Consider the following 176,084-nt stretch of genomic DNA (forward strand, 5'->3'; position numbering starts at 1 on the left):
CATCCGCCTCAGCCGCGCGCGGCGGCCGGCCGGCCGAAGTCAGCATCCAGCAGCAGATTGACGCCCGTATTGGCTCCGCGCCCTGCACGGCCGACAACCAATGCCGCACCCTGGCTGTGGGCGCCAACGCCTGCGGCGGCCCTGCGGCGTGGCGGGCCTGGTCCACACAAATCAGTGGAAACGGCGAGGCCTTGCGAGGGTTGGCGGACCAACTTGCGAGCCTGCAACGCCAGCGCTATGCGCAGACGGGCATGGTGTCCACCTGCCGCTACATCCCGGACCCCGGCGCTGTGTGCCAGGCCGGGCGCTGTGTGCTCAAGCTTGCGGCTGATCCGGCCAGTGAATGAAGCTGCGCCTATTTCGTAGCGCCACCGCTCGCTGCTGCCACATAGGCCGCCAGGGCCTGGATCTGCGCCTCCGTCAATTGCCCGGCGAATGAGGGCATTTGCCCGATGCCGTTGCGCAATGCGGTGGCCACGCGCTTGGCGTCGGGCTTGAGTTCGTCCAGCACGGGGCCAACTGCGCCCTCGCTGCCAGCGTCCTTCAAGGTGTGGCAGATCGTGCACGATGGCGCCACCCCGCGTTTGAACAACTCCTTGCCCTCGGCAAGCTGGGCGGGATCGGCAAAGGCCCGAATGGGCCATGCGCTGGCCAGCACCAGCGGCGCCCACAACCCCAAGCGGCGCAGCGCAGTGCCTGAAGCGAAAACCGCAGGGGTGGTGTTATTACCCAATGGTGACCTTTACGCCGTGGTCCAGCCAGCTGTTGTTGTTATAGCCCCCGGCATTCTCAAGCCGCTCGCGGGGTTGGAGCGTGCCCTTGGTGTCGGTGGCGCGGCTGACCAGCAGGTGGGCGCCGGCGGGCAAGCGTGCCTCCAGCACAAACTGCCGCCAGGCGTATTTGCCCAGGTCGGGGCCTACCAGGCGGGCTTGTGTCCAGGTTTCTCCGCCATTGGTAGACACTTCCACCTGCCGCACGCCGTGCAGGCCGCCAAAGGCGACGCCTTCAATGCGGTGCAGGTCGGTCTTGAGCCGCGCGCTATCGGGCGCTGGGGAATAAATCCACGACTTGATGTTCATCTCCTGCACCGACGGTTGCGCGGGGTCGCCCTTGCCGCCGGGCGGGCTGATGCGGTAGCCGTGCGACATGATCCGCGCATCGCTTTCGGCAGCGGTAAAGGCCAAGGTTTTTACGTACTTGATGTTGTTGACGCCGGTGTAGCCCGGAACAATCAAACGCAAGGGGCCGCCATGGGCCAGCGGTATCGGCGCGCCGTTCATTTCCCATGCGAGCATCGCATCGGCCATGGCCGACAGCGGCACGGACCGCTCCACCACTACGGTCTTGGGGTCCAATCCTGCCGGCAGCACTTCGCCCCCGGTACCGGTCATGAAGAGCCGGTCCTTGAGTGCTCCGCCCAGCGCGGCAACCACGGTGCGCACCGGTACACCACGCCAGATCACACAGCCTGCGGCGCCCACTTGCCAGGCGGTGCCGCTGGGTTTGCTGGGGAAGTATCCACGGCCGTTGCCCGAACATTGCAGCACCATGGGCAGGGACTCTTCGCCCATCTTCTTGAGGTCGGCCACCGTCAATTTGCGCGGGCTTTTGACACCCTCGATGGACACCTCCCAGGCGTCTCGGTTCGCCACGATGGCGGCGTCCGGCGCCGGCAGGTTGTTGCGGATGTAGAGCTGGATGGCGGGGGTCACGATGGAGGCGCCGGTCAAGGCGCGTGCGGTCTCCACGGTGGTGGCGCTATGAACAATCATGCTGCCCTGGTCCTTCCAACCCAGGTAGGCGGGCAAGGGCTTGGTCCCTGCGGTCTGCGCAAAACTGCCCAGTGACCAGGTCGCCAGATTGGCGGCGGCGAATGCATGCGCACCCCCGATCAATAGACGACGGCGCTTGGGGTTTTGGAAATCTGGGCGCATGGTTATCTCTCCTCGTTGGGTAGTAGCTCTTGGGCCGGTTGGCATCTTAACGAGGCGACCGCTCTTTGGCACGGCACAAGGGCCCAAAAAAAGGCTGCAAACTTGCGCTTGCAGCCCTGGGTTGGCAAGTCCCACGCGTATGGGACCTAAGCCATCATCGGTTTACCGACGCAGCTTCTTCGTCGACACAGCGTGTTCAACAAAGGCCAGTGGTGCGGCACCGGTGGTGTCCACGCGCAGCACGGTAGCGGATTGCACGCCACCACCGGCGTCCTTGAACTCCACGCCGCCGACATAGCGGCCACCGGTTGCCAAACCAGACCATGACAGGCCGGCGGTCGCGGTGCTACCGGCATACACGGTGCTGGGGAGCAGCACATTCAGAGTGGACGAGGCATCGGCTGCCGTGACAACCCAGCTCGACAGGCGGTGGGTCATGACTGCGGCACCGCCGTAGGCGCCCACGCAGACCTTGAAGGTGCCAGCACCGGGGCTGACCACTTGCACGGCTTCGTTGGAACCGTCATTACCAGAGTACACCGAGGCACCAGTGGGCGACACGATGATCATGTCGTTGTCATCGCCAGGGGTGCCTACATCGGCATCGCGCAACTCAAAGCGGGCGACGATGGTGTCGGCCGGCAGCGAGAACGGATAGACCTTGACGGACGCAGTGTCCACGCCCGCAATACAGGCCGCCTTCAACGTAGCCGCCGATGGCGCACCGGGTGCCAGGCTGGACACGGAACCCATGGTGACGGGCTTCATGCCACCCTTGTTGGCGGTGATGCGGCCATTGAAGTTGGTCGTCAGCGTGATCAGGCGGTTGCCCGATGTGGTGGTGGCGGTGATGCCGGCCGGTGCCTGGATGGTTTTGCCGGTGCGTGCGGTCACGGGGCTGCGTACCACGTGGGCGCCATCGCTCCAACTCATGGAGCCATAGGCCCACTGGCCGTCGGGCACGCCAGCGGCGGTCAGCGTCACGGTGAAGGTCTTGGTCTCACCGGGCGCCAGGGTCAGGCTGGAAGGCGCAACCACGGCCGTGAAGCCAGGCACCGAGATGGTGGCGTTGTAGGTGGCAGCGCTGCTACCGACATTGGTCACCTTGCGGGTCACAACCGTGTTGCCCACAACCGCGCCGACGGTGATGCTGGGCAGGTTGAAGTTGTAGGTCTGGTCCAGCGTGCCGTAGGTCGTGCAGTCGGATGCGGGTGTGACCGCGGCCTTGTTCACATTGCACTGGTAGCGGATGAATTCGACCTTGCCGTTGTCATACACCAGGCCGGGGTCCATGGCCTTGGCGGGCGCCACATGGCCCGCGCCTTGCGACCAGGGCAGCAGACCGTTCTGCTCACCGGCCAGGCCGTCGTTCAGCGTGGAGAAGGCGGTGGTCATCAGTGCCGACTTGATGGCCGCAGGCGACCAGGTGGGGTGGGCCTGCTTCAGCAGCGCTGCCAGACCGGCCACATGGGGGCTGGACATGGAGGTGCCTTGGTAGGACGACCACTCGGGCGAGGGCACCAGGGTGCCATTGGCCACGGCATCGCGGTCCGCGTTGTTCAGGCCGGGTGTGACGGTGGCAATGATGTCCACGCCGGGAGCAGTCAGGTCAGGCTTGAGCATGTTCGCATCGCCGGCATTGGGGCCGCGCGACGAGAAGCCGGCCATCACCGGGGCGGGTTGGCCCGCATTGAAGTAGGTGCCGATGGCCACCGTACCGCCGCCCGCTTGGGCATAGGTCTTGATGGCAGTGCCGTCGGCGGCGCTCACATGCACGGTGGGTACGCTGTGCACGTCGGCCACCAGGCCTGCGCCGTTGTCGGCCAGCACCATGCCCAGACCACCGGCGACCTTGACGGCTGCGCTCTTGTCGGTACGGGCATTGGTGCCGCGGGTGCAGACCACCACCTTGCCGCTCACCTTGGCAGGGTCCAGCACGGCGGGTGTCAGGAAGCACAGGCGCAGTTGCGTAGCGTCCGCGCCGGGCAAGCCCGCGTCTTCCGCGCGGATGACGGGCGTGGCCGGCAGCGCGACAGCATTGAAGGACGCGCCGGTGTATACCGCACCGTTGCCCAGTGTGGCCTTGGCAGCCAGGGCACGGTCATGCGTGGATGCCGCTACCGTGGTCAACCAGGGGCTGACGTGGGCCACCGCTTGCGCGGGGCCGCTGTTGCCCGCAGAGGCCGCGACAAAGACGCCGGCGTTGGTAGCGCGCAGGAAGGCCTGCTCAACGGGATCGTTGACGCTGGTCTGGCTGCCGCTGATGGAGTAGTTGATGACGTGCACGCCATCTGCCACGGCCTTGTCGATGGCAGCCACGCTGTCTGATGTGAAGCAGGAGTTCTGGCTACCCGTGCCGTCTTCGGCGGTGGGGTTCACATAGGTGTAGCAGACCTTGTAGGCCGCAATGCGGGCACGGGGCGCAATGCCCGAGGCCGTGCCTACGCTGTTGCCGCCCAGCACCACGGGTGCGCCGCTGTTGCCGCCGGCGGTGGACGAGGTGTGCGAGCCATGGCCGCCGTGGCCGGTGGCGCCGGCCACTGAGTCACGCGGAGAGAAGAACTCGGTCCAGTGCTTGGTATTGCCCGATGCGATGAAGCCGGCATTGAAGTACTGGGCGCCGATGAGTTTGTTGTTGCAATGCTGGCCGGGGTTGAAGCCTTCACCGCCCACGCAGGTGCCGTTCCAGCCAGCGGGCGGCGGGCCATAGGCCAGCGTGCCGGTGCTGAACACGGGGGTGCTGCCGTTCACGCGGTCGGCGTACGAGGGGCTCTCGGGCCAGACGCCGCTGTCGACTACGCCGATGATGATGTCCTCACCCTTGAGGGCCTGGCCGGCAATGGTTTGGGACCACACGCCACCGGGGGTGCTCAGGCCCAGGAATGCGGGGGTGGAGATGGTCTCGAGCTTGCGCGCTTCGTCGGCAAACACGTCAACCACCAGGGGGCTGGCGCGCAGGGCCTGGACTTCAGATGCGGTCAGGCGTGCGGCAAAGCCGTTGTAGACCGTGGAGTAGCGGGCCACGATGGGCGCGCCCGCGATCAGGGATGTGACATTGGTTTGCTGCGAATCCAGATAGCCCTTGTAGGCGATCGCGGCGGCCGAGCGGGTGTTCAGGCGCGTGCCCGGTGCGGGCAGGGTTGCGCTGTAGCCTGGCACGGTGCCGGTGTAGCTGGCAACCGGTTCGGCTGCGAGTTGCACGATGTAGGTAGAGCGGCTTTGCGCGAAAGCCGATGTGGACAAGCCACCCAGTAGCACCAGTGCGGCTAGCGATGTCAGCCGCTTGTTTTTTGTTGTAGAGGTCATATGCGTCCTTGTTGGTCAGTTGGCAGTGCCGATTAGGCGGACGCGTGCTGTTGTCGGCGACGGCGGCGTACCGCGGCACCCATGCCCATCAGGCCCAACAGGAACATGGCGGCCGTTTCAGGCTCGGGCACGGCGGTGGTGACGCTGATGTTGTCCAGTGCAAACTGGCCACGGTCGGTAGAGAAGGCATTGCAGGCGCCGCCGGCACTGCAGGCAAAACCGAAGGCGTAGACGGTGGCGAACTGCGTGGAGGCAAAGCTTCCGGTCGTATGGAAGTTGCTGAAGTTCAGGGCGCCGCTGGTGTTGGGGCCGGCCAACTGGAAGGTCTGGGTCATCGATGCACCCGTGGCGGTGACGCCTTGCAGGCGCAGCAGGCCGCTGACGGCTGGCAACGTGGCGCCCGCGGCACCCAGGAAGCTGGCGTCAAAACCGTTCACGGTAAAGGACAGGCCATCAGTGCGGCTGAAGGCCACGACGCCGTCATTGAGCGTGCCCAAAAAGGTGGTCGGGTTGTTGCTGGGGCACAGCACGCTGAAGCAGGTGGACAGGTCACTTCCATTGATCATGGACCCCACCAGATCACCGAACTGCGCGTTGGCCGCGTTGGAGAAGGGATCAAAGGCATAACTGCCTTGCAGGAACTCATCTCCGTGTGTAAGAAACGGTGCAAAAGGCGTGTTCGGGCCATTGACCGGCTGTTCAAAATCAATCAGCGCTGCCTGGGCGGCACCAGCGCTCAAAGCGATGGCCGCTACCGCGGCCACGCGGCGAAATACATGCTTCATGGGAACCCTTTACTTTGGTAAAAGAAAATGCCGCACGAAGACCATGTGTCCAACGGTTGTCAGGCACACGGCTTTCGCGCGGCGAGGCGGATACTAACCACGTGCATGCAAGTTGTGGGCCAAAACAAGGGTAAGTCCCAGTAGGGAAAACGCAATAAAGTGTTTCCGACTTGTAACATTTACCCAAATTGGGGTCTTTTGGTGCGCACCGTGCGATAGCGCACCGACAGGGTGCCTTGGTACCTACTAAAAAGAGTAGGGGGTGGGCGTGCGAGTGAGTCAGCGCACGCCGACCGACACCTTGCCAAACACCGCCTGCACATCGCGCGGCAGGCAGCGCCAGTAGTTCTCCTTGGCAGCCACCTCGCCACCCAGCGCGGCGGCCGCGTGCCAGCCCCAACGGGGCTCGTACAGAAAGGCCCGCGCCAGTGCCACCAGATCGGCCTCGCCGGCCTGCAGCACGGCCTCGGCCTGGTGGGCATCGGTGATCAAGCCCACGGCGATGGTGGGCAAGCCGCTGGCCTGGCGGATGTCGCGCGCAAAGGGCACTTGGTAGCCCGCACCCAGCGCGATCTTCTGCGCCGGCGACACCCCGCCGGATGACACATGGATGAAGTCGCAACCCAGGGCCTTGATGCGCTGGGCAAACTCGGCGCTCTGCTGCACATCCCAGGCCCCCTCGACCCAGTCGCTGGCCGAGATGCGTATGCCCAGCACGCCCCGGAAGGCCTCGCGCAGGGCGGCGAACACTTCCAGCGGAAAGCGGATGCGGTTGTCAAAACTGCCGCCGTATGCATCGGTGCGCTGGTTGGCAATGGGTGATAGGAACTCGTGGATCAGGTAACCGTGGGCACCGTGCAACTCAATCGCCTCTATACCCATGCGGTCGGCCCGCTGCGCGGCTTTCACAAAAGCGTCACGCACGTGGTCCATGTCGGCACGGGTCATTTCGGTGGGCGGCGGCTCGGTGGCCAATTGCGGCAGGGCCGAGGGGCCAAAGGTCTCCCATCCGCCCTGGTTGCGGGGCAGCAGTTGCGCACCCGCCCAGGGCAGCGCGCTGGATGCCTTGCGCCCAGCGTGCGCCAATTGGATGCACACCGGTGTGGGTGGTGCCAGTTTGCGGGCGCGGTGCAGTGTGTTGGCCAGCGCGGTCTCGGTGCGGTCATCCCACAGGCCCAGGCAGGCGGGCGTGATGCGGCCCTCGGGCACCACGGCGGTGGCTTCAATGGTGAAGAGGGCCGCACCGCTGTTGAGCAGGTTGCCCCAGTGCATCAAATGCCAATCCGTGGCCTCGCCGTTGTCGGCAGCATACTGGCACATGGGGGCCACGACGATGCGGTTGGAAAGCGTGAGTCCACCGCGTGGCGATGGCAGGGTGTAGGGAGTGAAAAGTTGGCTCATGTCTTCAGCTTATCCCATACAAAAATTGAGGTGACACAAGGGGGTACTTGCTGTGTATCATTGCGGCCGGTTCCCGTTAACCCTTTGAAGGAGGCCTGCACCATGGCTCTAATGGATTTCATCAAGAAACAGTTCATAGACATCATTCAATGGACCGAAGACGGGGACGGCACCTTGGCATGGCGCTTCCCGATGCGGGACATGGAAATCCAGAACGGCGGCTCGCTGACCGTGCGCGAATCGCAGATGGCGGTGTTCGTCAACGAAGGCAAGATTGCCGACGTCTTCGGCCCCGGCACCTACAAGCTCACCACACAAACGCTGCCCGTACTCACCTACCTGAAGAACTGGGACAAGCTGTTTGAGTCCCCCTTCAAGAGCGACGTGTACTTCTTCAGCACCCGCCAACAGATCGACCAGAAGTGGGGCACGCCCCAACCTATCACGATCCGTGACAAGGACTTTGGTGCCGTGCGCCTGCGCGCCTTCGGTAACTACGCCTTCCGCATTGCCGACCCCAAGTTGTTTCATACCGAGATTTCGGGCACACGCGATGTGTACCCCGTGTCGGACCTGGACGGCCAGTTGCGCGGCCTGGTGTTGCAGAACATCAGCAACGCGATTGCAGCCAGCGGCATCCCGTTCCTGGACTTGGCGTCCAACCAGATCGAGTTTGCGAAGGCGCTGACCACGCAGCTCGCACCCGAGATGGCCAAGCTGGGCATCAAGCTCGAAAACATGACGGTGCAAAGCGTCTCGCTGCCCGAAGAGCTGCAGAAGATCCTGGACCAGAAGATCGGCATGGGCATGGTCGGCAACGACATGGGCAAGTTCATGCAGTACCAGACCGCACAGGCCATCCCCAAATTCGCCGAAGGCGCGGGTGGTGGTGGCGGTGTGGCGGGCGACGCCATGGGCCTGGGCGCCGGCGTGGCGCTGGGCCAGGTGCTGGCGCAAAACCTGCAAGCCGGTCTGCAAGGCAACAACCAGGCCGCCGCGCAAGCTGCAGCCAACCAAGCGGCCGCCGCAGCTGCGGCCACGCTGAAGCCGGACGACATCATCGCCACGCTGGAGAAGCTGGGCGACCTAAAGGCCAAGGGCATCCTGACCGCTGAAGAGTTCGATGCCAAGAAGGCAGAGCTGCTAAAGAAGCTGTCATAACCGTATGACCCTTACGGTCGCACACCGTGTGTGGCTTCTCGCCCCCGCAGGGGTAGCAAACCGCCTTCGGGCGGTTTAGCCGTTTCTTGACGTGGCAACCGAACCCACTCAGCGCCGTTACACCGCGCCCTGCCCGGGCTGCGGTGCGCCCGTCGAATTTCGCTCGGCGCAGTCTACACACGCCGTCTGCGGCTACTGCCAGAGCACGGTGGTACGCAATGGCGATGTGCTGTCACGCATCGGCAAGATGGCCGAGCTGTTTGACGACCACAGCCCGCTGCAACTCTTTGCCACTGGCCGCTACCAAAACCGCAATTTCACGCTGATCGGGCGCTTGCAGTACAAGACCGCCGAAGGCACCTGGACCGAGTGGAACGCGATCTTTGACGATGGCCAGATCGGCTGGCTGGCCGAAGACAACGGCGCCTATGTCTTCACGCAGCCCAACACCCAGCAGCGCAATATGCCTCCGGCCGACCGTTATGTGGTGGGCAAGCAAGTGGGTGTCAACGGCAAGCCCTTCAGCGTTGCCAGCAATGTATCGGCCTCGCTGATCAGTGCGCAGGGCGAGTTGCCCAAGTTGCCGCCGCTGGGCCAGCCCTTTGATGTGGTGGAGCTGCGCAGCGCTGCCGGTGAGGTCATCAGCATCGACTACACCGGCACGCCGCCCACCGTGTCGCAAGGCACGGCCGTGCTGCTGGACGATTTGGCGCTCAAGGGTCTGAAAGACGAATCGGTCAAGGACGAAAAAGGGCGCCAATTCAATTGCCCGCATTGCGGCGCACCGGTGACGGTGGCACTGGCCACCAGCAAGAGCATCAGCTGCGGCAGTTGCAACAGCATCATCGACCTGAGTCAGGGCATTGGCGGTGAACTCAAATCCGCTATCCAGGACGAACCCGTACAACCCTTGATACCGCTGGGCAGCAAGGGCCAGTTGCAAGGCGTGCATTGGCAGGTGGTGGGCTTTCAACACCGCATGGGTGTGGAGCCCGGCGATGACGAACACTTCGGCTGGAGCGAATACCTGCTCTACAACCAGAAGCGGGGTTTCAGCTTCCTGGTGGATTCGGAAGAGGGCTGGAGCCTGGTGCGCCCCACCACGGGCGCGCCCAGCATGTCCAGCGCCGATGCCCGCAGCGCCAACTACATGGGCACGAACTATGCGCTCAAATACAGCTACACCGCCGAGACCGACTACGTGTGTGGCGAGTTCTACTGGCTCGTAAAGCGTGGTCAGACCACACAAAACAAAGACTTTGCCACCGGCAGGCGTCTGTTGTCGATGGAGCAAAGCCCGACCGAGGTTGTCTGGTCCAGCGGTGACCAGCTGGCCAGCGAGGTTGTGGCCAAGGCCTTCAAGCTCGACGACAAAAAAGACCTGCTCAAGCGCGATGTGGGGCCCTTCAGTGCTGCCAAGGGCATTGGCATTGGCACCATCATTGTGGTGATAGTCGTCACCTTGATCCTGATCGCCATGCTGAGCCGCTGCTCCAGTTGCGATCCGCAAACCGAAAACTGTTCGTCCTCGTCGAGCTCGCGCAGCTCAGGTGGTTCATTCGGCGGGTTTTCAGGTGGGGGAGGCCACAAGTGAGTGAGGTGGTGCATCCCGCGTTTTTAGGAGAGTCCCATGGGTTTTGAAATGATCAAACCAGGCATCGTCGTCAGCTCCTTGGTGTTCGCACTGATGGGCGTGATCGTGTTCTGGCTGTGCTTCATCATCATCGACAAGATCACGCCCTACGATTTGTGGGGCGAGATTGTGGAGAAACAGAACGTGGCTCTGGCCCTGGTGGTGGCAGCCATGAGCCTGGGTATCTGCGTGATCATCGCCGCAGCGATTCACTAGACAGGGCCCCCACGCTTGTCGCTGCGCGTACTACGCTGCCCCCCAGGGGGGCGCATTCACCTTGGGGCGGCCCGGCGGTGAATTTGATCTCGTTGTCGGAATGGGTGTGACGGCTTTGGAGTCCACAGTTCCTGAACGCACCCACAAACCCCTGGAAGTCACGCTCCTAGCCAGCGTCTTTGTGGTGGCGGCCTGTGGTCTGGTCTATGAGCTGGGCGCCGGTGCGCTAGCCTCTTATCTGCTGGGCGACTCAGTCCTGCAGTTCTCCACGGTTATCGGTTGCTACCTGTTTGCCATGGGCGTGGGCTCGTGGCTGTCGCGCTTCTTCGAGCGCCAGTTGCCCGCCCACTTTTTGCGCATCGAGTTGATGGTGGCCCTGGCCGGTGGCGCCATGCCCGGCCTGCTCTTCATCTCCAATGCCTACATGCCGGGTGCCTTCCGCTTTCTGCTGTACGCGCTGGTGGCCGTTGTGGGCATTCTGGTGGGACTGGAGATCCCGCTGGTCATGCGCATCCTCAAGCGCGAAGTGGCGTTGAAGGAATTGGTGTCGCAGGTGCTGACCTTTGACTACCTGGGTGCATTGGCGGTGTCGGTGGCCTTTCCGCTACTCTTGGTGCCGCAACTGGGGTTGATACGCACCGGCCTGCTGTTCGGGCTATTGAATGCAGCCGTGGCCTTCTGGACGCTGTGGGTGTTTCGCCATGAGTTGCGCCACCAGTCGGCCCATGCCATGGCCTGTGTGCTGACCGTGTTGGCCCTGGCTGCGGGCTTTGCTGCGGCCGACCACATCACCACGCTGGCCGAAGACAAGTTCTACCATGACCGCATCGTGCTGGCCGCCACATCGCCCTACCAGCGCATCGTCGTCACCAACGGCCGTACCGGGCACAAGCTGTTCTTGAATGGCAATCTGCAGTTTGCCGAACGGGACGAATACCGTTACCACGAGGCCCTGGTGCATCCGGTGATGTCGGCCTTTGGTGCGCCGCGCAAGGTGGCCGTGCTGGGAGGTGGCGACGGCATGGCCGTGCGCGAGATCCTCAAGTACCCCAGCGTGGAAAGCGTGACCCTGGTCGAGCTGGACCCGAATATGACCGGCCTCTTCGCCAAGGACCCGGCCATGGCCAAGCTCAATGGCGGCTCGCTCAACTCGCCCAGGCTGCGCATTGTCAACACGGATGCCTTTCAATGGCTGCAGGGCAACAAAGACGACAAGGCTGAACAGGAGATGTTCGACGTGATCATCGTCGACTTCCCCGACCCCACCAATTTCTCCATCGGCAAGCTCTACACCAATAGCTTTTATTCGCTGCTGTCGCAGCGCTTGTCGGCCAGTGGCTATGCCGTGATACAGACCACGTCACCGCTGGTGGCGCGCCAGAGTTTTTGGACCGTGGCCACCACGATCGAATCCGTAGGCTTGCACGCCACGCCCTACCACGCCAACGTGCCCAGCTTCGGCGAATGGGGCTACATCATCGCCAGCCACCGCCCTTGGCATATGCCGGCCAGCTTGCCCGAAGGCCTGCGTTATCTAGGTCCCAAGACCTTGCCTCTGCTGTTCGATTTTCCGAAGGACATGGCGCGTGTGCCGGCGGAAGTGAATCGGCTGTCGAACCAGGTGCTGGTGACCACGTATGAGCAGGAGTGGGGGCGGGTGGTGCCTTAGCGCACTGCATTCCCGACGAGCAGATGGTTCTCGTGTCGATCCTGTCCCAAAAGGAAGTAGGTGGTGCCGACTTTTGAATAGCCTTGGCCCGCGTAGAAGCTGATGGCGCGGGCGTTTCGAGCATTGACCATGAGCCACAACTGAGAGTCTGATAGCGCGCGTGCTTCGGCCTCTGCGGCTTGGAGCAATGACTTTCCAGCCCCATGGCCGGTGAAGTGTTCCTGGACATACAGGGTCTGCAGTTCGACCACCGGACCCGTCCCCGTAGGACACGCAACGCCGAGCTTGATGGCGGCAAAGCCAACAACACCCTCTCCACATTCGGCCACGAGGAGGCGCGTCTCAGGTTCACCCAACGACGCTGCGAACTTCTCCAGCGTGAGTTCGGACAATACGTAGTAGGCGATCGCGTCTGTGATGCCGTCGGTGGCATAGGTATGCAACCAAACCTGGGTGGCCAGGACGGCAAGACGGGCGGCGTCGTCCGGCAGCCCCTTGCGGATTCGAAAGCTAGGCGGCATGGCGTCAGGCAATGGATTGACCCGATAGGGCGTGCGAGCTTTTCATCAGCATGTCCAAATATTCACGCCAACTTTACCCCAGCGAAACGTCACCTCCACCAATTTGAAATCTAATGGCGTTTCTAGTCCGTTGGAAAGAAGAAGAGGTAGATCGCCGTGGTGGTACGCAGTCAGAGCAGGGCACACAGAGCCAAACACGGCTTGGCCGCCATATCGATGGCAGCCTTGTGCGGCCCGTTGTATGCGCAGACAACCACCACAACGGCCACGTCCCCTGAAACACCGTCCGCGACCACCGACGTGCAAACAAACACGACCCCGCCTACTCCCGCAGAAGGCACCCGCCGCGCCAACCCTGCCCGCCCCAGCCAACCGCGCGATGCCATGGTGCTGCCCCAAGTGCAGATCAAGGGCAACGACGAAACCGAAGCGCGCCGCCTCTCCACTGCGGCCAAGATCATCATTGGCCGCGAAGAGATCGAGCTGTATGGCGACACCACGATGGGCGAGTTGCTCAAGCGCATGCCCGGTGTCACCGTGCAAGGCCGTCCGGGGCGCGGTGGTGCGCCGCGCATGCGGGGTCTTGGCAATGGCTATACGCAAATCCTGATCGACGGTGAGCGGGTGCCGCGCGGCTTCTCATTGGACGACTTGTCGCCCGAAGAGATAGAGCGCATCGAGATCCTGCGCGCCCCCACGGCCGAGACCGGCGCGCGGGCCATCGCCGGCACCATCAACATCATCACCCGCGGTGGCTACGTCCGGCACACCAACGACCTGAAGCTGGGCCTGGGGCTGGAGAATGGGCATGTGGCACCCAATATCGCCTGGTCGCGCAACGACACGGCGGGCGACCTGGTCTACAACTTCTCCATCGCCGCGGCGCACAACGAGCGCTCCAACGATGTGGTCAACGACACGTTGACCGAGAACCTCAGCAACGGCAGCACCGTGCACCAGACCGAGACGGTATCCAGCAACGGCATACGCGACGGCCTGCACGCCAATGCCCGCCTGCAGTGGCGCGGCAGCGGGGGCGACTCGTTCACGCTGACGCCCATGCTGGCCACCACGCAGAACAGTGGCGACCGCAACAGCCGCCTGACGCAAACGACTACCGGCACCGTGGCCGACCTGCCGTACGACCGCAGCACGGGAAGCACCGATGCACGATTCAGCACCGCGCGTCTGGCCGGTGTCTGGGTGCACAAGCTGGACGATGGTGCCAACCTGCGCTTGAGCGCCAGTGCGGGCCAGAGTGCCTGGACCAATGACGCCACGCGGCAAAACATCAGCGACCAGCGCGGTGTGGTCGCCACCTCCAACCAGCACTCCGAGCAACACGACACCACGTTCAGCGGCAATGCCAAGTATTCGCGCAGCATCGCCGACAACCACAGCCTGGTCACGGGGCTGGAGGTCGAATCCAACCGCCGCAACGAGACCGCGACGACGCTGCAAAACGGGGAATCACCACTCAGCGACTTCGATGGCAACTTGACGGCGTCGAGCCTGCGCACGGCGGTCTATGCGCAAGACGAGTGGAACGTGACGCCACATTGGGCTGCCCATGCCGGCCTGCGCTGGGAGGGCATCAGCACCACCGGCACCGTCAGCGCGGACAGCCCCCAGATCAGCAACCAGAGCCAGGTGCTGACGCCGCTGTTCCACGCCGTGTGGCGGCCGGACCTGACGGTCAAGGACCAGTTCCGCATCAGCCTCACGCGCAGCTACCGCTCGCCCAATCTGCAGGACCTGATTGCCCGGCCCAGCATCAACAGCATGTTCTTGAACCGCGGCGCCAATGACGAGGTGCACCCGGACCGCGCGGGTAATGCCTATCTGCAGCCCGAACTGGCTTCGGGCATTGACCTGGCCTTTGAGCACTATGTGCCCGGCGGCGGCTTGCTCAGCGCCAATGTCTTCTTCCGCCAGATCCAGAACCTGATGCGCAGCCAGACCGCGCTGGAGACCGTGAGCTGGGCCGATGTGCCGCGCTGGGTCGCGCGCAAGCAAAACATCGGCAATGCCAGCACGCAGGGGATTGAGCTGGAGGCCAAGTTCCGCCTGAGCGAGATGTTCCCCGATGCCCCGAAGATCGATCTGCGCAGCAACCTCAGCCTGTTCCGCTCCAGCGTGGACGGCATTGCCGGGCCTGACAACCGGCTCGACCAGCAGCCCGACGGCACGGCCAACCTGGGGGCGGACTACCAGTTGCGCGGCCTGCCGCTGAAGATCGGCGGCAACATCAACTGGACGCCCGCCTTCACGACCCGGCTCAGTGACGACCAGACCGTCTACCAGAGCAACAAGTTTGTTGCGGATGCGTATGCACTGTGGACCATCAACCCGCGTTATCAGCTGCGCTTATCGGCCAGTAATTTTGCTGGGCGCGACTACGTGACCGGCGGCAGCCTGCTGTCCACCAATGCCCAAGGGCAGACCCTGCGCGAGACCACGCAAACCATCGCGCCGTCCTTCGTCAACCTGCAGATGCGGCTGGAAATCAAGCTTTAGTTTTTAACTCCGCAGAGGCCTGTTTTGGCCTCGGTTTGAGGCTCTGAATGGGGGTGTGGCAAGAACCCCAAAACTGGTTTGGACGCCGGGTATGCCCATAGAATCCGCTCCATGTTGCCAACACCACCCACGCGCGATGAAAGCGGCCAGGGCGCCGCCCGGGTGTTGTTGGTATCAGTCTGCCTCACGGTGGTGGCCTTGGTGTGGCAGACCTGGTGGGCCATTGACCAGGACAAGAAGCTCACCCGCGCATCCGAGATCGACCATGCGCTGATCGCCGTACGCCTGCTCGAAGAGCACGCCACTCTGACGCTGTACGAGGCGGAGCGCAACCTGGACGCCGTGGTTCGCGCGGCTAACAGCGCCGCCAACGGCAAGCCGCTGAACGCCACTGCCATCGTCAATGTGCTGACCCGCGCCCAGCCCTTCAACAAGGTGCTGAAGTCGCTGCAGTTCGTCAACCCGCAAGGCGTGACCTCGGGCAGTTCCATTGACTCCCCGCCCGACCAGACCGATGCGGATGAGCGCACTTACATCCCTTACCTGCTGCAGCACCCGGAGCAGACCGCCAAGGTCATAGGCCGGCCATTCAAGCGTCTTTACGACGGTGAGCTGGTCGTGCCCCTGGCGCGCAATATGCACGGTGCCGACGGGCGCTACCTGGGCATCATCAGCACCGACATCAGCGTGTCCTACTTCAGTGGTGTCTACGACCGGGTTGCCAAGAACAGCAACGCGCTGGTGGCGCTGTTCTCCGACGACGGGCAAGTCATCGTGCGTTCACCTTTTGATGCGCGCTATCTGGGGTTGGACATTTCCAAGGCGCCCGCCTTTCAGCGCCTGCAAGCCGTTGGGCAGGAGCTCACCCCGGCCACCGCCGCACGGGGTGATAGGGTCGAGGGCAACTTTGAAGACACACAGTTTTTGGACGAGACCGGTTCGGTGCCCCGGACCTATGTCTACCGCCGCATTGCCGGTTTTCCGGTGACCACTATTTTCGCCCGCGACGTGGCCGCTACGATGGCGCCGTGGCGCGCGCGTACGCAAGACCGCCTGCTGTACGCGGGGGTCACCATCGGCTTCATCCTGGTGCTGGCCCTGGTGCTGCTGCAGCACATCAAGCGGCTGAACCAGTCGCGCGCATCGTTGCGTGGCTCCGAAGCGCTGCTGCGCCAAAGCGAGGGCAAGTTCGCCGACCTGTTCCAGTACTCGCCCGTGCCCTTGATACTGACCCGGCTGAGCGACAACACCTTCGTCGAGATCAACGACAGCTGGGCCGCGCAGATGGGTTATTTGCGGCACGAGCTGCTGGGCCAGACGCCGCAGGCGCTCAACATCTGGGTAGACCCGCAGCAGCGTGTCGAGTGCCTGGAGCAGCTTCAGCGCGAGGGCGCGGTCGTGCGCATGGAGGTGCAGCAGCGGCACAAGCAGGGCCATCTGCTGATCTGCCAGGTGTCGGCCCGCTTGCTGGATTTCAGCGGCGTGCAGATGGCGCTGTTCTCCCCCATCGATGTTACGCGCCTGCGTGCCATTGAGCAGGAGATCCGTGAGCTCAACACCCAGTTGGAAGACCGCGTGCAGCAGCGCACCGTGAAGCTGGAACGGGCCAACCAGGAGCTGGCCCAGGCCCTGACCGCGATGCAGGCCATGCAAAGCGAAATGCTGCGCTCTGAAAAAATGGCGGCCCTGGGTTCCATGGTGGCCGGCGTAGCGCACGAACTCAATACGCCCATCGGCATTGGCGTCACGATCTCCAGCACGTTGCAAACGCAGACCCAGACGCTGCTGTCCGAGCTGCAAAGCGGGCGTCTGCGGCGCAGCTTCATGGAAACCACCTTGCAAGCCTGTGCCGAAGGGGCCGAGGTCTTGTTGCGCACGTTGGTGCGCCAGTCCGAATTGGTCAGCAGCTTCAAGCAGGTCGCGGTGGACCAGTCCAGCGAAAACCGCCGCCGCTTCGATCTGGACAAGATGCTGTCCGACCTGCTGGTCACGCTGGAGCCGCTGCGCCGCAAGACCCCCTTCGCGCTGGAGTGCCATCTGGAGCCCGGCATTGTGATGGAGAGCTACCCCGGCGCGCTGGGCCAGATCATCACCAACCTGATGGCCAATGCCATTGCCCACGCCTTTGAAGACCGGGTGCAGGGCCTGATGCAACTCACCACCCGCCGCCGTGGCGGCGATCAGGTGGAGATCATCTTCCATGACGACGGTGTCGGCATCCCGCCCGAGAACCGCGCCCTGGTGTTCGACCCCTTCTTCACGACCAAGCTGGGGCGCGGTGGCTCCGGCCTGGGTCTGCACATCGTCTACAACCTGGTGACCAAGGTGCTGGGTGGCCGCGTGGACCTGGTCGACGATGCAGGCGGCATCGGCACCACGGTGCAGATCGTGCTGCCGCTGCGTGCCCCCATTGATGAAACCCTGGCCGATGTCGTGTAGCGCGCAGGTGGTGGTTTGATGGATAGGCGGCACTTCTTGCAGGCCGGCGGCCTGGGCGTGGCGGCCTGGGCGGCTGGCGGCTGCAAGCCGGCCGATCCCCATGCGCACATCGCCGGCGGTTTTGTCGGCGGCGAGCCGGCCCGCGGCCATTGGCTGCGCGACACGCTGCGTGCCGGCAAGCCCCTGCCGCCGCCGACGGCCACGTTCAAGACCCGTGTGCTGATCGCCGGCGGCGGTGTGGCCGGCCTGGCGGCGGCGCGGGCACTGCGCTTGCGTGGCATGGATGACTTCGCGCTGCTGGAGCTGGAAGACACCCCCGGCGGCAACAGCCGCGGCGGCGAGTTGGGCGGCCTGGCCTGCCCGCTGGGCGCCCATTACCTGCCGCTGCCCGGCGACGACGCACCCGAGGTGCAAGACCTGCTGGAAGAGCTGGGCCTGCGCACCCGCGTGGGTGGTCGCTGGCAGTACGACGAGCGTCACCTGTGCCACAGCCCGCAGGAGCGCTTGTTCTTCGACGGCCAATGGCAGGAAGGCCTGCTGCCGGTGCATGGCGTAGGCCCGCGCACGCTGGACCAGTACCGCCTGTTTGCCAGCCTGGTGGAGCAGGCCCGCAAGGGGGCTCGCTGGACCATGCCTGTGCAAATTGGGGCTCCAGCCCTTGTGCAATCTACGTTATCTGCTATTACTTTCGAAGCGTACCTGGCGCAAAACGGTCTGGATGACCGCCACCTGCGCTGGTACCTGGACTACTGCTGCCGCGATGACTACGGCGCCGGCATCGCCACCGTATCGGCCTGGGCCGGCATCCACTACTTTGCCAGCCGCCACGGCTTCCACGTGCCGGGCACCGAGACCGTGGAGCGCGAAGGCCTGCTGACCTGGCCCGAGGGCAATGCCTGGCTGACCCGCCGCCTGGCCGCGCCGCTGGGCGAGCGCCTGCACACGGGTCGTGTAGTGCTGCGCATTGCCAATACGCGCAGCGGCGTGGAGTTGGATGCCTTCAACACGGTCACCCAGGCGATGGAGCGCTGGCAGGCTGAGCAGGCCGTTGTTGCGCTACCGGTGTTCGTGGCCGCGCGCGTGGTGCAGGACGCGCCCGACTTTCTGCGCCAGGCGGCCCGCCAGATTGCCTATGCCCCCTGGCTGGTGGCCAATATCCACGTAGCCCAGCCGCTGCACGACCGCCCTGGTCCGGCCCCCAGTTGGGACAACGTGCTGTACGACACCGGTCTGGGCACCGGCGGCCTGGGTTATGTGGACGCCACACACCAAAGCCTGAACCCGGTGCCGGGCGCCACGGTGCTGACCCACTACCGCGCGCTGGGCGATGCACATGGCTTTGGCTCGCGCACCGCATTGCCAGCCGCCGCTGCCAGCGCGCCCGCCACCATCGGCGTGGAAGGCCGCAAGCTGCTGCTGGACAAGCCCTGGGCCGCGTGGCGCGATGACATCCTGGCCGAACTGGCGCCGGCCCACCCGGACTTGGCGGCCAAGGCCACGCGCATGGACATCATGCGCTACGGCCACGCCATGGCCATTCCCACGCCGCAGGCCAATGGACAAATCGGGCTGTGGCCCTCGTCGGATATGCGCAAATCGCTATCAAAAAGAGAGCAATCAGCAAACCCATACCCCTACCGCCCCACACTGGCCTGGCAGCGCCTGCGCTTTGCGCACAGCGACTGGGCGGGCTATTCGGTGTTTGAAGAGGCCTTCACGGCAGGCCATTGGTCTGCTGTGGCGTAAGTACCTAGCCCTGCAGCACCTTGCCTGGCAACCAGTCGCTGATGAACTCCAGAAACGCCCGGGTGCGGGCCGGAATCAGCTTGCGCGAGGGCACCGCGGCATAGACCGTCAGCCGCCCGGCGATCCAGTCCGGCAGCACCTGCACCAGGTCGCCCTTGGCCAGGTGGTTGGCCACCAGCAGGCGCGACAGCACGGCGATGCCGGCACCGTCCAGCGCGGCGCGGTACAGCACGTCCAGGCTGATGGACTGCAGGGCCACGGGCATGTCCACCTCCACCGCGTCGCCTTCGCCTTCAGCACCGCTCTTTGCCGGGCGCAGTCGCAGGCGCCGGCCGGCCGCGCCGCCGCCCTGCTGGCGCGGGAACTTCAGGTAGTCGTGGTGCTCCAGGTCGCTGGGCACCTGGGGTGTGCCGGTGCGCGCCAAGTAGGACGGCGCGGCGCACAGAATCCACTCCGACGTAGACAGCGGCCGGGCCACGACATTGGCGTCGTAGCCCTCGTCCACGCCCATGAAGGTGACGTCAAACTCTTCGACCCGCGTCTGCGGAAACGGGTCCACCGCTATGTCCAGCGCCACCTTGGGGTAGCGCGCGCGCCAGTGCACGATGTGCGGCGCCAGCACGTAGGAGGCCAGCACCGGCGTGGCCAGCACATGCACCGTGCCATGCAGTTCCTGGGTGCTGGAGCCCACGGCCGCCTCGGCGTCGTCGATCTCGTTCAGGATGCTGCGCACCCGCAGCAGGTAGAGCTCGCCGGCCTCAGTCAGCGCCAGCTTGCGCGTGGTGCGCTGCATCAATCGCGCGCCCAGGTGCTGCTCCAGGTCGCCAAACAGCCGGGTCACCGTAGCGGGTGACATGTCCAGCGAACGGGCGGCCGACGCAAAACCCCCGTCATCAACCACCCTTTGGAAGACCCGCATGGATAAAAGTCGGTCCATATGTGCAACGAGTGAGTTTTCAAGACCTTGATTATTTCATTTTTAGCAATGATGAATTACTGACCCAATGGTTTTTAATTTTCGCCATCGGCGTACAGTTCAACCCATCGATGAGCCGAAACCAAATATGAGCGACTCACCGAGGCTGGACAAGCAGGAGTTCCCCCGAAAGGGCTCCCGACCTGCCCGGATATGTGTCTAACAACTTTTGAAAGAAATTCATCATGAAAAACGCAATCGCTACTACCGCTTTGATCCTTGTTGCCGGCCTGGGCGCCAGCTCCAGCTTCGCCGAAAACCTGAGCAACGTTGCCACCAGCTCCTTTTTCGCCAAGTCTGCCCCCAGCGTGCTGAGCCGCAGCTTCGTCAAGTCCGAATACACCGCCGCCGTGCAAGCCGGCAACCCACCCGCACGTGGCGAAGACTCCGGCGTGCGCAGCTCCAATGTCACCAGCACCGTACCTCGCGCCGCTGTGAAGGCCGACTACCTGCAAGCCCAAAAGGCCGGCACATTGCCCCCCATGGGCGACCGCGGTTAAGCCGTCGCCGGGCCGCCCCAAGACGGCTTTGCCCCTTGGGTGCAGCGAACCACACGAAGTGGGGAGCGTGGGGCCTTGGTGAATACCCCGCACTAATGACCCGGTTGACCCCGGGGACACTACCCGGCTTTGCCGGGTTTTTGATGAAATCCCGCCCACGAGGCGGGATTTTTCATTGGGGGTGCCAAACCGTCCAAAAAATACCCAATTCGGGGCTATTGACTGATGGTTACGGCAAATATTGCCTGTAGCCCTCGTCAGGTAAAGGAGTGTAGCTCCTAAATACATAGCGGGCTGAGCACCCACCGAAGCACTAGACACCACTCTGTTGAGCCGGCGGGCTTTCACAATGGGTTCACAATGCGTCGCGAAGCTATGACCCTCCAGCACCCCGATGATTCCTGACGCCTTCGAGCCGCCACGCACGCACAGCTTTGCAGAATTCGAGCTGGCCGTACTTGGCCCTGCCTTTGCCGAAGCCGATTTTCAAGCGGTGCGCGCCAGCGCAGACCATATCCGCGGCGTTTTTGGTCCGACGAATGGCTGGCCAGAAGCCGGTATCAGTTACGCGGAGAACCTTGCCGACCTCAGCCGCCATCTGCGCGAGTTCGACACGCGCGTGGCGTTTGCCTACGCGCTGGTGGAGCCGGCGGGCGATGCCTACCTGGGCTGCCTGTATATCAAGCCGATCAAATCCCGCCTTGCGCAAGACCGGCGCAAGCAACTGTTCCAGGCGCAGGCGTTTCTCTGGCTGTCTTCGGCACAAACTGTGCTGGACGACAGCCTTGCATACGCCAGCCTGGAGCGCTGGCTGAAAGCGGCTTGGCCTTTTGGCGCGGTTGCCTGGCCGGGCCGGGCGCAGAGTTGGGCCGAGTGGGAGGCCTTGGCCCACGCCTGATGCACTGAACGCCCCGCAAACCGCTGCCTTTTGTACACAAGTGACCGGTGCGCGCCGGAAACTGCGGCTACGCCCCCTAAAATCCCCGCAGCTCGCGAAGCAGCCTCTGCTGACACGCGGCATCTACCTATAAAACAGCGCAGGGAACCCGGACTATGCAATCTGAGAACACGCTCCGCCAAGAATTGCTCAAGGTGCTGTTGTACGCGGCACTGGCCCTGTTCCTGATTCCGGCGCTGACCTACGGGTTTGTGCGCTACGCCAACCATGATCGTGATGCAGGCATGCAGCGGGCGGTGCAGGAAAAGGCGTATGCCAACAACAACGCCACCAGCGACGACAAGCAGGCCTTCATCGCCTTCTATGCCCGCAACCCGCTGTCCACGATTTGCAGCAACCGCGCACCCGAAGCCCAGGAGTTTCGCGCCGACGTGTGTGAGCCCTATGGTGAGCTGTGGCAATTCAACGCCATGCAGCGTGCCGCGCTGTGGTCGCTGGTGGGTGGCGTGGCCGTGCTGCTCTTGGTCGGCGCCCTGGGTGCGCTGGCCTTTGTGAACCGGCAGTGGCAGTACACCAGCTTTGTTGTTGGTTGGCGCCTGATGACGCTGGCCGGCGCGGCCGCCGTGGTCTTGCAAGGGGTGATGGGCGTGTGGCTGTCCTTCTGGGTGACGGCCTTCTTTGTGCAAAAGTACTACATCAAGCTGATTGCCATCGTCGGCCTGGCCGTGCTGGCCGGCGTGGCGGTGCTGGTGATGAAGATCTTCCACCGCGCCAAGGTCAACAACAGCGTCGAAGGCGAGCTGGTGGCCGAGGCCGATGCGCCCATGCTGTGGCGCCGTATCCGCCACATGGCGGCACGCCTGAAGACGGCGCCGCCCGACCATATCGTGGCCGGTATCGACACCAACTTCTTTGTGACCGAGGCGCCGTTGAAGGTCGGCGGCAAGGAGCTGACGGGGCGCTCGCTGTTCGTCAGCATCCCGCTGCTGCGCGTGCTGAGCGTGCACGAGGCCGACGCCGTGCTGGGCCACGAGCTGGCCCACTTTCGCGGGGGCGATACCAAGGCCAGCGCGCAGCTAGGCCCCAAGCTCACGCAGTACGACAGCTATGTGCAGGAGATGCGCGAGGGCGGCTTTACCATCGTCGTCTACTACTTCATGCGGCTGTACCGCATGGTGTTCCAGATCGCGCTGTCGCGCGACAGCCGCGAGCGCGAGTACAAGGCCGACCGTGCGGCCGCCCGGCTGGTGTCGCCGCAGGCCATCTCCCAGTCGCTGGTGAAGATCGCCGCCTACGACAACTACCGCAACAGCACCGAGCGAGCGCTGTTTGAGCGGGACCAGAAGCTAGCCGACCAGTTGGGTATTGCCGCCGCAGTGGCCCAGGGCCTGCGGCCCTATGCAGCCTCCATCGACTTTGTCGACGACATGCGCACGGCCCACATACCCCACCCCTTCGACAGCCACCCGCCGCTGGCCGACCGCATGCGCCAGGTGGGCCATGCGCTGGACCCGGACAACTACGGCGCCGTGGTGCTGGAAGTGCCCCAGGCCACCTGGGCCGACGTCATCATCACGGCCGACGCCATCGAGCAGCGGCTGTGGGCGGCCTACGAGCAGCAGTTCGCGCAGAACCATGAGCAGGCCCTGGCCTACCGCTACGCGCCCGCCAACGAGCAGGAGCGCCAACTGGTGCTGAAGTATTTCCCGCCGGTCGTATTCCAGTTGAAGAACGATGCCACGGTCGAGGTCAACTACAGCGGCATTGCGCAATCGAACGGCGAGCCGCTGCTGGAGTGGGACAGCGTCAAGGCCCTGCAGTACAACGACAGCAGCTTCGGCGACAGCCTGACCGTCACGCTGCATGAGAAAGCCATGATCGGCAGCAAGACCATGACCATCAAGCTCGGCGGTCTGGGCAAGCAGAAAGACCAGTTCAATGCGGTGGTGGGCCACTATTGGCAGCGCCACCAGATCATGCGCCGTTCGAGCTGACCGCCATGGATGTTCTGGTCTTCGCGCTGCTGCTGGGCGGCATCACGCATTTCTTTCAGCGGCGCGACGAGCACCGCCGCATCATGCTGCTGGGCAGCCACCTGGCCCAGTACCAGATCGAGAAGCTGATGGAGACGCTGACCGAGGGCTATATGCGCGCCCTGGGCGAGGCCGATGCTGCCCGCCAGCACCAGATCTGGAGCATGCTCAGCGCCACCGAAGCCGCGCTGTGCGAGCAGTTCAAGCGCTTTGCTGCCGAGTTTGCGCGGCTGGACGTAGGCCTGACCCGCGCCAGCAAACTGCCTTGGTCCATTTTCTACACCGGGCGCTGGCTGCCGGCCAGCACCTTTGACTTTCGCGAAATGCTCAGCACACACGCCCGCGGCATCTGCCAGGCTGTGCACCGCGGTCCCGAGGTCAGTGCCAAGGACAAGGCCTTTACCGTGCTGGCCGAACTGTATTTGATGCAGCACAGCTGCCACTGGTTCTGCAAGACCAAGGCGGTGGCCTCCACCCGCCTGGTGCTGCGCCACCAAACGCCCTATGCCAAGGTGCTGGACTCGGTCACGCCGGCCACACGCGAGGCCTATAGCGCGCTGGTGGGCCGCTGAGCCGCCGCCCGGGCATCGGTCTTGCTTGCGCGCCACCGTATCCCGTTCTCCCGATTTCCGTATCTCCTCTCCCTCCACATCCCTTCAAGGCACCTACACCATGCAATACGTCGTTTTCAACCAAAAGGGTGGCGTCGGCAAGTCCACCATCACCTGCAACCTGGCGGCCATCAGCGCCGCGCAGGGCAAGCGCACCCTGGTCATTGACCTGGACTCGCAGGGCAATTCCACCCGCTACCTGCTGGGCGCGGACATGCCCGAAGACCTGCCCAATGTGGCCGAGTTCTTCGAGCAAAGCCTCAAGTTCACGATACGTGACAAGGGCGCCAGCGAATTCATCGTCAACACCCAGTGGGAGGGTCTGGACCTGATGCCGTCGAGCCCGCTGCTGGATGAACTGCACGGCAAGCTGGAATCGCGCCACAAGATCTACAAGCTGCGCGACGCGCTGGAGCTGTTGAGCGAAGACTACGACCGCATCTACATCGACACGCCGCCCGCACTGAACTTCTACACCCGCTGTGCCCTGATTGCGGCCCAGGGCTGCCTCATTCCTTTTGACTGCGACGACTTCTCACGCCGCGCGCTGTACACGCTGTTGGAAAACGTGGCCGAGATCAAGGCCGACCACAACGGCGACCTGGAGGTCAGCGGCATCATCGTCAACCAGTTCCAGGCCCGCGCCAACCTGCCCCAGCGCATGGTGCAGGAGCTGATCGACGAGGGCCTGCCGGTGTTGCAGCCGTATCTGCGTTCGTCGGTGCGCATCCGCGAATCGCACGAGCAGGCCATGCCCATGATCTTCCTGGATGCCAGCCACACGCTGACCCAGGAGTTCGTGGCGCTGCACGATGCGTTGGCTTGAGTGGCTTAGCTCAAATCGGGCGTTAGCCCCCGCCAGGTGGATATGAATAGCTACTATATTTGTAGCATTCTGACTTGCGCCGCGGCTTGGCGCGCGCCACAATGCCGCCATGCGTGACCAGACCCTCAAATGGCTGTTGGCGGCCAATGTGCTGCTGCTGGGGGCTGCGCTGTGGCACAGCGATGCCTTGCCGCCTCCGGCGGAACTGGTGTCGGCCCTGCAAGACGAACCCGCCCAAACGCCGGTGCGCCAGCCCGCGTTCAAGACCACAGCCCATGGCGTCACCTACACCGTGCAGCCCCTGTACGAATACGACCTGGCGGGCCTGGTGGTCAGCAAGCACGACGCCAAGTCCTGGTTGGACTACCTGCACCGGGAGTGGAACGATAACCTCAACATCGTCGATCTGTGCGTGGTCTGGGGCAACAATGCGCGCAATGGCTCCTATGCTGACATCAGCTTCTCCAGCGGGCAGTTCACGTGCAACTTCAGCACCCGGTCAGACAAGGCTTTTGCCGCCTTTGACCAGACTGCCATCTCCAACAACCACCTGCTGACCGATAGGCCGGACCTGGCCAAGAAGCTGCGCTCCGTGCGCGTGGGGGACCAGATCCACTTCCATGGGCATTTGGCGGAGTATTCCCACCAGCACGGCGGCATGGACTTCAAGCGCGGCACCAGCACCGTGCGCACGGACACGGGCAACGGCGCCTGCGAGACGGTGTTCCTGGACGGCGTGGAGATCATCAAGCCCGGCGGCAAGCACTGGCGCATGCTGGTGTGGGTGGCGAGCGGTTTGCTGGCCCTGGGCGTGTTTGCGTGGTTTGCGCGGCCGGTGCGGCTGCACTAGGCCGTAGGTTTGCCGCCTCGCTGTAGCGCTTGACGCAGCGCCTGCTGGGGTGCAAACAACGCAAGCAGCGCGTCCATCAATTGCCGGGCCTTGGCCGAATGGTCGGCGCCGAAGTTGCACACATACACATCCACCGTCACGCCCATTTGTTCTGGCCAGGTGTGCACGCACAGGTGCGACTCGGCCAGCAGCACCGTGGCGGTGATGCCGCCCGGGCCCTGCTCGGTGGCCGGGAAGCTGTGGGCCAATTGGTTGACGGCCTGCAGGCCCGCTGCGGCGACCTCTTGCACGCAGCGGTCCAGCAGACGCGGGGCATCAGTCAGCCACACACTGTCGCACTGGCAGCGGCTGAGATCGGCGGTGAGGTGAAGGCCTTGCATAGACGGGTAGACGCGACTGTAAATTATTTCTATCCGGGGGGGCCTTTTCACCGGGCGGCGTGGGGAATTCTCCTTCAGCGCTCCAGCCCCGTAAGGAGGCGTGTATGGGCGTGTAAAGGCCGCCAGTCCCGCGGTCGGTAAAATACCGGGTTTTCCCCAGCCACCACCTACTCCGGAGTCGCCCAGCCCATGGCCACCACCCCCAACACCCAACAAATGGCCAACGCCATCCGTGCCCTCGCAATGGACGCCGTGCAGGCCGCCAATTCCGGCCACCCCGGCGCCCCCATGGGCATGGCCGATATGGCGGTGGCCCTGTGGGGTCAGCACCTGAGCCACAACCCCACCAACCCCCACTGGCTGAACCGCGACCGCTTTGTGCTGTCCAACGGCCACGGTTCCATGCTGATCTATGCGCTCTTGCACCTGACCGGTTACAAGCTGCCCATGGCCGAGTTGAAGAACTTCCGCCAACTGCACAGCAAGACGGCAGGCCACCCCGAGCACGGCATCACCCCCGGCGTCGAAACCACAACCGGCCCCTTGGGCCAAGGCATCACCAACGCGGTGGGCATGGCGCTGGCCGAGAAGTTGCTGGCCAGCGAATTCAACCGCGAAGGCCACACCGTGGTCGACCACCATACCTACACCTTCCTGGGTGACGGCTGCCTGATGGAAGGCATCAGCCACGAAGCCGCCGCACTGGCCGGTGCCTGGAAGCTGGGCAAGCTGATCGCGCTGTACGACGACAACGGTATCTCCATCGACGGCCAGGTCGCACCCTGGTTCATCGACAACACGGCCCAACGCTTTGTGGCCTATGGCTGGAACGTCATCGGCCCCATCGACGGCCACGACGTTGTTGCGGTCTCCACTGCGATTGCCGAAGCCAAGAAAACCAATGATCGCCCCACGCTGGTCATCTGCAAGACCCACATCGGCAAGGGCAGCCCCAACCGCGCCAACACCGCCAAGGCCCACGGTGAACCACTCGGCGCCGAAGAAATCAAGCTCACCCGCGAGTCCATTGGCTGGAGCCACGCGCCCTTCGTCGTGCCCAAGGAGGTGTATGCCGACTGGGACGCCAAGGAAGCCGGCAAGGCCGCTGAGCAAGCCTGGAAAGACAAGTTCGCCGCTTACCAGGCCGCCCACCCCGCGCTGGCCAAGGAACTGGTCCGCCGCATGAAGGGCGACCTGCCCAAGAACTTCGTGCAGACCGCGGTGGACACCGTCATCGCCGCGCACCAGAAGGCCGAGACCGTGGCCAGCCGCAAGGCCAGTCAATTGGCACTGGAAGCCTTCACCGCCGCGCTGCCCGAGTTGCTGGGCGGTAGCGCCGACCTGACCGGCTCCAACCTGACCAACACCAAGTCCACACCCAACCTGCGCTTTGACGCGCTGACTGGTGCTGTGGTCAAGAACGAAGCCGGCCAAGGCGGCCGCCACATCAACTACGGCGTGCGCGAATTCGGCATGGCCGCCATCATGAACGGCGTGGCCCTGCATGGTGGCTTCATCCCCTACGGCGGCACCTTCCTGACCTTCAGCGACTACAGCCGCAACGCCATCCGCATGGCCGCGCTGATGAAGCAGCGCGTGGTGCACGTGTTCACGCACGACTCCATCGGCCTGGGCGAAGACGGCCCCACGCACCAGTCCATCGAGCATGCCGCCAGCCTGCGCCTGATCCCCAACCTGGACGTCTGGCGCCCGGGCGATACGGCCGAAACCGCCGTGGCCTGGACTGTCGCTCTGCAAAACAAGACCAAGCCCACAGCGCTGCTGCTCTCCCGCCAGAACATCAGCTACGCGCCCAAGGGCGACTCGGCTGCGGCCCCCGACGCGAGCGGCATCGACGCCATCAGCAAGGGCGCCTACGTGCTGGCCGAGCCGTCCGAAGTGGGTCTGAAGAAAAAGGCCCAGGCCGTCATCATCGCCACCGGCTCCGAAGTGCAATTGGCACTGAAGGCCCAGGCCCTGCTGGCCGAACGCAAGATCGCCGTGCGCGTGGTCTCCATGCCCAGCAACACCACCTTCGACACCCAAAGCGCCGCCTACAAGGCCGAAGTGCTGCCCGCAGGCGTGCCCCGTGTGGCGGTCGAAATGGGCGTGTCCGACGGCTGGTGGAAATACGGCTGCGCCGCGGTCGTCGGCATCGACACCTACGGCGAGTCGGCACCGGCGCCGGTGCTGTTCAAGCACTTTGGCTTCACGCCGGAGAACGTGGCGGACACGGTGCAGGCCGTGCTGCAGCGCAAGGCCTGACAGTTGCGGTGGCGTATCGATGGGCCCTATGATGGCGTTGGACCGGGATCTGTACCAGATGACGGCCAACCATTCATAACTACAGGGAGATCAGACATGCGCCATCCAAGCACTTTCCATGCATTGCTCAGCACCGTGACTGCGGTCGCCGCTCTGCTGCAAACACCCGGAGCCTGGGCAGGAGGGGGGTCTAAGCCCACCCTCCCAGGAGCCGTTCCTGAGACGATGAGTGTCGGCCGCGATGATGTGGCATCGCTCCGCGCCGAGGCCTGGGCTCAGATCCCACAGGCCGTGCAGGTCACATCAGCCGAGGCGGCCGCGGCCATGGAACAAAGCCAGTGCACCTTCACCGGGCCCAGCGGCAAGCTGCCCTATCCGTCCGGCAACCGCACACCCGCAGGCAATGTCGTGTTGCGCATGAAGTTTGCGCAGACCGATGCTCCGCCCGAGGTCGAGGTGGTCTATTCGGCGCGGCACCATCTGCTGGCCAGCACGGGTGTCTCCATGGCCAAGGACTACCGCATGCACTGCGAAAAGCCTTTGGCCAGCCCGGTCTACGCCACACAAATGATTCGTTTGCGCACCGAGGGCGCCCAGGGCGCGGCGCTGAAGGACATGGCCTTTGTGCCCTTCCTGCAGTCGCTGGACCGCACGAGCCTGGGCAAGGTCAAGTTTGACCTCAACACCATGTCCTGCCCATTTGACGTCAAGGTTACGCTGATCGAACCCTTTGCAGAGAACACCATTGCAGAAGCCGACGCGCGCAACCCCAACCGGCAGGAGTTTTTGGCCTGGCTGCGCAAGCTGGTCTTCAAGTACCCGGCAGAAACCGAACGTTTCCTGGTCGGCGAGTCCACCAAGGTCACGGTGCCCTGCATGGTGCTGGACCTCACCTAGTTTTTTCAACCCTCGGAGCTTTTTCTCATGACTATCAAGATTGGCATCAACGGCTTTGGTCGCATCGGACGCAATGTGCTGCGTTCGGCCCTGCAAAACTTCAGCGACATTGAAGTAGTGGGCATCAACGACCTGCTGGAGCCGGACTACCTGGCCTATATGCTGCAGTACGACTCGGTGCACGGCCGCTTCAAGGGCACGGTGGCCGTGGATGGCAATACCTTGGTCGTCAATGGCAAGAAGATCCGCCTGACGCAAGAGCGCGATCCCGCGGCGCTGAAGTGGAACGAAATCGGCGCCGATGTCGTCATCGAATCCACCGGTTTGTTCCTGGACAAGGTCACGGCGCAAAAGCATATTGATGCTGGCGCCAAGAAGGTCATCCTGTCGGCCCCTTCCAAGGACGACACCCCCATGTTCGTCTACGGTGTGAACCACGCCACCTACAAGGGCGAAGCCATCATTTCCAACGCGTCTTGCACCACCAACTGCCTGGCACCCTTGGCCAAGGTCGTGCACGACAAGTGGGGCATCAAGCGCGGTCTGATGACAACCGTGCATGCGGCGACCGCGACCCAGAAGACGGTGGACGGCCCCAGCAACAAAGACTGGCGCGGTGGCCGCGGCATTCTGGAAAACATCATCCCCTCCAGCACCGGTGCCGCCAAGGCCGTGGGCGTGGTGATTCCTGAGCTGAACAAGAAGCTGACCGGCATGTCGTTCCGCGTGCCGACCAGCGACGTGTCCGTGGTCGACCTGACCTGCGAACTGAACAGCCCCGCCACGCTGGCGGACATCTGCGCTGAAATGAAGGCCCAGTCCCAGGGCGCTCTCAAGGGCGTGCTGGGCTACACCGAAGACAAGGTGGTTGCCACCGACTTCCGCGGTGAGACCTGCACCAGCGTGTTCGATGCGGATGCTTCCATCGCGCTGGACGGCACCTTCGTCAAGCTGGTGAGCTGGTATGACAACGAATGGGGTTATTCCAACAAGTGTCTGGAGATGGTGCGCGTCGTCGCCAAGTAAGCATCCATCCAGCACAAGGCATTTTGGCCTCAAAGCCCGTACCGCTTGCCGGTACGGGCTTTTTTTTCGCGCCGTAGTGCTACGCGACAGAATGAATAGCACGCGCGCAATAGCCGCCGCGGGCGGCCCAGCGATGCTCAAGCCCTCAGCAATTGCTCCACATGGGTACGGCCCTCGGGGCTGGCCATCAGGACCAGGGTGGTACCGGCCTTGAGAACGTGGTCGTCGGACGGATTGAAAATCCATTGGCCACCCTCGTGGGTGGCCATCAGCAAATAGTCTTTGGACCGCGGCAAGACGCTGGCCAGGGCGGCACTGGCAAACCCTGCGGGTACCGTCACCTCTTCCACGCGCAGGCCTTCATCGGTGTGCAGCATCTGGTCCATGAAGTTGACGACATGGGGGCGTACCATGGCCGAGGCGATGCGCATGCCGCCGGTGAAATCGGGCGACACGATTTCATCGGCCCCTGCGCGCTTGGCCTTGTTGGTGTTGCGGATGTCGTGCAGGCGCACCACGACGCGGGCCTGCGGGTTCAGCAGCTTCACGGACAGGGCCACCATCAGGTTGTGGCTGTCGTCGCCGGTCACGGCAAATACGCCGGCTGCCTGGGCCAGCCCCGCGCGGTGCAGCGCGGAGTCGTCGGCCGCGTCGTCGTGCAGGTACAGCGACTGAGGGTGGTGCTCCAGCCAGGTGTCCAGCGCCGTGCGGTCGCTCTCGATGACGACAAAGGGGCGCCGCGTCTTCAACAACTCGCTGGCGACGTTGGTACCCACCCGCCCGATGCCGCAGACGATGTAATGGCCCTGGAGGGCTGCGATGTGCTTTTCCATGCGTTTCTTCCTCAGGTCCTCGTTGAGATCGGCGTCAATCAGCAGCGCCACCAGTGTGGAAAACAGGTAGCTCAGGGTGGCAATGCCGACCGTGGCAATGAAAACCGTGAACAGCCGCCCCATGGGGTGGTGGCTCAGGTCCACGGTCTCACCATAGCCAATGGTGGCAATGGTGATGAAGGTCATGTAGAAGCTGTCGATCCACGTGGCCGTGGGGCGGCCCAGGTAGTGATAGCCCTGGGTGCCGCCTATGGTGATCAGGATCAGCAGCGCGCCGCCATACAGCAAGCCCTTGAAATGCCTGCTGCGTATGATTTTTCTCAGTCCGCTGCGTTCCATACCCATGCCTCCCGCCAAATTCTAGTGGCCGTTTGGAACGGGCTGGTGCCGCGTCAGGGCTCGGCGTGGAACTGGTCGGCGTTCTTGCCCTTGAAGGGCGCGTAGAAGGCCTTGATGGCCCGCATATCGGCGTCTATGTCGCCGGTGGGATGGAACACCGGCCCCAGGCCGCTGATCTTGCGTTCATAGTCCATATAGGCCATGACGATGGGCACCTGCGCACCCACGGCAATGTAGTAGAAGCCGGTTTTCCAGTAGCGGGTATGGTTGCGCGTGCCCTCGGGTGGCACGATCAGCTGCAACGGCCCCTGAGCCGCCTGTATGGCTTGCACGGAGGCCGCTACCAGGTTGTTGGAGGTCTCGCGGGCGACCGGTATGCCACCCAACCACATCATGACGGAACGAAACGGGAAGCGGAACAACTGGCGTTTGCCCATCCAATAGATGTTGAGCCGCAGCGCAAAGGCCACCATCAGCGTATAGGGCAGATCCCAGTTGCTGGTGTGCGGCGCGGCAATCAGTACACACTTATGGCCGTTGGCGGGCAAACCGCCCTCCACCTTCCAGCCGGTGAGTCTCAGGAAGGCGATGGACAGCGCGCGCAGCAAGGTGTTGACAACTGGCGTGTCAAAAATGGTGTGGTGCATGGGAGAGGGCGAAAAGACGTGGCGGCGGGCTGGTGCAGACCGCAACAGGCGCCTGCGTGAGCCCCCGATTGTCGCTGCATTACATCGAGGCTTGGCGTACAGTTGGCAACCCCTCAATGCGCCATGGAAGCGATGCAATTGTGAAGAAGATGGAATGCCCCTGTGGCAGCGGACTGGAGTTGGGCGCCTGCTGTGGTCAGTGGCACATGGGTCTGCCCGCCGGCATGTATGCCCCTACGCCCGAGGCGCTGATGCGCTCGCGCTACAGCGCCTATGTGCTGGGCCTGATTGACTACCTGGTGGCCACCTGGCACCCCTCCACCGCGCCGGGCGACCTGGAGTTGCAGCCCGTCAAATGGCTGGGACTGGAGGTGCGCCATGCCGAGGCCAGCGGTGACGCTGGCGTCGTCGAGTTTGTCGCTCGCTGCAAGGTGGGTGGCCGCGCCGAGCGCATGCACGAACTCAGCCGCTTTGTGCGGGAACAGGGCCGCTGGTATTACATTGACGGACAGCACCCATCCGACAGTCTCTAGAGCCAGCCGCCATGCCAGACCTATCCCTCATCATCCAGGAGCCGGCCGAGCAGGCCGCGCAGTTGATCCTGCTATGCCATGCCGCCGGGGAAGACGCGGCCTCCCTGCTGCCCCTGGGTGAGCGGTTGTGCGAAGCCTTTCCCCAGGCCACCGTCGTATCCTTACAGGCCGATGCGCCGGCCGATACGCCCCGGGGTTTTGAATGGTTTGCCTTGGCCGGCGTGACCGATGCCAACCGCCCGCAGCGCGTGGCGCAGGCCTTGCCCGCGCTGCAAGCTGCTGTGCGCGACTGGCAGGAGCGCAGCGGAGTGTCGGCCTCGGCTACAGCCTTGATTGGCTTGTCACAGGGTGCGGACATGGTGCTGGAGCTGAGCAAACAGCAGCCCATGCTGGCCAGCCGTGTCATCGCCATCGGTGGCCGCTTCGCGGTGTTGCCCCAGGTGCCGCCTGCCGTTACCACGATCCACTTCCTGCATGGCAAACAGGACACCGTGACTCCCTATAGCCACAGCGTCCTGGCGGCCCACCATCTGCGCGATATGGGCTGTGACATCACGGCCGAAGTCCTACCCTTTGTGGGCCAGATTTTGCATCCCGATATGGTTGAGCTGGCGGTCACCAAGCTCAGCACCCATATCCCACACCAGTGGTGGGCTACGGCGAAAAACGAAGTGCCGCCATCGCCGTCCATCCACTAACGGATTACCACTCCAGCGCAAACACCACGTCGCCATTGATCGCATACAGCTTGCAAGGTGTGGGGGAGTTTTTGTTGCAATAGACGAGTGAACGTTCTGCCGGGTCTGACGGCATGGTCGCGTCGTTGGGTTTGGTTCCCACGCTCTCCGCGTAGTAACCGGCTGGGGAAATGGAGAAGGCCTTGGGGCCGGATTTACCGATCCACGCCTTGTAGGCAGCGCGTCCCTTGTCCGACAGGTAGGGAATCAAATCGAAGTCTCCCACTTTGGCAAAGCCGGTCGGGGTCCGGTTGATGGCAGCTGGGCTTGGTGGCGCATCCGTGCCGCCCGCGTTTGCATCCTGGGCAGGTGCTTTGGGCAGGTTGCTGCCCTTTTCAAACAAGGCCTGCATGCGGTCCGCATAGTCCGTGCCGTCTACAACCTTATTGTTCACGGCATAGAGCTTGCAGTTCTGCTTATAGGCGCGTTTGCAGTTGTGAAGTGCCCGCATGGCGACGTCTATGGGGGCGGCCGGGTCGGAGGGCTTCATGCCGACACCCCAGCCCCACTTGATGGTGTCTCCAACCGCAAACGCCTTGGGTCCGTTCATGGCCAGCCACGCCTTGTAGTCATCCTGTCCCGCCTTCGGCAGGTCAGGCATGGCGGTCTCATCGTCTGCGGTGAGACTGTCCCGGTAGTCGGTTAGCGCGTCCACTGGGCGTGGCAAAGCGGTCAGACCAAACACCTTGGTAGCAAATTGGTCAGCGCATTCGAACTGGGCTTGTTGAAAGTAGAAATGCAGTAACGAAGCATCTCGGGTGGCCAATTGGTCCAGGCTGGGACGGCGTTTCTCACCCTGGGTCAACTGGCACGTCGACTCGGCAAGCACGCGCTTGCTCGCCGCATCCATCACCCGCAGGGTACTGCGGTAGCTGATACGAAAATGGCTCCAGTCTGTTGGGAAATAGACCATGCTCCAGCTGTGGGTCTTCACTTCCAGGGTCCAGTCGACGCCCGGCGCGGCGGCAAAGACGGATTCGATGCCGTCCTCACCGGGCTTGGTCGCCGCCGATACCACTTGCACATCCATGCGGGACTTCATTGCGGTAGCTATAGCCTGGGAAATACCAACCGCTGGGTCTGCAAAATGGGTCTTGCTAATTGCTTCGGCCTTGCCGGCCGGGGTGGCCGTGGCGGCACCCGCAATGCCACCGGCAATCGCTGCTCCCAACACACTGAGACCAGGAATGGCTGCTGCGATCACACTGCCGGACGCTTGGGCAGTGGTGTAGATCAGCATCTTGGGTGGCGGGGGTGTCAGGACGGCAAGACTTTTGCCAGCGTAAATGTCCAGAACCGATGGTGCGATGGGGGTGCTCTGTGCCTGAGCCTGCGAAGCAAACCAAGCCAGCGCCGCAACCCATATGAGCTTTTGCATGCGACGCTCCATCCCCTAGCTCAAATGCTTGCCCACAATCCCGGCCAGCTCAAACATCGTGATCTGGGGTTTGCCGAAAACGGGCAAGAGCTTGGCGTCCGCATTGATAGCACGCTTGTTGGTCGCATCCTGCAGGCCGTTGGCCTTGATGTAGTCCCACAGTTTCTTGACGACCTCGGTGCGGGCGACCGGCTCGGTGCCGATGACCGCGGCCAAGTCTGCGCTGGGTTGCTTGCCGCTGGCAGCCGTGGTCTTGCGCGGGGCCTTCGGTTTAGCCACCGCCGAGCTGCCTGGGGCCTTCTTGCTTGGGGCTTTCTTGGCACTAGCCCTCGTCGGCGCTGCGCGACCTGCTACTGATTTGGTAGCGGTTGCAGATTTGGCCGCTGTTTTGCGGGGCGGGAATTTGCTGGGTGCGAATTCAAAATTCACCTTGCCGGCATCGGCGTCCCAGGCCAGCATGGCCTTGAAGGCGCGGCGCGTGCGCATGCTGACAAACTTCTCCAGCAAGTCGGTCTTGCCGGTGGCCAGCAGCTTTTGCATCTGCGTGCGCTCGATGGGCTGCTGCAGGATGATCTGGCCGCTCTTGAAGTCACAGCTGGGCGTGGGCTGGGCATGGGTGGGCACCGAGCGGTCGCAGACGTAGTTCTTGCCGTGCTCAAACACCTGGCCGCCGCACTTGGGGCACACGCCCAAGGATTCCTGGCCGCTGAAGTCCACGATCTCGCCGTCTTCTTCGCCGGCCTTGTCATCGCCGAAATCAAACTCCAGCTTGTAGTTCTTGGCCTCGTCGTCGTACTTGATGACCATCTCGGCCACAAAGGGCCAGCCGGCCTTGGAGCGGAAGCCGTCCAAGGGACCGATGTGCTTGTCGCGCAGGAAAGCCTCCACCTCAGCCAGCTCGAAGGTGCGCCCGGCAGGGGACTTGCCGAACGAGAAGCCGCAACCGTCTTCGCTGCCGCTCTTGCCGGTGCAGGTGTAGCGGCGGTAGTTTTCCTTGACGATGCCTCCACAGTTGGGACAAGGTGCCTGCAGCGTGGCGTAGTCACCGGGGATGGTGTCGCGGTCGTATTCCTTGGCCTTCTTGACCAGGCGCTCGGTCATGGCGGCGATCTCGGCCATGAAATTCGCGCGCTTGAGCTTGCCCTGCTCCATCTGGGCCAGCTTGTATTCCCATTCGCCGGTCAGCTCGGCTTTGGAGAGTTCTTCCACGCCCAAGCCGCGCAACAGCGTCATCAGCTGGAAGGCCTTGGCCGTGGGGATCAGTTCACGGCCTTCGCGCAGCATGTATTTCTCGGCGATCAGGCCTTCGATGATGGACGAGCGGGTGGCTGGCGTGCCCAGGCCCTTCTCTTGCATGGCTTCGCGCAGTTCGTCATCGTCCACGGTCTTGCCGGCGTTTTCCATCGCGCCCAAGAGCGTGGCTTCGGAGTAGCGGGCCGGGGGCTTGGTCTTCAGGCCCTTGGGATCCACAGGGTCGCCCTTGACCTTCTCACCTGCTTGCACGGGGACCAGGTTCTGGCCTTTGTCGCCATCCTTGGCATCGTCCACTTCGGCGGCGGCTTCCTTGCCATAGATGGCCAGCCAGCCCGGCTTGACCAGCACCTTGCCTTCGGTCTTGAAGGCATGCTTGGCCGCAGTTGTGATGCGGGTGGTGACCTGGTATTCGGCGCTGGGGAAGAAGATGGCCATGAAGCGGCGCACCACCAGGTCATAGATCTTCTGCTCGGCCTCAGACAGGCCGCTGGGCGCCTGCAGCGTGGGGATGATGGCAAAGTGGTCGCTGACCTTGGCGTTGTCGAACACGCGCTTGGTGGGCTTCACATAACCACCCTTGACGGCCTGGGCCGCAAAAGGTGCCAGGTGCTTCATGCCGCTGTCGGCAATCATCTCCAGCGTCTGCTTGACGACGGGCACATAGTCCTCGGGCAGGTTGCGCGAATCGGTACGGGGGTAGGTCAGGGCCTTGTGGCGCTCGTACAAAGACTGGGCGATGGACAGCGTGGTCTTGGCCGAGTAGCCGAACTTGCCATTGGCCTCGCGCTGCAGGCTGGTCAGGTCGAACAGCAAGGGGCTGGCCTGCGTCGTGGGCTTGCTCTCTTCCGTGACGGTGGCGGGTTGGCCGCGCACGGCATTGGCGATGGTCTGGGCCTCTGCCAGGCTCCAGACGCGGTCGGCCTTTTTCTCGGCGTCATCGGCATCCTTCTTGTGGGCGGGGTTGAACCACTTGGCGGGGTACTCACCCGCCTCGGCGTGGAAGGATGCGTGGATTTCCCAGTAGTCGCGGCTGACAAACTTGCGGATCAGCTCCTCGCGCTCCACGACCACGCTCAAGGTTGGCGTCTGCACCCGGCCCACGGTGGTGAGGAAGAAACCCCCGTCGCGACTGTTGAAGGCCGTCATGGCGCGAGTGCCGTTGATGCCCACCAGCCAGTCGGCCTCGGAGCGGCAGCGGGCGGCATCGGCCAGTGGTTGCATCTGCTGGTCGGTGCGCAGCGCGCCAAAGCCGTCGCGGATGGCCTGGGGCGTCATGGATTGCAGCCACAGGCGGCTGACCGGCTTGCCCAGCGGTTTGGCGCCACCGGCGTACTGCTCGATCAGGCGGAAGATCAGCTCCCCCTCGCGGCCCGCGTCACAGGCGTTGACCAGTTTGTCCACGTCCTTGCGTTTGGCCAGCTTGACGACCGCGTTGAGTCGCGTCTTGGTTTTGTCGACCGGCTTCAAGTCAAAGTGCGGTGGAATCACCGGCAGGTTGGCAAAGCTCCATTTACCGCGTTTGACGTCAAATTCTTCTGGGGCCTGGATCTCCACCAAGTGGCCCACGGCGCTGGAGACCACGTAGGACTCGCTTTCGAAATACTCGTCGTGCTTCTCGAATTTGCCGGCGGTGGGCGTGAGCGCCCGCACGATGTCTTGGGCAACCGATGGTTTTTCGGCAATGACTAGGGTTTTCATCTGACTACAATCCAGTTCTCGCGTGCGCGCAGGCGCGCGCTCACATACGCAGGCGCGCCCATGCGCGCCCATACGATTCACCATACCAAATTTTTGAGCCGTGGCCAAAAAACCAGAGATTCTTGGCAAAGCAGCATCCAGCCGCCGTATCCAAACCCGGCGTTCCGGGGTCCACGGCAAGGGCGTTTTTGCCGTCCAGGACATCGCCGAGGGCGAGACCATCATCGAATATGTGGGTGAAATCATCAGCTGGGAAGAGGCGCAGCGCCGCCACCCCCACGATCCCAAAGACCCCAACCACACCTTCTACTTTCACGTCGATGAAGAGCGTGTCATCGATGCGTTGTATGGCGGCAACTCTTCGCGCTGGATCAACCATGCCTGCGACGCCAACTGCGAGGCCGATGAAGTGGATGGCCGGGTTTTCATCAAGGCGTTGCGCAACATCCAGGCCGGCGAAGAGCTGAACTACGACTACGGCCTGATCATCGACGAGCCCTACACCAAGAAGCTCAAGGCCGAATACCCTTGCTGGTGCGGGACCAAAAAGTGCCGAGGCACGTTGCTGGCCCCCAAGCGTGGCCGTCGCTGAGTAGGGCGTGAACGGCGTGGGCACCATCATCCAGTGGCCGGCTGAGGCGATCTGGGAGGCGGTATCGCCGTTGTTGCCTACGTTCTCGGTCGAGGTACTGCCCGAGATTGATTCCACCAATACCGAGCTGATGCGCCGCGCCCGTGCGGGCCAGTTGGAGCCGGTGTTGCTGGTGGCCGAGCGCCAGAGTGCCGGCCGCGGCCGCCTGGGGCGCACCTGGGCCAGTGGCGATGGCGCACAAGCGGGCGGACCGCTGCCCTCCCTGACCTTCTCCCTGGGGCTGCCGTTGGCACCCACCGACTGGTCCGGCCTGTCGCTCGCCGTGGGCCTGTCCGTGGTAGAAAGCCTGCACCCCGCCTTGCAACTGAAGTGGCCCAACGACGTGTGGCTGCAAGACCGCAAGCTGGCCGGCATCCTGATCGAAACCGCCAGCGTGGGCGAACTGCGCTACGCCGTCATCGGCGTGGGCATCAATATCCTGCCGCCGGATGGCGAGGGTTTGCGCACGCCGCCGGCGGCGCTGTGCGAGCTGCTGTCCACGGTGGACGCGCCCACAGCCTTGGGCATGGTCGCCGCGCCGCTGGTCCAAGCCGTTCGGCGCTTCGAGGCCGAGGGCTTTGGGCCGTTGCGCACGGCCTTCCATGCGCGCGACCTGCTGTACGGCCGCGAATTGGTGTGCAGCGACGGTGTAACCGGCATGGCCCGCGGCGTGGACGCCAGCGGCGCCCTGCTGCTGCACACCGACCATGGCTTGAAAAAAATCACCAGTGCCGAGGTCAGCGTGCGACCGCTGTCAGCGAACCCCCTCTCGGCCAACAACCCGCCCTGAATCCATGCTGCGACTGTTTGTACTGCTGCTGATACTGGCCAATGGCCTCTACTTCGCCTGGAGCGAGGGCCTGTTGCGTGCCTACGGCTTTGCCCCCCTGCAGCAGCGCGAGCCCCAGCGCCTGGAGCAGCAAATCAAGCCCGAAACCCTGCAGGTGCTGACCCCAGCGGAGGCCAAACGGGCCGAAGCCCAGGCCCAAGCCGAATTGGTGCCCAAAGAGTGCTTGTTGGCCGGGCCGTATGACGACGCGCAGGCCGCGACGCTGCGCAGCGCATTGGAGTCCGCGCTGCCATCGGGAAGCTGGCAACTGGACGCGGTGGACGTCTCTGCGCGCTGGATCATCTACATGGGCAAGTTCGCGAATACCGAACAGCTGGTCAAAAAACGCGGGGAGCTGGCGACGATGAAGCTGGTCCCGCAAGCCCTGAACAATCCCGATCTGGAACTGGGGCTTTCGCTGGGTGGCTTTGATAGCCAGGCCGATGCAACGGCCGAATTGGCCAAGCTGTCGCTGCGCGGTATCCGCACGGCCAAGGTGATCCAGGAACGCCAGGAAGGCCGTCAAAACCAACTCAAGCTACCGGCGGTCACCCTGGAGACCAAAAACCGCCTGGCTGACCTGAAAACGGCTTTGGCGGGCCGCACGCTGCATAGCTGCAATTAGCCCCGCAACCCGCAAATCGGAGGGTGGGGCTATGTTTTGCCGCCGGGCCGCCCCAAGGCCTCTGAACCGCTTGGCGGTCAGTCCCGCAGGGAAAATGCGGCCCCCTCGGGGGGCAGGGAGCCACACAAAGTGGGCGACCGTGGGGTTTATATTTACTCAGGCTGGCCAAAACGCACCGTGAAACAGGTGCCGGGCGGGGTCTGACCGGGGCGGCTGTCCTCCACGGTCACGCTGGCCTGGTGCTGGCGTGCAATCTCCAGCACGATGGGCAAGCCCAGGCCGGAGCCATCGGCCTCGGTGCCCAGCACGCGGTAGAAGGGTTGGAACACCAGCTCGCGCTCCGCCGCGGGTATGCCGGGCCCGGAGTCTTCCACCTGCAGCACCAGCACCTTGCTGAACGGGTCTTTGAGCACGCGCACGGTGATCACCCCCGGCCGTTCGGCGGTGGATGGCGTGTAGTTGATGGCGTTGTCCATCAGGTTGCGTACCATTTCCTTGAGGAGCGTGGGGTTGCCCTGCAGGTTTACGTCGGCGTCGTCGGGTTCGGCGCCTTCGTAGCCCACGTCGATCAGCTTGTCCATCGCGCGCGGCACGCAGTCGCGCACCACGTCCATGGTCAGGCGAACGAGGTTGCAGGTCTGCTGGCTCATGGCCGTGCCGCTGCTCTCGGCCCGGGCCAGGGCCAGCAACTGGTTGACAGTGTGGGTGGCGCGGATGCTGGAACGGCCGATCTGGCGCAGCGACTGCTTCAGGTCTTCGGTGTTAGCGTCTTCGCGCTGGGCCAGGTCGGCCTGCATGCGCAGGCCCGCCAACGGCGTCTTCAACTGGTGGGCGGCGTCGGCCAGAAAACGTTTCTGGGTGGCCACTGAATCTTTGAGCCGCATCAGCAGGTCGTTGACCGACGACACCAGCGGCGCCACCTCCAGCGGCACGGCCTCGGCGTCCAGCGGGCTCAGGTCGTCCGGGCTGCGCGCGCGGATGCGCTCCTCCAGGTGGTTCAGCGGCTTGATGGCCTGCACCAGGGCCAACCAGACCAGCAACACCGCCAACGGCAGGATGACGAACTGCGGCAGCATCACGCCCTTGACGATTTCGGTGGCCAGCACCGAGCGCTTGTCCATGGTCTCGGCCACTTGCACCAGTGCCGGCTTGCTGTTGTCGGTCGCGTCCAGCTTGACCCAGGTGTAGGCGACCTTGATGCTGGAGCCGCGAAACTCGTCGTCGCGCATGCGCACTTCGCCGGGAACGGCCTTCTCGTCCTCCGGGGGGCTGGGCAGGTCTTTTTCGCCGCCAAGGTATTCGCCAGCCGTGCCCAGCACCTGGTAGTAGACGGTGTCGCTGTCATCGGCCCGCAGCAGCTCGCGGGCGGGCAGGGGCAGCGCGAACTGGGCCTTGTTCTGGTTGCTGGTGGTGACCAATTGCGCCAGCGCGCCGACGTTGTATTCCAGCGCGCGGTCAAAGGGCTTGCCGGCAATGCCCTGTGCCACCAACCAGGTCAGAACCAGGCTGACCGGCCACAGCAGCAGCAGCGGCGTCAGCATCCAGTCCAGGATTTCGCCGAACAGGCTGCGTTGTTCGCGCTGGAAGATCTTCATGCGATCGGCCCCGGGCGCAGGGGCGTGTGGAGAAACTGGCCGTTAGCCCCCGCCAAATATGCGTGAGCTGCTCCTAAATACATAGTAATTCGATCAAGACGCAATCTTTTCGAGGCAATAGCCCAGGCCGCGCACGGTCGCAATGCGGATGGGGCCTTTCTCGATCTTCTTGCGCAGGCGGTGGATGTAGACCTCGATTGCGTTGTTGCTGACCTCTTCGCCCCACTCACACAGGCGCTCCACCAGTTGGTCCTTGCTGACCAGGCGGCCGGCGCGCTGCAGCAGCACCTCCAGCAGGCCCAGTTCGCGGGCTGACAGCTCCACCATCTTGCCGTCTATCGTGGCCACACGGCCGGCCTGGTCGTAGGTCAGCGGGCCGTGTTTGATGGTGCTGCTGGTGGCGCCCATGCCGCGGCGCACCAGGGCGCGTACGCGGGCTTCCAGTTCCTGCAGGCTGAAGGGCTTGGCCATGTAGTCGTCGGCGCCATAGTCCAGGCCCTTGACGCGTTCGTCCACGGCGTCGGCGGCGGTGAGTATCAGCACCGGTAGCGAGGAGCCACGCCCCCGCAGTTTTTTGAGCACTTCCAGGCCATGCATCTTGGGCAGGCCCAGGTCCAGGATCAGCAGGTCGAATTCGGTGTTGGTCATCAGCGCGGCGTCGGCCTCGGTGCCGCTGGCCACATGGTCCACCGCCGCGCCAGCGCCGCGCAGCGCCCGCAACAAGCCGTCGGCCAAGACCTGGTCGTCTTCGGCGATCAATATCCGCATGTCTGCTCCTCGTCGTTGTCGCCACAGCGCCTGCACACAGGCGGGTGTGAACGTGTTTTTTGCATTCTAGGCGCGCACCCTTGTTCTTCACTGACCGCTGTAGGCTTCCAAGCCAATGGCCAGTACTGTCGCAACTTCTTCTCCAACCGCCTGGCGCAGTTCCAGTTCGGCCTGCTCCACGGCCTCGCGGTAGGCCTCCAGCCAGGCCAGTCCCACTTCGGTGAAGCGCAGCTGCTGCGCCCGGGCATCCAGCGGGTCGGGTGCACGCGTGACCATGCCCCAGGCCTCGCACTGGTTGACCAGGGTGCCCATGGCCTGTTTGGTCATGCCAGCGCTCCTGGCCAGCTCGGTCAGCCGCGAGCCACCGGTGGCCAGGTGGCGTGTGATGTGGATGTGCGCTGCGCCCACCTGCCCGCGCGTGACCAGATTGGCCAGGCCCAGCGGCACGCCGGGGTGGTGCGCCATCAGCGCCAGCACCCGCGCGTCAAAGCGCTCCAGCGCCAGCCGCAGCCAGTGGCCCATGTGGGCCTGGCGCCAGCCACCGGGGTCCGAAAGCGTCCATTCCGTCATGCATTAAATGGTAATACAAACTGACTAAAAAACAAGTTTACCGAATCCAATGATCGTCGTTAAACTACTGTTCAAGTATCCAGCCTGTAATTAATACCAAGCACTGGCATACGTCTCAACATTGATTTTTAAGGAGATTTCCCATGGATGCACCCGTCAAGACCCCCAACAGCATGAACAGCGCCAACAGCGAAAAGGCCAAGGCCCTGCAGGTCGCCCTGGCCCAGATCGAAAAGCAGTTCGGCAAGGGCACCATCATGCGCCTGGGCGAAGGCGAGGTCATTGAAGACATCCAGGTCGTCTCCACCGGCTCGCTGGGGCTGGACATTGCACTGGGCGTCGGCGGCCTGCCCCGCGGCCGTGTCGTCGAAATCTACGGACCGGAGTCGTCCGGCAAGACCACGCTGACGCTGCAGGTGATTGCCGAGATGCAAAAACAGGGCGGCACCTGCGCCTTTGTCGATGCCGAACACGCGCTGGACATCCAATACGCGCAGAAGCTGGGCGTCAACCTGCCCGACCTGCTGATCAGCCAGCCCGACACCGGTGAACAAGCGCTGGAAATCGTGGACAGCCTGGTGCGCTCCGGCGCGGTGGACCTGATCGTTGTCGACTCGGTGGCCGCCTTGACCCCCAAGGCCGAACTGGAAGGCGAAATGGGTGATTCATTGCCCGGTCTGCAAGCCCGTCTGATGAGCCAAGCTCTGCGCAAGCTGACCGCCCACATCAAGAAGACCAACTGCATGGTCATCTTCATCAACCAGATCCGCATGAAGATCGGTGTGATGTTTGGCTCGCCTGAGACCACCACCGGCGGCAATGCGCTGAAGTTCTACGCCTCCGTGCGCCTGGACATCCGCCGCACCGGCACCATCAAGAAGGGCGACGAGGCGATTGGTAACGAGACCAAGGTCAAGGTCGTCAAGAACAAGGTCAGCCCTCCGTTCAAGACGGCGGAGTTCGATATTTTGTTTGGCGAGGGCATCAGCCGCCACGGCGAAATCATCGACATGGGTGTGACAGCCAACATCCTGGAAAAGTCCGGCGCCTGGTACGCCTACAAGGGTGAAAAGATTGGCCAGGGTCGCGACAACGCGCGTGAGTTCCTGCGTGAAAACGCCGCACTGTCGGTGGAAATCGAGAACAAGGTGCGTGAATCGCTGGGCATCCCGCTGTTGCCGGTAGTGGCGGCTGCAGAACCTGAAGTCAAGGCCAAGGCTGCAAGCAAAAAAGCCGAGCAGCCCGCATAGGACGCGCGTAAGCAGCTATAAAAACAGTAGCGTAATTTGTAGCTGAATTTTCTGCATGGGTTGACATGGCCACGGCGACAAACACCCCACCACTGTCCCTCAAGGGCCGGGCGCTGCGCCTGCTCAGCGCCCGGGAACATTCTCGCGTCGAGCTGGAGCGTCGGTTGGCGCAGTTCGAGGAAGAGCCCGGTGCCCTGGCCAAGGCGCTGGATGAATTGCAGGCCAAGGGCTTCATCAATGAGCAGCGCGTGGTGGAGTCGGTGCTGAACCGCCGCTCCGCCAAGCTGGGCACGTCACGCATTCGCCAGGAGCTGCAAGGCAAGGGTCTGGCACCCGAGGCTGTGCTGGATGCTGTGGAGCAGTTGCGTGCGACCGAGGTGGACCGTGCACGTGAAGTCTGGCGCAAGAAGTTTGGGGAGCCACCCGCGGATGCCGCTGAGCGCGGCAAACAAATGCGGTTTCTGGCCAGCCGTGGTTTTGGCGGCGATGCCATCCGCAAAGTGGTGTCGGGTGGGGATGACGACTAGGCGTTGACGTTCGCCCGCTGACGGCGCGGGGGACACGGAGCAAAACGTGCCGCCCTGACGGGCCGCAGCGAGATGCCCAGACCGCGGCTCTCTAAAGCCCTAGCATCAACTTGATGTTCTGCACAGCCGCACCCGAAGCACCCTTGCCCAAGTTGTCCAGCCGCGCAACCAACACGGCGTGCGCAAAGCCATCAGCCTTGGCATCGTTGGCAAACACGCGCAGTTCCATCTTGTTGCTGTCGTTTAGCGCTACGGCGTCCAGCTTGTTATCGGTGGTGGCCTCTTCCACAGTCACCCATTCGCTGCCTGCATAGTGCTTTTGCAAGGCGGTGTGCAAGTCTTGCGCAGAGGGTTTGCCCGGCAAGGTGTCCAGGTGCAAGGGCAACTGCACCAGCATGCCCTGCTTGAAGTTACCGACCGAAGGCACAAACAATGGCCTGCGCGTCAGGCCGGTGTAGCGCATGATTTCGGGAATGTGCTTGTGCTTCAAGCCCAAGGCATACAGCTCCATGGGTGGTGCGCTGCCAGCCTCATAGGCTTCGATCATGGTCCGGCCGCCGCCCGAGTAGCCACTGATGGATGGCAGGCATACGGGGAAGTCGGCCGGCATGAGCCCGGCATCCACCAGCGGGCGCAGCAGTGCGATGGCTCCGGTCGCGTAACAACCAGGGTTGGCCACGCGGCGGGCTTGAACCACGGCTTCGCGCTGCGAAGCGGTCAATTCCGGGAAGCCATAGACCCAGCCGGAGGCCGTGCGGTGGGCGGTCGACGCATCCACAATGCGCGGTCCGGGGCGCCCGGTACGGCGCTCCAGAGCGTCCACCATGGCGACCGATTCCACGGCCGCATCGTCGTGCAGGCACAGAACCACCAGATCGGCCTGGGCCATCAGGGCCTGCTTGGCCACTGCGTCCTTGCGCAAGGCCGGGTCAATGCGCATGACCTCCACACCGGGCGTGGTTTGCAGCCGCTCCCGTATCAACAGACCGGTGGTGCCGGCTTCGCCATCAATAAAAATTCTCTTCATACGTGGTGGATGTCAATCAGGATTTTGGGAGTGGACGTCTTTAGGCGCCAAAAACAGGCCGTCAGGCAGCGATAAGTTTGGTGCGTTGCAACATGATACATTTCGCAGTTGATGTGTCCAGTGCCAAATTGCGACCGAAAATTGTTGCAATTTGGTGAAAATTGTCCAGCTCCCAAAGAGACGTCATGAAAATCCACGAATACCAAGGCAAAGAAATTTTGCGCCAATTCGGTGTGCCGGTGCCCCGCGGCATCCCCGCCTTCACAGTTCAAGAGGCGGTGGAAGCCGCTCAAAAGCTTGGGGGCCCGGTCTGGGTCGTCAAGGCGCAAATCCACGCCGGTGGACGCGGCAAGGGCGGTGGCGTCAAGGTCGCCAAGTCCATCGATGACGTCAAGCGCCTGGCCGGTGACATCCTGGGCATGCAGCTCAAGACGCACCAAACCGGCCCGGAAGGCCAGAAGGTCCGCCGCCTCTATATTGAAGACGGCGCCGACATCAAGAATGAACTGTATGTTTCGCTGGTGACCGACCGCGCTAGCCAGAAAGTGGCCCTGATCGCGTCGAGCGAAGGCGGCATGGACATCGAGGAAGTGGCCCATTCCACACCCGAAAAGATCATCACCGAGATGATTGACCCCCTGACCGGCATTACTACCGAGCAGAGCAAGAAAGTGGCCACAGCCATTGGCTTGACCGGCGCTTCTGTGGACCAGGCCGTGGACATCTTCGCCAAGATCTACAAGTGCTACATGGATACCGACGCGTCGCTGGTGGAAATCAACCCGCTGAACTGCGACAGCAAGGGCAATGTGATGGCGCTGGACGCCAAGTTCAACTTTGACTCCAACGCGCTGTTCCGCCACCCCGAGATCGTGGCTTACCGTGATCTGGACGAAGAAGATCCGGCCGAAGTGGAAGCCTCCAAGTTCGACCTGGCCTACATCTCCCTGGACGGCAACATCGGCTGCCTGGTCAACGGCGCCGGTCTGGCCATGGCCACCATGGACACCATCAAGCTGTTTGGCGCCGAACCGGCCAACTTCCTGGACGTGGGCGGCGGCGCCACTCCCGAGAAGGTCACCGAAGCCTTCAAGATCATGTTGAAGAACCCCAAGGTCAAGGCCATCCTGGTCAACATCTTCGGCGGCATCATGAAGTGCGACACCATCGCCACCGGCGTGATCACCGCCTGCAAGGCCGTGAACCTGAACGTGCCATTGGTGGTGCGCATGAAGGGCACCAACGAAGACCTGGGCAAGAAGATGCTGGCCGAGAGCGGCCTGCCCATCATCAGCGCAGACAGCATGGCCGAAGCGGCCCAAAAAATTGTGGCAGCGGTCAAGTAAGGCGGAGCACGAATATGTCTATCTTCATCAACAAAGACACCAAGGTCATCACCCAGGGCATCACGGGCAAGACCGGTCAGTTCCACACCGAGAAGTGCCAGGAATACGCAAACGGTAAGAACTGCTTCGTCGCGGGCGTGAACCCCAAGAAGGCCGGCGAGTCCATCTTCAATATCCCGATCTACGCCTCCGTCAAGGAAGCTGCATCCAACACGGGCGCTACCGTGTCCGTGATCTACGTTCCCCCGGCAGGCGCCGCTGCTGCCATCTGGGAAGCCGTTGAAGCCGACCTGGACCTGGCCATCTGCATCACCGAAGGCATCCCCGTCAAGGACATGCTGGAAGTGCGCAACCGCATGAAGGCCAAGGAAGCCGCTGGCGGCAAGAAGACCCTGTTGTTGGGACCCAACTGCCCCGGCCTGATCACCCCCGACGAAATCAAGATCGGCATCATGCCCGGCCATATCCACCGTAAGGGCCGCATTGGCGTGGTCAGCCGCTCCGGTACGCTGACCTACGAAGCGGTGGCGCAATTGACCGAAATCGGTCTGGGCCAGTCGTCTGCTGTCGGTATTGGTGGCGACCCCATCAACGGTCTGAAGCACATCGACGTCATGAAGGCCTTCAACGACGATCCCGACACCGACGCCGTCATCATGATTGGCGAAATCGGCGGGCCAGACGAAGCCGAAGCCGCCCGCTGGTGCAAGCTCAACATGAAAAAACCCATCGTTGGCTTCATCGCAGGCGTGACAGCTCCCCCAGGAAAGCGCATGGGCCACGCCGGCGCGTTGATTTCTGGTGGCGCCGATACGGCCGATGCCAAACTGGCGGTCATGGAAGAATGTGGCTTCACCGTCACGCGCAATCCGTCTGAAATGGCGAAGCTGCTCAAAGCACTGTTGTAATTTTGCTGCAGTCAGGGATGGTTCAGGCGCGTTGGCTACCATCCTATCCAATAACCAGGAAGCGCTCCGAACAGCAGGTTTTGGGCGCTTCTTGCATTTTGAAATACAGGAGTTGCAAGAATGGAATGGCTGCATAGCACAGACTTCTGGATCGGTCTGCTGAAGATTGTCTGGATCAACATCATCCTGTCCGGCGACAACGCGGTGGTCATTGCGCTGGCGGCGCGGTCCCTGCCCGCCGAGCAGCAAAAGAAGGCCGTGTTCTTCGGCTCTGGTGCTGCCGTGGTTCTGCGTATAGCCCTGACCGTGGTCGCGGCCAAACTGCTGGAGATGTCGTTCTTGCAGATCGTTGGCGGCCTGCTCTTACTGTGGATCGGCGTTCAACTGCTGATTGAGGAAGAGGACGCCGAGGAAGGCGCAGCCGGCAGTGGCAATCTGATGGCAGCCGTTCGCACCATTTTGATTGCCGATCTGGTGATGAGCCTGGACAACGTGATCGCCGTGGCTGCCGCCGCCAAGGGCGATATGACCCTGCTGATACTGGGACTGGCCATCAGCATTCCCTTGGTGATCTTCGGCAGTACGCTGATGATCCGCTTGATGACACGCTTTCCCATCATCATCATGTTGGGCGCGGCATTGATTGGCTGGGTTGGTGGTGAGACCATTGTCAGTGACGTGGCGTTGCGGACGGCGCTGGCAGATTACCCGTGGCTGCACTACGGGGGCGCCGTTGCCGGCGCGCTATTGGTCGTGGGCCTGGGTAGAAAACTCGGAAAGCGGCACGCTCAGTGACGATTGCGCTATCAAAAACTGGCCTTTTGTTTGAATAAGTTGCTTGTCGGAACGTACGGCATCTGCTAATGTTGGCCCCTGCCTTGATCTGTCGGTCAGGGCGTATTGTGGATGGGCGCTGTTGGCAAACATTCGGCTGCATAAGGGGTAGGGCTGGCACGTGGCGAAATCTTCTTTCTCTAAATCAGGCCCTTTTTGGAGGGCCGATTGGTTTGCCGGTGTGGCTATCGTGGTCGCTGTCATCGTGCTCAATCTGGCGACGGATTTTGTCGGCAGGTTGGAGCGAGGCTTCTACGACTTTGCCAGCACCAGCACGACCCGCCAGCCATCCGACCGCATTGCCGTCATTGCCATTGACGACCAAAGTATTGCTAACCTGGGCCGCTGGCCTTGGTCGCGTGACATACACGCCAAGCTGATCGACAAGCTGGCGGCTGCCAAAGCCAAGACCATTGTGCATACGGTCTTCTTTTCCGAACCGCAGGTCGATCCCGGTTTGGTTTTCATCCGCAAGATGAAGGCAGCATTGGGCTCGACACCAGAAGGCACGCCCGCCAATGAACAGCTGAATCAATTGATAGCCGAAGCAGAAACTGCTTTGGATACGGACGCTATCCTGGCGACTAGCATCAAAAACGCCGGTAACGTACTGCTGCCATCGGTGTTTGATCTGGGTGAACCGCAGGGAAAGCCTGACAATGCGCTGCCAGACTTTGCACTGAAAAATACACTGGATGACCCCACAGGCTTCTCCCTTCCTGCTGTCCGAGCCCAGGAGCCTATTGCAAGCTTGGGTAGTGCGGCGGTCGGCGTGGGACATCTGAACCAGAAGCAAGATGTGGATGGTGCAGTCCGCAAAGAGCCCCTGCTGGTCAATTTTTACGGTAAAGCCGTGCCCTCCATGGCGTTGCTCGGAGCAGCCAAGAGCTTGAACCTGTCTGCCTCCGACCTGCGTTTGAATCCGGGCCAGTCAGTACAGATTGGCAAACTGCGCGTTAAAACCGACGAAGCGGCGATGATGATGCCGCAGTTTTACAAGGGTAAAGAGGGTAGACCCGCTTTTGCCGTGGACTCGTTCTATGACGTGCTGACAGGAAAAATCCCGGCTTCCAAATACACGGACAAAATCGTGATCATTGGAGCGACGGCCGTCGGCGTCGGCATCCAATTCCCGGTGCCAGGTAATTCTGCACTCTCCCCGGCGGAAACCATTGCGCACATCACGTCCAACATCCTGAGCGAGCACTTTATCGTGCAACCTACGTGGGGTGGCTGGGCGACAGCCGGGTTGTTCCTGCTAATAGCAGCCTATGTGATTGTTGCTTTGCCGCGACTCTCCGCAGGTATGGCGGCCACCGCTACGCTGGTTTTGTTTATTGGTTTGCTGGGTCTGGAGTTTGGGCTGTTGTCCGCGTCGGCGATTTCGCTGGACTTGGTGTACCCGGCCACATTGTTGGTACTGGGTCACTTGGCCTTGACAACCAAGCGTTTCCTGGTGACCGAAGCGGGCAAGGTGCAGGCGGATGAAGAGTCTGCAGAAACCAACCGCATGATGGGCTTGGCTTTGCAAGGCCAAGGGCAGCTGGACATGGCCTTCGACCGCTTCCGCCGCGTGCCAATGAACGAAGCTGTCATGGGCAATCTGTACAGCTTGGCCATGGACTTTGAACGCAAGCGCCAATTCAACAAAGCCGAAGCCGTCTATGAGCACATGGCGGCCTTCGACAAGAATTACAAAGACATCAAGGCCAAGCTGAACCGCGCCAAGAACCTCTCGGAGACGGTTATGCTGGGCGGCGCGACCGGTCATCCTGGCGGCACGATGCTGCTGGAAGGTGGCGCCGTCGAAAAACCCATGCTGGGTCGCTACCAGGTGGAGAAGGAGTTGGGCAAGGGGGCGATGGGTGTGGTCTACCTGGGCAAGGACCCCAAGATTGGTCGCGTGGTAGCCATAAAGACCATGGCCTTGAGCCAGGAGTTTGCAGGCGACGAATTGGTGGATGCCCGGGAGCGGTTCTTCCGCGAGGCAGAAACCGCTGGGCGCCTGCAACACCAGAATATCGTGACCATCTTCGACGCGGGCGAGGAACATGACCTCGCCTACATCGCGATGGAATTCCTCAAAGGCAAGGACCTAGCGGACCACTGCAAGGGTGATCAACTGTTGCCCGTGCCGGTTGTGCTCAGCATTGTGGCGCGCGTGGCCGAGGCCTTGGCCTATGCGCACAAGCAAAACGTGGTGCACCGCGACATCAAGCCGGCCAATATCATGTACGAGGTGCAAAGCGATACCGTCAAGGTGACGGACTTCGGCATTGCCCGCATTACCGATTCCAGCAAGACCAAGACGGGCCTGGTGCTAGGAACGCCTAGTTTCATGTCGCCTGAGCAACTGGCTGGCAAGAAAGTAGACGGTCGCTCGGACCTGTATTCCTTGGGTGTCATGCTGTTCCAGATGTTGGCAGGGGTGTTACCATTTCGCGGAGACTCGATGTCCGAGTTGATGTACAAGATCGCCAATGAAGAAGCGCCCGACATTCGAATCATTCGCTCCGAGTTGCCTCAGAATTTGGCTGACGTTGTCGCCTTGTCTTTGAGCAAGAGGCCGGAAACGCGCTACCAGACAGGAGACCAGTTCGCCGTGGATTTACGCAGCGTTATGAGCCAGATGTCGGGCGGATCGCCCGTTGCCGTCGCCGCGCCCCCAGCGTCTACCGACAGGCCTGCCAGCGAGAAAACGGTTGCGTTTTCCTCAACCTTACCGGGTGCTCAGGGCGCAAATTCGAACAAAGTTGATTTCACCGCGACCGTACCGGCAACCGCGGCGGATTTTGAAAAAACGGTTGTCCAGCGGGCAAACAAGCCCGGGGAAGCCAATTAAGCAGCCCATGAATTACCATTTTTGCGCAAAAACAGACCCGGGCCGGGCGCGGGACAACAATGAGGACTCGGTGGTCTTCGACGAGGCCTCACTGACTGCGGTGCTGGCAGACGGCATGGGCGGATACAACGCAGGCGAGATCGCCAGCGGCATGGCGACAGCTTTTATCAAATCGGAGCTCAGCCGTTGGCTGACCGAAGCCGGTGGTGGAGTCAAGGCCAAGGAAGTGCGTCGCGCGATGGAAATCTGCGTGGACAATGCCAACCGCTCCATCTTCAACTCCGCGAATTCCAACGCGAATTACGCTGGTATGGGGACTACGCTGGTCGTTGGCGTGTTCAGAGAAGACAAGCTGGTCCTGGGGCATATCGGTGACTCCCGTTGCTATCGCCTGCGCGCAGGCTTGCTGGAGCAAATCACCAAAGACCATTCATTGCTGCAAGAGCAAATGGATGCCGGGCTCATCACGCCTGAGCAGGCTGCCACTTCTTCCATCAAGAATTTGGTGACCCGGGCGCTAGGTGTTGACGAGTCGGTTCTGCTGGATGTCAATGAACACCAAGTGGCTGTCGGTGACTTGTACCTGATGTGTTCGGACGGCCTGTCGGACATGATCGACGATGAGGCGATCGCTAAAATTGTTACTTCCGAATTGGTGCTTGAGCAAAAGGCTAACCAGCTGATTGACTTGGCCAATGAAAACGGTGGTCGGGACAACATCTCGGTGCTGCTGGTGGAAGTGCATGAGGCGCCTGAAAAGCGCGGTTTAATCGCTCGGTGGTTGGGGAAGTAAGATGCAACAGCGTTTTCCAGAAACAAATTACATAAAAAGGAGTCGATCATGCCGAAAATGATCGTTTCGATCGATGAGGTCGTGATCAAAGAAGTGCAACTCACCAAGGACAAGACCACCTTGGGGCGCAGGCCGTACAACGACATCGTCATCGACAATCTGGCTGTCAGTGGTGAGCACGCCGTGCTGCAAATGAGTGGCGGCGATGTAATACTGGAAGACCTCAATAGCACCAACGGGACTTATCTGAATGGCAAGGCCGTCAAGAAGCAGCAACTGCAGAACGGCGACAGCATCGAGATAGGCAAGTACAAAATCAAATTCGTCGGAGACGGCGAGGCCGACAATTTCGACAAGACCATGGTGGTGAAGGCCAGGCCCGCCACCGGCGCAGCCACTGCACCGGCCGCACGCACGGCAGCCGCGCCGCTGACTGGTGGGGAATCCAGTGGCATGGGTGCATTCCATGCGTCGATCAAAGTCTTGTCCGGCGCTGCATCTGGGCGTGAAGTACCTTTGACCAAAGTGGTAACCACTATTGGCAAACCCGGCGTCGCCGTGGCTGCCATCACACGTCGCCAACAGGGCTTTGTGGTGCACCATGTGGAGGGTGCTGGAAACCCAACACTGAATGGCGCGCCGATCAAGGCGGACCCGATTGCATTGAAGAACGGGGACTTGATCGAGCTGGCTGGTACGCAGATGCAGTTCGTACAAACCTGAGACGGTTTGTAGTCCGCTGTTCGCTGTGTCCATTGCGCGCCAGTTTTTCAGGGGATGCGCATGAAAGCGATAGCTAAACACTGGCAACGGATTGCGGTTACGCTGATCCCGTTGGTTCTGGTGTTGCTGCACGCCGCGAACATCGTGCCGCTGGGAACCATGCAGCGGCTGGACGACGTAATTTACGACGCCCGCTTGCGGGCGACCATGCCCAAAACGCTGGATGAGCGCATTGTCATCGTTGATATCGACGAGAAAAGTCTTGCCGAGGTGGGGCGGTTTCCCTGGGGACGCAACAAGGTCGGCCGGTTGGTCGATACCTTGTTTAGCCAACAACATATTGCGCTGCTGGGCTTCGACATTGTGTTTGCGGAGCCGGACGATAGTTCCGGGCTGAGTCGGCTCAACGACCTGGCACGCAACGAACTCAAGGACCAAGCCGGGTTTGCCGAACGTCTCAAGCAGTTGCAGCCCGAATTGGACTACGACACATCGTTCGCCAAATTATTGGAAACACGGCCCGTTGTCATGGGCTACTACTTCAGCAGTGACGGGGACGGCCGCACGGCTGGCGTTCTGCCAGCTCCCGTGATGTCCAAAAATGATCTCAAGGGCCATACGGTAGAGGCATTTGCGTGGACAGGTTTTGGTTCCAATATTGAGGTGCTGGCCAAGGCCGCACCGATTGCCGGCCATTTCAACACCACGCCAGACATTGACGGTGTGGTGCGGTCTCTGCCCTTGCTGGCGGAATACAAGGGGCAATACTACGAGTCGTTGGCGCTCGCCATGTTTCGTCGTTTACTGGGGTCACCCAAAGTGCTCCCGGGTTTCTCAGACGAGCAATGGCTGTCGCGCAGCTTGCAGGGCCTGGATCGGCTTTTGTTGAAGCAAGACAAGACCACGCTAGCGATTCCGGTGGACAAACACATTGCTACCTTGGTGCCTTACCGCGGACAGGGTGGTGTCAAAGGGGGCTCCTTTCGCTATGTGTCCGCCGCAGATGTTCTGGCAGGCCGATTGCCTCCAGATACCCTCAAAGACAAAATCGTTTTTGTCGGCACGACCGCGCCAGGATTGCTGGATTTGCGGGTGACCCCGGTCGGTGAGGTATACCCCGGCGTGGAGGCCCATGCCAACCTGATTTCTGGCTGGTTGGACGACAAGGTCACGCTCAAGCCTGATTACGCGATGGGTTACGACATCGTCGTCCTGACGCTGGCAGGATTGCTGTTGGCCATCGGCTTGCCATTGCTGTCGGCACCGCGGGCCGTACTGCTGAGTGTCGGCGTTTTGGTCACTGTGACGGGTGTCAATACCTGGTTGTACATGGCGTACGGTCTGGTAATGCCCCTGGCGGCGGCCTTGGTCATGACTTTGACCGCGTTTGCCTTGAATATGAGCTACGGCTATTTTGTCGAGAGCCGTTCCAAGCGCGAATTGGCGCTCCTGTTCGGAACGTATGTGCCTCCGGAACTGGTAGAGGAGATGGTCAAGGACCCGGGCAGTTACAGCATGAAGGCAACCAGCCGGGAACTGACGGTGATGTTCTGCGATATGCGCGGCTTCACCAAAATGTCAGAAAGCATGGAGCCCACCCAATTGCAAGAGTTGCTGACAGGGGTATTCAGCAAGCTGACCAGCATCATTCGAACCAATCGAGGCACCATAGACAAATACATGGGTGACTGCGTCATGGCGTTTTGGGGTGCTCCGGTTGAAATGTCCGAGCATGCCCACTTTGCGGTCAAATCGGCTATGGAAATGGCGAGCGCTGTGCGTGGTATCAATGCGGATCACCGGGCACGCGGCTTGCCTGAAATTGGGATTGGCATTGGACTCAACACCGGAACCATGTGCGTGGGCGACATGGGCTCCAACATACGCCAAGCGTATACCGTTATTGGGGATGCGGTAAATCTGGGTTCCCGGCTCGAAGGTTTGTCCAAAGCCTATGGTGTCGACATTGTTGTCAGTGAAGCAACGCGTAAACAGGCGAATGATTTTGCTTGGCAGGAATTGGACCGAGTACGGGTCAAAGGCAAGGAACAGGCCGTGGCGATCTTCTGGCCCGTCGCACCCGTCGCCCAGGTGAATGACACTACCAGCACCGAGTTGAAGACTTGGGGTTCTTTCATTAAAGCGTATAGAGCGCAAAATTGGGATCAGGCAGATGTCTTGATGCTGAATTTAATGCGCATGAATGCCAAAAAATTCCTTTACCAGACTTACTCAGAACGGGTAGCCTCCATGCGCTTGCTCCCATTTGATCCTGAATGGGATGGGGCCACCAACTTCGAAACCAAGTGAGGCGCTCGCTGTGAAAGTACGTGTACTCGGATGCTCAGGCGCCATCGCCAAGGATTGCAGAACCACGTCTTTTCTGATCGACGGTGAGATATTGGTCGACGCGGGAACCGGCGTCGGCGATCTCACACTGGATGAGATGCGCAATGTAGACCATGTCCTTTTGACCCATTCGCATTTGGACCACGTAGCGGCTTTACCGTTGATGGTGGATGCCATCGCAGCGCAGCGCAAGGCGCCCTTGCAAGTCCATGCGTTGGCGGGAACGATTCAGGCGCTGAGATCCCATATTTTCAATAACGTCATTTGGCCGGATTTTTCCCGCATCCCCACGCCCGAAGCGCCATTCATCAGTTTTCATGAAATCAAGGTGGGGCAGACGGTTCACCTATCCGACAAGTACATCGAAGTATTGCCCGCAGTTCACACCGTGCCGGCCGCCGGTTTTGCGATTACTTCGGGGCATGGTTGCTGGGTGTTTAGCGGTGATACGGAGCGCAACCAGGCCTTTTGGGATCGGGTCAACCAATTGAATGTCGCCATGCTGGTGATAGAGACCGCGTTCAGCAACCGGGAAAAAGACCTTGCGAAGCGCAGTCTGCACTTGTCCCCCACGGTTCTCGCCAATGAATTGGACTGCATTGCCAAGGGCAAGAATTACCCCATCTACATCACCCATACCAAACCTGCTGAGACCGAACTCATCATGGCCGAAATACAACGCTTCGACCAAACCCAACCATTTGGACCCAATGTGACACACGACATCCGAAGGATGCATGCCGGTCAGGAGTTTGATATATGAGTGCGGTAATGACGCCTGGCGCGTCGGACAAGGCCGATAAAGCGTCTGAGCAAGCCTTTTTTGAGTCCCAAAAGCAGCCGTCACAAAAACGGGGCATGACCTTTGAGGCCCTGTTCTACCGCCAACTGCACCATGTCACTGCTCGCATCCACGACACGGAAAACCTTGAGCAAATCATGCTGGAGGCCAGTCAAGACATTTGCAAACTGCTGAATGCTGACCGTCTGACCCTCTACGCGGTCAATGAAGACCAGACGGCCATTGTTTCGAAAATCAAGACGGGCCTGAACAGCAGCAGCGACCTGAAGCTGCCCATCTCACCGCAAAGTATCGCGGGCTACGTCGCATTCAGCCGCACGTCGCTGAATCTGCCAGACGTGTACGACGACGATGCGCTCAAACAGATCCACCCCTCCCTGACCTTCCTGAAGGTGGTGGACAAGCGCTCGGGCTACCGCACCAAACAGATGTTGGTGGCGCCCATACTGGAAGGCAAGACCCTGCATGGAGTCTTGCAGGTCATCAACAACAAGAGTGACGAACCATTTGGTGATTTGGAAGTTGACGGGGTATCCGAGCTGTGCAAGACGCTTGCGACCGCCATTCGCCAGCGCGCGAACGGGGCTACCGTTGCTTCGACCCGCAAAGCCACCAAATACGATGCCTTGGTGGCCGACGGGCTGCTGACCGATGAAGAGCTGAGCCAGTGCATATCGGATGCGCGCACCGAGGGTAATTCGGTTGAGCACCTATTGATGGCGCAGTACAAGATTCGACCGGTGCAAATTGGTCCGTCGCTCGCGAAGTTCTTTGGCGTACCGTATGAGGCGTTCAATGCTGGCCGTATCCGATCCGAGATGCTGCATGGTGCGTTGAAGCGGGAATTCATCGAAGAGCAGGGCTGGATTCCGTTGGAAGAGGCGCCCGAAGGCCTGGTGATTATGTGCATGGACCCGGAGGCGGTGCGTGGCTCTCGGGTGGTTCCCCAGGTGTTTCCGCGCATCGCGAAGTTTGCCTATAGGGTGACGACGCAGACGGAATTCCAGGAGACCTTGGGACAACTATTTGGAGGTGTGGCGGACACCAGCACGATTGACCAGTTGCTGGCCGATATGGATGGCGGCCCGATAGATGATGGCACCAATGAGGATTCGCTGGAGTCGGCGGCTGCAGACAATGAGTTGGTCAAATTTGTCAACAAGGTCATCATTGATGCCTACAACCAGAAGGTGTCCGACATCCACATAGAACCTATGCCGGGCAAATTCAAAACCGGTATTCGCTTCCGTATCGATGGGAGCCTAGTCCCCTATGTGGAGGTGCCAGCCCACTTTCGGTCAGCCATGGTCACGCGCCTGAAGATCATGTGTGATTTGGATATTTCCGAACGCCGCAAGCCGCAAGACGGCAAAATCAAATTCAAAAAATACGGCCCGTTGGACATCGAGTTGCGCGTGGCCACCATACCCTCCGCCGGTGGCGTGGAAGACGTTGTGATGCGGATTCTGGCTGCCGGTGAGCCTATTCCCATGGAGAAGCTGGGACTCACACCCCACAACAAGGAGCGTTTGGAGGCTACGGTCAGTAAACCCTATGGTTTGTTCTATGTCTGCGGCCCTACTGGCTCCGGCAAGACCACCACCTTGCACTCCATACTCAAATTCCTGAATACGCCGGACACCAAAATCTGGACTGCTGAAGACCCGGTCGAAATTACGCAAAAAGGCCTGCGCCAGGTTCAGATCAACAAGAAAGCGGGCATCGATTTTGCTCTGATCATGCGCGCCTTTCTGCGAGCGGACCCAGACATCATCATGGTGGGTGAGTCCCGTGACAAGGAAACGGTGTCCATGGGCGTCGAAGCCTCACTGACCGGTCACCTGGTTTTCTCTACCCTGCACACCAACTCGGCGCCAGAATCCATCACCCGTTTGATGGATATGGGCATGGACCCCTTCAATTTTGCAGATGCCCTGCTGGGTATCCTGGCCCAACGGTTGGCTAAAAAGTTATGCGACTGCAAGGAAGCCTATGTGCCCGATGCGGAAGAATTCCGTTTGTTTGTGACGGAGTACGCGGAAGAGTTGCGCCACTCCAAGGCATGGAAAGCTGACCCCGACGGAGAACGCCAGAAGCTGGCGGATAGCTGGCTCAAGATGTACGGCGAAGACAAGCAGATCAAGCTGTACAAAGCGGTGGGTTGCGACAAATGCAACAAGACCGGCTACAAAGGCCGGATCGGCTTGCATGAATTGCTGGTAGCAGATGATGGCGTCAAGCGGCTCATTCAGGAGCGTGCGCGCGTAGCGGAGCTATTTGCGTCGGCAGTTGAAGGCGGCATGCGAACGCTGAAGATGGATGGCATGGAGAAGGTGATGATGGGTCTGACGGATCTGAAGATGGTTCGCCAGGTGTGTATCAAGTAAAAACACCACGAGCCCTCGTAAAACATAACACCACCGCTATTTTTTCGATAGCATTTCCCTGGTTTCGCCGGTGCCGGAGTCTGCATGCGCAGTTTGCCGTGTGCACCATATTCGCCACATGCCCCGCAACGCCGCTTCAAAGTGCTGTGCAAAATCTGTGGCGTTGAAAACTGGCGATGCAAGCACTTGTTGGCGCAATGCGGCACGTAGCGCCGACAAGGCCTGCAGATCCTGGGCACGTCTGGTGGCACGCCGTACGTAATCGTCGAAGTCCGAAGCAATCCAATCAGCAAGACCCGCATTCATCAGCAAGCCCACACCTTGGCGCGACAAGAATCGCTCGCCTTCTAGGGTCAGCACGGGCACACCCATCCACAAGGCCTCTGCAGTAGTGGTGCCTCCCGTATAAGGGAAAGGGTCGAGGGCGATATCGACCCGGTGGTAGCAGGCCAGATACTCAGCGCGGGACGACAACCCCTCCAGCGCCAAACGCTCAGCCTGAATGCCATGAATCAGAAATGCGGCATGTACATCCCGTCGAACGCCCTCCTCCCCAAGTTGCGGCGATTTGAGGAATAGCTGACTCCCTGGCGTTGCGTGAAGTACCCGTGCCCACAACGCCACCACGTCGGCATTCATTTTGGTCAAATTGTTGAAGCATCCGAACGTGATATGGCCATTGGTGATCGCGGGCAGCGCCGATACTGCCATGCTGATACTGGGCGGCGTAAAACACAGCCGCGTATGGGGCATACGCCAGATAGTCTCTGTGAAATTTACCTCTTCGGCAGGGGGTAAGGTCCATGGATCAGCAATGAGGTAGTCCATGGCTTTCACCCCCGTCGTTCCGAAATAGCCAAGCCAGCTCAATTGCACAGGAGCGGGCTTCCAGGCGAAAACAGGCAGGCGGTTAAAGGCCGAGTGCCCCGAAAGATCAATCAGGATGTCGATGGCATCGTCGCGTATGCGTTTTGCCAGCGTGGTGTCCGACATTTCCACGGTCACGTGCCAAGCCTCGCAGCAGGACCTGATGCGCTCCGTAACCGAGTCGCATAGCGGATGATTCGAATAGCCCACGAACCTCAGGTTCCGCTGGGGCGACCCGGCCAATGCACGCAGGACGCTTTCAAAAAAATAGCTTACGGGGTGGTCGCGCAAATCACCTGATACAAATCCTATGCGCAAACAACGCTCGGGCTCGTTCAGATTGGGCCAATCGTGGTAGCCGTTGTGCACCATTTGTGCAACCCTGGTGCCATAGCTACGGGCCTCCGAAATCGCCACGGCTGCGTCGGCCCCGGCACGGTAGTGGAGCAGGAATAGCAAATTGCTATGGGCCTCTACGAACCCGGGGGAAAGCTCCAATGCGCGCCGGTAACAGGCCAGTGCTCCGTCCAACTGCCTCAAGTCTTTCAAGAGATTGCCCAGGTTGTTGTGCCCCTCGGCATAGCCGGGCATGATTTCCAGCGCACGGCGGTAACTTGCCAGAGCACTTTCAAACTGTCCCAACTCCTGCAACGACTTGCCCACGTTGCAGTGCACTTCGGCGTAGTTGGGTCGAGCTTTCAGCGCAAGGCGGTAGTGTGCCAACGCGGCAGCATACTGGCGACGGTCGTCCAGGACGGTTCCCAGCGCCACGTGTGCATCCACGAAATCCGGTTCCAGCGCAACGGCCTTTTCGTAAGCAGCGATGGCTGCGTCGGATTGCCCGAGACGCATATGGGTATTGCCCAGGTTGAAATAGGCCCCCGCATACTGCTGATCCAGCTGCAGTGCTGTTTCGAAAGCGCCAATCGCCGCGCTCATTTCGCCTGAAGCCAGCAATGCGTTGCCGCGATTCAGGTGCGCGCGGGCGAGTCTTGGCTCCAACACAATGGCGGCCTCGTAGCACTGCAGTGCCGGTGAAAATTGGCCTGCATCCTCCAGAGCGTTGCCTTGGGTTATCAGGTCTGATGCCGTTGGCAGAGGCACAGAGACGGGGTCGGCATGCGAGCTTTTGATGGCTTTGAATCTGTCAAAAATTCCCATCGAAGGCTGCTCCTCGCAAGGTCACCATGATCCCGCGCGCCGCATACGTCTGCGCAACAGTTCGGCACACACCAGAATACCCAATCCCAGAGCACCGACGAACCACCCCGTTCGCCGACCTGGAGTTGAAAAGACCAACTCAACGGCGTGGTGTCCACCGGAAACCGTTGCAGCCAGCATACCGAAGTTGGCACGGAACAAGGGGATTGCCTGGCCATCCACCGTCAATGTCCAACCTTCATTGAACGGTATGGAGAAGACCAATACGCCGGCCTCAGCGGGCGCAATGTCGCCAGAGATCGTGGTGTTGGAGAAGCGGCGTATGACAAGCCCAGTCTTCTGCAGCGCAGCGACAGGTGCGCGATAGTAGTCTGCGAGTGAAAGGGACTTGGATTGGCCCAAGGGCTCCATATCCAAAATACCCCCATAACCAGGGATGGTGTGATCGACCACAACCGCGTTGATCAATGCGATGTCGGTCAGGATGTTGGTGCTGGCTGGATGGTCGGCGGCAACTTTCCTCAAAGCATCCTTGCTCACCTGCCGGGGTTGAACAATACCCAAGGGGAGGGCCATCTCATTGCGGTAAATGTGCAAGCCGTTGGTATCGTTGCCGACTTGGACAAAACCTGGCCAGTCAACCTCTTTGGTGGCGATGAAATACTTCACGCCGAGCAAAGAATTCAGCATGTAACGTGGCCCCGCATTTGGCAGCCAGTTGGAGTAATTGACCACCTCGGAGGTTGGCGGAATAAGGCTCGCACCGATGTGAAAATCCACAATCCCCCGGCTGTGCAGAGAATAGGATTTGATTCCCATGTAGTCCTGTGCCATGGCATCGGCCAAGGATACAGAGTCGTAGTCCTTCTCAATGCGAAAGACACCGTCATCCAATTTTCTGATGGTGGCAAGTGCTGCCGGCGTTTTGTCGTCATAGGCTTGCATGGTTGGCTCGACTGCAAGCCGGCCCTGCACATAGGATGGGCGTGCAATGGTCACCACCTCTACGATTACGGCCAGTGCCAGGACCAATGGAAGCCGTTCGAGGGTGAGTATTTTGCGGTAGGCCAGCATCAGTACAGCGGTTGATAGGACCGCAAGTGTCGCGACCTTTTCTACGTGAGGTCTCCAGACAATCTCGCCCGAGGCACCCCATACCGTCAGCGCCAGCAACACGCCAAAAATACCCAGCCCCGATGCCAATGCGCGAATCCTGACGCCTTGAATCAGAACCAGATCCAGCGCTTTGGCCGCCAATATCAGACCCATGATGGAGACCCAGAGGGTGGATATGCGGAAGTAGGGGGCTGCAAAACCCATGGCAGCAAAGCGGAACACCGGAAAGAGCATGTAAGCGAGAAAGGCGATCGTGGCGAATACCAGTGCTCTTCGGTCGGCATGGGAGCCCGTCCATAACTGGGGCATCAACAAGAACAGGGTGATACCGATGAAAAAACCGGGACCTTCCAAGTAATTGAAATGGCCCCGGTAGTTGCTACCGATGCCGAAAATGTCTTTATGAAAAACGCCACCAACCTGGGCGATGATCAAGGACCAGTCATTGATGCCAAGGCTCTTGCTTAGGATACTTTGGATCAGCGACTGGCCTCCACCCACGCGCGAACTGTCCATCAGTTGCAGGATGACCGGCAGTAAGTAGGGGGCCGCCAACAGATAGCCCAAGGCGGTTAACGGCAATACCGTGACCATCCAAGACTTCAGAGTCTTGCCAGGCGCATCGCTGCATACCACACTGGCGGCACAAGCGAACGCCAGGAATACGCCCAATGACACAAAGAAGACGCCAAAGACCAGTGTGGTGGCGATAACCAGGGGTAGGACCAGCCAGCCTCCACTGCGCAGATGGCGGAAGATGGCCCACAACACCAGAGGATAAAAAACAAATGCGGTCGCTTCTACGTCCCACTGCCCATTGATCACCACGAAGCCGCAAAACGAGTACGCAAACGCGCTGATGACGGCGCTTTCCCAACGCTGGAGAAAGCCGCGAATGAACAAAAGGAAAAAACTGCCACCTAGCAAGATTTTCAGCAGGTAGAAAAATATGCGGGTCGGCAGTATGTTTTCCAACCCTACGGATTGACTCAGCAGCGTCGCCGCATCTCCCAGCATGACGGTGGTCGGACCACCCAGCCCGATGTGGAACGACCAACCGGGAAAACCCTCGCGGGCGATTGTGCGGGCCAGGTACATTGCATAGGCCGTTACTTGGGTGTAGCTATCACTACCGATATCAAGGTATGCAAAGTAGAACTTGCCGGACAGGAATTCTGAAAATACCAGCAGCGTTGCAAGCACTTGCAAACCCGTCAAAACCAACCAGCATTTGAAGAGGGACTGTTTCATAGGCTGACATGCTACGTGATTGGACCGGTGGGGCAGTGGATTAATCCGCTGCATAATCTCGACCACGGTGTGCGGTGGTGCGTGTTTGATATCCGCACAGACTCTCTCCTGTTGACTGAAGGATTTGACTTGTTTTCCTTTCTTGACGCAAAAGCCGCCAAAGCATTCGGTGTGGAAATGGCGCGTGCATATATTGAACGCATGCCGCCGGATGCGAGCTTGACAGAGAAGCAGTTCACAAGCAAATCCAAGCACACCATTGAAAAAATGAGTGTCCAAATAGCCGCGCACAAGCAGCAGAACAAGCTAAACCTCTACAAGATTGCGCAGATGGCCAATGCATTCAAATGGACATTGAAAGATGCCGGATATGCGGACGACTACATTGATAAATTGACGCAATGGTTTGTAGTTCGGGTCAAACTTTAGTTTCGGGCCTACTAGTGTTTGAACCAAGTTTTCCATGTTGAGGTGGCTGGCCACACAGTTTGAAAGCCGTCGCGCCCGTTTGCAGGCCAGGCTGGAGAACTCGTTGCGCAAACGTGTGGATAGCGATGACACCGGGGAAGCTGCGCAATGGCGCAAGAAAGGCAACGCATTTCTGGACGAGAACAGCCTGCCTGAGGCTGAGCAATGCTATCGCCAAGGCATTCAAGCGGATCCCCGGGACTCGAGCTGCTATTCCAACTTGGGCTATGTGCTGGTGCAAATGGGGCGCCCGGAAGATGCCACCGAGATGCTTGGCAAGGCGGTTGAACTCAATGCCTCTGATTTTGATGCGTACTATTTGTTGGGAAACTTGGCACGCGACCGGGGTGAATGGCTGCGTGCCATCGCCTGCTACCGTGCTGCGTTGAAAGTCAATCCGGAATTTGACTTTTGCCGCCGCGACTTGTGTGTTGCCCTCGCGCAAAGTGGCCAGATTCAAGAGGCCCATAAGGTGATGGCAGAAGGGCCAGCCTTTGACGAGAGTACAGCCGCCCACCATTTCTTCAAAGGCAACCTGCATTTTGTTGCGGATCAATTCGAAGACGCGGTGCTGTGCTTCCAGAGAGCCGCTGAGTTAAGTACCCAGGATCCACTGATACTTCTGAACTTGTGCGCTGCCCAACTCAAGCTGAGTGACTATTTTTCGGTTTTGGAAACTGGGCGCAAGATCTTGGATCTTGACCCCAATAATGCCCCAGTGCGCGGCCATATGGCGATTGCACACCAGTTCACGGGGCGGCACGGTCTGGCTATCGAAAGCTATCGCGCGGGCTTGAGTCTTCAGCCGGAAAATCTGCAGATGCACCAAAATCTGTTGTTGGCGCTGACCTGCGTGCCCGGCTATTCCAGAGAGGAGTACCTGCTTGAAGCGAAGCGATATGCAGCCAAAGCCAGGGCGAGGGCTCAACCCCATTCATCGTGGCTGTGCAATCCGTACTCCTCCGGTGCACGCCCCCTGCGTGTGGGTTTTGTGTCTGCTGATTTGATGTACCACCCAGTGGGCATGTTTCTGGACAATGTCTTGCCATTTTTGGACCGGGACAGGATCGCTTGCATTGCGTATTCCAATTGCGCAGCGGAAGATGCATTCACAGCGCACCTCAAACCCATGTTTGATGAGTGGACCCAGGTAGCCTGGATGCCTGACGAAGAGTTGGTCCGCAAGATTCATAGCGATGCGATAGATGTTCTGGTGGACTTGTCTGGACACACTGGTCAAAGCCGTTTAGCAGTGTTCGCTTGGCGCCCTGCCCCCGTTCAACTCTCGTGGTTAGGCTATTGGGCCAGTACTGGCTTGCAAGAGATGGATTACTTGCTGGCGGATCGTATTTCAGTTCATCCCGAGGAAGCAGAGTTCTATTCTGAAAAGATTTGGCCGTTGCCAGATACACGACTTTGCTTCAGCCCTCCGGTTACCGTAAACCCGATTGCAGTCAATGACCTGCCCGCCTTGCGCAAGGGGTACATCACTTTTGCTTCGTTTCAGACCCTGAGTAAGTTGACGGACGAGACGATTGCCGTTTGGGCACAAGTCCTTGCGTCTGTGCCAATGGCGCGTCTGAGAGTACAAAGCCGCGCACTTTCTTATCCTCAGAGCGTCACCGCAATGCGAGCACGCTTGGCGTTGGCCCAGATTGATGTCGGCCGTGTGGACTTATTTGGAGTCAGTTCCCGTGACGCATATTTGGCCGCATATGGTGAGGTGGATATCGTGCTGGACACATTTCCATTTCCAGGGGGGACAACCACGGCCGAGGCCTTGTGGATGGGTGTTCCAACCCTTACGCTTGCCGGGAACACACTGGTTTCCCGACAGGGTGAAAGTATGTTGCGCAGTGTCGGCCTTGAGAACTGGATAGCCAGCAGTGAGCGGGAGTATGTTCAGATTGCGCTAGAACGGGTGTTGGATTTGCCGAGCTTGGCAAATTTGCGATCCGGCTTGCGCGCGAAGGCTTTGGCGTCCCCTCTATTTGATGGAGCCCGATTCGCAAGACATTTGGAGGATGCTTTCGACGGCATAGTGACTGAGGCTGTCACAAGCCTCGATGCCACCCCCAGAAAATATGTACAGTAATAGACAATGTCTACCCTATTTCAGTTGCCTTATGCCAAGCTGATTAGGTTTATCGGTGCCGGTATTTTGAATACGGCTTTTGGGTATTTTTCCTATGCGGCGCTGCTCTATGTAAGAGTGCCTTACTTGTTGGCGTTACTCCTATCGACCGTCGCCGGTATAGTTTTCAATTACTTCAGTTTTGGAAGTTTGGTGTTCAAGAAGGACGGCAGCTGGCTGGTTTTTGGTCGGTTTGTCTCTGCCTATGTTTTGATTTATTGTGTAAATGCCGTGTTACTTACGCAGCTTATGCAATATTTTGCAATTGGTCCCTATATGGGACAAGTATTTTGCATTCCCGTTGGTGTTGCTATCAGCTGGATTGCGATGAATTATTGGGTGTACCGAGAAAGCGAATAGCCGTATGCAAAAAAAAATAAGCATTGTGACCCCGTGCTACAACGAAGAGGAGAACGTTGATGAATTGCACCGGCGTATCACGGCGGTTATGGCCACATTGCCCTACGAATACGAGCACATCTATATTGACAATGCATCGACCGACAATACGGTAGCAATGGTCAAAAATATTGCCACTTCGGATAAGCGAGTGAAGCTGATCGTGAATGCCCGAAATTTCGGGCACATCCGGTCACCCCATTACGGACTTCTTCAATCCAGTGGCGATGCTTGCATCCTGATCGCATCAGATCTCCAAGATCCACCAGAGATGATAGAAGAGTTCATCAAAAAGTGGGAGGCTGGTTATAAGACGGTATTGGCAGTCAAACCAGAGAGCGAGGAATCTTCTCTGATGTTTTTCGTACGCAATACTTATTACCGCTTCATCACCCGAATATCCGAGGTCCCGCTAGTGCCCAATGCTACTGGTGCGGGGCTGTTTGATCGTGCAGTTATCAATATCCTTCGAGATATTCAGGATCCGTATCCTTACTTCCGTGGACTGTTATGCGAGATTGGTTTTCCGATTGCGACAGTAGCATTCAAGCAGCCCAGGAGACAACGAGGGATAACAAAAAACAATTTTTATACCTTGTACGATATTGCGATGCTTGGCATCACAAACCATTCGAAAGTGCCCCTTCGCCTCATGGCCATGAGTGGTTTTTTACTTTCATTTTTGAGTTTACTGGTCGCATTTGCTTTTTTTGTTGCCAAACTACTGTACTGGGATTCGTTTCAATTGGGCGCCGCCCCCATGCTGATTGGCATATTTTTCTTTGGTGCCATTCAGACTTTCTTCATAGGTGTGCTGGGCGAATACGTAGCCTCAATCCATACGCAGGTTCGTAAGATGCCACTGGTTGTTGAAGCCGAGCGTGTGAATTTTTAGACCCACTTGCAGGGTCATCGGATATGAGAAAGAGATGCGGAGTAACAGAATTGCCTTGAATAGAAGGGTGCTATTCAACGCGTATGTTATCTAGCAATTCGCATGCGATACGGCGCCGTGGCGAAGACGCGGCTGCCAGCCAAGTACTTCTACTTGGTTTGTTTGCCTTGGGGGTAGGAATGGCGTACATCCTATCCTGGGCATATCAATTTTTACCACGGCCCCCAAGCGCGGCATCTGATCTCTTGATCGAATCGGCTCGGCGGTACATCTCCCCAGAGCCAGCAGAGAGATTTGTCTTTATTGTGTTGGCTATCACCATACCGGTGGGAGCCATTTTTTTCACGCTTGCATCTATTCAACCTCGATGGGCCGGTGTTTTGACAAAAATACTCGACCAGTTGAATGTATTTGCTGTTGTTACTGCTGCTACTGCCGCAGCTATTTATACCTTCCTATTGGTGTCATATCCTGATCGGGGTGTTGTTGAGAGAATTCGAGGTGGATGGCAATCGATAGCGTCGTTGGACTGCATCGCGTTGCTCAGCATCTTTGGTGCTCTGGCTATCAGTTGGTTCCTATGTAGGCATACCGCTGCGCGTCAGAAGGCGGAGCAAAAGATCAAGCTAAGAGTGGTTTTACCCTTGGTGATTGCCCTTCTCTTTCTTGCTCCGTTCCTTGTCTCCGACTTTTTGGCTCGAATAGTGGGTGACGAAGGTAGTGCGGGATATCCACATGTCACTATCCTGCTCCAGTGCCTTGTGTTTTCGGTACTTTTCTGCCTTTTACAAATCTCAGGCACTAAATTCAAATCACGGCACCACAGGGTCAGTGCCAGTACATTTGTGTGGATACTATTCCTCACCACAGCCATTCTTCAACTCAGTGCGTGGCGATTTCTGGGAATCAACGGCGTCACCCTGGCGGCGAAATGGTGGAATCATGCCGATCCTATTTTTTTTGTGCTCAGCCAAGTCGTTGGTGGCAAGACCGTTCTGGCAGACCTGCCATCTCAGTACGGGTTGTGGGCAGAGATGCTGGCACCTTTTTTCCGCTTTTCATCGACGTCCGTGATTACGGTGACAGGATTCTTTGCGGTGATGCAATTGATATCACTGGCTGCCCTGTTCTTTGTTATAAGCAAGTTCGTCAAAAGCCCCATTTTGCTAGCGATAGGGGGTATTGCATTGATCGGAACAACGTTTGGCACGCACTCTCTGTTCTCGGGTGTCCGAGATCCCTATTTTCAATATTGGCCGATACGAAGTTTTTGGCCCATGCTATCGGTTTTCGCTTTCCTCAGATTCATTCAATGCCCTACGTTGTTCCGTGGCACGTTGGTTTCTGCTTTGGGCGCGGTAAGCATGTTTTGGAATATGGATACGGGCTTATTCGTAGTGCTCGCCTTTGGAGCATTTCTGCTCGCCAAACTATTGCTGTCAGTGCTTAACCAGAATAAATGTGAGCGCATGAATGAATTTTGGTCCTCACACAGGCTGATGTTTATAGTTCTGACACATGTCGGCGTCACTCTGCTTGTTTCGATAATTTTGTTCGGCTTGTTGGCATTCAAGTCCGGTTTTACGCTGCATTTTCCATGGCTCTTTGGATATCAAAAGATATTTTTCGACCTTGGCTTGTTTATGCTGCCTCTGCCTCGGGACATGCACCCCTGGATGTCAATTTTAGGCGTATATCTCATAGGCCTGCTTGTTGCCACTCGTTCTTGGGCGTATGCTTCAGGTAACAGACGAATGGATATGGTCTTTTATGCCAGTGTACTGGGTCTTGGGTTGTTTGTTTATTACCAAGGCAGATCACATGTCTTGAATTTGATTTCAGTGTGCTGGCCGGCAATAGTAGTTGGCTTACTCCTGACCGATGAATTCATACGGGCCATTCGCGCGAAGCTCTTGCCAAGGATTCAGATATTATTGCCAATGATTTTCGTGGGTGTTGTGTCTGTATGCTGCTACGGCTTTATTCAGCATATGGAATACATAATGTATGGAGTCATCAACTCGGTCGGCACTCCCGGTGTAGTTCAATCACCGCCGGTGATGAACGAACTAGCGTTCATCAAAGAATGGTCAACCAATAGAAAAGCTTGCTTGATTTTGTCCAAGCGACAAGGCATTTACTATGCTGAGTCGGGCTTGGTGTCACCCTTTAAGGGGCCGGGTTTGGTGGAGACGGTGTTAAAGACCGACCAAGATCGCTTGATTGCCCAAGTCAAAGAAGGCGAAGTGCAATGCCTGTATTTTGGGTTGGGAAAATACACCGCACCTGAACTGCCGCTGACCCTGAAAATGCTGGAGGACAGTTATTCTGTCATAGCGACCAATTCATCGAATACGATGGTTTACCTTGAGCCCAAGCGCAAATCATCTCCAAATCGGATGTAGCCCCGTTCATCTCTGAGTTTGTGCCTTGGTGATGTCTTCAAGCGCTATTTCAAGGCTCTTTGCAAATCTCGCTGCGTCATAGAGCGGGGATGTCTTGAGTGTCGCGCGCAGGTTTTCTCTCAATTTTGCGAGGCAGTGCAAGTCATTTACTTTTTCCACGGCCAGATCAACATACTCTTGCGCACTGACGGCGACCCAGTCCGGTAATCCTGCGCAACGCAGCATACTCTCGCCTTGGCGGGCCAAAAGCGAATTGCCGGTCAATGTGATTGTCGGCACACCCATCCACAAAGCTTCAGCGGTGGTTGTGCCTCCTGGGAAGGGGAATGTATCGAGCACCACATCAACGTCGCTATAAGCAGCCAGATAGGCATCGCGGGACGTGCCTCCGATCAAGTCCACGCGCTGCGGATCGATGCGCGCCTGCACCAGACGTCTATGCATGTCCAAAATACTTTGTGAATGACTTAGCGGAATACTCTGAAGGCGCAAGCGCGCGGTCGGCAAGCGGGCAAGAACTTGGGACCACACGGCTAACGTGGCTTCGCTGATTTTGCTCAGGGTCTGGAACGAAGCAAATGTCACATACCCTTTCTGCAGTGCAGGCAGCGCAGTATTCACCAGGTTGGCTCCGTCAACGGGCGGGCTCAGACACAATCGGGTTTCTGGCAGATACCACAATTGCTCCGAATACTGCGCTTTCTCTTCTTGGCGAACGGACACTTTGTCGACCAGGATGTAGTCCATTTCTGTGACGCCGGTGCTGGCCCAATAACCTAACCACGCAATTTGCACCGGTGCAGGGCGCCATGCAAAGACGGACAGTCTGTTATGCGCCGTATGACCGGCCAAGTCCACCAGCACGTCAATCTTGTCCGAATGGATTTGAGCGGCCAACTCCGAATCGGGCACCGAGGCTACGACATTCCATTCGGAGAAGATGGCTTTGAGTCGCCCGGAAAGTGCATCTTCGTTCACTGCATTGGAATAGGCAATGCAGGTGATTTTGCCGGGGTCGATGCTTGACAGGATACTTTCCAAGAAATACCCAACAGGATGCTGACGCAAGTCTCCCGACACAAAGCCAACTCGCAACGGTCTCTCGCTAGAGGCATTGGGTGTACACAACCACTGCGTAAAGGGGGTAGCAACAGCGCTCACCTTGTCTCCATAGTTCTTAGCCTCGGCCAGATACTCTTGCGTGGAGCAACCCGGCAGATGGGACAAGACATAGAGAAGATTTTGTTGCGCGTACAGGTACTGTGGATTGATCTGCAATGCCTGCCGATAGCTTTGAACAGCCAAATCAAGCTGTCCATTCAACTGGAATGCTGCGGCCATATTGGCATGGGCTTGCACATGATTGGGCTCCAGGGCCAACGCTTCGCGATAGGTCTGAATAGCCGTTACGACGTCGCGCTGCCCGATTTGGGCCGCGCCCAGGTTGATCAGAATGGTGGCGTCGTGCGGGCTGCGTTCCACAGCTTTTTTGAAACACTCGACCGCCGTTGCATACTCCGCCGTGGCAAGGTGCATGTTCCCCTTGAAGAGGTAGTAGTCCGCTGAGTCGGTGTCAAAGGCAGGGCCCTGGTCCATGATCAGGCGGGCCTCATGCGGTTGGCCTATCTGTGCCAGCAACACGCAAAGATCACGACGACAGAAGTCAAAGTCCGGGTTACTGCGCAGAGCGGTTCGGAAGCATGCAATTGCGCGTAAGCTATCCCCGCGGTCCCGCGCCAAATTGCCGAGCAGGTAGTAGGCGTCAAAATCTGTGGGGTTGCGCTGAATGGCATTGTCCAGCATGCGCTCCGCCTCTTGTGCCCGCCCGCTTTGCAGCAAGACATATCCTAGGTTGGAATAGCAGACTGCGTCCTCAGGGTCCGCATGAATACCATTGCGGTAGCACCGCTCGGCATCAGACCAATTGTTGTCGTTCAGAAAGGCGTTGCCCTCTTTTCGCCATTGCTCCGAACCCCTGTGGTCGACGGTCGGCGTGGGGCGTATGAAGTCTGGTTCGGGCCTGCGCTTTTGAAATTTTGCACTCAACCACTTCAGCATAGAAACCAAGTACCTGATTCAAAGGATAAATCGATTTTATAGGCCGAATCCGCCAATAATGGGCGCTCGATTGTGTCAAGTGCAGCTCTGCTCGGACACGCTGGAACTGTGGTTCCGCCCGCAAATACCAAATTGGAGAGTGTCTTGACTGCAAAAAGTTACGCGTCGCCTTTGACGATGTGGCGACTTGCTGCATGGGTGACGATTTTGACTGCCGTCAGCTTTATCAGCGTAGCCCCCCAGGTGGCCAACGATTTTTGGCTTCAAGCCAAAGTTGGTGAACTCATTGTCAACAGCCAAGAAATCCCCAGGACTCTGCTTTTTCCTTTTACGGAGATTCAGGATGCCAAATTCAATGCGCACGAATGGGTCCCCTCGATCTTCTTTCACGGCATCGTTCAATGGGGGGGAGAGGGTAGCCTGCCGCTGGTTCTCGGCGCGCTGGGGCTGGTACTTTTTGCCATGGTGGCTTGGCTCGCGTATAGACGCGGCAATCAATGCCTACCCCTAGCACTGCTTTTGGGGTTTCTAGCCGTGGGAGTTGAAAATTTCCGACATTTTCTGCGCCCCGAATTGATGTCGCTGATTTTGTTCGTCGTCTACCTGCATCTACTTGAAAGTATTCGTCGAAATTCGCTGATACGTTATTGGGTAGGGGCGGCTGCGGTGGTGGTACTGTGGTCGAACACACATGGCTCATTTATCTTGTCACCAATTGTGGCGGCGATATTCTTTGCTGGCACGTGGTTGGATGCCTCTCTTGCTTCCACGCGACTACATCCAGCACCTCAGAGCGCAGCCACTAAGTTCGCAGGCTTGGCGCTCGGGACTTTGGTTTGTACGGTAATCAATCCGTTCGGTTGGGACCAATTGGTGTTCGTCGTCAGCTTCACAGGATCCGAGTTCGCGAATGGCTACGTATTGGAATGGATATCTTCATTCAACCCTATTGCCTGGACGTGGCGAGGTTTCTGGATTGGTTTGGGATGCGCTATTGCAACTAGTGCCGTGTGCATTGCGCGGTGGCGACGATTGAGCATGGTCGATGCGCTTCTCTTGCTGTTCTTCATAGCAATGGCGCTGAGGTCCGCGCGTTTCTTCGTATACCTTGGGATAGTGGCAGCTTACGTACTTCCGCCATTGCTTTCTCCCAGCATGCAAAGTCGAGAAGCACAGACCAAGCTCTACGGAGTCAACGTTGCTTTGGGTGGCCTAGTATTGGTATTGGCTTCGGTATATGGCAACGCCTTCGGCTCATACCCACATCAATCCGGCCTCAATCAAAGCTTCACCAAACCCATGCGCCAGGCATTGGATAACGCGGCTTTGCGCGGCAATGTTTTGACCAGCTATGACTATGGTGCAGAGCTGGTATACAGAGCCTATCCCAGATTGCGTCCGTCATTGGACTCACGTATTGACTCGTATGGCGCAGACTACATTCTTTATACCGAGCGGTTGCTGGAGGACGATAGCCTGCTGAAGGACTTTGTAGCGAAGTACGATGTCCGATATATGTTGCTGACCTTGGGTGATTTCGATTCAATCCGCAAGCTGCCCAGCCTTGCGCATTGGAATGTGCTGTTGATGGACCAAAGGGCTATCTTGCTCGGGCGGTATTGAATGGGTTACCCAAGCGCACAGTCTCGGCGCTATCGAAAATCACGCATTCGCTGCAAAAGACGAACGATCCCAAGCAATAATCTGTGAGATAAATAGTGCCAAGGCCACCACACAAACTAACAGCAATATTGCGAGACGACGCCAGCGACCAGATCGCGCGCATGCAATTGCGTGTTCGCCATATCCGAACAGAACAGCAATGCAGATTGGTATGAGCGGAAAGCCGTACCGCTCTTCCGTATGCAGTGCAGTGTGCTGTGCCAGCATTACCACCGAATAGGTTGCAAGGAAGACTGCACCGGAGTGGTTGACTAATCGTGCTCGCAGGGCTGATCTGACACTCTCCTTTCGGAGTTCCAGCAGTGCGAGCAAGCACAGTGAAAATCCCAACCAAGCCAATGCGCCATAGCCGCGGCTTATGTTCCGCAGCCAGGGCGATGTCCAGTTTTCCAGGTAGGGCGTAAAGCGAAAATAGTCAAAAAGACCTACCCACTTCTTTGCAACAAAAGCAGGCAAGGTCAATGGCCGGGTCGCAAGGCATCCCGTCAAGGAAGAGTCGCTTAAGCCGATGGTGGAGTCGATGTGGCACTGGAGGAAATAGTTATTGAACATGGTCGAATCTGCAACCATGGGCAACGTCCCGGGAAACTCGTTTTTTTGCGACCACATCAGGCGGGCTCCTCGCAACCCAGCTTGCATGCTTGCATGTGCATCGAAGGTCTTGGGTGACTGCAAGCAGATACTGCCGTATTTTTCGGTGCAATGAATTCCTTGTGGCGCCAGCATGATCAGGCAGCCCACCGATAGGGTGCCGAGAGCAATCCTATGGAGATGAGACCCTCTGCATACAATTCCCCAGCAAACCAGCAATGCCGCCGTTAGGCCTATCAAGGAGGCGGGACGCACCAGGATTGAAAATCCTAGGCATACAGCTGCAAGCCCCGAAAACAGCAGGCACTTGGAGATACGTTGAGCGCCAAGGCTGGCGGTCAACGCCACCAAACCAAGCAGAACAAGATCAACGGATAGAGTGTCGGAAAGTGGACTGGTTACATGGCCAACCAGAACGGGGCAGGTCGCCAAATACACGAAGACCCAATAGCGGGCCCCCTTGGAAAGGACAAAGTTCGCTGTTTGTGCCCATGCTGCAAACAACCAAGAGGCAACCAAATGGATGATCAGCATTGCCACGCCGACCGTGTTGATCCAAGAAAGTAGGTAGACCGTGGGGTAGAACACCGAAAGCACGGCGTGGACGGCATATTCCAAAAAAGGAAGTCCGACGGTTCGGTCGCCTGCATAGGAAAGTGCAGAGGCAAGGCTGCCAAATCCCTCCGCTATTTTCAAATAGCCGTAGGCGTCGCCCCGTACGCGGACATCCAGGGGATAGGACGCGCCGACGGCGAATAAGCCGAACGCGATGAGCGAGGCAAAGGCAATTACGAATGATCTGTTTAGCAAAGCGGACATACTAGCTGCGCATGGTTGTGGATGTTCGCTTATAAAATTAATTCTTCTTGAATCAAGGGCAAGAGTTCTATGCTGAAATGGTTGGCCGCAAAGTTTGAGAGCCGCAAAGGTGACTTATCGGTCCACCAAGAGCACGCTGTGAATGTTGTTCCGCAAGCTGTGGTCCAAGTGACTGCAGATGAGTGGAAGAGGCGGGGCAATGCATTTCTAGGCGATGAAAATTTCGTCGAAGCCGAGCAATGCTATCGCAATGGTGTTGCGGCGGACCCAACGAACGCTGTCTGCTACTCCAATCTTGGCTATGTTCTGCTGGAACAGCGGCGATGGGTCGATGCAGAAGAAATGCTCAAGCGGGCGGTCGAACTCGATCCCGATGATTTTGACGCGCACTATATGCTTGCGAACTTGTGCAGGGATCGCAATGAGTGGTTGCAGGCGATTGTGAGTTACCGCAAGGCCTTGGCGATCAAGCCTGATTTTGATCTCTGCCGGCGTGATCTGTGTATTGCCCTGGCGCAAAGCAGCCAACCCAAAGAAGCGCAGCTTGTGATGAGCCAGGGACCGGCTTTTGGTGCCGACACCGTCAATTTCCACTATTTCAGTGGCAACCTGCATTTGGAAACGGGTGACTATGCTGCGGCTGCAGCCAGCTTTTCGTTGGCCAAGCAACTGAAGCCCAATGAAGCAGTCATTTTGTTCAACTTAAGTACTGCGCAGATCAGGCTGGGGGACCATTTCTCTGCGCTCAAGAATTGCAAGGCAATCCTGTCATTCGAGCCGGACAATGCCCAGGCCTATGCGAATATGGCGACTGCTTATCAAATGCTGGGCGAGCGCGACAAGGCCGTGGAGTGCTACCGAAAGGCTCTGGAAATCAATCCCCAGTATTTATATGTGCACCAGAACTTGCTGTTTGATCTCAGCTATTTGCCTGGTTACGACCCGGCCGATTATTTGAAAGAAGCCAGAAACTATGGCAAACAAGCCAGCGCGCGGGCAAAGCCTTTTACAAGCTGGCTAAGTACGCAGATTCCTAGAGCAGGGCGCCCCTTGCGCGTGGGGTTTGTCTCGGCTGATTTGCATTCGCACCCCGTGGGCATGTTCCTGGTCAACGTGTTGTCGGCGCTTGATCCTGGCAAGATTACAAGTGTTGCTTATTCCAGCCGGGTGACGGAAGACGCGCTCACCGAACACCTCAAGAAATTGTTCTCCGAATGGAGGAGTGTTTCGTTCATGACGGATAAGGAATTGGCGGAGGAAATCCATTCCGACGGGATTGATGTGCTGGTGGATCTTTCCGGGCATACCGGGCAGACACGTCTACCTGTATTTGCTTGGCGCCCGGCCCCGGTTCAGGTGGCATGGCTGGGTTACTGGGCCAGCACAGGTGTTGCGGAGATGGACTACATCTTGGTAGATAAAACATCTGTCCACGAGGACGAGGCGCAGTTTTATTCAGAAGCTCTCTGGTTTCTGCCCGAAACGCGTCTGTGCTTCAGCCCCCCGGTTACGCTGCAGCCTGTCACGGCCGGGAGCGTGCCGGCGTTGCGCAAAGGCTATACGACCTTTGCGTCGTACCAAGCACTCAACAAGATCACTGACGCAACGCTGGCGCTCTGGGCACAAATCCTGGAGAGAATGCCATCGGCGCGGTTCAGATTGCATGGAGTCCCCCTCAACCATGAAGCCACAGTCGTTGATGTCAAACGCCGCCTGGCGATCGCCAACATCGATGTTGACCGTGTGGATTTGATTGGTAGAGTCCCGCGCGAAGAGTACCTGCGGTCCTATTCCGAGGTGGATTTGATCCTTGACACATTTCCCTATCCGGGCGGCACCACAACAGCGGAGGCTCTGTGGATGGGGGTGCCAACCGTGACCTTGGCGGGTAACACCTTGTTGGCACGCCAAGGTGAAAGCATGTTGCACTGCGTCGAACTCGATGATTGGGTCGCGAGGAGCGAGCAGGACTACGTGCAGATGGCTGTGGAAAAGGCGAAGGATTTGAGCACGTTGGCAAGCTTGCGTTCTGATCTGCGCGCCAAGGCGCTGGCGTCCGCTCTGTTCGATGGAAAGCGGTTTGCTCGCAACTTGGAAGATGCCTTCTACGGCATGGTAAAGGCAAAAATGGGATGAATCATCCTGACAAAAAAGTCCTTTCTTGGCCGGCAGAGTACAAAATTTGTTCTTTTTCTCTCAAATTGCCACCATTGCGGGCGCGCTAGTAGGGCTACCAAAGTGGCATGAAAAGTGCTCTAATCGCTTCGCCTTCACTTTCTATTCAACAAGGAGTTTTACTATGAAGCGTTCTATCCAAAAGGGTTTTACCCTCATCGAACTGATGATCGTCGTGGCCATCATTGGTATCTTGGCCGCTGTGGCGTTGCCTGCATACCAAGATTACACGGTTCGTGCAAAGACCAGTGAAGTGGTTTTGGCTGCATCTGGCGGCAAGACTTCGGTTGCTGAGGCCTTCCAGACCCTGGGTCACATGCCTGCCAACGCAACATCCGCTGGTATTGGCGCGCAATCCTCTCCCTATGTTTCCCAGATTGACTACTCCACTGCCGCAACAAACACCGCTACTCTGGTTGCTACGGCCAAGGGCGAAGCCAAGATTTCTGGTAGCACCATCACTTTGATGGGCAATGCTGGTACCGACGGTGTTGTGAGCTGGGTTTGCAGCGGCTCCATCAATGCTAAGTACAAGCCTGCTAACTGCCGTTAATCTTCGGCTACAGGTAAAAAGCTCCGCTGCGGCGGGGCTTTTTTTTTGACACAACATATTCCGTTCTTGAAGTCCACTCGCCTCCTCCCGCTGTGTTTTGTCCCGGCCTTGGGCGCCGTATTGCTTGCGATCTATTGGGTTGGGCTCTCGGGAGCCTTTGCATTTGATGACTTTGGCAATATCGTCGGCAACCGTGCTTTGCGTGTGGCGGACGATTCTTGGGCGGCCTGGAAAGCCGCTGCTAGCAGTGGCGTAGCTGGTCCCATGGGGCGTGGGCTGAGCATGCTCAGCTTCGCACTGAACTACTACTTTTTTGGTGAGTCTCCCTTTTCGTTCAAACTATTCAATCTGGGCATCCATTACGCCAATGCCCTGATCGTTCTGATGCTGGCGCGGCAAGTGTTGGCACTTGCAAAACCCGGCCTCAGTACCCCGCAGGCGTGGTGCATGGCTGCCTGTGCCTCGGTTCTCTGGGCCGTGCATCCCATGAATGCGCTGCCCATATTGCTCGTCGTGCAGCGCATGACCAGTCTGTCAGCCCTTTTCATGCTTGCAGGCATATTGCTCTATCTTTACGGACGCACGATGCAGTCCTGGCGTGGATGGGGTGCCATTGCACTGAGCCTCCTGGCCTGTCTGCCGGCCGCGGTCTTCTCCAAAGAGACGGGCATCCTGTTTCCACTGTATCTCTTTCTGTGTGAGTGGTTGTTACTGCGCAGCCTAGGCCGCATCCCACTCACCATCCGATGGCCGTTGACGTTGTTAGCAGGGGCACTGTTGGGCATACTGTGTTGGACATACTGGGAGATCGTGACGTCCGGTTACCGTTTGCGGGATTTCAACCTGCAAGAGCGTTTGATGACCGAGGCGCGCGTGTTGTGGTTCTATGGGCAACAGTTGCTATTGCCGGTGGCAAAGTCTTTTGGTCTGTACCACGACGACATCGCCGTTTCGCGCAGCATCTTGGCCCCGCCCGCAACGCTGTTGGCCATTGTGGGCTGGATGGGGGTCATCGCCTGGGCCTATTGCTTGCGTAAGCGTCAACCACTGTTCGCGTTTGCCGTGTTCTGGTTTTTGGTCTCGCACGCCTTGGAATCGACGCTGTTGCCCCTGGAGATTGCGTTTGAACACCGCAACTACATAGCCTCCGTTGGGCCACTGCTGTGGCTTGTCAGCGTGCTCTTGCCAAGCGCACAGGCGAATAAGCAATGGACCATGCCGCGGCTCGCTGTACTGTGTGGCTTCTGTGTGTATTGCGGTTTTGTCAGCCACCTGCGAGCTTCGCAATGGTCAAGTGACTTGAGTCGCCGCCAGATTGAAGTGTCCAATCACCCGCAGTCGGCCCGGGCGAATTACGAATATGCCGTCGGCGTCCTGGAAAGAACGTTTGAGGCCGGTCAAGGGGGCGCGCAAGCCTATGACTTGGTGCGAGCCCATTTGCAGCGTGCTGCGGCGCTGGATAGCAGTGGCAAAACGGCCGTGATCGGCTTGGTGTACCTGGATTGCATCGCTGGCAAGCCCAAGGACCCGCGCCTTGCGGCGGACGTGCTCAAGCACTTTGCAAGCACGCGCTTCAACCCGGAAGACCGCGGTTTGCTGCAGGGTTTGTCGCCCATGCTGGCCGATCACAAACTGTGCATGACCGACGACGAAGTGGCGGGGCTGATCCAGGCCGGCATCGCCAACCCAAGCCTGGACAACATAACGCGTTCCATGCTGTATGCCCTCGCGATGGACTATGCCGTTGCTGTATCGCACGCCATTCCGTTGGCAATCGAATACGCGCAAGCTGCGGTGGCAAGCGACCCCGCCTCCATTGCGCTGCGCATGAATTTGATTCAGCTGTATGTGCAATCCGGTAAAGTAGACCAAGCAAAGCAGGAATATGCGCGGCTATTGAACATTGCCGTGCCGTCGCGCGACAAGCCGAGCCTCGATCACCTGAAAAAAATATTTGAAACGATTGACAACCATGCAAGCCCGCGCTGATACGTATTCGGTCGTTATTCCTGCGCGCAACGAGGCGGGCGGGCTGCAGAAATTGTTGCCCGAACTGTCGCAGTGCGTACCCCTAGGTACGGAAATCATCGTGGTCAATGACGGGTCTACGGATGACACCGAAACCGTGTGCCGCACCCACGGTGTTCGCGTGGTCACACACCCCTACTCCAAGGGCAACGGCGCAGCCATCAAAACCGGTGCGCGCGCGGCCAGTGGCAGCATCATTGTGTTCATGGATGCAGATGGCCAACACCAGCCATCGGACATTGCGAGGCTATTGGAAAAATTGGCCGAGGGGTATGACATGGTGGTCGGTGCGCGCCAATCGGGCTCTCACGCTGGGGCGCACCGGGCGGTGGCCAACGACGTATTCAGCAAGCTCGCAACCTGGATGGTCCAGCAAACCGTGCAGGACCTCACCTCCGGCTTCCGGGCGGTCAAGGCCCAGCACTTCAGTCAGTTCTTGTACCTGTTGCCCAATGGGTTCTCCTATCCCACAACGATCACAATGAGTTTCTTCCGCGCAGGTCATGGTGTGGCCTATGTACCCATCCACGCACCCAAGCGCACGGCAGGCAAAAGCCATATCAACCCGCTTAAGGATGGCATGCGCTTCTTGCTGATCATCTTCAAGATCGGTACGCTGTACTCACCGCTCAAGCTGTTTCTCCCAATCAGCCTGCTGTTTTTCTCCACGGCGTTTGGCTATTACCTGTTTACCTATTTCACCCAGCATCGCTTCTCCAATATGAGTGTGTTGCTGTTCACAACATCGGTGTTGATCTTCCTGATCGGGCTCATATCCGAGCAGATCACGATGCTCATCTACAAAGACAGTGATCCCAAGTAGCGGCAACGGCCAACGCAAGCGTGTGCTGGTACTGACCTCCACCTTTCCCAGGTGGGTGGGTGATACCGAGCCGGCCTTTGTGCATGCGCTGTGCGAACGCCTGTCCGAGCGCTTTGACATATGGGTATTGGCACCTCACGCGCCGGGCGCCGCGACGCGTGAGACCTTGGGCTGTATTCAGGTCGTGCGTTTTCGGTATTTCTGGGATTGGGGAGAAAGCCTGGCCTACCAAGGGGGCATCATGGCCAAGCTGCGCAGCAACCGCCTGCGTTATTTGCTGGTGCCATTTTTCCTGGGTTTTCAATGGGTTGCGATGCTGCGATTGCTGAGGTCGCAGCATTTTGATGTGGTCCATGCCCATTGGCTGTTCCCCCAGGGGTTTGCGGCGGCCTTGGCAAAACGCGTGCTGTCGCGCTTTCCCGCATTGGTCTGCACGTCACATGGGACAGACCTCAACGGTTTGCAAGGCGGACTGTTCACCCGCATCAAGCGCTTTGCTGCCCGTCAATCCAATGCCTTGACGGTTGTCAGTGCGGCGATGCAACACAAGGCTCAGGCGCTAGACGGGGCCGTGCAGTCGATGTCGGTCATACCAATGGGTGTTGATGCACGTGCACTGTTTATCCCGCAATCTTCGGAGCCGCGTGAGAGTCGGCAACTGTTGTTTGTGGGGCGGCTGGATGCGCAAAAAGGGGTGGATACCCTAGTGGGCGCCATGCCGGACATTCTGCGTGCCTTTCCCGACTGCACGCTGCGCATTGTGGGCTCCGGCCCCGAGCGACAGCGATTGCAGGACCAGGTCAATGCACTCGGAATGGGTGACAGCATTCGCTTCGACGGCGCCATACCCAACCGAGATCTTGTGACTTACTACCGCAGAGCCGCGCTGCTGGTCTTCCCTTCGGTGGGCGCGGAAGGGCTTCCTGTGGTTTGCCTGGAAGCACTGGCATGCGAATGCCCCGTTCTTGCATCCAACTTTTCGTCGGTGCAGGAAGTCATTCAAGACGGTGTCAGTGGGGTCATCTTCGCCGCGGGCGACTCCCATGCGCTTGCGCACGAAGCGGTTCGGCTACTGTCCGATCCCGAACATCGCGTCGCCATGGGCCGCGCGGGGCGGCAGTTTGTTCTTGCGCACTTTGATTGGAGCCGGGTGGTGCGCGAGTTCACCGCCATTTATGATCGTCTGGCAGACGCGAACGCCCATGGCAACTGACACTTCAACCGCGATGCGTGATCATGTCCACACCCGTTCCTTGATCTCTGTCTGCATCCCCAACTACAACGGCATGGCAGTCATCGATGACTGCATCCAATCGGTGCTCGCACAGCAGGGTGATTTTGGGGTGGAGATCATCGTACACGACGATAACTCCAGCGACGGTTCCCTGACCCATATCCGCGCGACCTACCCCAGCGTCATGGTCATGGAAAGTACGGAGAATGTAGGCTTTTGCATCGCAAACAACCGCATGGCCGCAGCCGCTACCGGTGCATATCTGCTGTTGTTGAATAACGATGCGGCGCTATTTCCCGATGCCATCAGCACCTTGCTGCAGGAGGCGCAACGCCTGCAACAACCCGCCATCCTGGGCTTGCCACAGTACGATGCCGGCACTGGCGCACTGCTCGACATTGGAGCCCGACTAGACCTCTTCTTGAACCCGGTTCCCAATCTCGACCCGCAGCAGAACGACGTGGGCATGGTGGCCGGCGCCTGTCTATGGATCGACACATCGCTGTGGACAGAGTTAGGTGGCTTTCCGCCCTGGTTTGGATCCATTGGCGAAGACCTGTACCTATGCTGCAGAGCCAGGCGGTGCGGCTACCGGGTGCGTGCGCTGGGTGTATCCGGTTACCGCCACCATGTGGGCGCAAGCTTTGGTGGCGGCAAGGCACAGGGTGGCAGGTTGTCTACCAGCTTCAGGCGCCGCGCCTTGTCCGAGCGCAACAAGACCTTTGTCATGGTGATGAGCTACCCGACGCCCGCACTGCAGTTCATACTGCCCCTCCATGTGGTCCTGTTGTCACTCGAAGGTCTGTTGCTGTCGCTGGTGCTGCGCAACCGGGCCTTTTGGAAGCTGATCTATGGGCCGATTGTGCCGGCCCTATTCCGGCGACGCAAAGAACTGAGGGCTACAAGGTCCGCAATGCGGAACAAGACCGGTAGCGCAAGCATCCGCTTCTTTTCCGTATTCAATATCCTTCCGCACAAGCTGACCATGCTGCTGCGACATGGCCTGCCTACCGTACGTTGATGGCGGAGCCAGCAGCGGTCAGCGGCGCAGGCCCGCGCGTGCCATCAGGTTTGCAATTCGCCGCCGAGTGCCCAAGCTGATGTAGGAGAGCAGAAAGTGCAACAGCCTCTTGCCGCTGTGCGGCTTCGCAGTGTCCGGAACCGGTAGCGACGCGATTTGCAGGCCCTTGCCTGCGGCTGAATGGGGGACCGCCTTGACAATCACCTGGTAAACAGACCCGAAGGGATTGCTGTCCAGCGCAAGCCGGGTCGCTTGGGGCAATTGGTGCCAGCGGCGGGCGAACTCGCTTTGCTCAGGTGGTTTGAGCACATAGTCCACCTCGGTGATCTTGAGGCCTGCGTCGTTGCACAGCGCCTGTATGTTGTGCATACCAAAGAAGCGGATGTGGGTCTTGTCCAGCAGGCCCCAGGGCTGGTAGGCGAAATCACTGGCCAACAGGCTGGCGACGACGGCGTTGTGACCCGCATGCGGCAAGGAGATGACGACGTGGCCGCCTTCGGCGAGCAGCGGGGTCAGGCGTCCCACGGTTGTCCAGGGGTCCAACAGATGCTCCAAAACATCGCCGGCCACAATGACCTCGAACGGACCGGTACCGGCCAGAACCGTTGGCCACGCCGGGTCATTGAGGTCGCAGCGGCGCACGGCCTCACAATACGGGGCCACGGCTTCAACCGCCTCGGCATCCCGCTCCAGGGCCGTCACGCTGCAGTGTTGATCTACCAGCAAGCGGGTGATCATTCCAGGCCCGCAGCCTAGCTCCAGCACACGCTTGCCGCTCCCAACCAGACGCGCTACTTTCGTGGCGGACGAGTTGGCGTGCACCGCGTAAGCGTAGGCAGGGGGATGCGGTTGCTTGACCATGAACTACAGGCGCCACACACCAAGCCCGGCCGCGGCCAGTGCAGTGGCGTCAAATCGGGCCTTGACGTCAACAAAGCAGCCGCCCGGCATCACCTTCCCGACGCAGTCACTCAGCGGTCTGAACAGTAGGGCCGCATGCGCTACGGCGGCCACGATGGCATCGGCCCGCGGCAAGGCGTCCCAGGTCAGCAATTCGACGCCATACGCCTGCTGCGCTTCATCCGCATCTGCTACAGGGTCATGCACAAACACCTCGACCCCATAGGTGCGCAACTCGGCGATCAAGTCCCAGACTTTGGAATTACGCAGATCCGGTACGTCTTCCTTGAAGGTGATGCCCAGCACATTCACTTTGGCGCCTTTGATGGGGCTGCCCGCCTGTATCAACTGCTTGACCGTTTGCTCGGCAATGTATTTGCCCATGCCGTCATTGATGCGCCGTCCCGCCAGAATGACTTCCGGGTGGTAGCCCAGCATCTCGGCCTTGTAGGTCAGGTAGTAGGGATCCACGCCAATGCAGTGACCGCCCACCAAGCCCGGACGAAACGGCAGAAAATTCCATTTGGTGCCCGCAGCGGACAGCACCTCGGAGGTGTCCAAGCCCATCATGTTGAAGATCACCGCCAGTTCGTTCATCAGCGCGATGTTCAAGTCGCGTTGCGTGTTCTCTATGACCTTGGCCGCTTCCGCGACCTTGAGCGATGAGACCCGGTGCACCCCAGCCGTCACAACCTTCTCATAGAAACTGGCGACCCGTTCCAAGGTTGCCGGGTCGTCCCCCGCGACGACCTTGACCGTGTTGACCAAGGTGTGGTGTTTGTCGCCGGGGTTGATGCGTTCAGGTGAATAGCCCACATGGAAGTCGCGTTTCCATTGCAGCCCGGACATCCGCTCCAGCACCGGGATGCACACCTCCTCGGTGGCACCGGGGTATACCGTGGATTCGTAAATGACCACATCCCCTGCCTTCAGATGGGCGCCTATGCTCTCGCTGGCGCGTACCAGTGGTCCCAGGTCGGGCTGGCGGGCGGCGTCAATGGGGGTGGGGACGGCGACAATCAGAATATTGGCCTGGGCCAGTGCGGCGGCATCACCGCTAAACGTCAGCAGTTGCGCGGCCTGCAGGTCCGCATCGCTGACGGTGCCGCTGGGGTCTGTGTGCTGACGGTAGCTGTCCAGCTTCTGCGCGCTCAGGTCGTAACCTATAGTTGGCATCAACTTCCCAAATGCCACCGCAAGCGGTAGACCTACATAGCCCAGACCGACCACTGCAACTACATCACCCATGGCTTGCTCATCTTGTTCATTTGCCAATCATAGGCTACCGATTGCTGTCGTTGTGCTGGTGGTCCTGCCCTGGCTCAATCCGTTTTCGCCCGGCCCCATGCCTGCTGCCGTGCCCTTGCTGGCGTCGTGGGCCTGTGTGGCAGCCTTGTTGGCTGCCGTCGGTTTCATGGGGGGCAGCATCCACAAGAACCGCTGCACGACAGCCATTGCCAATGCCTGGCTGTTGGCGGCACTGGTCAGCGCTGCGATGGGGCTGTTGCAGTACTTTGGCCAAGCGCAAGTGCTCAGTCCCTGGGTGAGCCAAGTCGGCGCGGGGGAGGCCTATGCCAATCTGCGCCAGCGCAACCAGTTTGCCACGCTGTGCAGCATAGGTTTGCTGGCCCTGCTGTGGCGGGTTGCTAGCTGGCAGCCCCCTGCCGCCAACGATGGTCAACCGACGTCAGGGCCTGGCGCCGCGCGGTGCTTCTTGTGGGGTGGCGCTATGGTGCTGCTCGCCTGTGCCAATGCGGCCAGCGGCTCGCGCACCGGTCTCTTGCAATGGTGGCTGGTGGCAGGCTTGGGCTTGCTGTGGTGGCTACCCACGCGGAACCAACGCCCGGTGTTGCACCAGCCGCACGGACGCTTCGTAGCGACCGCCTTGGCAGCCCTGGTCACCTACCTGGTGTGTCTGTGGGTGCTGCCCTGGCTGCTGTTCGTGACCACCGGAATCGAGAGTGGCGGGCTCCTGGGGCGGTTCAACGAAGAATCGGGTTGTGGCAGCCGCCGCGTCTTGTGGGCCAACGTGCTGCAGCTGATTGCGCAAAAGCCTTGGCTGGGCTGGGGCTGGGGCGAATTGGGTTTTGCCCACTTTACAACCCTGTACCCCCAAGAGCGTTTCTGTGACATTCTGGACAACGCCCACAATCTGCCCCTGCACTGGGCGGTGGAGTTGGGTGCCCCCTTTGCAATTGTGGCCAGCGCTGCATTGGCTTGGCTGGTCTGGCGGAGCAGCCCCTGGCGGGAACGCGTGCCCGCCCGTCAGTTGGCGTGGGGTGTGCTGGCCGTGGTGGGCTTGCACAGCCTGGTGGAGTACCCCCTGTGGTACGGTCCGTTTCAGATGGCCGCGGGCTTGTCGGTGTGGCTACTGTGCACGACGGCGGGCATGTCTGCCACGGTGCCACAAGGGGGCTCTTCAGAGTGGCCCTCCGGGGAGGGGGTTGTATTAATTTCGCCTATAGCCCTCGTATTGATTCAATGTATTGCTGCTATTTTGATAGCATTTCTGACTTTTGCGGGTTGGAACTACTGGCGCGCCAGCCAGCTGTACCTGCCGCAGGCCGATCGTGCCAGCGCCTACCGGGAGGGCACGATGGACAAGGTGCGTGACGCCTCGCTGTTTCAGAACCAGGTGCTGTTTGCCGAACTGACCACCACGCCGCTGACGGCGGACAATGCCGCCCACCTGCATGGCTTGGCGCAGCAACTATTGCACTTTTCGCCGGAACCGCGGGTGGTCGAGAGGCTGATCGAAAGCGCCACCATGCTGGGGCGCAATGACGTGGCCGTCTACTACCTTCAGCGTTACAAGGCGGCGTTTCCCAAAGAGCATGCAAGCTGGGCCCAGGCCCTAAGCAGCAACAAAGCTCCCTGACTTGCCGCCGTGTTTTTCCAGCAGTTTTACATCGGTGATGGTCATGCCGCGGTCCGCCGCCTTGCACATGTCATAGATGGTCAACAAGGCCACCTGGACGGCGGTCAGGGCCTCCATCTCCACGCCCGTTGGCCCCACGGTTTCTGCGGTCGCCTGGCATTGCACATGGGCGGGTTGTGTGCTGGTGGCCTCAGAGAGCACGAACTCCAGTGCCACACGGGTCAGCGCAATGGGGTGGCACAGCGGAATCAGGTCACTGGTCTTCTTGGCGCCTTGGATGCCTGCAATGCGGGCAATGCCCAGCACATCGCCCTTCTTGCTGGTACCCGTTGTGATCAAGGCCAGCGTCGTGGGCAACATGTCGATGCGCCCGCTGGCAATGGCCGTACGGTGCGTGGCGGGCTTGGCGCCAACGTCGACCATGTGGGCTTGGCCTTGGGCGTCAAAATGGGTGAGCTTGTGCATGGCAGGGTATTGAAAATCTCAAAAAACACCCTAAAGTCGGTGCTCGTCAACTTTACCTGAGCTTCACGCTTGCCGGAACCGGATTCAACTACCCTCTCGTACCGTATGAACATGGCATCCCATCCGCCCGATTTTTGGCGCGACCGCCTCAAAGCCAGCGCCATCCATCTGACATTGAGCCTGACCATTGCCGCGTTGGCCGCAGCTTTGGTGTTTGGCGTGTGGTATCCCTACCCCTACCGAGAAATCTCGGGTGGCAGGGAGCTCTTCTTGATCTTGGTGACCGTGGACGTGATCCTGGGCCCGCTGCTGACACTGGCCGTGTTCAATCGTGTGAAGGCCTGGCCGGTGCTGCGGCGGGACCTGGTTGTCATCGCCACGTTGCAATTGCTCGCATTGGGTTACGGTTTATGGACGGTCTGTGTGGCGCGGCCCGTGCATATGGTGTTTGAGTACAACCGCTTCAGTGTGGTGCACGCGGTGGAGTTGACCCCGGAAGAACTGAAGAAAGCGCCAGCAGGCATTGAGGCGCTGCCGCTGACTGGGCCTACGCTGTTGTCTCTGCGGGACTTCAAAAGTGAAAGCGAAAAAGTGGACTTCACATTGGCGGCCGTAGCTGGCGTGGGGTTGGTGGCCCGACCCGAGTTGTGGCAGGCCTACGCCAAGGCTCTGCCTACGATCCTCAAAGAAGCCAAGCCGGTTACCGCACTCAAGACCCGGTTCGCCGGCAAGGCTTCTGAGATTGACCAGGTGGTTGGCGCCGCAGGCGGCAACCCGCAAACCGCACTGTATGTGCCGCTGATTGGCCGTGACCACTACTGGACCGTGTTTCTCGACCCGGTTGACGCCCATATTGTGGCGACCATGCCTCTGGACCCATTTTGACCAAACGCTTCAAACCTTATCGGTTATCAGCCCTCGCCATTGCTTCTTGTGCAGCTATATTTTCAATAGCATCATGGGTGGCGCCGGCGGTTTATGCCCAAACCGCCCCAACCGGTGGCGGATCCAGCAGCAGTGCCTTGCCCAACCTGGGGGATGGCGCCGATATGACGCCCGGCGCCGAGCGCAAGCTGGGCGATAGCATCGCCCGCGAGCTCTACCGCGACCCGGATTACGTAGACGATGCCGTGCTGATGGAGTACGTGCAGGGCATCTGGCAGCCCCTGCTGGCGGCTGCCCGGGCGCGCGGTGAGCTGCAGCCCGAGCTGGACAACGCCTATGCCTGGGAGATCCTGTTGGGCAAGGACCGTACCGTCAATGCGTTCGCGCTGCCCGGTGCGTATCTGGGCCTGCACCTGGGCTTGATGGCCGTGGTGACCAGCCGCGATGAGCTGGCCTCGGTGCTGGCGCACGAGCTGAGCCACGTCACGCAGCGTCACATTTCCCGCATGATGACGCGCCAGAGCCAGCAGGCACCCTTGCTGCTGGGTGCCATGATCCTGGGCATATTGGCCGCTGGCAAGAGTCCGAACGCCGCCAGTGCCGTGCTGGCTGGCAGCCAGGCCGCCGGCGTGCAAAGTCGACTCAACTTTTCGCGCGATATGGAGCGCGAAGCGGACCGCGTAGGCTTCTCGGTATCGACCGAGGCCGGCTTTGCGCCCCAGGGCTTTGTGTCCATGTTTGCCAAACTGCAGCAGGCATCGCGCCTGAGCGATGACGGCAATTTCCCCTACCTGCGCAGCCACCCGCTGAGTACCGAGCGCATGGCCGACATGCAGTCGCGCATCGAACTGCCCGACACCGGCAGCGCACCCAACCCCGCCGCCCGCCAGAATGTGCAGGAGGCCGATCAGGCCATGATGACCGCGCGCGCGCGGGTGTTGTCCAACTCGGCGGTCGATGCACTGCGTACATGGGCCGTGGAGGCCGACCCGGTCTTGCTGGCCAAGCAATCGGCGACCCAACAAGCCGGCATCCTCTATGGTGCCACGCTGGCCGCCATCAAGCTGCGGGACTACAAAGACGCCCAGAACCAATGGAACCGTCTGACGGACAACGTGCGCAAGGACGCCGCCGCGGCCCGTCTGGCGCGCCTTTTGGGCGTAGAGCTGAAACTGGCCCAGGCCGATGGCGCGGGTGCGCTGCGCCTGCTGCAAAGCGGCGCGCCAAACCCATCGGAAAAGACCAGCCCCAGCCGCGCGGAACTGTTCCTGACCGCGCAGGCGCAACTGCAACTGAGCACCACGGCACAGCAGTCGGCCGCCGCGGCCAGTTCCGGTGCCGCGGCGGGCAGTCTGGAGGCCACGACACAGAACCTGCAAACCTGGGTGGCCGACCACCCGCGCGATGCCCAGGCCTGGCAACTACTCTCCAGCACCTATGCCGCCGAAGGCCGCACGCTGAGCTCCATACGGGCCCAGGCCGAGGTCAGTGTTGCCCAACTGGATTACCCGGCCGCACTGAGCCGTTTCAAGACTGCGCAGGAGTGGGCGCGCAAGGGCGGTGCCGGCACGGACCATTTCGAGGCGTCCATCGTGGACACCCGCACCCGTTATGTGGAATCACTGGTTCGGGAACAGACGCTGCAGCGCTGAGTCGATGACGATGCCCAGCACCGAATAAATCAGCGAACCGATCAGCGCGGCGCCAAAGCCGCTGACATTGAAGCCCGCCAGCAGGGCGGCGGCGGCCCAGAACATCAGCGCGTTGATGACAAACAGGAACAGACCCAGCGTCACCACGGTCACTGGCAGAGTCAGTATCACCAGGATAGGCCGCAACACCGAGTTGAAAAGACCGATGACCAGGGCGGCGATCAGGGCTGAGGTGAAGCTCTTGATCTCCACGCCGCTGTAGAGGTGGGCCACGGCCAATAGCGAGACCGCGCTGAGCAGCCATTTTGCGATGAGTTTCATGGCGCGAAGAATAGCACTTCACCCGCGCCGCTGGGCTATGATGCGCCTCCCCTGTCCCGCCACCCATTTGTCCTGTCTGCGGCGTCCGTGCCCCATATCCACATCACCGACCTGGAGTCGGCCATCAACTACTGGCGTGCACGCCTGCCCTCGCCCGACGGCGTGACGCTGCCGGCGCCCACACGGGCCCTGGCCGAGGTGTATGCCTGCATGGTCTACGCGCGCAGCACGCAGGTCAGCGCGGCGGCGTTTTCCGAGGCGGCCTATGCAGCCTGGTTGGAGTGGTATGCCAGCATGCCCGACACGCCCTGCATTGCCATTTGCTCGACCAGCCAGGGTGACGCAGAGTGCAAGGGCTGCGGCCGCAGCTTTGAGGAAGTGCAGCACTGGCTGGCCATGGATCCGGTGGCTAAACGCGAGGTCTGGCACCGTATCACGGTTGAGGGCACGGCCCTGCGCTTCAATAAGTACGCGGAGCGTGCGGCCGAAGGCGTGTAATTTGCTACTGAATCAGTAGCTGCCTAGGCTTGTTTCACGAGGGCTTGCGGTTACTTCCATCGAATGGGTTCGATGTCCACCGTGGTCTTGTCGTCGCCGAGCGTCAGCGCGCCTTCCTGTATCGTGGCCTGCAGTTGCATGCTGCGCTGCGCCAATTGGGCCAGGGCTTGCGACGCTGCGGTGGGCACGCGCCACACCTGCAGCTTGTCCAGGCGGGTGAGCTTGGTCTCGATGCCCTTCCACCAGATGTCGGCCGAGTGGGCAAAGCAGTACAGCAGCACGGCGTCGGCCTTGTTGCAGGCCTTGGAGATGGGCTTTTCCTCGGGCTGGCCCACTTCGATCCACAGGCGCTTGTGGCCGGTGAAATCGGTCAGCGATACATCCGGGTCCTCCGGGTCCGACAGGCCAGCCCCAAAGGCCAGCGTGCCGTCGCCATTGCACTCGCTTTGCAGCTTGTAGGCGTTGAAAGCCAGCGCCGCCAGGCGGATCATCATGCGCTCGTCGGTCTCGCTGGGGTGGCGGGCCAGGGTGAGTGCGTGGTCGGCGTAGTAGCCGTGGTCGATGTCGGCAATCTGCAGATTGGCCTTGAAGATCGTCGATTTGAGTGCCATGGAAGTGAGACGCCGTTCGTGCGAAGGGAAGTTATTCAGGAATGCCGCGGAACCGGCTTTGCCGGGCCGCTGGCGTTGTCCCCCTCCCAGGGGGAAGCGGCGTCAGCCGCTCAGGGGGTCACACCCTTTTCGCCAGTTCGGCGGCCATGCCGGTGTAGCTGCCGGGTGTCATGGCCAGCAAACGCGTTTTTTCTTCTTCAGGTATCGCCAGTCCGGCGATAAAGCCCTGCATCAGTTCGCGCGTCATCGCCGCGCCGCGGGTGAACTTCTTCAGTTGTTCATACGGCTGGGGCAATCCGAAGCGGCGCATCACGGTCTGGATCGGTTCTGCCAGCACTTCCCACGACGCATCCAGATCTGCGGCGATGGCGTCTTCGTTGATTTCCAGCTTGTTCAAGCCGGTCAGCAGCGACTGGTAAGCCAGCACCGCATAGCCCACGGCCACGCCCATATTGCGCAGCACGGTGGAATCGGTCAGGTCGCGCTGCCAGCGGCTGATGGGCAGTTTTTCGCTCAGGTGGCGCAGGATGGCATTGGCCAGGCCTAGGTTGCCCTCGGCATTTTCGAAATCAATGGGGTTGACCTTGTGCGGCATCGTGGACGAGCCCACTTCGCCGTCCTTGAGCTTCTGCTTGAAGTAGCCCAGGCTCACATAGCCCCAGACGTCGCGCGCCCAGTCGATCAGGATGGTGTCCACGCGGGCGATGGCGTCGAACAGCTCGGCCATGTAGTCGTGCGGCTCAATCTGGATGCTGTAGGGTTGGAAGGTCAGGCCCAGGCCCAGCGGCTCGGGGGTTTCGATGACGTTGCGGCTGAAGGCCTCCCAGTCGAAATCGGGCCAGGCCGACAGGTGGGCGTTGTAGTTGCCCACGGCACCATTCATCTTGGCCATGATCTTGATGCCGGCAATCTTGTCGCGCGCGGCGGCCAGGCGGACCACCACGTTGGCCACTTCCTTGCCCACCGTCGTGGGGCTGGCGGTCTGGCCGTGGGTGCGGCTGAGCATGGGCACGTCGGCAAAGCCATGGGCCATGGCGCGCAGCTTGGCAATCACTGCGTCCAGCGCCGGCAGCAGCACCTGGTCGCGGGCGCTCTTGAGCTGCAGCGCGTGGCTGGTGTTGTTGATGTCCTCGCTGGTGCAGGCAAAGTGCACGAATTCCTGCGCGGCCAGCAGCTCGGGCCGGGCCTCGAATTTGGACTTGATCCAGTATTCCACCGCCTTCACGTCGTGGTTGGTGGTCTTCTCGATCGCCTTGATGGCTTCGCCATCGGCCTCGGAGAAGTTCTTCACCAGACCCAGCAAGTAAGTGCGTGCTCCGGGTGTCAGCGGCTTGAATTCGGCAAAGCCGGCATCGCTGAGCTTGATGAACCAGGCCACCTCCACCTGCACCCGCCGGTGCATATAGCCCTGCTCGCTCATCAGGGGGCGCAGTGGGGTCAGCTTGCCGGCGTAGCGGCCGTCCAGTGGAGAAAGTGCGGAAATTGAGGAAAAAGTCATGGGCGAATTGTAGGTTGTACGCCACCATCGCCCCGTAACAGCCGGTCTAACCACCCCCAATGGATAGAATGAAAGCTCCTGAAACTGTTGAGCACGCATGAAATTACTCGGATCCACCGCCAGCCCCTATGTTCGCAAAGTGCGCGTAGTCATGGCCGAGAAGAAACTGGACTATGACTTCGTGACCGAGGACGTCTGGAGCGCCGGTACCACCATCGCCGAGTCCAATCCTCTGGGAAAAGTGCCCTGCCTGATCATGGAAGGGGCCGAGGCCCTGTTCGATTCCCGCGTCATCGTCGAATACCTGGACACGCTGTCGCCGGTGGGCAAGCTGATCCCCGCTGTCGGCCGCGAGCGCGCCGAAATCAAGACCTGGGAAGCCCTGGCCGATGGCCTGATGGACGCCTCCATCCTGGCCCGCCTGGAAGCCACCTGGACCGGCCGCACCAAGGCCCAACGCAGCCAGGCCTGGATCGACCGCCAACTGACCAAGGTCACCGCCACCGTCAAAGCCATGAGCCATGGCCTGGGCGACAAGCCTTTTTGCGGCGGCATCCATTTCAGCCTGGCCGACATCGCCGTCGGCTGCGCACTGGGCTACCTGGATTTCCGCTTCCCGCAGATCGATTGGCGCACCGACTACCCCAACCTGGTTCGCCTGCACGACAAGTTGATGCAACGGCCCAGCTTCGCCGATACGATTCCTGCCTAGGCTAGGGGTTTCCCCGCGAGACGGCGGCGCAACAGCCGCTTGCGCCGTTCACACCGTTTTACATTATTGGGCTTCCCAAACCGGGTAGCGAGGACTACAGTTGCCCCTCTATGGCGACCCTCAAGACCAAGATCCTCTACAAATGCCGCGAATGCGGGGCTACCAGCTACCAGCAGGTCATAGACCGCGGCCCCAGTGGCGCCTTGCAGGCCACCGGTCAGTACCGTTGTAGTGGTTGTCGCAATATCTTCGCCTCCATCCGCGCCTGGTGGGAGCCGCGCCGTACGCCGGAATTCCAGGCCAGTGCGTTCAAGGCCAGCGCCTTCCGCCCCAGTTCGTTTGCCGGACTCTAAAACCGCAGCTCCCCAGGCCATATTACTCAGCGATTGGCCCGTTTTCTGAGCCAGCGCATCAGCGTGCCGATCAAGGGCAGCTTCTCGTACAACTCCTGCGCTGCATCCCAATAGTCGCGGTGCAGCACGACCAAACCCGTGTCTGAAAACACCAGGTGGCTGGTGCCGCGAACGGTTTGCACGGTCTTCTTGTCAAAGCGCTTGAAGCGAAAGTGGAAATCCCACAGCAAAAAGCATTCCTTGCCCTGTACCACCCGCCCGGTGACGACAAAGCGGGGATCGTCCAGGGCCACAAACATGTGGTGAAAAATGGCCTCGATAGCCGTCAGCCCTTCCATGTCATTGAACGGGTCGACAAAACGCGCCTGGCGGTCGTAGAGCGCGGCCAGTTGTCCCAGGCTGTGGGGCGTCAAGGTTTCAAAAAATGTAACCAACCGCTGCACATCGGGGGCTTGCGCGGCGTCGGGGCTCAGAGGGATAGCGGGCTGTTCGTTGCTCATGGGGCAATCCGGCGAACCAGGTGGAAGAACAGCCGGTTGGGCATCAGCCGCAAGGCTTTGAGCCACAAAGTGAAGCGCTTGGGGAAGTGGATTTCAAAGGCACCCAGGGCCCAACCCTGCAGGATGGCGCTGGCCGCCTGCTCCGGCGTCAGCAGGGCCGGCATCGCGAAGTCGTTGCCGGCGGTCAGCGGCGTCTGCACAAAGCCGGGGTTGATGATGGACACGCCCAGGCCCTTGGCGTGCAGGTCCAGGTACAGGGTCTCGGCCAGGTTGATCAGCGCGGCCTTGGTCGGCCCATAGGCCAGGCTATTGGGCAGGCCGCGGTAGCCGGCCACGCTGCCGACCAGGCTGATATGGCCGCTGCCCCGCGCCAGCAGGGCCGGCAGCACGGCGTCCAACAGGTGGAGCGCACCGATGTAATTGACCTCGCAGTGGCGCAGCATATCGGCGACGTCCAGGGCGTCGGCGCGCATGGCCGCGTAGTGGCCAGCGCAGTACACCACGCAGTCCAGTGGGCCCTGGGCCAACAGCTGCGCCGCCGCCGCGCGCACCGCCTGGGGCTGGGTCACGTCCAGCGCCAGGGCCTGGCTGCCCGGATGGGTGTTCACAAAGGCGGCCAGCGACTGGGCATTGCGTGCCGACACCACCACGCGGGCGCCCAAGCCATGCAAGGCCGTGGCCGTGGCTTGGCCTATACCGCTGGAGGCCCCGACGATCCACACGGTCTTGCCGGCCCAATCCACCTGGGGCGGATTGAGGGGCGGCAAGAAGGCATTGAGCAAAGGCATGGTGCAAATTGCTCCGAATTTAGTAGCGATACAAGTACATTCGACGAGGGCTAGATGTCATCTCTTTCAATGACCTACCGGCCAGAGGCGGTACCTGCCACAGGCCACGGCGCTCATCCAGAGCACGGTAGTGCATAGCCAGCGTGTGTGCTTGCATGGGCAATCTCATGGCGTTTTGCGGATGATCAGCCCGTACAGCAGCCCCGCCGCCAACAGCTTCAGCGCGCAGGGCAGCAGGCAATAGGCCAGGCTCAACATCTGCAGTGCCTCGGGGTCACGGGTGCCGGGCGCATAGCCCAAGGCACCCAGCGCGGGCAGGGCTACGCCAGCGGCCAGGGCCAGGTTGAGCTTGGTCGCAAAATTCCACCAACCAAAGTAGGCGCCCTCGGCCTGGCCGCGGTCGCCGCTGTCGGCAATCGTGCCGGCCAAGAGGGCGGCCGGCAGGGCCAGATCGGTGCCCAAGGCCACGCCCGACAGCGCGCAGACCAGCAAAAAGCCCCTGAAATCCCCGGTGCCCAGGGCCAGTGCAAACACAAAGACGGCGATGGACAGCAGCATGCCCAGGCCCCAGGTGCGCGCCAAACCCATAGAGCCCACCAGGCGCACCCACAGCGGTATGGCCAGCGCGGCGCAGATGAAGTAGCTGCCCAGGAACAGCGGCTCCCAATTGGCGGGCGCCTGCAAGCGGTCTTGCACAAAGAACAGCAACAGTGTGGCCGGCAGCGCGCTGGCAATGCCGTTGACAACAAACACGGCCAGCAGCGCCCGAAAGCCGGGGCGGCTGAACGGCAAACCCAGCCCGGCGCGTTTGGCGCTTGACGCGGTGGCCGCTTCGCTTGATGGCATCAACGGCGTCGCGGGCGGCTGCGGCGCCAGCCGCCAAGCGAGCCACGCCACGGACAATGCTATAAAAAGTAGAGCGATAGTTGTAGGTAGTCCGAGGGCTACAGGGCTAATGGATGCAATGACCACGCCCAGCAGGCCCAGTCCCTCGCGCCAGGCCACCACGCGGCTGCGCTGCACCTCGCTGCCGCCCAGGCGTGCGCCCCAAGACTGGTGCAGCACGCTCAAGGCGCTGTAGGCCGCGTAGGTGAGCGCCAGCGCAAAGGCCGCCCAGGCCAGCAAGGCATGTACACCCTGTACCGGCGGAAAGAACAGCGCTGCAAAACCCAGGCCTAATATAAGGGCGGCCAACGCGCCGCGGCGCAGCACGGCCGCTGGAGAGCGCGCAAACATGCCATCGCTCCAGCGTCCCAGCAGCGGGTCGATCACCGCATCAAACAGCCGCGCCACCAGCAGCAGCGCACCCAGGCTGGCCAGGGGCACGCCAAAGCTGCGCGCATAGTGGTTGGGTAGCAGCACATACAGGGGCAGGGCCACAAAGGCCAGCGGCAAACCCATCAAGCCGTAGCGCCAACCCTGGCGCCATGTGAAGTGTGCCGTGGCGGTGGTTGGCAGTACGGTCGCCATCATGGTGTGGCCCGTGCCAGCAAGGCGGTGCGCAGGCAGTGCAGTTGCAAGGCAGGCCTCAGGCGATGGCGGGCTTGCGCAGCGTGTACTGCACCACGTCGATGTTGTCTTCCAGAAAGGCCGCTTCGCAGTAGGCGAGGTAGAACTCCCAGATCAGCAAGAAGCGTTGGTCAAAGCCGGTCTTCAGCACCTGGGCACGGCGTGCCAAGAAGGCCTCACGCCAGCGTTTCAACGTCTCGGCATAGTCGTGGCCAAAGGCCAGTTCCTCCACCACCTCCAGACCGGCGGCCTGGGCCTGGCGGCGAAACTCCCGCGGGCAGGGCAGGCAGCCGCCGGGGAAGATGTACTGCTGGATGAAGTCCGTGGAATCCACATAGCGTTCAAACAGCGCGTCGTCGATGACGATGCTTTGCACGCAGGCATGGCCACCGGGTTTGAGCAGCCGGGAGACGGTGGCGAAGTAGGTGGGCCAGTAGGCGCGGCCCACGGCTTCCACCATTTCGATGGAACAGATGGCGTCAAAAGGCGCGTCGTGGATATCGCGGTAATCCTGCAGGCGAAGGTCCGCCTGGTTGCTCCTACCCAGGCGGTGCAGACGCTCCCGTGCCGAAGCGAGTTGGGCATGACTCAGCGTCACACCGGTGACCTGGGCATCGCGCTCCACCGCCGCCATTTCGGCCAGTGCGCCCCAGCCGCAGCCGATCTCCAGCACGCGGTCACAGGCCTTGACGCGGGCCTGGTCCAGCGCGCGGCGCACCTTGGCATGCTGGGCTTGGACCATGGTCTGTGTGTAGTCGCCGTTGAATAGCGCGCTGGAGTAGTTCATGGTTTCGTCCAGCCACAGGCGGTAGAAGGCATTGCCCAGGTCGTAGTGGGCGTGGATGTTCTTCTGGCTGTTGCTACGCGTATTGCGGTTCAGCAGGTGGCGCACGCGGTACAGCAGGCGCCCGGCCCAGGTGCCGTAGATGACGCTTTCCACCTCGGCGCGGTTCTTCACCAGCACCCGCAGCAGGTCCACCAGGTTGGGCGTGCTCCAGTCGCCAGCGATGAAGGATTCCGCAAAGCCGATGTCGCCCGACTTGAGCGCCGCCGCACACACATTCCAGTTGTGCAGGCTCAGCGTGGCATGGGGCAGTTCGCCTTTGCCAAAGCGGTGCATGCTGCCGTCGGGCAACTGCAGCGTCAGCGTGCCATGCCGCAGGTTTTGCAGCAGGCGCAGCACGGTGCGTGCGGCTGCCGGTGTGCCGCGGGGAAGGGTGAAGCTGCTGCCGGTGGGTGCTGTAGCGGTATTCATGCTGTTCATGGTGTGGGCTCGATCGGTCAAGGTCAGCGGGTGGTGAACGTGGTGGGCGGCAAGGGTTTGCTGAAGAAAGGCGTGCGTTTGCACAGCAGCTTGAAGGCCTGCCAATGGATGCGCAGCACCACGCCCAGTGTCATCGCGGGATAGCGCCACAGCGCGCGCTGCATGGCGCGCCGGTTCAGTGGCTCCAGGTGGCCGCTGACGCTGGTCTCCAGCAGCGGACCATTGGCGTCGTCGTAGTCGATGCGGGCCACGGTGTGGCTGCGGTCCGGCGTGAACATAAAGCGAAAGCGGTAGCCGCCTTCAATCGGCGCAAAGGGCGACACATGGAAGACCTTGGCGGCGCGCAGCTCCCGGCCGAACTGTGGGTGGTCCAGCAGGTAGCAATGGCGCTCGCCAAAGGTGTTGTTGACTTCAACGACGATGGCGCGCAGCGTGCCGTCGGCGCGGTGGCAGTACCAAAAACTCACCGGTTTGAAGGTGTGGCCGAACACCCGCGGGTAGCAGTGCAGCCAGACCTCGCCATCGGCCGGGTCGGTGTGGTTGGCCGTGTGTTGGCTGCCAATGCCTTCACGGTCCAGTAGTGCGTCCAGCCAGGCCAGCGCGCCGCCCTGTTCGGGGCCACGGCCATCGCCATGGTCGGCATCGTAGAAACTCAAGGGTGCAAAGCGGTTGCGCGCCAGTGTGCCGCTGCCGTGGGTCTGCAGGCTGCGCAGGGGCAGCAGCAGAAAGTAATTGCCATAGACAAAGGCATTGCGCACCGGGGCCAGCCGCGTATGGCGCACCTGCCCAAAGCCGATCTGCGCGGTGGCCGTTGGCGCTTGGGGGCTGGTGTGTGTGGGCATCGTGCGGTGTGCGCTAGGGCGCCCGATTCAACGCGGCATGCAGACGGTCGGCCACGGCCAAGCCTGACTTCAAGCCGTCTTCATGGAAGCCATAGCCGGTCCAGGCGCCGCAGAAATAGGTGTTGTGCTGGCCCTGCAGCGCGGGCACCTGGCCCTGGGCGCGGATGGCGGCCACGTCGAACACCGGGTGGGCGTAGTCAAAGCTGGCGTGCACGTGGGCCGGGTTGATCTCCGCCACCGGGTTAAGCGACACGACCACAGGCTGCGTGAAGGGCACGGGCTGCAGCATATTGATCAGGTAGTGCAGGCAGACCTGCGCCGTGTCGCGCCCGGTGTAGGCGGCGCGCTGGTAGTTCCACGCGGCCCAGGCGCGGCGGGACTGCGGCAGCACTGAGGTATCGGTGTGCAGCACGGCGCGGTTGGCCTGGTAGCGGATGGCGCCCAGCGTCTGCTGTTCCGCGCTGCTGGGCTCGGCCAGCAAAGCCAGAGACTGGTCTGAATGGCAGGCCAGCACCACCCTGTCAAAGCGCTCGGTCTGGCCGTTGGCGTTGATGCTGACCCCTTGGGCATCGCGCGTGATGCGCTGCACCGGTGTGTTCAGCCGCTTGTCGGCAATCCGGGCGACGATTTTTTCGACGTATTGGCGGGCACCGCCGGCAACCGTCCACCACTGGGGTCGGTTGCTGACCTGGATCAGGCCGTGGTTGTGGCAGAAGCGGATCATGGTTGCCACGGGGAACTGCAGCATCTGGTCGGTGGGGCAGCTCCAGATGCAACCCAGCATCGGCAGGAAGTACCAGTCGCGGAACTCTGTGGACAGGCGGTGCTGGTCCAAGAAACCGGCCAGCGGTTGCATCAGCTCGGTCTCAGCGTTGCGCGACGCAATGCCGGTGCACAGGCTGTTGAAGCGCAGCACGTCGCGCAGCATGCGCAGGAAGCGGGGGTTGATGAGGTTGCGGCGCTGGGCAAACACCGTGTTCAGCGATGAGCCGCTCCATTCCAGCGGCGCCTGGCCCGCGGCACCCGGCACCTGCACCGAGAACGACATGTCCGAGCGCGCGGTGGGTATTTGCAGATCGGCGAACAGCTGGATCAGGCGCGGATAGGTCCGTTCATTGAAAACCAGGAAACCCGTGTCGACGCCATGGGTGGTCGATCCTGTAGGACCGTCCAATGTCAGATCGACAGTATTGGTGTGGCCGCCGAAGTAGCTTCCAGCCTCGAACAGGCTGACGTCGACCTGTCCGCGCAGCGCATGGGCCACGCCCAAACCAGAAATGCCGGAACCCACGATGGCGATCTTCACAGCGCAACCCTCCCCTCGGGCCACTCGGGACGCGGTAACAAGGCAGTAGCAGACGGACAGTGCACGGGCAAACCTAAATTTAAACTAATCAGTATTTTTGTGACTGTATAGTAATTTATCGACCAAAGTAGTTTTTACCCCTTTTTGCTGTGGGGGTAAAGCGGTCCGGGTTTGCTGTTGGTTGCGCGCTACGCAGCGCGCGCGGGGGTGGCCTACCAGGGCCGGTCGTAGGCGGGGGCTGCGGTCAGTGGCAGCAGACGTTCCAGATTGATCTGGACCTTGACCTCACGGTGCGGCACGCTGGCCACGATGCGGTAGTCGCGGGTGCTGGTCTCGCGTATCGTCGGCTCCAGGGTCGGCATGCCGCTGCGGTTGACCAATACCGCCACCCGCGGGGTGCTGGTGTTCTGGCCACGCTTGATGACGACCGCCACTTCGTCGGTCGCCAGGCGCACGAAGGAGCCGGGCTGGTAAATACCCACGGCCTTGATCAGCGCGGCGCCAGTCTCGTCGACCTGGCGGTTTTCGTCGAAGTAGCACGCTTGCATGGCCGCCGCTGGCGAGATGGGCACACGGGATGCCCGTGGTGCCAGACGGGCCGCGAACATGTCCGCCCGCTGGATCAGGCGGGCCAACTGCTGGGGCGGCGTGCGATTTTGCAGGGGTCCGGGTGTCTGGGTATGGTGGTCACGCACGGCTTCCAGCCAGACGGCGTCATCGACACCCATTTCCGCCAATATCTCGGCGGACTTGGCCGCATGGGCATCGATGGCCTTGCGTTGGATGACCGACGGGGGCTCGACCTGCTTCGTCAATTGGTCTTGCAGGCCGGTCATGCTCAGGTTCATCGTCAGTGCGGCCTTGCACAAGGAGGCCTCCTGCTCGGCCGGCCACTTGAGGACCTCGCGTGCGGCCAGTCCGCACATCACACTGACCAGCATCGCATGGGTGGCGCTGTACATGCGCATCTCGGTGGCCGAGAGCTGGATCAGCGCGAACAGCGTGCCGTCAGGGTTGCGGCGCGAGTGGCGGGCCAGCTGGCTGTGCAGGCGCTCCAGGCGTTCCATGAAATGGGTTGGCTGGGTGTCACGCAGTAGGGCATTGGCCTGTATCTGCAGGTCCAGCCAATCGGCGTGCTCATCGTCTTGTGCGTTGCGGTTGGCCAGCAGGTCGCCGGTGATCTTGGCTTCGGCAATTTCGCCCAGCGACTTGCCGGTACGCACCAGGTTGTGCAGGCGTTCCACATAGGCGCGGTGGTGGGCTTCGGAGTCCGCGACATCGATGTACAGGCCGCCGCCGCGTTGGGCCATGCCCGCCAGGTCTTCCTTGGAGTCGATCACGAAGGATCGCTTGGCCAGCAATACCCCATTCCTGTCCATCAAAGGGAAAGGCAGGGGTTGGTTGATGCGTATGGATTCGACGCTGACGGGAACAAGGTGCATGGATACAAGGCAATTATGCATTGCTGATCGGCACAAGTGGGCCACTCTTGAGAGCCCCTGCTCCTGATAGCATGGCGCTCATGCAGTCCTTAGATACCGCTCCGGCCTTTCTGGCCAAGATCTGTGCGCGCGACGATGTGCCACAGCAGCTCAGCCACTTGCCCAAACCCTGGGTGTTCACCAATGGCGTGTTTGATGTGCTGCACCGCGGCCACGTCATGTACCTGGCGCAGGCCCGCGCGTTGGGTGGCAGCCTGATCGTTGCGCTGAATACCGACGCCTCCGTACGCCGCCTCGGCAAAGGCGATGACCGGCCGCTCAACCAGGAAGCGGACCGTGCCATCGTCATGGCCAGCCAAGAGGCGGTCAGCCTGGTGACCTGGTTTGATGAAGACACGCCGGTGGAGATCATTGGCGAGATCCGCCCCGACATCCTGGTCAAGGGCGGCGACTACGACATGGCCAAGCTGCCCGAGACCGCCCTGGTGGAGTCCTGGGGCGGCTTTGCACGGGCCCTGCCGTTTGTGGCGGGTTACTCCACTACCGCGCTGGTCAAAAGGATTCGTGCGGTCAACTGAGCGCCACGGCGTGTGCCTGCGCTGCGGGTTCAAACACCGCAGCCCATAGTGTCAGGCCCGCTGCGCGTTCTTGTTGTACTTGACTGGGCTCCACCTGCGTGGGCTCCTCATTGAGACGTGCCCGGTGCTGGATCTGGCGCAGCGTGCGGTAGGCCTGCGCCGCTTGGGTACCCACGTCCTCGGCCAGTAGGCCGCAGGCCTCGGCGCGCTGCAGCAGGGCGATATTGCCCACATTGGCCAGTAGTTCGGGGTGGCGGCAACCCTGGGACAGCACCAGAAATTGCACGGCAAACTCCACGTCCACCATGCCGCCGGGGCTGTGCTTGATGTCAAACTGCGTGCCCCGCACCGGGTGGCTGGCGCGCACCTTGGCGCGCATGCTGGCGATCTCTTCGCGCAGGCCTACATCGTCGCGCTGGGCACCGATGACGGCCGCGCGCACCGCGTCAAAGCGGGCATGCAGATCCGCGTCCCCCAGCACGCAGCGGGCGCGGGTCATGGCCTGGTGTTCCCAGGTCCAGGCGGTGTTGCTGCCGCGCTGTTGCTGGTAATTGGAGTAGGCGTCAAAACTGGTCACCAACAGGCCGGAGTTGCCATTGGGGCGAAGGGCAGTGTCAATCTCGTACAGATCACCCTCGCCAGTCTTCACAGTCAGCCAATTGATGAGCTTGCGCACCAACGCACCGTAGACCTCCATGGCGCGCTCGTCGTCGTCGTCGTAGACAAACACAATGTCCAGGTCGCTGCCATAGCCCAGTTCCTTGCCGCCCAGCTTGCCATAGGCAATGATGCCGAACTGGCATTCGGCCTGGTGCCGGTTCTTCAGCCGGTCCCAGCACCAGCGCGTGGTGATGCGCAGCACCGCATCGGCCAGGGCGCTCAGGTCGTCGGCCACCTCTTCAACACCCAGGCGGCCTTCCACATCCCGCGCCAGGATGCGGAACACCTCGGCATGGTGGGCGCGGCGCAGCAGGTTCAGCAGGGTTTCGTCGTCGTCTTCTCCGGTGCCTTGCAATGAGGCGCGGCGGTGGTCCAGTTCGCGTTCAAAATCCTGGGCGTCAAAGCGCTCGGCAAACATCGCGTCACCCGCCAATTCGTCGATGACGCCCGGGTGCTTGAGAAGATAACGGGCGGGCCAACGCGCCGCGCCCAGCATGTGCAGCAGGCGTTGGTGCACATTGGGCCGCTCCAGCAGCAGGGCCAGGTAGCTTTCACGGCGCAGCAGGGGTTCTATCCAATCGGCCAGGCGCACGGCGGCCTCTTCCGTGGCCTTGCCTTGGTTGACCCATTGCGCCGTGCGCAGCACCAGGCGCGACAAGCGGGCGCGCGAGTCCTCGCGCAAGGCCAGCACCCGCGGGTGTTCGCGCCAGTGCAGGATACGCGTGCGGAATTGTCCGCTCAGCTCGGCAAGCAGTTCGTCAAAGTCACTGACACCGGGCGTTGCCGCTGCCGAGCCGCCGCATCCCTTGCACTCTTTGTTGGCGCCACCGAGCAGGGCGTCAAACTCCTGCGCCACCAGCTCGCGGTGGCTGTCGAGTTCGTGCAGGAAAGCGCAACTGTTTGTAAAACCCTGTGTGTGGGCAATCCAGTCCAGATCCGCGTCGGCGGTAGGGAGGATGTGGGTCTGCTGGTCGTCCAGGTACTGGATGCGGTGCTCCACCTGGCGCAGAAATACGTAGGCCTTGGCAAGCGCGTCGGCCGTGGCCTGGGGCATCAGCCCGGCCGCAACCAGGCGCTGCAGTGCGCTGAGCGTGGGCCGAGTCCGCAACTCAGGGAACTGCCCACCGCGCACCACCTGCAGCAGCTGCACCGTGAATTCGATCTCGCGTATGCCACCGCGCGACAGCTTGACGTCATTGCTGCGCTCGGGCTTGCCAGCACTGCGCTTGGTGGCGTGGTCGCGGATCTGGCGGTGCAGTACGCGCAGCGCGTCAAACACGCTGTAGTCCAGGTAGCGTCTGAACACAAAGGGCGAGACCACGGCCCGCAAACCTTGGGCGCAACCGGAGCGTATGGCTTGGCTGGGGGCCACGACACGGCTCTTGAGCCAGGCGAAGCGCTCCCACTCCCGGCCCTGCACGTGGAAGTATTCTTCCAGCGCTCCCAGCGAGACCACGGGCGGCCCTGAATTGCCATTGGGGCGCAGCGCCAGGTCGACGCGGAACACGAAGCCGTGTTCGGTGGTGTCGCCCACCAACGCATAGATGGCGCGCACCTGCTTGCCAAAGTATTCCTGGTTGGAGATGCGGCCACGCCCATCGGTATCGCCGGCCGTCTCGCCTTCCTGGTCGTAGATGTAGATCAGATCGATGTCGCTGGATACATTGAGCTCACGCGCGCCCAGCTTGCCCATGCCGATGATGCACAGGTCGGCCCGCGTACCCTGGGCCGACAGCGGCGCACCATGCACCCGGTCCAGTGCCTGGCTGCTCTCGTGGAAGGCCACATCCAGCGCGAACTCAGCCAGGGCCGTCATCGCACTGGTGACAGTGGACAGCGCAGCGCCCTCGTTGCAATCCAGGCAGATCAGGCGTTCCACGACCAGTTGGCGCACCACGCGCAGCGCGGCACCGGTGTCGGCGCCCTGCGCACGCAGGGCCGCGAACAGGGTTTGCATGCGGTCGCGGTTAGGGGCGCCCGGGGGTAACTGCGCCAATTCCTGGGTGTAACGGCGACGTATCCGTTGGGTAAAACGGGAACCTATGGCCCGATCAGACGGTCCATTGCGGGTCATAATTCCTGGCATGGTGTTCCAACGACGATGGCTGACTTAAACCCCAACCCTTCACCTCTGATCAGGGTCGGTGCGTTTGCCGTGCGCGCAGCTTTTTGGGTGGTGGCTTCAGCGTGGGTGGCTTTGCTCATAGTCTGGGGTGCGCTGCATTTCGTCATTGTGCCGCGAATCGCGGAATTTCGCCCGGCGCTGGAAGAACAGGTCAGCCGCATGCTGGGTATCACGGTGCGCATAGGCGATATCGTGGCCCGCTCCAACGGGCTCATTCCCTCGCTCGAACTCAATGATGTGCGCCTATTCGACAAGCAGGGCCGCGAAGCCTTGAAACTGCCCGCCGTGATGGCCGCCTTGTCGGCCCGATCCCTGATGAGCCTGGGTTTCGAGCAATTGACGGTGGACCGGCCCGAACTGGATGTGCGCCGCTCGGCCGACGGGCGTATCTGGGTCGCAGGCCTCCCCTTGCCCAAGGGCGATGGGGCCGATAGCCGGGGAGCCGACTGGGTGTTCTCCCAGCCCGAGCTGGTCATCCGCCACGGCACCGTGACCTGGACCGACGAAATGCGCAATGTGCCGGCGCTGGCCCTGACCGATGTGGACTGGGTACTGCGCAACCAACACCGTACCCATGCGATGCGGCTGGACGCCAACCCGCCCGCCCACTGGGGCCAGCGCCTGAGCCTGTCCGGCATCTTCAAGCAGCGCCTGTTGACCCGTCGGGCCAGTGACTGGCAGGACTGGGAGGGCCAACTCTACGCCAACTTTACGCAAGTCGACTTGGGGCAGTTGCGCCAATATGCCGACCTGGGTGTCGACCTGGCCCAGGGCGTGGGCTCGGTCCGGGCGTGGGTGGATGTGGCGCGCGGGAAGGCGACTGCTGCCACGGCGGACCTCGCCCTGGACGGCGTCAAGGTGACCCTGGCTCCCAAATTGGAGGCCCTGGCCCTGCGTGACGTCAGCGGACGCCTTGGCGCCAAGGCCCTGGACGGGGGCTTTGAAGTCACCACCAAAGCCCTGCAGTTCCAGACCGAGGATGGCCTGCGCTGGCCCGGTGGCAATGTGCGCCTGGCCGTCTTCACCGGTGAGAAGAGTCAGCCAGCGCACGGTGAACTGGTCGCCGACCGCCTGGATCTGGCCGCGATGGCGCAGATCGCGAACCGCCTGCCCTTGAACGACTCGGTCCGCAGCCAATTGGCGCAATTGGCGCCCAAAGGCCTGGTCGAGCAATTGCAGGGCAACTGGCAGGGCCCTATCGAAGCGCCCACCCGCTTCTTCGTCAAAGGGCGTGCGACCCAGTTGGAAATAGCCGCCCGGCCCGTGGATGCGGGTGCTCGGCCAGGCTTTCGCGGTGTGAATGTGGACTTTGACCTCACCCAGACCGGCGGCCGTGCCAGCATCGCGATGAAGGCCGGTGCGCTGGACCTGCCCGGTATCTTTGACGAGCCGGTCATGCCATTTGACCAGTTGGAAGGCGAGGTGCAGTGGAAGCTCGATGGCGACCAGATCAGCCTGTCGCTACCCCAGTTGCGTTTCAGCAATGCCGACGCCCAGGGCGAGTTGCAACTCAAGTGGCAAACGGCGCCCACCAACAAGGCCACGGGTGGTGTGCAAACCGCAAGCCGCTTCCCCGGTATTCTGGACTTGCAAGGCAGCCTGAGCCGTGCCGACGGCACCAAGGTACACCGCTATTTGCCGCTGGGCATCCATGCGCCGGTGCGCGACTATGTGCGCGAGGCCGTCGTGGCTGGCACCGCCTCCAGCGTCAAATTCAAGGTCAAGGGCAATCTGCACGACTTCCCGTTTGCGACGGCCAAGCAGGGTGACTTCCGCATTGCGGCCGATGTGCGCGGTGCCAGTTTCGCCTATGTGCCCAGCTTTTTGCTGGCCAAGGATGCACCCCAGTGGCCGGCGCTGACCAATCTGTCGGGCGAGCTGGTCATAGACCGCGCGGTGCTGCAGGTCAAGGGCGCCAGCGGCGGGGTGCAGGGCGCACCGGGCCTGCGCATCAACAAGGCCGATGGCGTGGTGGACAGCCTGTACCACGGCGCCACGGTATCGGTCACGGCAGAGGCCCAGGGCCCGTTGGCGGAGATGCTGGGCTTTGTCAACACCTCGCCGCTGAACACCCTGATGGGCAAGCCTCTGGAGCGGGCCACGGCCAGCGGCCCGGCTGACCTCAAATTCAAACTGGCCTTCCCCATCGCCGCGGTGGAGCGGGTCACCGTGCGCGGTGCCGTGAGCATGGGTGGCAACGAGCTGCAAGTGACACCCGACACGCCGCGTCTGGCCCGTGCGCGGGGCGTCGTCAATTTCTCGGAGACCGGCTTCTCGCTGACCGGTGTGCAGGCCCGGGCTCTGGGCGGCGATGTGCGCATCGAGGGTGGCATCAGCACCCCCAGCGCAACGGTTGCTGTGGGCAAACCGGCTGCGCCCCAGCAACTGCGCCTGCAGGGCAGCGCCACGGCCGAAGGTCTGCGCCAAGCCCGTGAGCTGGGCTTTGTGGCCCGGCTGGCTGCGCATGCTACTGGCACGGCGGCCTATTCCGCGACGGTGGGCATCCGTGGCGGCATACCCGAGGTGCTGGTCAACAGCAACCTGGTCGGCATGGCCTTGGCGTTACCGGCGCCCTTTGCCAAGCCGGCCGAGACCGCGCTGCCGTTGCGGGTCGAAACCTCGGCCGTGCGGGCCTCGCTGGCGGTGGGTAGCGACGGCATCGTGCATGCGCAGGACCAGTTGCAGCTGGATGTGGGCAAGCTGGTCAACGTGGTCTACGTGCGCGACGCCTCAGGCCCCGAGGCCCGCGTGCTGCGGGGTGCGGTGGGTGTGGGGTTGGCGGCCGATGAGTCGGCACCGCTGCCCGCCGAAGGCGTGGTGGCCAATGTCAACCTGGCAGCGATTGATGCCGATGCCTGGTCGGACATCCTGTCGCGTGCGGCGGGCACCGATCTGTCGGCTACGGCTGTTGCGACCACGCCCAGCAGCAGCGGCCCGGTCAGCATGGGCTATCTGCCCACCAGCGTGGCCATACGGGCCCGCGAGCTGACGGTGGGTGGGCGCAAGCTCAACAACGTGGTGGTCGGTGGCGGTCGCGAAGGCCTGCTGTGGCGCGCCAACCTGGACGCCTCGGAAATCAATGGCTATGTGGAGTACCGCCAGTCGTCTGGTACGAATGCGGGTCGCCTGTACGCGCGCCTGTCGCGCCTAGCCATTGCCCAGAGCACGGCGCAGGAAGTGGAAAACGTGCTGGACGAACAGCCCACCAGCATCCCGGCGCTGGACATCGTCGTCGAAGATTTCGAACTGCGCGGCAAGAAACTGGGCCGCCTGGAAATCGATGCGGTCAATGTGGCGGCCACCGTGGTGGCGCGGGATGCACCCCGTGAATGGCGCTTGAACCGCTTCAACATCACCACGCCCGAGGCCATGCTGACTGCAAGTGGCAACTGGACCAATGTCAGTGCGCAGGCCGGCCCGGCTGCCGCAGCGCGCAGCATCAAGGAGCGCCGGCGCACAGCGATGGACTTCAAGCTCGATATCAAGGATTCGGGCAAGTTGTTGAGCCGCTTTGGGATGAAGGGTGTGGTGAACGAGGGCCCGGGCAAGATCGAGGGTCAGGTGGATTGGCTCGGGTCGCCCATCACGATGGACTACCCCAGTCTCAGCGGCAAGTTCAATATCAACCTGGGGAAAGGGCAGTTTCTGAAAACCGACCCCGGCATCGCCAAACTGCTGGGTGTGCTGAGCCTGCAGGCGCTGCCGCGGCGTTTGACGTTGGACTTCCGCGATGTGTTCAGCGACGGCTTTTCGTTCGACACATTTGGCGGTGACGTCACCATCGCCCAGGGCATAGCCCGTACCAATAACCTGACGATGCGGGGCGTCAACGCGGCCGTGTTCATGGAAGGCCAGGCGGATATTGCCAAAGAGACCCAGAACATCAAGGTGGTCGTGGTGCCGGAGATCAATGCTGGCAGTGCTTCCCTGGCCTATGCCGCCATCAACCCGTTGGTCGGTTTGAGCACCTTCCTGGCCCAACTGGTTTTGCGCAAACCCTTGATCGAAGCCGCGACCTCCGAGCTGTTGGTGGACGGCACCTGGCTGGATCCCCGCGTCACCAAGGTCGAGCACAAATCCAACCCTGCCGCTGCCACGCCAGCGGCCAGCGCTGCGAGCGCACCTTAGGAGCCCCATCCATGAAAGTAGCCGCCATACAGATGGTGTCCTCCGGCGTCCTGTCGGAAAACCTGACCCAGGCCCGTGGCCTGCTGGAGCAAGCCGCCCAAGAGGGGGCCGAGTTGGCCGTGCTGCCCGAATACTTTTGCATGATCGGCCAGCACGACGCGGACAAGCTGGCCATCCAGGAGGAGTTTGGCAGCGGCCCTATCCAAAACTTTTTGGCCGATGCAGCCCGCAGCCTGGGCCTGTGGGTGGTGGGGGGTACGTTGCCGCTGTCGGCCTCCCAGCCCGACCGCGTGTACAACAGTTCACTGGTCTTCAGCCCCGAGGGTGTCTGTGCGGCGCGCTACGACAAGATGCACCTGTTTCGCTTTGACAACGGCGCGGAGGCCTACGACGAATCACGCGTGCTGGACCCCGGCGCCCACCCCACCCGCTTTGCGCTGCCCTCCAAAGACGGCCACCTGTGGCAGGTGGGCCTGAGCGTGTGCTACGACCTGCGTTTCGCCGAGTTGTACCGCGGCTATGCCCGCGACGGTGTGGATTTGTTGCTGGTACCCAGTGCTTTCACCCATACCACGGGCCAGGCGCATTGGGAGGTCTTGCTGCGCGCCCGCGCCATCGAGAACCTGGCCTATGTGGGCGCCGCTGCCCAGGGAGGTGTGCACCCCAATGGCCGTCGCACCTGGGGCCAATCCATGGTGGTGGATCCGTGGGGCGAGATCCTGGCGCAGCGTGCGCATGGCGCCGGCGTCGTGTGTGCCGATCTGAGCGCGCATACGCTGCTGCAGCGTCGCGCTCAATTGCCGGCCTTGCAGCACCGCCTGCTGTAGCATGCCCCGCTGTTATTTTTAAACGCTATGAAAAACATAGCGTATTGCGTTTATTCCACGAGGGCTAGCGGTCGTTTTTCTGTTGATGCCCGGCGTCGGTTGCGGCGGGCGGCGGCGCTTCGTTGCGAGCGTCCGTCGGCAGTTCGCCATGCTTGCGCCCCGAAAACATAGTCCACCAGATGATTCCAATGAATAACAGTCCTGCGCCCAGGGCTTCCAGCAGTAGCAAAGTCATGATGATGTCGTTGAACCAAAGGTTCCTGGTCTATGGGGGGCTGGCCCTGATTGTAGGAAGTTTGGTCGCCTGCGGCAGTGCACCCCTGCATATTCCGCAGCCCGCGCAGCAACCGCCTCGCACGGAAACGGCGCGCAGCAGCAGTGCGCCGATAGACGTGCCCGGCACGCTGAACCAGGGCAAGGGCCGCTGGGTGCCCGCGGCATGGAACGATTTGCCGGGTTTTGCGGACGACAGCCTGTTCGAGGCCTGGAACGCCTGGGTCAAGAGTTGTGAGCGGCCGTCCGCCCCCTTTGCCCCGCTGTGCGGTGACATCCGCCGCCTGAGCATCGGCAGCCCCGAGGAGCAGCGGGCCTGGATGCAGGAGCGCCTGCAGCCTTTCCGTGTGGAGACCGTACAGGGCGAGGCCACCGGCTTGCTGACAGCCTATTACGAGCCCGTGCTGGAGGCCAGCCGCTTACCCAATGCCAACTTCGGCGTGCCGCTGTACCAACCGCCCGCCGGTTTGGCGCAGCGCAAGCCCTGGTACAGCCGCCAGGAGATCGACATCCTGCCCGAGGCCCAGGCCGCGCTGCAGGGCAAGGCCATCGCCTATCTGGCCGACCCCATAGACGCGCTGATGCTGCAGATCCAGGGTTCGGGCCGCATCCGTATTACGCAGCCCGATGGCAGCGAGCGCTGGGTGCGCCTGGCCTATGCCGGCACCAATGACCAGCCCTACCGCAGCGTGGGCCGCTGGCTGTTGGACCAGGGCCTGATCAAGGACGCATCCTGGCCTGGCATCAAGTCCTGGCTGATCCAGAACCCGCAGCGCCAGCAGGAATTGTTGTGGAGCAATCCGCGTGTGGTGTTCTTCCGCGAAGAGGCGATTGCAACCCGCGACTCCAGTGAAGGACCGCGCGGCGCCCAGGGCGTGGCGCTGACGCCGGGCCGCTCCATCGCGGTGGACCCCACCAGCATCCCCTACGGCACGCCGCTGTGGCTGGCGTCAAACGGCCCCCAGACCACGCTGCAAAAACTGGTGTTGGCACAGGACACCGGCAGCGCCATCACCGGCACGGTGCGGGCCGATTATTTTGTGGGTTGGGGGCCGGAGGCCGGTGAACTGGCCGGGCGCTTGCGCCAGCCATTGCAGTTGTGGGTTTTGTGGCCCAAAACGGCCAGATAACGCTACTATCATGACCATGACCGTTTCTGCCCTTTAACCACCACCATCGAACACTGGGGAACACGCCATGAGCACCATGCGGGAAATCGACGAGCGGACCAATCTGGCTTCCAACAGCATGTTCGAATTGTTGTTGTTCCGCTTGGGAGAGGCCCCCGGTACCGACCGACGTGAGCTGTTCGGCATCAATGTGTTCAAGGTGCGCGAGATTTTGGTCATGCCCGAGATCACCGCCATGGTCAATATGCCGCCCACCGTCATGGGGGTGGCCAATATCCGCGGCCAGATGATCACCGTCATCAATTTGCCCAAGGTCGTGGGCTGCAACCCGACCAAGGGCCTGGGTATCCTGCTGGTGACCGAATTTGCCCGTACCACGCAGGCCTTTGCCGTCGAAGAAGTCAACGAGATCGTACGCCTGGAATGGAAGCATGTGCTGTCGGCCGAGAGCAGCGGTGGCGGCTTGGTCACCAGCATTGCGCGGCTGGACGGCAATGCCGAAAACACCCGGCTGGCCCAGGTGCTGGACGTGGAGCAGATCCTGCGCGACGTGATGCCCAACGAGCATTCGTCGGACGTGGACGGTGCGAAAGTCGGCCTCGTCAAGATACCGCCGGGAACCGTGGTCTTGGCCGCCGACGATTCGGCCGTCGCCCGCATGATGATCGAGCAGGGCCTGAAGGCCATGGGGGTGCCCTACGTCATGACCAAGACCGGCAAGGAAGCCTGGGACATGCTGGAGACCATTTCCGACCGCGCCTTCGACGAGGGCAAGACCATACAGGACAAGGTGGCCTTGGTGCTGACCGATCTGGAAATGCCGGTCATGGATGGTTTCACGCTGACGCGCAATATCAAGCAGGATGGGCGTTTCAAGGGCATTCCGGTCATCATCCATTCCTCCTTGACGGGCTCGGCCAATGAGGGGCACGTGAAGAGCGTGGGGGCGGATGCGTATATCGCCAAGTTTGAGGCTGAAGAGTTGGGGGCCACGATTCGGCAGGTTTTGTCTCGCTGATGCTGCCTTTGTGTCAATTGGCTTGTAGCCCTCGTGTAACCTCTGTTTGTTGCTTCTAAATTTATAGCTAAAGCCTGTTCCCTTGGTGAAAAGGGGGCTACAAAAGCTTCATCACCCAGCCAAGCGACGCAAACACAAGCGCTGCTAAATAGGTAGCTAGCCACGTAATAAAGACGAGGGCTGGAGGTGATTCAGCGGTAACGCACTGCTGGCCTTCACCTCCCCCAACGAAAAACTCGTGTGCAGGTCTTTGACATGCGGCAGATTGATCAAACTCTCCCGCGCAAACCGCGAAAAGCTGTCCAAATCCTGGCAGATCACCTGCAGCTCAAACGTGCCCGAGCCACTGATGTAGTGGCAGCTGACAATCTGCGGCAGCTTCTGAATGGCCTCTTCCAGCGCCCGGGTTGAGTCGCCCGTGTTGCGTTCGGCATCCAGCCGCACAAAGGCCAGCACACCGAGGCCCAGTTTCTGCCGGTCCAGCTCGGCGTGGTAACCCTTGATGAAACCCGCTTCTTCCAGTGCCCGCACACGGCGCCAGCAGGGCGCGGTCGAAAGGCCGACGCGGCTGGCCAGCTCGGTGTTGCTCAGGCGGCCGTCGTTTTGCAGTTCATTGAGGATTGCAAGGTCAAATTTGTCTAGTTGTTCCATTTATTGGCATTTTGCAGCAATATTCTTTCTGAAGCCACGTTTGTTTTGGCACAAAACGCAAAGACATATCAGGCCAAACTCCCTACACTGAGCCTCCAACAAGAGAAGGCCTTGCGGACCCGTTTGACCGGTGCCAGCGAGCCCCCTTGCGCCAGCCCCACACTACGCCAGCCCGGAGACAACCGCCATGAACGCACCGCTACCCGAACACGTCCGCAAGGCCCTGGAAACCGTCACGCTAGACGACAAATATTCTCTGGACTACGGCCATGCCTTCATGAGTGGCGTGCAGGCACTGGTCAAGCTGCCCATGCTGCAGCGGGTGCGCGACCAACGCATCGGCAAGAACACCGCGGGTTTCATCAGCGGCTACCGCGGCTCGCCACTGGGTACCTATGACCAGTCGCTGGTCAAGGCCGAGAAGTATCTGAAGGCGCACCACGTGGTGTTCCAGCCCGGTGTCAACGAAGAACTGGCCGCCACCGCGCTGTGGGGCACACAACAACTGGGCTTTGCGCCCAAGGGCAGCAACAAATACGACGGCGTGTTCGGCATCTGGTACGGCAAGGGCCCGGGCGTAGACCGCTGCTCCGATGTCTTCAAACACGCCAACATGGCCGGTACCACGCCCTGGGGCGGTGTGATCGCCGTGGCGGGTGACGACCACATCTCCAAGAGCTCCACCGCCGCCCACCAGAGCGACCACATCTTCAAGGCCTGCGGCACACCGGTGTTCTTCCCGACCAATGTGCAGGAAATTCTGGACCTGGGTATCCACGCCTTTGCAATGAGCCGCTTCTCCGGCGTCTGGTCGGGCATGAAGACCATCCAGGAAATCGTGGAATCCAGTGCCACGGCCATGATCGACCCGGACCGCGTGCAGATCAAGATCCCCACCGACTTCGTCATGCCCAACGGCGGCGTGCACATCCGTTGGCCCGACCATGCGCTGGAGCAGGAAGCCCGCCTGTTCGACTACAAGTGGTATGCGGCCCTGGCCTATATCCGGGCCAACCGCCTGAACTACAACGTGATCGAAGGCCCGAACGACCGTCTGGGCCTGATCGCCAGCGGCAAGGCCTACAACGACACGCGCCAGGCCCTGCTGGACCTGGGGCTGGACGACGCCACCTGCCAGCGCATCGGTATCCGCCTGCACAAGGTGGGTGTGGTGTGGCCGCTCGAAGCCCAGCTGACCCGCGAATTCGCCACCGGCCTGCAAGAAATCTTGGTCGTCGAAGAAAAGCGCCAGGTCATCGAATACCAGTTGAAGGAAGGCCTGTACAACTGGCGCGCCGACGTGCGCCCGCGCGTGCTGGGCAAGTTCAACGAGATGGACACCGACGAGCACGGTTTCGGCAGCGGCGGTGAATGGGGCATGCCCAACCCCAGCGACAACACGCTGCTGCGCGCCAATGCCGATCTGTCGCCTGCCCTGATCGCACGCGCCATCGCCAAACGCATCCAGCGCATGGGTGTGGACGCCGACACCGCCGCCCGCATCGACGCGCAACTGGCCATCCTGAGCGCCAAGGAAAGCGCCATGCATGTGCTGGAAGTCAACCGCGCCGAGGCCGACATCAAGCTGGCCGACCGCCAGCCCTGGTTCTGCTCCGGCTGCCCGCACAACACCAGCACCAAGCTGCCCGAAGGCTCACGCGCTATGGCTGGCATCGGTTGCCACTTCATGACCATCTGGATGGACCGCGAGCACATGGGCTTCACCCAGATGGGCGGCGAGGGCGTGCCATGGATGGGCCAGCAGCCCTTCAGCAACGAGCAGCACATGTTCGCCAACCTGGGCGACGGCACCTACTTCCACAGCGGCCTGCTGGCGGTGCGCCAGAGCATTGCCGCGGGTGTCAACATCACCTACAAGATTCTGTACAACGACGCCGTGGCCATGACCGGCGGCCAGCAGGTCGGTGAGCGCGCCGAAGGCCACACCGTGGTGCAGATCGCCCAGAGCATGCGGGCCGAAGGCGCCATCAAGATCGTGGTCGTGACCGACGAGCCCGAAAAATACAACGGCGTGGAACTGGCCCAGGGCGTGACCGTGCACCACCGCGACCTGCTGGACAGCATCCAGAAGGAATTCCGCGAGATCAAGGGCACCACTGTCATCATCTACGACCAGACCTGTGCCACTGAAAAACGCCGCCGCCGCAAGCGCGGCACGATGGTGGACCCGGCCAAGCGCGTGGTCATCAACGAGCTGGTCTGTGAAGGCTGCGGCGATTGCGGCGCGCAGAGCAATTGTGTCAGCGTGGAGCCGCTGGAAACCGAATTTGGCCGCAAGCGCCGGATCAACCAGAGCACCTGCAACAAGGACATCAGCTGCGTCAAGGGCTTCTGCCCCAGCTTTGTCACGGTGGAAGGCGGCAGCCTGCGCAAGAAGGCCAAGGGCAAGTCCGGTAGCGGGGTCGATGCGGCCTCCCTGCCGCTGCCCAGCATTCCGCGCCTGACCGCGGTAGCCCACGCGGTGGACGGCAGCGCCAGCGGCGGTGCCTGGGGCATCATCGTGGCAGGTGTCGGCGGTACGGGTGTCATCACCATCGGCCAGCTGCTGGGCGTGGCCGCCCACCTGGAAGGCAAGGGCATCGTCACACAAGACGCCGGCGGCCTGGCCCAAAAGGGCGGCGCTACCTGGAGCCACGTGCTGATCGCCGACACGCAGGACGACATCCGGACCACCCGCGTCAGCATGGCATCGGCCGATCTGGTCATTGGCTGCGACCCCATCGTCGTGGCCGGCAAGGAAACGACCATGCGCATGCGCCAGGGCCGCACCCACGTGGCGCTGAACTCGCACAGCACACCCACGGCGGCCTTTGTCAACAATCCCAACTGGGTCAACCCCGGTCAGGACAGTTTGGTCGAGATCGCGAATGCGGTGGGTGAAGAGGGCGTGGGCGCCTTTGACGCCGACGCCATGGCCACGCACTTCCTGGGCGACAGCATCTACACCAACCCCATCATGCTGGGCTACGCCTGGCAAAAGGGCTGGATCCCGCTGGAGCTGGCATCCCTGATGCGTGCGATTGAACTCAATGGCGTTGCCATCGAGAACAACAAGACCGCTTTCACCTGGGGCCGCCAGGCCGCGCTGGACTGGCCGGCCGTGCAAAAGTTGCTGAATCCCGGCCAGGTCATCAGCTTCACGCCACGCAGCACGCAGACGGTGGACGAACTGGTCGCCAAGCGGGTCGAGTTTTTGACCGGCTACCAGAACGCGGCCTATGCGGCCAGCTATGCCAGTTTTGTCGATACCGTGCGCAAGGCCGAATCGGCGATTGCACCCGCGCCGGATACCGCCGCCAAGCGCGAAGCCCTGCCGTTGACCCAGGCCGTGGCCCGCTACCTGTTCAAGGTCATGGCCTACAAGGACGAGTACGAAGTGGCGCGCTTGCACACGGACAAGAGCTTCCTGGCCAAGGTCAACGCCCAGTTTGAAGGCGACTTCACGCTGAACTACCACCTGGCGCCCCCGTTGCTGGCAAAGACCAATGCGGCCGGTGAACTGCAAAAGAGCCGCTACGGAGCCTGGATGCAAAGTGCGTTCCGCCTGCTGGCGCCGCTCAAGGTGCTGCGCGGCGGCCCGTTTGACATCTTTGGCTACACCGAAGAACGCCGCCACGAACGGGCGCTGGTGCAGGAGTACAAGGATGCCATCGCCGGCCTGCTGCCCCAACTGAATGCCGCGAACCGGGATGCAGCGGTGGCTTTTGCCCGCCTGCCGGAGCAGATCCGCGGCTATGGCCATGTAAAAGCCCGCCATTTGGCGGCGGCGCGCCAACAGTGGTCGGTGTTGCTGGAGCGCTTCCACCGACCCGCCTGAGCGGTGTCATGGGGAAATAAGCGGCCGCTTTAAAACCGCTTTACAGCTGCCCGACTACAATCAAGGGTTGCCTAAGCGCACGCGCGCCACCCCAAAACGGGTGGCGCGCCTTTTGTTGTCCCTTGTTTTGTGGAGTTAGCCCGTGTTTATTTCCTCTGCTTTTGCCCAAACTGCTCCCGCTGCTGCCGCTGGAGGCGACATGCAATCGTCGCTGATGGGCATGCTGCCACTGGTTTTGATGTTTGTGGTGCTTTACTTTGTGATGATCCGCCCCCAGATGAAGAAGCAGAAGGAACACCGGGCCATGATCGAAGCCGTCACCAAGGGTGATGAAGTGGTCACGGCCGGCGGCGTGCTGGGCAAGATCAGCAAGGTGGGTGACAACTATTTGGGCCTGGAAGTGTCCAACGGTGTCGAAATCCAGATCCAGCGCAGCGCAGTGGTCCAGGTCCTGCCCAAGGGCTCGATCAAGTAATCCTTTGCTTTTGTAATTTTTCTATCTCTCTCTTCTAACTGGACTGACTTGCGATCATGAACCGTTACCCGGTGTGGAAATACGCGATCATTGTGATCGCATTGTTGGTGGGTGGGTTGTACGCGCTGCCCAATGTATTTGGCGAGTCTCCAGCTGTTCAGGTGTCCGCTGCGAAGGCATCGGTAAAGCTGGACGCAGCAGCCATGGGCAAGGTCGAAGAAGAACTCAAGACCGCCGGTCTTGTTCCGGAATCGATCGCCATGGAAGGGGGCTCTATCAAAGCCCGCTTCAACGATACCGACACCCAGCTGAAAGCCAAGGATGCCATCCAAAAGGCGCTTAATCCTGATGCGACCAACCCCAATTTCGTCGTAGCGCTCAACCTCTTGTCACGCTCCCCCGCCTGGCTGACCGCGCTGCGCGCCTCGCCTATGTACCTGGGGCTGGACTTGCGGGGTGGTGTGCACTTCATGTTGCAAGTGAACATGGAAGCGGCATTGTCCAAGCGCGCGGAATCGTTAGCGGGCGATATTCGTACAGCGTTTCGGGAAAAGAATGTGCGCCATAGCGGCATCAGCCGCAACGGCCAGACCATTGAAGTCCGGTTCCGCGACGCCCAAGCCGCTGAAGCTGCACGGCGCATTGTTCAAGACCAATTTAACGAACTCAGCACCACAGAGTCTACGGATGGGTCGGACATAAAACTGGTCGCCAGCATTCAGCCCCTGGCTGCACGCGCGATTCAGGACCAAGCGTTGAAGCAAAACATCACCACCCTGCACAACCGTATCAATGAATTGGCCATTGCCGAGCCTGTGATTCAACAGCAAGGCCTGGATCGCATCGTCGTGCAGTTGCCAGGCGTGCAAGATATTGCAAAGGCCAAGGATATCTTGGGGCGCACTGCCACGCTGGAAGTTCGCATGGTGGATGAAGGCGCCGAAGCCCGCGCAGCACTCGATGGAAGTGGTCCAGTGCCATTCGGTTCTGAGCGTTATCTTGAGCGCAATGGCCAACCCACAATTGTGAAGAAGCAGGTCGTCATTACGGGGGACCGTCTCAACAACGCGGCAACAACCTTTGACCACAACCAGCGCCCCGCCGTCAGTATTTCGTTGGATGCAATTGGTGGCCGGGTCATGCGCGACTTGACCCGTGAGAACGTCGGCAAGCTGATGGCTATTCTGCTGTTTGAGCGCGGCAAAGGCGAGGCCATTTCCGTTGCTCGCATCCAAGGCGAGTTTGGCAACAGCTTCCAAATTACCGGGAATTTCACCGCTGAAGAGACCAATAGCCTGGCGCTGCTGTTGCGTGCAGGATCGTTGGCCGCACCGATGGAAATCATCGAAGAGCGCACCATTGGTCCCAGCCTGGGCGCGGAAAATATTGAAAAAGGTTTCAAAAGCGTTAAATGGGGCTTTGTCACCGTGGCCATCTTCATGTGCGTCTACTACATGCTGTTTGGCCTGATTTCCAGCATTTCCCTGGCTTTCAACCTGCTGCTGTTGGTTTCCGTGTTGTCCATGCTGCAAGCTACCTTGACGCTGCCCGGCATGGCGGCGATGGCCTTGGTGCTGGGTATGGCGATTGATGCCAATGTGCTCATTAACGAGCGCGTTCGAGAGGAACTGCGCAACGGTGCGTCGCCCCAGGCGGCTATCCACGCCGGTTACGACCGTGCCTGGGCGACCATCATCGATTCCAACGTGACTACCTTGATTGCCGGGTTCGCCCTGCTGGCCTTCGGATCTGGCCCGGTGCGCGGCTTTGCCGTGGTCCATTGTTTAGGTATCGTGACCAGCATGTTTTCTGGGGTTTTCTTCTCCCGGGGCGTGGTAAATTTGTGGTACGGTCGGCAGAAGAAATTAAAGAATGTGTCCATTGGGACGGTTTGGCGGCCTGATTCCGGCAATCAGGTCACGACAAACTAAGGGGATTAGGTAGCATGGAATTTTTCAAAATCCGCCGCGACATTCCGTTTATGCGGCATGCGCTGGTGTTCAACCTGGTCTCGCTGGTGACCTTTCTGGCAGCCGTTTTCTTCCTGTTTTCGCGCGGTCTGCATCTGTCGGTGGAGTTCACCGGCGGCACGCTGATGGAAGTCAGTTACTCGCAACCGGCCGATATCAACGCCATCCGCAGTGCCATTGACAAGCTGGGCATCAACGATGTGCAGGTGCAAAACTTTGGCACGACCAAGGATGTGCTGATACGCATGCCGGCGCAAAAGGGTAACAACTCCAGTGCACAGAGTGAACGCGTCTTGGAGTCCCTGAAAGCCGCCGACGCCAGCGCCACATTGCGCCGCACCGAGTTTGTCGGTCCTCAGGTTGGGGATGAACTGGCCACAGACGGCCTTAAGGCACTAGCCTTTGTGGTGGTTGGCATCATGCTGTATCTGGCCATTCGCTTTGAGTGGAAGTTCGCTGTAGCGGCCATCATCGCCAACTTGCATGACGTGATCATCATTCTGGGATTTTTTGCCTTCTTCCAATGGGAGTTTTCACTGCCGGTGTTGGCGGCGGTCCTGGCCGTGTTGGGCTATTCGGTGAATGAGTCGGTCGTGATCTTTGACCGTATCCGCGAAAATTTCCGCCGTTTCCGCAAAATGGATACGCACCAGATCATCGATAACGCAATCACATCGACGATCAGCCGCACCATCATCACCCACGGCTGCACGCAGTTGATGGTGTTGTCCATGCTGTTGTTCGGTGGCGAGACTCTGCACAATTTCGCGCTGGCCTTGACCATTGGTATTCTGTTCGGTATTTATTCCTCGGTATTTGTGGCCGCAGCCATTGCGATGTGGTTGGGCGTACAGCGCGAAGACCTGATCAAGGGCACGCCGAAAAAAGAGGGGGATCCTGCTGACCCGAATGCGGGTGCTACGGTCTAAGCTACCACCCATCCATGGCCACCACACCCGGTTCATCCCCGCTTTCCCCCCGGCAGCAGTTTGCCCGGGCGTTGCGTGAGCGTTTTCTGGGAGAAGTCGGTCAGGCCATGACCGAGATTGGCGGTACGGTGTTGGAGCAGATCACCGCCTTGATGGACGCACCGTCCAACGCCCGCGAAAGCCAGGAACGCCGCGACATCTGGATGGCCTACAAGACCTGCCGGCCTTTGTGGATCGAGGGCACGATGAAGGTCTGGCGCGAATGCCTGGACCCGCCCAATAAAAAGAAGAAAGCCGCCAGCTCTGAGGTCATGGGCCTGCAACTGGTGGGCACCGAGGTTGTTGAAAACAAGATTCTGGCCTCCCGCATGGTGATGGCCGTCATGGAAAAGGTCAGCTCTCAGCTGGAAGATCTGAAGCTGCGCATGCAGTTTCTGGAAGGCACTGAGGAGCTGGCCGACAACGACCTGTTCCGTCCCGAGGTGCTGGTGTTGCTGATGGTGGAGCAATGGGCTAATTCCGGCATGCCGGGTGATTCCTGGGCCATGGTTAATGAGGCGGTGCAGAAGCTGCTGATTGAGCGCCTGAAGGCAGCCTATGCCAGCGCCAATGACCTGCTGATCAAGAAGGGGGTAATGCCCACCATCGAGCTCAAGGACCGGGTCAAGGGCCCGCGGGGAACGGGCGCGCGGGGCGGCCGACCACCAGGCCCGCCACCGGGGGCGCCTGGCAAACCGCAACAAGCCCCAGAGGGCAGCGGCAATACAGGCCAAGGCGATTTCGGCCAAGGCGGTGGCTATGGCTCCCAGGGGGCCTACGGCCAGCAGGGCTACGGGCAGCAACAGGGCCCAGCAGGCCAGCCGGGTGGCGGCGGCACGCACCAGGGCTATGCGGGCAACCACGGTGGTCAGGCTGACAACGGTGGTGGCGCCGAACAGCAACCGGCACGCTCTGGCGGTTTCTTTGGTGGTCGCCTGGGTTGGGGTTCGCGTGCGCCTGCCCAGGGAGCAGGCGAGCACACGTCGGGGCCTGCGCCTTCGTCCTCGTCGTCACCCACCCCCTTTTGGAAACAATCCTCAGGTATGGGCAACGCCCATGCGGCGTCCGAAGAGACCCGAATGATGACGGCCGCCTCGCCGATGGCTCGGGCGCGCAACCGTGCACAAGGTGTCATTGGCCAGATCCGGCGTCTGTTTGTCAGCCATGCCGGCGGCGACTTCATGGGAACTGAACACCACCATGCGCCACCTGCGCCGGCCCTCGCCGCTGCACTGGTGCCCCAGCGCCCCGGCCAAGTCGGCGGTTACGCCCCGGGCGGGACCGTCTACGAAGATTACAGCCCGGCCGGTGTGGCCCGCGTCGCCACCGACCTGCGTGAGAAGACTGCCGAGCTGAAGAAAAAGGCCGAGACCAAGGGTGAGAAAGCCACGATCGAAATCGTGGCCCTGATGTTCCAGGCCATTTTGTCCGAAGAGCGTATCCCGCCTGGCATCCGCGTCTGGTTTGCGCGCCTGCAAATGCCGGTTCTGCGCATGGCATTGGAAGACCCCGACTTCCTGGGCACGACCACACACCCTGCCCGTTTGCTGATCGACCGCATGGGCTCCTGCGTTATGGGCTTTGACTCCGCTGGCGTGCAAGGCAATGCCATGGAGCTGGAGATCAAACGCATCGTGCAGGTCATCGAGCAGTACCCGGAAACCGGCAAGAAGGTCTACCAGGTCGTCTATGAAGAATTTCAGAAATTCCTGTCCAAGTTCCTGACCGAGAAGGGTGTAACCCAAAAGGTGGTCAGTGTGGCGCAGCAGGTGGAGCAAAAGGAAACGCTGGCCATCCAGTACACCATCGAGATGCGCGACATGTTGAAAGACATGCCGGTGCGGGATGAGATTCGGGAATTCCTGTTCAAGGTCTGGGCCGAAGTGCTGGCTGTCGCCGCCGTGCGCAAGGGGCCCCAGCACAAGGACACGCTGGTATTGAAGAAGTCGGCCACCGACCTGGTGTGGTCGGCCAGCGCCAAGCCCAACCGCGCCGACCGTGCACGTGTGATCCAGGATCTGCCCAATCTGCTGCTGCGCCTGCGCTCCGGTATGACGCTGCTGGCCATGGCACCGTCCGAGCAGGATGTGCACATCAAGACGGTCAGCGACACGCTGGCCGATGCCTTCCTGTCCAAGACCCAGGCAATTCCGCAAGCCAAGATTGATGCCATGGCGCACCGTCTGGGCAGCCTTGAAGATTTCGTGTCGGAAGACGGCATGGGCGACCTGCCGCTGGATTCTGAAAGCATTGAGATGATGCTGGGTATCGACGCCTCGGCGATCGAGGTGGTGGGCAATGGCGGCTCCAAACCCACTGCCGCCATGGTCGCCTGGGCGCAAGAGTTGCAACTGGGCTCGTGGTTCACGCTGGACCACAACAACCAGATCACGCAAGTGCAATTTGCCTGGCGCAGTGACCGCAAGCACCTGAACCTGTTTGCCGCCAGTTCGGGCAAGAGCTACCTGATCCAAGGCGGACGCCTGGCCGCCTATCTGCAAGCCGGGCTTTTGCTGCCACAAGAAGAAGAAACCTTGACGGTGCGCGCGACCCGCGACGCCCTGTCCAAGATCGAAGCCAATCCCGAGCGGTTGATGGCAGCCTGATCGGCGACCTACGCAGCGGCGGAGCTTGGTGGGGGCAACAAATCCGCGCCGGGCCGCCCCAAGCGGATTTAGCCCCCTTGGGGGGCAGCGACCCGCACAGCGGCGGAGCGTGGGGGCGATATATTCAGTGGGCGATGCGCTCGGTGCTGTCGTCGCAGAGCTCGTCCAGCACCAGAGCATCCGGTTCTTGGCCGAAGCTCCAGTAAACCATCAGGATGATGATCTTCAGATCGTCCAGCGATACCGGTGCGCCGGGTGCGGCCATAGCCCGTTCAATGACAACTTCGCGCATGGAGGCGGCCAGAACGCCCGCCGATTCCAGAAAGCTGATGAAACCCAGACATTCAGCACCCAAATGGTTTTGCTCGGCCACGGGGTAGATGCGCACACTGGTGGGAGAGGGTTCGCGCAGCCAGGGTTCGGGTGGCACCAGTTGTGAGGTGCCGACAAAGCCCTTGGACCCACGGGCTGCCGTATTCAGGCCATTGAGCCAATTCAGGGCATCCGCGATTTCCTCTGCGTCAAACCCGACGGCGCTGAGCTTGCGCTCCAGGTGCTCGGGTTCGGGGCAACTGTCCCCCGCGTAGTAGTTTTCGTAAACGAAGACGAGGACTTCAAACATGGGGCCAATATAGCGCAGAAACATGGCGCCGGTCGCCGGTGGCAGACTTTCCCCGCTATTTCTCGTTTTCCCACCCGGGTTGCCGTAAGGGGGGCAGCCCTAGCTCAGACTCCCGCTCAGGCCTGCGCGATCTGCTGGAACAGGCCGCCCGGCAAACGGGCCACTTGGCCTGCGATTTCCAGCTCCATCAGCCGGGCCTGCAGATGGGGGGTGTCCAAGCCAGTGCGGGCCTGCAAGGCATCCAGCCCCATGGGGTCGTAGCCCAGCGCTTCCAGTACCGGGTCGCATTTGTCCAATACTCCGCCAGCCCCGGTATTTTCTGCTTCATCAGCTATCAAATTAAAAGCATTTGGCCGCAACGCACTAGCGGGCACTTCTTCCAAGACATCCTGCGCGCTCTCCACCAGCTTGGCGCCCTGCTTGATCAGCGCATGGCAGCCCCGCGCTTGGGTCGAATGGATAGAGCCCGGGATGGCGAACACGTCCTTGCCCTGCTCGCTGGCCAGACGCGCAGTGATCAGGGAGCCGGACTGCAAGGCCGCCTCCACGACCAGGGTGCCACGGGCCAGGCCGGCGATGATGCGGTTGCGCCGCGGAAAGTTGGCGGCCAGCGGTGGCGTGCCCAGGGGGTATTCGCTGAGTAGCACGCCGTGTTGGGCGATGCGGTGCGCCAGATCGCGGTGTTGCCGGGGGTAGACACGATCCAGGCCCGTGCCGACCACGGCAATGGTGGCCACCTGCGTGGGCGCGGCGCCGGCCAGCGCGCCCTCGTGGGCGGCGCCATCCACACCCAGCGCCAGACCCGACACGATGGTCAACCCGGCCTGGGCCAGGGCTTGTGAAAACTGGCGCGCATTGCTCGCACCCTGGGGTGTGGGATTGCGGCTGCCCACCACCGCCATGGCCTGCGCCATGCCATCGGCCAAGCCGCCCGGCTCCCAGGCCTGGGGCGCGCCCATGGCATAGAGCAGCAGGGGCGGGTCTTCCATGTTCAAGAGTGACTGCGGGTAGGCCGGGTCGCCCAGCGCCAGCACGCGGTGGGCCTCGGGGCGGGCTTGCAGCCACTGCCATGTGGTATCCAGCAGGGCCTGCCACTCGGGGGGCGTTTGCAGCAAGGCTTCGCTCTGCCTGGCGCTGACAACCTGTTCCAACGCGCGGCTGCTGGCGTCGAATATGCCCTGTGGCAGCCCAAAGGCCGTCAGCAATTGGCGTGCGCTGGTATTGCCCACGCCAGGCGTCAATTGCAGGCGCAACCACGCGGCGAGTTCGGCGTGCTCCATGGCGTGTGGCGGCTAGCTAGTGGGCTGGCAGATCAAGACATCCGCCCCGAAGGGCGAATGGAGGGGCTTACTGGGCGTCAGGGCGTGGATTGACCAGGCGGTCTCCGACGCGCACGCCGTCGGTGATTTCCAGGATCAGTGCGTAGGACACCCGCTCGAAGGTGCGGAACACCATCAGCAAGCCATTGCGCTCATCGGGCAACTTGAGCTGCGTGGGCTTGTCACCGGAGCGGTCCAGGATGCGGGCGCCATCCTTCAAGATGGCCAAAACAACGCCGGGCTCCATGCCGTCTTGCGTGCCCTTGTTGATGGCCACGACCTGATTTTGGCCGGCATTGACCACGGCTTGGCCATAGACCGACACGATGCGTCCTTCGATCTTGCCTTCGGGCGCGCGGGGCGTATAGGTCTGCAGTTGGCGGGGCGGTTCGGGCAGCAGGCGGTCGCCGACGCGCATCTCCTCCTTGGCGCCGATGATGTCGATGGTGGCCGGAACCGGGACGGAGCCGCGGGAGCCTTCAGCCTCGGCCGTGCTTTCACCACGGGCCAGTGCGGCCCGGCCGACATATTGCGCCTCATAGCCCAGGACCTCTCCGGTGCCGGGGTCCTTCAGCGGCGTGGCATTGCGGAACACGCGGAAGATCTGTTCCTTGGGCTGGTCATCCAGCAGCGGCGTGCCCTCGGTGCCGCGCGCATAGACACGGTCGCCGCGGGTGATCAGCACGCGGCTCTCCAGCGCCGACACGATACGCGGTGCCGCGCGCAAGGTGCTTTCATCCACCACTACCGGCTCCGCGAGGAAGGCTTCGATGATGTTGGAGCGCAGCGTGGGTAGCGCCAAATCCGACAGCATCTCGTAACGGGTGCGGGGCGCCACTTTGACGGTGGGCGGCTCGGTCGACTCGCCGCTGTTGCTGCCTTCCAGACGCAGAGTTGCCAAGCCGTTCTTGCGTTCCAGAATCAAGACTTGACCGGGGTAGATGCGGTGCGGGTTCTTGATCTCGTCGATGTTCATGCCCCACAACTCGGGCCAGCGCCAGGGGCTCTTCAGGTACAAGCGGGAGATGGCCCACAGCGTGTCACCTGATTTGATGGTGTAGCGGTCGGGCGCGTTCGCAGCCAGCTCGCTCAGCGGCACGCCTTTCTGGGCCACCGCCTTGGCGGTTTCCTTTTGCGCGGCCGTGATGGGGTAGTTTTGCGCCCATCCCGGTGTGCCCACCAAGGCACTGGCCAATGCGGTCAGCGTAGCCAGCTTGGCTAGCTTGGCGATGGCCAGGGGGGATTCGCCTTTGGGGTGTGTCGTCATATCGTGCTGCATTTCCAGGGAAGAACTTGATAAGTTACGCGCGATTTTGCGCTCAAGCCCTTGATTCGGCAACGTTTTTAGCCAGTTGCCGGTGCGCGAAGGCCTAAAAGTGGCGAAAATAGCCACATTCCTGAATACTTGTGGGACAGACCGCGGTGCGCGAGGCGCACAAGCTCTGTCCCCAACTGATCCCATGCTGCTCCCTATCCTCTGCTACCCCGACCCCAAACTCCACAAAGTCGCCAAGCCGGTGGCTGTTGTCGATGAACGCATCAAGACCCTGGTCGCCAATATGCTGGAGACCATGTACGACGCCAAGGGCATAGGCCTGGCGGCCACCCAGGTGGATGTGCATGAGCGCGTCATCGTCATCGACGTGTCCGAAGAGCGCGATGAGCCCCTGGTGCTGATCAACCCCGAGCTGGTGTGGACCAGCCCCGAAACCCACCTGAATGAAGAGGGTTGCCTGTCAGTCCCCGGCATCTACGACGGCGTGCAACGTTTTGACGCCGTGCATGTGCGCGCACAAGACCTGAGCGGCAAGCCCCGTGTCATTGAGGCCAACGAACTGCTGGCCGTGTGCATCCAGCACGAGATGGACCACTTGCTGGGCAAGGTGTTTGTCGAATACCTGTCACCGCTGAAGCGCAACCGCATCAAGACCAAGATGATCAAGGCCCAGCGCGAGGAAGCCCGGTGAGGCCTGGCGGCCCAACCGGAGTCACCGCATGAGGATCATTTTTGCTGGCACACCCGAGTTCGCCCGCGTGGCGCTGGAGCGCCTGCATGCCAGTGGCCACACCATCGCCCTGGTGCTGAGCCAGCCCGACCGGCCCGCCGGGCGCGGCATGAAGCTGCAGGCCTCGGCTGTCAAGCAGTACGCCGTCGAGCACGGCATTCCGGTCGCCCAGCCGCGCAGCCTGCGCCTGGATGGCAAATACCCCGATGACGCAGCCGCGGCGCGCCAGGCGATTGCCGATGCGCGGGCGGATGTGATGGTGGTCGCTGCCTACGGATTGATTCTTCCCCAGTGGGTGTTAGATGACATGTCTGCCGACAGCAAGCTCGGCTGCTTCAATATCCACGGCTCCCTGCTCCCCCGCTGGCGCGGCGCGGCGCCTATCCACCGCGCCATCGAAGCAGGTGACACCGAGACCGGCATCACCATCATGCAGATGGACGCCGGGCTGGACACCGGCGACATGCTGTTGGTGCGCAGCATGGCCATAGAGCCCACCGACACCACGGCCAGCCTGCATGACCGCATGGCGGCGCTGGGTGGCGAGCTGGTCGTCATGGCGTTGGACATGGCGGCCGCCGGGCGGCTGGAGCCCGTGCCTCAGCCTTCCGCGGGCATCACCTACGCCCACAAGATCGAAAAAAATGAGGCCGCCATCGACTGGCACCAGGACGCCACCGCCATAGCCCGGCGCGTGCGCGCCTTCAACCCCTTCCCCGGTGCCACGGCGATGCTCAATGGCGAGGTGATCAAGGTCTGGGGTGCGCAAACCGCGGATGGCCCTACAACCCGGGAGCCTGGAACGATTGTGGCGGTAGCCCTCGCCGGTATTGAGGTGGCTGCTATTCAATCCATAGTAACGCTGACTGAACTGCAACGCCCGGGTGGTAAACGCCTGGCAGTGGCCGACTTCCTGCGCGGCTTTGATCTGCAGCCCGGTCTGCGGTTTGACCCGCCACCCCGCGCGCCAACAGACGGCGACAACCCGGCCAGTACCCGCTAAACCCTCCACAAAACCCATGCTGCTGCACCGCACCACCTTCCGCCACCCCGAGTTTCGCCAGGGCGTGGCGGACATGTTGGGCGTGGCCACCGGCATTGCCGCTTGGGGCCTGATGACTGGTGTGGCCATGGTCAAGTCCGGCATGAGTACGGCCGAGGCCTTGCTGATGGCCGCCATCGTCTTTGCCGGCAGTTCGCAACTGGCCGCCATTCCCTTGATCTTGGCGGGCGCGCCGATCTGGGTGATCTTGGCCACGGCCCTGTGCGTGAACCTGCGCTTTGTGGTGTTCAGCGTGCACATGCGGCGCTATGTGATGCACCTGCCCTTGCGCGACCGCTTGCTGGCCGGCTACCTGACTGGCGATCTGACCTACGTGCTGTTCGTCAAACGCTTCCACCATCCTGGCGCCACGGTGGACGAGCGAGTGGCCCAAATGGCCTACCTCGTGGGCAATGGCGGCTTGAACTGGATCAGCTGGACCTCGTTCAGCATCCTGGGCGTGGTGTTGGCCAATGCCATTCCGGCCCAGTGGGGGCTCGGTTTTGCTGGCATTCTGGCGCTGCTGGGCATGCTGTGTTCATTGGCGTCCACCAAGTTGCGGTGGATTTCGGCGGCCGTGGCCGGTTCGGCCGCCGTGGCTGCGTTTGCACTGCCGCTCAAGCTCAATATTTTGGTGGCGATTGCGGCCTCGGTCGTGGTTTGCCTGCTGCTGGAAAAGACGGCGCTGCACCATCCGCCGGCCACCGCATCATCGTCTTCTTCCGAGGGAGGGCACTGACATGGGTGGCGAATTCTTCAGCGGCCAGACCGATCCGTGGACCTTGTTGACCATTGTGCTGATGGCCGGTGTCAGCGTGTTGTCGCGGTCCTTCTTTTTTATCTCCAGCAAGCCCTGGACGCTGCCGCATTGGGCGCAGCGGGGTTTGCAGTATGCGCCGATTGCGGCATTGGCGGCGGTCATCGTGCCGGAGATTGTGATGACGCAGGGCATCTTGATCCACACGGTGTGGGATGCGCGCTTGTATGCGGCGGCTGCCGGGGTGGCGTTTTTCTTTTGGCGCAAAGGGGCGGGGCAGGTGGTGTTGGGGACTATTGTTGTGGGGATGGCGGTTTATCTTCCATTGCACATTGGGTTGGGGTGGTAGGTTGGAACGGCGAGCTGCCATAACAGTCAACAGCCAAATATCCGGACTCCCCACTCTCCCCCCGCCCTCTCGCCCCCGTCGGGCGAGAGGGAGCCTTTAACAGCCGATTTTGGAATTACGCTCCGGCTAGGGCATTACCGCAGTGAGGTTGCGCTGCGGGTTGGCGAACTACGGTTTTGAACCAACTGTCCTAGAGACCTCGTGCTACGGTGGCGTGGAGCCACTGGCACGCGCAGCGGCCAGTGTGGGAGTACCCGCGCGGCAGCCGTTGACTCCAACAGCAGCGCCATGGCCGTGGCACCTCCAGCCCGTAACGCGCCGCACCGCCAGTAGCGCCGTGGCCGGCGCGACGTAACCCAATCGGCTGTTAAAAGGCTCCCCTCGCCCGACGGGGGCGAGGGGTTGGGGGAGTGGGGAGTTCGGTTATTCGGCCGTTGTGGCTGTTCAATGCCAGTTGTTGGCAGTATGTAACCGCCAGCCAAAACCCGCTCTTCTACAATCCCTCCATAGCCCGCCCCACGGCGCCCGCTCAGCATTTCCAATTCCCTGATTGAAGGTCCATCCCACCATGAACGTCATCCGTTTTTCCGATCTGTGTGCCCAAGGCAAGGTTGCTGGCAAGCGCGTCTTCATCCGCGCTGACCTGAACGTGCCGCAGGACGATGCCGGCAACATCACCGAAGACACCCGCGTGCGCGCTAGCGTGCCCTGCATCCAGATGGCGCTGGACGCTGGTGCTGCCGTCATGGTGACTTCGCACCTGGGCCGCCCCACCGAAGGTGAATTCAAGCCTGAAGACTCGCTGGCTCCCGTTGCCAAACGCATGGGCGAACTGATGAAGCGTGACATCCCCGTGCTGGCCAACTGGACCGACGGCGTGGACGTCAAACCCGGCCAACTGGTGATGCTGGAAAACTGCCGCGTCAACAAGGGCGAGAAAAAGAACAACGAAGAGCTGGCCAAGAAAATGGCCGCGCTGTGCGACATCTTCGTGCACGACGCCTTTGGCACCGCCCACCGCGCCGAAGCTTCCACCTACGGCATCGCCCAGTTCGCGCCCATTGCCTGCGCCGGCCCGTTGTTGGCGGCTGAAATGGACGCGATCAGCAAGGCCCTGCTGGCCCCCAAGCGCCCTCTGGTCGCCATCGTTGCCGGCTCCAAAGTCTCCACCAAGCTGACCATCCTGAAGAGCCTGGCTGCCAATGTGGACCAGCTGATCGTGGGCGGCGGCATTGCCAATACCTTCATGCTGGCCGCCGGCCTGAAGATCGGCAAGAGCCTGGCCGAGGCCGACCTGGTGGAGGAAGCCAAGGCCGTCATCGAGGCCATGAAGGCCCGTGGCGCGGCCGTGCCCATCCCCACCGACGTGGTCACCGCCAAGACTTTTGCCGCCGATGCGCCCGCCACCATCAAGGCCGCCACCGACGTAGCGGACGATGACCTGATTTTGGACATCGGCCCGCAAACCGCCCAGGCCCTGGCCGACCAGCTGAAGAAGGCCGGCACTATTGTCTGGAACGGCCCGGTGGGCGTGTTCGAATTTGCCGCGTTTGAGAACGGCACCAAGGTGATCGCCCAGGCGATTGCCGAATCCAGCGCCTTCTCCATCGCCGGCGGTGGCGACACGCTGGCCGCCATTGCCAAATACGGCATTGAAGACAAGGTGGGTTACATCAGCACCGGTGGTGGCGCGTTTTTGGAAGTGCTGGAGGGCAAGACCCTGCCGGCGTTTGAAGTGCTGACGCGTCGGGCGGCTGCCTGATCTGCTACCAAATCGGTAGCTGTATATCTAATATTGGCGAGGGCTAGAGGCTGAAAAGCTTTAAGACTCTCTTCAGAAAACCCAAATTGGGTTTGATTAGAACAACTCGACGTCGCCGACCTTGAGGTCGACCTTCAACAAACCGCGGCGCACCAGGTCGGCTTCGCTGCAGACTTGGTTGCGGCCATGGTGTTTGGCGTAGTAGACGGCCTGGTCGGCCCGCTCGCATGCGGCGGCCGGTGAGTCGCCGGCCACGATCTCGGTGACGCCGACGCTGGCCGTGATGGTGCCGGCCTGCGGGAATTCATAGGCGGCCATATTGGCGCGAAAGCGTTCGACGGCGGCCACGGCGGCATCGTGGTCGGCACTGCGCAACACCACCAAAAACTCCTCGCCGCCGAAGCGGTAGACCCGGTCATAGGCCCGAAACGAGGTCTTCAGCAGACGGCCCACCAGGATCAGGACTTCGTCGCCGATCAGGTGGCCATAGGTGTCATTGACCTGCTTGAAGTGGTCAATATCCACCATGGCCAGCCAATAGTTGGAAGGCACATTGGGGTTGCGGTGCTCCACGCCATCGGGGGGCTCGTCCGCCTCTTGCTGCTCGGTGGGCTTGAGGGTTTTGTAGAACAGGTCGTCAAAGGGCTTGCGGTTCCACAGCCCGGTCAGCGCATCGCGTTCGCTGTAGTCCAGCATGTCCAGGATATTGCCGTACATGGTCAGCAGGCGGATCGCGTCCTGGCGGTCCGCCGCGTTCAGCGCCTGGCTGGACGTGATCTCGGCCACGCCCCACAGCGTCGCGCCTTCGGCCACGGTCATCGGGAAGCGGCTGATGTACCCGGCGCCGGGTGCCGAAGGGGCGGTTTCCACCACCTCCATGCGGTCCAGGCACTTGTGGCGCTGAGGGTCGCTGTCCAGGGGCTGCATCATGTCGGGGTCGCCCCGCATGGGGTCAGTGACAAACCGCACCTTGGCGGCGGGCAAGGCCTGGGTCAGCGGCAGCCAGAATTGGCGGTTTTCGTCATGCACCAGACCGAATATCTCAACCTTTTGCGCAGCGATGGTTTCCAACAGCGCGCGGGTGATGCCGCTGAGCAAATCGTCACGCTTGCGCAGACCACTGAGTTGCACCAAGTGGTCAATCAGGCTGGCGGAGCGGGTTAAGTCGCTATGTTTCATGTCTGGATGAATACGCACAGTGTCGCAGGTTTCGCCTTATTCCGGCGCACTTGTGCTATCCAGCCGGGCGCCGCAGACCCGGCCGCGCCCTGTTTGCTTGGCCTGGTAAAGCTGGGCGTCGGCCAAACCCACCAGGGAAACGGCGTCGCCCGCGGCCTGTGCCGCACGCGTGGCCAGGCCCAGGCTGGCAGTGACCACGCCGCCATAGGGGGAAAACTCATGTGCAATCTTCTGGGCGCGCACCTTGCGCTCCATGTCGGCGGCCATCGCCATCGCCACCTCGAAGCCGGTGTCGGGCAGTATGCAGGCGAATTCCTCGCCGCCGTAGCGGGCGACCAGGTCGGCCGGGCGGCGCAGGCCGGACTTCAGCGCCTGCGCGATCTGGCGCAGGCAGTCGTCGCCGGCCTGGTGGCCATAGCGGTCGTTGAAGAGCTTGAAGTGGTCCACATCGACCATGATGACCGACAGCGGCGTGCCATTGCGGGTGGCGCGGCCCCACTCCACGCCCAGTTGCTGGTCGAAATAGCGCCTGTTGTAGACACCCGACAGCCCGTCCAGAAACACCAGGTTGCGCAGCAGATCGGACTGGAATTTGAGCGTCAGATGGGTCTTGACCCGGGCTCGCACCACGGCCGGATTGACAGGTTTGGAGATGAAATCCACGGCCCCGACGGTCAGGCCATGGGTTTCCTGGGCGGCATCGCTGTGGGCGGTGACAAAGATGACCGGGATATTGCGCGTGGCGTCGTGGGCCTTGAGCTGGGCGCAGACTTCAAAGCCGTCCATGCCGGGCATGACCACATCCAGCAGCACCAGATCGGGTGGATTGGCTTGGCAGATGGCCAGGGCCTGGGCGCCGCTGGTGGCCATGAAGACCTGGTAATCGGCACCGAAGACCTGGTGCATGACCTGGATGTTGATCGGCTGGTCGTCCACGACCAACAGCTTGGGCTTGCCATGGGAGCTGTCCAAGAGCGCATCCATCGGTGTGTCAAGAACGGTCATGGGTCGGAGGATGCGTCGCAGGGGCGGGTAGTGGACAGCCATTGAACCACAGCTTGTGCCAACCGAATATCCGTGAATGCCCTCTGAAACCCGGCCAGTTGCGGGCCAAGCCAGGTGTTTGGTCGCGCTGTGGTGCCGCGTTGGGCCCCGTGCCAACCCCGGTGAAACTTGACGGTGCCGTGTAACGCTCTGCCTAGGGTTCCGTGTGAAAATGGCTTCCACACTATAAGAGGAGACCCATCGCATGCCACGCCGCGCCACCAAGATTGTTGCCACCTTAGGCCCCGCCTCCAGCGATCCCGCACTGCTGGAGCAGATGATCCGCGCCGGCGTCAACGTGGTGCGGCTGAATTTCAGCCACGGCAAGGCGCAGGACCACATCGACCGCGCCCGCCTGGTGCGCGAAGCCGCCCAGCGCGCCGGTCGCGAAGTCGCCATCATGGCCGACCTGCAAGGGCCCAAGATCCGCGTCGGCAAGTTCGCCGAAGGCAAGGTCTTCCTGGAGCCCGGCCAGAAATTCATTCTGGATGCCGCCCGCACCGAGCTGGGCGATATCGAGGCCGTGGGCCTGGACTACAAGTCGCTGCCGCGCGAAGTCAAGGCTGGTGACATCCTGTTGCTCAACGATGGCCTGATCGTCATCACCGTGGACGCCGTCAAGGGCGAGGCCATTTACACCACCGTCAAGCTGGGTGGCGAACTGTCCAACAACAAGGGCATCAACAAGCAGGGCGGCGGCCTCTCGGCGCCGGCGCTGACGGGCAAGGACATGGAAGACATCCGCACCGCGATGAGCTTCCAGGCCGACTATGTGGCGGTCAGTTTCCCCAAGAATGCTACCGACATGGAGATGGCGCGCCAGCTGTGCAATGTGGCGGCGGCCGAATACAACCACAAGCCTGGCTTGATCGCCAAGATCGAACGGGCTGAAGCCATCCCTAAGCTGCTGGAAATCTTGCTGGCCAGCGACGGCATCATGGTCGCCCGCGGCGACCTGGCGGTGGAAGTGGGCAACGCCATCGTTCCCGGTCTGCAAAAGCGCATGATCAACCTGGCCCGCGAGCACGACCGCGTGGTCATCACCGCGACCCAGATGATGGAATCCATGATCACCAACCCGGTGCCCACCCGCGCCGAGGTCAGCGACGTGGCCAATGCCGTGCTGGACGGCACCGACGCCGTGATGCTGTCGGCCGAGACCGCCGCCGGCAAGTACCCGCTGGAAACCATCCAGGAAATGGCCAAGATCTGCCAGGCTGCCGAAGGCCATGAGCACTTTGAACTGGAGGCCGACTTCACGGGCAAGACCTTCCAGCGCATCGACCAGACCATCGCCATGGGCGCGCTGTTCACCGCCCACCACCTGGGCGCCAAGGCCATCGTGGCCATGACCGACAGCGGCTCCACCGCGCTGTGGATGAGCCGCCACCTGATCCGCGTGCCGATCTACGCCCTGACCCCCAAGGTGGCCACGCAGCGCAAGATGGCGCTGTACCGCAATGTGCGCCCCCTGTTGATGGACACCAGCGCCGACCGCGACACCGCGCTCTTGCAGGCTGAAGGGCATCTGAAGAGCCGCAGCATTGTGCAAAAGGGCGACGTGTATGCCATCACCTGCGGGGAGCCCATGGGGTCGCCTGGCGGCACCAATATGCTGAAGATCTGCCAGGTTGGGTGAGGCCTTTTAAACCTGCTTAGTTTTGCTGTACCCGCCCTACGCATGGGGTGGGTACCGCCGTTCGTGTCCCCCGGACCTGCAAGCAGGTCCTCCTCCTTTACCTCACTCTGGTACCCACCCCATGCGCAGGGCTGCGGCGAGAGTGAAACAGTCATCCGCTCCCCCTTCCAGCGCGCGCAACAAAACCCAAAAGTCCTAGCCAGTTAAAATCCGCCGATCGGTACAAGTTACCAAGCGGTTACCAACTTCCCTGGGGATTTCACTATGGCACTCGTCTCAATGCGCGAACTGCTGGACCACGCAGCCGCCAACGGCTACGGCATTCCAGCCTTCAACGTCAACAACCTGGAACAGGTCCAGGCCGTCATGTCGGCCGCCGACGAGGTGGGTGCACCGGTCATCCTGCAGGCCAGCGCCGGCGCCCGCAAATACGCGGGTGAGCCCTTCATCAAGCACCTGATCCAGGCCGCCTGCGAAGCCTATCCCCACATCCCCCTGGTCATGCACCAGGACCACGGCACCAGCCCCAAGGTTTGCGAAGGCGCCATCGGCCTGGGCTTTGGCTCGGTGATGATGGACGGTTCGCTGATGGAAGACGGCAAGACGCCCGCCAGCTTTGACTACAACGTCGACGTGACCCGCAAGGTCGTCGACATGGCGCACAAGAGCGGCGTCACCGTCGAAGGCGAGCTCGGCTGCCTGGGCAACCTGGAAACCGGTGAGGCCGGCGAGGAAGACGGCATCGGCGCCGAAGGCAAGCTGGACCACAGCCAAATGCTGACCGACCCCGAGGAAGCCGCCACCTTCGTCAAGGCCACCCAACTGGACGCACTGGCCATTGCCATCGGCACCAGCCACGGCGCCTACAAGTTCAGCCGCAAGCCCACGGGCGACATCCTGGCCATCAGCCGCGTCAAGGAAATCCACGCCCGCATCCCCAACACCCACCTGGTGATGCATGGCTCCTCCGCCGTGCCGGCCGATCTGCTGGCCATCATCAACCAGTACGGCGGCAAGATGAAGGAAACCTACGGCGTGCCGGTGGAAGAAGTCCAGGAAGCCATCAAGCACGGCGTGCGCAAGATCAACATCGACACCGACATCCGCCTGGCCATGACCGGCGCGGTGCGCAAGTTCCTGTTTGAAAACCCCGACAAGTTCGACGCCCGCGAGTGGCTCAAGCCCGCCCGCGAAGCGGCCAAGGCCATCTGCAAGCAGCGCTACATCGAGTTCGGCTGCGAAGGCCAGGGCGCCAAGGTCAAGGGCGACAGCCTGTCCGTCATGGCCACCCGCTACGCCAAGGGCGAGCTGGCCCAAGTGGTGCAATAAGCGATAATTGACTGGAATAGTTTGTAAGGCCCGTTGACTGTTCAACGGGCCTTTTCCATTTGTCGTTGTCCCTTTCGCGTTGCACCATGAGCTCCACCGTCCACACCTCCGCCCTGCACTCCCTGCCCCTGCTTGCCCGTGGCAAGGTGCGTGACAACTATGCCGTTGGCGACGACCGCATCCTGATGGTGGCCAGTGACCGCTTGAGCGCCTTTGACGTCATCATGGGCGAACCCATTCCGGGCAAGGGCAAGTTGCTGACGCAGATGGCGCTGTTCTGGTTCGACAAGCTAGGCCCCAAGGGCTTGAACCTCTGCCCCATCCACCTGACCGGCGACGCGCCCGAGAGCGCGGTGCAGCCTGACGAGGTGGCCCAGGTCGAAGGCCGTTCCATGCTGGTCAAGCGCCTGAAGCCCATCCAGATTGAAGCCGTGGTGCGCGGCTACCTGGCCGGCAGCGGCTGGAAGGAATACCAGGAGGGCGGCGCCGTCTGCGGCGTGAAGCTGCCCGCCGGTTTGCAAAACGCGTCCAAGCTGCCCGAGCCCATCTACACCCCTGCCGCCAAGGCCGCGGTGGGTGACCATGACGAGAACATCACCTTCGAGAAGACGGTGGAGATCATCGGCCTGGACCTGGCTACCCGCATCCGCGACATCAGCATCGCCATCTACAAGGCCGCAGCCGAGTTCGCACTGACCAAGGGCATCATCATTGCCGACACCAAGTTCGAGTTTGGCCTGGACACCGACGGAACATTGACGCTGATGGACGAGGTGCTGACACCGGATTCATCGCGCTACTGGCCGGTGGAGAGCTACAACGTCGGCACCAACCCGCCCAGCTACGACAAGCAGTTTGTGCGCGACTGGCTGGAGCAGGCGGTGGTGGATGGCAAGCCCTGGAGCAAGACGCCGCCCGCGCCGCGTGTGCCCAATGACGTGATCGCCAAGACCGCAGCCAAATACCAGGAAGCACTGGAGCGCCTGACGGCCTGATCACCATAAAACCCCATATTGGGTTTCATGGCAGGTATCTCGAGAGATTTTTTATAAAATGGGCCGCTAGCCCTCGTCAAATCTAATATTGTAGCTACTGATTTGGTAGCAATGATATTCCCGACCCACCAAGTCAACCCCCGTCCAGCATATCCGGGTACAGCGGCCGGTCCTGCTCCTCAGGCTTCAGCAGCACCCGCAGCGGGAAGCTGAACACACTGCCCTGCCCCAGCGTGCTGCTGACGGCAATGGAGCTGCCCATCAGCCGCACCAGGCGGTCGGCCACGGCCAGCCCCACGCCAGCGCCGCCCGGGCGCTGCACACCCGGAGTCTCGGCCTGGAAGAAGCCCGAGAACACACGGTGCCGATCGCGTGGGGCGATGCCCATGCCGGTGTCGCGCACGGCGAACTCCAGCAGCACCGAATCCATGGCCCGTTCTTTCAATTGCACCTCCAACTCCACCGTGCCTGTGGCGGTGAATTTGACCGCGTTGTCCCCCAGATTGCCCAGCACCTGCAGCAGGCGCGCGTCGTCGCCATACAGCTCGGCGGGTATCTGTGGGTCGCAACGGATGCGCACCTCCACCGGCTTTTCACCGATCTGGGTCAGCAGGCGCTGTTGCAGTTCGGCCAGCAGCAGGTCGACGTGGAACGGCCGCGGCACCAACACCAGCTTGCCCGAGGCGCTCTCGGCGTAGTCCAGCACATCGTTGACGGTGGCCAGCAGGCTGCGCGACTGGGCGTCCACGCGGGTCACATACTCCTGCTGTCGCTCGTTCAGTTCGGTGCGCCGCAGCAGTTGCAGCAGGCCCAACTGGGTGTCGATGGGGGTGCGCATTTCGCGGCTCATATTGGCCAGCAACTGGCCCTTGGCGCGGCTGGCCGAATCGGCCCGCTCGCGCGTGCGCTGCAGCTCCATCTCGCCGCGCTTGCGCTCGGTGATGTCTTCAAAGGTGCCCACGGCGTAGACCAGTTCATCCTCGGCATTGCGCACCGCGCGCCCGGTGACGCGGAAATGCCGGGGCTCGCCGCGCACCTTGATCTCCAGGTCTTCGACATTGCTTTCTTCGCCGTGCATGGCGCGGAACAGCGGGTGCAGGCCCGCCGGGAAGCGCTTGCCGGTGCCGGCCACCGTGCCGCCGATCAGGTCGAACACATTGATGGGCGCGTGGCCCGTCAGCTTCTTGCCCTGTTCTACGATGTCAAAGCCCAGCACCTCTTCCAGGCGTTGGTTGCCATAGTGCACCCGGCCATCCACGTCCAGCACCAGCACACCCAGCGGCAGGCCATCGACCCATTGCAGCATCGCGTGCTCCACCGCCAGCGACACCGAGCGGTTGTACAGCGACACGGCCTGGAACACCACGAGCACAAAGCCGCCCGTGCCGATGAGCAATGTGGCCCAGGCCCTGGGCTCGCGCATATAGGCGTTCAGGTCGACGGACAGCGTCAGCCAGCCGGTGCTGAAGCCCACGGCCGCACCGACCATGGCAACCGCGGCCAGCAGCATCAGCGCCCGTGCACCCCGCGCAGGAAACAGCACATTGGCCACGACGAGGCCACCCATCAGCCACCACATCGAGGGGGCTGCCAGCCCCAGGTTGAGCACACCCGCCACCCCTACGATAAAGAGCGTGCCCACGACGGCACCCGCCTTCAACCAGGTGGGCAGTTGCCGGCGTGCCAGCACCAGCGCGATGTACAAGGCCCCCATCGACAGGTGCAGGTTGTAGATCGGCAGCCAACCCGTCACCACCGAGCGCGACAGCGACAAGGGCACCACCAGCACGCCGATCCAGAAGACGCCGCGCACCAGGCGGTTGGCCAGCGCATCGCGGATGCCGGCCAACTGGCGCTTCAGTGCGGTCGACAACTGGGAGGTGTCTTCTTGCATGCATCAGGGCGCAGTGCGCGGTGGGGGTGAAAGGGTTGGATTGTAAGGAAATGTAAGGCGCGTATCGCCAGGTCCTGCACACCCCTCCTAGGGACTCCGTGTTTGCCCCATGTCACAGCCCAATACCACCACGGCCGCAGGCTCCCGCCCAACAATCGCAGCCTCATCCACAACAACCTTTGAGGAGAACCCCATGGCTGGCAAGAAAATTCTGATGATTTGCGGTGACTACTGCGAAGACTACGAAACCATGGTGCCCTTCCAGGCGCTGCTGGCCGTGGGCCACACGGTGCATGCGGTGTGCCCGGACAAGAAGGCGGGCGATGCGATCAAGACCGCCATCCACGATTTCGAAGGTGCGCAGACCTATAGCGAAAAGCCCGGCCACAACTTCGCGCTGAACGCGACGTTTGCCGAGGTGCAGGTGGCGTCGTATGACGCGCTGGTGCTGCCCGGCGGCCGTGGCCCCGAGTACCTGCGCACCTACCCGGCCGTGGTAGCCGCGGTCAAACATTTCTTTGACACCAACAAGCCGGTGGCCGCTATTTGCCATGCGGCACAGTTGCTGGCCGGAGCCAATGTGCTGGAGGGTCGCACCTGCTCGGCCTACCCGGCTTGCCGTATCGAGGTGGAGCGTGCGGGCGGCACGTATGCCGACATTGCGATTGATGCGGCGTACACCGATGGCAACTTGGTCACGGCACCGGCCTGGCCTGCACATCCGGCTTGGATTGCGCAGTTTTTATCCAAGCTAGGGACCAAAATCTCTCACTGAGCGTGGCCGTTTTTCGCCCGCAGAAGAGCTGGGGTGAGCGCCGCCGTTCGTGTCCTCCGGCCTTCGGCCTCCCCCTTTACCTCACTCTGGCGCCCACCCCATCTCTACTGCTCGGGACCTTGCTTGCGTATCGACGGAGTGGGTGCGTTGACGTTGCCTCAGTCGCGCTGCATGATGGCGGGCGCAACTGCTGCGTAGCAAGGGAGTTCCACTATGTGCCAAGTCTTCATCAGCGCCGATCCGCATCTGTACGAATACCGCGTGCGCTCGGTGCGCCTGCACGGTGTGGCCACCAGCATCCGTTTGGAAAACCTGTTCTGGAATGTGCTGGCTGATATTGCGGCACGCGATGGCATGCGCGTGCCGCAGTTGTGTACTAAGCTGCATGACGAGCTGGTGCAAGAGCGTGGCGAGGTGGAGAACTTTGCGTCTTTCCTGCGGGTCTGTTGCGGCCGCTATCTGGCGTTGCAGCTCTCGGGCGGCATACCGCAGGACGCCAGCATCCCCATCAGCAGCCTGAACGCGCAGCGTGTGCTGGCCACCGAGCGGAGCGGCGTTGCGGAGTTCGCCTAAACCTTCAGCGACTCGCCAATCACAAAGAACTGCCCGCCAGCCACATAGTGCAGCGTGCGCAGTGCGTCGGGCGCCTGGTCGAACTGCCAATGCCCGCCGACAAACACGCGGCTGTCGGCCCAGGCGGCTGTGACCTCGCCGATGTACAAGTCGTAAGCTTGGTGGTTGTGGGGCTCGGGCACCACCTTGCACAGCAACCAGCCCACGCAGCCCTGCACCAGCGGTAGCTCACTGCCCGGCGCGTTGAAGTGTCGGATGCCGTGGCGCTGCAGCTTGTCGGGCACGGTCTTGGCGCTGTCGGTGCCAATGCCCACGGTGGCAGCGGCTAAAGCATGGGCCGGCACATTCAGGGCGAACAGGCCGCTGGCGTCCACCAGTTCGCGCGTGCGCGTGGCCTTGTCGATGACGACCGCCACCTTGGGCGGCATGAAGTCCAGCGGCATGGACCATGCGGCTGCCATCACATTGACGTCCCCTCCGTGCGCGCTGGACACCAGCACGGTGGGGCCGTGGTTGAGCAGGCGGTAGGCCTTTTCCAATGGCACCGGGGCGGCATGCTCCGGCCAGTCGGCAGGTTGTGGTTGTGGGCTGGTCATGGGTGCACGCGCACCAGCAGCTTGCCGGTATTGCGCCCTTCAAACAGGCTGTTCAGCGCGCTGGGCAATTGTTCAAAACCATCGACGATGGTCTCGTCAAACACGATGGAGCGGCTTTGCACCCAGGGCTCGACGATGGCGCGCATTTCGTCCATGCGGTGCACGAAATCGCGCGCCAGAATGCCCTGTATCGTGGCCCGCTCATACAGCATGTGCTGCAAGAAGCGGGGCCCCAGGTCGGGTGTGTCCAAACCGCCGTCGTACTGGGCGATGGTGCCGCAGATGACGATGCGGGCGCGGCGCTTGATCAGCGGGATCACGGCATCCGTCACGGTGCCGCCCACGTTGTCGAAGTACACATCCACACCACCGGTCTGGCGCTGGATTTCGGCTTGCAGTGCGGCGGTGTCTGAAAAAGCGCGGTAGTCCACAGCGCCGTCCAGCCCCAGTGTGTCCAGCAGGTAGCGGCACTTGGCCGGGCCGCCGGCAATGCCCACCACTTTGCAGCCAGCGCGCTTGCCAAACTGCGCGACCAGTGAGCCCACGGCACCGGCCGCGCCCGAGACCACCAGTGTCTCGCCGGGCTTGGGCCGCCCGGCCTCCATCAGGCCAAACCAGGCGGTGCGCCCGGGCATGCCCAGCACGCCCAGAGCGGTGTTGACCGGTGCGCGGGTCGGGTCCAGCTTTTGCAGGTCGTTGGCATGGCACTTGGCATAGAGCTGCCAGCCGGTGTAGCCCAGCACCCAGTCGCCCTCGGTGAACTGGCTGCTGTTGGACGCCACCACCTGGCCCACCACACCCGCGCGCTGCACGATGCCCAGCGGGTGCGGCACGTCATAGGTGTTGCGCGCGTGCTGCTGGATGCGCATGTACGGGTCCACGCTGATGGTGTGGGCGCGGATGACGACCTCGTTGACGGACAGGGCACTGGCGTCCAGCGTGCTGTCCACCAGCGTGTAGTGTTCGGGCCCCACGCGGCCGGTGGGGCGCTGGGTGTAGAACCATTGGCGGTTGGGGTAGGACGTTGTGGTCATGGAGCGGGGGCTGTGGCAATGAAAACCGCAGTGTGCTCCAATTCAATGTCGTGTTGTTCAACTATTTGTCATCCATACGGTCGCTTTGTTCATGATTGACCTGCCCACCCTGAGCCATTTCCTGGCCGTGGCCCAGCACCAGAACCTGGCGCTGGCGGCCGATGCGCTGAGCCTGACACCCAGCGCCGTGTCCAAGTCCCTCAAGCGGCTGGAGGCTGAGCTGCGTACCCAACTGTTTGACCGCGAGGGCCGTGCACTCAAGCTCAACGCCGAGGGGCGGCGCCTGGTGGAGCGCGCCATGCCGCTGGTGGCCAGTGCCGAGCAACTGCGGGCCGACTTTGCCGGCGAGCGCCACAGCATCAAATGCCGCATCGCCGGGCCGGACCTGCTGCAACTGGGCTGGGGCCAACGCTTGGCCGACACGGTCGTGGTGCGCTACCCGCAGGCCAGTTTTGTGCTGGCGCACAGCGGGGACGAGGCCACGCTCGCGGCCGTGTTGTCGGGCGAGTGCGATGTAGGGCTGGTCAGCATGTCCCAGGGCCGCAGCCTGGATGGGCGGCTGGCGGCTGTGCCCTTGGGCAGCACAGAATTCCGCGTGGCCGCCGGCGCGGCACACCCCCTAGGCAGGGCCGCAAAACCGCCCCCCGTGGCCATTGCCAAGCTGCTGCAGCACGATTTTGTTGCGCCACTGACGCCCCCTTTTGCCAGCCTGCACAACCAGAGCGCCACCGACGGCTGGCGTGACGACGTGTTCGCCCGCAAGATCCGCTACCGCACTGACAACCTGCTGCTGGTGCAGCAACTGCTGAGCCAAGGCCGCGCACTGGCCTATCTGCCCGACTACGCGATTGCGGCCTGGCAGCTGCGTACGGTGCCGGTCACCGGCTGCCCCTACCGCTGCGTGCAGGATGTAGCCCTGGTCTACCGGCCGTCGCTGGGGCTGGGTTGGGTGGCGTTTCTGGCAGATGCCTTGAGAAAAATCACCCGCTAGCCCTCGTCAAATATGCATAAGCTGCTATTAAGTATGTAGCAATGCCTTGCTGTACCGGCCGCCGGCTTAACGCTGCTGCGCGCCCAGGCCCTGGCCCATGACCAGCGTGCTGCCACGCACCACGTAGCGGTTGGGGCCGTCGGCCCACCACAGCGCACCGGCCTGTTCGGGCGGCGCGCGGCGCAGTGTCAGGTCGGGTGTCAATGCGTATTGCAGGCCGTTCAGTGCGACGAAGATGGCGCTGCCATCGGTCTGCACCGTGGTCACGCCCGGTATGGCCAGCGCCGAGGGCATTTGGGCGGACAGGGCGTCGGTGTCGATGAAGGCGGGGCGCAGGAACTGCCCCGCGCCCCCACTGTCGATGAGTTGGTACAGTCCATTGGCGCCCACGCTCAGGCTGGGCGTGCGGATCATCGCGGTCGTTAAGACGTTGGTCGTGAAGTCCGGCCGCGCCACGTAGACCGCATCACCCACCAGCACGGTGATGACGCCCTGCTTGCTGATCTGCGCCGTCAGGCCCATGGCGCTGAGGGCCACGCCGAAATCGTTGACATTGAACAGCGCTGGCGCAATGGTGAAGTTGCCGCAGCTGGTGCCCACGTTCAGCACATTGGAGCTGCCCAGTGTGATGCCCACGCCCTGGCTGGTACTGGTGCTGGCCTGCAAGGGGTAGAACGAAATGACGCGCCCCCCGTTGATTGAAATTTTGGCAACACCGCTGGCGTTTTGCCCCAGGTAGGCGGCGTCAGCGCCAAACAACGTGCGGGCCGTGGCCAGCAGGCAATCGGTCATGGTGGGGCCCCGGCCAGCGGACAAGTCCAGCACGGCCAGCTGGGTGACGATGCCGGGCGTGCCCGCCAGGGTAGCCAGCAAGGGAATGGGGTCGCCCGGCGGCGCCGCCACCGCGGCCGCAAAGAAATTGCCCAGTGACACCTTGCCCCCGGCAATGGTGATGGTGGCGCTGACGGTGTTGCCCGTAGTTTCAATGACCTTGACGTTGCCGCTTTGGATGGCCACATACACCGCAGTACCCGCGGGGTTGATCGACAGGCCATAGGGCGCGACGCCGCCCATGGAGACGGTCGCGGTCACGGTATTGCTGCCCAGGTCGATCACGCTGACATCCTGGCTGGTCTGGTTGGCCAGATAGGCGCGGGTGCCGTCCGGGCTGATGGTGATGCCGCGGGGGGCCGTGCCTGCGGCGATGGTGGCGGTGACGGTGTTGCTGCCGGTGTCGATGACCGACACATTGTTGGCACCGCTATTGCCTGTGTACACCTTGGTGCCGGCCGGGTTGATGGCAATGCCGACGGGGCTGCTGCCCACCGGCACCGTGGCCACGACGGTGTTGCTGCCGGTGTCGATGACCGAGACGCTGTTGCCGGGGGAATTGGCCACATACACCCGGCTGCCGTCGGGGCTGACGACGATGCCGATCGGGCCATTACCCACCGCGATCGTGGCCACCACGGTGTTGCTGCTGGTGTCGATGACCTTGATGGTGTCATCGCTGAAATTGCCGACATAGACGCGGGTGCCGGCGGGGTTGACTGCAATGCCCAGGGGCTGGTTGCCCATGGGCACGGTGGCGGTTACCGTGTTGCTGGCAGTGTCGATGACCGACACGGTATTGGCCGTCTGGTTGGCCGTGTAAACCCGCGTGCCTGCCTGATTGACGGCAATGCCCCAAGGGTTGGCGCCCACCGGCACGGTGGCGGTTACCGTGTTGCTGGCCGCATCGATGACGGACACGGTGTTACCGATGCGGTTGGCCACATAGGCAAGCGGCGCGGCCCAGGCGGCGGGTAGGCCTGCGATGCACAGCGTGGTAACAAGCTGGCGCAGTCGGCGCAATGCCCACGTGCGGGTTGTCATCCAGGTTTTCATGGGAAGCGGTCCTCCTTAGAAATAGGCGATGCGTGCGCCGTCGCCGCGGTGTTGCGCGGGTTCCGGAATCTTATCAGCGTGGCGGGACAAAGTTATTCACATATACCCAAAATGGGGTTTATGAGTATGCTCTGACTTGGATTTTATTAAAAATAGGTCATAGCCCTCGTCGAATATGGCGTTATAGCTATTGAATTAGTAGCGATTTACATAGTTCGTCACCACTCCCGACAACCAGTCCATGACCACCCGCACGCGCGTGGGCTGGTTGCGGCGGTTGGCATAGACCAGGGCCAGCGGCATGGGCCGCGCGCGAAAACCGGGTAGCACCTCCACCAAGCGGCCGTCGGCCAGCGCGTCCCCCACGCCGGACAGCGGGGCCTGGATCAGGCCCAGGCCGGACAGGCAGGCCGCCTGGTAGGCCTCGGCGTTGTTGACGGTCAGCGGGCCAGCCATGGGGATGGCGTGGTCGACACCGTCCACCAAGTATTCAAAGCCGCCGCACTTGGCCCCCAGCGTGGCCGCGTAGTGCACCAGCTGGTGCCGGGCCAAGTCGTCCAGCGTCTGCGGTGTGCCGTGGCGCGCCAGGTATAGCGGGCTGGCGCAGTTGACCATGGGCATGGGCGGCAGCGGACGGCTGACCAGGCCGGGGTCGGTCACCGTGCCGGCGCGCACCACGCAGTCAAAACCCTCGCTGACCACATCCACGCGCCGCTCGGTGCTGCTGAGTTCAATCTCCAACTGCGGGTGGTTTTGCAGCAGCTCCGGCAGGCGCGGCAGCACGGCCACACGTGCCATCACGGTGGACATGTCCACCCGCACGCGACCCCGGAGCGCACTGCCGGTTGCGCCTTCCGTGGGACGCTGGAACATGGTCTGCAGCTCGTCGATATCGGCCAGTGCGTCCTTGCTGCGCTCGTAAAAGGCCTGGCCGTCCTGCGTCAGCGCCACGCTGCGCGTCGTGCGGTGCAGGAGCCGCGTGCCCAGCGCGTTCTCCAACTGCTGCACGGCGGTGGACACCGTCGCCTTGGGCAGACCCAGGTCCAGCGCGGCTTGGCTGAAGCTGGCCAGTTCGGCCACCCGGGTGAAGGTGCGCATTTGGTGGAGCAGGCTCATTGTTCAGTTATTTATAACAAACAAATCAAATTATCTGACTTTATCTATTGAAAGGCGATCAATAAACTTCCTTCCATCAACAACCACTTTGAAGGACAGCAAACATGACAACGAATACAACTCCCTCCATCGCCCTGGTCACCGGCGGCAGCCGCGGCCTGGGCAAGAGCACCGCGCTGCACCTGGCCCAGCAAGGCCACGACGTGGTGCTGACCTACAAATCGCAAAAGGCCGAAGCGGATGCCGTGGTCGCGCAGATCCAGGCTTTGGGCCGCGAGGCCCTGGCCCTGCAGTTGGATGTGGCGGACAGCACCAGCTTCGCCGCCTTCGCCACACAACTGCGCCAGGGCCTGCAGGCCCAATGGGACCGCCAGACCTTCCACATCCTGGTCAACAACGCTGGCGCCGGCGCGCACGCATCGCTGATGGAGACCACGGCCGAGCAGTTCGACAGCCTGGTGAACATGCACTTCAAGGGTGTGTTCTTTTTGACCCAGGCTCTGCTGCCGCTGATGGCCGACGGTGGGCGCATCGTGAACGTGTCCTCGGGTCTGACGCGCTTTGCGCTGCCCGGCTATAGCGCCTATGCGGCGATGAAGGGCGCAGTCGAGGTGCTGACCCGCTACATGGCCAAGGAGCTTGGCCCCCGCGGCATCGCCGTCAACACGGTCGCACCGGGTGCGATTGCCACCGACTTCGGCGGCGGCGCCGTGCGTGACAACGCGCAGCTGAACGCCTTTGTGGCTTCGCAAACCGCGCTGGGCCGCGTGGGCGAAGCGGACGACATCGGCGCCATGGTGGCGTCGCTGGTGGGCAGCGGCAACCGCTGGATCAATGCGCAGCGGATTGAGGCTTCGGGCGGGATGTTTGTGTAAGGCTCACACCTGATCGCGTAGTACCTAGCGCGCTCAGCAGGCGCTTGCGAGTTAAGCCTGAATACGAATATGGTTCGCACGATCCGGGTATCGAAAGTGTAAGCCCGGGTTTGCCTGGTTAAGCGCTCCAATCTTGCGCTAGGAGCGCAGAGGCAATATCGCTTTGTTTCAACAACTCGACAAATGGCAGTGCATGGTCTGCACCGCAAATGTAGAGTACCGGCCAGGTGTCGAAGGAGATGAGTTCAGATAGCCAATAGCGCTCGCGGGCGCGAAAAGACTCTTCCAATCGTCTTTGGACTTCGGCTTCACTCAGCTTTTTAGGGAACGCCGAAATACGAATTTGATTTTCTTGGCGAATTCCGAGAGTAGCCTGTGTCTTCATATCCGGATCGCAGTATCGGTGTGCGATGCCAAGTTGCAGTGCGATGGCCCGAACTGTAGACAGTGTTGCACCTGACTCAGCCAGCGCTTGCAGGCTGTTTTCTTCGGCAAGAGCAGCAATGCGATGAGTTTTGGCGATGAATGAAATCTGTTGAGCGAAGCTTTCGTGCTGCTGCTCCGTGAACACCGGACTTCTTCTTTGATATCGATGATCAGTGCCGAAAACGAATACTGTGCCAGCCATGTGAGTGCTTAATCTCGAAATATCACCAAAGTTTCCACCAAGGCTTTTTTGTTGCACTGGTCTTGGAGACAAATACCTTTGCTGGCTTCTCAATAAGCTTGCCTACAGCGTATTCGATCGTAGGAGGATCGCCACTGTAAGGAATTAGAAGGTAGACGGAATCGCCGGAGGCGTGCTCCAGCAGCGAAACAAGATTTTTGCATTCGTCAGTCGTGCTAGCAGGTGGTAGTGACACTTTGCCAGCCGCCGCGTCTATTCCTGGCGAATGGTAGAAGATACCGGTCGCTTGAATTTCGTTCGACTTCGCTTGCTGAGCAAAGCTCTTCTCGAAGTGTTCAATTGCTTGGGATACAGAGAGGTGGTTGGTACCGTCAGATGTGAGAGCGTGCCCGGCTAAGGTTCCCGTCATGTCAATCGTGGCAGCGTGAGGTGCAAACATGCCCTTGCGGTGGAAATCCTGGACCACAGGAAGTACGCGCTGAATCAGTTCGTCGAGTTGCTGGTGGATTGCCATAGGAGCCTTGAACGTTGCGACGTCTCAATTACTTAGAGTGAGGCGAATCCGAAATGGGGTGTCTTGTCCCCATAGGTCGACTCGGCCATCAACGGAGATTGCATCTACATCTCTTCGTATCACTACCGATTTCACTTCGCAATACTCCATCATGTACAGGCTCATTTCAAACCCTTCGCTACGCGCTTCGATCACTATGGGCTGAGCAAGCTTGGAATCCTCCGGGGAAACTGGGTAGCGTCTGATAAAAAAGAAGGGCGGATACTGGGCCCACTTCCACTCATCGTCCTCAGACACACCATGGAAGACGGTTTCATCACCGGCAACTTCAAGATGAAGATTCGCGAGTCCATCAGGGCGTTGGAGGAATTCGATTTTTTGCGATGACCGGTCGACGGAGAATTCTGTGCTGCCGATCATGAATGAGTCAGTCATTGAATCAGACTCAAATTATTTCGCTTGCGGCCACAGAAAACAAAAACTCTTAGGCCAAGCTCTCAATTCAACGCCATACTCAACTTACGCCGATACGTAGCCACCAACTGCGCCTGCGGGTCCAGCTGCGTCACGGCCTTGCCAGACAGTTCAATGCCGCCGGCCGTCTTGCCGGTGGCCAGTGGGTCGACCTTGGGCTTGGGTGGGGTCAGCAGCTCCAGGATGGCGACGAAAATTTTGCGCGGCAGGGCGTCGTTCCAGGCCTTGTCGCGCATGATGATTTCCAGCAGTTCGTCCATGGACGCGGTCCAGTCGCCACCCACCATCAGCACGCGGGCCTTGGCCAGGCGGGTGTCGAAATCGCGCTTGTTGGCGGCGATCAGGGCATCGAATTGCGCCATGGTCCAAGTGCCGCGGTCGTCTTGCATGACGAACTGGATGGAACCCAAAAACTGGTGCAGCGCTTCGAAGCGGAGCTGGCGCGGGATCTCGGCCAGGGCCGGGGCCAGCGCGGCTTCGGCGTCGTCGAGCATGTCGTTCTCGATCAACAGCTTCACGTAGTCGTAGCGGGCGTCGTCGTTGCCGGGGTTGATGCTCAAGGCTTCGTGCAGCTTGTGCAGCGCGGCCTGGGGGTCGCCGGCGGCTATCAGGGCCTGGGCGTCTTCGGCGTCGGACTCGGCCTCCAGCGCTTCGGCGGAGGGCACATGCTTGTCCAGAAAGGCCTTGATTTCGCTCTCGGGCTTGGCACCCATGAAGCCGTCTACCGGCTTGCCGCCGATCATCAGCACGCAGGTGGGGATGGAGCGGATGCCAAAGGCCTGGCTCAGTTCGGGCTGGGCGTCGGAGTCGATCTTGACCAGCTTGAAACGGCCTTCATAGGCCAGTTCGACCTTCTCCAGAATGGGCCCGATGACCTTGCAGGGGCCGCACCAGGGCGCCCAAAAATCGACGAGAACGGGGACTTGTGCCGAGGCGGCTACCACTTCGGTTTCGAAGTTTTCGATGGTGACGTTGATCATGGGCCGTAGTGTAGTGCGCCGATGTTCTGCGGCGCCGTTGGGCCCGGGGCGGCGCGCGCGCCAAAAGCCGGCGCCGGGCGAAAAAGTAAAATCGGGTAAACCGGCATGCTTATGTGCTGGCCGGGCCGCCCGGCAGCCCCTGCCCCCCGTATTTTTTTAAAACGATATGACCATTCAAATCGGCGTCGTCATGGGTTCCAGCTCCGACTGGGACACCATGCAGCATGCAGTGCAGATTCTTCAGCAGTTCGGCATTGCGCACGAGGCGCGGGTGGTGTCGGCCCACCGCATGCCGGACGACATGTTTGCCTATGCCGAGGCGGCGGTTGAACGCGGCCTGCGCGCCATCATCGCGGGGGCCGGCGGCGCCGCCCACCTGCCGGGCATGCTGGCGGCCAAGACCACGGTGCCGGTGCTGGGTGTGCCGGTGCAGAGCAAGGCTCTATCGGGCGTGGATTCGCTGCACAGCATCGTGCAGATGCCCAAGGGCATACCGGTGGCCACCTTTGCCATCGGTGCGGCGGGCGCGGCCAATGCGGCGCTGTTTGCCGTGGCCATGCTGGCCGGCAGCCACCCCTCGCTTCGCAAGCAGCTCGATGCCTACCGCGCCCACCAGACTGAGGTGGCCAGGGGCATGACAGTGCCTCCCGCACTATGAGTGGCCCCCACGCTCCACCGTTACACGGGTCGCTGCCCCCCGAGGGGGCTGACCTGCCTTGGGGCGGCCCGGCGGCAGGTCGGCCGGTGATCCCCGGCGGCAGTGCCGAAACCACACTAGGTGTCCTGGGCGGTGGCCAGTTGGGCCGCATGTTTGTGCAAGCCGCCCAGGAGATGGGCTACTTCACCGCCGTGCTGGACCCGGACCCGCTGAGCCCGGCCGGGCGCGTGGCCCACCACCACATCCAGGCCGCTTACACCGATGCGGCCGCCTTGCAGCAACTGGCGCAGCGCTGTGTGGCTGTCACCACCGAGTTTGAAAACGTGCCGGCGCCGTCGCTGGCCAGTCTGGCGCAGACGCTGACCGTGTCGCCCGCGGCCGAGTGTGTGGCGGTCTCGCAGGATCGGGCGCGCGAGAAGTCGTATTTCGCCAACTGCGGCGTGCCGGTGGCGCCCTATGCCGTCATTGAAACGGCCGAACAGTTGGCTGCCGTAGCGGATGATTTACTGCCCGGCATCCTCAAGACGGCCCGCATGGGCTATGACGGCAAGGGGCAGGTCCGCGTGGCGGACCGTGCCGCGCTCGCCGCCGCCTGGGACGGCCTGCAGCAGGTGCCCTGCGTGCTGGAGAAGATGCTGCCGCTGCAACTGGAATGCTCCGTCATCGTCGCGCGTGGCGCGGATGGCGCCTGTGTGAACTTGCCCGTGCAGCGCAACCTGCACCGCGACGGCATCCTGGCCGTGACCGAAGTGTATGAGGGAAATCTGCCGCCAGCCCTGGTCGAACGTGCGATTGCTGCTGCAAAATCCATAGCAAGTGGTTTGAGCTATGTGGGTGTGCTGTGCGTGGAGTTCTTTGTGCTGGACCCGGCATCGCCCGCTGCACAGGCCCTGGGTGGCCTGGTCGTCAACGAGATGGCGCCGCGCCCGCACAACAGCGGCCACTACAGCATCGAAGCCTGCGACGTGTCGCAATTCGCACTGCAGGTGCGCACGCTGGCCGGCCTGCCGCTGACGCAGCCGCGCCAGCACAGCCCGTCCATCATGCTGAACCTGTTGGGTGATCTCTGGCCCGAAGGTGGTGGCACGCCGCCATGGGTCAAAGTGCTGGCCCTGCCCGGTACCCACCTGCACCTCTATGGCAAGGCCCACGCCGCCAAGGGCCGCAAGATGGGTCACCTGACCGTCACCGGGGCCAGCGTAGACCAGGTGCGCGCCACCGCCTTGCAAGCCGCCGCGCTGCTGGGCATTGCCCCGTTCTGAGCGGGCGCATCGCGTAACCGCCTCGTCCCTATGATCCTGAGCGCATCCGATCCCGCATCCATCACCGCCTGTGCCGACGCACTGCGCGCCGGCCGCCTGGTGGGCCTACCCACCGAGACCGTCTATGGCCTGGGGGCCGATGCCAGCAGCGATGCGGCCGTGGCCCAGATTTTTGTGGCCAAGGGCCGGCCGGCTGACCACCCACTGATCGTCCATGTGTCGGCGCACGACGGCGGCAAGGCCGCCGTGGCCCACTTCGCGGCCCAGGTGCCAGCCTTTGCGCAACAGTTGATGACGGCCTTCTGGCCTGGCGCACTGACGCTGATACTGCCGCGCCGCGCTGGCGTGGGTACGGCTGCTGCGGGTGGTCAAGACTCCATTGGCCTGCGTTGCCCGGCCCATCCCGCAGCCCAGGCCGTGCTGCGCGCCCTGCAGGACGCGCCGCCTGGCCAAGAGCCGGTGTGGGGCATTGCGGCACCCAGCGCCAACCGCTTTGGCCGCGTCAGCCCCACCACCGCCGCCCATGTGGACAGCGAGCTAGGCCCCGAACTGTTGATACTGGATGGCGGCCCCTGCAACCTGGGTATAGAGTCCACCATCATCGACTGCACGCGCGGCACCCCGGTGCTGCTGCGCCCCGGCTCCATCAGCCGGCTGCAGGTTGAGCAGGCGTGTGGTCTGAAAGTGCTATCAAATGAAGAGCTGCTAGAGCAGCAGGAGCGAGGGCCAGAGGCCAAAGATGCTCCAAAGGCTTCCGGCACTTTGGAGTCGCATTACGCGCCCTCTGCCACCGTGCGCTTGATGGACGCCAAGGCCTTGCAGGCCGCGGTCAACATGCTGGGCGACGTGATGTATGCCGCAGGCTCCGACACCAAGCCCACCATCGCCGTCTACGCGCGCACGGCCCTGAAGAAGGTGCCGCTGTCCATCCTGCTGCGCCGCATGCCCGACGACGCCGCCGCCACGGCCCACCAGTTGTTCGCCGCGCTGCGCGGCTTTGACGACCATGGCGTCAAGCTGATCTGGGTCGAAACCCCGCCCGACACGCTGGAGTGGGAAGGCGTGCGGGACCGCTTGCAGCGCGCTAGTGCATAGCTTGCACCCCCACGTTCGCTCGCTACGCGTAGCTCTCTGCCCCCCGAGGGGTCCCGCTTCGCCTTGGGGCGGCCCAGCGGCGAAACCTGGCGCACCACGCCGCCCTGCGGCGCTTAGTGCGCCAACCTGAAGCGCGTACCCCTGAAATCAAATTCCGAGTTGTTGGAGCGGATCTCCACCACCGTCAGGTCCGGTGCGACCTGGCTGCCTTGGTTCAGGACCTGGCCGTTGACCAGCAGCAGGCGTTGCCCCGGGTTCTCGGAGTAGACCGCGCCGTTGATGGTGATTGCTGGAATCTGGCGGCGCGTGGCTTCGGGCAATTCGAATAGCCAGGGGGCTGGGCCGGGCGTGGGCGCCGCGGTTTGCGGGGTGGGCTGTGCCGTCGGCGTTGTGGCAGCAGTTACAGCGGGCTTTGCTGGCGTCTTGGGTAGGGATGGCGCCGTTGCGCTGGGGCTGGCGGCAGGCGGCGCTGCTATGGCAGGCTTGGGTGTCTGGGCCGCAGCCGGTGCGGCCGCAACGGCGGGGGGCGTCGGTGTGGCTGCTGCAATCGCCGGCACCGCAGCGGGTGCGGGGGCTGACGTCTGAACGGCTGCAGGAACCGCAGGAGTAGCCACTATCGCCGCAGCGGGGGATGGTGCAGGTGCGGCACGCCATATCCACCAGCCCACAGCGGCGGCGGCCAGCACCGCCAGCGTGCCGATCGCCAAGCCGGTGCGTTGCCAGGGTGCCAAGCGGCCTCGCGGTGCCGGGTGGCTCAGGGGGCGGGCGTGCAGTGTGGGCACGCCGCCGCGTTCGCGTTCGGCGTCGGCCCGTTGGAGTGCGTCGAGTATGTAGGACATGGTGTTTGTAGTTCTGCGCCGTCGTCGGCTAGCGTGCGGCGCTGGCCAGCAGGCGGGGCGTGTGGGCGCCCAGTGCGCTTTCCAATTGCATATAGGTCATGGGGCCGGGCTGTCCATCGGCTTGCAGGCCGTGGCTGCGCTGGAATTCGCGTACGCGGTTTTTCAATTCGGGTTCCAACTGCTGGGGCACGGCGGTGTCCGCAGGCAGGCCATCCAATTGGTTGAGCTGGCGGGCCAGTTGTGCAATGGCGGGGCCGGCCACGCCACCCCGTGCGGCCGGGTTGTAGCCATCGGGCACACGCCACAGCGTCGCAAACGCACCGCGCCAATGCCGTGCCAGTTGGCTCAGGCTGACGCGGGACTGTGTCTTGCCCACCGCCAAGTTGGCAGTCTGGTCGTCCATGCCCACCAACACGGCGTAGCGCGTGCTGCCATCGTCGGCCTGCAGCGTCAGGATGCCGGGGCGGTCCAGTTGCCGCAACAGTGGCAGGTTCAATTTGGTCGTGCGGTAGCACTGCAGCGGTTGGTCAGCGGCTGCTGCGCAGGGGTCTGCATTGGCGCTGGTGCCGGGCAGTCGCCACAGCACGGCGAGGCTGGCCCAGGCCTGCGCGCTGTCTTGTGGCAGTTGGGGCAGGATGTCTGCCAGCGGCGTGGTGCTGGTGGTGGGTGCTGCCGTTGCGCTGGCACTGGATGCCCCCGTTGTAGGCGAAGACGGTGGCCGCATAGGGACGGTGGCAGAAGCCGCTGACACTGGCGCGCTTGCGGCCTTGCCGGCCGGCTGTGTAGCCGGGGTCGCTGTGGGGCTTGGCGTTGCCGGCGGGCGGCCCGATAGCGTGAAAGCCGCCGTGGCAGCCGCACCCAGCAGAACGCCAGCGCCTGCCAGCAGCCAGGTCCTACCAACCCTCTGGGTCGCATGGGGCGTGCCGTGCTCGGTGTCAAATACCTCGGCTGCCGCTTTGCGAACAACGGCCGGTGTGACGCGGTGCAGACCGTTGGCCCAGGCGCCCAACAGCGCGCGGCCACACAGCAGGTTGATGCGCCGGGGCACGCCACGCGCCAGGCGGTGGATCGCTTGCAAGGCCTTGCGGTCAAACGGCAGGGGGCCGGCTTGGCCGGCCACCGCCAGGCGGTGCTGGATGTACTGCGTGCTCTCGGCCTCGGTCAGCGCGTCCAGGTGGAAGCGCGCAATCACCCGCTGCGCCAGTTGCTCCAGCTCGGGCCTCGCCAGCATGGTGCGCAATTCGGGCTGGCCAATCAGTACGATCTGCAGCAGCTTGCGGGCATTGGTTTCCAGATTGGTCAACAGGCGCAATTGCTCCAGCACATCGGCTTGCAGGTTTTGCGCCTCGTCGATGATGAGCACGCAGCTATGTCCCGCTGCGTGGCTTTGCAGCAGAAAGGCGTTCAAGGCGTCGATGTAGGGCTTGGCGCTGGGGCTGGCAGTGGCCGCCTGTGGCAGCGCGATGTGGAACTCTTCGCAGATGGACTGCAGCAGTTCGATGACGGTGAGTTTGGGGTTGAAGATGTAGGCCACATGGCAGTCGGCCGGAATCTGCTCCAGGAAGCAGCGGCAGATTGTTGTCTTGCCGGTGCCGATGTCGCCGGTCAGCAGCACAAAGCCGCCACCCGTGCCACTGGTCACTTTGTGCGGGCCGGTCACACCAAACAGCAGGTGGGCCAGTGCCTCGCGGTGGCGCTCGCTCATGAAGAGGTAGCGCGGGTCCGGTGCGATGGAGAACGGGTCTTGCGTGAGTCCGAAATGTTGCGCGTACATAAGAACTCAAGCATCCCACAAAAAAAAGCAGCCCGAAGGCTGCTTTTGGAGGAGATACCCGAAAAAAGGCCGGATTAGAAGCGATAGCCCACGGTCAGGCTGGCCGAGCTGGGGTCCAGCTTGATGTCCTGGGTCTGGCCGGTGGACAGCGTCGTGCGGGTGCTCAGCGGCGTGTAGGTGAAGTTCAGATCAAGGAACCAGTTGTTGTTCAGTGCCATGGCTGCACCCAGTTGCACGGTGGCGGCCCACTTGGAGTCGATCGACAGCGTGGTGGGATTGGACGGAGTGCCACCCGAGATCGCGGTCAGCGTGGAGGTAGAACGCGCGCCGTAGAAGCTGGCATAGGTGATGCCGGCACCCAGGTAGGGGCGGAAGGCCGAATTGGCTTCCATGAAGCGCCATTGGGCCAGCAGCGTCACGGGCAGCACCTTCACATCGGCAATCTTGCCGACGCCCAGCACCGCGCCATCGCCCGAGATGTCGTGCTGGAAGGGCACGGACAAGGGCAGGTCGATGGAGATGTTGCTGTCCAGCATGTAGGTGATGCCACCCGAGACCTTGGTCGAGCTGTTGATGCTGGCCTTGGTGCCGGGCAGGCTGGGTGTGCTCAGGTCGCCGCTGGAGACATTGGGCGTGATGGTGGTGCCGCCGGCACGTGCCATCCAGGTGCCTGCCGTTTGTGCCTGGGCCGCAGCCGCGCATGCCAGAACGGCTGGGATCAAGAGGAATTTCACTGTGTTTTTCATGATGGTGATGCTCCGTGGATTACAGCCAGCCAGCTTTGGCGAGTTGCAGGTTGATGGATTGGCCGATCAACTGGTGCAGTGCGGGCGTGGGGTGGAACTGGTCGGCAAATGCATAGGTCTTCCACCAGTTGGCCGATGTCTCGCCCACGGGGATGTTGGCCGACATATTGGCGGTGGTGCAAGCCGCCACGGTTTGTGGGAAGTCCAGCGCGGCCAGGCCCACGCTGCTGACGCCGCCGGTGACCTTGGGGCAGGCGGGCGTGGTGGAGTTGGTCAGGCCATATTGTGCGGGGCTGGCGTTGATTTTGGCGCCTTCGGTGAACAGGTCGTAGAGCTGCACATTGGTGCCAGCCAGGCCGGCGGCCAGCGCGCTATTGAGCGCACCGGTCCAGGCGCGCACGGCGGATTGGACGGCATCGCGTTGTGCGGTGCCACCGGCGGCGGCCACCGCAGCCAGAACGGCCTGGAAGCGGGGTGTGCTGGTGACGTCGGTGGTGTTGACGACGATGATGCGGGTCACACCCTTGGAGACCACGTTGGCCTTGATGGACGCAGCCAGTGTGGTGCCGAGGGCCTGTGCGTAGGCGCCCGCAGCGGTGCCCAGGCTGGTGGCGGTTGGCGTGCTGCCGATGATGCCAGCGACGGTGGCAGATGGCAGCAGGGTGCTCAGCAGGGTCACGTAGTTGTTGATGCCCGCGGGAGTGGTGGCGCCCAGGTAGCCGCCCACCAGATCTGCGATGTCATTGCCGCCGCCGTCGATGATGACCACGTCGTTGGCGCTCAGCGTGGCAGAGCCGGTAGCCATCTGGAACGGGATGGACCAGGGCACGGTGTTGCTGGGGGCGGAGGTGTTGGTCAGGTTATTGATGCGGCCACCGGCCACGGCATAGCTGCTGCACGCGGCGCTGGGTACGAAGGTCGTGCCGTTGAAGCGGAAGAAGGAGCACAGGTTGCTGACGCCGAAGTTGGCGGCAACGATTTCGGGGAAGATCAGGAACGGATTGGCCGTGTCGGAGTTCTGGATCGTGAACTTGTAGCCAAAGGTGCCGCTGTCCATGATGCTGTCGCCAAAGACTTTGACGGAGGTTGTCACGGTCTTGGGCGTGGTGTTGGAGCCATCGCTCGCCCCGCCGCAACCAGCCAAAATCACCGCGCAGCTTGCTGCGACCGCTGCCCATTTCCATTGTTTCATTGTGCTCTCCAGTAAAATAGAACGACCGTTCGTTTTGAACGCTAAATTATGGAATGCTTGGTCTGGCCGGACCATGGGGTAAACACCGACTTTTTTTGGGTGGCTTGCCTTAAATGTGTAAAGTGCTGCCCCACGCTCCGCCGCTGCGCGGGTCGCTGCCCCCCGAGGGGGCGTGCCCACCTAGGGACGGCCCTACGGTGGGCCAGTTCTCAGCGGTATTTGAGCTTCATCGCCAATATCGCCACGGCCAATGTCAGCGTCACCGTATTGGCAATCACGATGGGCCAGGAGCCCAGCATCACCCCATAGACCAGCCACAGCGAGATGCCCACGACGAAGGCACTGTACATGGCCAATGAGATGCCCTGCACGTCCTTGGTCTTGAAGGTGTGCACGGCCTGCGGCACAAAGCTGGAGGTGGTGAGGAAGGCGGCTGCGTAGCCTACTAATTCTGAGAGTTGCATAAATTATTTAGAAGCCCAATCGACCATCGCATCGATGGCCGGCCGTGCGGCGCGGGCGTTAGGGTGGTTGACGAGGACGACCAGCACGTAGCGTTTGCCGGCGGCGGCATGCACATAGCCGGCTACAGCCACCACCTCATTCAAGCTGCCGGTCTTCAGATGGGCAATGCCATTGTTGCGGCTCTTGGCGCGGCGCAGTGTGCCATCCACGCCATTGATGGGCAGCGAGTTCATCAGCTCGGGCATCAAGGTCGAGGCATAGGCCGATTGCAGCAAACGCCCCAACGCATTGGCGCTGATGCGCTCGTTGCGTGACAAGCCTGAGCCGTTTTCCAGCACCGGCGCATCGTCGGCACCCAAGCGCTCGGTCCACCAGCGCTGCACCACCTTGTGCGAGGCTTCGAAGCTGCCGGGTGCGGTGACCGCATCGGTAGAGCCGGGGCGCGCGGCCGGTGGAGTCAGCACGCGGCCCAGCGTCAGGTAGACCTGTTGGGCCATCACGTTGTTGCTGTACTTGTTGATGTCGCGCACGATCTCGGCCAGCGGTGCCGAACGCACTTCAAAGGCGGGCTTGAACGCGGCCGCGGTCGTGCCTGCCAAGCCGCCCATGCGCACCGTGCCCTGCAGCTTGCCGCCCATGTCCTGCCATAGGCCTTGCACGGCGCGAACGGCATAGCTCTTGGGATCGGCATAGGCCACGGCCCACACCTTCTCGCCGCAGCTCTGCACGTAACCCCCGGCAAAGCGGATTTGCTTGGGGTCGCTGAAATCGGCCTTCAATGCGCTGCGGTAGTCGTTGCAGTCACCGACCACAAGGGGTACGGTGGCGGGCATTTGCACGCCAGCCAGCGGCGGGTCGTATTGCACGCGGGCCACCGCGCCACCGGGCTCGGGCGCGAAGGTCATGACCACCGATTTGAAGTTGAGCAGCAAGGCATCGGGTGCAGCGTTGTAGGGCTTGAGCGGCTCGCCGTCGAAGGCGGACGGGTCGCTCGGCGGGACGTTCCACGCGCTGTTGTCCAGCACGATGTCGCCCGCAATATTGCGTATGCCCATGCCTTGCACGCGGCGCAGCAGCAGCCACAGGCGCTCCAGCACCAGCTGGGGGTCACCCTGGCCTTGTATCGTCAGGTTGCCTTGCAGCGTGCCATCGCGCACCGGGCCATCCATAAACACCGGCGTGCTCCAGGTGTAGCTCGGTCCCAGCAGGTCCAGCGCCGCATAGGTCGTGACCAGTTTCATCACCGAAGCCGGATTCATCGCGACATTGGCGCGGTGGCTGACCCGGGGGGCGGCCTGGCCTTGGGCATCGACCAGCAACACGGAGACGGCCTCACGCGGAATCTTGGCGCGGGCCAGCGCCGCATCCACTTCGGCGGGCAGCCCCTGGGCCTGTGCCAGGCCTGCTACACCGGCCACCAGGCTCGCAGCTGCGCAGTGAACGAGCCACCGTTGCAGCGCTCCGGCGCGGGGTTGGCGGGGGGGCTGTGGCGGTGTGCAAATGGACATGCCAAGGATTATCCCGTGTGGGGCATGGCCTCTGTGCATCCCCGATAATCGACACAATGTCCACACGCTCCCTGAACCCCCTGCCTACCCTGTCGCCTAAAACTGTGGGCATGCTGGCGGCGGTGGTCACGGTGGTGATCTGGACGTCCTTCATCGTCATTGCGCGTGCCTCGGCTGATCCGGCCCGTGGCGGTGTACTCAACCCCTTTGACATCGTCTATGCCCGCATCTGGGGCGCCAGCCTGATCCTGCTGCCCTGGGGCTGGTGGCTGGTGCGCCGCGACCGGCGCACACAGCCCGGCGCGGGTTCCCTCTTCGGCTTGTCGCCGTTGCCGCTGCGCCAGACGCTGGTCACCGGCGTGCTGGGCGGTCTGCTGTATGCCATGCTGGCCTACAGCGGCTTTGTGTTTGCTCCAGCGGCCCACGCCTCGGTGCTGATGCCGGGCAGCCTGCCGCTGTGGACGGCGCTGCTGGCCGTGGTGGTGCTGGGCGACCGCATCACGCCGGTGCGGGCACTGGGTTTGGCGCTGATCGTCGGGGGTGATCTGCTGGTCGGCGGGGCCAGCCTCTTGCATGCGCTGGATGGCAGCGGCGTGTGGCGGGGCGACGTGCTCTTCATGCTGGCTTCCTTCGTGTGGTCCAGCTACAGCGTGCTGGTGCGCCGCTATGCGCTGGACGCCGTGCGCGCCACCATCGCCATCACCGTTTTTGCATTCTTGACCTACGTGCCGGTCTATACGGTGCTGCTGCTTATGCACGGTGTGCCGGGCCGGGTGTTCACCGCGCCGCTGCACGACGTCACCTTCCAGATGTTCTTCCAGGGCGTGGGCTCGGTCGTGATTTCGGGCATCACCTTCACCAAGATGATCCAGCACTTTGGTCCGGTACGCTCCACGATGATCACGGCCGTGGTGCCCGGCCTGTCGGCCATTGCGGCGGCCTTGATCCTGGGTGAGCCCTTGGTGTGGAACCTGCTGGCCGGGCTGGCACTGGTCACCGCGGGCATTGTGTTCGGGGTGCGCAAGAGTGCGGCAATTGCTATCAAATCAGAAGCGATAGATATAGCAACGGCGAGGGCTGGAGGCTGATTTTGCAATGATGACTTGGCTGAAACCATGAATCTGCTGGCGTTTGACACCGGGACCGAGGCCATGTCCATCGCCGTCTGCCGTACGCAGAGCGGGCAGGTGCAGCAATGGCAGCACACGGCCACCGGCGGGGCCAAGGCGTCCACCGATTTGATACCGGCCATCCTGGCTTTGCTGGAGCAGGCTGCGGTGTCGCTGCAGGACCTGGATGCCATCTGTTTTGGCAGCGGACCGGGCTCGTTCACCGGCCTGCGCACCGCCTGTTCGGTGGCCCAGGGCCTGGCCTTTGGTGCCGGCGTGCCGGTGCTGGCCGTGGACTCTCTGCTGGCCGTCGCCGAAGACGCGCGGCATACCGCCTTGGCAAGCCAGGCCGATGGCGTAGTGACCGCCTTGCTGGACGCCCGCATGGACGAGATGTACTGCGCCAGCTTTGCCTTCAACGCTGGCGGGCAGTGGACGGCCTTGGGCAACAGTAGCCTGGTGCAACCCGAGCAATTGCGCCGCATGGCGATGGAGCCCACAACGGCGCAGACCCCATGGCTGTTGGCTGGCAACGTGTTTGCTGTCTACGGGGAGCGCGTCGCCGCACACGACCCGGCAGCTGCCTCGGCCCAGCGCATTCCCGCACTGCCCACCGCAGCCGCCATGCTGCGCCTGGCACCGGGGTTGCTGGCGGCGGGCCATGCCGTGCCGGCCGAGCAGGCGCTGCCCAGCTATATTCGCGACAAGGTGGCCAAGACCACGGCCGAGCGTATGGCCGAGAAGGCCGCGGCCCAGGCCGCTGCGAATGCCGCCCCCTGAGCCCATGCGCAGCGCCAGCCCCGTACCATCGGTCGAAGTGCAGTTCGAGCCCCTGAGCGCCGAGCGTGTGGACGCGGTGCTGCAGGTGGAGCAACGCGCCTACCCCCACCCCTGGACCCGCACCCATTTTCTGGATGCCTTGCAGGCGGGCTACCAGGCCCAGATGCTGCTGGCCGACGATACGCTGCTGGGTTACTTCGTCGCCATGCAGGGTGTGGAAGAGGTGCACTTGCTCAACATCACCGTGGCACCCGAATTCCAGGGCCAGGGCTGGTCTCGCGTCATGCTGGACGCGCTGGCTGTCTGGGCCCGTGGCCGCAACGCCCAGTGGGTGTGGCTGGAAGTGCGTGTGGGCAATACGCGGGCTCTGCAGGTGTACGAAGCGGGCGGCTTTGCCCGCGTGGGCCTGCGCAAGGACTACTATCCGTCTGGCCATGGCAAACGCGAAGATGCGGTTGTCATGGGCCTGCGCCTGTAAACCCCTCGAACCGCTACCATGAGCCTAGAACTCGATGACCGCCAACGTGCCATGCTGCAAGAGATGGGCGTGCACGTGTGGCTACCGTCAGCCGAGACTGCAGTGGTTGCGGAGGCTTTGGCGCCCATGGCACAGCCCGCCACCGCGCAGCCATCCGTTCCGCGCCCCGATGCAGCGCCGCAGCCTCCTCGTGTTGTTGTGCGATCCGAGCCACCGCAAGTGCCTGCTACGCCGACCGCGGGCGGCTACCCGCTTGGCGACGCGGCCGTGGTCGCCGGAGCGGCCATGGGCCTGCAATCATTGGACGGAGCCGACCTGCGCGCCACTGCGGCGACGTGCCAAGCCTGTGGCCTGTGCGCCGGGCGCAAGCACAGCACGCTGCATCTGCCGGACGCACCGGTGCAGGCCGACTGGCTGGTGCTGGGCGATCCCCCCGACGAAGACGAAGACCGCATGGGCCAGCCCTTTGTGGAGCAGGCCGGCGTGCTGCTGGACAATATGCTCAAGGCCGTTGGCGCCAGCCGTGATGGTCAGGGTCGCCAGGGGGCCTACCTGAGCAATGTCGTCAAATGCCGCCCGCCCATGGGGCGCTTGCCGCAGGCCGCGGAGTTGAGCCAATGTGCGCACTACCTGCAGCGCGAAATGGCCATCGTGCAGCCCAAGCTGATCCTGGCACTGGGCCGTTTCGCCGCGCAGTTGGTGCTGGAAGAGCATCCGCAAGAGGCCGCCCTGCCGCTGGGCAAGCAACGGGGCAAGGTGTACCGCTATCGGGGTGTGCCTGTCATCGTCAGCTACCACCCCAAGGTCCTGCTGCGCGCCAGCGCCGACAAGGCCAAGGCATGGGCGGACCTGTGCCTGGCCATTGACGTACTGGAAGGCAAAGTCTGAAACGTCTCGGGGTGTAGGTCTCCTTACAATGGGGGCCATGACCTTCCTCGACCAGTTGCGCACCGCCGAGCGCCAAAACGGTTCCTTGTTGTGTGTGGGCCTGGACCCGGACCCCGCCAAATTCCCTGACCCATACCGCGGCGATGCCAACCGCATCTATGACTTCTGCGCGGCCATCGTCGATGCCACGGCCGACGTAGCCATGGCCTTCAAGCCGCAGATTGCCTACTTCGCCGCGCACCGCGCCGAAGCCCAATTGGAACAGCTGGTCGCCCATATGCGCCGTGCCGCACCCCAGGTGCCGGTCATTTTGGATGCCAAACGCGGTGACATCGGCAGCACGGCCGAGCAGTACGCCATCGAAGCCTTTGAGCGCTACGGTGCGGACGCCGTCACGCTGTCGCCCTTTATGGGCTTTGACTCCGTTGCGCCCTACCTCAAGTACCACGGCAAAGGAGCCTTTTTGCTGTGCCGTACCTCCAACCCCGGCGGTGACGATTTGCAGTCCCAGCGCCTGGCCTCGGTCGAGGGCCAACCGCTGCTGTACGAGCACATTGCGCGCCTGGCCCAAGGCCCGTGGAACCTCAATGGTCAGCTGGGCCTGGTGGTGGGTGCTACCTACCCGGCCGAGATCGAACGGGTGCGCGCGCTGGCACCCACGCTGCCCCTGCTGATCCCCGGCGTGGGTGCCCAGGGTGGCGATGCGGCGGCTACCGTCAAGGCCGGCTGGCGCAGTGCTGCGAATGGTGAAACTGCGGCGCCCATCGTTGTCAACTCGTCTCGTGCCATTTTGTATGCATCGGCCGGAGCCGATTTCGCCGCGGCCGCCCGCACGGAAGCCTTGCGCACCCGCGCGCTGCTGCAAGCATCCAAATAGGCGTTCTCGCCGGCGCCTCCCAAGGGTCCATGCGACCCCTTGGGGGCGGTGTTACACGTCGTAACACACTGCGGTGTGGCACCGTGTATTTGTCACGATCGCGATCCGAGATTCCCGCTAAGCTGCACCTCTGGTCGTAACAGGTGTGAAATGAATATGCGTGTCTCAGAAACAGTGGATTGCGAGCCGGCTGCAACATGGGATGTTGTCGAACGCAAGCCGGTCAACCCAGCGCAACTCAGTGCCGCGTTGGCAGCCTCGTCGGTCTTGGCGACAGCCTGCGGCGGCGGTGGAGGCGGCGGCAGTCCTGCGACCACGGCACCCGGTACCGGCACGACGACAACACCGGCAGCGCCGACTGGCCCCCTCTACACCACGGCGGCCAGCGACGAAGAGGCAGTGCGGTTCTTGTTACAGGCCCAGTTCTCCGCGTCGGACGCTGAGATCGCCAGCGTGCGCAGCAAAGGTTATGCGACCTGGCTGCGCGAACAGATGGCTGTGCCCACCGGCACCACCGGTTTCGCCTGGTTGGACCAGCGGGGCTATGGCAGCATCAATAGCGCCACCAACTACTACGACAACAGTTATCCCGGCGACTACATGATCTGGAACCAGCTCATGACCGCAAGCGACGCAGTGCGCAAACGCATCGCCCTGGCCTTGTCCGAGTTCTTTGTGGTGTCGCTGGCGGGCCTGGATTTCAGTTGGCGCAGCTATGCCATTGCAGCCTGGTGGGACATGCTCTCCAGCAATGCCTTCGGCAATTTCCGCAACCTGCTGCAAGATGTGACCCTGAACCCGGCCATGGGGTACTACCTCAACACCAAGGGCAATCTGAAGGAAAACACCGCCACCGGCCGAGCGCCGGACGAGAACTATGGCCGCGAGGTCATGCAGTTGTTCACACTGGGCCTGTACCAGTTGAACACCGATGGCACTGAGAAGCGTGACGCCAACGGCAACAAGATCGAGACCTATACGCAAAGCGACATCACCAACATTGCCCGCATCTTCACGGGCTGGGACTTCGACCAGACGCAAAATGTCTACACGCTGGAGCCGGTGAACAACCGCAACATTCCCAACACCGTGTTCACGCGCATCCCGATGCGCCTGACGGCCAACAACCACTCCACGCTGGCGGCCACTTTCCTCGGCACCACGGTGCCCGCCAACACCGACGGTGTGGCCGCGCTGAAGATGGCCTTGGACACGCTGTTCAACCACCCCAATGTGGGCCCGTTCTTTGGCAAGCAGATGATCCAGCGCCTGGTCACCAGCAACCCCAGCCCGGCCTATGTGGCCCGCGTGGCCAGCGCCTTCAACAACAATGGCGCCGGTGTGCGCGGCGATTTGTCGGCCGTGTTTACCGCGATCTTGCTGGATGACGAGGCCCGCGGCCCGGCGGGTTTGGCGCAGACCGGCTTTGGCAAGCTGCGCGAGCCCATGGTCCGCTTGGTGCAATGGGGCCGCACCTTCGGCATCAGCTCGGCGCGCGGCAGTTGGAAGATTGGCGACCTCAGCAACCCGGCCACCCAGATCGGCCAAAGCCCGCTGCGCTCACCCAGCGTGTTCAACTTCTTCCGCCCCGGTTATGTGCCGCCCAGCACAGCCTTGAGCGCCAGCCAGACCCCTGCGCCGGAGTTCCAATTGGTCAACGAGAGCAGCGTGGGTGGCTACTTGAATGCCATGCAGACCACGATACGCAGCGGCATTTTTGTTAACGCACCCGACCTGCCGCAAAGTGCCAGCAACGCGACCAATGGTTTTGACATCACCGCAGCCTATACCGCCGAATTGGCCTTGGTGCTGGACACCACCGCCCTGGTCAAACGGCTGAACCTGCTGCTGTGCGCGGGCCAGATGTCAGCCGCCAACCAGACCCTGATCGTCAATGCGTTGAATGCCACGGCAGTTACTGCCGCCAGTACCGACAGTGCCAAGCGTGACCGCGTGGCGGCCGCCGTTTTGCTGGTCATGGCGTCCAGCGAATACCTCATCCAGAAATAGAGAAATAGGATCTGCCATGCATTTGCTTGATCCCGACAAACACAGTCGCCGCGCCTTTTTGCGCCGCAGCGCCCAACTGGCCCTCACCGGTACTGCCCTGCCATTCGCGCTGAACCTGGCCGCCATGGGGGAGGCCGCGGCCTTTGATGCCTCCGACTACAAGGCCCTGGTCTGCGTGTTCTTCTACGGCGGCAACGATTACGCGAACACCGTCGTCACCTACGACGACGCCAGCTATAACCAGTACGCCACCATACGCGGCGGTGGTGCCGGTCAGACAGCGGGCGGTATTGCCTTGGCCAAGTCGACGCTGGGCGCAACCCTGCTCAACCCCTCCACACCACTGCCGGGTGGGCGCCAATATGCCTTGCACCCATCCATGACGGGTATGGCCAATCTCTTCAACACCGGTCGCGCTGCGGTACAGCTCAATGTCGGTCCGCTGGTCGTGCCGCTGACCAAGGCCCAATACCTCAGCTCGGACCGCACCAACTACCCGCTGCCGCCCAAGCTGTTTTCGCACAATGACCAGCAATCCATCTGGCAGTCGTCGTCGCCCGAAGGATCCACGATTGGCTGGGGCGGCAATATCGGCGACCTGGCCCTGGCCGGCAATGGCAACGCATTGTTCACCTGCATCAACGTGACCGGCAATGCGGTCTTCTTGTCGGGTGACAGTGCCCTGTCCTACCAGGTCAGCACCAACGGCGCTGTGCCCATCAACGGGGTCAAGAGCAATGTCTACGGATCCAGTGCGGTGAAGACGGCACTGGCGAGCCTGGTCCAACAGACGCGCACCCACACGCTGGAGAACGAATACAACCGGGTCACCACCCGCGCCATCGGTGCCGAAGCGCAAATCTCGTCCGGCCTGGCCGCATCGACGGTGTCCACGGCTTTCCCCACGGGTAATTCCTTGGCCGATCAGCTCAAACTGGTCGCGCGCCTGATCGGAGCCCGCAATGGTTTGGGCGCCAAGCGCCAGGTGTTCCTGGTGTCCATTGGCGGTTTTGATCTGCACGACAACCTGATCGCGCAACACCCGACCCTGCTGGGCAAGGTCAGTGATGCGATGAACGCCTTCTACAACGCGACGGTGGAGTTGGGCGTGGCCAACAAGGTGACGGCCTTTACCGCATCAGACTTTGGGCGCACGCTGACCTCCAACGGTGACGGCTCGGACCACGGCTGGGGCAGCCACCATTTTGTGGTCGGCGGGGCCGTGCGGGGCGCGGCCTTTTACGGCAGTGCGCCACCGGTCAGCGTGACCAATACAACGGCCGCGCAAGACCAGTGGCATGTGGGGCAGGGCCGCTTGTTGCCCACCACGTCGGTGGACCAATATGCCGCCACACTGGCCAGCTGGTTTGGCGTGGCCGATAGCGAGTTGGCGGGCATCTTGCCCAATCTGCGGCGCTTTGGCGCCGCGGCCGGCAGGCCGGACTATCCGTCGAATATGGGCTTTCTCGTCTAAGGCTTTCTGGGTAGCCCTCCATAATGGCTACCCATGATTGATCTCTACACCGCCGCCACGCCCAATGGCTACAAGGCATCCATCGCCTTGGAAGAGTTGGGCCTGCCCTACACGCTCAAGGTCCTGGACCTGTCCAAGGGCGAACAAAAGCAGCCCCAGTACCTGGCCATTTGCCCGAATGGCCGCATCCCCGCCATCGTGGATCGGGAGGCAGACGACTTTGCCGTCTTCGAATCTGGTGCCATCCTCATTTACTTGGCCGAAAAAACCGGGCGCCTGATGCCCAGTGACGTCAAGGGCCGCTCCCGCGTGCTGCAGTGGCTGATGTTCCAGATGGGCGGCGTAGGCCCCATGATGGGTCAGGCCAATGTCTTCCACCGCTACTTCCCCGAGAAGATCCAACCCGCCATAGACCGCTACCAGGGCGAATCCAAGCGCCTGTTCCGTGTGCTGGACGGCCACCTGAAAGACCACGAATACCTGGCGGGCGACTACTCCATTGCCGACATTGCCAACTGGGCCTGGGTGCGCACACACCGCTGGTCGGGCGTGGAGGTGGATGACTTGCCCCATCTGCAGCGCTGGCTGGCGGCCATACGGGCACGCCCTGCGGTGCAAAAGGGCATTGAGAGCCCGCCGGCCAAGATGGACCTGGCGCGTGACGGTGAGCAAAAAGCCAAAGAGTTTTCCGAGGCCGCGCGCAGCATGGTCGAGATGGGCCAGTCCCGTACGTCCGGCGTCTGAACATGAAGCTGTACTACTCTCCCGGTGCGCCCAGCCCGCGCCGTGTCTTGATGTTCATGGCAGAAAAGGCCATCACCGGCTTGGACCTGGTTACCGTGGACCTGAACGCGCAGGAGCACAAGGGTGCGGCCTTCCGTGCCAAGAGCCCGCTGGCCAAGGTGCCGGCCTTGGAACTGGATGACGGCCGTGTGCTGACCGAGACCCGCGCCATCTGCACCTACCTGGAGGGCCTGCACCCCGAGCCCAATCTGATGGGGGCCAACGCCGAGGAGCGCGCCTTCATCGAGATGGCTGACCGCCGCGCCGAACTGTATTTGCTGGCCGGCATTGCCAACGTCGTGCGCCATACGCACCCCGGCTTGGCTCCGCTGGAGCAGCCGCAGTTTCCGGAATTTGGTGTTTCGCAGGCGCAAAAAGTGCGGGAGATTGCGGTCTGGTTTGACAAGGTGCTGGAGCGCCAACCCTGGATGGCAGGCGAGCGTTTCACCATTGCCGACATCACGGCTTTTTGCGCCATCGAGTTTGCCCGGCTGATGAAGTTCCAACCTGGTCGCGAAGGCATGCCCGCGTTGCAAGCATGGCGCGACCGGGTTGCCGACCGCCCAAGCGCCGCAGCCAAATAAGACCACATAGGTGTCGAGCAGCAGAACTGGGGTGAGCGTCAAAGTGAGGTAAAGGAGGAGCCCGAAGGGCGGGGGACACGAACAGCGGCGCTTACCCCAGTTCTGTTGCGGGCGCAAAGCTAAAACGTGGCCCCGACCGGTGCTCAATCCAGTGCGAGGTGCTGGTTGTCTTCCGGGTGGTGCGGCGCTACCAGGGGCAAGCGCAAAATAAAACAAGTTCCTTGTCCCGGTGTGCTCTCCACTTCGAGCTCACCACCAAACAGCGAAGTGACGATGTTGTAGCTGATGGACATGCCCAGGCCGCTGCCGCCCTGGCCCAGCTTGGTCGTGAAGAAGGGATCAAAAATCCGCTTCAGGTTTTCGGCGGCAATACCCACGCCATCATCACTGAAGCGAACCTCTACCTGCACACCGCGCAGCACCTGGGCCTGCAATTGCATGCTGCCGCCCTTGCGGGCACCAAACGCATGGAGCACCGCGTTGTTGACCAGGTTGGTCAACACCTGGCCATAGGGGCCGGGGTAGCCATCGAGCACGATGCCGCTGGGGATGTCGATCTGTAGCCGGTGGCCGGCCACCTGGATGCTGCGCTGGAGTGTGGCCACCACCTCCTGGCTGGTGCGCAGCAGGTCAAAGGTGCGCCGCTGCTCGGTGGCACGGTCCACCGCCACCTGCTTGAAGCTTTGCACCAGCTCACCCGCCGAGCGCAGGCCGCGGGTCACCAATTCCAGGCCTTCGCGGCACGACGCGATGTAGTCCGACAAGATGCTGCGGCGCATGCTGCCGCTGGCGGCCGCGGCTTCCAATGCCTTGGTGTTTTCTTGTAGTGTGCTGGCGGTCAGCAGGCTGTTGCCAATGGGGGTGTTGAGTTCATGGGCCACACCGGCCACCAATGAGCCCAGTGCGGCCAACTTTTCGTGCACCACCAATTGGTCCTTGGCATCGCGCAGATGGGTGTAGGCCATGGCGTTATCCAGGCCAATGGCCGTGTAGGCGCACAGGGTGCGAAAGACCAGGCGCTCGTTCTCGGCGTAGGCATTGGGCCGTGTGGACTGTATCGTCATGACACCCATCACGCGGTCGGCAATCGTCAGCGGTGCGAACAGCGCGCTCAGCGTTACCAGCGTGCCGGGCACATAGTTGGGTAACTGCTCGGGGTTGGTGAAGTCGATCAGCAGCTCGCGGCGCTCGCGCACCGTGCGTGCGCAAAACGAGTTGGGGTCGTCCAGGCGCACATGGTCGGGTGGCAGGCGCTGCCCCTCTTCCACATCAAAGACCGAGGTCAGGGCTTGGCCGTCGGGGTCCATCAGGTAGATCGAGAAGCTGGACGCATCCAGCAGCCCGTGCATGTGGCGCTCGATGGCGCCAAATACGTGCTCCTTGTCCAGTTGCGAGGTGATCTCCTGCCCTATGGCGCCCAGCAGCTTCAGCGTGTCGCTGCTCTGCTGCAACAGCGCGGCGCGGCGGGTTTCGGCCTCGGCCTGGCGGCGGTGGAATTCGCTCTCGGCGCGGGCGCGCTCGGTGTCCATGCGCACCTGCATGGCCGTGGCCCGGTTCGAGGCCTCCTGGTTGAGCATGCGCTCGCGGGCCACGCCCGCCTGCACCGCATGCTGGTAGGCCTCTGCGTAACGGCCAGCATGGGCATACTCTTCGGCCACCGCCAGCAGCAGGGCGCTGGGTATCAGGTAGCCGTCAACCTTGCGCGCCGTGGTCAGGGCCTGCTCCAGGCACTCCATCGCGGTGGCACGCTGGCCCCGGAACGCATGGATGCGGGCCAGCAGCCGCTGCGCACTCACCTCCAGTATGGCCGCGCCCTGGTGCTGCGCCATGTGCAAGGCCTGTACCACAGCCGCCTCGGCCTCCGTGTCCTCACCCAGTTGCAACAGCGCATTGGCCACACCGGTCTGGGCTTCGATCACCTGGTCGGTCTGGCCCAGGTGCTGGGCCCGCTCGGCCTGTTGGCGGAACAGGGCCAATGCGCGGGGATAGTCGCCACGTTTCTGCGCCAGCTCGCCCAAGGAGGTCAGCACCGAGCCGAAGTTGCGCGAGTTGCGCAGCGGCGCGTAGATCTGCATGGCCTCGTCCAGCATGGACTGGGCCGCGTCCAGCCGCCCCATGGCGCCCATGATCTCGCCCATCTGGCGCAGGCAGGGGCCCAAGGCAACGGCCCAACCGGTGGTGCGTGCCAGGTCCAGGCCACGCTGCAGCCACTCCAGCGCCGCATCGTGGTCGTTCAGCGCCTCGTAGGTGCTGCCCGCATTGACGGCCACGACCACGGAGACCAGTAATTGGCCCGACTCGTCGGCGGCCTCGAACGCCTGGTCAAACTGCACCAGCGCGCGAGCGAAGTGGCCAGAGTTGTAGTCGCGGGTGGCGAAGTAGGAGTGGATGCTGGCTGCCGCGCTGGGGTGTATGCCCGACACATCATCGGCAAAGCGCTGACCCCAGACCCGGTCGCTCTCGCGCACGTCGCGCAGCACGGCATAGCGCGCCCGGTTGGCTTCGAAAAAATCCACGCGCTGCAGGTCGCCGCCCTGGCGGGCATGCTCCACGGCGGCGACCAGGCTGTTGTCGCGCTGGGGCAGGTCACCGGTGCCCGAATACACCGAGGCCAGAATGCCATAGGCATCGGCGCAACCAATGGGGTCCTGGCAAGCGGTGAACAGGGCCAGCGCGCCGCGCGCCGTATCGCTGGCGTGGTCAAAGTCGGAAAGCAGCCAGTGGGTTTCGGCATCCACCAGGTCCAGCCGGGCTTGCAGAGACTGCGCCGTGCGCGGGGCTAGCGCGGGGGCTTGGGTGGCCAACAGGGTTCGGGCCTTGATGGCCAGTGTGCAGGCCCGCACATTGTCCCGCTGGCGCAGGTACCAGGCCAGTGTGACCAGGGTTTGCAACGCGTCCTGCGGCGTGCGCGCGCCATCCAGTCCCCCTGCCAGGCGGTCGACTTCGACATTGCGCTCAAACAAAAGCATGTCAGGGGTGGCTATTGGGTTCCGTTGGGGGCTTATCGCACCATATTGGCTGACCGACGCCACACAATAGCACGGAAGCCCCGGCGGGCACACCCCCTGCGGGTGCTCCTGCTTTGGGCCTACAACAGCCGCTGCAGGTAGCGCCCGGTATGGCTGGCCGGGTTGGCCGCGATGTCTTCCGGTGTGCCCACGCCCAGCACTGTGCCGCCGCCGGAACCGCCCTCGGGGCCCATGTCGATCAGCCAATCGGCGGTCTTGATGACGTCCAGATTGTGCTCGATGACGACAATGGTGTTGCCGGCGTCGCGCAATTGGTGCAGTACCTTGAGCAGCAGGTCGATGTCAGCGAAGTGCAGGCCGGTCGTGGGCTCGTCCAGGATGTAGAGCGTGCGGCCGGTGTCGCGCTTGGACAGCTCCAGCGCCAGCTTGACGCGCTGCGCCTCGCCGCCCGACAGTGTGGTAGCGGCCTGGCCCAGTTTGATGTAGGACAGGCCCACATCCAGCAGCGTCTGCAGCTTGCGTGCGATGGTGGGAACAGCCTGCAAGAACTCATACGCGGCCTCGACCGTCAGGTCCAGGATCTGCGCAATGTTCTTGCCCTTGTACTGCACCTCCAGCGTCTCGCGGTTGTAGCGCATGCCGGCGCAGACGTCGCAAGGCACGTACACGTCGGGCAGGAAGTGCATCTCCACCTTGACCATGCCATCGCCCTGGCAGGCCTCGCAGCGGCCGCCGGCCACGTTGAAGCTGAAGCGTCCAGGTCCGTAGCCGCGTTCGCGCGCGGTCGGTACCTCGGCCATCAGCTCGCGTATCGGCGTGAACAGGCCGGTGTAGGTGGCGGGGTTGGAGCGCGGAGTGCGGCCAATCGGGGATTGGTCCACGTTGATGACCTTGTCGAAGTGCTCGATGCCTTCGATGGCCGTGTGCGGTGCCGGCTCGTCGTGGGCGCGGTAGATGGTGCGGGCCACGGCGGCGTACAGCGTGTCGTTGACGAGGGTGGACTTGCCTGATCCGGATACGCCTGTCACACAGGTAAACAAGCCCACGGGGAAGTCCACCGTGACGTCCTTCAGGTTGTGCCCCTTGGCACCGACCACGCGCAGCCGCTGCAGGTTGCCCTGCGTGGCCAGGTGCTGTGCTTCGCGCTCGGCGCGGCGCACGGCGGCCGGGCTGGGCACGTAGCGTTGTCCCTTGTCGGCCGGCTTGTAGGGTTGTGTTGCCACCGTAGGCAGCCATGGCGTGCGGCGTTTGGGTACTGCAATCTTGAGCGTCTGCGCCAGGTACTGGCCGGTCAGCGATTCGGTGTTGGACTGGATGGCGTCGAAGTTGCCCTGGGCGATGATGCGCCCCCCGTGCACGCCCGCGCCGAGGCCCATGTCGATGATGTGGTCGGCCGCGCGCATCATGTCCTCGTCGTGCTCCACAACCAAAACGCTGTTGCCGATGTCGCGCAGGTGTTTCAGTGTGTCGATGAGGCGGTCGTTGTCGCGCTGGTGCAGGCCGATGCTGGGTTCGTCCAGCACATACATCACACCCGTCAAGCCGGAGCCGATTTGCGATGCCAGTCGGATGCGCTGGCTCTCGCCACCACTCAGCGTCTCGGCGCTGCGGTCCAGGCTCAGGTAGTTCAGGCCCACGTCGTTCAGGAACTTCAACCGCAGGCCAATCTCGCGCACCACCTTGGCGGCGATATCGCCCTTGGCGCCGTGCATGGTCAGCGTCTGGAAATAGGCGTAGCTTTCGCGCAGCGTGGAGCGGCTGATCTCGTAGATCGCGCGGGCTTGGTCGCCTTCGCCAACCTTGACGTGGCGGGCCTCCAGCCGCAGGCGCGAGCCGGCGCAGGCCTGGCAATGTTGCGTGCTACGGTAGCGTGACAGGTCTTCGCGCACCAGGGCCGAATCCGTCTCACGGTAGCGTCGTGCCATGTTGGGGACGATGCCCTCAAAGGAGTGTTTCTTGGTCAGCTTCTTGCCCTGCGAGGCGCCCGAGTCCATCACGTAGCTGAACTTGATTTCTTCGTCGCCGGAACCATGCAGGATGGCTTTTTGCACCGCTTCTGGCAGGGATTCAAATGTCGCCTCGATGTCAAACTTGTAGTGCTTGGCCAGGCTCTCTAGCATCGAAAAGTAGTAGCCATTGCGCCGGTCCCAGCCCTTGATGGCGCCGCTGGCCAGGCTGAGGGACGGAAACGCGACGACACGCGCCGGGTCAAAAAACTCCTGCTGCCCCAGGCCATCGCAGCTGGGGCAGGCGCCTACCGGGGAGTTGAACGAGAACAGCCGCGGCTCCAGCTCTTGGATCGAGTAGCTGCAGATGGGGCAGGCGAACTTGGCGTTGAACAAATGCTCTTTCGGGCTGTAGCCCTCGCCATTACTGGGTAGGTCACTATCATTTTCGGAGCTATCCGGCGCATCCATCTCCAGCGCAATGGCGCGGCCATTGGCCAGGCGCAGTGCGGCCTCAAAGCTCTCCGCCAGACGCTGTTGCAACTCGGGGCGCACCTTGAGGCGGTCGATGACGACGTCGATGTCGTGCTTCTCGGTCTTCTTCAGCGCGGGCAGGTCGTCAAACTCATAGGTCTTGCCGTTGACGCGAAAGCGCACATAGCCCTGGGCCTGCATCTCGGCAAACACGTCCAGGAATTCGCCCTTCTTCTCGCGCGCTACCGGGGCCAGGATCATCAACCGTGTGTCCTCGGGCAGGGCCAGCACGGCGTCCACCATCTGGCTGACGGTCTGGCTTTGCAGCGGCAGGCCATGGTCCGGGCAATACGGCGTGCCGGCGCGGGCAAACAGCAGGCGCAGGTAGTCGTGGATCTCGGTCACCGTGCCGACGGTGGAGCGCGGGTTGTGGCTGGTGGCCTTTTGCTCGATGGAGATGGCGGGCGACAGGCCTTCGATGACGTCCACATCCGGCTTGTCCATCAGTTGCAGAAACTGGCGGGCGTAGGTAGACAGACTCTCCACATACCGGCGCTGGCCCTCGGCGTACAGCGTGTCAAAGGCCAGGCTGGACTTGCCGGAGCCGCTCAAACCGGTGATCACCACCAACTGGTTGCGGGGGATGTCCAGGTCGATGTTTTTCAGATTGTGGGTGCGCGCACCCCGGATGCTGATGGTTTGCTGCTGCAATGCCCGGGCAAGGTAGGTGCCGTCAGTAGGAGAGTTCAAGGTCGTGGCCCACGGAAAGGAGAGGGGGAGGGGATGAACGGCGTTTCAGGGAAACCCACCATGATAATGACTGTTGGCTGCCTGGGCCGCCTCCTTACCTGCCTACCCCCAAGCCAAGGCCGGATAAACTCCCCTCCTCAGGCCCCAACCCCATTAGGAACACCATGGCATCCGTAAACAAAGTCATTCTGGTCGGCAATTGCGGCCGCGACCCCGAAATCCGTTACCTGCCGTCCGGCCAGGCCGTGGCCAATGTCAGCGTGGCCACCAGCAGCCGCCGCAAGGACAAAAACACCGGTGAAAGCATCGAATCCACCGAGTGGCACCGCGTCACCTTCTACGACCGCCTGGCCGAAATCGCCGGCGAATATGTCAAAAAAGGTCGCCCCATCTATGTGGAAGGCCGCCTGAAGTACGGCAAGTACACCGACCAGTCTGGCGTCGAAAAGAACACCGTGGACATCATCGCCACCGAACTGCAACTGCTGGGCGGCCGCGAAGGCATGGGTGGCCCCGGTGGTGACGGCGGTGGTGACGAAGGTGGCGGCGCTCCCGCCCCCCGCCGCATGGCACCCCCACCCCAGCGCCCCGCAGCGGCAGCCCCCGCCGCCCGCCAGGCCCCGCCTCCGCGTCCGGCCAGTGGCTTTGATGACATGGATGACGATATTCCGTTCTGATCGACTTGATGGAACATGCAGCAAGGTTTTTGACCCCGGATTCATACCCAGTATGGGGTTGTTGCATGGGCATGAATGCAAAATAGGCCTGTAGCCCTCGTCGCTCATGCAAAGTTTGCTATAAATTTTGCAGCTTCATGCTACCCAACATACAAAACCGGAACCTTATGACGGACGCTGCCTCTCCCCTCGCTTCCGCCGCATCAGCGGCCCCCGGCGCCAACAATGGTGCCCGTGCCCGGCTGGATCAGTTGGAGGCCTATCTACAGTCCGACCCTGGCAATGAGGCATTGCTGGTCGATGCCTTGCATGCGGCATTGGCCTGCGCAGAGTGGGATCGCGCCGCTGGCCATTTGCGCAATGGCCAGGCCTTGCAAGGCCAATCCTTGGTGTGGGCCTTGCATGAGGCGGATTTTTGGCTGGCGCAAGGTCTTTGGTCGCAGGCACGCGCCCACCTGCAAACCCTGTCCGGTATGGGCGATACGCCCCCTGAGTTCCGCTTGGCCGTCGCGCACAACCTGGGTTTTATCGACTTTCAAGAGGCAAACTTTGCCGCCTGTGTTGCCCAACTACAGGGTTTCCTGGAAGTCGACGCACAGCCAGTCGCGGGCCCTGTCACGCAACAATTGTGGTTGCGTGCATTGCACAGAACGGGTGAGTTGGAGCGTGCCTGTCTTTGGGCTAAGCATGCTGAGTCCCAAGGGCACCTGAGCCCGCAGGCCGCCAGTATTGCCAGTCTGGCTGCGGTGGACGCCTCCGATGTTGTGAGCGCCCAGCGCTGGGCCAATATGGCACTGCAGCAACTGTCTGAGCAGGACCGCCCACTAGAGGCACTGGTCACCAAAGCATCATTGGCCTTGGCTGCCGCCAATGCCGCCGAAGGGCAAAAGTTTGCGCTGGCAGCCCTGCAGCTCAGCCCGGCTGACGGGCGTGCTTGGTCTGTGCAGGCGTTTGCCCAGCTATTGGCGGGACAGTTGCATCAGGCTCTGCAGAGCTTTGCCAAAGCCTTGGCAGCCATGCCGCAACACATTGGCACCTGGCATGGACAGGGATGGACCCAAATCCAGTTGGGGGACTTGAGCGGAGCGTTGGCGAGCTTTGAAGCCGCATTGGCCTTGGACCGGAATTTCGCCGAAAGCCATGGCGGATTGGCCGTGGTATTTGCCATGCAAAACCAAGCGGCGCAGGCCCAGGAGCATATAGAGCGCGCCGAGCGCCTGGACAAATCCAATCTCACAGGGCGCTATGCCCGCAGCATCTTGAGCGGTGAAGCCCAAGATGCGCAAGCCCTGCAGAAACTGGCGCGACGTCTGCTGGCTGACAGGCCGGCACCTTTGGGTGGCTCGATGGCCGACCTGGTCAAGCAGGCTAAACCGTAGGTAGCTGCCGCCTGCCTAGTGCGCGGGCCCCTTGTTCTGGTAATTGGAGAGCAGGAAGTGGAAGTCCTGCCCATTGGTGTGGGGCTCTGGGTCTGCTGGTGCGCGGACCTCGCCCTGCGGTATTGCTTTGATCTGGTGCAAGACTTTGCGAATGTCATCAGACATGGCAGCGTTGTCGACATTGCGCACCAAGCCCGCCTCAAAGTGCTGGCTGGCCTCGGCGAATTGGTCACGCGCCAGTGCTTCAAAGCCCCTCACAAAGTGCGGTAGCGGACTGCTGTCATCCAACTGCAGCAAAGGCTGCCAAGTCACCAGCGCCATGGCTGCTCGGGCCGAACTGAGCTGCAGCAGCCCCAGCTGGTACCTGGCGATCAGCAAACCCGGCTCCAACAGCAACGCATTGGCAAACCCAGCCTCCGCCTTGTCAATCTCCCCCAATTTGGCGTGCTCAGCACCCATCAACAGGTGGGGAACACCGGAGTGGGGTTGCTCAGACGCCGCTTGCGAGAACAACGTAAGAGCCGTAGCGCTATCGCCCTGGGCGCTGGCGGCAATGGCATCTTGCAGGATGGTAGAGGTCGACATGGTGTGTAAAGAGTAGTCCTGCAAGAGTCTAGCTTACGCAAGCTTTGCGCAAGTGAGCGGCGCGCACATTGCCAAAACCCGACTAATCCGAAGGGTTATCCGCTAAACAAATCCTGCAGGTGGGGGATATGCCCTGGATAGGCATGGAAAAGATGTTTCATGCGCACAACATTCAGGGCGGAAGCACATGGTAGCGATCGTAAGCGGCAATTCTTTGGGTTTGAACTTGACCTCG

146 protein-coding genes are annotated in these 176,084 nt (G+C 61.7%); 87 read left to right on the forward strand and 59 right to left on the reverse strand.

Translation table 11 applies throughout. The features are described from left to right. On the forward strand, positions 1 to 347 hold a 347-nt coding region (locus tag AC07OO_RS24210), incomplete at its 5' end, for a hypothetical protein (protein ID WP_495084730.1). 8 nt (positions 348 to 355) lie between these two features. Here the strand turns inward: AC07OO_RS24210 and sorU are convergent. The 5 genes from sorU to AC07OO_RS24235 all read right to left on the reverse strand — a co-directional run bounded on the left by sorU (position 356) and on the right by AC07OO_RS24235 (position 7,426). Next, complete coding sequence (sorU, locus tag AC07OO_RS24215) at positions 356 to 688, reverse strand: SorU family sulfite dehydrogenase c-type cytochrome subunit (protein WP_495084868.1); 333 nt, start codon at positions 686 to 688, stop codon at positions 356 to 358. A gap of 37 nt (positions 689 to 725) precedes the next feature. Then, entirely contained in the window at positions 726 to 1,934 is a 1,209-nt protein-coding gene (sorT, locus tag AC07OO_RS24220) for a SorT family sulfite dehydrogenase catalytic subunit (protein ID WP_495084731.1), read from the reverse strand. 162 nt (positions 1,935 to 2,096) lie between these two features. After that, positions 2,097 to 5,240, reverse strand: coding sequence for a S8 family peptidase (locus tag AC07OO_RS24225; protein ID WP_495084732.1), 3,144 nt, complete (start codon positions 5,238 to 5,240; stop codon positions 2,097 to 2,099). 32 nt (positions 5,241 to 5,272) lie between these two features. Next, positions 5,273 to 6,025 (reverse strand): NF038120 family PEP-CTERM protein, encoded by a 753-nt coding sequence (locus AC07OO_RS24230; protein WP_495084733.1) that lies wholly within the window; start codon positions 6,023 to 6,025, stop codon positions 5,273 to 5,275. A gap of 279 nt (positions 6,026 to 6,304) precedes the next feature. Continuing rightward, positions 6,305 to 7,426, reverse strand: a complete 1,122-nt coding sequence (locus tag AC07OO_RS24235) for an NADH:flavin oxidoreductase/NADH oxidase (RefSeq protein WP_495084734.1) — start codon at positions 7,424 to 7,426, stop codon at positions 6,305 to 6,307. Between the two features lie 102 nt (positions 7,427 to 7,528). On the opposite strand from AC07OO_RS24235, the gene AC07OO_RS24240 reads away from it, so the two are divergent. The 4 genes from AC07OO_RS24240 to AC07OO_RS24255 all read left to right on the forward strand — a co-directional run bounded on the left by AC07OO_RS24240 (position 7,529) and on the right by AC07OO_RS24255 (position 12,105). Next, positions 7,529 to 8,587 (forward strand): SPFH domain-containing protein, encoded by a 1,059-nt coding sequence (locus tag AC07OO_RS24240; protein WP_495084735.1) that lies wholly within the window; start codon positions 7,529 to 7,531, stop codon positions 8,585 to 8,587. 91 nt (positions 8,588 to 8,678) lie between these two features. Then, positions 8,679 to 10,181: a DUF4178 domain-containing protein gene (locus AC07OO_RS24245; protein ID WP_495084736.1), complete on the forward strand. Its 1,503-nt coding sequence runs from the start codon at positions 8,679 to 8,681 to the stop codon at positions 10,179 to 10,181. 36 nt (positions 10,182 to 10,217) lie between these two features. Next, positions 10,218 to 10,436 (forward strand): DUF350 domain-containing protein, encoded by a 219-nt coding sequence (locus tag AC07OO_RS24250; protein WP_495084737.1) that lies wholly within the window; start codon positions 10,218 to 10,220, stop codon positions 10,434 to 10,436. A 106-nt stretch (positions 10,437 to 10,542) separates the two neighbouring features. Continuing rightward, on the forward strand, positions 10,543 to 12,105 hold the full coding sequence (locus tag AC07OO_RS24255) for a polyamine aminopropyltransferase (RefSeq protein WP_495084738.1): 1,563 nt from the start codon (positions 10,543 to 10,545) through the stop codon (positions 12,103 to 12,105). Here the strand turns inward: AC07OO_RS24255 and AC07OO_RS24260 are convergent. Continuing rightward, positions 12,102 to 12,626, reverse strand: coding sequence for a GNAT family N-acetyltransferase (locus tag AC07OO_RS24260; RefSeq protein ID WP_495084739.1), 525 nt, complete (start codon positions 12,624 to 12,626; stop codon positions 12,102 to 12,104). The two genes, AC07OO_RS24255 and AC07OO_RS24260, sit on opposite strands and share 4 nt — an antisense overlap. 300 nt (positions 12,627 to 12,926) lie before the next feature. Between AC07OO_RS24260 and AC07OO_RS24265 the strand changes: the two genes are divergently transcribed. The 3 genes from AC07OO_RS24265 to AC07OO_RS24275 all read left to right on the forward strand — a co-directional run bounded on the left by AC07OO_RS24265 (position 12,927) and on the right by AC07OO_RS24275 (position 19,328). Further along, a complete protein-coding gene (locus tag AC07OO_RS24265) occupies positions 12,927 to 15,143 on the forward strand; it encodes a TonB-dependent receptor plug domain-containing protein (protein ID WP_495084740.1) in 2,217 nt (738 codons plus the stop codon). Between the two features lie 111 nt (positions 15,144 to 15,254). Continuing rightward, positions 15,255 to 17,582, forward strand: coding sequence for an ATP-binding protein (locus AC07OO_RS24270; protein WP_495084741.1), 2,328 nt, complete (start codon positions 15,255 to 15,257; stop codon positions 17,580 to 17,582). A gap of 18 nt (positions 17,583 to 17,600) precedes the next feature. Then, positions 17,601 to 19,328, forward strand: a complete 1,728-nt coding sequence (locus AC07OO_RS24275) for an NAD(P)-binding protein (RefSeq protein WP_495084742.1) — start codon at positions 17,601 to 17,603, stop codon at positions 19,326 to 19,328. Positions 19,329 to 19,332: 4 nt separating this feature from the next. Here the strand turns inward: AC07OO_RS24275 and AC07OO_RS24280 are convergent, their stop codons facing one another. Then, positions 19,333 to 20,265: a LysR family transcriptional regulator gene (locus tag AC07OO_RS24280; protein WP_495084743.1), complete on the reverse strand. Its 933-nt coding sequence runs from the start codon at positions 20,263 to 20,265 to the stop codon at positions 19,333 to 19,335. A gap of 224 nt (positions 20,266 to 20,489) precedes the next feature. On the opposite strand from AC07OO_RS24280, the gene AC07OO_RS24285 reads away from it, so the two are divergent. The 6 genes from AC07OO_RS24285 (at position 20,490) to AC07OO_RS24310 (ending at position 26,022) form a co-directional block, all read left to right on the forward strand. Continuing rightward, complete coding sequence (locus AC07OO_RS24285) at positions 20,490 to 20,804, forward strand: hypothetical protein (protein WP_495084744.1); 315 nt, start codon at positions 20,490 to 20,492, stop codon at positions 20,802 to 20,804. 394 nt (positions 20,805 to 21,198) lie between these two features. Continuing rightward, positions 21,199 to 21,702 carry a hypothetical protein gene (locus tag AC07OO_RS24290; protein ID WP_495084745.1) on the forward strand — a complete coding sequence of 168 codons (504 nt, stop codon included), beginning with the start codon at positions 21,199 to 21,201 and terminating at the stop codon, positions 21,700 to 21,702. Positions 21,703 to 21,857: 155 nt separating this feature from the next. Further along, the gene (locus AC07OO_RS24295) at positions 21,858 to 23,696 is read left to right on the forward strand and encodes a M48 family metallopeptidase (RefSeq protein ID WP_495084746.1); all 1,839 of its coding nucleotides are present in this window, start codon (positions 21,858 to 21,860) and stop codon (positions 23,694 to 23,696) included. Positions 23,697 to 23,701: 5 nt separating this feature from the next. After that, the gene (locus tag AC07OO_RS24300; protein WP_495084747.1) at positions 23,702 to 24,307 is read left to right on the forward strand and encodes a hypothetical protein; all 606 of its coding nucleotides are present in this window, start codon (positions 23,702 to 23,704) and stop codon (positions 24,305 to 24,307) included. Positions 24,308 to 24,407: 100 nt separating this feature from the next. Next, complete coding sequence (locus tag AC07OO_RS24305) at positions 24,408 to 25,172, forward strand: ParA family protein (protein WP_495084748.1); 765 nt, start codon at positions 24,408 to 24,410, stop codon at positions 25,170 to 25,172. A gap of 109 nt (positions 25,173 to 25,281) precedes the next feature. After that, positions 25,282 to 26,022 carry a hypothetical protein gene (locus AC07OO_RS24310; RefSeq protein WP_495084749.1) on the forward strand — a complete coding sequence of 247 codons (741 nt, stop codon included), beginning with the start codon at positions 25,282 to 25,284 and terminating at the stop codon, positions 26,020 to 26,022. On the opposite strand, the gene AC07OO_RS24315 is transcribed toward AC07OO_RS24310, so the two are convergent. Continuing rightward, positions 26,019 to 26,402 (reverse strand): S-adenosylmethionine decarboxylase family protein, encoded by a 384-nt coding sequence (locus AC07OO_RS24315; protein WP_495084750.1) that lies wholly within the window; start codon positions 26,400 to 26,402, stop codon positions 26,019 to 26,021. The genes AC07OO_RS24310 and AC07OO_RS24315 overlap by 4 nt on opposite strands. Before the next feature lie 189 nt (positions 26,403 to 26,591). On the opposite strand from AC07OO_RS24315, the gene tkt reads away from it, so the two are divergent. The 3 genes from tkt (at position 26,592) to gap (ending at position 30,590) form a co-directional block, all read left to right on the forward strand. Beyond that, positions 26,592 to 28,667 (forward strand): transketolase, encoded by a 2,076-nt coding sequence (gene tkt / locus AC07OO_RS24320; RefSeq protein ID WP_495084751.1) that lies wholly within the window; start codon positions 26,592 to 26,594, stop codon positions 28,665 to 28,667. Between the two features lie 96 nt (positions 28,668 to 28,763). Further along, positions 28,764 to 29,564: a hypothetical protein gene (locus AC07OO_RS24325; protein WP_495084752.1), complete on the forward strand. Its 801-nt coding sequence runs from the start codon at positions 28,764 to 28,766 to the stop codon at positions 29,562 to 29,564. A gap of 27 nt (positions 29,565 to 29,591) precedes the next feature. Continuing rightward, positions 29,592 to 30,590 (forward strand): type I glyceraldehyde-3-phosphate dehydrogenase, encoded by a 999-nt coding sequence (gene gap, locus AC07OO_RS24330; protein WP_495084753.1) that lies wholly within the window; start codon positions 29,592 to 29,594, stop codon positions 30,588 to 30,590. 137 nt (positions 30,591 to 30,727) lie between these two features. On the opposite strand, the gene AC07OO_RS24335 is transcribed toward gap, so the two are convergent. Next, positions 30,728 to 31,762: a potassium channel family protein gene (locus AC07OO_RS24335; protein ID WP_495084754.1), complete on the reverse strand. Its 1,035-nt coding sequence runs from the start codon at positions 31,760 to 31,762 to the stop codon at positions 30,728 to 30,730. A 53-nt stretch (positions 31,763 to 31,815) separates the two neighbouring features. Then, the gene (locus tag AC07OO_RS24340) at positions 31,816 to 32,409 is read right to left on the reverse strand and encodes a lysophospholipid acyltransferase family protein (RefSeq protein ID WP_495084755.1); all 594 of its coding nucleotides are present in this window, start codon (positions 32,407 to 32,409) and stop codon (positions 31,816 to 31,818) included. Between the two features lie 116 nt (positions 32,410 to 32,525). Between AC07OO_RS24340 and AC07OO_RS24345 the strand changes: the two genes are divergently transcribed. Both AC07OO_RS24345 and ypfH read left to right on the forward strand, forming a co-directional pair. Next, on the forward strand, positions 32,526 to 32,942 hold the full coding sequence (locus AC07OO_RS24345) for a YchJ family protein (protein ID WP_495084756.1): 417 nt from the start codon (positions 32,526 to 32,528) through the stop codon (positions 32,940 to 32,942). An 11-nt stretch (positions 32,943 to 32,953) separates the two neighbouring features. Next, positions 32,954 to 33,640: an esterase gene (ypfH, locus tag AC07OO_RS24350; protein ID WP_495084757.1), complete on the forward strand. Its 687-nt coding sequence runs from the start codon at positions 32,954 to 32,956 to the stop codon at positions 33,638 to 33,640. Positions 33,641 to 33,644: 4 nt separating this feature from the next. Here ypfH and AC07OO_RS24355 read toward each other — a convergent pair whose 3' ends face one another. Further along, on the reverse strand, positions 33,645 to 35,057 hold the full coding sequence (locus tag AC07OO_RS24355; protein WP_495084758.1) for a hypothetical protein: 1,413 nt from the start codon (positions 35,055 to 35,057) through the stop codon (positions 33,645 to 33,647). A gap of 15 nt (positions 35,058 to 35,072) precedes the next feature. Further along, the gene (locus tag AC07OO_RS24360; RefSeq protein WP_495084759.1) at positions 35,073 to 38,009 is read right to left on the reverse strand and encodes a DNA topoisomerase III; all 2,937 of its coding nucleotides are present in this window, start codon (positions 38,007 to 38,009) and stop codon (positions 35,073 to 35,075) included. Positions 38,010 to 38,109: 100 nt separating this feature from the next. On the opposite strand from AC07OO_RS24360, the gene AC07OO_RS24365 reads away from it, so the two are divergent. From AC07OO_RS24365 to AC07OO_RS24375, 3 genes are read left to right on the forward strand one after another with little or no spacing between them, the layout of a single operon-like run. Beyond that, entirely contained in the window at positions 38,110 to 38,601 is a 492-nt protein-coding gene (locus tag AC07OO_RS24365) for an SET domain-containing protein (protein ID WP_495084760.1), read from the forward strand. 7 nt (positions 38,602 to 38,608) lie between these two features. Then, entirely contained in the window at positions 38,609 to 39,430 is an 822-nt protein-coding gene (locus AC07OO_RS24370) for a biotin--[acetyl-CoA-carboxylase] ligase (RefSeq protein ID WP_495084761.1), read from the forward strand. A 4-nt stretch (positions 39,431 to 39,434) separates the two neighbouring features. Next, positions 39,435 to 40,094, forward strand: a complete 660-nt coding sequence (locus AC07OO_RS24375; protein ID WP_495084762.1) for an SPOR domain-containing protein — start codon at positions 39,435 to 39,437, stop codon at positions 40,092 to 40,094. Positions 40,095 to 40,246: 152 nt separating this feature from the next. Here AC07OO_RS24375 and AC07OO_RS24380 read toward each other — a convergent pair whose 3' ends face one another. The 3 genes from AC07OO_RS24380 to AC07OO_RS24390 all read right to left on the reverse strand — a co-directional run bounded on the left by AC07OO_RS24380 (position 40,247) and on the right by AC07OO_RS24390 (position 43,027). Then, positions 40,247 to 41,689 (reverse strand): sensor histidine kinase, encoded by a 1,443-nt coding sequence (locus tag AC07OO_RS24380; RefSeq protein WP_495084763.1) that lies wholly within the window; start codon positions 41,687 to 41,689, stop codon positions 40,247 to 40,249. A gap of 93 nt (positions 41,690 to 41,782) precedes the next feature. Next, a complete protein-coding gene (locus AC07OO_RS24385; RefSeq protein ID WP_495084764.1) occupies positions 41,783 to 42,457 on the reverse strand; it encodes a response regulator in 675 nt (224 codons plus the stop codon). An 87-nt stretch (positions 42,458 to 42,544) separates the two neighbouring features. Continuing rightward, a complete protein-coding gene (locus tag AC07OO_RS24390) occupies positions 42,545 to 43,027 on the reverse strand; it encodes a MarR family winged helix-turn-helix transcriptional regulator (RefSeq protein WP_495084765.1) in 483 nt (160 codons plus the stop codon). Positions 43,028 to 43,170: 143 nt separating this feature from the next. Here AC07OO_RS24390 and recA point away from each other — a divergent pair, with 143 nt between their 5' ends. Together recA and recX are read left to right on the forward strand one after the other, a co-directional pair. Continuing rightward, positions 43,171 to 44,277 carry a recombinase RecA gene (gene recA / locus AC07OO_RS24395; protein WP_495084766.1) on the forward strand — a complete coding sequence of 369 codons (1,107 nt, stop codon included), beginning with the start codon at positions 43,171 to 43,173 and terminating at the stop codon, positions 44,275 to 44,277. Between the two features lie 65 nt (positions 44,278 to 44,342). After that, entirely contained in the window at positions 44,343 to 44,804 is a 462-nt protein-coding gene (gene recX / locus AC07OO_RS24400) for a recombination regulator RecX (RefSeq protein ID WP_495084767.1), read from the forward strand. A 91-nt stretch (positions 44,805 to 44,895) separates the two neighbouring features. On the opposite strand, the gene argC is transcribed toward recX, so the two are convergent. Next, positions 44,896 to 45,831: an N-acetyl-gamma-glutamyl-phosphate reductase gene (argC, locus tag AC07OO_RS24405; RefSeq protein ID WP_495084768.1), complete on the reverse strand. Its 936-nt coding sequence runs from the start codon at positions 45,829 to 45,831 to the stop codon at positions 44,896 to 44,898. 185 nt (positions 45,832 to 46,016) lie between these two features. Here argC and sucC point away from each other — a divergent pair, with 185 nt between their 5' ends. From sucC to AC07OO_RS24450, 9 genes are all read left to right on the forward strand, one after another. Then, entirely contained in the window at positions 46,017 to 47,177 is a 1,161-nt protein-coding gene (gene sucC, locus AC07OO_RS24410) for an ADP-forming succinate--CoA ligase subunit beta (protein WP_495084769.1), read from the forward strand. Positions 47,178 to 47,191: 14 nt separating this feature from the next. Continuing rightward, positions 47,192 to 48,085 (forward strand): succinate--CoA ligase subunit alpha, encoded by an 894-nt coding sequence (gene sucD / locus AC07OO_RS24415; protein ID WP_209393684.1) that lies wholly within the window; start codon positions 47,192 to 47,194, stop codon positions 48,083 to 48,085. Between the two features lie 120 nt (positions 48,086 to 48,205). Then, positions 48,206 to 48,880 carry a TerC family protein gene (locus AC07OO_RS24420; RefSeq protein ID WP_495084770.1) on the forward strand — a complete coding sequence of 225 codons (675 nt, stop codon included), beginning with the start codon at positions 48,206 to 48,208 and terminating at the stop codon, positions 48,878 to 48,880. A 220-nt stretch (positions 48,881 to 49,100) separates the two neighbouring features. Beyond that, a complete protein-coding gene (locus AC07OO_RS24425) occupies positions 49,101 to 51,761 on the forward strand; it encodes a CHASE2 domain-containing serine/threonine-protein kinase (RefSeq protein WP_495084771.1) in 2,661 nt (886 codons plus the stop codon). A 7-nt stretch (positions 51,762 to 51,768) separates the two neighbouring features. Further along, on the forward strand, positions 51,769 to 52,554 hold the full coding sequence (locus AC07OO_RS24430) for a Stp1/IreP family PP2C-type Ser/Thr phosphatase (protein WP_495084772.1): 786 nt from the start codon (positions 51,769 to 51,771) through the stop codon (positions 52,552 to 52,554). A 48-nt stretch (positions 52,555 to 52,602) separates the two neighbouring features. Continuing rightward, positions 52,603 to 53,277 carry an FHA domain-containing protein gene (locus AC07OO_RS24435; RefSeq protein ID WP_495084773.1) on the forward strand — a complete coding sequence of 225 codons (675 nt, stop codon included), beginning with the start codon at positions 52,603 to 52,605 and terminating at the stop codon, positions 53,275 to 53,277. A gap of 60 nt (positions 53,278 to 53,337) precedes the next feature. Continuing rightward, positions 53,338 to 55,587 carry a CHASE2 domain-containing protein gene (locus tag AC07OO_RS24440; protein ID WP_495084774.1) on the forward strand — a complete coding sequence of 750 codons (2,250 nt, stop codon included), beginning with the start codon at positions 53,338 to 53,340 and terminating at the stop codon, positions 55,585 to 55,587. A gap of 10 nt (positions 55,588 to 55,597) precedes the next feature. Continuing rightward, positions 55,598 to 56,389 carry a 3',5'-cyclic-nucleotide phosphodiesterase gene (locus tag AC07OO_RS24445; protein WP_495084869.1) on the forward strand — a complete coding sequence of 264 codons (792 nt, stop codon included), beginning with the start codon at positions 55,598 to 55,600 and terminating at the stop codon, positions 56,387 to 56,389. Further along, the gene (locus tag AC07OO_RS24450) at positions 56,386 to 58,815 is read left to right on the forward strand and encodes a GspE/PulE family protein (RefSeq protein WP_495084775.1); all 2,430 of its coding nucleotides are present in this window, start codon (positions 56,386 to 56,388) and stop codon (positions 58,813 to 58,815) included. The genes AC07OO_RS24445 and AC07OO_RS24450 overlap by 4 nt, the downstream gene beginning before the upstream one ends. 36 nt (positions 58,816 to 58,851) lie before the next feature. Here the strand turns inward: AC07OO_RS24450 and AC07OO_RS24455 are convergent, their stop codons facing one another. Both AC07OO_RS24455 and AC07OO_RS24460 read right to left on the reverse strand, forming a co-directional pair. After that, the gene (locus tag AC07OO_RS24455; protein WP_495084776.1) at positions 58,852 to 60,843 is read right to left on the reverse strand and encodes an O-linked N-acetylglucosamine transferase, SPINDLY family protein; all 1,992 of its coding nucleotides are present in this window, start codon (positions 60,841 to 60,843) and stop codon (positions 58,852 to 58,854) included. Between the two features lie 21 nt (positions 60,844 to 60,864). Further along, on the reverse strand, positions 60,865 to 63,210 hold the full coding sequence (locus AC07OO_RS24460; RefSeq protein ID WP_495084777.1) for a YfhO family protein: 2,346 nt from the start codon (positions 63,208 to 63,210) through the stop codon (positions 60,865 to 60,867). A gap of 15 nt (positions 63,211 to 63,225) precedes the next feature. Between AC07OO_RS24460 and AC07OO_RS24465 the strand changes: the two genes are divergently transcribed. From AC07OO_RS24465 to AC07OO_RS24485, 5 genes are all read left to right on the forward strand, one after another. Continuing rightward, positions 63,226 to 63,639, forward strand: coding sequence for a hypothetical protein (locus tag AC07OO_RS24465; protein WP_495084778.1), 414 nt, complete (start codon positions 63,226 to 63,228; stop codon positions 63,637 to 63,639). Positions 63,640 to 63,673: 34 nt separating this feature from the next. Further along, positions 63,674 to 65,773, forward strand: coding sequence for an O-linked N-acetylglucosamine transferase, SPINDLY family protein (locus AC07OO_RS24470; RefSeq protein ID WP_495084779.1), 2,100 nt, complete (start codon positions 63,674 to 63,676; stop codon positions 65,771 to 65,773). Between the two features lie 6 nt (positions 65,774 to 65,779). Continuing rightward, positions 65,780 to 66,172, forward strand: a complete 393-nt coding sequence (locus AC07OO_RS24475) for a GtrA family protein (RefSeq protein ID WP_495084780.1) — start codon at positions 65,780 to 65,782, stop codon at positions 66,170 to 66,172. Between the two features lie 4 nt (positions 66,173 to 66,176). Beyond that, positions 66,177 to 67,106, forward strand: coding sequence for a glycosyltransferase family 2 protein (locus AC07OO_RS24480; RefSeq protein ID WP_495084781.1), 930 nt, complete (start codon positions 66,177 to 66,179; stop codon positions 67,104 to 67,106). Positions 67,107 to 67,189: 83 nt separating this feature from the next. After that, the gene (locus AC07OO_RS24485) at positions 67,190 to 69,511 is read left to right on the forward strand and encodes a hypothetical protein (RefSeq protein WP_495084782.1); all 2,322 of its coding nucleotides are present in this window, start codon (positions 67,190 to 67,192) and stop codon (positions 69,509 to 69,511) included. A gap of 6 nt (positions 69,512 to 69,517) precedes the next feature. Here the strand turns inward: AC07OO_RS24485 and AC07OO_RS24490 are convergent, their stop codons facing one another. Then, positions 69,518 to 71,569 carry an O-linked N-acetylglucosamine transferase, SPINDLY family protein gene (locus AC07OO_RS24490; RefSeq protein ID WP_495084783.1) on the reverse strand — a complete coding sequence of 684 codons (2,052 nt, stop codon included), beginning with the start codon at positions 71,567 to 71,569 and terminating at the stop codon, positions 69,518 to 69,520. Between the two features lie 144 nt (positions 71,570 to 71,713). Here AC07OO_RS24490 and AC07OO_RS24495 point away from each other — a divergent pair, with 144 nt between their 5' ends. Further along, on the forward strand, positions 71,714 to 73,192 hold the full coding sequence (locus AC07OO_RS24495) for a hypothetical protein (protein WP_495084784.1): 1,479 nt from the start codon (positions 71,714 to 71,716) through the stop codon (positions 73,190 to 73,192). Between the two features lie 39 nt (positions 73,193 to 73,231). Here the strand turns inward: AC07OO_RS24495 and AC07OO_RS24500 are convergent, their stop codons facing one another. Beyond that, on the reverse strand, positions 73,232 to 74,662 hold the full coding sequence (locus AC07OO_RS24500; protein ID WP_495084785.1) for a hypothetical protein: 1,431 nt from the start codon (positions 74,660 to 74,662) through the stop codon (positions 73,232 to 73,234). A gap of 69 nt (positions 74,663 to 74,731) precedes the next feature. On the opposite strand from AC07OO_RS24500, the gene AC07OO_RS24505 reads away from it, so the two are divergent. The 6 genes from AC07OO_RS24505 (at position 74,732) to AC07OO_RS24530 (ending at position 82,496) form a co-directional block, all read left to right on the forward strand. After that, on the forward strand, positions 74,732 to 76,798 hold the full coding sequence (locus tag AC07OO_RS24505; RefSeq protein ID WP_495084786.1) for a tetratricopeptide repeat protein: 2,067 nt from the start codon (positions 74,732 to 74,734) through the stop codon (positions 76,796 to 76,798). Between the two features lie 163 nt (positions 76,799 to 76,961). Beyond that, positions 76,962 to 77,390: a pilin gene (locus AC07OO_RS24510; protein WP_495084787.1), complete on the forward strand. Its 429-nt coding sequence runs from the start codon at positions 76,962 to 76,964 to the stop codon at positions 77,388 to 77,390. A 66-nt stretch (positions 77,391 to 77,456) separates the two neighbouring features. Beyond that, positions 77,457 to 79,379 carry a tetratricopeptide repeat protein gene (locus AC07OO_RS24515; RefSeq protein WP_495084788.1) on the forward strand — a complete coding sequence of 641 codons (1,923 nt, stop codon included), beginning with the start codon at positions 77,457 to 77,459 and terminating at the stop codon, positions 79,377 to 79,379. Further along, the gene (locus AC07OO_RS24520; protein WP_495084789.1) at positions 79,363 to 80,241 is read left to right on the forward strand and encodes a glycosyltransferase family 2 protein; all 879 of its coding nucleotides are present in this window, start codon (positions 79,363 to 79,365) and stop codon (positions 80,239 to 80,241) included. Before AC07OO_RS24515 ends, AC07OO_RS24520 begins: the two co-directional genes overlap by 17 nt. Positions 80,242 to 80,320: 79 nt before the next feature. Further along, complete coding sequence (locus tag AC07OO_RS24525) at positions 80,321 to 81,454, forward strand: glycosyltransferase (protein ID WP_495084870.1); 1,134 nt, start codon at positions 80,321 to 80,323, stop codon at positions 81,452 to 81,454. Between the two features lie 13 nt (positions 81,455 to 81,467). After that, a complete protein-coding gene (locus AC07OO_RS24530) occupies positions 81,468 to 82,496 on the forward strand; it encodes a glycosyltransferase family 2 protein (RefSeq protein ID WP_495084790.1) in 1,029 nt (342 codons plus the stop codon). 18 nt (positions 82,497 to 82,514) lie between these two features. On the opposite strand, the gene AC07OO_RS24535 is transcribed toward AC07OO_RS24530, so the two are convergent. Further along, a complete protein-coding gene (locus AC07OO_RS24535) occupies positions 82,515 to 83,357 on the reverse strand; it encodes a class I SAM-dependent methyltransferase (RefSeq protein WP_495084791.1) in 843 nt (280 codons plus the stop codon). 3 nt (positions 83,358 to 83,360) lie between these two features. Beyond that, positions 83,361 to 84,644 (reverse strand): nucleotide sugar dehydrogenase, encoded by a 1,284-nt coding sequence (locus AC07OO_RS24540; protein ID WP_495084792.1) that lies wholly within the window; start codon positions 84,642 to 84,644, stop codon positions 83,361 to 83,363. Positions 84,645 to 84,741: 97 nt separating this feature from the next. Here AC07OO_RS24540 and AC07OO_RS24545 point away from each other — a divergent pair, with 97 nt between their 5' ends. After that, positions 84,742 to 86,274 (forward strand): PglL family O-oligosaccharyltransferase, encoded by a 1,533-nt coding sequence (locus tag AC07OO_RS24545; protein ID WP_495084793.1) that lies wholly within the window; start codon positions 84,742 to 84,744, stop codon positions 86,272 to 86,274. On the opposite strand, the gene moaC is transcribed toward AC07OO_RS24545, so the two are convergent. Continuing rightward, positions 86,251 to 86,739 (reverse strand): cyclic pyranopterin monophosphate synthase MoaC, encoded by a 489-nt coding sequence (gene moaC, locus AC07OO_RS24550; protein WP_495084794.1) that lies wholly within the window; start codon positions 86,737 to 86,739, stop codon positions 86,251 to 86,253. The genes AC07OO_RS24545 and moaC overlap by 24 nt on opposite strands. 105 nt (positions 86,740 to 86,844) lie before the next feature. Between moaC and tfpZ the strand changes: the two genes are divergently transcribed. Both tfpZ and AC07OO_RS24560 read left to right on the forward strand, forming a co-directional pair. Beyond that, the gene (gene tfpZ, locus AC07OO_RS24555; RefSeq protein ID WP_495084795.1) at positions 86,845 to 87,624 is read left to right on the forward strand and encodes a TfpX/TfpZ family type IV pilin accessory protein; all 780 of its coding nucleotides are present in this window, start codon (positions 86,845 to 86,847) and stop codon (positions 87,622 to 87,624) included. Positions 87,625 to 87,788: 164 nt separating this feature from the next. Further along, on the forward strand, positions 87,789 to 89,276 hold the full coding sequence (locus AC07OO_RS24560) for a M48 family metalloprotease (RefSeq protein WP_495084871.1): 1,488 nt from the start codon (positions 87,789 to 87,791) through the stop codon (positions 89,274 to 89,276). Here AC07OO_RS24560 and AC07OO_RS24565 read toward each other — a convergent pair. Continuing rightward, on the reverse strand, positions 89,244 to 89,597 hold the full coding sequence (locus AC07OO_RS24565; protein WP_495084796.1) for a phage holin family protein: 354 nt from the start codon (positions 89,595 to 89,597) through the stop codon (positions 89,244 to 89,246). The two genes, AC07OO_RS24560 and AC07OO_RS24565, sit on opposite strands and share 33 nt — an antisense overlap. Positions 89,598 to 89,684: 87 nt before the next feature. Here AC07OO_RS24565 and AC07OO_RS24570 point away from each other — a divergent pair, with 87 nt between their 5' ends. Continuing rightward, entirely contained in the window at positions 89,685 to 90,095 is a 411-nt protein-coding gene (locus AC07OO_RS24570) for a DUF3717 domain-containing protein (RefSeq protein WP_495084797.1), read from the forward strand. 50 nt (positions 90,096 to 90,145) lie between these two features. Here AC07OO_RS24570 and AC07OO_RS24575 read toward each other — a convergent pair whose 3' ends face one another. Together AC07OO_RS24575 and purB are read right to left on the reverse strand one after the other, a co-directional pair. Further along, positions 90,146 to 90,706, reverse strand: a complete 561-nt coding sequence (locus tag AC07OO_RS24575) for a YaeQ family protein (RefSeq protein ID WP_495084798.1) — start codon at positions 90,704 to 90,706, stop codon at positions 90,146 to 90,148. A 118-nt stretch (positions 90,707 to 90,824) separates the two neighbouring features. Continuing rightward, entirely contained in the window at positions 90,825 to 92,204 is a 1,380-nt protein-coding gene (gene purB, locus AC07OO_RS24580; protein WP_495084799.1) for an adenylosuccinate lyase, read from the reverse strand. 97 nt (positions 92,205 to 92,301) lie between these two features. On the opposite strand from purB, the gene AC07OO_RS24585 reads away from it, so the two are divergent. Together AC07OO_RS24585 and AC07OO_RS24590 are read left to right on the forward strand one after the other, a co-directional pair. Continuing rightward, positions 92,302 to 92,916: a glutathione S-transferase C-terminal domain-containing protein gene (locus AC07OO_RS24585; protein WP_495084800.1), complete on the forward strand. Its 615-nt coding sequence runs from the start codon at positions 92,302 to 92,304 to the stop codon at positions 92,914 to 92,916. Between the two features lie 110 nt (positions 92,917 to 93,026). Further along, entirely contained in the window at positions 93,027 to 93,269 is a 243-nt protein-coding gene (locus AC07OO_RS24590) for a hypothetical protein (protein WP_495084801.1), read from the forward strand. Positions 93,270 to 93,295: 26 nt separating this feature from the next. Here the strand turns inward: AC07OO_RS24590 and AC07OO_RS24595 are convergent, their stop codons facing one another. From AC07OO_RS24595 to AC07OO_RS24625, 7 genes are all read right to left on the reverse strand, one after another. After that, the gene (locus tag AC07OO_RS24595) at positions 93,296 to 93,769 is read right to left on the reverse strand and encodes a nuclear transport factor 2 family protein (protein WP_495084802.1); all 474 of its coding nucleotides are present in this window, start codon (positions 93,767 to 93,769) and stop codon (positions 93,296 to 93,298) included. Then, on the reverse strand, positions 93,766 to 94,557 hold the full coding sequence (locus AC07OO_RS24600; RefSeq protein WP_495084803.1) for an SDR family NAD(P)-dependent oxidoreductase: 792 nt from the start codon (positions 94,555 to 94,557) through the stop codon (positions 93,766 to 93,768). Before AC07OO_RS24600 ends, AC07OO_RS24595 begins: the two co-directional genes overlap by 4 nt. A 165-nt stretch (positions 94,558 to 94,722) precedes the next feature. After that, positions 94,723 to 96,030 carry an MFS transporter gene (locus AC07OO_RS24605; protein ID WP_495084804.1) on the reverse strand — a complete coding sequence of 436 codons (1,308 nt, stop codon included), beginning with the start codon at positions 96,028 to 96,030 and terminating at the stop codon, positions 94,723 to 94,725. Positions 96,031 to 96,085: 55 nt separating this feature from the next. Then, the gene (locus tag AC07OO_RS24610) at positions 96,086 to 97,321 is read right to left on the reverse strand and encodes a class I SAM-dependent methyltransferase (RefSeq protein WP_495084872.1); all 1,236 of its coding nucleotides are present in this window, start codon (positions 97,319 to 97,321) and stop codon (positions 96,086 to 96,088) included. Positions 97,322 to 97,353: 32 nt separating this feature from the next. Beyond that, positions 97,354 to 98,172 (reverse strand): DUF1365 domain-containing protein, encoded by an 819-nt coding sequence (locus AC07OO_RS24615; RefSeq protein WP_495084805.1) that lies wholly within the window; start codon positions 98,170 to 98,172, stop codon positions 97,354 to 97,356. A 13-nt stretch (positions 98,173 to 98,185) separates the two neighbouring features. Continuing rightward, complete coding sequence (locus tag AC07OO_RS24620; RefSeq protein ID WP_495084806.1) at positions 98,186 to 99,478, reverse strand: NAD(P)/FAD-dependent oxidoreductase; 1,293 nt, start codon at positions 99,476 to 99,478, stop codon at positions 98,186 to 98,188. 212 nt (positions 99,479 to 99,690) lie between these two features. Next, on the reverse strand, positions 99,691 to 100,920 hold the full coding sequence (locus tag AC07OO_RS24625) for an HD-GYP domain-containing protein (protein WP_495084807.1): 1,230 nt from the start codon (positions 100,918 to 100,920) through the stop codon (positions 99,691 to 99,693). Positions 100,921 to 101,000: 80 nt separating this feature from the next. Between AC07OO_RS24625 and AC07OO_RS24630 the strand changes: the two genes are divergently transcribed. Continuing rightward, positions 101,001 to 101,498, forward strand: coding sequence for an adenylyltransferase/cytidyltransferase family protein (locus AC07OO_RS24630; protein WP_495084808.1), 498 nt, complete (start codon positions 101,001 to 101,003; stop codon positions 101,496 to 101,498). Here the strand turns inward: AC07OO_RS24630 and glnE are convergent. After that, positions 101,491 to 104,244 (reverse strand): bifunctional [glutamate--ammonia ligase]-adenylyl-L-tyrosine phosphorylase/[glutamate--ammonia-ligase] adenylyltransferase, encoded by a 2,754-nt coding sequence (gene glnE, locus AC07OO_RS24635; protein WP_495084809.1) that lies wholly within the window; start codon positions 104,242 to 104,244, stop codon positions 101,491 to 101,493. The two genes, AC07OO_RS24630 and glnE, sit on opposite strands and share 8 nt — an antisense overlap. A 15-nt stretch (positions 104,245 to 104,259) precedes the next feature. On the opposite strand from glnE, the gene AC07OO_RS24640 reads away from it, so the two are divergent. Continuing rightward, complete coding sequence (locus AC07OO_RS24640) at positions 104,260 to 108,411, forward strand: YhdP family protein (RefSeq protein ID WP_495084810.1); 4,152 nt, start codon at positions 104,260 to 104,262, stop codon at positions 108,409 to 108,411. Positions 108,412 to 108,422: 11 nt separating this feature from the next. Further along, positions 108,423 to 109,238 (forward strand): carbon-nitrogen hydrolase family protein, encoded by an 816-nt coding sequence (locus tag AC07OO_RS24645; RefSeq protein WP_495084811.1) that lies wholly within the window; start codon positions 108,423 to 108,425, stop codon positions 109,236 to 109,238. Between the two features lie 64 nt (positions 109,239 to 109,302). Here AC07OO_RS24645 and AC07OO_RS24650 read toward each other — a convergent pair whose 3' ends face one another. Then, positions 109,303 to 109,473 carry a hypothetical protein gene (locus AC07OO_RS24650; RefSeq protein ID WP_495084812.1) on the reverse strand — a complete coding sequence of 57 codons (171 nt, stop codon included), beginning with the start codon at positions 109,471 to 109,473 and terminating at the stop codon, positions 109,303 to 109,305. Between AC07OO_RS24650 and mltA the strand changes: the two genes are divergently transcribed. Next, the gene (gene mltA / locus AC07OO_RS24655; protein WP_495084873.1) at positions 109,406 to 110,641 is read left to right on the forward strand and encodes a murein transglycosylase A; all 1,236 of its coding nucleotides are present in this window, start codon (positions 109,406 to 109,408) and stop codon (positions 110,639 to 110,641) included. The genes AC07OO_RS24650 and mltA overlap by 68 nt on opposite strands. A 67-nt stretch (positions 110,642 to 110,708) precedes the next feature. Next, positions 110,709 to 111,659: a chemotaxis protein gene (locus tag AC07OO_RS24660; RefSeq protein ID WP_495084813.1), complete on the forward strand. Its 951-nt coding sequence runs from the start codon at positions 110,709 to 110,711 to the stop codon at positions 111,657 to 111,659. Between the two features lie 156 nt (positions 111,660 to 111,815). On the opposite strand, the gene AC07OO_RS24665 is transcribed toward AC07OO_RS24660, so the two are convergent. Beyond that, positions 111,816 to 112,310 (reverse strand): Lrp/AsnC family transcriptional regulator, encoded by a 495-nt coding sequence (locus tag AC07OO_RS24665; protein ID WP_495084814.1) that lies wholly within the window; start codon positions 112,308 to 112,310, stop codon positions 111,816 to 111,818. A gap of 187 nt (positions 112,311 to 112,497) precedes the next feature. Here AC07OO_RS24665 and AC07OO_RS24670 point away from each other — a divergent pair, with 187 nt between their 5' ends. The 5 genes from AC07OO_RS24670 (at position 112,498) to AC07OO_RS24690 (ending at position 122,167) form a co-directional block, all read left to right on the forward strand. Beyond that, positions 112,498 to 116,148, forward strand: a complete 3,651-nt coding sequence (locus tag AC07OO_RS24670; RefSeq protein WP_495084815.1) for an indolepyruvate ferredoxin oxidoreductase family protein — start codon at positions 112,498 to 112,500, stop codon at positions 116,146 to 116,148. Between the two features lie 142 nt (positions 116,149 to 116,290). Then, on the forward strand, positions 116,291 to 116,623 hold the full coding sequence (gene yajC, locus AC07OO_RS24675; protein ID WP_495084816.1) for a preprotein translocase subunit YajC: 333 nt from the start codon (positions 116,291 to 116,293) through the stop codon (positions 116,621 to 116,623). A 56-nt stretch (positions 116,624 to 116,679) separates the two neighbouring features. After that, a complete protein-coding gene (gene secD / locus AC07OO_RS24680; protein ID WP_495084817.1) occupies positions 116,680 to 118,554 on the forward strand; it encodes a protein translocase subunit SecD in 1,875 nt (624 codons plus the stop codon). 14 nt (positions 118,555 to 118,568) lie between these two features. Beyond that, positions 118,569 to 119,522: a protein translocase subunit SecF gene (gene secF / locus AC07OO_RS24685; RefSeq protein ID WP_495084818.1), complete on the forward strand. Its 954-nt coding sequence runs from the start codon at positions 118,569 to 118,571 to the stop codon at positions 119,520 to 119,522. A gap of 14 nt (positions 119,523 to 119,536) precedes the next feature. Further along, on the forward strand, positions 119,537 to 122,167 hold the full coding sequence (locus AC07OO_RS24690; RefSeq protein ID WP_495084819.1) for a DUF1631 family protein: 2,631 nt from the start codon (positions 119,537 to 119,539) through the stop codon (positions 122,165 to 122,167). 124 nt (positions 122,168 to 122,291) lie between these two features. Here AC07OO_RS24690 and AC07OO_RS24695 read toward each other — a convergent pair whose 3' ends face one another. From AC07OO_RS24695 to AC07OO_RS24705, 3 genes are all read right to left on the reverse strand, one after another. Further along, positions 122,292 to 122,789 (reverse strand): Smg family protein, encoded by a 498-nt coding sequence (locus AC07OO_RS24695; protein ID WP_495084820.1) that lies wholly within the window; start codon positions 122,787 to 122,789, stop codon positions 122,292 to 122,294. Positions 122,790 to 122,905: 116 nt separating this feature from the next. Next, positions 122,906 to 124,069: a DNA-processing protein DprA gene (gene dprA / locus AC07OO_RS24700; protein ID WP_495084821.1), complete on the reverse strand. Its 1,164-nt coding sequence runs from the start codon at positions 124,067 to 124,069 to the stop codon at positions 122,906 to 122,908. A gap of 67 nt (positions 124,070 to 124,136) precedes the next feature. Further along, entirely contained in the window at positions 124,137 to 125,375 is a 1,239-nt protein-coding gene (locus AC07OO_RS24705) for a LysM peptidoglycan-binding domain-containing protein (RefSeq protein ID WP_495084822.1), read from the reverse strand. Between the two features lie 193 nt (positions 125,376 to 125,568). On the opposite strand from AC07OO_RS24705, the gene def reads away from it, so the two are divergent. The 5 genes from def to AC07OO_RS24730 all read left to right on the forward strand — a co-directional run bounded on the left by def (position 125,569) and on the right by AC07OO_RS24730 (position 130,024). After that, a complete protein-coding gene (def, locus tag AC07OO_RS24710; protein WP_495084823.1) occupies positions 125,569 to 126,075 on the forward strand; it encodes a peptide deformylase in 507 nt (168 codons plus the stop codon). 28 nt (positions 126,076 to 126,103) lie between these two features. Further along, positions 126,104 to 127,117, forward strand: a complete 1,014-nt coding sequence (gene fmt, locus AC07OO_RS24715) for a methionyl-tRNA formyltransferase (RefSeq protein ID WP_495084824.1) — start codon at positions 126,104 to 126,106, stop codon at positions 127,115 to 127,117. Between the two features lie 16 nt (positions 127,118 to 127,133). Beyond that, positions 127,134 to 127,895, forward strand: a complete 762-nt coding sequence (locus tag AC07OO_RS24720; protein ID WP_495084825.1) for an AzlC family ABC transporter permease — start codon at positions 127,134 to 127,136, stop codon at positions 127,893 to 127,895. A gap of 1 nt (position 127,896) precedes the next feature. Continuing rightward, positions 127,897 to 128,262 (forward strand): AzlD domain-containing protein, encoded by a 366-nt coding sequence (locus AC07OO_RS24725; protein ID WP_495084826.1) that lies wholly within the window; start codon positions 127,897 to 127,899, stop codon positions 128,260 to 128,262. 568 nt (positions 128,263 to 128,830) lie between these two features. Then, positions 128,831 to 130,024 (forward strand): phosphoglycerate kinase, encoded by a 1,194-nt coding sequence (locus tag AC07OO_RS24730; RefSeq protein WP_495084827.1) that lies wholly within the window; start codon positions 128,831 to 128,833, stop codon positions 130,022 to 130,024. Positions 130,025 to 130,120: 96 nt separating this feature from the next. Here the strand turns inward: AC07OO_RS24730 and AC07OO_RS24735 are convergent, their stop codons facing one another. Further along, entirely contained in the window at positions 130,121 to 131,203 is a 1,083-nt protein-coding gene (locus tag AC07OO_RS24735) for a GGDEF domain-containing protein (RefSeq protein ID WP_495084828.1), read from the reverse strand. Positions 131,204 to 131,239: 36 nt separating this feature from the next. Beyond that, the gene (locus tag AC07OO_RS24740) at positions 131,240 to 132,208 is read right to left on the reverse strand and encodes a diguanylate cyclase (RefSeq protein ID WP_495084829.1); all 969 of its coding nucleotides are present in this window, start codon (positions 132,206 to 132,208) and stop codon (positions 131,240 to 131,242) included. Between the two features lie 244 nt (positions 132,209 to 132,452). Between AC07OO_RS24740 and pyk the strand changes: the two genes are divergently transcribed. The 3 genes from pyk (at position 132,453) to AC07OO_RS24755 (ending at position 136,210) form a co-directional block, all read left to right on the forward strand. Further along, the gene (gene pyk / locus AC07OO_RS24745; RefSeq protein ID WP_495084830.1) at positions 132,453 to 133,886 is read left to right on the forward strand and encodes a pyruvate kinase; all 1,434 of its coding nucleotides are present in this window, start codon (positions 132,453 to 132,455) and stop codon (positions 133,884 to 133,886) included. A 264-nt stretch (positions 133,887 to 134,150) separates the two neighbouring features. Continuing rightward, complete coding sequence (gene fba, locus AC07OO_RS24750) at positions 134,151 to 135,215, forward strand: class II fructose-bisphosphate aldolase (RefSeq protein WP_495084831.1); 1,065 nt, start codon at positions 134,151 to 134,153, stop codon at positions 135,213 to 135,215. A gap of 86 nt (positions 135,216 to 135,301) precedes the next feature. Next, entirely contained in the window at positions 135,302 to 136,210 is a 909-nt protein-coding gene (locus AC07OO_RS24755) for a phosphoribosylaminoimidazolesuccinocarboxamide synthase (RefSeq protein WP_495084832.1), read from the forward strand. Between the two features lie 133 nt (positions 136,211 to 136,343). On the opposite strand, the gene AC07OO_RS24760 is transcribed toward AC07OO_RS24755, so the two are convergent. Continuing rightward, positions 136,344 to 138,104 (reverse strand): sensor histidine kinase, encoded by a 1,761-nt coding sequence (locus AC07OO_RS24760; RefSeq protein ID WP_495084833.1) that lies wholly within the window; start codon positions 138,102 to 138,104, stop codon positions 136,344 to 136,346. 193 nt (positions 138,105 to 138,297) lie between these two features. Between AC07OO_RS24760 and AC07OO_RS24765 the strand changes: the two genes are divergently transcribed. Together AC07OO_RS24765 and AC07OO_RS24770 are read left to right on the forward strand one after the other, a co-directional pair. Beyond that, complete coding sequence (locus AC07OO_RS24765) at positions 138,298 to 138,879, forward strand: DJ-1/PfpI family protein (RefSeq protein ID WP_495084834.1); 582 nt, start codon at positions 138,298 to 138,300, stop codon at positions 138,877 to 138,879. A 213-nt stretch (positions 138,880 to 139,092) separates the two neighbouring features. After that, positions 139,093 to 139,452, forward strand: coding sequence for a ribbon-helix-helix domain-containing protein (locus tag AC07OO_RS24770; protein ID WP_495084835.1), 360 nt, complete (start codon positions 139,093 to 139,095; stop codon positions 139,450 to 139,452). On the opposite strand, the gene AC07OO_RS24775 is transcribed toward AC07OO_RS24770, so the two are convergent. Then, the gene (locus AC07OO_RS24775; protein ID WP_495084836.1) at positions 139,449 to 140,048 is read right to left on the reverse strand and encodes a flavin reductase family protein; all 600 of its coding nucleotides are present in this window, start codon (positions 140,046 to 140,048) and stop codon (positions 139,449 to 139,451) included. The two genes, AC07OO_RS24770 and AC07OO_RS24775, sit on opposite strands and share 4 nt — an antisense overlap. Continuing rightward, the gene (locus AC07OO_RS24780; RefSeq protein ID WP_495084837.1) at positions 140,045 to 141,082 is read right to left on the reverse strand and encodes an NADP-dependent oxidoreductase; all 1,038 of its coding nucleotides are present in this window, start codon (positions 141,080 to 141,082) and stop codon (positions 140,045 to 140,047) included. The genes AC07OO_RS24775 and AC07OO_RS24780 overlap by 4 nt, the downstream gene beginning before the upstream one ends. 91 nt (positions 141,083 to 141,173) lie before the next feature. Here AC07OO_RS24780 and AC07OO_RS24785 point away from each other — a divergent pair, with 91 nt between their 5' ends. Further along, positions 141,174 to 142,073 carry a LysR family transcriptional regulator gene (locus AC07OO_RS24785; RefSeq protein ID WP_495084838.1) on the forward strand — a complete coding sequence of 300 codons (900 nt, stop codon included), beginning with the start codon at positions 141,174 to 141,176 and terminating at the stop codon, positions 142,071 to 142,073. A gap of 66 nt (positions 142,074 to 142,139) precedes the next feature. Here the strand turns inward: AC07OO_RS24785 and AC07OO_RS24790 are convergent, their stop codons facing one another. Together AC07OO_RS24790 and AC07OO_RS24795 are read right to left on the reverse strand one after the other, a co-directional pair. Next, complete coding sequence (locus AC07OO_RS24790; protein ID WP_495084839.1) at positions 142,140 to 143,960, reverse strand: beta-propeller fold lactonase family protein; 1,821 nt, start codon at positions 143,958 to 143,960, stop codon at positions 142,140 to 142,142. Between the two features lie 195 nt (positions 143,961 to 144,155). Further along, positions 144,156 to 145,076 carry a LysR family transcriptional regulator gene (locus tag AC07OO_RS24795; protein WP_495084840.1) on the reverse strand — a complete coding sequence of 307 codons (921 nt, stop codon included), beginning with the start codon at positions 145,074 to 145,076 and terminating at the stop codon, positions 144,156 to 144,158. A 104-nt stretch (positions 145,077 to 145,180) separates the two neighbouring features. On the opposite strand from AC07OO_RS24795, the gene AC07OO_RS24800 reads away from it, so the two are divergent. After that, a complete protein-coding gene (locus AC07OO_RS24800) occupies positions 145,181 to 145,951 on the forward strand; it encodes an SDR family NAD(P)-dependent oxidoreductase (protein WP_495084841.1) in 771 nt (256 codons plus the stop codon). Positions 145,952 to 146,069: 118 nt separating this feature from the next. Here the strand turns inward: AC07OO_RS24800 and AC07OO_RS24805 are convergent, their stop codons facing one another. The 4 genes from AC07OO_RS24805 to trxA form a co-directional block, all read right to left on the reverse strand. Next, a complete protein-coding gene (locus AC07OO_RS24805) occupies positions 146,070 to 146,579 on the reverse strand; it encodes a hypothetical protein (RefSeq protein WP_495084842.1) in 510 nt (169 codons plus the stop codon). A gap of 22 nt (positions 146,580 to 146,601) precedes the next feature. Beyond that, on the reverse strand, positions 146,602 to 147,093 hold the full coding sequence (locus AC07OO_RS24810; RefSeq protein WP_495084843.1) for a hypothetical protein: 492 nt from the start codon (positions 147,091 to 147,093) through the stop codon (positions 146,602 to 146,604). A 24-nt stretch (positions 147,094 to 147,117) separates the two neighbouring features. Then, the gene (locus tag AC07OO_RS24815) at positions 147,118 to 147,528 is read right to left on the reverse strand and encodes a hypothetical protein (protein ID WP_495084844.1); all 411 of its coding nucleotides are present in this window, start codon (positions 147,526 to 147,528) and stop codon (positions 147,118 to 147,120) included. A gap of 62 nt (positions 147,529 to 147,590) precedes the next feature. Beyond that, positions 147,591 to 148,547, reverse strand: coding sequence for a thioredoxin (gene trxA / locus AC07OO_RS24820; protein ID WP_495084845.1), 957 nt, complete (start codon positions 148,545 to 148,547; stop codon positions 147,591 to 147,593). 166 nt (positions 148,548 to 148,713) lie between these two features. Between trxA and purE the strand changes: the two genes are divergently transcribed. From purE to AC07OO_RS24835, 3 genes are read left to right on the forward strand one after another with little or no spacing between them, the layout of a single operon-like run. Beyond that, on the forward strand, positions 148,714 to 149,205 hold the full coding sequence (gene purE / locus AC07OO_RS24825) for a 5-(carboxyamino)imidazole ribonucleotide mutase (RefSeq protein WP_495084846.1): 492 nt from the start codon (positions 148,714 to 148,716) through the stop codon (positions 149,203 to 149,205). Further along, a complete protein-coding gene (locus AC07OO_RS24830) occupies positions 149,202 to 150,467 on the forward strand; it encodes a 5-(carboxyamino)imidazole ribonucleotide synthase (protein WP_495084847.1) in 1,266 nt (421 codons plus the stop codon). The genes purE and AC07OO_RS24830 overlap by 4 nt, the downstream gene beginning before the upstream one ends. Before the next feature lie 30 nt (positions 150,468 to 150,497). Then, positions 150,498 to 151,562: an L-threonylcarbamoyladenylate synthase gene (locus AC07OO_RS24835; RefSeq protein ID WP_495084848.1), complete on the forward strand. Its 1,065-nt coding sequence runs from the start codon at positions 150,498 to 150,500 to the stop codon at positions 151,560 to 151,562. Between the two features lie 113 nt (positions 151,563 to 151,675). Here AC07OO_RS24835 and AC07OO_RS24840 read toward each other — a convergent pair whose 3' ends face one another. From AC07OO_RS24840 to dacB, 6 genes are all read right to left on the reverse strand, one after another. Continuing rightward, positions 151,676 to 152,401 carry a general secretion pathway protein GspB gene (locus tag AC07OO_RS24840; RefSeq protein ID WP_495084849.1) on the reverse strand — a complete coding sequence of 242 codons (726 nt, stop codon included), beginning with the start codon at positions 152,399 to 152,401 and terminating at the stop codon, positions 151,676 to 151,678. 28 nt (positions 152,402 to 152,429) lie between these two features. After that, positions 152,430 to 154,175: an ExeA family protein gene (locus AC07OO_RS24845; protein WP_495084850.1), complete on the reverse strand. Its 1,746-nt coding sequence runs from the start codon at positions 154,173 to 154,175 to the stop codon at positions 152,430 to 152,432. Between the two features lie 74 nt (positions 154,176 to 154,249). Further along, positions 154,250 to 154,921 carry an OmpW/AlkL family protein gene (locus AC07OO_RS24850; RefSeq protein ID WP_495084851.1) on the reverse strand — a complete coding sequence of 224 codons (672 nt, stop codon included), beginning with the start codon at positions 154,919 to 154,921 and terminating at the stop codon, positions 154,250 to 154,252. A 19-nt stretch (positions 154,922 to 154,940) separates the two neighbouring features. Beyond that, positions 154,941 to 156,113 (reverse strand): SGNH/GDSL hydrolase family protein, encoded by a 1,173-nt coding sequence (locus tag AC07OO_RS24855; protein WP_495084852.1) that lies wholly within the window; start codon positions 156,111 to 156,113, stop codon positions 154,941 to 154,943. Positions 156,114 to 156,322: 209 nt separating this feature from the next. Next, positions 156,323 to 156,577 (reverse strand): SemiSWEET transporter, encoded by a 255-nt coding sequence (locus AC07OO_RS24860; protein WP_495084853.1) that lies wholly within the window; start codon positions 156,575 to 156,577, stop codon positions 156,323 to 156,325. A 3-nt stretch (positions 156,578 to 156,580) separates the two neighbouring features. Continuing rightward, on the reverse strand, positions 156,581 to 158,086 hold the full coding sequence (gene dacB, locus AC07OO_RS24865) for a D-alanyl-D-alanine carboxypeptidase/D-alanyl-D-alanine endopeptidase (protein WP_495084854.1): 1,506 nt from the start codon (positions 158,084 to 158,086) through the stop codon (positions 156,581 to 156,583). 56 nt (positions 158,087 to 158,142) lie between these two features. Between dacB and AC07OO_RS24870 the strand changes: the two genes are divergently transcribed. The 9 genes from AC07OO_RS24870 to AC07OO_RS24910 all read left to right on the forward strand — a co-directional run bounded on the left by AC07OO_RS24870 (position 158,143) and on the right by AC07OO_RS24910 (position 167,069). Continuing rightward, positions 158,143 to 159,174, forward strand: coding sequence for a DMT family transporter (locus AC07OO_RS24870; protein WP_495084855.1), 1,032 nt, complete (start codon positions 158,143 to 158,145; stop codon positions 159,172 to 159,174). A 27-nt stretch (positions 159,175 to 159,201) separates the two neighbouring features. After that, positions 159,202 to 159,975, forward strand: a complete 774-nt coding sequence (gene tsaB / locus AC07OO_RS24875; RefSeq protein ID WP_495084874.1) for a tRNA (adenosine(37)-N6)-threonylcarbamoyltransferase complex dimerization subunit type 1 TsaB — start codon at positions 159,202 to 159,204, stop codon at positions 159,973 to 159,975. A 4-nt stretch (positions 159,976 to 159,979) separates the two neighbouring features. Next, positions 159,980 to 160,453: a ribosomal protein S18-alanine N-acetyltransferase gene (rimI, locus tag AC07OO_RS24880; protein WP_495084856.1), complete on the forward strand. Its 474-nt coding sequence runs from the start codon at positions 159,980 to 159,982 to the stop codon at positions 160,451 to 160,453. Positions 160,454 to 160,471: 18 nt separating this feature from the next. Then, a complete protein-coding gene (locus AC07OO_RS24885; RefSeq protein ID WP_495084857.1) occupies positions 160,472 to 161,341 on the forward strand; it encodes a uracil-DNA glycosylase in 870 nt (289 codons plus the stop codon). A 37-nt stretch (positions 161,342 to 161,378) separates the two neighbouring features. Further along, positions 161,379 to 162,218: an orotidine-5'-phosphate decarboxylase gene (gene pyrF, locus AC07OO_RS24890; protein ID WP_495084858.1), complete on the forward strand. Its 840-nt coding sequence runs from the start codon at positions 161,379 to 161,381 to the stop codon at positions 162,216 to 162,218. 156 nt (positions 162,219 to 162,374) lie between these two features. Next, positions 162,375 to 164,228 carry a DUF1800 domain-containing protein gene (locus AC07OO_RS24895; protein ID WP_495084859.1) on the forward strand — a complete coding sequence of 618 codons (1,854 nt, stop codon included), beginning with the start codon at positions 162,375 to 162,377 and terminating at the stop codon, positions 164,226 to 164,228. A gap of 16 nt (positions 164,229 to 164,244) precedes the next feature. Continuing rightward, positions 164,245 to 165,702 carry a DUF1501 domain-containing protein gene (locus AC07OO_RS24900; protein ID WP_495084860.1) on the forward strand — a complete coding sequence of 486 codons (1,458 nt, stop codon included), beginning with the start codon at positions 164,245 to 164,247 and terminating at the stop codon, positions 165,700 to 165,702. A 33-nt stretch (positions 165,703 to 165,735) separates the two neighbouring features. Then, positions 165,736 to 166,446 carry a glutathione S-transferase family protein gene (locus tag AC07OO_RS24905; protein ID WP_495084861.1) on the forward strand — a complete coding sequence of 237 codons (711 nt, stop codon included), beginning with the start codon at positions 165,736 to 165,738 and terminating at the stop codon, positions 166,444 to 166,446. A gap of 2 nt (positions 166,447 to 166,448) precedes the next feature. Beyond that, the gene (locus AC07OO_RS24910) at positions 166,449 to 167,069 is read left to right on the forward strand and encodes a glutathione S-transferase family protein (protein WP_495084862.1); all 621 of its coding nucleotides are present in this window, start codon (positions 166,449 to 166,451) and stop codon (positions 167,067 to 167,069) included. A 143-nt stretch (positions 167,070 to 167,212) separates the two neighbouring features. On the opposite strand, the gene AC07OO_RS24915 is transcribed toward AC07OO_RS24910, so the two are convergent. Then, positions 167,213 to 170,038 carry an ATP-binding protein gene (locus AC07OO_RS24915; RefSeq protein WP_495084863.1) on the reverse strand — a complete coding sequence of 942 codons (2,826 nt, stop codon included), beginning with the start codon at positions 170,036 to 170,038 and terminating at the stop codon, positions 167,213 to 167,215. 119 nt (positions 170,039 to 170,157) lie between these two features. Beyond that, on the reverse strand, positions 170,158 to 173,208 hold the full coding sequence (gene uvrA, locus AC07OO_RS24920; protein ID WP_495084864.1) for an excinuclease ABC subunit UvrA: 3,051 nt from the start codon (positions 173,206 to 173,208) through the stop codon (positions 170,158 to 170,160). 164 nt (positions 173,209 to 173,372) lie between these two features. Here uvrA and ssb point away from each other — a divergent pair, with 164 nt between their 5' ends. Together ssb and AC07OO_RS24930 are read left to right on the forward strand one after the other, a co-directional pair. Continuing rightward, on the forward strand, positions 173,373 to 173,885 hold the full coding sequence (gene ssb, locus AC07OO_RS24925; RefSeq protein WP_495084865.1) for a single-stranded DNA-binding protein: 513 nt from the start codon (positions 173,373 to 173,375) through the stop codon (positions 173,883 to 173,885). Positions 173,886 to 174,052: 167 nt separating this feature from the next. Then, a complete protein-coding gene (locus AC07OO_RS24930; RefSeq protein WP_495084866.1) occupies positions 174,053 to 175,264 on the forward strand; it encodes a tetratricopeptide repeat protein in 1,212 nt (403 codons plus the stop codon). A gap of 15 nt (positions 175,265 to 175,279) precedes the next feature. Here AC07OO_RS24930 and AC07OO_RS24935 read toward each other — a convergent pair whose 3' ends face one another. Then, positions 175,280 to 175,849: a hypothetical protein gene (locus AC07OO_RS24935; protein WP_495084867.1), complete on the reverse strand. Its 570-nt coding sequence runs from the start codon at positions 175,847 to 175,849 to the stop codon at positions 175,280 to 175,282. Between the last annotated feature and the right edge of the window lie 235 nt (positions 175,850 to 176,084).

This window comes from Rhodoferax sp. GW821-FHT07G04, assembly GCF_059418585.1.

What these genes read in the sequence shown, in the direction of transcription:
- sorT (WP_495084731.1), bottom strand. Translation starts at nt 1,934, where the DNA reads ATGCGCCCAGATTTCCAAAACCCCAAGCGCCGTCGTCTATTGATCGGG.
- AC07OO_RS24225 (WP_495084732.1), bottom strand. Translation starts at nt 5,240, where the DNA reads ATGACCTCTACAACAAAAAACAAGCGGCTGACATCGCTAGCCGCACTG.
- AC07OO_RS24230 (WP_495084733.1), bottom strand. Translation starts at nt 6,025, where the DNA reads ATGAAGCATGTATTTCGCCGCGTGGCCGCGGTAGCGGCCATCGCTTTG.
- AC07OO_RS24235 (WP_495084734.1), bottom strand. Translation starts at nt 7,426, where the DNA reads ATGAGCCAACTTTTCACTCCCTACACCCTGCCATCGCCACGCGGTGGA.
- AC07OO_RS24240 (WP_495084735.1), top strand. Translation starts at nt 7,529, where the DNA reads ATGGCTCTAATGGATTTCATCAAGAAACAGTTCATAGACATCATTCAA.
- AC07OO_RS24250 (WP_495084737.1), top strand. Translation starts at nt 10,218, where the DNA reads ATGGGTTTTGAAATGATCAAACCAGGCATCGTCGTCAGCTCCTTGGTG.
- AC07OO_RS24260 (WP_495084739.1), bottom strand. Translation starts at nt 12,626, where the DNA reads ATGCCGCCTAGCTTTCGAATCCGCAAGGGGCTGCCGGACGACGCCGCC.
- AC07OO_RS24270 (WP_495084741.1), top strand. Translation starts at nt 15,255, where the DNA reads ATGTTGCCAACACCACCCACGCGCGATGAAAGCGGCCAGGGCGCCGCC.
- AC07OO_RS24275 (WP_495084742.1), top strand. Translation starts at nt 17,601, where the DNA reads ATGGATAGGCGGCACTTCTTGCAGGCCGGCGGCCTGGGCGTGGCGGCC.
- AC07OO_RS24280 (WP_495084743.1), bottom strand. Translation starts at nt 20,265, where the DNA reads ATGGACCGACTTTTATCCATGCGGGTCTTCCAAAGGGTGGTTGATGAC.
- AC07OO_RS24285 (WP_495084744.1), top strand. Translation starts at nt 20,490, where the DNA reads ATGAAAAACGCAATCGCTACTACCGCTTTGATCCTTGTTGCCGGCCTG.
- AC07OO_RS24290 (WP_495084745.1), top strand. Translation starts at nt 21,199, where the DNA reads ATGATTCCTGACGCCTTCGAGCCGCCACGCACGCACAGCTTTGCAGAA.
- AC07OO_RS24295 (WP_495084746.1), top strand. Translation starts at nt 21,858, where the DNA reads ATGCAATCTGAGAACACGCTCCGCCAAGAATTGCTCAAGGTGCTGTTG.
- AC07OO_RS24300 (WP_495084747.1), top strand. Translation starts at nt 23,702, where the DNA reads ATGGATGTTCTGGTCTTCGCGCTGCTGCTGGGCGGCATCACGCATTTC.
- AC07OO_RS24305 (WP_495084748.1), top strand. Translation starts at nt 24,408, where the DNA reads ATGCAATACGTCGTTTTCAACCAAAAGGGTGGCGTCGGCAAGTCCACC.
- AC07OO_RS24310 (WP_495084749.1), top strand. Translation starts at nt 25,282, where the DNA reads ATGCGTGACCAGACCCTCAAATGGCTGTTGGCGGCCAATGTGCTGCTG.
- AC07OO_RS24315 (WP_495084750.1), bottom strand. Translation starts at nt 26,402, where the DNA reads ATGCAAGGCCTTCACCTCACCGCCGATCTCAGCCGCTGCCAGTGCGAC.
- tkt (WP_495084751.1), top strand. Translation starts at nt 26,592, where the DNA reads ATGGCCACCACCCCCAACACCCAACAAATGGCCAACGCCATCCGTGCC.
- AC07OO_RS24325 (WP_495084752.1), top strand. Translation starts at nt 28,764, where the DNA reads ATGCGCCATCCAAGCACTTTCCATGCATTGCTCAGCACCGTGACTGCG.
- gap (WP_495084753.1), top strand. Translation starts at nt 29,592, where the DNA reads ATGACTATCAAGATTGGCATCAACGGCTTTGGTCGCATCGGACGCAAT.
- AC07OO_RS24335 (WP_495084754.1), bottom strand. Translation starts at nt 31,762, where the DNA reads ATGGAACGCAGCGGACTGAGAAAAATCATACGCAGCAGGCATTTCAAG.
- AC07OO_RS24340 (WP_495084755.1), bottom strand. Translation starts at nt 32,409, where the DNA reads ATGCACCACACCATTTTTGACACGCCAGTTGTCAACACCTTGCTGCGC.
- AC07OO_RS24345 (WP_495084756.1), top strand. Translation starts at nt 32,526, where the DNA reads ATGCGCCATGGAAGCGATGCAATTGTGAAGAAGATGGAATGCCCCTGT.
- ypfH (WP_495084757.1), top strand. Translation starts at nt 32,954, where the DNA reads ATGCCAGACCTATCCCTCATCATCCAGGAGCCGGCCGAGCAGGCCGCG.
- AC07OO_RS24355 (WP_495084758.1), bottom strand. Translation starts at nt 35,057, where the DNA reads ATGCAAAAGCTCATATGGGTTGCGGCGCTGGCTTGGTTTGCTTCGCAG.
- AC07OO_RS24360 (WP_495084759.1), bottom strand. Translation starts at nt 38,009, where the DNA reads ATGAAAACCCTAGTCATTGCCGAAAAACCATCGGTTGCCCAAGACATC.
- AC07OO_RS24375 (WP_495084762.1), top strand. Translation starts at nt 39,435, where the DNA reads ATGCTGCGACTGTTTGTACTGCTGCTGATACTGGCCAATGGCCTCTAC.
- AC07OO_RS24380 (WP_495084763.1), bottom strand. Translation starts at nt 41,689, where the DNA reads ATGAAGATCTTCCAGCGCGAACAACGCAGCCTGTTCGGCGAAATCCTG.
- AC07OO_RS24385 (WP_495084764.1), bottom strand. Translation starts at nt 42,457, where the DNA reads ATGCGGATATTGATCGCCGAAGACGACCAGGTCTTGGCCGACGGCTTG.
- AC07OO_RS24390 (WP_495084765.1), bottom strand. Translation starts at nt 43,027, where the DNA reads ATGACGGAATGGACGCTTTCGGACCCCGGTGGCTGGCGCCAGGCCCAC.
- recA (WP_495084766.1), top strand. Translation starts at nt 43,171, where the DNA reads ATGGATGCACCCGTCAAGACCCCCAACAGCATGAACAGCGCCAACAGC.
- recX (WP_495084767.1), top strand. Translation starts at nt 44,343, where the DNA reads ATGGCCACGGCGACAAACACCCCACCACTGTCCCTCAAGGGCCGGGCG.
- argC (WP_495084768.1), bottom strand. Translation starts at nt 45,831, where the DNA reads ATGAAGAGAATTTTTATTGATGGCGAAGCCGGCACCACCGGTCTGTTG.
- sucC (WP_495084769.1), top strand. Translation starts at nt 46,017, where the DNA reads ATGAAAATCCACGAATACCAAGGCAAAGAAATTTTGCGCCAATTCGGT.
- sucD (WP_209393684.1), top strand. Translation starts at nt 47,192, where the DNA reads ATGTCTATCTTCATCAACAAAGACACCAAGGTCATCACCCAGGGCATC.
- AC07OO_RS24420 (WP_495084770.1), top strand. Translation starts at nt 48,206, where the DNA reads ATGGAATGGCTGCATAGCACAGACTTCTGGATCGGTCTGCTGAAGATT.
- AC07OO_RS24430 (WP_495084772.1), top strand. Translation starts at nt 51,769, where the DNA reads ATGAATTACCATTTTTGCGCAAAAACAGACCCGGGCCGGGCGCGGGAC.
- AC07OO_RS24435 (WP_495084773.1), top strand. Translation starts at nt 52,603, where the DNA reads ATGCCGAAAATGATCGTTTCGATCGATGAGGTCGTGATCAAAGAAGTG.
- AC07OO_RS24440 (WP_495084774.1), top strand. Translation starts at nt 53,338, where the DNA reads ATGAAAGCGATAGCTAAACACTGGCAACGGATTGCGGTTACGCTGATC.
- AC07OO_RS24450 (WP_495084775.1), top strand. Translation starts at nt 56,386, where the DNA reads ATGAGTGCGGTAATGACGCCTGGCGCGTCGGACAAGGCCGATAAAGCG.
- AC07OO_RS24455 (WP_495084776.1), bottom strand. Translation starts at nt 60,843, where the DNA reads ATGGGAATTTTTGACAGATTCAAAGCCATCAAAAGCTCGCATGCCGAC.
- AC07OO_RS24460 (WP_495084777.1), bottom strand. Translation starts at nt 63,210, where the DNA reads ATGAAACAGTCCCTCTTCAAATGCTGGTTGGTTTTGACGGGTTTGCAA.
- AC07OO_RS24470 (WP_495084779.1), top strand. Translation starts at nt 63,674, where the DNA reads ATGTTGAGGTGGCTGGCCACACAGTTTGAAAGCCGTCGCGCCCGTTTG.
- AC07OO_RS24475 (WP_495084780.1), top strand. Translation starts at nt 65,780, where the DNA reads ATGTCTACCCTATTTCAGTTGCCTTATGCCAAGCTGATTAGGTTTATC.
- AC07OO_RS24480 (WP_495084781.1), top strand. Translation starts at nt 66,177, where the DNA reads ATGCAAAAAAAAATAAGCATTGTGACCCCGTGCTACAACGAAGAGGAG.
- AC07OO_RS24485 (WP_495084782.1), top strand. Translation starts at nt 67,190, where the DNA reads ATGTTATCTAGCAATTCGCATGCGATACGGCGCCGTGGCGAAGACGCG.
- AC07OO_RS24490 (WP_495084783.1), bottom strand. Translation starts at nt 71,569, where the DNA reads ATGCTGAAGTGGTTGAGTGCAAAATTTCAAAAGCGCAGGCCCGAACCA.
- AC07OO_RS24500 (WP_495084785.1), bottom strand. Translation starts at nt 74,662, where the DNA reads ATGTCCGCTTTGCTAAACAGATCATTCGTAATTGCCTTTGCCTCGCTC.
- AC07OO_RS24505 (WP_495084786.1), top strand. Translation starts at nt 74,732, where the DNA reads ATGCTGAAATGGTTGGCCGCAAAGTTTGAGAGCCGCAAAGGTGACTTA.
- AC07OO_RS24510 (WP_495084787.1), top strand. Translation starts at nt 76,962, where the DNA reads ATGAAGCGTTCTATCCAAAAGGGTTTTACCCTCATCGAACTGATGATC.
- AC07OO_RS24520 (WP_495084789.1), top strand. Translation starts at nt 79,363, where the DNA reads ATGCAAGCCCGCGCTGATACGTATTCGGTCGTTATTCCTGCGCGCAAC.
- AC07OO_RS24530 (WP_495084790.1), top strand. Translation starts at nt 81,468, where the DNA reads ATGCGTGATCATGTCCACACCCGTTCCTTGATCTCTGTCTGCATCCCC.
- AC07OO_RS24535 (WP_495084791.1), bottom strand. Translation starts at nt 83,357, where the DNA reads ATGGTCAAGCAACCGCATCCCCCTGCCTACGCTTACGCGGTGCACGCC.
- AC07OO_RS24540 (WP_495084792.1), bottom strand. Translation starts at nt 84,644, where the DNA reads ATGGGTGATGTAGTTGCAGTGGTCGGTCTGGGCTATGTAGGTCTACCG.
- AC07OO_RS24545 (WP_495084793.1), top strand. Translation starts at nt 84,742, where the DNA reads ATGCCTGCTGCCGTGCCCTTGCTGGCGTCGTGGGCCTGTGTGGCAGCC.
- moaC (WP_495084794.1), bottom strand. Translation starts at nt 86,739, where the DNA reads ATGCACAAGCTCACCCATTTTGACGCCCAAGGCCAAGCCCACATGGTC.
- tfpZ (WP_495084795.1), top strand. Translation starts at nt 86,845, where the DNA reads ATGAACATGGCATCCCATCCGCCCGATTTTTGGCGCGACCGCCTCAAA.
- AC07OO_RS24560 (WP_495084871.1), top strand. Translation starts at nt 87,789, where the DNA reads ATGACGCCCGGCGCCGAGCGCAAGCTGGGCGATAGCATCGCCCGCGAG.
- AC07OO_RS24565 (WP_495084796.1), bottom strand. Translation starts at nt 89,597, where the DNA reads ATGAAACTCATCGCAAAATGGCTGCTCAGCGCGGTCTCGCTATTGGCC.
- AC07OO_RS24575 (WP_495084798.1), bottom strand. Translation starts at nt 90,706, where the DNA reads ATGGCACTCAAATCGACGATCTTCAAGGCCAATCTGCAGATTGCCGAC.
- purB (WP_495084799.1), bottom strand. Translation starts at nt 92,204, where the DNA reads ATGACTTTTTCCTCAATTTCCGCACTTTCTCCACTGGACGGCCGCTAC.
- AC07OO_RS24585 (WP_495084800.1), top strand. Translation starts at nt 92,302, where the DNA reads ATGAAATTACTCGGATCCACCGCCAGCCCCTATGTTCGCAAAGTGCGC.
- AC07OO_RS24590 (WP_495084801.1), top strand. Translation starts at nt 93,027, where the DNA reads ATGGCGACCCTCAAGACCAAGATCCTCTACAAATGCCGCGAATGCGGG.
- AC07OO_RS24595 (WP_495084802.1), bottom strand. Translation starts at nt 93,769, where the DNA reads ATGAGCAACGAACAGCCCGCTATCCCTCTGAGCCCCGACGCCGCGCAA.
- AC07OO_RS24600 (WP_495084803.1), bottom strand. Translation starts at nt 94,557, where the DNA reads ATGCCTTTGCTCAATGCCTTCTTGCCGCCCCTCAATCCGCCCCAGGTG.
- AC07OO_RS24605 (WP_495084804.1), bottom strand. Translation starts at nt 96,030, where the DNA reads ATGATGGCGACCGTACTGCCAACCACCGCCACGGCACACTTCACATGG.
- AC07OO_RS24610 (WP_495084872.1), bottom strand. Translation starts at nt 97,321, where the DNA reads ATGAATACCGCTACAGCACCCACCGGCAGCAGCTTCACCCTTCCCCGC.
- AC07OO_RS24615 (WP_495084805.1), bottom strand. Translation starts at nt 98,172, where the DNA reads ATGCCCACACACACCAGCCCCCAAGCGCCAACGGCCACCGCGCAGATC.
- AC07OO_RS24625 (WP_495084807.1), bottom strand. Translation starts at nt 100,920, where the DNA reads ATGCACCTTGTTCCCGTCAGCGTCGAATCCATACGCATCAACCAACCC.
- AC07OO_RS24630 (WP_495084808.1), top strand. Translation starts at nt 101,001, where the DNA reads ATGCAGTCCTTAGATACCGCTCCGGCCTTTCTGGCCAAGATCTGTGCG.
- glnE (WP_495084809.1), bottom strand. Translation starts at nt 104,244, where the DNA reads ATGCCAGGAATTATGACCCGCAATGGACCGTCTGATCGGGCCATAGGT.
- AC07OO_RS24640 (WP_495084810.1), top strand. Translation starts at nt 104,260, where the DNA reads ATGGCTGACTTAAACCCCAACCCTTCACCTCTGATCAGGGTCGGTGCG.
- AC07OO_RS24645 (WP_495084811.1), top strand. Translation starts at nt 108,423, where the DNA reads ATGAAAGTAGCCGCCATACAGATGGTGTCCTCCGGCGTCCTGTCGGAA.
- AC07OO_RS24650 (WP_495084812.1), bottom strand. Translation starts at nt 109,473, where the DNA reads ATGACTTTGCTACTGCTGGAAGCCCTGGGCGCAGGACTGTTATTCATT.
- AC07OO_RS24660 (WP_495084813.1), top strand. Translation starts at nt 110,709, where the DNA reads ATGAGCACCATGCGGGAAATCGACGAGCGGACCAATCTGGCTTCCAAC.
- AC07OO_RS24665 (WP_495084814.1), bottom strand. Translation starts at nt 112,310, where the DNA reads ATGGAACAACTAGACAAATTTGACCTTGCAATCCTCAATGAACTGCAA.
- AC07OO_RS24670 (WP_495084815.1), top strand. Translation starts at nt 112,498, where the DNA reads ATGAACGCACCGCTACCCGAACACGTCCGCAAGGCCCTGGAAACCGTC.
- secD (WP_495084817.1), top strand. Translation starts at nt 116,680, where the DNA reads ATGAACCGTTACCCGGTGTGGAAATACGCGATCATTGTGATCGCATTG.
- secF (WP_495084818.1), top strand. Translation starts at nt 118,569, where the DNA reads ATGGAATTTTTCAAAATCCGCCGCGACATTCCGTTTATGCGGCATGCG.
- AC07OO_RS24690 (WP_495084819.1), top strand. Translation starts at nt 119,537, where the DNA reads ATGGCCACCACACCCGGTTCATCCCCGCTTTCCCCCCGGCAGCAGTTT.
- AC07OO_RS24695 (WP_495084820.1), bottom strand. Translation starts at nt 122,789, where the DNA reads ATGTTTGAAGTCCTCGTCTTCGTTTACGAAAACTACTACGCGGGGGAC.
- dprA (WP_495084821.1), bottom strand. Translation starts at nt 124,069, where the DNA reads ATGGAGCACGCCGAACTCGCCGCGTGGTTGCGCCTGCAATTGACGCCT.
- AC07OO_RS24705 (WP_495084822.1), bottom strand. Translation starts at nt 125,375, where the DNA reads ATGACGACACACCCCAAAGGCGAATCCCCCCTGGCCATCGCCAAGCTA.
- def (WP_495084823.1), top strand. Translation starts at nt 125,569, where the DNA reads ATGCTGCTCCCTATCCTCTGCTACCCCGACCCCAAACTCCACAAAGTC.
- fmt (WP_495084824.1), top strand. Translation starts at nt 126,104, where the DNA reads ATGAGGATCATTTTTGCTGGCACACCCGAGTTCGCCCGCGTGGCGCTG.
- AC07OO_RS24720 (WP_495084825.1), top strand. Translation starts at nt 127,134, where the DNA reads ATGCTGCTGCACCGCACCACCTTCCGCCACCCCGAGTTTCGCCAGGGC.
- AC07OO_RS24725 (WP_495084826.1), top strand. Translation starts at nt 127,897, where the DNA reads ATGGGTGGCGAATTCTTCAGCGGCCAGACCGATCCGTGGACCTTGTTG.
- AC07OO_RS24730 (WP_495084827.1), top strand. Translation starts at nt 128,831, where the DNA reads ATGAACGTCATCCGTTTTTCCGATCTGTGTGCCCAAGGCAAGGTTGCT.
- AC07OO_RS24735 (WP_495084828.1), bottom strand. Translation starts at nt 131,203, where the DNA reads ATGAAACATAGCGACTTAACCCGCTCCGCCAGCCTGATTGACCACTTG.
- AC07OO_RS24740 (WP_495084829.1), bottom strand. Translation starts at nt 132,208, where the DNA reads ATGACCGTTCTTGACACACCGATGGATGCGCTCTTGGACAGCTCCCAT.
- pyk (WP_495084830.1), top strand. Translation starts at nt 132,453, where the DNA reads ATGCCACGCCGCGCCACCAAGATTGTTGCCACCTTAGGCCCCGCCTCC.
- fba (WP_495084831.1), top strand. Translation starts at nt 134,151, where the DNA reads ATGGCACTCGTCTCAATGCGCGAACTGCTGGACCACGCAGCCGCCAAC.
- AC07OO_RS24755 (WP_495084832.1), top strand. Translation starts at nt 135,302, where the DNA reads ATGAGCTCCACCGTCCACACCTCCGCCCTGCACTCCCTGCCCCTGCTT.
- AC07OO_RS24760 (WP_495084833.1), bottom strand. Translation starts at nt 138,104, where the DNA reads ATGCAAGAAGACACCTCCCAGTTGTCGACCGCACTGAAGCGCCAGTTG.
- AC07OO_RS24765 (WP_495084834.1), top strand. Translation starts at nt 138,298, where the DNA reads ATGGCTGGCAAGAAAATTCTGATGATTTGCGGTGACTACTGCGAAGAC.
- AC07OO_RS24770 (WP_495084835.1), top strand. Translation starts at nt 139,093, where the DNA reads ATGTGCCAAGTCTTCATCAGCGCCGATCCGCATCTGTACGAATACCGC.
- AC07OO_RS24775 (WP_495084836.1), bottom strand. Translation starts at nt 140,048, where the DNA reads ATGACCAGCCCACAACCACAACCTGCCGACTGGCCGGAGCATGCCGCC.
- AC07OO_RS24780 (WP_495084837.1), bottom strand. Translation starts at nt 141,082, where the DNA reads ATGACCACAACGTCCTACCCCAACCGCCAATGGTTCTACACCCAGCGC.
- AC07OO_RS24785 (WP_495084838.1), top strand. Translation starts at nt 141,174, where the DNA reads ATGATTGACCTGCCCACCCTGAGCCATTTCCTGGCCGTGGCCCAGCAC.
- AC07OO_RS24790 (WP_495084839.1), bottom strand. Translation starts at nt 143,960, where the DNA reads ATGAAAACCTGGATGACAACCCGCACGTGGGCATTGCGCCGACTGCGC.
- AC07OO_RS24795 (WP_495084840.1), bottom strand. Translation starts at nt 145,076, where the DNA reads ATGAGCCTGCTCCACCAAATGCGCACCTTCACCCGGGTGGCCGAACTG.
- AC07OO_RS24800 (WP_495084841.1), top strand. Translation starts at nt 145,181, where the DNA reads ATGACAACGAATACAACTCCCTCCATCGCCCTGGTCACCGGCGGCAGC.
- AC07OO_RS24805 (WP_495084842.1), bottom strand. Translation starts at nt 146,579, where the DNA reads ATGGCTGGCACAGTATTCGTTTTCGGCACTGATCATCGATATCAAAGA.
- AC07OO_RS24810 (WP_495084843.1), bottom strand. Translation starts at nt 147,093, where the DNA reads ATGGCAATCCACCAGCAACTCGACGAACTGATTCAGCGCGTACTTCCT.
- AC07OO_RS24815 (WP_495084844.1), bottom strand. Translation starts at nt 147,528, where the DNA reads ATGACTGACTCATTCATGATCGGCAGCACAGAATTCTCCGTCGACCGG.
- trxA (WP_495084845.1), bottom strand. Translation starts at nt 148,547, where the DNA reads ATGATCAACGTCACCATCGAAAACTTCGAAACCGAAGTGGTAGCCGCC.
- purE (WP_495084846.1), top strand. Translation starts at nt 148,714, where the DNA reads ATGACCATTCAAATCGGCGTCGTCATGGGTTCCAGCTCCGACTGGGAC.
- AC07OO_RS24830 (WP_495084847.1), top strand. Translation starts at nt 149,202, where the DNA reads ATGAGTGGCCCCCACGCTCCACCGTTACACGGGTCGCTGCCCCCCGAG.
- AC07OO_RS24835 (WP_495084848.1), top strand. Translation starts at nt 150,498, where the DNA reads ATGATCCTGAGCGCATCCGATCCCGCATCCATCACCGCCTGTGCCGAC.
- AC07OO_RS24840 (WP_495084849.1), bottom strand. Translation starts at nt 152,401, where the DNA reads ATGTCCTACATACTCGACGCACTCCAACGGGCCGACGCCGAACGCGAA.
- AC07OO_RS24845 (WP_495084850.1), bottom strand. Translation starts at nt 154,175, where the DNA reads ATGTACGCGCAACATTTCGGACTCACGCAAGACCCGTTCTCCATCGCA.
- AC07OO_RS24850 (WP_495084851.1), bottom strand. Translation starts at nt 154,921, where the DNA reads ATGAAAAACACAGTGAAATTCCTCTTGATCCCAGCCGTTCTGGCATGC.
- AC07OO_RS24855 (WP_495084852.1), bottom strand. Translation starts at nt 156,113, where the DNA reads ATGAAACAATGGAAATGGGCAGCGGTCGCAGCAAGCTGCGCGGTGATT.
- AC07OO_RS24860 (WP_495084853.1), bottom strand. Translation starts at nt 156,577, where the DNA reads ATGCAACTCTCAGAATTAGTAGGCTACGCAGCCGCCTTCCTCACCACC.
- dacB (WP_495084854.1), bottom strand. Translation starts at nt 158,086, where the DNA reads ATGTCCATTTGCACACCGCCACAGCCCCCCCGCCAACCCCGCGCCGGA.
- AC07OO_RS24870 (WP_495084855.1), top strand. Translation starts at nt 158,143, where the DNA reads ATGTCCACACGCTCCCTGAACCCCCTGCCTACCCTGTCGCCTAAAACT.
- tsaB (WP_495084874.1), top strand. Translation starts at nt 159,202, where the DNA reads ATGAATCTGCTGGCGTTTGACACCGGGACCGAGGCCATGTCCATCGCC.
- rimI (WP_495084856.1), top strand. Translation starts at nt 159,980, where the DNA reads ATGCGCAGCGCCAGCCCCGTACCATCGGTCGAAGTGCAGTTCGAGCCC.
- AC07OO_RS24885 (WP_495084857.1), top strand. Translation starts at nt 160,472, where the DNA reads ATGAGCCTAGAACTCGATGACCGCCAACGTGCCATGCTGCAAGAGATG.
- pyrF (WP_495084858.1), top strand. Translation starts at nt 161,379, where the DNA reads ATGACCTTCCTCGACCAGTTGCGCACCGCCGAGCGCCAAAACGGTTCC.
- AC07OO_RS24895 (WP_495084859.1), top strand. Translation starts at nt 162,375, where the DNA reads ATGCGTGTCTCAGAAACAGTGGATTGCGAGCCGGCTGCAACATGGGAT.
- AC07OO_RS24900 (WP_495084860.1), top strand. Translation starts at nt 164,245, where the DNA reads ATGCATTTGCTTGATCCCGACAAACACAGTCGCCGCGCCTTTTTGCGC.
- AC07OO_RS24905 (WP_495084861.1), top strand. Translation starts at nt 165,736, where the DNA reads ATGATTGATCTCTACACCGCCGCCACGCCCAATGGCTACAAGGCATCC.
- AC07OO_RS24910 (WP_495084862.1), top strand. Translation starts at nt 166,449, where the DNA reads ATGAAGCTGTACTACTCTCCCGGTGCGCCCAGCCCGCGCCGTGTCTTG.
- AC07OO_RS24915 (WP_495084863.1), bottom strand. Translation starts at nt 170,038, where the DNA reads ATGCTTTTGTTTGAGCGCAATGTCGAAGTCGACCGCCTGGCAGGGGGA.
- ssb (WP_495084865.1), top strand. Translation starts at nt 173,373, where the DNA reads ATGGCATCCGTAAACAAAGTCATTCTGGTCGGCAATTGCGGCCGCGAC.
- AC07OO_RS24930 (WP_495084866.1), top strand. Translation starts at nt 174,053, where the DNA reads ATGACGGACGCTGCCTCTCCCCTCGCTTCCGCCGCATCAGCGGCCCCC.
- AC07OO_RS24935 (WP_495084867.1), bottom strand. Translation starts at nt 175,849, where the DNA reads ATGTCGACCTCTACCATCCTGCAAGATGCCATTGCCGCCAGCGCCCAG.